The 230,686-nt window shown below is 56.4% G+C and carries 232 protein-coding genes, 7 tRNA genes, 8 pseudogenes, 1 riboswitch and 3 other annotated features; of the genes and pseudogenes, 220 read left to right on the top strand and 27 right to left on the bottom strand.

The features are described 5' to 3' along the window. Positions 1-4: 4 nt before the first annotated feature. The 24 genes from MOTHE_RS12440 (at position 5) to ychF (ending at position 19,895) form a co-directional block, all read left to right on the top strand. The gene (locus tag MOTHE_RS12440) at positions 5-319 is read left to right on the top strand and encodes an MTH1187 family thiamine-binding protein (protein WP_011393974.1); all 315 of its coding nucleotides are present in this window, start codon (positions 5-7) and stop codon (positions 317-319) included. Positions 320-576: 257 nt separating this feature from the next. Further along, a complete protein-coding gene (locus MOTHE_RS12435; protein ID WP_420890988.1) occupies positions 577-762 on the top strand; it encodes a DUF1858 domain-containing protein in 186 nt (61 codons plus the stop codon). 248 nt (positions 763-1,010) lie between these two features. Next, a complete protein-coding gene (locus MOTHE_RS12430) occupies positions 1,011-2,213 on the top strand; it encodes an HD-GYP domain-containing protein (protein ID WP_011393972.1) in 1,203 nt (400 codons plus the stop codon). A gap of 16 nt (positions 2,214-2,229) precedes the next feature. Beyond that, on the top strand, positions 2,230-3,699 hold the full coding sequence (pnpS, locus tag MOTHE_RS12425; RefSeq protein WP_053095180.1) for a two-component system histidine kinase PnpS: 1,470 nt from the start codon (positions 2,230-2,232) through the stop codon (positions 3,697-3,699). Continuing rightward, complete coding sequence (locus MOTHE_RS14345; RefSeq protein ID WP_162490103.1) at positions 3,647-4,027, top strand: AbrB/MazE/SpoVT family DNA-binding domain-containing protein; 381 nt, start codon at positions 3,647-3,649, stop codon at positions 4,025-4,027. Before pnpS ends, MOTHE_RS14345 begins: the two co-directional genes overlap by 53 nt. Before the next feature lie 42 nt (positions 4,028-4,069). Then, positions 4,070-4,158, top strand: a riboswitch (cyclic di-GMP riboswitch). 59 nt (positions 4,159-4,217) lie between these two features. Further along, positions 4,218-4,829, top strand: a complete 612-nt coding sequence (locus tag MOTHE_RS12420; protein WP_053095179.1) for an HD-GYP domain-containing protein — start codon at positions 4,218-4,220, stop codon at positions 4,827-4,829. Positions 4,830-5,594: 765 nt separating this feature from the next. Further along, the gene (locus MOTHE_RS12415; protein ID WP_011393968.1) at positions 5,595-6,341 is read left to right on the top strand and encodes a phosphatase; all 747 of its coding nucleotides are present in this window, start codon (positions 5,595-5,597) and stop codon (positions 6,339-6,341) included. 123 nt (positions 6,342-6,464) lie between these two features. Next, positions 6,465-7,877, top strand: coding sequence for a DNA repair protein RadA (radA, locus tag MOTHE_RS12410; RefSeq protein ID WP_162490177.1), 1,413 nt, complete (start codon positions 6,465-6,467; stop codon positions 7,875-7,877). 21 nt (positions 7,878-7,898) lie between these two features. Then, entirely contained in the window at positions 7,899-8,375 is a 477-nt protein-coding gene (locus MOTHE_RS12405) for a CarD family transcriptional regulator (protein ID WP_011393966.1), read from the top strand. 71 nt (positions 8,376-8,446) lie between these two features. Then, positions 8,447-9,598: a PIN/TRAM domain-containing protein gene (locus tag MOTHE_RS12400; protein ID WP_011393965.1), complete on the top strand. Its 1,152-nt coding sequence runs from the start codon at positions 8,447-8,449 to the stop codon at positions 9,596-9,598. Next, the gene (ispD, locus tag MOTHE_RS12395; RefSeq protein WP_011393964.1) at positions 9,586-10,275 is read left to right on the top strand and encodes a 2-C-methyl-D-erythritol 4-phosphate cytidylyltransferase; all 690 of its coding nucleotides are present in this window, start codon (positions 9,586-9,588) and stop codon (positions 10,273-10,275) included. The genes MOTHE_RS12400 and ispD overlap by 13 nt, the downstream gene beginning before the upstream one ends. Further along, positions 10,275-10,766 (top strand): 2-C-methyl-D-erythritol 2,4-cyclodiphosphate synthase, encoded by a 492-nt coding sequence (gene ispF / locus MOTHE_RS12390; protein WP_011393963.1) that lies wholly within the window; start codon positions 10,275-10,277, stop codon positions 10,764-10,766. The genes ispD and ispF overlap by 1 nt, the downstream gene beginning before the upstream one ends. Before the next feature lie 23 nt (positions 10,767-10,789). Then, positions 10,790-11,030: a binding site (T-box leader), on the top strand. Between the two features lie 55 nt (positions 11,031-11,085). Further along, positions 11,086-11,811 carry a serine O-acetyltransferase gene (gene cysE / locus MOTHE_RS12385; RefSeq protein WP_080996798.1) on the top strand — a complete coding sequence of 242 codons (726 nt, stop codon included), beginning with the start codon at positions 11,086-11,088 and terminating at the stop codon, positions 11,809-11,811. Then, positions 11,759-13,189, top strand: coding sequence for a cysteine--tRNA ligase (gene cysS, locus MOTHE_RS12380; RefSeq protein ID WP_011393961.1), 1,431 nt, complete (start codon positions 11,759-11,761; stop codon positions 13,187-13,189). The genes cysE and cysS overlap by 53 nt, the downstream gene beginning before the upstream one ends. A gap of 5 nt (positions 13,190-13,194) precedes the next feature. After that, entirely contained in the window at positions 13,195-13,578 is a 384-nt protein-coding gene (locus tag MOTHE_RS12375) for a Mini-ribonuclease 3 (protein ID WP_011393960.1), read from the top strand. Between the two features lie 56 nt (positions 13,579-13,634). Continuing rightward, positions 13,635-14,333, top strand: coding sequence for an FAD-dependent thymidylate synthase (gene thyX / locus MOTHE_RS12370; protein ID WP_011393959.1), 699 nt, complete (start codon positions 13,635-13,637; stop codon positions 14,331-14,333). Further along, complete coding sequence (gene rlmB, locus MOTHE_RS12365) at positions 14,334-15,074, top strand: 23S rRNA (guanosine(2251)-2'-O)-methyltransferase RlmB (RefSeq protein WP_011393958.1); 741 nt, start codon at positions 14,334-14,336, stop codon at positions 15,072-15,074. Between the two features lie 16 nt (positions 15,075-15,090). Then, a complete protein-coding gene (locus MOTHE_RS12360; protein WP_011393957.1) occupies positions 15,091-15,591 on the top strand; it encodes an NYN domain-containing protein in 501 nt (166 codons plus the stop codon). 121 nt (positions 15,592-15,712) lie between these two features. Beyond that, the gene (gene sigH, locus MOTHE_RS12355) at positions 15,713-16,366 is read left to right on the top strand and encodes an RNA polymerase sporulation sigma factor SigH (RefSeq protein WP_011393956.1); all 654 of its coding nucleotides are present in this window, start codon (positions 15,713-15,715) and stop codon (positions 16,364-16,366) included. A gap of 74 nt (positions 16,367-16,440) precedes the next feature. Beyond that, a tRNA-Tyr gene (locus tag MOTHE_RS12350) sits at positions 16,441-16,526 on the top strand. A gap of 16 nt (positions 16,527-16,542) precedes the next feature. Continuing rightward, positions 16,543-16,618, top strand: a tRNA-Met gene (locus MOTHE_RS12345). 1 nt (position 16,619) lies between these two features. Then, positions 16,620-16,695 (top strand) — tRNA-Thr (locus MOTHE_RS12340). Between the two features lie 647 nt (positions 16,696-17,342). After that, the gene (locus tag MOTHE_RS12335) at positions 17,343-18,638 is read left to right on the top strand and encodes a nucleobase:cation symporter-2 family protein (RefSeq protein ID WP_011393955.1); all 1,296 of its coding nucleotides are present in this window, start codon (positions 17,343-17,345) and stop codon (positions 18,636-18,638) included. Positions 18,639-18,821: 183 nt separating this feature from the next. Beyond that, on the top strand, positions 18,822-19,895 hold the full coding sequence (gene ychF / locus MOTHE_RS12330; protein ID WP_011393954.1) for a redox-regulated ATPase YchF: 1,074 nt from the start codon (positions 18,822-18,824) through the stop codon (positions 19,893-19,895). Between the two features lie 482 nt (positions 19,896-20,377). Here the strand turns inward: ychF and MOTHE_RS12325 are convergent, their stop codons facing one another. Further along, complete coding sequence (locus MOTHE_RS12325; protein ID WP_011393953.1) at positions 20,378-20,731, bottom strand: SMR family transporter; 354 nt, start codon at positions 20,729-20,731, stop codon at positions 20,378-20,380. 247 nt (positions 20,732-20,978) lie between these two features. Between MOTHE_RS12325 and rpmG the strand changes: the two genes are divergently transcribed. From rpmG to MOTHE_RS11780, 111 genes are all read left to right on the top strand, one after another. Beyond that, complete coding sequence (rpmG, locus tag MOTHE_RS12320) at positions 20,979-21,128, top strand: 50S ribosomal protein L33 (protein WP_011393952.1); 150 nt, start codon at positions 20,979-20,981, stop codon at positions 21,126-21,128. Between the two features lie 15 nt (positions 21,129-21,143). After that, positions 21,144-21,377: a preprotein translocase subunit SecE gene (gene secE, locus MOTHE_RS12315; protein ID WP_025773573.1), complete on the top strand. Its 234-nt coding sequence runs from the start codon at positions 21,144-21,146 to the stop codon at positions 21,375-21,377. A 19-nt stretch (positions 21,378-21,396) separates the two neighbouring features. Further along, a complete protein-coding gene (gene nusG, locus MOTHE_RS12310) occupies positions 21,397-21,924 on the top strand; it encodes a transcription termination/antitermination protein NusG (RefSeq protein ID WP_011393950.1) in 528 nt (175 codons plus the stop codon). Between the two features lie 17 nt (positions 21,925-21,941). After that, complete coding sequence (rplK, locus tag MOTHE_RS12305) at positions 21,942-22,367, top strand: 50S ribosomal protein L11 (RefSeq protein ID WP_011393949.1); 426 nt, start codon at positions 21,942-21,944, stop codon at positions 22,365-22,367. Between the two features lie 53 nt (positions 22,368-22,420). Beyond that, a complete protein-coding gene (rplA, locus tag MOTHE_RS12300) occupies positions 22,421-23,116 on the top strand; it encodes a 50S ribosomal protein L1 (RefSeq protein ID WP_011393948.1) in 696 nt (231 codons plus the stop codon). 10 nt (positions 23,117-23,126) lie between these two features. Further along, positions 23,127-23,261 (top strand) — a sequence feature (ribosomal protein L10 leader region). A gap of 17 nt (positions 23,262-23,278) precedes the next feature. Beyond that, positions 23,279-23,809, top strand: a complete 531-nt coding sequence (gene rplJ / locus MOTHE_RS12295; RefSeq protein WP_011393947.1) for a 50S ribosomal protein L10 — start codon at positions 23,279-23,281, stop codon at positions 23,807-23,809. Between the two features lie 20 nt (positions 23,810-23,829). Beyond that, positions 23,830-24,210: a 50S ribosomal protein L7/L12 gene (gene rplL, locus MOTHE_RS12290; protein ID WP_011393946.1), complete on the top strand. Its 381-nt coding sequence runs from the start codon at positions 23,830-23,832 to the stop codon at positions 24,208-24,210. A 228-nt stretch (positions 24,211-24,438) separates the two neighbouring features. Further along, positions 24,439-27,864 (top strand): DNA-directed RNA polymerase subunit beta, encoded by a 3,426-nt coding sequence (gene rpoB, locus MOTHE_RS12285; protein ID WP_053095177.1) that lies wholly within the window; start codon positions 24,439-24,441, stop codon positions 27,862-27,864. A gap of 26 nt (positions 27,865-27,890) precedes the next feature. Further along, a complete protein-coding gene (gene rpoC / locus MOTHE_RS12280; protein WP_053095176.1) occupies positions 27,891-31,385 on the top strand; it encodes a DNA-directed RNA polymerase subunit beta' in 3,495 nt (1,164 codons plus the stop codon). A gap of 38 nt (positions 31,386-31,423) precedes the next feature. Further along, on the top strand, positions 31,424-31,675 hold the full coding sequence (locus MOTHE_RS12275; RefSeq protein ID WP_011393943.1) for a L7Ae/L30e/S12e/Gadd45 family ribosomal protein: 252 nt from the start codon (positions 31,424-31,426) through the stop codon (positions 31,673-31,675). Positions 31,676-31,702: 27 nt separating this feature from the next. Beyond that, positions 31,703-32,077, top strand: a complete 375-nt coding sequence (rpsL, locus tag MOTHE_RS12270) for a 30S ribosomal protein S12 (protein ID WP_011393942.1) — start codon at positions 31,703-31,705, stop codon at positions 32,075-32,077. Positions 32,078-32,096: 19 nt separating this feature from the next. Continuing rightward, positions 32,097-32,567, top strand: coding sequence for a 30S ribosomal protein S7 (gene rpsG, locus MOTHE_RS12265; protein WP_011393941.1), 471 nt, complete (start codon positions 32,097-32,099; stop codon positions 32,565-32,567). Positions 32,568-32,655: 88 nt separating this feature from the next. Further along, positions 32,656-34,734, top strand: a complete 2,079-nt coding sequence (gene fusA, locus MOTHE_RS12260) for an elongation factor G (RefSeq protein WP_053095175.1) — start codon at positions 32,656-32,658, stop codon at positions 34,732-34,734. Positions 34,735-34,853: 119 nt separating this feature from the next. Next, on the top strand, positions 34,854-36,056 hold the full coding sequence (gene tuf / locus MOTHE_RS12255) for an elongation factor Tu (RefSeq protein WP_011393939.1): 1,203 nt from the start codon (positions 34,854-34,856) through the stop codon (positions 36,054-36,056). A gap of 65 nt (positions 36,057-36,121) precedes the next feature. Next, a complete protein-coding gene (gene rpsJ / locus MOTHE_RS12250; RefSeq protein WP_011393938.1) occupies positions 36,122-36,430 on the top strand; it encodes a 30S ribosomal protein S10 in 309 nt (102 codons plus the stop codon). Positions 36,431-36,443: 13 nt separating this feature from the next. Then, entirely contained in the window at positions 36,444-37,073 is a 630-nt protein-coding gene (gene rplC, locus MOTHE_RS12245) for a 50S ribosomal protein L3 (RefSeq protein ID WP_011393937.1), read from the top strand. Between the two features lie 6 nt (positions 37,074-37,079). Then, on the top strand, positions 37,080-37,703 hold the full coding sequence (gene rplD, locus MOTHE_RS12240) for a 50S ribosomal protein L4 (RefSeq protein ID WP_011393936.1): 624 nt from the start codon (positions 37,080-37,082) through the stop codon (positions 37,701-37,703). Further along, positions 37,703-37,993, top strand: coding sequence for a 50S ribosomal protein L23 (rplW, locus tag MOTHE_RS12235; protein WP_011393935.1), 291 nt, complete (start codon positions 37,703-37,705; stop codon positions 37,991-37,993). Before rplD ends, rplW begins: the two co-directional genes overlap by 1 nt. Positions 37,994-38,013: 20 nt before the next feature. Continuing rightward, positions 38,014-38,844, top strand: coding sequence for a 50S ribosomal protein L2 (rplB, locus tag MOTHE_RS12230; RefSeq protein WP_011393934.1), 831 nt, complete (start codon positions 38,014-38,016; stop codon positions 38,842-38,844). A gap of 23 nt (positions 38,845-38,867) precedes the next feature. Continuing rightward, entirely contained in the window at positions 38,868-39,152 is a 285-nt protein-coding gene (rpsS, locus tag MOTHE_RS12225) for a 30S ribosomal protein S19 (RefSeq protein ID WP_011393933.1), read from the top strand. 16 nt (positions 39,153-39,168) lie between these two features. Further along, entirely contained in the window at positions 39,169-39,507 is a 339-nt protein-coding gene (gene rplV, locus MOTHE_RS12220) for a 50S ribosomal protein L22 (RefSeq protein WP_011393932.1), read from the top strand. A gap of 4 nt (positions 39,508-39,511) precedes the next feature. Continuing rightward, the gene (gene rpsC, locus MOTHE_RS12215; protein ID WP_011393931.1) at positions 39,512-40,171 is read left to right on the top strand and encodes a 30S ribosomal protein S3; all 660 of its coding nucleotides are present in this window, start codon (positions 39,512-39,514) and stop codon (positions 40,169-40,171) included. Continuing rightward, a complete protein-coding gene (rplP, locus tag MOTHE_RS12210; RefSeq protein WP_053095174.1) occupies positions 40,171-40,605 on the top strand; it encodes a 50S ribosomal protein L16 in 435 nt (144 codons plus the stop codon). The genes rpsC and rplP overlap by 1 nt, the downstream gene beginning before the upstream one ends. Continuing rightward, a complete protein-coding gene (gene rpmC / locus MOTHE_RS12205; protein WP_011393929.1) occupies positions 40,595-40,798 on the top strand; it encodes a 50S ribosomal protein L29 in 204 nt (67 codons plus the stop codon). The genes rplP and rpmC overlap by 11 nt, the downstream gene beginning before the upstream one ends. 31 nt (positions 40,799-40,829) lie before the next feature. Beyond that, complete coding sequence (rpsQ, locus tag MOTHE_RS12200) at positions 40,830-41,084, top strand: 30S ribosomal protein S17 (RefSeq protein WP_011393928.1); 255 nt, start codon at positions 40,830-40,832, stop codon at positions 41,082-41,084. 29 nt (positions 41,085-41,113) lie between these two features. After that, positions 41,114-41,482, top strand: coding sequence for a 50S ribosomal protein L14 (rplN, locus tag MOTHE_RS12195; RefSeq protein ID WP_011393927.1), 369 nt, complete (start codon positions 41,114-41,116; stop codon positions 41,480-41,482). 21 nt (positions 41,483-41,503) lie between these two features. Beyond that, a complete protein-coding gene (rplX, locus tag MOTHE_RS12190; RefSeq protein WP_080997210.1) occupies positions 41,504-41,830 on the top strand; it encodes a 50S ribosomal protein L24 in 327 nt (108 codons plus the stop codon). Between the two features lie 23 nt (positions 41,831-41,853). After that, entirely contained in the window at positions 41,854-42,396 is a 543-nt protein-coding gene (gene rplE, locus MOTHE_RS12185; RefSeq protein ID WP_011393925.1) for a 50S ribosomal protein L5, read from the top strand. A gap of 15 nt (positions 42,397-42,411) precedes the next feature. Next, complete coding sequence (locus MOTHE_RS12180; protein ID WP_011393924.1) at positions 42,412-42,597, top strand: type Z 30S ribosomal protein S14; 186 nt, start codon at positions 42,412-42,414, stop codon at positions 42,595-42,597. 36 nt (positions 42,598-42,633) lie between these two features. Further along, the gene (rpsH, locus tag MOTHE_RS12175) at positions 42,634-43,026 is read left to right on the top strand and encodes a 30S ribosomal protein S8 (RefSeq protein ID WP_036371522.1); all 393 of its coding nucleotides are present in this window, start codon (positions 42,634-42,636) and stop codon (positions 43,024-43,026) included. A gap of 16 nt (positions 43,027-43,042) precedes the next feature. Next, a complete protein-coding gene (gene rplF / locus MOTHE_RS12170) occupies positions 43,043-43,594 on the top strand; it encodes a 50S ribosomal protein L6 (RefSeq protein WP_011393922.1) in 552 nt (183 codons plus the stop codon). An 11-nt stretch (positions 43,595-43,605) separates the two neighbouring features. Beyond that, complete coding sequence (gene rplR, locus MOTHE_RS12165) at positions 43,606-43,971, top strand: 50S ribosomal protein L18 (protein WP_011393921.1); 366 nt, start codon at positions 43,606-43,608, stop codon at positions 43,969-43,971. Between the two features lie 19 nt (positions 43,972-43,990). Next, positions 43,991-44,491, top strand: coding sequence for a 30S ribosomal protein S5 (rpsE, locus tag MOTHE_RS12160; RefSeq protein ID WP_011393920.1), 501 nt, complete (start codon positions 43,991-43,993; stop codon positions 44,489-44,491). 12 nt (positions 44,492-44,503) lie between these two features. Continuing rightward, on the top strand, positions 44,504-44,686 hold the full coding sequence (rpmD, locus tag MOTHE_RS12155; RefSeq protein ID WP_011393919.1) for a 50S ribosomal protein L30: 183 nt from the start codon (positions 44,504-44,506) through the stop codon (positions 44,684-44,686). 12 nt (positions 44,687-44,698) lie between these two features. Continuing rightward, positions 44,699-45,139: a 50S ribosomal protein L15 gene (gene rplO, locus MOTHE_RS12150; RefSeq protein ID WP_011393918.1), complete on the top strand. Its 441-nt coding sequence runs from the start codon at positions 44,699-44,701 to the stop codon at positions 45,137-45,139. After that, entirely contained in the window at positions 45,140-46,402 is a 1,263-nt protein-coding gene (secY, locus tag MOTHE_RS12145) for a preprotein translocase subunit SecY (RefSeq protein WP_053095173.1), read from the top strand. A gap of 20 nt (positions 46,403-46,422) precedes the next feature. Further along, positions 46,423-47,076 carry an adenylate kinase gene (locus MOTHE_RS12140; protein ID WP_011393916.1) on the top strand — a complete coding sequence of 218 codons (654 nt, stop codon included), beginning with the start codon at positions 46,423-46,425 and terminating at the stop codon, positions 47,074-47,076. Further along, positions 47,073-47,819: a type I methionyl aminopeptidase gene (gene map, locus MOTHE_RS12135; RefSeq protein ID WP_011393915.1), complete on the top strand. Its 747-nt coding sequence runs from the start codon at positions 47,073-47,075 to the stop codon at positions 47,817-47,819. The genes MOTHE_RS12140 and map overlap by 4 nt, the downstream gene beginning before the upstream one ends. A gap of 23 nt (positions 47,820-47,842) precedes the next feature. After that, positions 47,843-48,127 carry a KOW domain-containing RNA-binding protein gene (locus MOTHE_RS12130; protein WP_011393914.1) on the top strand — a complete coding sequence of 95 codons (285 nt, stop codon included), beginning with the start codon at positions 47,843-47,845 and terminating at the stop codon, positions 48,125-48,127. Between the two features lie 15 nt (positions 48,128-48,142). Next, positions 48,143-48,361 carry a translation initiation factor IF-1 gene (infA, locus tag MOTHE_RS12125; protein WP_011393913.1) on the top strand — a complete coding sequence of 73 codons (219 nt, stop codon included), beginning with the start codon at positions 48,143-48,145 and terminating at the stop codon, positions 48,359-48,361. Positions 48,362-48,377: 16 nt separating this feature from the next. Continuing rightward, positions 48,378-48,491: a 50S ribosomal protein L36 gene (gene rpmJ, locus MOTHE_RS12120; RefSeq protein ID WP_011393912.1), complete on the top strand. Its 114-nt coding sequence runs from the start codon at positions 48,378-48,380 to the stop codon at positions 48,489-48,491. Positions 48,492-48,510: 19 nt separating this feature from the next. Beyond that, positions 48,511-48,882, top strand: coding sequence for a 30S ribosomal protein S13 (gene rpsM, locus MOTHE_RS12115; RefSeq protein ID WP_011393911.1), 372 nt, complete (start codon positions 48,511-48,513; stop codon positions 48,880-48,882). Positions 48,883-48,894: 12 nt separating this feature from the next. Then, complete coding sequence (gene rpsK / locus MOTHE_RS12110) at positions 48,895-49,287, top strand: 30S ribosomal protein S11 (protein ID WP_011393910.1); 393 nt, start codon at positions 48,895-48,897, stop codon at positions 49,285-49,287. Positions 49,288-49,302: 15 nt separating this feature from the next. Next, complete coding sequence (gene rpsD, locus MOTHE_RS12105; RefSeq protein WP_011393909.1) at positions 49,303-49,929, top strand: 30S ribosomal protein S4; 627 nt, start codon at positions 49,303-49,305, stop codon at positions 49,927-49,929. 38 nt (positions 49,930-49,967) lie between these two features. Next, positions 49,968-50,909: a DNA-directed RNA polymerase subunit alpha gene (locus tag MOTHE_RS12100; RefSeq protein ID WP_011393908.1), complete on the top strand. Its 942-nt coding sequence runs from the start codon at positions 49,968-49,970 to the stop codon at positions 50,907-50,909. 20 nt (positions 50,910-50,929) lie between these two features. After that, positions 50,930-51,268, top strand: coding sequence for a 50S ribosomal protein L17 (gene rplQ / locus MOTHE_RS12095; RefSeq protein ID WP_011393907.1), 339 nt, complete (start codon positions 50,930-50,932; stop codon positions 51,266-51,268). Between the two features lie 3 nt (positions 51,269-51,271). Continuing rightward, positions 51,272-52,102: an energy-coupling factor transporter ATPase gene (locus tag MOTHE_RS12090; protein ID WP_011393906.1), complete on the top strand. Its 831-nt coding sequence runs from the start codon at positions 51,272-51,274 to the stop codon at positions 52,100-52,102. Then, positions 52,078-52,929 (top strand): energy-coupling factor transporter ATPase, encoded by an 852-nt coding sequence (locus MOTHE_RS12085; protein WP_053095172.1) that lies wholly within the window; start codon positions 52,078-52,080, stop codon positions 52,927-52,929. The genes MOTHE_RS12090 and MOTHE_RS12085 overlap by 25 nt, the downstream gene beginning before the upstream one ends. 73 nt (positions 52,930-53,002) lie before the next feature. Further along, on the top strand, positions 53,003-53,791 hold the full coding sequence (locus MOTHE_RS12080) for an energy-coupling factor transporter transmembrane component T family protein (RefSeq protein ID WP_201776963.1): 789 nt from the start codon (positions 53,003-53,005) through the stop codon (positions 53,789-53,791). A gap of 68 nt (positions 53,792-53,859) precedes the next feature. Then, positions 53,860-54,600 (top strand): tRNA pseudouridine(38-40) synthase TruA, encoded by a 741-nt coding sequence (gene truA, locus MOTHE_RS12075; protein WP_011393903.1) that lies wholly within the window; start codon positions 53,860-53,862, stop codon positions 54,598-54,600. Between the two features lie 63 nt (positions 54,601-54,663). Beyond that, positions 54,664-55,098, top strand: coding sequence for a 50S ribosomal protein L13 (rplM, locus tag MOTHE_RS12070; RefSeq protein ID WP_011393902.1), 435 nt, complete (start codon positions 54,664-54,666; stop codon positions 55,096-55,098). A gap of 18 nt (positions 55,099-55,116) precedes the next feature. After that, positions 55,117-55,509, top strand: a complete 393-nt coding sequence (gene rpsI, locus MOTHE_RS12065) for a 30S ribosomal protein S9 (RefSeq protein ID WP_011393901.1) — start codon at positions 55,117-55,119, stop codon at positions 55,507-55,509. 15 nt (positions 55,510-55,524) lie between these two features. Beyond that, complete coding sequence (gene scfA, locus MOTHE_RS13030) at positions 55,525-55,671, top strand: six-cysteine ranthipeptide SCIFF (protein ID WP_071520317.1); 147 nt, start codon at positions 55,525-55,527, stop codon at positions 55,669-55,671. Between the two features lie 59 nt (positions 55,672-55,730). Next, the gene (gene scfB / locus MOTHE_RS12060; RefSeq protein ID WP_080997209.1) at positions 55,731-57,152 is read left to right on the top strand and encodes a thioether cross-link-forming SCIFF peptide maturase; all 1,422 of its coding nucleotides are present in this window, start codon (positions 55,731-55,733) and stop codon (positions 57,150-57,152) included. Between the two features lie 76 nt (positions 57,153-57,228). Further along, positions 57,229-58,656: a peptidoglycan DD-metalloendopeptidase family protein gene (locus tag MOTHE_RS12055; RefSeq protein WP_011393899.1), complete on the top strand. Its 1,428-nt coding sequence runs from the start codon at positions 57,229-57,231 to the stop codon at positions 58,654-58,656. 165 nt (positions 58,657-58,821) lie between these two features. Beyond that, complete coding sequence (locus MOTHE_RS12050; RefSeq protein ID WP_011393898.1) at positions 58,822-59,214, top strand: CoA-binding protein; 393 nt, start codon at positions 58,822-58,824, stop codon at positions 59,212-59,214. Between the two features lie 135 nt (positions 59,215-59,349). Then, positions 59,350-60,264: a thioredoxin-disulfide reductase gene (trxB, locus tag MOTHE_RS12045; RefSeq protein ID WP_011393897.1), complete on the top strand. Its 915-nt coding sequence runs from the start codon at positions 59,350-59,352 to the stop codon at positions 60,262-60,264. Between the two features lie 139 nt (positions 60,265-60,403). Then, complete coding sequence (locus MOTHE_RS12040) at positions 60,404-60,580, top strand: cation transporter (RefSeq protein WP_053095285.1); 177 nt, start codon at positions 60,404-60,406, stop codon at positions 60,578-60,580. Between the two features lie 210 nt (positions 60,581-60,790). Next, positions 60,791-61,573, top strand: a complete 783-nt coding sequence (locus MOTHE_RS12035; RefSeq protein ID WP_162490101.1) for a peptidase MA family metallohydrolase — start codon at positions 60,791-60,793, stop codon at positions 61,571-61,573. 293 nt (positions 61,574-61,866) lie between these two features. Then, a complete protein-coding gene (locus MOTHE_RS12025; RefSeq protein WP_053095169.1) occupies positions 61,867-63,003 on the top strand; it encodes a S1C family serine protease in 1,137 nt (378 codons plus the stop codon). A gap of 365 nt (positions 63,004-63,368) precedes the next feature. Further along, on the top strand, positions 63,369-63,851 hold the full coding sequence (gene rlmH / locus MOTHE_RS12020; RefSeq protein WP_053095168.1) for a 23S rRNA (pseudouridine(1915)-N(3))-methyltransferase RlmH: 483 nt from the start codon (positions 63,369-63,371) through the stop codon (positions 63,849-63,851). A 72-nt stretch (positions 63,852-63,923) separates the two neighbouring features. Then, positions 63,924-65,561 carry an ABC1 kinase family protein gene (locus tag MOTHE_RS12015; RefSeq protein ID WP_053095167.1) on the top strand — a complete coding sequence of 546 codons (1,638 nt, stop codon included), beginning with the start codon at positions 63,924-63,926 and terminating at the stop codon, positions 65,559-65,561. Between the two features lie 105 nt (positions 65,562-65,666). Next, entirely contained in the window at positions 65,667-66,977 is a 1,311-nt protein-coding gene (locus MOTHE_RS12010; RefSeq protein ID WP_011393891.1) for a putative manganese-dependent inorganic diphosphatase, read from the top strand. A 421-nt stretch (positions 66,978-67,398) separates the two neighbouring features. Further along, the gene (locus MOTHE_RS12005) at positions 67,399-68,742 is read left to right on the top strand and encodes an MFS transporter (RefSeq protein ID WP_011393890.1); all 1,344 of its coding nucleotides are present in this window, start codon (positions 67,399-67,401) and stop codon (positions 68,740-68,742) included. Between the two features lie 74 nt (positions 68,743-68,816). Next, positions 68,817-69,098: a binding site (T-box leader), on the top strand. Between the two features lie 39 nt (positions 69,099-69,137). Then, complete coding sequence (aroF, locus tag MOTHE_RS12000; RefSeq protein ID WP_011393889.1) at positions 69,138-70,202, top strand: 3-deoxy-7-phosphoheptulonate synthase; 1,065 nt, start codon at positions 69,138-69,140, stop codon at positions 70,200-70,202. Between the two features lie 182 nt (positions 70,203-70,384). Next, positions 70,385-70,819, top strand: coding sequence for a YwiB family protein (locus tag MOTHE_RS11995; RefSeq protein ID WP_011393888.1), 435 nt, complete (start codon positions 70,385-70,387; stop codon positions 70,817-70,819). Between the two features lie 95 nt (positions 70,820-70,914). Beyond that, positions 70,915-72,597, top strand: a complete 1,683-nt coding sequence (gene argS / locus MOTHE_RS11990; protein WP_011393887.1) for an arginine--tRNA ligase — start codon at positions 70,915-70,917, stop codon at positions 72,595-72,597. A gap of 73 nt (positions 72,598-72,670) precedes the next feature. Beyond that, positions 72,671-74,284, top strand: a complete 1,614-nt coding sequence (pyrG, locus tag MOTHE_RS11985; protein WP_011393886.1) for a CTP synthase — start codon at positions 72,671-72,673, stop codon at positions 74,282-74,284. Then, on the top strand, positions 74,284-75,375 hold the full coding sequence (locus tag MOTHE_RS11980) for a lipid II:glycine glycyltransferase FemX (protein WP_011393885.1): 1,092 nt from the start codon (positions 74,284-74,286) through the stop codon (positions 75,373-75,375). Before pyrG ends, MOTHE_RS11980 begins: the two co-directional genes overlap by 1 nt. A gap of 48 nt (positions 75,376-75,423) precedes the next feature. Beyond that, positions 75,424-76,653 (top strand): alanine racemase, encoded by a 1,230-nt coding sequence (alr, locus tag MOTHE_RS11975; protein WP_011393884.1) that lies wholly within the window; start codon positions 75,424-75,426, stop codon positions 76,651-76,653. A 148-nt stretch (positions 76,654-76,801) separates the two neighbouring features. Next, positions 76,802-77,176: a response regulator gene (locus MOTHE_RS11970; protein ID WP_011393883.1), complete on the top strand. Its 375-nt coding sequence runs from the start codon at positions 76,802-76,804 to the stop codon at positions 77,174-77,176. Positions 77,177-77,293: 117 nt separating this feature from the next. Beyond that, positions 77,294-77,968, top strand: a complete 675-nt coding sequence (locus MOTHE_RS11965) for a hypothetical protein (RefSeq protein WP_011393882.1) — start codon at positions 77,294-77,296, stop codon at positions 77,966-77,968. Positions 77,969-78,013: 45 nt separating this feature from the next. Continuing rightward, positions 78,014-78,874 (top strand): class II fructose-1,6-bisphosphate aldolase, encoded by an 861-nt coding sequence (locus tag MOTHE_RS11960; RefSeq protein ID WP_011393881.1) that lies wholly within the window; start codon positions 78,014-78,016, stop codon positions 78,872-78,874. Positions 78,875-78,939: 65 nt separating this feature from the next. After that, positions 78,940-79,092 (top strand): DUF1540 domain-containing protein, encoded by a 153-nt coding sequence (locus tag MOTHE_RS13025; RefSeq protein WP_071542374.1) that lies wholly within the window; start codon positions 78,940-78,942, stop codon positions 79,090-79,092. Positions 79,093-79,240: 148 nt separating this feature from the next. Next, the gene (gene fsa / locus MOTHE_RS11955) at positions 79,241-79,888 is read left to right on the top strand and encodes a fructose-6-phosphate aldolase (protein ID WP_011393880.1); all 648 of its coding nucleotides are present in this window, start codon (positions 79,241-79,243) and stop codon (positions 79,886-79,888) included. A 46-nt stretch (positions 79,889-79,934) separates the two neighbouring features. Beyond that, positions 79,935-81,224, top strand: coding sequence for a transcription termination factor Rho (gene rho, locus MOTHE_RS11950; protein ID WP_011393879.1), 1,290 nt, complete (start codon positions 79,935-79,937; stop codon positions 81,222-81,224). Between the two features lie 172 nt (positions 81,225-81,396). Beyond that, positions 81,397-82,290, top strand: a complete 894-nt coding sequence (locus MOTHE_RS11945) for a peptidoglycan DD-metalloendopeptidase family protein (protein WP_011393878.1) — start codon at positions 81,397-81,399, stop codon at positions 82,288-82,290. Positions 82,291-82,486: 196 nt separating this feature from the next. Then, positions 82,487-82,948 (top strand): DUF2889 domain-containing protein, encoded by a 462-nt coding sequence (locus MOTHE_RS11940; protein WP_053095166.1) that lies wholly within the window; start codon positions 82,487-82,489, stop codon positions 82,946-82,948. 74 nt (positions 82,949-83,022) lie between these two features. Beyond that, on the top strand, positions 83,023-83,223 hold the full coding sequence (gene rpmE, locus MOTHE_RS11935) for a 50S ribosomal protein L31 (RefSeq protein ID WP_011393876.1): 201 nt from the start codon (positions 83,023-83,025) through the stop codon (positions 83,221-83,223). Further along, positions 83,213-84,169 carry a DUF1385 domain-containing protein gene (locus MOTHE_RS11930; RefSeq protein WP_011393875.1) on the top strand — a complete coding sequence of 319 codons (957 nt, stop codon included), beginning with the start codon at positions 83,213-83,215 and terminating at the stop codon, positions 84,167-84,169. The genes rpmE and MOTHE_RS11930 overlap by 11 nt, the downstream gene beginning before the upstream one ends. Before the next feature lie 123 nt (positions 84,170-84,292). Next, on the top strand, positions 84,293-85,363 hold the full coding sequence (gene prfA, locus MOTHE_RS11925; RefSeq protein ID WP_011393874.1) for a peptide chain release factor 1: 1,071 nt from the start codon (positions 84,293-84,295) through the stop codon (positions 85,361-85,363). Between the two features lies 1 nt (position 85,364). Further along, on the top strand, positions 85,365-86,216 hold the full coding sequence (gene prmC, locus MOTHE_RS11920) for a peptide chain release factor N(5)-glutamine methyltransferase (RefSeq protein ID WP_011393873.1): 852 nt from the start codon (positions 85,365-85,367) through the stop codon (positions 86,214-86,216). A gap of 43 nt (positions 86,217-86,259) precedes the next feature. Next, positions 86,260-87,318 carry an L-threonylcarbamoyladenylate synthase gene (locus MOTHE_RS11915; protein ID WP_011393872.1) on the top strand — a complete coding sequence of 353 codons (1,059 nt, stop codon included), beginning with the start codon at positions 86,260-86,262 and terminating at the stop codon, positions 87,316-87,318. Positions 87,319-87,334: 16 nt separating this feature from the next. Further along, a complete protein-coding gene (locus tag MOTHE_RS13965; RefSeq protein ID WP_236683251.1) occupies positions 87,335-87,577 on the top strand; it encodes a hypothetical protein in 243 nt (80 codons plus the stop codon). Beyond that, positions 87,475-87,918 carry a manganese efflux pump gene (locus MOTHE_RS11910; protein ID WP_053095165.1) on the top strand — a complete coding sequence of 148 codons (444 nt, stop codon included), beginning with the start codon at positions 87,475-87,477 and terminating at the stop codon, positions 87,916-87,918. The genes MOTHE_RS13965 and MOTHE_RS11910 overlap by 103 nt, the downstream gene beginning before the upstream one ends. A gap of 4 nt (positions 87,919-87,922) precedes the next feature. Beyond that, positions 87,923-88,609 carry a low molecular weight protein arginine phosphatase gene (locus MOTHE_RS13735; RefSeq protein WP_011393870.1) on the top strand — a complete coding sequence of 229 codons (687 nt, stop codon included), beginning with the start codon at positions 87,923-87,925 and terminating at the stop codon, positions 88,607-88,609. Between the two features lie 83 nt (positions 88,610-88,692). Continuing rightward, a complete protein-coding gene (gene rpiB / locus MOTHE_RS11900; protein ID WP_053095283.1) occupies positions 88,693-89,184 on the top strand; it encodes a ribose 5-phosphate isomerase B in 492 nt (163 codons plus the stop codon). A 16-nt stretch (positions 89,185-89,200) separates the two neighbouring features. After that, on the top strand, positions 89,201-89,752 hold the full coding sequence (locus MOTHE_RS11895; RefSeq protein WP_011393868.1) for a TIGR01440 family protein: 552 nt from the start codon (positions 89,201-89,203) through the stop codon (positions 89,750-89,752). A 29-nt stretch (positions 89,753-89,781) separates the two neighbouring features. Continuing rightward, complete coding sequence (gene glyA / locus MOTHE_RS11890; protein ID WP_422879655.1) at positions 89,782-91,026, top strand: serine hydroxymethyltransferase; 1,245 nt, start codon at positions 89,782-89,784, stop codon at positions 91,024-91,026. A gap of 198 nt (positions 91,027-91,224) precedes the next feature. Next, positions 91,225-91,632: a deoxycytidylate deaminase gene (locus MOTHE_RS11885; RefSeq protein ID WP_011393866.1), complete on the top strand. Its 408-nt coding sequence runs from the start codon at positions 91,225-91,227 to the stop codon at positions 91,630-91,632. 120 nt (positions 91,633-91,752) lie between these two features. Then, positions 91,753-92,061 carry a MazG-like family protein gene (locus MOTHE_RS11880; RefSeq protein WP_011393865.1) on the top strand — a complete coding sequence of 103 codons (309 nt, stop codon included), beginning with the start codon at positions 91,753-91,755 and terminating at the stop codon, positions 92,059-92,061. 31 nt (positions 92,062-92,092) lie between these two features. Beyond that, positions 92,093-93,268 (top strand): non-hydrolyzing UDP-N-acetylglucosamine 2-epimerase, encoded by a 1,176-nt coding sequence (gene wecB, locus MOTHE_RS11875; protein WP_011393864.1) that lies wholly within the window; start codon positions 92,093-92,095, stop codon positions 93,266-93,268. A 100-nt stretch (positions 93,269-93,368) separates the two neighbouring features. Beyond that, the gene (locus tag MOTHE_RS11870) at positions 93,369-93,641 is read left to right on the top strand and encodes an AtpZ/AtpI family protein (protein ID WP_011393863.1); all 273 of its coding nucleotides are present in this window, start codon (positions 93,369-93,371) and stop codon (positions 93,639-93,641) included. Beyond that, on the top strand, positions 93,613-94,035 hold the full coding sequence (locus MOTHE_RS11865; protein WP_011393862.1) for a hypothetical protein: 423 nt from the start codon (positions 93,613-93,615) through the stop codon (positions 94,033-94,035). The genes MOTHE_RS11870 and MOTHE_RS11865 overlap by 29 nt, the downstream gene beginning before the upstream one ends. Next, a complete protein-coding gene (gene atpB / locus MOTHE_RS11860; protein WP_201776962.1) occupies positions 93,986-94,669 on the top strand; it encodes a F0F1 ATP synthase subunit A in 684 nt (227 codons plus the stop codon). The genes MOTHE_RS11865 and atpB overlap by 50 nt, the downstream gene beginning before the upstream one ends. A gap of 93 nt (positions 94,670-94,762) precedes the next feature. Beyond that, positions 94,763-94,987 (top strand): ATP synthase F0 subunit C, encoded by a 225-nt coding sequence (gene atpE / locus MOTHE_RS11855; RefSeq protein WP_011393860.1) that lies wholly within the window; start codon positions 94,763-94,765, stop codon positions 94,985-94,987. An 85-nt stretch (positions 94,988-95,072) separates the two neighbouring features. Beyond that, the gene (atpF, locus tag MOTHE_RS11850) at positions 95,073-95,579 is read left to right on the top strand and encodes a F0F1 ATP synthase subunit B (RefSeq protein ID WP_011393859.1); all 507 of its coding nucleotides are present in this window, start codon (positions 95,073-95,075) and stop codon (positions 95,577-95,579) included. Beyond that, positions 95,576-96,112: an ATP synthase F1 subunit delta gene (gene atpH / locus MOTHE_RS11845; RefSeq protein WP_053095162.1), complete on the top strand. Its 537-nt coding sequence runs from the start codon at positions 95,576-95,578 to the stop codon at positions 96,110-96,112. Before atpF ends, atpH begins: the two co-directional genes overlap by 4 nt. A 46-nt stretch (positions 96,113-96,158) precedes the next feature. After that, complete coding sequence (gene atpA / locus MOTHE_RS11840) at positions 96,159-97,682, top strand: F0F1 ATP synthase subunit alpha (protein WP_011393857.1); 1,524 nt, start codon at positions 96,159-96,161, stop codon at positions 97,680-97,682. 14 nt (positions 97,683-97,696) lie between these two features. Next, positions 97,697-98,545, top strand: a complete 849-nt coding sequence (atpG, locus tag MOTHE_RS11835; RefSeq protein WP_011393856.1) for an ATP synthase F1 subunit gamma — start codon at positions 97,697-97,699, stop codon at positions 98,543-98,545. A 14-nt stretch (positions 98,546-98,559) separates the two neighbouring features. After that, complete coding sequence (atpD, locus tag MOTHE_RS11830) at positions 98,560-99,948, top strand: F0F1 ATP synthase subunit beta (protein ID WP_053095161.1); 1,389 nt, start codon at positions 98,560-98,562, stop codon at positions 99,946-99,948. Then, positions 99,949-100,353 carry a F0F1 ATP synthase subunit epsilon gene (locus tag MOTHE_RS11825; protein WP_053095160.1) on the top strand — a complete coding sequence of 135 codons (405 nt, stop codon included), beginning with the start codon at positions 99,949-99,951 and terminating at the stop codon, positions 100,351-100,353. 67 nt (positions 100,354-100,420) lie between these two features. Next, positions 100,421-101,290 carry a YwmB family TATA-box binding protein gene (locus MOTHE_RS11820; RefSeq protein WP_011393853.1) on the top strand — a complete coding sequence of 290 codons (870 nt, stop codon included), beginning with the start codon at positions 100,421-100,423 and terminating at the stop codon, positions 101,288-101,290. A gap of 61 nt (positions 101,291-101,351) precedes the next feature. Beyond that, positions 101,352-102,611, top strand: coding sequence for a UDP-N-acetylglucosamine 1-carboxyvinyltransferase (gene murA, locus MOTHE_RS11815; RefSeq protein ID WP_011393852.1), 1,260 nt, complete (start codon positions 101,352-101,354; stop codon positions 102,609-102,611). A 136-nt stretch (positions 102,612-102,747) separates the two neighbouring features. Then, positions 102,748-103,728, top strand: coding sequence for a stage II sporulation protein D (spoIID, locus tag MOTHE_RS11810; protein ID WP_011393851.1), 981 nt, complete (start codon positions 102,748-102,750; stop codon positions 103,726-103,728). Positions 103,729-103,931: 203 nt separating this feature from the next. Then, positions 103,932-104,681: a M23 family metallopeptidase gene (locus tag MOTHE_RS11805; protein WP_011393850.1), complete on the top strand. Its 750-nt coding sequence runs from the start codon at positions 103,932-103,934 to the stop codon at positions 104,679-104,681. Positions 104,682-104,742: 61 nt separating this feature from the next. Beyond that, positions 104,743-105,000, top strand: coding sequence for a sporulation transcriptional regulator SpoIIID (gene spoIIID / locus MOTHE_RS11800; RefSeq protein WP_011393849.1), 258 nt, complete (start codon positions 104,743-104,745; stop codon positions 104,998-105,000). A gap of 77 nt (positions 105,001-105,077) precedes the next feature. Then, a complete protein-coding gene (locus MOTHE_RS11795; protein WP_011393848.1) occupies positions 105,078-106,115 on the top strand; it encodes a rod shape-determining protein in 1,038 nt (345 codons plus the stop codon). A 169-nt stretch (positions 106,116-106,284) separates the two neighbouring features. Continuing rightward, the gene (locus MOTHE_RS11790) at positions 106,285-107,502 is read left to right on the top strand and encodes an efflux RND transporter periplasmic adaptor subunit (protein WP_011393847.1); all 1,218 of its coding nucleotides are present in this window, start codon (positions 106,285-106,287) and stop codon (positions 107,500-107,502) included. Beyond that, the gene (locus tag MOTHE_RS11785) at positions 107,499-110,651 is read left to right on the top strand and encodes an efflux RND transporter permease subunit (protein WP_011393846.1); all 3,153 of its coding nucleotides are present in this window, start codon (positions 107,499-107,501) and stop codon (positions 110,649-110,651) included. Before MOTHE_RS11790 ends, MOTHE_RS11785 begins: the two co-directional genes overlap by 4 nt. Before the next feature lie 176 nt (positions 110,652-110,827). Then, complete coding sequence (locus MOTHE_RS11780) at positions 110,828-111,421, top strand: TetR/AcrR family transcriptional regulator (RefSeq protein ID WP_011393845.1); 594 nt, start codon at positions 110,828-110,830, stop codon at positions 111,419-111,421. Positions 111,422-111,574: 153 nt separating this feature from the next. Here the strand turns inward: MOTHE_RS11780 and MOTHE_RS11775 are convergent, their stop codons facing one another. After that, positions 111,575-111,760 carry a hypothetical protein gene (locus MOTHE_RS11775; protein WP_025773527.1) on the bottom strand — a complete coding sequence of 62 codons (186 nt, stop codon included), beginning with the start codon at positions 111,758-111,760 and terminating at the stop codon, positions 111,575-111,577. Between the two features lie 338 nt (positions 111,761-112,098). On the opposite strand from MOTHE_RS11775, the gene MOTHE_RS11770 reads away from it, so the two are divergent. The 4 genes from MOTHE_RS11770 (at position 112,099) to MOTHE_RS11755 (ending at position 118,705) form a co-directional block, all read left to right on the top strand. After that, entirely contained in the window at positions 112,099-112,728 is a 630-nt protein-coding gene (locus tag MOTHE_RS11770; protein ID WP_053095159.1) for a copper amine oxidase N-terminal domain-containing protein, read from the top strand. 353 nt (positions 112,729-113,081) lie between these two features. Further along, positions 113,082-114,041, top strand: coding sequence for an LCP family protein (locus MOTHE_RS11765; protein WP_053095158.1), 960 nt, complete (start codon positions 113,082-113,084; stop codon positions 114,039-114,041). A gap of 73 nt (positions 114,042-114,114) precedes the next feature. Further along, positions 114,115-114,846, top strand: coding sequence for a WecB/TagA/CpsF family glycosyltransferase (locus MOTHE_RS11760; protein ID WP_011393842.1), 732 nt, complete (start codon positions 114,115-114,117; stop codon positions 114,844-114,846). A gap of 154 nt (positions 114,847-115,000) precedes the next feature. Continuing rightward, the gene (locus MOTHE_RS11755; RefSeq protein ID WP_053095157.1) at positions 115,001-118,705 is read left to right on the top strand and encodes a S8 family serine peptidase; all 3,705 of its coding nucleotides are present in this window, start codon (positions 115,001-115,003) and stop codon (positions 118,703-118,705) included. Positions 118,706-118,829: 124 nt separating this feature from the next. Here the strand turns inward: MOTHE_RS11755 and MOTHE_RS11750 are convergent, their stop codons facing one another. The 8 genes and pseudogenes from MOTHE_RS11750 to MOTHE_RS14340 form a co-directional block, all read right to left on the bottom strand. Next, positions 118,830-119,960, bottom strand: coding sequence for a zf-HC2 domain-containing protein (locus tag MOTHE_RS11750; protein WP_080997222.1), 1,131 nt, complete (start codon positions 119,958-119,960; stop codon positions 118,830-118,832). Positions 119,961-119,965: 5 nt separating this feature from the next. After that, complete coding sequence (locus MOTHE_RS11745) at positions 119,966-120,577, bottom strand: sigma-70 family RNA polymerase sigma factor (RefSeq protein WP_236683250.1); 612 nt, start codon at positions 120,575-120,577, stop codon at positions 119,966-119,968. A 417-nt stretch (positions 120,578-120,994) separates the two neighbouring features. Then, entirely contained in the window at positions 120,995-121,297 is a 303-nt protein-coding gene (locus MOTHE_RS13200; protein WP_139560403.1) for a UDP-glucose 4-epimerase, read from the bottom strand. Between the two features lie 141 nt (positions 121,298-121,438). Beyond that, positions 121,439-121,831 carry a GtrA family protein gene (locus tag MOTHE_RS11735; protein WP_053095153.1) on the bottom strand — a complete coding sequence of 131 codons (393 nt, stop codon included), beginning with the start codon at positions 121,829-121,831 and terminating at the stop codon, positions 121,439-121,441. 7 nt (positions 121,832-121,838) lie between these two features. Beyond that, a complete protein-coding gene (locus tag MOTHE_RS11730) occupies positions 121,839-122,798 on the bottom strand; it encodes a glycosyltransferase family 2 protein (protein WP_011393837.1) in 960 nt (319 codons plus the stop codon). A gap of 28 nt (positions 122,799-122,826) precedes the next feature. Continuing rightward, positions 122,827-124,830: a glycosyltransferase family 39 protein gene (locus tag MOTHE_RS11725; RefSeq protein WP_053095152.1), complete on the bottom strand. Its 2,004-nt coding sequence runs from the start codon at positions 124,828-124,830 to the stop codon at positions 122,827-122,829. A gap of 241 nt (positions 124,831-125,071) precedes the next feature. Further along, positions 125,072-125,710: pseudogene (locus MOTHE_RS11720) on the bottom strand (sensor histidine kinase); the annotation flags it as partial. Then, positions 125,709-125,843, bottom strand: a pseudogene (locus tag MOTHE_RS14340) (response regulator); the annotation flags it as partial. The pseudogenes MOTHE_RS11720 and MOTHE_RS14340, both read right to left, overlap by 2 nt. A 313-nt stretch (positions 125,844-126,156) precedes the next feature. Here MOTHE_RS14340 and MOTHE_RS11715 point away from each other — a divergent pair. From MOTHE_RS11715 to MOTHE_RS11705, 3 genes are read left to right on the top strand one after another with little or no spacing between them, the layout of a single operon-like run. Further along, entirely contained in the window at positions 126,157-127,686 is a 1,530-nt protein-coding gene (locus MOTHE_RS11715; protein ID WP_011393835.1) for an HlyD family secretion protein, read from the top strand. Positions 127,687-127,688: 2 nt separating this feature from the next. Next, positions 127,689-128,432 carry an ABC transporter ATP-binding protein gene (locus tag MOTHE_RS11710; protein WP_011393834.1) on the top strand — a complete coding sequence of 248 codons (744 nt, stop codon included), beginning with the start codon at positions 127,689-127,691 and terminating at the stop codon, positions 128,430-128,432. A gap of 3 nt (positions 128,433-128,435) precedes the next feature. Next, positions 128,436-129,662: an ABC transporter permease gene (locus tag MOTHE_RS11705; protein ID WP_011393833.1), complete on the top strand. Its 1,227-nt coding sequence runs from the start codon at positions 128,436-128,438 to the stop codon at positions 129,660-129,662. A 47-nt stretch (positions 129,663-129,709) separates the two neighbouring features. On the opposite strand, the gene MOTHE_RS14335 is transcribed toward MOTHE_RS11705, so the two are convergent. Next, the gene (locus MOTHE_RS14335) at positions 129,710-129,850 is read right to left on the bottom strand and encodes a DUF86 domain-containing protein (protein WP_235551420.1); all 141 of its coding nucleotides are present in this window, start codon (positions 129,848-129,850) and stop codon (positions 129,710-129,712) included. Positions 129,851-129,891: 41 nt separating this feature from the next. Continuing rightward, positions 129,892-130,338, bottom strand: coding sequence for a type VII toxin-antitoxin system MntA family adenylyltransferase antitoxin (gene mntA / locus MOTHE_RS11700; protein WP_011393832.1), 447 nt, complete (start codon positions 130,336-130,338; stop codon positions 129,892-129,894). A 603-nt stretch (positions 130,339-130,941) separates the two neighbouring features. On the opposite strand from mntA, the gene MOTHE_RS11695 reads away from it, so the two are divergent. Next, complete coding sequence (locus MOTHE_RS11695; protein WP_011393831.1) at positions 130,942-132,114, top strand: CdaR family transcriptional regulator; 1,173 nt, start codon at positions 130,942-130,944, stop codon at positions 132,112-132,114. A gap of 14 nt (positions 132,115-132,128) precedes the next feature. Next, a pseudogene (locus MOTHE_RS14330) lies at positions 132,129-132,356 on the top strand (group II intron reverse transcriptase/maturase); the annotation flags it as partial. A 188-nt stretch (positions 132,357-132,544) separates the two neighbouring features. Here MOTHE_RS14330 and MOTHE_RS13005 read toward each other — a convergent pair. The 3 genes and pseudogenes from MOTHE_RS13005 to MOTHE_RS11685 all read right to left on the bottom strand — a co-directional run. After that, positions 132,545-132,720 (bottom strand): annotated as a pseudogene (locus MOTHE_RS13005) (transposase domain-containing protein); the annotation flags it as partial. A gap of 331 nt (positions 132,721-133,051) precedes the next feature. Next, entirely contained in the window at positions 133,052-133,534 is a 483-nt protein-coding gene (locus MOTHE_RS11690; RefSeq protein WP_011393830.1) for an HAAS signaling domain-containing protein, read from the bottom strand. Between the two features lies 1 nt (position 133,535). Next, positions 133,536-133,874, bottom strand: a complete 339-nt coding sequence (locus MOTHE_RS11685; RefSeq protein WP_200901664.1) for a PadR family transcriptional regulator — start codon at positions 133,872-133,874, stop codon at positions 133,536-133,538. Between the two features lie 211 nt (positions 133,875-134,085). Between MOTHE_RS11685 and MOTHE_RS11680 the strand changes: the two genes are divergently transcribed. From MOTHE_RS11680 to MOTHE_RS11620, 16 genes and pseudogenes are all read left to right on the top strand, one after another. Beyond that, positions 134,086-134,463: a P-loop NTPase family protein gene (locus tag MOTHE_RS11680; protein ID WP_162490100.1), complete on the top strand. Its 378-nt coding sequence runs from the start codon at positions 134,086-134,088 to the stop codon at positions 134,461-134,463. Between the two features lie 310 nt (positions 134,464-134,773). After that, a complete protein-coding gene (locus tag MOTHE_RS11675) occupies positions 134,774-135,823 on the top strand; it encodes an MtaA/CmuA family methyltransferase (RefSeq protein ID WP_011393827.1) in 1,050 nt (349 codons plus the stop codon). After that, a complete protein-coding gene (locus MOTHE_RS11670; protein WP_053095149.1) occupies positions 135,820-137,160 on the top strand; it encodes an MFS transporter in 1,341 nt (446 codons plus the stop codon). Before MOTHE_RS11675 ends, MOTHE_RS11670 begins: the two co-directional genes overlap by 4 nt. 104 nt (positions 137,161-137,264) lie before the next feature. Then, positions 137,265-138,323: a uroporphyrinogen decarboxylase family protein gene (locus tag MOTHE_RS11665; protein ID WP_011393825.1), complete on the top strand. Its 1,059-nt coding sequence runs from the start codon at positions 137,265-137,267 to the stop codon at positions 138,321-138,323. Between the two features lie 215 nt (positions 138,324-138,538). Continuing rightward, positions 138,539-138,670, top strand: coding sequence for a hypothetical protein (locus MOTHE_RS14045; RefSeq protein ID WP_255302964.1), 132 nt, complete (start codon positions 138,539-138,541; stop codon positions 138,668-138,670). Between the two features lies 1 nt (position 138,671). Next, a complete protein-coding gene (locus MOTHE_RS14325; RefSeq protein ID WP_080996796.1) occupies positions 138,672-138,842 on the top strand; it encodes a Uma2 family endonuclease in 171 nt (56 codons plus the stop codon). Between the two features lie 631 nt (positions 138,843-139,473). Continuing rightward, on the top strand, positions 139,474-141,729 hold the full coding sequence (locus MOTHE_RS11660) for a stalk domain-containing protein (protein ID WP_011393824.1): 2,256 nt from the start codon (positions 139,474-139,476) through the stop codon (positions 141,727-141,729). An 82-nt stretch (positions 141,730-141,811) separates the two neighbouring features. Then, positions 141,812-142,939: a TolC family protein gene (locus tag MOTHE_RS11655; RefSeq protein ID WP_235551380.1), complete on the top strand. Its 1,128-nt coding sequence runs from the start codon at positions 141,812-141,814 to the stop codon at positions 142,937-142,939. Between the two features lie 247 nt (positions 142,940-143,186). Continuing rightward, entirely contained in the window at positions 143,187-144,710 is a 1,524-nt protein-coding gene (locus MOTHE_RS11650) for an S-layer homology domain-containing protein (RefSeq protein WP_162490099.1), read from the top strand. A 134-nt stretch (positions 144,711-144,844) separates the two neighbouring features. Beyond that, a pseudogene (locus MOTHE_RS14320) lies at positions 144,845-144,991 on the top strand (IS4 family transposase); the annotation flags it as partial. 105 nt (positions 144,992-145,096) lie between these two features. Further along, entirely contained in the window at positions 145,097-145,420 is a 324-nt protein-coding gene (gene tnpA / locus MOTHE_RS11645) for an IS66 family insertion sequence element accessory protein TnpA (RefSeq protein WP_011393821.1), read from the top strand. Then, complete coding sequence (tnpB, locus tag MOTHE_RS11640) at positions 145,414-145,770, top strand: IS66 family insertion sequence element accessory protein TnpB (protein ID WP_011393820.1); 357 nt, start codon at positions 145,414-145,416, stop codon at positions 145,768-145,770. Before tnpA ends, tnpB begins: the two co-directional genes overlap by 7 nt. An 80-nt stretch (positions 145,771-145,850) precedes the next feature. Beyond that, a pseudogene (tnpC, locus tag MOTHE_RS11635) lies at positions 145,851-147,424 on the top strand (IS66 family transposase). 202 nt (positions 147,425-147,626) lie between these two features. Further along, complete coding sequence (locus MOTHE_RS11630) at positions 147,627-149,183, top strand: DUF4127 family protein (protein WP_080997206.1); 1,557 nt, start codon at positions 147,627-147,629, stop codon at positions 149,181-149,183. 101 nt (positions 149,184-149,284) lie between these two features. After that, positions 149,285-149,704, top strand: coding sequence for a type II toxin-antitoxin system Phd/YefM family antitoxin (locus MOTHE_RS11625; RefSeq protein WP_025773505.1), 420 nt, complete (start codon positions 149,285-149,287; stop codon positions 149,702-149,704). After that, positions 149,701-150,114 (top strand): putative toxin-antitoxin system toxin component, PIN family, encoded by a 414-nt coding sequence (locus tag MOTHE_RS11620; protein ID WP_053095146.1) that lies wholly within the window; start codon positions 149,701-149,703, stop codon positions 150,112-150,114. Before MOTHE_RS11625 ends, MOTHE_RS11620 begins: the two co-directional genes overlap by 4 nt. Before the next feature lie 39 nt (positions 150,115-150,153). Here the strand turns inward: MOTHE_RS11620 and MOTHE_RS11615 are convergent, their stop codons facing one another. From MOTHE_RS11615 to MOTHE_RS11595, 5 genes are all read right to left on the bottom strand, one after another. Continuing rightward, positions 150,154-150,762, bottom strand: coding sequence for a TetR/AcrR family transcriptional regulator (locus tag MOTHE_RS11615; RefSeq protein ID WP_011393814.1), 609 nt, complete (start codon positions 150,760-150,762; stop codon positions 150,154-150,156). Between the two features lie 79 nt (positions 150,763-150,841). Next, positions 150,842-152,041 carry an ABC transporter permease gene (locus MOTHE_RS11610; protein ID WP_011393813.1) on the bottom strand — a complete coding sequence of 400 codons (1,200 nt, stop codon included), beginning with the start codon at positions 152,039-152,041 and terminating at the stop codon, positions 150,842-150,844. A gap of 13 nt (positions 152,042-152,054) precedes the next feature. Next, positions 152,055-153,194, bottom strand: coding sequence for an ABC transporter permease (locus tag MOTHE_RS11605; protein WP_011393812.1), 1,140 nt, complete (start codon positions 153,192-153,194; stop codon positions 152,055-152,057). Further along, positions 153,187-153,894, bottom strand: coding sequence for an ATP-binding cassette domain-containing protein (locus MOTHE_RS11600; protein WP_080997205.1), 708 nt, complete (start codon positions 153,892-153,894; stop codon positions 153,187-153,189). Before MOTHE_RS11600 ends, MOTHE_RS11605 begins: the two co-directional genes overlap by 8 nt. Further along, a complete protein-coding gene (locus tag MOTHE_RS11595) occupies positions 153,894-155,090 on the bottom strand; it encodes an HlyD family secretion protein (RefSeq protein WP_011393810.1) in 1,197 nt (398 codons plus the stop codon). Before MOTHE_RS11595 ends, MOTHE_RS11600 begins: the two co-directional genes overlap by 1 nt. 254 nt (positions 155,091-155,344) lie before the next feature. Between MOTHE_RS11595 and MOTHE_RS11590 the strand changes: the two genes are divergently transcribed. The 10 genes from MOTHE_RS11590 to MOTHE_RS11545 all read left to right on the top strand — a co-directional run bounded on the left by MOTHE_RS11590 (position 155,345) and on the right by MOTHE_RS11545 (position 161,670). Beyond that, a complete protein-coding gene (locus MOTHE_RS11590) occupies positions 155,345-155,602 on the top strand; it encodes a DUF4258 domain-containing protein (RefSeq protein WP_011393809.1) in 258 nt (85 codons plus the stop codon). Next, positions 155,602-155,814, top strand: a complete 213-nt coding sequence (locus tag MOTHE_RS11585) for a DUF2283 domain-containing protein (RefSeq protein ID WP_011393808.1) — start codon at positions 155,602-155,604, stop codon at positions 155,812-155,814. The genes MOTHE_RS11590 and MOTHE_RS11585 overlap by 1 nt, the downstream gene beginning before the upstream one ends. Positions 155,815-155,916: 102 nt before the next feature. Next, positions 155,917-156,363 (top strand): MarR family winged helix-turn-helix transcriptional regulator, encoded by a 447-nt coding sequence (locus tag MOTHE_RS11580; RefSeq protein ID WP_011393807.1) that lies wholly within the window; start codon positions 155,917-155,919, stop codon positions 156,361-156,363. Then, the gene (locus MOTHE_RS11575) at positions 156,341-157,945 is read left to right on the top strand and encodes a DHA2 family efflux MFS transporter permease subunit (RefSeq protein WP_011393806.1); all 1,605 of its coding nucleotides are present in this window, start codon (positions 156,341-156,343) and stop codon (positions 157,943-157,945) included. The genes MOTHE_RS11580 and MOTHE_RS11575 overlap by 23 nt, the downstream gene beginning before the upstream one ends. Positions 157,946-157,965: 20 nt before the next feature. Beyond that, complete coding sequence (locus MOTHE_RS11570; RefSeq protein ID WP_011393805.1) at positions 157,966-158,661, top strand: HlyD family secretion protein; 696 nt, start codon at positions 157,966-157,968, stop codon at positions 158,659-158,661. 62 nt (positions 158,662-158,723) lie between these two features. Then, the gene (locus tag MOTHE_RS11565; RefSeq protein WP_236683249.1) at positions 158,724-159,917 is read left to right on the top strand and encodes an efflux RND transporter periplasmic adaptor subunit; all 1,194 of its coding nucleotides are present in this window, start codon (positions 158,724-158,726) and stop codon (positions 159,915-159,917) included. Positions 159,918-160,023: 106 nt separating this feature from the next. Next, on the top strand, positions 160,024-160,344 hold the full coding sequence (locus MOTHE_RS11560) for a hypothetical protein (RefSeq protein WP_011393803.1): 321 nt from the start codon (positions 160,024-160,026) through the stop codon (positions 160,342-160,344). Beyond that, entirely contained in the window at positions 160,337-160,681 is a 345-nt protein-coding gene (locus MOTHE_RS11555) for a toxin-antitoxin system TumE family protein (protein ID WP_200901611.1), read from the top strand. The genes MOTHE_RS11560 and MOTHE_RS11555 overlap by 8 nt, the downstream gene beginning before the upstream one ends. 120 nt (positions 160,682-160,801) lie before the next feature. Beyond that, positions 160,802-161,146 (top strand): nucleotidyltransferase family protein, encoded by a 345-nt coding sequence (locus tag MOTHE_RS11550; RefSeq protein ID WP_011393801.1) that lies wholly within the window; start codon positions 160,802-160,804, stop codon positions 161,144-161,146. Next, entirely contained in the window at positions 161,143-161,670 is a 528-nt protein-coding gene (locus tag MOTHE_RS11545) for a ribonuclease toxin HepT-like protein (RefSeq protein ID WP_011393800.1), read from the top strand. The genes MOTHE_RS11550 and MOTHE_RS11545 overlap by 4 nt, the downstream gene beginning before the upstream one ends. Before the next feature lie 7 nt (positions 161,671-161,677). Here the strand turns inward: MOTHE_RS11545 and MOTHE_RS11540 are convergent, their stop codons facing one another. Then, the gene (locus tag MOTHE_RS11540) at positions 161,678-163,102 is read right to left on the bottom strand and encodes an ATP-binding protein (RefSeq protein WP_011393799.1); all 1,425 of its coding nucleotides are present in this window, start codon (positions 163,100-163,102) and stop codon (positions 161,678-161,680) included. 180 nt (positions 163,103-163,282) lie between these two features. On the opposite strand from MOTHE_RS11540, the pseudogene hepT reads away from it, so the two are divergent. The 13 genes and pseudogenes from hepT to MOTHE_RS11470 all read left to right on the top strand — a co-directional run. Further along, a pseudogene (hepT, locus tag MOTHE_RS11535) lies at positions 163,283-163,606 on the top strand (type VII toxin-antitoxin system HepT family RNase toxin); the annotation flags it as partial. A 175-nt stretch (positions 163,607-163,781) separates the two neighbouring features. After that, positions 163,782-165,440 (top strand): FAD-dependent oxidoreductase, encoded by a 1,659-nt coding sequence (locus tag MOTHE_RS11530; protein WP_201776959.1) that lies wholly within the window; start codon positions 163,782-163,784, stop codon positions 165,438-165,440. 270 nt (positions 165,441-165,710) lie between these two features. Continuing rightward, on the top strand, positions 165,711-167,825 hold the full coding sequence (locus tag MOTHE_RS11525) for an FAD-dependent oxidoreductase (RefSeq protein WP_235551419.1): 2,115 nt from the start codon (positions 165,711-165,713) through the stop codon (positions 167,823-167,825). Further along, a complete protein-coding gene (gene fdhF, locus MOTHE_RS12990) occupies positions 167,818-170,520 on the top strand; it encodes a formate dehydrogenase subunit alpha (RefSeq protein ID WP_080996794.1) in 2,703 nt (900 codons plus the stop codon). Before MOTHE_RS11525 ends, fdhF begins: the two co-directional genes overlap by 8 nt. 301 nt (positions 170,521-170,821) lie before the next feature. Next, the gene (locus tag MOTHE_RS11510) at positions 170,822-171,733 is read left to right on the top strand and encodes a DMT family transporter (RefSeq protein WP_011393794.1); all 912 of its coding nucleotides are present in this window, start codon (positions 170,822-170,824) and stop codon (positions 171,731-171,733) included. Between the two features lie 164 nt (positions 171,734-171,897). Further along, positions 171,898-173,298 (top strand): NAD(P)/FAD-dependent oxidoreductase, encoded by a 1,401-nt coding sequence (locus MOTHE_RS11505; RefSeq protein WP_053095140.1) that lies wholly within the window; start codon positions 171,898-171,900, stop codon positions 173,296-173,298. 38 nt (positions 173,299-173,336) lie between these two features. Then, entirely contained in the window at positions 173,337-174,620 is a 1,284-nt protein-coding gene (locus tag MOTHE_RS11500; protein ID WP_011393792.1) for an adenylosuccinate synthase, read from the top strand. Between the two features lie 212 nt (positions 174,621-174,832). Further along, positions 174,833-176,233, top strand: a complete 1,401-nt coding sequence (locus MOTHE_RS11495) for an FAD-binding oxidoreductase (RefSeq protein WP_011393791.1) — start codon at positions 174,833-174,835, stop codon at positions 176,231-176,233. A 6-nt stretch (positions 176,234-176,239) separates the two neighbouring features. Beyond that, on the top strand, positions 176,240-177,511 hold the full coding sequence (locus tag MOTHE_RS11490) for a (Fe-S)-binding protein (protein WP_053095139.1): 1,272 nt from the start codon (positions 176,240-176,242) through the stop codon (positions 177,509-177,511). Positions 177,512-177,543: 32 nt separating this feature from the next. Further along, entirely contained in the window at positions 177,544-178,107 is a 564-nt protein-coding gene (locus MOTHE_RS11485) for a LutC/YkgG family protein (RefSeq protein ID WP_011393789.1), read from the top strand. Next, the gene (gene ldhH / locus MOTHE_RS11480) at positions 178,097-180,289 is read left to right on the top strand and encodes an L-lactate dehydrogenase (quinone) large subunit LdhH (RefSeq protein WP_011393788.1); all 2,193 of its coding nucleotides are present in this window, start codon (positions 178,097-178,099) and stop codon (positions 180,287-180,289) included. Before MOTHE_RS11485 ends, ldhH begins: the two co-directional genes overlap by 11 nt. A gap of 32 nt (positions 180,290-180,321) precedes the next feature. Next, positions 180,322-181,023 carry a FadR/GntR family transcriptional regulator gene (locus tag MOTHE_RS11475; protein ID WP_011393787.1) on the top strand — a complete coding sequence of 234 codons (702 nt, stop codon included), beginning with the start codon at positions 180,322-180,324 and terminating at the stop codon, positions 181,021-181,023. Between the two features lie 334 nt (positions 181,024-181,357). After that, positions 181,358-183,136, top strand: a complete 1,779-nt coding sequence (locus MOTHE_RS11470) for an L-lactate permease (protein ID WP_011393786.1) — start codon at positions 181,358-181,360, stop codon at positions 183,134-183,136. Between the two features lie 81 nt (positions 183,137-183,217). Here the strand turns inward: MOTHE_RS11470 and MOTHE_RS11465 are convergent. The 3 genes from MOTHE_RS11465 to MOTHE_RS11455 all read right to left on the bottom strand — a co-directional run bounded on the left by MOTHE_RS11465 (position 183,218) and on the right by MOTHE_RS11455 (position 183,457). Then, a tRNA-Asp gene (locus tag MOTHE_RS11465) sits at positions 183,218-183,294 on the bottom strand. Positions 183,295-183,299: 5 nt separating this feature from the next. Further along, a tRNA-Glu gene (locus MOTHE_RS11460) sits at positions 183,300-183,374 on the bottom strand. 7 nt (positions 183,375-183,381) lie between these two features. Further along, positions 183,382-183,457 (bottom strand) — tRNA-Lys (locus MOTHE_RS11455). A 306-nt stretch (positions 183,458-183,763) separates the two neighbouring features. Here MOTHE_RS11455 and MOTHE_RS11450 point away from each other — a divergent pair. The 5 genes and pseudogenes from MOTHE_RS11450 (at position 183,764) to glnA (ending at position 189,714) form a co-directional block, all read left to right on the top strand. Next, positions 183,764-183,838, top strand: a tRNA-Gly gene (locus MOTHE_RS11450). Between the two features lie 119 nt (positions 183,839-183,957). Continuing rightward, positions 183,958-185,388: pseudogene (gene zwf, locus MOTHE_RS11445) on the top strand (glucose-6-phosphate dehydrogenase); the annotation flags it as partial. Between the two features lie 61 nt (positions 185,389-185,449). Then, positions 185,450-186,103, top strand: a complete 654-nt coding sequence (locus MOTHE_RS11440) for a cyclase family protein (RefSeq protein WP_080997203.1) — start codon at positions 185,450-185,452, stop codon at positions 186,101-186,103. Positions 186,104-186,155: 52 nt separating this feature from the next. Beyond that, positions 186,156-187,883, top strand: a complete 1,728-nt coding sequence (locus MOTHE_RS11435; RefSeq protein ID WP_011393783.1) for an aldehyde ferredoxin oxidoreductase family protein — start codon at positions 186,156-186,158, stop codon at positions 187,881-187,883. Positions 187,884-188,286: 403 nt separating this feature from the next. After that, entirely contained in the window at positions 188,287-189,714 is a 1,428-nt protein-coding gene (gene glnA, locus MOTHE_RS11430; RefSeq protein ID WP_011393782.1) for a type I glutamate--ammonia ligase, read from the top strand. A gap of 78 nt (positions 189,715-189,792) precedes the next feature. Here glnA and MOTHE_RS11425 read toward each other — a convergent pair whose 3' ends face one another. Next, a complete protein-coding gene (locus MOTHE_RS11425; protein WP_011393781.1) occupies positions 189,793-190,587 on the bottom strand; it encodes an ABC transporter permease in 795 nt (264 codons plus the stop codon). Between the two features lie 19 nt (positions 190,588-190,606). After that, complete coding sequence (locus MOTHE_RS11420; RefSeq protein WP_011393780.1) at positions 190,607-191,584, bottom strand: daunorubicin resistance protein DrrA family ABC transporter ATP-binding protein; 978 nt, start codon at positions 191,582-191,584, stop codon at positions 190,607-190,609. Between the two features lie 178 nt (positions 191,585-191,762). On the opposite strand from MOTHE_RS11420, the gene MOTHE_RS11415 reads away from it, so the two are divergent. The 4 genes from MOTHE_RS11415 (at position 191,763) to MOTHE_RS11400 (ending at position 196,456) form a co-directional block, all read left to right on the top strand. Then, a complete protein-coding gene (locus tag MOTHE_RS11415) occupies positions 191,763-192,494 on the top strand; it encodes an N-acetylmuramoyl-L-alanine amidase (RefSeq protein WP_053095137.1) in 732 nt (243 codons plus the stop codon). A gap of 286 nt (positions 192,495-192,780) precedes the next feature. Then, positions 192,781-194,160, top strand: coding sequence for an AmmeMemoRadiSam system protein A (amrA, locus tag MOTHE_RS11410; protein ID WP_011393778.1), 1,380 nt, complete (start codon positions 192,781-192,783; stop codon positions 194,158-194,160). A gap of 67 nt (positions 194,161-194,227) precedes the next feature. Continuing rightward, positions 194,228-195,226 (top strand): AmmeMemoRadiSam system radical SAM enzyme, encoded by a 999-nt coding sequence (gene amrS / locus MOTHE_RS11405; protein WP_011393777.1) that lies wholly within the window; start codon positions 194,228-194,230, stop codon positions 195,224-195,226. Between the two features lie 300 nt (positions 195,227-195,526). Continuing rightward, positions 195,527-196,456, top strand: coding sequence for an aminopeptidase (locus tag MOTHE_RS11400; protein ID WP_011393776.1), 930 nt, complete (start codon positions 195,527-195,529; stop codon positions 196,454-196,456). Here the strand turns inward: MOTHE_RS11400 and MOTHE_RS11395 are convergent. Next, positions 196,428-196,661, bottom strand: coding sequence for a hypothetical protein (locus MOTHE_RS11395; protein ID WP_053095136.1), 234 nt, complete (start codon positions 196,659-196,661; stop codon positions 196,428-196,430). The genes MOTHE_RS11400 and MOTHE_RS11395 overlap by 29 nt on opposite strands. Positions 196,662-196,743: 82 nt before the next feature. On the opposite strand from MOTHE_RS11395, the gene MOTHE_RS11390 reads away from it, so the two are divergent. The 28 genes from MOTHE_RS11390 (at position 196,744) to fbp (ending at position 230,633) form a co-directional block, all read left to right on the top strand. Beyond that, a complete protein-coding gene (locus MOTHE_RS11390; RefSeq protein ID WP_011393775.1) occupies positions 196,744-197,931 on the top strand; it encodes a M20 family metallopeptidase in 1,188 nt (395 codons plus the stop codon). Between the two features lie 84 nt (positions 197,932-198,015). Further along, positions 198,016-198,972 (top strand): SH3 domain-containing protein, encoded by a 957-nt coding sequence (locus tag MOTHE_RS11385; RefSeq protein WP_011393774.1) that lies wholly within the window; start codon positions 198,016-198,018, stop codon positions 198,970-198,972. A gap of 405 nt (positions 198,973-199,377) precedes the next feature. Next, a complete protein-coding gene (gene argC, locus MOTHE_RS11380) occupies positions 199,378-200,418 on the top strand; it encodes an N-acetyl-gamma-glutamyl-phosphate reductase (protein ID WP_011393773.1) in 1,041 nt (346 codons plus the stop codon). A gap of 47 nt (positions 200,419-200,465) precedes the next feature. After that, positions 200,466-201,683, top strand: a complete 1,218-nt coding sequence (argJ, locus tag MOTHE_RS11375; protein WP_011393772.1) for a bifunctional glutamate N-acetyltransferase/amino-acid acetyltransferase ArgJ — start codon at positions 200,466-200,468, stop codon at positions 201,681-201,683. A gap of 15 nt (positions 201,684-201,698) precedes the next feature. Further along, a complete protein-coding gene (gene argB, locus MOTHE_RS11370; RefSeq protein ID WP_011393771.1) occupies positions 201,699-202,589 on the top strand; it encodes an acetylglutamate kinase in 891 nt (296 codons plus the stop codon). A gap of 66 nt (positions 202,590-202,655) precedes the next feature. Further along, entirely contained in the window at positions 202,656-203,864 is a 1,209-nt protein-coding gene (locus tag MOTHE_RS11365; RefSeq protein ID WP_011393770.1) for an acetylornithine transaminase, read from the top strand. A 114-nt stretch (positions 203,865-203,978) separates the two neighbouring features. Beyond that, positions 203,979-204,923: an ornithine carbamoyltransferase gene (gene argF, locus MOTHE_RS11360; RefSeq protein WP_011393769.1), complete on the top strand. Its 945-nt coding sequence runs from the start codon at positions 203,979-203,981 to the stop codon at positions 204,921-204,923. A gap of 95 nt (positions 204,924-205,018) precedes the next feature. Continuing rightward, positions 205,019-206,245, top strand: a complete 1,227-nt coding sequence (locus MOTHE_RS11355; protein WP_011393768.1) for an argininosuccinate synthase — start codon at positions 205,019-205,021, stop codon at positions 206,243-206,245. Between the two features lie 10 nt (positions 206,246-206,255). Then, the gene (gene argH / locus MOTHE_RS11350; RefSeq protein WP_053095135.1) at positions 206,256-207,650 is read left to right on the top strand and encodes an argininosuccinate lyase; all 1,395 of its coding nucleotides are present in this window, start codon (positions 206,256-206,258) and stop codon (positions 207,648-207,650) included. A 12-nt stretch (positions 207,651-207,662) separates the two neighbouring features. Then, entirely contained in the window at positions 207,663-208,508 is an 846-nt protein-coding gene (locus tag MOTHE_RS11345; RefSeq protein ID WP_011393766.1) for a fumarate hydratase, read from the top strand. A gap of 111 nt (positions 208,509-208,619) precedes the next feature. Next, positions 208,620-209,279, top strand: a complete 660-nt coding sequence (locus MOTHE_RS11340) for a Fe-S-containing hydro-lyase (protein WP_011393765.1) — start codon at positions 208,620-208,622, stop codon at positions 209,277-209,279. A gap of 146 nt (positions 209,280-209,425) precedes the next feature. Beyond that, positions 209,426-211,633 (top strand): DUF1156 domain-containing protein, encoded by a 2,208-nt coding sequence (locus tag MOTHE_RS11335; RefSeq protein ID WP_162490098.1) that lies wholly within the window; start codon positions 209,426-209,428, stop codon positions 211,631-211,633. Continuing rightward, complete coding sequence (locus MOTHE_RS11330; protein ID WP_011393763.1) at positions 211,617-212,645, top strand: hypothetical protein; 1,029 nt, start codon at positions 211,617-211,619, stop codon at positions 212,643-212,645. The genes MOTHE_RS11335 and MOTHE_RS11330 overlap by 17 nt, the downstream gene beginning before the upstream one ends. Then, positions 212,642-212,830: a hypothetical protein gene (locus tag MOTHE_RS11325; RefSeq protein WP_053095134.1), complete on the top strand. Its 189-nt coding sequence runs from the start codon at positions 212,642-212,644 to the stop codon at positions 212,828-212,830. The genes MOTHE_RS11330 and MOTHE_RS11325 overlap by 4 nt, the downstream gene beginning before the upstream one ends. 219 nt (positions 212,831-213,049) lie before the next feature. After that, positions 213,050-214,564, top strand: coding sequence for a sodium:solute symporter family transporter (locus MOTHE_RS11320; protein ID WP_053095133.1), 1,515 nt, complete (start codon positions 213,050-213,052; stop codon positions 214,562-214,564). Beyond that, positions 214,542-215,834: a phenylacetate--CoA ligase family protein gene (locus tag MOTHE_RS11315; protein WP_011393761.1), complete on the top strand. Its 1,293-nt coding sequence runs from the start codon at positions 214,542-214,544 to the stop codon at positions 215,832-215,834. The genes MOTHE_RS11320 and MOTHE_RS11315 overlap by 23 nt, the downstream gene beginning before the upstream one ends. A 427-nt stretch (positions 215,835-216,261) precedes the next feature. Next, entirely contained in the window at positions 216,262-218,112 is a 1,851-nt protein-coding gene (locus tag MOTHE_RS11310; RefSeq protein ID WP_053095277.1) for a thiamine pyrophosphate-dependent enzyme, read from the top strand. Then, a complete protein-coding gene (locus tag MOTHE_RS11305) occupies positions 218,105-218,683 on the top strand; it encodes an indolepyruvate oxidoreductase subunit beta (RefSeq protein ID WP_053095132.1) in 579 nt (192 codons plus the stop codon). The genes MOTHE_RS11310 and MOTHE_RS11305 overlap by 8 nt, the downstream gene beginning before the upstream one ends. A gap of 277 nt (positions 218,684-218,960) precedes the next feature. Continuing rightward, positions 218,961-220,268, top strand: a complete 1,308-nt coding sequence (locus tag MOTHE_RS11300) for a pyrimidine-nucleoside phosphorylase (protein ID WP_011393758.1) — start codon at positions 218,961-218,963, stop codon at positions 220,266-220,268. A 247-nt stretch (positions 220,269-220,515) separates the two neighbouring features. Continuing rightward, positions 220,516-221,214 (top strand): FadR/GntR family transcriptional regulator, encoded by a 699-nt coding sequence (locus MOTHE_RS11295; protein WP_011393757.1) that lies wholly within the window; start codon positions 220,516-220,518, stop codon positions 221,212-221,214. A 322-nt stretch (positions 221,215-221,536) separates the two neighbouring features. Then, positions 221,537-222,538, top strand: coding sequence for a LacI family DNA-binding transcriptional regulator (locus MOTHE_RS11290; RefSeq protein ID WP_011393756.1), 1,002 nt, complete (start codon positions 221,537-221,539; stop codon positions 222,536-222,538). A gap of 19 nt (positions 222,539-222,557) precedes the next feature. Continuing rightward, on the top strand, positions 222,558-223,406 hold the full coding sequence (locus MOTHE_RS11285; RefSeq protein WP_011393755.1) for a creatininase family protein: 849 nt from the start codon (positions 222,558-222,560) through the stop codon (positions 223,404-223,406). Between the two features lie 88 nt (positions 223,407-223,494). Then, positions 223,495-224,088: a class II aldolase/adducin family protein gene (locus MOTHE_RS11280; RefSeq protein WP_011393754.1), complete on the top strand. Its 594-nt coding sequence runs from the start codon at positions 223,495-223,497 to the stop codon at positions 224,086-224,088. A 67-nt stretch (positions 224,089-224,155) separates the two neighbouring features. Next, on the top strand, positions 224,156-225,073 hold the full coding sequence (locus MOTHE_RS11275) for a sugar phosphate isomerase/epimerase family protein (protein WP_053095131.1): 918 nt from the start codon (positions 224,156-224,158) through the stop codon (positions 225,071-225,073). 164 nt (positions 225,074-225,237) lie between these two features. Continuing rightward, positions 225,238-226,578 (top strand): Tm-1-like ATP-binding domain-containing protein, encoded by a 1,341-nt coding sequence (locus tag MOTHE_RS11270; protein WP_053095130.1) that lies wholly within the window; start codon positions 225,238-225,240, stop codon positions 226,576-226,578. Positions 226,579-226,646: 68 nt separating this feature from the next. After that, entirely contained in the window at positions 226,647-227,723 is a 1,077-nt protein-coding gene (locus MOTHE_RS11265; RefSeq protein ID WP_011393751.1) for a zinc-dependent alcohol dehydrogenase, read from the top strand. Positions 227,724-227,872: 149 nt separating this feature from the next. Continuing rightward, positions 227,873-229,327 carry an SLC13 family permease gene (locus MOTHE_RS11260; RefSeq protein WP_162490097.1) on the top strand — a complete coding sequence of 485 codons (1,455 nt, stop codon included), beginning with the start codon at positions 227,873-227,875 and terminating at the stop codon, positions 229,325-229,327. Positions 229,328-229,493: 166 nt separating this feature from the next. After that, positions 229,494-230,633: a fructose-1,6-bisphosphate aldolase/phosphatase gene (gene fbp, locus MOTHE_RS11255; protein ID WP_053095128.1), complete on the top strand. Its 1,140-nt coding sequence runs from the start codon at positions 229,494-229,496 to the stop codon at positions 230,631-230,633. Positions 230,634-230,686: the final 53 nt, after the last annotated feature.

Here is a 230,686-nt window from a genome sequence, read left to right as displayed (position 1 = left end):
CAGGATGGCCATTCTGGAAGTAGTTATAGCTCCCTTGGGTACAGGCAGTACCAGCATCAGCCCGTATGTAGCCGACGTCCACAAAGTCCTTAAGGAGACGTCGGGAATCAAGTACCAGTTGACACCCATGGGTACCATTATTGAAGGGGAACCGGATGTCTTATTTCCCCTTTTGCAGCGCTTGCACGAAGTACCTTTTGCCAGGGGTGCCCGGCGGTCCATGACCATTATTCGCATCGATGATCGCCGCGACAAGGAATTGACTATGGAAGGCAAGCTCAAATCGGTGGAAGAAAAACTGGCGTTAGCATCATCGTGATAGAAAAGCTGGAGGAGAAGGCGAAAAAGTTCGGCGGTCCTTGGACATTTTGGCTATTTTAAGCCGGGTCGCAATAAAATTTGGGAGATATTTCCTGACAACCGGCGCGCTATTCTTTACAAAAGGGTAGTTACCGTTTATAATGAATACCATAGATAAAAGTGTTAAGGAGACGGATTAACAAATCCCACCTCCGACTTTTCACTTTGGCATTTTATATGGAGGAGGTGAAACCCTTGGCCACTATTACCAAGGAAATGAGCATCACGGAGGTAGTGAGTAAATACCCCCAGACAGTACCGGTTTTCATGGAACACGGGATGGGCTGCCTGGGTTGTGCCGCGGCGCGCTTTGAGAACATTGAGCAGGGAGCCTTGGCCCACGGCATTGACGTAGATGGCCTGATTGCCGACCTGAATAAAGTAGCTAACAAGGCTGAATAAAGGCTGGACAATGCTATAGGGAATCGCTCTTTATTTAACATAAAGGGCGATTTTTTTATAAAGAGAAATCCGCCTCCGCCGGGAAGAAACCCAGGGCAGGAAATATCAGTTTTTACAAGAGTTATATTTGAAGGAGCCAATGGTGGCGGCCGTCCGCCGTCAACGAAGGAATGCAAATTCCTGGCTGGCATATCTTTGTAAAGCACATGCAAGGCCGGCCATAGAAAGAGCTAAGGAGTGGAAAACCGATGGGTTGCCCGCCGGATCGATCCTTTTGTGAGCTGGTGGTAGCACTATCAACAATCCTTGATATCGAGGAAGAAACCAAACTCTATCATGCCTGGCGGGTAGCCCTGGTAGCCCAGGAACTGGCCCGGAGGGTCATCCCCGACGAGGCGACCCTGGTGTTTTATGGTGGGCTGCTCCACGATATAGGCGCCATGGGGCTGGATGACCACTTGGTTCATCTGGCCCTCCAGCGTGGTAGCAGAAATAATCCCGAGGTCGTAAACCACCCCCTGCGGGGGGCGGATATGGTGGCAGCCATTCCGGGTCTTGGGGAAAAGGTTGCGGCCATGATCCGGGACCATCATGAGCGCTGGAATGGCTCCGGGTACCCCCGGGGTATTGCCGGGAATCATATCGTCACGGGAGCTATGCTCCTGGGACTGGCCGATGAACTGGACCTGGTCCTGCGGGTCCATCCGGGTACTTCTTGGGCCAGGCTGAGGGAGACCCTGAACCGCAGGGTTCAGGGTGGGTTTCCGCCGGAACTACTGGCTATCCTGGATAAAATGATGAATGGTCCCTTGTACGCCGAAATTGCCACCAATACGGCCCTGGAATTAAAGATGTTTAAGGTGATTTTGGACCTGCCGCCTATTAATTTCCAGGTACCCGATCCGATGAAGATCACTATCGATCTCTTCGCCCGGATAATTGACGCCAAACATGCCTATACTGCCGGCCATTCCCACCGGGTAGCTGCTTATGCTTTAAACCTGGCCCGCTGCCTCGGATATAATGATGCTAAATTGCGGCGTCTGGAGATCGCCGGCCTCCTCCACGATTTCGGCAAAATCGCCGTTCCCCGCGCTATTCTGGATAAACGGGGCCGGCTCAACAGCGAAGAATTAAAAGTGGTACGCCGCCACCCGGCCTGGACGATAGAACTCCTGGAGGGGGTGACTAGCCTCAAGGATATTGCCCGGGACGCCGGCCTGCATCACGAACGTTATGATGGTAAAGGATATCCCTATGGCCTCCATGATGGTGAAATTCCCTTGGGGGCCAGGATCATCGCCGTGGCCGATGCCTTTGACGCCATGACTTCTAACCGGCCCTATCAGCCTACCCGTACGCCGGAAGAGGCTTTAAAAATCCTGGCAGGGGGGGCCGGCACTCAGTTTGACCCGGAGGTGACAGCAGTTGCCTCCTGCCTGCTAGCCTGACAGGGGGGACGGGATTATGCATTCACTACGCTGGAAGATTACCCTAAACTTTTTGACCCTCCTTTTCTTCACTCTGTTGGGGGCCTATCTCTACTTACACCAGGCTATCTTGAAGGCCATGGGATTACCATGGTTACCCCCCTTCCGGGCCGGGTTCCTGGCTGCCAGGTTAGAGGGACAACTGCTGGCCGTCATGATCCTAGTTTTGATTATAATGGGCATTGGCACCTTTATCCTGGCCCGGGGGATTATAACCCCCCTGACGGCCCTCCTGCCCCTGACCCGCAGGATTGCCGCCGGTGACCTGGAACAGCGGGTAGAGATCCAGAGTGACGATGAGGTGGGTTTATTAAGCCATCATCTAAATATCATGGTGGAAACTCTACGCAATAATTTCCGGGAAATAGCAGACGAGCGCAATAAAATGAAGGCTATCCTGGCCAGTATAACCGACGGCCTGGTAGCTGTTGACCAGGTGGGCCGGGTTATAATGCTCAATCCGGCGGCAGAGAAGATGTTCGGTAAAAAGGGGGCAGAGGTCGAGCACAAGTATCTCCTCAAGGTTGTCCGTAACCATGAAATCGATGCCATGGTAAAGGAGATCCTGGCCAGTGGCCTGCCCCTGGAGAATGAGGTCCGGCTCTTCCCGACTACCAGTCAGTTATTCAGAATCTATGGTACGCCCATCACCAGCGAACAGGGACGAATAATCGGGGCCGTGCTCACCATCCGGGATATTACCGACATCCGCCGCCTGGAGCAGATGCGGACGGAGTTTGTGGCCAACGTCTCCCATGAATTACGTACCCCCCTGACCTCAATCCGGGGCTTTGTTGAGACTCTGCTGGAGGGGGCCCTTGAAGACCCGGAGGTCAGCCGGCGCTTCCTGGGAATTATCAACCATGAAGCCCAGCGATTGCAGCAATTAATCGAAGACCTTCTCTCCCTGTCACGACTGGAGAGCCAACCAAAGCGACAGGATGCTGGGCGTGCGGACCTGGCGGCCACCTTGGACCGGGTCCTCACTACTATTAACCAGTTAGCAAGGGAGAAAGGAGTCGCCCTGGAGAAGGAGATACCGGCGGAGATACCGGAGTTGGCCATCAGTGAGAGCTATCTGAACCAAGTGCTCCTTAATCTGATTGATAATGGCATTAAGTATACCCCCGCCAGTGGCAGGGTAACTATACGTGCTGCCCGGTTAGGGGAATTAGTTCAGGTAGAGGTGGCAGATACCGGCATAGGCATCCCCCCCGAGAGCCTTCCCCGCGTATTTGAACGATTCTACCGGGTAGATAAGGCGCGTTCCCGGGAGATGGGAGGCACCGGTCTGGGCCTGGCTATCGTCAAGCATATAGTCGAGTCCCATGGTGGCAGTATCAGTGTGACCAGCAGGCCGGGCCAGGGCAGCCATTTCTTCTTTACCCTCCCCATTGCCGCTGAGGAAGGGGGGCGAAGCAATTACCAGGAAGAACCGGGCACCTGACCGTAAAACTCCTGGTGGCAACAGACGCATAGTTGATTGCAAAGGGCGGGTAACTCTACCTGCTAAATTAAGGCAGCAACTGGATCTATACCCTGGCGCAGAAATTGAGTTTTTGGCCGGCGAAGATGGTAAATGGTACGTCAGGAGGGTTGACATTCAATCTAACTGTCGTTGCTGTGGCCGCCAGGTAAACCTTGTAACTATCAGGAAGGATACCATGTGCCGTGAGTGCGCTGAGAAGTATTACCGGGCCCTGGGAAAAAAGCTGGGCTTGGGTAATGTGGGAAAGGGTGGGAATTTGGATAATAAAAGAGGAAACAAGCGATAGATGTCGAAGTAAAGGTTAAAAATAATAATTTTGAACCAGAGCTGCTCAAAAGGGTAAACCCATCGAAAGGTGGGGACACAAAGCCATGGGTCTAAGGTCCTTAAAAGGGCTATGATCGCCAGGCTGCCGGCTCCAGGAAGCGGCCTAGTCTTGTTGAGGAGCAAGGCTTTTTTTATTACCGGATTTAGCAGTGCTGGGAGAGGATGACTATGGTTTGGAATGGCAGGCGATACATAACTGGTTGGGTCGGCTGGCGGCCCATTCTCCTTTTACCTATCGCCATTCCCTGGGCGTTGCTAGCCTGGCATTGAACCTGGCCCGGATCTATGGGATGGACCAGGGAGAGTGCCAGGCTATTTATGCCGGGGCTTTGCTCCATGATGTCGGCAAGATTACTATAACCAATGCGCTGCTTATGAAAAAAGGTCCTTTAACCCGGGAGGAATGGCTGGTAATCAAAAATCACCCCCGGGCCGGGGTAGAGTTGCTGACAGCTTCAGGTATTAGCCCTGGTATTCTGGAATTTGTTGCCTATCACCACGAACGCTGGGATGGTGGAGGATATAATGGTTTAAAGGGGCCGGATATTCCCCTGGGGGCCAGGATTATCGCCCTGGCCGATGCCTTTGAGGCCATGACCTCCCAACGACCCTACCAGCAAATTCGTACGTTGCCAAATGCCCTAGCGGAAGTCGAAAATAACGCCGGGACCCAGTTTGACCCGGGACTGGTACCCGTATTCTTTACAATGATCCACAAGCTAATGAAAACAGCCTCCTCCCTGCCACTAATCAGACCATGAAAATTAATCTAACCTTAACACGGTAATTATTGATTTTTAACAGTAATGAGTTATACTATCAATAGAGGGAATACCTGATACCCTCCAAGCAGGTGTCCTCTGACCTCCTTAATATATATACCTTTAGCCCAGATTTTCTGGGCCACTTTTTTAGCTAAAAATGGAGGCCGCTCCGAGGGAGCAGCCTCCATTTTACAAAGCCGACCAGGACCTTAACGCCGGCTACTGCAGCTACCTGCATAGCCCACGGCAACCTTGCGGCTACCATAGACCATTACGATAACTACAATAACCTTTGCTCGATGGTCATAAATACCTGAGAAGCCCGCAGAGATCTCTCGACCTCGACGAACCTCGAGCTTTTTTGTCAAAAGCCTGCGGCACCTATAACCATCTTAGCTCGACCAGCAACTATCTTTGCCGACCTGACATTAATCCCTGCAGACCAACGCCAAGCCGTGACGAACAGCTACTGATCTGCCCGCCGGCTGACCAGTAAGCCTTTCGACCTGCTGGTTACCTTTGGCCGAAAATTACCAAACCCGTTTTAGACCCGGTAATTTTCTGGACTCGGTCCCGGCCGACCCTGTTGTTTCTATTATATCCATTCAGGAGAATATTATTTAAGTGGGTTCAATTTTTTTATTAACCATTGAAGGATAACTTATCCAGGGTTAAATTAAACCTACAGCAAAAGGGTTTTAATATTGGGTTAATAACTTATTGCTATAATAAATAAGAGCAATAAGAAGGGAGTTGCAAAAAATGCTGTTTGAAGCCGATCTCCACACCCATACTGTTGCCAGCGGTCATGCCTATAGTACCGTTAAAGAACTGGCCGAGGCAGCCGAGAAACGTGGCTTAAAGATGATCGCCATTACGGATCATGGCCTGAAGATGCCCGGCGGTCCCCATGAGTACCACTTTGGTAACCTGGTAGCCCTGCCCAGAAAGATAGGAGGAGTAGAAATTCTCCGGGGCGTAGAGGCCAACATCATCGACGTTGACGGGAATCTGGATCTCCCCGAACGCCTCCTGGAGGAACTTGATATTGTCCTGGCTGGCTTCCATACTGGCACTGGTTTTGATAATCGTCCCGCGGAGGATTACACCCGGGCCGTGCTGGCGGCCATAGCCAATCCCAGGGTCCACCTTATCGTTCATCCCGGAAATCCTGACTTTCCTGTGGACATAGAAAAATTGGTCCTGGCAGCGGCCCGCGAACATAAAGCCCTGGAGATCAACAATAACTCCTTTAGCATCAGTCGCCAGGGCAGCCTGCCCCGTTGTCAACTCCTGGCCAAACTGGCCCAAAAACATAAAGTGCAGGTAGCAGTGAATAGTGATGCCCATATCTTCAGTTCGGTAGGTAATTTCGCCCGCGCCTGGCAGGTCGCCCGCAGCGCCGGTATTAGTGAAGATCAAGTAATCAATAAAACCGCCGACCGGGTGAAAGAATACCTGGGTTGGCATCGTCGCCGGGGGCAGGCCTTACAGGAAGAAGGGACCTAGATTGGTAGGACTTCCCAGAGCGGGTCGGCGGTGATATAATTATCTTCGACAGCCTCCCTTGGCCAAGTGCCACCATCGGTGAATGAAAATAGCGGGGCTGATAAAAGCAAGGGGGCAGAACTCCTGACCAGGATCAAAGAACGCTTCGTTTGCCAGCAGTGCGGTTATGAATCCCAGGGCTTCCTGGGCCGATGCCCGGCGTGTGGTAGTTGGAATAGCCTGGTGGCCGAGGCCATAATTCCAGAGGGTATAAAAAAAGCGGCAGGCTCCGGGGAAGTCCCCGTCCTGCTATCCCGGGTAAATGATATCAGTGAAAAGAGGCTGGTGACTACCCTGGGCGAATGGGACCGGGTCCTGGGAGGCGGGCTAGTTCCCGGTTCCCTGGTCCTGGTTGGCGGGGCTCCCGGGATTGGTAAGTCTACCCTCCTTCTCCAGGTGGCCCACTTACTCTCTTCGAGGTACGGTAAAATACTCTATGTCACCGGAGAAGAATCCGCCAGCCAGACCCGGTTAAGGGCTCGACGCCTGGGCGCCGAGGAAGGCGAGATCTACTTACTGGCGGAAACTAATATTGAAGGGATCCTCCTGCAGATAGAACGGCTGCAGCCGGTAGTAGTTATGGTGGATTCTATCCAGACGATGCTTCTTCCTGATATCCAGGCTGCCCCGGGCAGCGTTTCCCAGGTGCGGGAAGGAGCGGCCCGCTTTTTACGCCTGGCCAAGGATGGCGGCCCGGCAGTAATTCTGGTGGGTCACGTCACCAAGGAAGGATTCCTGGCCGGCCCGAAGGTCCTGGAACACCTGGTGGATTGTGTCCTCTACCTGGAGGGTGAACGCTACCAGGCCTACCGCATTCTGCGGTCCGTTAAAAATCGCTTCGGCTCCACCAATGAGATTGGCGTTTTTGAGATGACCGGCTCCGGTTTGCAGGAAGTAACCAACCCCTCGGCCATGCTTATGGCCGAGCGCCCGGCCGGAGTGGCGGGCTCCAGTGTCGTCGCCTGCCTGGAAGGCACCCGGCCCCTTCTACTGGAGATCCAGGCCCTGGTGAGTAAGACTGCCTTTGGAAACCCGCGGCGACTAGCTACCGGTATTGATTTCAACCGGGCCCTCCTGCTGGCAGCGGTCCTGGAGAAACGGGCCGGCCTGCCCCTGGGGGGCTACGATATATACCTTAACGTGGCCGGTGGTATTGCCATCAATGAACCGGCAGCCGACCTGGGTATATGCCTGGCCATTGCCTCTGGTTTGAAGGATCGTCCCCTGGAATCCCGGACCCTTGTCCTGGGGGAGGTTGGCCTTGCTGGAGAGGTAAGGGCCGTCACCCAGCTGGAAAGGCGCGTTGAGGAAGCAGCCAGGCTGGGTTTTAACCGCTTTATAATTCCGGCTGGCAATAGGGGGGGTCTTAAAGGGCAGAGCGGCTGCGAAATATATAAAGTATCTACAATAAATGAGGCCCTGCGACTGGCCCTCGTTAATACCGGCTCAGGGGCAGGCGATAATACGTTGAGTAACCCGTTTTATAAATACTCTTAGTCATAAATGGAGGGTCGCTTAATGTTTAAAGTTGGCGATAAAGTGGTGTACCCAATGCATGGGGCCGGGGTCATCGAGGCCATCGAGGAGCGGGAAGTCCTGGGCAAGAAGAGGAAGTACTATATCCTCCGTTTACCGCTGGGCGACATGAAGGTGATGATACCCCTGGAGAGCGAACAAGCCGTAGGCTTGAGGGAAGTGATTGACGAGAAGGAAATCCAGGAGGTAATCAAGATTCTCAAAGAGCCCAGGAGCAACGGCAGCGGCAACTGGAACCGGCGCTACCGTGCCAACCTGGAAAAGATGCGTAGCGGCAATATTTATCAGCTGGCCGAAGTGGTGGGAAACCTTTCCCGGCGGGAACATGATCAGGGCCTTTCAACAGGGGAAAGGAAAATGCTAGAAAACGCCCGCCAGATGTTAATCAGTGAACTGGCTCTAGCCCGGAACGCTGAAAAAAATCAGGTAGAAAATATGCTGGAAAAACTTTTAGCCTGAGGTTAAGGATGGTATAAGATGGCGGTTCCGGAGACAGAATCAAAGGGAAAGGAAGTAAAGAAGGTGAAAAGATGTTATTGCGCATTTTACGTGGGGCCTTTGGCCTGCTGGGAGCGGCAGCCGGCTTCTATGTAGGTCGGGCAGGCTTAAACCTCTGGCAGGTGGGCGGGGGAGTGAACCCGCCCCCGGGGTTGAGTTGGACGCTACTGGCCCTGGTGACTTTCGTGGCCGGCCTCGTGGGATACGGTGTGGCCCAACATATTATTAACCTGGTGACCCAATCCATGCGCTGGCTGGAAGGGAGGTTGCAACGCACCCCGGCCCAGGAGATAATAAGCGGTGCCCTGGGACTAATCTGTGGACTTATAATTGCTAATTTATTGGGGGCCTCCTTCTTTCATTTACCCCTGGTGGGACCCTATATTCCCATGGTTGGGAGTATTCTCTTTGGCTACCTGGGCTGGAGCCTGGGTACCAAGCGCAGGGACGAAGTCTGGTCCCTCTTTAATATTTTCCCCCGCTGGGGGGGAAAAGAACGGGATAAAGGCAAGGGTGAAAGCGTCCGATCCGGGGCCAAGATCCTTGATACCAGCGTCATTATCGACGGCCGGATCGCTGATATTATTAAGAGTGGCTTTATAGAGGGAACGATAGTTATTCCGGCCTTTGTCCTGGAGGAGTTACGCCACATAGCCGATTCTTCCGATCTGCTAAAACGCAACCGCGGCCGGCGCGGGCTTGATATCCTGAACAAAATCCGTAAGGAAACCGGCATTACCGTAAAGGTTTCCGAGGTTGATTTTGACGATCTGACGGAGGTAGATAGCAAACTTGTCCGCCTGGCCCAGAAGATGGGCGCTCCGGTCCTGACCAATGATTATAACCTGAACAAGGTGGCCGAGCTCCAGGGTGTCCGGGTGTTGAACATCAACGAACTGGCCAATGCCGTTAAGCCGGTAGTTTTACCGGGAGAAGAAATGACTGTTCAGGTGATTAAAGACGGTAAGGAGATGGGCCAGGGGGTAGCTTACTTAGATGACGGCACCATGATTGTCGTTGAGAACGGCCGCCGGTTTATCGGCCAGACAATTGCCGTCCTGGTAACCAGCGTTTTACAGACTGCCGCCGGGCGGATGATCTTTGCCCGGCCCAAGGCTGCTGACCGCAAACTTGGTGCCCATCACCAGGCCCTGGAACGGAGCGAGTACCAGTGCCTTTCCTGAGCATGATTATAGCCGCTGCCGGCCGTGGACGGCGCCTGGGCCGCGAAGTAAACAAAGTTTTTTTGCCCCTGGCGGGTAAACCCATGCTGGCCTATAGCCTGGCCGTAGCTGTTGCTTCTCCCCTGGTGGATGAGATAATAATTGTTACCCGGCCGGATGACATTCCCCTCTGCCGACAGGTGGTGGCCGGGGAAGGGGCTGGCAAGGTAAAGGCTATAGTAGCCGGGGGGGCCGAAAGACAGGATTCTATTGCTGAGGGTCTCAAAGCCGTGGCACGGGCAGCAGAATGGGTGGCCGTGCACGATGGTGCGCGGCCTTTTTTAACACCGGCCTTACTAGAAAAAACAATTCTGGCCGCCCGGAACACTGGGGCAGCCATCGCCGCCCTGCCGGTAAAAGAGACCATTAAACAGGGAGGTGAAGCCGGGATCGTGGCGGCGACCCTGGACCGGAAGGGTCTCTGGTCGGCCCAGACTCCCCAGGTTTTCCGCCGGGAGTGGCTGGTAGACGCTTACCGTGAGGCAGCAGAAAAGGGTTGGCAGGCCACCGACGACGCCGCCCTGGTTGAAAGGTTGGGTTACCCGGTAAAGCTGGTACCCGGGGAGGAGACGAATATCAAGATTACCACCCCCGGCGACCTGGTCCTGGCCGGGGCCTTACTGGCAGGTGAAAAGTAATGCGCATTGGTTATGGCTATGACGTTCATGGCCTGGTACCGGGCCGGAAACTGGTCCTGGGGGGAGTAACCATACCTTATGACCGGGGCCTTGCAGGACACTCTGACGCTGATGTCCTACTCCACGCCTTGGCCGACGCCCTCCTGGGGGCAGCAGCGTTGGGTGATATCGGTCATTACTTCCCCCCAGGGGATCCTCGCTATAAAGACGCCGATAGTATGCTCCTGCTGCGGGAAGTTTACCGCCACGTCCAGACGGCCGGATACCGCCTGGCCAACGCCGATGCCACGATCACGGCCCAGGAGCCCCGGTTGGCCCCTTATATTGATGCCATGCGGGAAAGAATTGCTGCAGCCCTGGGGGTCACAAAAGAGCAAATAAGTGTCAAGGCCACTACTACCGAGGGGCTGGGTTTTACCGGACGGGGCGAAGGTATCAGCGCCCAGGCGGTCGTATTGTTGCTTGACAGGGAAGCCGGAGCCGGTTTATAATGACTCTGATTGAGATGAAAATAATAACTGCGATGAGCGGGAGAGTAAGCGTACCGTAAATCCCCAGAGAGGGGCCATCAGCGGCTGGAAGTGGTCCTGGATAGCGGGCGCTGAAATGCACCCGTTAGCTGCAGGGCTGAAATTCAAGAAAAGGAAAAGTAGGCCCTGCCGGCAGGCCCCGTTACGGCCCGGGAAGTTATTGCCCGTTGAGTGGAGGAGTAATCCTCAAACAGGGTGGAACCGCGAGAGCCCCTCGTCCCTGACCGGAGAGAGGCTCTTTTATTTTCCGAAGAGCTATTTTTAGGAGGAGGAGAAGGAGATGAGAGCTTTGTGGCGGCGGATAAAAAGGGACATTGAAGTGGTCTTCGAGAGGGACCCTGCGGCCCGTAGCGTCCTGGAGGTGATCCTCTGCTATCCCGGCTTTCATGCCCTGATCCTCCATCGCTTGGCCCACGCCTGTTATCGCCGGGGGCTGGTTTTGCTGGCCCGACTCATATCCCAGTTCAACCGTTTCCTGACCGGTATAGAGATCCACCCTGGGGCCAAGTTGGGAGAGGGGATCTTTATCGATCACGGTATGGGAGTAGTCATCGGCGAGACGGCTGAAGTGGGTAATAACGTTACCCTCTATCAGGGAGTAACCCTGGGGGGAACCGGTAAAGAAAAGGGGAAACGCCACCCAACTATTGGCAATAATGTAGTTATCAGTGCCGGGGCCAAGGTTTTAGGCAATATTACCATCGGTGACAACGTCAAGATCGGCGCCGGTTCCGTTGTCCTCCGGGATGTGCCGGCCAACTGCACGGTAGTCGGCGTTCCGGGGAAGGTGGTTGTGCGTAACGGTCGCAAGATTGCCGACGCCGAAGTAAGCGAAGTAGACCTCCGCCATGAAGAATTACCGGACCCGATGGCGGAGATGCTCCTCTGCCTGCAACGCCAGATCCAGCGTCTGGAGCAACGGGTAGAAGAACTGGAGGCCGAAAAGGATGGGCATGTATCTCTACAATACGCTGACGGGACGCAAGGAAGAGTTCACCCCAGTTGAACCGGGCCGGGTACGAATGTATGTCTGTGGCCCGACAACCTACAACTATATCCATCTGGGTAACGCCCGGCCCATGGTGGTCTTCGATACCCTGCGACGTTACCTGGAGTACCGGAACTATGATGTTTTATACGTACAGAACTTTACTGACATTGACGATAAGGTGATTAACCGGGCCCGGGAGGAGCACCAGGCTCCCCTGGTCATTGCCGAACGGTATATTGAGGAATTCTTCAAGGACGCCGATGCCCTGAACGTCAAGCGGGCTACCCTTTATCCCCGCGTTAGCCAGCATATCGACGCCATTATCGCGGCCATAGCCACCCTTGTTGAGCGTGGTTTCGCCTATGTCGCCGATGGGGATGTTTATTTCGAAGTCGAAAAGTTTCCTGCCTACGGCCGCCTGTCAAAGCGCACCCCGGGGGAGATGCGGGCGGGGGCACGGGTGGAGGTCAATACCAGCAAACGCAATCCCCTGGATTTCGCCCTGTGGAAGGCGGCCTGCCCCGGCGAACCATCATGGGAAAGCCCATGGGGACCGGGGCGACCGGGATGGCATATTGAGTGCTCGACCATGGCCCTCAAATACCTGGGCCCGGGCTTCGATATCCATGGAGGCGGCGCCGACCTCATTTTCCCTCATCACGAGAATGAAATTGCCCAGGCTGAGGCCCAGACAGGGTGCACCTTTGCCCGCTTCTGGCTCCACAACGGCTTTATAACTGTAAACCAGGAAAAAATGTCCAAGTCCAAGGGTAACTTCTTCCTGGTGCGGGACATCCTCAAACGTTTCCGGCCCCTGGCGGTGCGCCTCTACCTGCTGGCGACCCATTACCGCAGTCCCATTGACTTCGATGATGCGGGCCTGCTGGCGGCGGAGAGGGGCCTGGAGCGTCTGGAAAATACCCGCCGTCTCCTGGGCGAAGCCCGCTGCCAGCTAACTGGCACCGGGGCGGAGACCACGGTGCCAGCAAGAACGTCGGCCCTGGCCGGAAGGGCGGAAGAATTACGCCAGGAGTTCATCTCCGCCATGGACGACGACTTTAATACCGCCCGGGCCCTGGCAGCCCTTTATGACCTGGCCCGGGAGATCAACTCCTACCTCAACGGGACAACAACCATCGACCCAGCGGCCCTGAGAACGGCGGCTATAACCTTTGAGCAACTGGGGGGAGAAGTACTGGGCCTCTTTGGTCAGGCCCGGCAGCAGGTAGATGACGAACTCCTAAGCGGGCTTATGGACCTCATCCTACAGGTTCGCCAGGAGGCCCGCCAGCGGCGCGACTGGGCCACGGCCGATACCATCCGGGACCGGTTGAAGGAGCTGGGGATCGTCCTGGAGGATACCCCCCGCGGCCCGCGTTGGAAAAGGAGTTAAAGGTTGTGGATTTCGTTGCCAACCTCTCTCCCCTGGCCCTGGCTTATGTCGGCGATGCCGTTTATGAATTATTAGTCCGGGCCCACCTGGTAGGCCGGGGACCGGCGAAGCCGGAGCAACTGCACCGGGAGGCCCTGAAGTACGTCCGGGCCACTGCCCAGGCCCGGGTGGTCCCGGCCCTGGAGGAATATTTAACCCCTGCCGAAAAGGACATCCTTCGCCGCGGCCGCAACGCCCGGCCGGGACACCTGCCCCGTACCGCCGCCCCGGCGGAATATCATTCCAGCACGGCCCTGGAGAGCCTCCTGGGTTACCTTTATCTGCAGGGCGACTGGGCCAGGGTGGAGGAACTGGCGCACCTGATTTTTAAACTGGCGGAACAAGACTAAAGGGACTAATTACCACCGGCGAGAGTAAAGACCGCCTGGCGGGAGTGGAAGAGACAATGATAATTGAACAACCCCGGGTACTTGTACCCGAAAAGGCCCTAGATGCCAACCTTATCTTAAGGCTCGAGCGTTACGCCCGGGTCTGCTATAAATCTGAAGCCAGAACTGGGGCGGATACGGCCGCCCCTTTTTTAAAAAAGCTCCTTGAACGGGGCCACGAATCAGTTATTGAGCACGAGAAGATCACCGTTTTGATCATTGCCGACCGGGGTATATCCCATGAAATTGTCAGGCACCGCATTGGATCTTACAGCCAGGAATCGACCAGGTATTGCAACTATAGTAAAGATAGCTTTGGCAACGAGATAACGGTTATCGAGCCCTTCTTTTTCGCCGGCAGGGAAGCTTATAATCTATGGGAAAAAGCCTGTCGGGTTGCCGAGAAGAGCTACCTGGAGTTACTAAAGTATAGCTCGCCCCAGGAAGCGCGCTCTGTCCTCCCCAATTCCCTAAAAACCGAGCTGGTCGTTACGTACAATTTAAGGGAATGGCGGCATTTTTTCCGCCTGCGCTGCTCCAGTTCGGCTCACCCCCAAATGCGACAGATAGCCATACCGCTACTGTTGCTTTTCAGGAAGAGATTGCCTGTGCTATTTGAAGATATTAATTACGACCAGAATTTCCCGGGGAAATACTATGCCCGGGTAATTATTACGGATGACTTTTTCCATGAAATTGGCCGGGAGGAACTCTAAATGACCGAGACTCTGGCCGGCCGTAACCAGGTCCGGGAAGCCCTGCGGGCCGGTCGGCCCCTGAACAAGATTTTACTGGCTCCCCACCTGGAAGGTCAGGCCATCGGAGAGATTATCAACCTGGCCCGGGAGAGGGGGGTACCCCTGCAGCGGGTCAACAGGGCCGCCCTGGAGAAGCTGGCTGGCCACCACCACCAGGGGGTAGTGGCCCTGGCCGCGGCCCGGGAGTATGCTGACCTGGAGGATCTCCTGGCCCGGGCCGGGGAAGCGGGGGAGCCCCCTTTTTTAATTATGCTCGACCGGGTGGAAGACCCCCATAACCTGGGAGCTATCCTGCGTTCAGCGGAAGCCGTCGGCGCCCACGGTGTTATTATCCCCCGGCGACGGGGGGTAGGGTTAACAGCGGCTGTAGCGCGGGCGGCGGTGGGCGCCCAGGAATACGTACCGGTGGCCCGGGTGACAAACCTGGCCCGGACCCTGGAGGAGCTTAAGGGTAAGGGGCTCTGGGCCATCGGTGCCGCCGGCGATGCCGGCCAGGAAGCCTTCAACGCAGATTTTACTGTGCCCCTGGTCCTGGTTTTAGGCAGCGAAGGCCGGGGCCTCTCACCCCTGGTGCGTTCCCGGTGTGATTTTACAGTGCACCTGCCCATGCGGGGCAGGATTAACTCCCTCAATGTGGCTACCGCGGCGACGGTGTTGATGTATGAAGTCTTGCGCCAGCGTGGCCAGGCCCGGCCTTAAAGTGGGGGTGCAGCCCATGGACGTTCTGATTGTGGACGGCTATAATTTTTTGCATAACTGGCCAGAATTAACCCGCTTAAAAGAGTCAAGTTTTGACCATGCCCGCGATAAACTAATAACAGAGCTGATTAACTACCAGGCCTACTGGGGCGGTAAAGTCATTGTTGTCTTTGACGCCCATAAGGTTCCCGGGGCCGTAGAAAAAAGGGAGAAATTGGGAGGCGTGGAGGTAATCTACAGCGGCGAGGGAGAAACGGCTGATGCAGTTATCGAGAGGCTGGTGGGGGATATAACTGAAACAGGTCAGGTCTATGTTGCTACTTCCGATTGGGCCGAACAGCGGATGATCCTGGGGAAGGGGGCCTTACGTTTACCTGTCAGTGAGCTAAAGGTTTACCTGGAACAGGCCCGGCAGGAGATAGCGAGGGCCAGCGAGGGGGATCCCGGGAACGGACGCCTGGATACGCGGATTCACCAGGCAACGCGCAAGATCCTGGAGAGATGGCGCCGGGGATGACCAGGTGGCGGGGGTTAACTCTTGCGGTTCAGAGAGGTTTCTTGTATAATTAGAACTGTCGTTGGACAAGATTTCGGCCTCCTTGATTTATCCTTTGGAAATCCAGAGTGGAGGCGTTGACATGAGCGTTAATGTACAGCAGGAATCCTGGCAACCATATGAGTTAATGGGTGATGAGGACATTGTTTACCAGGCCCAGGAGGGTGATGAAGTAGCCCAAGAGTATTTGATAAATAAATACCGGAATTTTGTGCGGGCCAAAGCCCGGTCTTACTTCTTGATTGGCGCCGACCGGGAAGATATCGTCCAGGAAGGCATGATTGGTCTGTATAAGGCCATCCGCGATTTTCGGGGGGATAAACTGTCTTCCTTCCGGGCCTTTGCGGAGCTGTGTATTACCCGCCAGATTATCACGGCCATTAAAACGGCTACCCGGCAAAAACATATTCCCTTAAACTCATATGTTTCCTTGAATAAGCCCATTTACGACGAGGATTCGGACCGGACCTTGCTGGACATTATCTCCGGCACAAGGATTACCGATCCGGAGGAACTGATTATCAGCCGGGAGGAATTCGGGGACATCGAGGAGAAGATGGGGGAGATTCTAAGTTCCCTGGAATGGAAGGTCCTGATGTCCTACCTGGAAGGTAAATCCTATCAGGAGATCGCCGTTGACCTGAAACGCCATGTCAAATCCATTGATAACGCCCTCCAGCGGGTTAAACGCAAATTAGAGCGTTACCTGGAGCGGCGGGACGACGATACCCAGTAATTTACATGAAAACAGGTCTTGACGTAAACCCCAAAGGGTGATAAAATAAACTTCGCATTTTGGAAAGAGGATATGGAGGGGTTCCCGAGTTGGCCAAAGGGGGCAGACTGTAAATCTGCTGGCGCAGCCTTCGCTGGTTCAAATCCAGCCCCCTCCACCAAAATAACTTCTATTATTGCGGGGTGGAGCAGTTGGTAGCTCGTCGGGCTCATAACCCGAAGGTCGTTGGTTCGAATCCATCCCCCGCAACCATGCCCATATAGCTCAGTAGGTAGAGCGTCGCCTTGGTAAGGCGGAGGTCACCGGTTCAATCCCGGTTATGGGCTCCAGAAAAGTCAATAGTGCAACGGGTTGTGGGTTGGTAATTTAAACTAACCATCCGAAGTAGAGATTCGGGCACAATCCGGGCACAATCATCAATAAGGAAACAGGTCGTCAACATTTTTGGCGACCTTTTTTCTTTGCAGGAAAGAATATCGTGATGTCATTTTAACTTAGTTTGTTTCGTGTTTGTGCCCTGGAAGGTTGTTGGCGAAACCTCTTTTTTTAAGGTGAATCTAAATTGGGTCAGCTTACTTTAGCGAAAATTGGCTCAAATTTACCCTGTCATAGTGGTGAAATTATAGAATTTAATGCTATCTGACGCTATCATCTGTATTTTATTCCCAATTAGTCGTAGTTAAAATTTAAGTTGGCGGTACCTTCCCCTTTATGGTATAATAAGACTAAAAAAACATTAAAAGATTTAAGATACACAAAACAACAATAAGGGGGGCTATGAGTCAACAATGTCAAAGCGGGTATAGGATCAAGGAATGCCCAGGCCGGAAAAAGTTCCGGCAGATCATGGAGGGGATGAAGGACGGGACAAAACCAAACTACAATTTATTAACCCCAATGCCCATCAACTAGAACTTTACAGAGATCATCCTGCAGGGGGAGATGCTAATTGCAAACAAAACATTCGGTTGATCAAATGTTACCGACCGGACAACTTTTTCTGTACGGGTTACAGCATGTACTGGCTATGTATGCTGGAGCTGTCGCTGTACCGCTGATCATTGCCGGTGCTGCTCACTTAACGAAAGCGGAAACGGCGTTTTTAATCAATGCCGATATGTTTACCTGCGGTATTGCGACTTTGATTCAAACCCTTGGCTTCTGGAAACTGGGTATCCGTTTACCAGTCATTCAAGGAGTTTCCTTTGCCGCTGTAGCACCCATGGTTATTATCGCCAGGAGCATGGGGATGGAAGCTGTTTATGGTGCGGTAATAGTTGCCGGTCTGATTGCGTTTTTCCTTGCGCCTTATTTTAGCAAGCTTTTGCATTTCTTTCCCCCAGTTGTCACCGGCAGTGTAATAACTATTATTGGAATATCCTTGCTTCCGGTTGGTGTGGAATGGGCTGCTGGAGGCACAGGTAATGCAAATTACGGGGCGCTAACTAATCTTTTTATAGCAGGAATTGTCCTTCTGGCCATTCTTTTGATCCAAAAGTATTTTAAAGGCTTTATTGCCAATATTTCCGTCTTATTAGGTCTATTTATCGGTATGCTTATTGCAATTCCCCTGGGCTTGGTCAACTTTTCCGGCGTAACCACAGCCCCCTGGTTGGGAATCGACAGACCATTTTATTTCGGATTCCCCAAGTTTGATTGGGGAGCTATTGGAGCCATGATACTGGTTATGCTGGTAACGATGGTGGAATCCACAGGTGATTTCTTGGCCCTGGGGGAGATTGTTGGTAAGCAAATCGATGAAGAAGATTTAGCGCGGGGCTTAAGAGGCGATGGGTTTGCCACCATGCTCGGTGGGGTACTGAATGCCTTCCCCTATACTGCCTTTGCACAAAACGTTGGACTGGTAGGTTTGAGTGGCGTGAAAAGTCGTTTTGTAGTGGCAACATCTGGTATTATTCTGGCTGCCCTGGGATTATTTCCGAAACTGGCCACTATCATTGCCTCCATACCTTATGCTGTTTTGGGGGGAGCCGGTATTGCCATGTTCGGGGTTGTGGCAGCCAACGGGATAAAAACCCTTTCTCGCGTTGATTTCGAAAACAACCCCCATAATATCTTCATCGTGGCCATTAGTATAGGTGTTGGCCTGATCCCAATGGTTGCACCAGACTTCTTCAAAATGTTCCCCGCCTGGAGTCAGATTATACTCCACAGTGGTATTACTCTTGGCTCCTTAACTGCGATCATTCTCAACATTTTCTTTAACTATCCCAACTCATTAACGTTGTATAAAAAGTCTTTCACTAATTGATCCGGTTCCCCTTGATCAAGGTCCACCTGGGATCCCGGCTCATTCCCGGTTATGGGCTCCGGAATAATTTCGGCTGTCCGCCGGGCTTTCTTTTTGGTTAATCTAGATTAGCCTCGCCGGTGTCCCGAGATGGCCTTCCCTTTTGCTATCTGAACTGATATACTTGAGCCGAGGTGAAGTAAATTGCCCCTGACCTGTGGTATTATTGGTTTACCCCTGGTAGGCAAAACGACCCTGTTTAACCTTTTAACCCAGGCTGAGGCGGAAACCTCGGCCTTTGCCGGCCGTACTAAAACCAACATCCGGACGGCGCCCATACCCGATGCCCGCCTGGATTTCCTGGCGGCCCTTTACCATCCCCGCAAGGTTACCCCCGCCACCTTGGAGATTATCGATGTCCCGGGGTTGACCCGGGGGGCCGGTGCGGCCTTCCTGGCCGCTGTCCGGGAAGTAGACGCCCTGATCCATGTAGTCCGGGCCTTTCGGAACGATAGTATAATCCACGTAGAAGGTAACCTCAACCCGGTGCGGGACCTGGAGACTATTAATGCCGAGCTCCTCCTGGCCGATCTGCAACTGGTCGAAACCCGTCTGGAGCGAATTGCCGCCAGCAAGAAAATCAAGCCGGAAATGCAGGCCGAACGGGAGGCCCTGGAGCATTGCCGCCAAGCCCTGGAAGCCGAAAAGCCCCTGCTGGAAGCCGGCCTAACGGAAGAGGAATGGCAGACCCTGCGCCATATGGGCTTTTTGACAACTAAGCCCATGATCATAGTGGTCAATATCGATGAAGACCAGCTCCGCTCCGGGCATTATGCCGGTGAAGAAGAGGTCAAGGCCTATGCCCAACCGAAGGGTTTACCGATATTGACTCTCTGCGCCGAACTGGAAGCGGAGATTGCCCGCCTGGAACCGGGCGACAGGGAAGACTTCCTGCGGGAAATGGGCATTACCGAACCGGGCATCGACCGTCTGGCCCGGGCCATTTACCACCGCCTGGGATTAATCTCTTTCTTAACCGCTGGCGAAGACGAAGTCCGGGCCTGGACCATCCAGGCCGGCACCAACGCCCGGGCGGCGGCCGGTAAAATCCATAGCGATATCGAGCGAGGCTTTATCCGCGCCGAGGTGGTTAACTTTGCCGACCTGGAGCGGTGCGGCAATATGAATAAAGTCAAGGAACAAGGTCTGGCGCGCCTGGAAGGCAAGGATTATATTGTGCAGGACGGCGATATCATCAACTTCCGCTTTAATGTTTAGTTAATCTTTATCACCCCCCTGAACGGGGGATTTTTTATTTGGTAACTTGTGAAGGGAAAGCCACATAAAATACCAGTAGCCAGTTAAATGGCTATGTTGTAAAAACAGTGCTAGTCAGGTTTACTTATCAAATCCTACGCAATGGAGGGGATACCCATGACGGAAGTGCAGATGCAACCGGATGTTGAGGCAAGGGATATTATTGCCGATGGCGGCCTTTTATTTCTCTTTCTCCTCTTGCTAATCGGCCTGATAATCTTTATTTAGCCCGGTACCAGCCGGGTGTTTTTTTGCCAGTAACCGACTACTGGCCGGTAGCATAGACTAAACTAAAACCTGGGGGGATTCGGAAAGGGGGTTCATGTAATGGCAGACGGCTTTGTTTTTGGCAACTGGGCTTTTATCCTCTTTCTGGTATTGATTCTTCTCTTCTTTGGTAACTAGTTATAAAAAACTGGGGCGCGTTAGGCGCCCCCTCTCTTTTAACTGCGGGCAATAGCCAGGATGCCGGCCACAATCAGGGCCAGACCCATGATCCGCAAGGGTGGTAGACTTTCCCCCAAAAAGAGCCAGGCAGCCAGGAAAACAAAGACATAACCCAAGCTGACCATGGGGTAGGCGTAGCTCAAAGGAACCTCGGCCAGAACTTTAAGCCACAGGAGAAAGCTGGAAGCAAAGGCAATCAGACCGGACAGGACAAAGGGACTGAAGACCAGGCGGGCCAGCCCCTGGAAATCAAAAACCAACTGGCCCAGGTGCTGGACCCCGACTTTGAACAATACCTGGGCTACAGCCCCCAGGAATACCGAAAGCAGGATCAAAAGTAGGACAGGCATGACGTACTTCCTTTCCTTTACATACTTACCCTTCTAATATATCCTATTACCTGCCGGAAGCAACCCCGGGAGGAGTTAATTTCCAGGTCCGGGGCAATAATATAGAACGGACAAGCAGGGAAAAGCGTCCTTCGCGTAGAAAATAATTTAAGACCGTATCATAAATGGAAATCACCAAACAAACATTGACAGGGTTTAATATTTATGCTAAATTATCTTGAGTGTCTTTCTGAGGAGGTGGCCGGCAATGCGGGTAGGAATTACCCTAGCCTGTACCGAATGCAAACGGCGTAATTATATAAGCACCAAAAACAAAAAGAACGATCCCGATCGCATCGAGTTGAAGAAGTATTGCAGCTTCTGCGGCAGGCATACGGTCCATAAGGAAACGAAATAAGATAGGAGCTTGCAAATGGTAACCAAGAGTGTGGCTAAACCGAGCGCAAACAAGGTAGCCTTCAATGAACGGGTTACCAAATTTCTCAAGGGTTCCTGGGCCGAATTGAAGAAGGTCCATTGGCCGACTCGGCGAGAATTGGTAACCTATACTACCGTGGTGTTGGTATCGGTGCTGATCGTGGCCGCTTTATTATCCGTATTCGACTCGGCCTTTAGTTTCCTGCTGGGTAAATTGATCCTGCGCTAGAGGCTAAACGAGGTATACCATGGAAAAGGCTTGGTATGTTATCCACACTTATTCTGGCTACGAAAATAAAGTAAAAGCCAATCTGGAAAAACGCGTTGAGTCCATGAATATGGGCGATAAGATCTTCCGGGTTGTAGTGCCCATGGAAGACGAGGTCCAGATCAAGGACGGCAAGCGTAAGATAGTCAAGCGCAAGGTTTACCCGGGCTATGTCATGGTGGAAATGGTTTTAACGGATGCCTCCTGGTATGTGGTTCGTAACACACCCGGGGTTACCGGTTTTGTGGGTACGGGTAATAAACCCATACCCTTGCGCGAAGAAGAAGTCGACCAGATTTTACAGCAGATGGGCGTTGAGGAACCGCGGCCACGTATTGACGTTACTGTTGGCGAAAACGTCAGGGTGACTAGCGGGCCCTTTGAAAATTTCATTGGTTCGATAGAAGAAATTATGCCTGATAAAGGCAAATTAAGGGTCCTGGTATCCATGTTCGGCCGCGAGACGCCCATTGAGCTGGATTTTAACCAGATTGAAAAAATAGGCTAGCAGGGAGGTGGTGAAAGATGGCCAAGAAAGTAGCAGCTATAGTCAAATTGCAAGTACCGGCAGGCAAAGCAACGCCAGCCCCACCGGTGGGCCCGGCCCTGGGCCAGCACGGGGTTAATATTATGGCCTTTGTAAAGGAGTTTAACGACCGGACGGCTTCCCAGGCTGGTCTGATTATCCCGGTAGAAATCACCGTTTATGAGGATCGTTCCTTTACATTTATCACTAAAACGCCGCCAGCAGCCGTTTTGCTGAAAAAAGCCCTGGGTATAGAGACGGCCTCGGGCGAGCCCAATCGCAAGAAGGTGGGCAAGGTTTCTCGGGAGAAAATCCGGGAAATTGCCGAGATGAAAATGAAAGACCTCAATGCTGCCAGTATTGAGGCTGCCATGCGCATGATTGAGGGAACTGCCCGGAGCATGGGCGTGGAAGTAGAGGCCTGACCTTTAACCCGGTGGGAGGAGCAATCCGCTAGTACCACAAGGAGGAATAGTATATGCCCAAGCACGGTAAGAGATATCGAGAAGTTAGCAAACTGGTTTCCCGACAGGAACTCTACGAGCCAGATGAGGCTATTGAACTCCTGAAAAAAACAGCCAGCGCCAAATTCGATGAAACGGTAGAAGTGGCGGTAAAACTTGGCGTCGACCCCCGCCACGCCGATCAGCAGGTACGGGGTACGGTGGTCCTGCCCAACGGTACCGGGAAGACCCGGCGCGTCCTGGTTTTTGCCAAGGGCGATAAGGCAAAAGAAGCAGAAGAGGCCGGGGCTGACTTTGTCGGCGCTGAAGACCTGGTAGAAAAGATCCAGGGGGGCTGGCTGGACTTTGATGTCGCCATCGCCACTCCGGATATGATGGGCCTGGTCGGTAGACTGGGCCGCATCCTGGGCCCCCGGGGTTTAATGCCCAACCCCAAGGCAGGCACAGTTACCATGGATATAGCCCGGGCTGTCAAAGAAGTGAAAGCAGGTAAAATCGAATTCCGGGTTGATAAGACAGCCATTATCCATGCCCCAATCGGTAAGGCCAGCTTTGAAGCCAGCAAATTAAAAGAAAACTTTCAGGCCTTGATGGACGCCCTTTTAAGGGCCAAACCGGCCACGGCCAAGGGTCAGTATTTAAAGAGCGTCAGCCTGGCCACTACCATGGGACCGGGAATCAGGGTCAATCCCTTGCGGGCTGTTAAATAAATATACCAGTTAACTAAATATTGGTTTGCCGTAGACAGCAGGTGCCATCGGCTTAAATTTGCCTGCCGAGGTAAAAAAGTTAACCGTCTAAACGGTTAGTCAGCTATTGCCCTCGCCTGTCTGCGGGGGCTTTAACTTTTTAAGCAGACAGGAGGTGACTAAATGAATAAGCAACGTGAGGCCAAGGTGGCAGCTACGCAGGAGATAAAAGATAAATTGGGAACCTCTATTCTTTCCATCTTGGCTGATTACCGGGGACTAAATGTAGCGGAGATGACTAAACTCCGCCGGCAATTGCGGGAGGCCGGAGTAGAGTTCAAGGTAGTAAAGAACACCCTGACGGCCCGGGCGGCCCGAGAACTTGGCCTGGATGGCCTCGAACCTCACCTCCAGGGTCCAACAGCGATAGCCTTCAGCGCTACTGATCCTGTGGCCCCTGCGAAAATATTGAATGAGGTAGTGCGCAACAGCAAGACTTTCCAGATCAAGGTCGGTGTATTGCAGGGCAAAATTATTGGCATCAACGAGATCAAGGCCCTTTCCGACCTGCCGTCCCGCGAGGAGCTCCTGGCTAAAATGGTAGGCGGTTTCCAGGCGCCCCTGTCCGGCCTGGTCAATGTCCTGGCTGGTAACATGCGCAACCTGGTCTACGCCCTCGAAGCCATCCGCAAGCAAAAGGAAGCAGTAGCTTAACATAAGGAGGAATTTACATCATGAGCAAAGTACAGGAAATCATTGAAGCCGTAAAAGGATTGACGGTTCTGGAATTGTCTGAGCTGGTGAAAGCCCTGGAGGATGAATTCGGCGTCAGCGCCGCCGCTCCGGTGGCCATGGCTGTAGCCCCCGGTGCCGCCGCCCCGGCTGAAGCACCGGCTGAAGAGCAAACCGAGTTCGACGTCATCTTGAAGGAAGCCGGTGACAAGAAGATCAACGTTATCAAAGTCGTCCGGGAGATTACCGCACTGGGGCTAAAAGAGGCGAAGGCCCTGGTCGACGAAGCACCCAAGCCGGTTAAAGAAAAGGTCAGCAAAGAGGAAGCTGAGAGCATCAAGGCCAAACTCGAAGAGGCCGGCGCCACCGTCGAGATTAAATAGTCGGGCTGGCAGCCGGGGAACCCTGGGTTCCCCGGCTTATCATTTTTTGCCCGCAATTTTCCTTGACATTTATCACCCCTTGTGCTAGCATAATAAAATGCCATTAATTGTGGGCAGAGGATTAAGTATTACCTCATACGGAAATAATAGGTAGCAGGAATTTTAGATGACAAAAGCGAGGTTTTTTAGTGCCTTGCTTTTGAATTTCTTGTGGGGGGGACTTGAACTTTGGCTTATCCAGTCAAGGTTGGGGCCAGGGAACGGTGGACCTTTGCCAAGATCAAAGAGACCCTGGAGTTACCAAACCTTATTGAAATCCAGCGTAACTCCTATCAGTGGTTTATTGATACTGGACTGCGGGAGCTCTTTCACGATATCTCGCCTATTCAGGACTTCACCGGCAACCTGATTCTGCAATTTGTAGATTATTCCCTGGGCGAGCCCAAGTATTCAGAGGACGAATGCAAAGAGCGGGATATGACCTACGCTGCCCCCCTGCGGGTCAAGGTACGCTTGATTAACAGAGAAACCGGCGAGGTTAAGGAACAGGAGGTCTTCATGGGGGATTTCCCCCTGATGACCGATAAGGGCACCTTTATCATCAATGGCGCCGAGAGGGTTATTGTCAGCCAACTGGTCCGTTCGCCGGGTGCCTATTATGCTGAAGGTATTGATGCCAGCGGAACCAAGGTTTACGGAGCCACGGTGATCCCCAACCGGGGCGCCTGGCTGGAGTTTGAAACCGATAATACGGAGAGCATTTATGTCCGCATTGATCGTACCCGTAAAATACCGGTAACAATCCTCCTCCGTGCCCTGGGCTACAACACCAATGCCCGAATTCTTGAGCTTTTTGATTACGACGGCCGTATCCAGAACACCCTGGAAAAGGATAACACGGAATCTGAAGAAGAGGCCCTGGTTGAAATCTATAAACGCCTGCGGCCAGGTGAACCGCCGACGGTGGACAGCGCCAGAAACTTGCTGGAATCCCTCTTCTTTGACCCCAGACGTTATGATCTGGGCAATGTCGGCCGCTATAAGCTCCACAAGAAATTTAATCACGGCATCCTGACCCGGGAGGTTGACGGTCGGGAAGAGTACATCCGCACCTTAACCAAAGAGGACATTATCTATACCATCAAATATCTCCTTCGCCTCATGGATGGCGAGGTAAAACCCGATGATATCGACCACCTGGGTAACCGGCGCCTGCGTTCGGTCGGAGAACTCTTACAGAACCAGTTTCGTATCGGTCTGGCGCGGATGGAACGAGTGGTACGCGAACGGATGACCATCCAGGATGTTGACGTTATCACACCCCAGGTTTTAATCAACATTCGCCCGGTAGTGGCGGCCATTAAAGAGTTTTTTGGGTCCAGCCAGCTCTCCCAATTCATGGATCAGACTAACCCCCTGGCGGAATTGACCCACAAACGACGGCTGTCGGCCCTGGGACCGGGGGGTCTTTCCCGGGAACGGGCCGGTTTCGAGGTCCGGGACGTCCATACCTCCCACTATGGGCGCATGTGTCCCATTGAGACCCCTGAAGGGCCAAATATCGGGCTAATCGGCTCTCTTAGTACCTATGCCCGGATCAACGAATTCGGTTTTATTGAGACCCCTTACCGGCGGGTAGACAAGGAAAAGGGGATTGTTACCAATCAGGTTGATTACCTGACTGCCGATGAAGAGGACAAGTATTTCATAGCTCAGGCCAATGCCCCCCTGGATGAAGAGGGCCACTTCCTGGAGAAAAGGGTCAATGCCCGCCATGGCGGTGAAATCCTGGTGGTCCCGGCCAGCCAGGTGGATTACATGGACGTCTCGCCCAAGCAGATGGTCAGTGTAGCTACGGCCCTGATCCCCTTCCTGGAACATGATGATGCCAACCGGGCCCTGATGGGGGCTAACATGCAGCGCCAGGCCGTCCCCCTCCTGAGAACAGAAGCACCTATAGTGGGGACGGGGATGGAATGGCGGGCAGCACGCGATTCCGGCACTGTAGTTTTAGCCCGGAATAACGGCGTGGTAGAAAGGGTCACTGCCCGCGAGATTGTCATCCGTACCGACAACGGCCATTTGGAAACCTACCGCCTGCAGAAGTTTGTTCATTCCAACCAGGGCACCTGCATCAACCAGAAACCAATTGTCCGCAAGGGTGAGCGGGTCAGTGCCGGCCAGACCATTGCCGACGGTCCTTCCACTGACCAGGGCGAACTGGCCCTGGGCCGCAACATCCTGGTTGCCTTCATGACGTGGGAGGGCTATAACTATGAAGACGCCATCCTGATCAGCGAGAAACTGGTCAAAGACGATATCTTCACTTCCATTCATATTGAAGAGTACGAATGCGACGCCCGTGACACCAAGCTGGGACCGGAAGAAATCACCCGGGACATTCCCAATGTGAGCGAGGATGTTTTAAAGGACCTGGATGAGCGGGGCATTATCCGCATTGGCGCCGAAGTGCGGCCGGGAGACATCCTGGTCGGCAAGGTTACCCCCAAGGGCGAAACGGAGCTGACGGCCGAGGAACGCCTCTTGCGGGCGATCTTCGGCGAGAAGGCCAGGAAGGTAAGGGATACTTCCCTGCGGGTCCCCCACGGAGAATCCGGTATTGTCGTTGACGTCAAGGTATTCTCCCGGGAAAATGGGGACGAACTCGCACCAGGAGTCAATGAACTGGTGCGGGTCTACATCGCCCAGAAACGCAAGATATCCGTGGGCGACAAGATGGCCGGCCGTCACGGCAACAAGGGAGTTATTTCGCGCATCCTGCCGGAAGAGGATATGCCCTTCCTCCCCGATGGTACGCCCATCGAGATTGTCCTGAACCCCCTGGGTGTGCCCTCACGTATGAACCTGGGCCAGATCCTGGAGACCCACCTGGGCCGGGCAGCCCGGGCTCTGGGGATTACCGTGGCCACCCCCGTTTTCGACGGGGCGACGGAAGAGGAGATCAAAGAAGCGTTCCGTAAGGCCGGCCTGCCCGAAGACGGCAAAACCATCCTCTATGACGGTCGCACCGGGGAACCATTTGACCGGCCCATTACAGTGGGATATATGTATATGCTCAAGCTCGCCCACCTGGTTGATGATAAGATTCACGCCCGGTCCACCGGTCCTTACTCCCTGGTCACCCAGCAACCCCTGGGCGGCAAGGCCCAGTTCGGTGGCCAGCGCTTCGGCGAAATGGAAGTCTGGGCTCTGGAGGCCTATGGCGCTGCCTATACCCTCCAGGAGATTTTAACTGTGAAGTCCGATGACGTCGTCGGCCGGGTCAAGACCTACGAAGCCATTGTCAAGGGCGAAAACGTACCCGAGCCGGGAGTCCCGGAATCCTTCAAGGTCCTGATCAAGGAACTCCAGAGCCTGGGCCTGGACGTCAAGGTCCTCTCCGAGGAAAACGAAGAAATCGAGATTAAAGAGGACGATGACGATGTGTCCGAATCCGCCCAGGAACTGGGACTGGATGTCCATGGCCAGCCGAATACGGCGCCTGAGTCCGAAGGCGGGAATGAGGAAGATAAAGAGGCGGAGGCGGACGAAGATTTTGATCCGGCCGACCTGGATCCCTCGGAACTGGAACTCGATGCCGACTTGAATGATGACCTGGTAGTACCTGACGAGGCCTATGGCGACGAAGAATAATCCTGGTCTTTAAGGGGGCTGGTCCAATGCTGGATGTAAGCAATTTTGAACGCATGCGAATCGGCCTAGCTTCACCGGAACAGATCCGGGCCTGGTCCAGCGGTGAGGTCAAGAAACCGGAGACCATCAACTACCGTACCCTGAAGCCGGAACGGGACGGTCTTTTCTGCGAGCGGATCTTTGGCCCGACCAAAGACTGGGAGTGTCACTGCGGCAAATACAAGCGGGTCCGCTACAAGGGTATTGTCTGCGACCGCTGCGGCGTCGAGGTAACCAGGGCCAAGGTGCGGCGGGAACGCATGGGCCACATCGAACTGGCGGCGCCGGTCTCCCATATCTGGTATTTCAAGGGCATCCCCAGCCGGATGGGGTTGATCCTGGATATGTCCCCCAGGTCCCTGGAGAAGGTCCTTTACTTTGTCGCTTATGTGGTCATAGATCCTGGCGATACGCCCCTGGTCAAGAAGCAACTCCTGACGGAGGCCGAGTACCGGGAGTACCGGGATAAATACGGCAATGCTTTCCGGGCGGCCATGGGTGCCGAGGCCATTAAAGAGCTCCTCCAGGAAATCGACCTTGACCAGCTGGCAGCTGAACTGCGCCAGGAATTAAAGGAAAGCAGCGGCCAGCGGAAGATCCGCGCCCTCCGGCGCCTGGAAGTGGTGGAGGCCTTCCGGTCCTCCGGCAACCGGCCGGAGTGGATGATCATGGACGTCATCCCGGTGATCCCGCCGGAACTGCGGCCCATGGTTCAACTGGACGGCGGCCGCTTCGCCACCTCAGACCTGAACGACCTCTACCGGCGGGTTATCAACCGCAACAACCGTTTGAAGAGGCTCCTGGACCTGGGGGCGCCGGACATCATCGTCCGCAATGAGAAGCGCATGCTCCAGGAGGCCGTCGATGCCCTCATCGACAACGGACGCCGCGGCCGGCCGGTGACGGGCCCCGGGAACCGGCCCTTGAAGTCCTTAAGCGATATGCTCAAAGGAAAGCAGGGCCGCTTCCGCCAGAACCTGTTGGGCAAAAGGGTGGACTACTCCGGCCGGTCGGTTATCGTCGTCGGCCCGGAATTAAAGATGCACCAGTGCGGCCTGCCCAAGGAGATGGCCCTGGAACTCTTTAAACCCTTTGTGATGAAACGGCTGGTGGATAAAGGGCTGGCCCACAACATCAAGAGCGCCAAGCGCATGGTCGAAAGGGTCAAAAATGAGGTCTGGGACGTCCTGGAGGAGGTCATTTCCGAACACCCGGTGCTACTGAACCGGGCTCCGACCCTGCATCGGCTGGGGATCCAGGCCTTTGAGCCGGTCCTGGTGGAAGGCCGGGCCATCCAGATTCACCCCCTGGTCTGCACGGCTTACAACGCTGACTTCGACGGCGACCAGATGGCCGTCCACGTGCCCTTGTCGGCCGAGGCCCAGGCCGAAGCGCGCCTCTTAATGATGGCCGCCCACCATATCTTAAACCCCAAGACCGGCCGGCCGGTGGTATCACCCACCCAGGACATGGTCCTGGGCGCCTACTACCTCACCACCGTCAGCAAGGGCGCCCGGGGTGAAGGCAAGGCCTTCAGCAGCTACGATGAGGCGTATATGGCCTATCTTAACAAGGTCATTGACATGCACGCCATGATCAAGGTCCGCCAGGAGGACGGGCAACTCCTGGAAACGACCATCGGCCGCCTTATCTTTAACCGGGAAATCCCCATTCCCAAGGAACTGGGGTATTATAACTGTGAGGTCGACAAAAAGAAGCTGACAGAGATTATCGCCCGTTGCTACCAGCTCCTGGGGACGGAGGCCACGGCCACCCTGCTGGACGGCATCAAAAAAGTGGGCTTCCACTATTCCACCCTGGCTGGCTTCACCATCGGCATCGATGACATCGTCGTGCCCGGCGACAAAAAAGAAATAATCGCCGAAACCGAAAGCGCGGTAGAGAAAATCGACCAACAGTACCGTAAAGGTTTGATTAGCGAAGAAGAGCGCTACCAGAAGGTTATCAGCCTGTGGAATAACGCCACCGATACCCTGACCAAGAAACTCATGGCCGGCATGGATAAATTCAATCCGGTATTCATGATGGCCAACTCCGGCGCCCGCGGTAACGTCCAGCAGATCCGCCAGCTGGCCGGCATGCGCGGCCTCATGGCCGACCCCTCGGGCCGCATAATCGACCTGCCCATCAAGGCCAACTTCCGGGAAGGGCTGACGGTACTGGAGTACTTTATCTCCACCCACGGTGCCCGCAAAGGTCTGGCCGATACCGCCTTAAGGACGGCCGACTCCGGTTACCTGACCCGGCGCCTGGTGGACGTGGCCCAGGACGTCATTGTCCGGGAAGACGACTGTGGGACCACAGCCGGCATCGAGGTTCGGGAGATCCAGGAAGGCAACCAGGTAATCGAAAAGATGGAAGAACGCCTGGCCGGCCGCTATGCCCTGGAGGATGTCCGGCATCCGGAAACGGGCGAGCTCCTGGTGGCGGCCAACACCATGATCGACGACGATGCAGCACGGGCCATAGTCCAGGCCGGCATCAAGACGGTAAAGATCCGCTCGGTCCTCACCTGCAAGACCCGTTACGGCGTCTGCCGCAAGTGTTACGGCCGGGATCTGGCTACAGGTAGGGAAGTAGAGATTGGCGAAGCGGTTGGCATTATCGCCGCCCAGTCCATCGGTGAGCCCGGTACCCAGCTGACCATGCGCACCTTCCATACCGGCGGAGTAGCCGGGGACGACATTACCCAGGGTCTCCCCCGGGTGGAAGAACTCTTTGAGGCCCGCAAACCCAAGGGCCAGGCTATCATTGCCGAGACCACCGGTACCATCACCGCCATCACCGAAGTCCGGGGCCGGAGGGAGATAGAGATTACCGACGACAGTAGAGAGAAGTTCTCCTATCAGGTACCCTACGGTTCCCGGCTGAAAGTAGCCGAGGGCGACCACGTCGAGGCCGGGGATGAGCTCACCGAGGGTTCCGTTAACCCCCATGACCTGTTAAAGGTCAAGGGCGTCCGCGGAGTACAGCTATATCTTTTGCGGGAGGTACAGCGGGTTTACCGTCTCCAGGGGGTTGACATCAACGATAAACACATCGAAGTGATGATCCGCCAGATGCTGCGCAAAGTAAAGGTCGAGGACCAGGGGGACACCGATCTCCTGCCCGGGTCTCTGGTAGACGCCTTCGACTTTGAAGATGCCAACCGTAAAGTTCAGGAGATAGGCGGCAAACCGGCCACGGCCCGGCCGGTTCTCCTGGGGATTACCAAGGCCTCCCTGGCGACAGATTCCTTCCTTTCGGCCGCTTCCTTCCAGGAGACGACCCGGGTGTTGACGGAAGCGGCCATCAAAGGCCGTGTTGATCCTCTCCTGGGCCTCAAAGAAAATGTGATTATCGGTAAACTGATCCCGGCTGGAACCGGCATGAGTCGCTATCGCCAGTTAAAATTGGTGACACCCGCCGTCGATCAGGAGGAAGATGGAGCGGAAGCTGTTGACATGGCTACCGGGAAATGATAATATCTATTAGTGTGACTGCCCGGGGGGGTTGATTTATGCCCTATGAACGTTTACGGACGGCCAAGAAAAGGGCCGTGGGTACCAAACAGGTAACCAAGGCTGTCAGCCAGGGGAAGGCCAGGGTAGTTTTCATAGCCCGGGACGCCGAAAGCCATGTAACAGAGCCCCTCTGGCAGCTCTGCCGTGAACGTGGTATTGAAGTAATCGAAGTGGATTCAATGAAAGAGCTGGGGCGGGCCTGCAGCATTGAGGTTGGCTCGGCCTCAGCCGCTATCCTTGAAGAATAAACCGGGGAAGGAGGTGGAGAGGAGAGGATGCCGACTATCCAGCAACTGGTGCGGCAGGCAAGGGAAAAGGTCGTGCGCAAGTCAACGGCCCCGGCTTTAAAAGAATCACCCCAAAAACGGGGCGTCTGCACCCGCGTTTATACAACTACACCGAAGAAACCGAATTCTGCCCTGCGTAAAGTCGCCCGGGTCCGCTTGACCAATGGCATTGAAGTTACCGCCTACATCCCCGGCATTGGGCATAACCTGCAGGAACACTCGGTGGTTCTGGTAAGGGGTGGCCGGGTAAAGGACCTTCCGGGTGTCAGATACCATATTGTACGGGGTACCCTGGATGCCGCCGGAGTGCAGAATCGCAACCAGGGTCGCTCCAAATACGGGGCCAAACGGCCCAAGAAGTAGCAGGTAAGGGGGGATAAGATTGCCACGGCGAGGCAGAGTTCCCCGACGGGCCGTGCTGGCGGACCCGCTCTACGGGAATACCAAGGTTACCAAATTGATAAACCAGGTAATGCTTGATGGTAAAAAGTCTCTTGCCCAGCGGATTTGTTATGACGCCTTTGAAATAATCAAAAACAAAACCGGTAAGGACCCGGTGGAAGTTTTTGAACAAGCCTTAAAAAACGTTATGCCGGTCCTGGAAGTCAAGGCTCGACGGGTTGGTGGCGCCAACTATCAGGTACCAGTTGAGGTACGGCCGGAACGGCGGCAGACTCTGGGAATCCGCTGGCTGGTCAATTATGCGCGGGCCAGGAGCGGCAAGAGTATGCAGGAAAAGCTGGCTGCCGAGTTAATTGATGCTGCCAATAATACTGGCGGGGCAGTGAAGAAACGGGAAGATACCCACAAGATGGCAGAAGCCAATAAAGCCTTCGCTCATTACCGGTGGTAGGCGTGGGGGTCAGGGGCCCGGGGACCGGGGGCTCGCCGCACGGTGACCACCGGTGTCCTGCAACCTGATTAACAGAAGGGATGAAAATATGGCTCGAGAATACCCACTAGAAAAAACCAGAAATATCGGCATTATGGCCCATATTGATGCCGGTAAAACTACTACCACCGAACGAATACTTTTTTACACTGGCCGGGAACACCGTATGGGAGAAGTCCATGATGGTAATGCTACCATGGACTGGATGATTCAAGAACAGGAACGGGGAATTACCATTACTTCAGCGGCAACCACCTGTTTCTGGCGGAATCATCGCATTAACATTATCGACACGCCAGGCCACGTGGATTTTACCGTTGAGGTAGAACGTTCCCTGCGGGTCCTGGATGGTGCTGTGGCTGTCTTTTGTTCCGTAGGTGGGGTAGAACCCCAGTCGGAAACCGTCTGGCGCCAGGCCGATAAATATGGTGTACCTAGAATTGCCTACATCAACAAGATGGATCGCGTCGGGGCCGATTTCTTCCGGGGCGTGCGGATGATTGCCGAACGCCTGGGAGCCAACCCGGTGCCTATCCAGTTGCCTATCGGCGCGGAGGATAGCTTCCAGGGTATGGTGGACCTGATTAACATGAAGGCCATTTATTATACCGATGAATTAGGAACCACCCTGGATGAGGAACCAATCCCTGCCGAGATGGAAGACCTGGTGCAGGAGTACCGGGAAAAACTGCTGGAGGCTGTAGCCGAAAGCGATGAGGAGCTAATGATCAAATACCTGGAAGGCGAGGAATTGACGCCGGAGGAGATTAAAGCCGGTATTCGTAAAGCGACCATTGCTGTGAAAATGGTGCCGGTACTCTGCGGATCTTCCTTTAAAAACAAAGGAGTTCAGCCCCTGCTGGACGCCATAGTTGATTTTCTGCCGGCACCGACTGACGTCCCGGCTATTCAAGGCGTGGATCCGGAAACCGGCGATGAAGACGAACGCCATTCCAGCGATAACGAACCTTTTGCGGCTTTGGCCTTTAAAATCATGGCCGATCCTTATGTAGGCAAACTAACCTTCTTCAGGGTTTATTCCGGCACCCTGAAATCCGGCTCTTATGTTTACAACTCGACCAAGGGACGCCGGGAACGCATCGGCCGGATTTTACGCATGCACGCCAATCACCGGGAAGAGATAGATGAGGCCTATGCCGGCGATATCGCGGCGGCCGTGGGGCTTAAAGAAACCACCACCGGGGATACCCTGTGCGATGAGCAACATCCTATTGTCCTGGAAGCAATGGAATTTCCGGAGCCGGTTATTTCGGTGGCCATTGAACCGAAAATCAAGGCTGACCAGGAAAAAATGAGCATCGCGCTGCAAAAGCTGGCCGAAGAGGACCTGACCTTTAGAATGTACACTGACCAGGAGACGGGACAAACCATTATTTCAGGTATGGGCGAACTACATCTGGAGATTATCGTGGATCGTCTCCTGCGGGAGTTCAAAGTCGGAGCCAAGGTTGGCCGGCCCCAGGTAGCTTATAAAGAGACTATTCGCCGGCCTGTTAAAGCCGAGGGTAAATTTATTCGCCAGACCGGTGGTCACGGCCAGTACGGCCATGTAATCATCGAGATAGAACCGCAGGAACCCGGCAAGGGTTATGAGTTTGTCAACAAAATTGTCGGCGGAGTCATTCCCAAGGAATATATCCCGGCAGTGGATGCCGGCATCCAGGAGGCTATGGCCAACGGCGTCCTGGCCGGTTACCCGGTGGTAGACGTTCGGGCGACCCTGGTTGACGGATCCTACCATGAAGTGGATTCGTCGGAAATGGCCTTCAAGATTGCCGGTTCCCTGGCCTTTAAGGATGCCGCCAAAAAGGCCCAGCCTGTTCTGCTGGAACCGGTTATGAGGGTTGAAGTTGTTGTTCCCGATGAGTATATGGGTGACGTAATCGGCGACCTGAACTCGCGCCGGGGCCGGGTCGAGGGTATGGAACCCCGGGCCGGTGCCCAGGTTATCCGCGCCCACGTACCTCTGGCGGAGATGTTCGGGTATGCCACTGACCTGCGTTCACGCACCCAGGGTCGGGGTACCTACGTCATGCAATTTGACCACTACGAAGAGGTCCCCAAAAATATTGCTGAGGAGATTATCAGCAAGCGCCAGGGTGCCTAAGGAAGGTAGTCACCTTACTGACGATTTAGTTTTGAGTTGGGGAGGAAGATACCCTCCCCTGGAAACATAGCCCAAATTATAGAGCTAAAAGAGCTATATTTTAAGGAGGCTAAAAGACTATGGCCAAACAAAAATATGAACGCACGAAACCCCATGTCAACGTTGGTACCATCGGGCACGTTGACCATGGCAAGACGACCCTGACGGCAGCCATTACCTTCTGCCTGGCCAAGGCCGGCGGCGCTGTACCTACGGCCTACGATCAGATTGATAAGGCGCCGGAAGAGAGAGAACGTGGAATTACCATCGCCACGGCCCACGTAGAGTACGAAACCGAGAAAAGGCACTATGCCCATGTTGACTGCCCGGGTCACGCCGACTACGTCAAGAACATGATTACCGGTGCGGCACAGATGGACGGTGCCATCCTGGTAGTATCAGCGGCCGACGGTCCCATGCCCCAGACCCGTGAACACATCCTTCTGGCCCGCCAGGTAGGCGTTCCTTACATCGTTGTTTTCCTGAATAAAGTTGACCAGGTAGACGATCCCGAACTCCTGGAACTCGTGGAGATGGAAGTCCGGGAGCTTTTAACTGAATATGAATTCCCGGGCGATGAGATTCCTATTGTCACCGGCAGCGCCCTGAAAGCCATGGAATGCGGTTGCGGCAAACGGGAATGCGAATGGTGCGGCAAGGTGTGGGAGCTGATGGATGCCGTAGACAGCTATATTCCTACACCCGAGCGTGACACCGACAAACCTTTCCTGATGCCCATTGAAGACGTCTTCACCATTACCGGCCGCGGTACCGTGACCACCGGCAGGGTGGAGAGGGGCAAGGTCAAAGTCGGGGATGAAGTCGAGATTATCGGCCTGCGCGACGAGATCCGCAAGACGGTAGTCACCGGTGTGGAGATGTTCCGCAAGATCCTCGACGAAGCCGTTGCTGGTGACAATATCGGCACCCTCCTCCGTGGTGTCGACCGCAAAGAGGTCGAGCGCGGTATGGTCCTGGCCAAACCGGGCAGCATTAAACCCCATACCAAATTCAATGCCGAGGTTTACGTCCTGACCAAAGAGGAAGGTGGCCGGCATACTCCCTTCTTTAATGGCTACCGGCCCCAGTTCTATTTCCGGACTACCGACGTTACCGGCGTGGTAAACCTCCCCGAAGGTGTAGAGATGGTCATGCCGGGCGATAACATCCGTATGACCATTGAGCTCATTACCCCCATTGCTATTGAAGAAGGCCTGCGTTTCGCTATCCGCGAAGGTGGTCGTACTGTCGGCGCCGGCGTTGTTACCGGGATTATCGAATAATTAAGGAGCGGTAAGGGATCAGGCGTTACGCCTGATCCCGTGCCATGAAGGAGGGTAATTAACGCATGGCGAGGCAGAAGATACGTATTCGCTTAAAGGCCTTTGATCACCGGGTGCTAGATCAATCCTCGCAAAAAATCGTCGACACCGCCAGGCGGACGGGTGCGGTTGTCTCAGGTCCTATTCCTTTGCCGACGGAGAAGAACATTTTTACAATTCTTCGTTCACCCCATGTCAATAAGGATTCCCGGGAGCAGTTTGAGATGCGGACCCATAAGCGGTTAATCGATATTCTCGAGCCGACGCCGAAAACGGTGGATGCTTTGATGCGCCTGGATCTCCCGGCCGGGGTCGACATTGAGATCAAGCTCTAGGGGGTAAGATCAGGTGCGCAAGGGTATTTTAGGGAAAAAAATCGGTATGACCCAGGTATTCGATGAGACGGGGCGGGCTATCCCGGTAACCGTTATCCAGGCAGGCCCCTGTGTCGTAATTCGTAAAAAGGAAACTTCTACCGATGGCTACGACGCTGTTCAGGTCGGTTTCGAGCCGGTCAAGGAAAGAAAGGTCAACAAGCCCCTCCTGGGTTACTTTAACAAAGCAGGGGTGACCCCCTTTCGCTATATCCGCGAATTTCGCCTGGAAAACTCGGGGGAATACCAGGTAGGCCAGGAGATTAAAGCGGACGTTTTTAGCCCCGGTGAGAAGGTTGACGTGACAGGCATCTCCAAGGGCAAGGGGTTTGCCGGGGGTATCAAGCGTCATGGCTTTCACCGCGGTCCCATGGAGCACGGGTCCAAGTATCATCGCCGGCCCGGCTCCCTGGCAGCTAAAGGACCGGCCCGAGTTTTCAAAGGACGCCGGTTGCCCGGTCACCTGGGTGCGGTTAGGGTGACTGTACAAGGACTCGAGGTCGTTAGAAACGATCCTGAGCGGAACCTGCTTTTAATCAAGGGCTCTGTACCAGGTCCCAGGCATGGGCTGCTGGTTATCAAGAATTCTGTAAAGGGGGGCTAATAGGGGATGCCCAGAGTTGCCTTATATAATATCCAGGGCCAGCAGGTGGGCGAAGTCGATCTTGACGACAGCGTCTTTGGTGGCGAGGTCAATGAAGCCGTCCTTCACGATGCGGTGGTTATGCAACTAGCCAGCAGGCGGCGGGGCACGGCAGCGACCCGCGGCTGGGCCGATGTCAGCGGTGGCGGCCGCAAACCCTGGCGGCAGAAAGGAACCGGCCGGGCTCGCGCCGGCAGCATCCGTTCACCCCTGTGGCGGGGCGGAGCGGTTATTTTTGGGCCTCAGCCCCGGGATTATGGCTATAGGTTGCCCAAGAAAGTACGACGCCTGGCCCTGCGTTCAGCCTTGGCCAGCAAAGTACGTGACGGTAATATCATAGTTCTGGACGAACTTAAAATGGAAAAACCCCGGACCAAGGATATGGCTCATATCTTAAAGAACCTGAACGCGGAAAATAAAGCCCTGGTAGTCACGGCCACCAGGGAGCCCAACGTTGAATTGTCAGCTCGCAACCTCCCTGGAGTCAGGTTTTTAACCTCCGACGGCATAAACGTTTACGACCTGCTCGCCCATGATAAACTGGTCATTACTAAAGACGCGGTGGCCAGGGTACAGGAGGTGCTGGCCTGATGCGGACTCCTGAAGAAATTATTATCCGGCCCCTGGTAACGGAGAAATCTACCGGCTTAATGGCCGATAACAAATACACCTTTCTGGTCGATCCTGGTGCCAATAAGATCGAAATCAAGCATGCCATTGAAAAACTCTTCAACGTGAAGGTTTTAAAGGTCAATACCCTGATGGAAAGAGGTAAGTTGCGCCGGGTCGGCCGTTTCCAGGGCCGCCAGTCTGACCGGAAAAAAGCCATTGTTACCTTGAGACCGGGTGATAAGATCCAGGTCTTCGAAGGGCTGGAGTAGCCTAAAAGGAGAGAACAGGGATGGCAATTAAGAAGTTTAAACCTACTTCCCCTGGCAGGCGGCAGATGACGGTTTCCACCTTTGCCGAGATCACTGCAACAGAACCTTATAAACCCCTGGTTGAGCCCTTGAAGAAGACAGGGGGGCGGAATAACCAGGGCCGCCTGACCGTGCGTCACCGGGGCGGGGGTCATAAGCGTCTTTATCGCGTGATTGACTTCAAGCGTGATAAAGATGGCATTCCCGGCCGCGTGGCAACTATAGAATATGATCCCAACCGCTCGGCCAATATTGCCTTAATCAATTACGCCGACGGGGAAAAACGCTACATCCTGGCTCCGGAAAACCTGCAGGTTGGGGACCAGGTAATCAGCGGCCCGGAGGCTGATATTAAGGTAGGCAATGCCTTGCCCCTGAGCCAGATACCCGTTGGCACCATGGTGCATAATGTCGAACTTAAGCCTGGCAAGGGCGGCCAGATGGCCCGTTCGGCCGGCGCCGGGGCCCAGTTAATGGCCAAAGAAGGCGGCTATGCCCTGCTTCGGCTGCCCTCGGGCGAAGTTCGTAAGGTTCAGGAAAGCTGCCGCGCCACCGTGGGGCAAGTTGGCAACCTGGACTGGGAGAATATTAACATTGGTAAAGCCGGGCGCAAACGCTGGTTGGGCATCCGGCCGACGGTTCGCGGTGTGGTAATGAACCCGGTTGACCACCCCCATGGTGGCGGTGAAGGCCGGGCTCCTGTCGGCCGCAAACATCCGGTTACGCCCTGGGGCAAACCGGCCATGGGTGCCAAGACCCGCAAGAAGCGGAAGCTATCCGATAAGTTAATTGTAAAGCCACGGAATAAATAAGGGGTGAAAGGGGGTTCCCAGGTATGGGCCGGTCCCTGAAAAAAGGGCCGTACTGCGATGCAAAGCTCCTGAAAAAGATAATTGACATGAACGAGAAAGGCGAGAAACGGGTTATCAAGACCTGGTCCCGCCGGTCGACGATTTTTCCCGAAATGGTGGGCCATACAATAGCCGTCCATGACGGGCGCAAACACGTACCGATTTATATCACCGAAGATATGGTCGGCCACAAGCTGGGTGAATTTGCTCCCACCCGTGTGTTCCGGGGGCATGGCGCCCATACGGAGCGCTCTACGGCGCTGAAGTAAGGGGGTAAATAACTGGATGGAAGCTAAAGCAGTGGCCAGATATATCCGGATCTCCCCGCGGCGGGTACGCCAGGTAATTGACCTGATCCGTGGTAAAGGAGTACGGGAAGCGGAAGCTATTTTAATGGTGACTCCCAAAAGGGGAAGCCGGGTTGTGGCCAAAGTTTTGAAATCAGCCGTAGCTAATGCTGAGCATAACTACGACCTGGACGCCAGTAACCTGGTTGTCAGCCGCGCCTATGTGGATGAAGGTCCGACCCTGAAACGTTACCAGCCGCGCGCTATGGGCCGGGCAAATATCCGGCGTAAACGCACCAGCCATATAACCGTAGTGGTCGGGGAAAAGGAGGACTAATTTCGTGGGCCAAAAAGTGCACCCCAAGGGGTTACGCCTGGGGATAATCCGCGATTGGGACTCCCGCTGGTACGCTGGCAAAGAATATAAAACTCTCCTCCACGAGGACCTCAAAATTCGCGAGTTCATTAAAAAGCGTCTTTACCAGGCGGGTATTGCCAGTGTGGAAATTGAACGGGCGGCCAATCGCATTAAAGTAATTGTAAATACTGCAAAACCGGGGATTGTTATCGGCCGGGGTGGCGCCGAAGTTGAAGCTCTCCGCAAAGACCTGGAACGGTTAACCGGCAAGCAGGTAAATCTAAATATCGCTGAGATCAAAAAACCGGAACTCAATGCCCAGCTGGTAGCCGAGAATGTCGCTGCCCAATTAGAAAAGCGCATTGCCTTCCGGCGGGCCATGAAACAGGCCGTAGGCCGGGCCATGCGCCTGGGCGCTCAGGGCATCAAGATTGCCTGCGGTGGCCGCCTGGCCGGAGCTGAGATCGCCCGGACGGAATGGTATAGTGAGGGTAAAGTTCCCCTCCATACCCTCCGGGCTGATATTGACTACGGCTTTGCCGAGGCCAATACAACCTATGGTAAAATTGGCGTTAAGGTTTGGATATATAAAGGTGAAGTCCTGCCCGAGCGGGCACGGGTTCGGGAAGGGGGCAGTAAATAATGTTAATGCCCAAAAGAGTAAAGTATCGTAAGCCTCACCGGCCAGGAACCCAGGGCAAGGCCACCCGGGGCAACGAAGTAACCTTTGGCGATTATGGCTTGCAGGCCCTTGAACCGGCTTGGATTACCAGTCGCCAGATTGAGGCTTCCCGTATTGCCATGACACGTTATATCAAACGTGGTGGCAAGGTATGGATCAAGATCTTTCCCGATACCCCTATCACCGCCAAACCGGCAGAAACCCGTATGGGTAGCGGTAAAGGGGCTCCTGAATACTGGGTGGCAGTAGTCAAACCCGGGCGGATACTCTTTGAAATGGCCGGCGTTTCTGAAGAAGTAGCCCGTGAAGCCATGTGCCTGGCGGCCCATAAGCTACCCATCAAAACTAAATTCATCAAACGTACGGGACTGGGTGGTGACGCCAATGAAGGCTAAAGAAATTCGTGATTTGACCACCGAGGAACTCCGGCAGAAGGTAAACGAACTTAAGCAGGAACTCTTTAACCTGCGTTTTCAGCTGGCAACCAACCAGATGGATAATCCCATGCGGCTCAAAGAAGTCCGGCGAAGCATCGCCCGGGCCAAAACTATCCTGCGGGAACGGGAATTAAAACAGCAACGGGCTTAAACCAGCCCGGCCAGGAAGGGGGGCAGCTTCTTTGGAACGGAACTATCGTAAGACCCGGGTTGGCAGTGTAGTCAGCGATAAAATGGATAAAACGGTTGTGGTAGCAGTAGAAGACCGGGTACGCCACCCGTTATTAAATAAAATTATTAGGCACACCAGGAAATTCAAGGCCCATGACGAAAAGAACGAGTGTCGTATCGGCGATAAAGTTAGGATTATGGAAACCCGTCCTTTGAGTAAAGAGAAAAGGTGGCGGGTGGTGGAGATTATGGAAAGAGCCAGGTAACCGCATCTTTGCAGGGAAGGGGGTAAATTATGATCCAGCAGCAGACGCTTCTCAAAGTCGGCGACAATACCGGCGCGCGCAAGCTAATGTGCATCCGCGTTCTAGGCGGGTCCAAACGGCGTTATGCCAGCGTCGGCGATGTGATAATCGCATCGGTTAAAGAAGCAACGCCAGGGGGCGTGGTTAAAAAGGGCGATGTCGTCCGGGCGGTAGTAGTACGGACCAAAAAGGCTGTCAAACGACCGGACGGTTCCTATATTAGATTCAACGAGAACGCGGCGGTAATTATCAACGAGCAGAACAATCCCAGGGGCACGCGGATTTTTGGACCTGTGGCCCGGGAACTGCGGGAAAAAGATTTTATGAAGATCATTTCCCTGGCCCCGGAAGTTCTCTAAGGAAAGGGAGGTGGAAATACCTTGGCCACACCCAGGGTGCACGTTAAAAAAGGTGATACCGTCATGGTAATCACCGGCAAAGATGCCGGTAAAAAGGGTAAAGTCCTGAGTGTCGAGCCCGCCAGGGGGCGGGTTGTGGTGGAGGGAGTCAATATCGTTAAGCGGCATACCCGCCCGACCCAGAAAATGCCCCAGGGGGGTATTATAGAAAAAGAGGCCCCGGTAGCCAGCAGCAATGTCATGCTGTTTTGCAATAAATGCAACCGTCCCACCAGGATTGGTCACCAGATCCTGGCTGACGGTACGAAAACCCGGGTCTGTAAAAAGTGCGGCGAAGTCATTGATTAAGCCCAGGTAGAGGAGGGCTGATTGTGGCCAGATTGAAAGAAAAGTACCTTCAAGAGATTCGTAAAGCCTTACAGGCAAAATTTGGCTATAAAAATATAATGGAGATACCCAAACTGGAGAAGATCGTAATCAATATGGGCGTAAGCGAGGCCACGCAGAACCCCAAGGCTATCGATAATGCCGTTCAGGATCTCATGACCATAACCGGCCAGAAGCCTGTCGTCACCAAGGCCAAAAAATCCATTGCTGCCTTCAAACTGCGCCAGGGGACCAGTATTGGCTGCAAGGTTACCTTGCGGGGCGACCGCATGTATGAGTTCCTGGACCGCTTGATCAACGTGGCTCTGCCCCGGGTAAGGGATTTCCACGGTGTATCTCCCAATTCCTTTGATGGCCGGGGAAATTATACCCTGGGCATTAGAGAACAATTGATCTTCCCCGAGATCGAATACGATAAAATTGACAAGGTCCGGGGCATGGATATAGTCATGGTAACGACGGCAAAGAGTGATGAAGAAGCCCGAGAGCTCTTACGTGGCTTCGGTATGCCCTTCCGGGAGCATTGATTAAGGAGGAAGTCCATGGCCAAGAAATCTTTGCGCGTTAAACAAGCTCGACCCCAGAAATTTAAAGTACGCGCTTATAACCGCTGCCTGCGCTGCGGGCGTCCCCACGGTTATATGCGGAAGTTTGGCCTGTGCCGGATCTGTTTCCGGGAACTAGCATACAAAGGAGAACTTCCCGGCATCGTTAAAGCCAGCTGGTAACTGCGGGGACTAGTAGGAAGGGGGTAGTTGCAGTTGATGACCGATCCCATTGCAGATTTCCTGACCCGCATCCGCAATGCGAACATGGTCTATCAGGAAAAGGTAGAGGTACCGGCCTCCAGGGTAAAGCGGGCCCTGGCTGAGATTCTAAAGAACGAGGGTTATATTAAGAACTATGAGTATATCGAAGACAACAAGCAGGGCATATTAAGGCTTTATCTCAAGTACGGTCCCAACAAGGAAAAGGTGATTACCGGTTTGAAACGTATCAGCCGCCCGGGCCTGAGGGTCTATGCCAAGAAGGGAGAGATCCCCAGGGTACTGGGGGGCCTGGGCGTAGCCGTAATTTCCACCAGTAAAGGTATCCTGACGGATAAGGAAGCCCGCCGGCAAGGTGTCGGCGGCGAGGTAATCTGCTACATCTGGTAGGACTGGAGGTGATCGGGTGTCACGGATAGGTAAGAAACCGGTCAAGATACCGGCTGGAGTAGAGGTAAACATTGAGGGCAATACAGTTACCGTCAAGGGCCCCAAGGGAAAACTGACGCGCCAGTTTCCGGCCGAGATAACCATCAGCCGGGAAGGCGAGGAACTGCAGGTTAGCCGTCCCTCGGATGCCAAACCTCATCGCGCCCTCCATGGCCTCTCCCGCGCCCTGCTCCAAAATATGGTCGACGGCGTAACCCGCGGTTTTGAAAAAGGGCTTGAGCTGGTAGGCGTCGGTTACCGGGCCGCCAAGCAGGGGAACAAACTGGTTCTTTCGGTGGGATACTCCCATCCGGTGGAGATGGTACCCGGTGAGGGGTTGGAAATTGAAGTACCGGCTCCCAACAAAGTAATTGTTAAAGGGATTGATAAAGAGGCGGTTGGCGCCCTGGCGGCTAAGATTCGCGACGTGCGGCCCCCGGAACCCTATAAGGGTAAAGGAATCAAATATGAGGGAGAGTACATCAGGCGCAAGGTTGGTAAAACTGGCGCCAAGGGCGGTAAGAAATAGGAGGTAAAGGGATGTTCATCAAGAAAGACCGGAAACTCGCGCGGCAGCGGAAACACCTGCGGGTCCGGCGGCGTCTCATGGGTACCCCGGAGCGGCCTCGCTTGAGCGTTTATCGCAGCCTCCGCCATATTTATGCCCAGGTGATTGACGATACTAGGGGCGTTACCCTGGTAGCCGCTTCGACCCTTGATCCGGCCCTCAAGGGACTGGAATCCACCGGGAATATAACTGCCGCCAGGAAAGTGGGCGAGCTTATTGCCCGGAAGGCCCTGGCTAAGGGCATCAATAAAGTAGTTTTTGATCGCGGCGGTAATATTTATCATGGTCGCATCGCTGCTGTAGCCGAAGGTGCCCGGGAAGCGGGACTTAATTTCTAAGGAGGGAAGGAGGGGAAAAATGGCGCGCATCGAAGCCAGGGAACTCGACCTGACGGAAAAGGTGGTTAGCGTTAACCGGGTGGCCAAAGTGGTTAAAGGCGGTCGCCGCTTTAGCTTTGCTGCCCTGGTAGTTGTCGGTGATGGCAAGGGCCATGTCGGCGCCGGACTGGGAAAGGCCAGCGAGGTCCCGGAAGCTATCCGCAAAGGTATCGAAGATGCGAAGAAGAATCTTATTAAAGTCCCTATGGTAGGTACAACCATTCCCCATGAAATCATTGGTCATTTTGGGGCAGGTAAGGTTTTATTAAAACCCGCGGCTCCTGGTACCGGCGTTATCGCCGGAGGCCCTGTACGAGCGGTTCTCGAGGCTGCGGGTATCCGTGATATTTTAACGAAGAGCCTTGGCTCGGCCAACCCCAATAATGCCGTTTATGCCACTATCGAGGGTTTGAAGGGTCTGAAGCGAGCGGAAGAAGTGGCCCGCCTCCGGGGTAAAACGGTTGCCGAGCTTATCGGCTAGGAGGAATAGGCAGTGGCAAATTTAAGGATAACCCTTGTCAAGAGCCTCATTGGCCGGCCGGAGACCGAGAGGAAAACGGCCCGGGCCATGGGATTGAAGAAACTCCACCGGCAGGTAGTTTGCCCGGATACGCCGGTAACCAGGGGGCAGGTCCAGAAACTGGCCCACCTGGTCCGGGTTGAATCCATCGAATAGGAGGTGATTATGGTGCGTCTCCACGAATTACATCCAGCTCCCGGTTCCCGTCCCCGCGCCACCCGGGTAGGCCGGGGTATAGGCTCCGGCCTGGGCAAGACCTCCGGACGCGGGCATAAAGGTCAGAAAGCCCGTTCCGGCGGCGGTGTTCGCCGGGGTTTCGAAGGCGGTCAGATGCCCCTGACCCGGCGTCTGCCCAAGCGGGGGTTTACCAATATCTTTGCCCGGAAACTGGTACCCATTAATGTTGGTGAACTCGAGCGGTTTGAGCCTGAGACCGTGGTTACGCCAGAACTGCTTCATGACGCCGGCCTGGTGAAGCAGGCCCGGGATGGGGTGAAGATCCTCGGTGACGGCGAACTGACCAAAAAGTTGACTGTCAAGGTTCAGGCGGCTAGCCGTAAAGCCATTGAAAAGATTGAGGCTGCCGGCGGCAAAGTCGAGGTGATGTAGGTGCTAGACACCCTGGCCAGCGCCTGGAAACTGGAAGACCTGCGGAAGAAGATTTTTTTCACTTTGCTCATGTTTGTAGTCTTTCGCCTGGGTGCCCATGTTCCGGTACCGGGTATCAACAATGCCATTTTAAAGGAATTGATTGGTACCGGGACGATCTTCGGGTTTTTTGACGTAATTTCCGGCGGGGCTTTTAAGCGCTTTACCATCTTTGCCATGGGCATTATGCCCTACATCAATGCCTCGATTATCATGCAGCTCCTGACAGTGGTCATCCCGGCCCTGGAGCGCCTGGCCAAGGAGGATATTGAGGGCCGAAAAAAAATCGTCCAGTATACACGCTACGGGACAGTTATTTTAAGTATACTCCAGGCCCTGGGCATGGGCCTGTACCTGGCTCGCTCCCATGCCTTCCTGCGGCCGGGCCTTTATAACTACCTGGTGGTAGTTATAATGCTTACAGCGGGAACGACTTTTCTTATGTGGATGGGCGAACAGATTACCGAAAAGGGTATCGGCAATGGCATCTCCCTGATCATCTTTGCCGGTATAGTATCGCGCCTGCCGGCAGGGGCGGCCAGCCTCTACCAGTACGTTACCTCAGGAACGGTCAATATTATTTCCCTGCTTGTCTTTGCCATTGTGGCTGTGCTTATTATAGCTGCCGTGGTGGCAGTACAGGAAGGGGAACGCCGGATTGCCGTCCAGTATGCCAAACGGGTGGTGGGCTGGCGTGTCTATGGTGGCCAGAGCACCCATATACCCCTGAAAGTCAATCAGGCAGGGGTTATTCCCGTAATCTTTGCCATGTCCATCCTGCTCTTTCCCAGTACCCTGGCGTCCTGGTTTCCCCAGAGCAGTTTGGCCCAGACAATAGTCCGGTTCTTCGATCCCCGGTCGGCTTTCTATATGATCCTGTATGCCCTGTTAATTATCTTCTTTACCTATTTTTATACGGCTGTGACCTTTAACCCCCAGGACGTGGCCGATAATATGAAGAAATATGGTGGTTTTATACCGGGCTTAAGACCAGGGCGTCCTACGGCCGAGTATATTGAACGGATCCTGGCCCGGGTAACCCTGGCCGGGGCTATTTTCCTGGCGTTTATTGCCGTACTGCCCAATCTTCTCATGGCTATCACCGGGATCAACGTCTATTTCGGCGGCACTTCCCTGCTGATTGTCGTGGGTGTGGCACTGGAAACCATGAAACAACTGGAATCCCACCTGTTGTTGCGGCACTACCAGGGCTTTATGAAATAACAACCGGGAGGCTTAAAGGCATGCGCTTGGTATTACTTGGACCACCCGGCGCCGGGAAAGGGACCCAGGCCAGGGAGATTAACCAGCGCCTGGCCATACCCCATATTTCTACCGGCGATATGTTCCGCGAGGCGATCAAAAGGGGGACGCCCCTGGGACGCCAGGCGGAAGTATATATCAAGGGCGGGCGCCTGGTTCCTGATGAGGTAACTATTGGGTTGGTGCAGGAACGCCTGGTTCAACCTGATTGCCGGAATGGCTTCCTCCTGGACGGCTTTCCCCGGACAGTAGCCCAGGCGGAAGCCCTGGATTCCTGGCTGTCGAGCCGGGGGGAGAGGTTGGATGCCGTTATTGACATCGAGGTGCCCCGGGATGCTTTGCTGGAGCGCCTGACAGGGCGCCGGGTTTGCCGCCAGTGCGGGGCCACCTATCATGTGCGCTATAACCCGCCTGCAGTACCGGGGAAGTGTGATGCCTGCGGTCAGGATCTGGTCCAGCGGGCCGACGATACAGAAGCCACGGTGAACAAGCGCCTGGATGTTTATAACGAGCAGACGGCTCCCCTCGTTAACTACTACCGGCAGCGCGGTCTTTTAAAGGAAATTGACGGCAGCCAGGCCATCCCGGCGGTAATCCTGGCTATAGGCAGGGCCCTGGGAAGAGACTGGCAATGATTATTTTAAAATCGCGCCGGGAAATAGCCCTGATGCGGGAGGCAGGCCGGATAGTCGCCGGTGCCCTGGCCAAACTACAGGAGCATATAGCTCCCGGCATCACTACCGGCGAGCTGGACCGGATTGCCGAGGAGTATATCCGCCGGCATGACGCCGTGCCGGCCTTCAAAGGTTATCACGGCTTTCCCGCCAGCATCTGTGCGTCAGTGAACGAGGAAGTTGTCCACGGGATCCCGGGTTTAAAGAAGCTGGTAGCAGGAGATATTATTAGTATTGACATTGGCGTGGTAAAAAATGGTTATGTCGGTGATTCGGCTGCAACCTTTCCAGTTGGAGACATTGATTCCGGCAAAAAGCAGTTGCTTGCTGCTACCCAGGCTGCTCTTCAGGAAGGCATAAAGAAGGCGGTAGTCGGGAATCGCCTGACGGATATCTCCCATGCCATCCAGGCCTTCGTCGAAGCCAGGGGATTTTCAGTAGTGCGAGATTACGTGGGTCACGGTGTGGGCCGTGCCATGCATGAAGACCCCCAGGTTCCCAACTTCGGACCCCCAGGTTACGGTCCCCGACTGCGGGTGGGAATGGTCCTGGCCATCGAGCCTATGGTCAATGCAGGCACCCATGAAGTATATACCCTGCCCAACCGCTGGACGGTGGTAACCAGGGACGGGCAACCTTCGGCTCACTTTGAGCATACAGTAGCGATAACGGAAAACGGGCCGGAAATACTGACGCTACTCTAACTTGCTGGATGGAGGCGGAGGTTATGCCAGCAGGACAACTGCAAGTTGGGCAACTGGTTTTTTCGCGGGCCGGCAGGGATCGCGGTCATCCCTTCCTGGTTTGGGGAATAGCCGGACCCGGCCGGGTCTACCTGGTTGACGGGAAACTACGGCGCACCGGTAAACCAAAATTAAAGAACGTTCTCCACGTGCAGCCGGTCAACCAGATTGCCAGGGGTATTGTGGAGCGTTTGAACCGGAAGGAAATGGTTACCGACGCTGAAGTACGCCAGGCTATTGCCCAGCTCTTAGGGACAGAAAGGGCTTAAGAAGGAGGGGTTTATTTGGCCAAAGAGGATGTCATTGAAGTCGAAGGCAAGGTAATTGAACCCCTGCCCAACGCCATGTTCCGGGTGGAGCTGGCCAATGGGCACCGGGTCCTGGCCCACGTTTCGGGTAAAATCCGGATGAATTTCATCCGCATTTTGCCCGGAGATCGGGTGACGGTGGAATTGTCACCTTATGACTTGAACCGGGGCCGGATTGTTTACCGCTATAAATGAACTGGGAGGGTTATAGTTGAAAGTTAAGCCTTCGGTAAAGCCGATTTGCGAAAAATGCAAGGTGATAAAGCGCAAAGGCAAAGTTATGGTCATCTGCGAGAATCCCAAGCATAAGCAAAAACAGGGGTAGACGGGAGGTAAAAGCGGAAATGGCGAGGATTGCCGGGGTGGACCTGCCCCGCGATAAACGGGTGGAGGTAGCCCTGACTTATATCTATGGCATCGGCCGGCCCAAGTCCAACATGATCCTGGCAGCGACTGGAGTCAACCCTGATACCAGGGTCCGGGACCTGACAGAAGACGAAGTCAACCGGTTGCGGGATTATATCGATAAAAATGTTGTTGTCGAAGGCGATTTACGCCGGGAAGTTTCATTAAATATCAAGCGCCTCATGGAAATCGGTTGTTATCGGGGACTGCGCCACCGGCGGGGGCTACCGGTCCGCGGCCAGCGTACCAAGACCAACGCCCGCACGCGCAAAGGCCCGCGCCGGACTGTAGGCGTACGGCGTAAAAAATAAGGGGGAGAGAATATGCCACCACGTAAAACCGCCCGGCCGCGCCGGCGGGATCGCAAGCATATTGAAAGCGGTATTGCCCATATTAAATCAACCTTCAATAATACCCTGGTGACCATTACCGATAAAAACGGAAATGCTATTTCCTGGGCCAGCGCCGGCACCGTGGGGTTCAAGGGTTCCCGGAAGAGTACACCCTTTGCGGCCCAAATGGCGGCTGAAGCTGCCGCCAAGCAGGCCATGGAACATGGCCTGCGGGAGGTCGAGTGTTACGTCAAGGGACCGGGGGCCGGCCGGGAAGCGGCCATTCGTTCCCTTCAGGCCGCCGGGCTGGAGGTCAGCGTTATTAAAGACGTCACACCTATTCCCCATAACGGTTGCCGTCCTCCTAAACGGCGCCGGGTTTAGAGAGGAGGAGATATTTTGGCAAGGTATAAAGATTCCACCTGCCGTCTCTGCCGACGAGAAGGGACCAAACTTTTCCTGAAGGGTGACCGCTGCTATTCCGATAAATGCGCCGTTGCCAGGCGCTCCTATCCCCCCGGCCAGCACGGGCAGGGACGGAAGAAGGTCTCGGAATACGGCTTGCAATTGCGGGAGAAGCAGAAGGTACGCCGTATCTATGGCATCCTGGAGCGCCAGTTCCGCAACTACTTCGAGAAGGCTGAACGCCAGAAGGGCGTTACCGGTGAGAACCTGTTGATTCTTCTAGAAAGGCGCCTGGACAATGTTGTTTATCGCCTGGGATTTGCCGATTCCCGAGCCGAAGCCAGGACCCTGGTCCGCCATGGCCATTTCCTGGTAAATGGTCGCAAGGTCAATATTCCCTCTTATTTGGTCCGGCCTGGCGATACCATCAGCGTCCGGGAAAAAAGTAAAGCCAGCCCCAAGTTTAAGGAGATTGCCGAGGCAGCAGCCCACAGGAACGTACCGGCCTGGCTGAAGGCCGATAGCAGCACCCTGGAAGGGCATGTCCTGGCCCTCCCTACGCGGGAACAGATTGACACGCCGGCCCAGGAACACCTCATCGTTGAGCTGTACTCCAGGTAAAATTCAAACCGGTTGAGCTCACGAGAAGGAGGGGAACAATGCTGGAAATTGAAAAGCCTAAGATAGAGTGCCAGCATCTGGACGACAAATACGGGCGCTTTGTTGTGGAGCCCTTGGAACGTGGCTATGGGATTACCCTGGGCAACTCCCTGCGACGGATGCTCCTGTCATCCCTGCCGGGAGCGGCCGTTACATCGGTGAAGATCGAAGGGGTTCTCCATGAGTTTTCAACAATCCCGGGGGTCGTTGAGGATACGACTGATATTATCCTGAACATCAAGTCCCTGGCCTTGAAACTCCACAGCGATGAACCTAGGGTAATCCGTATTGAAGCAGACGATGAAGGGGTAGTCACTGCCGGTGATATTATTACCGGCGCCGACGTTGAGATCTTAAACCCCGAACAGGTTATCGCCACCGTCGAAAAGGGAGGCCGCCTTTACATGGAAATGACGGTGGAGAAGGGGCGGGGTTACGTCAGCGCCGATAAGAATAAGAAAGAAGACCAGCCAATCGGGATTATACCCGTAGATTCCCTGTTTTCACCGATTCACAAGGTGAATTACACAGTGGAAAACACCCGGGTAGGCCAGATTACTGATTACGATAAGCTCACCCTGGAAGTCTGGACCGATGGCAGTATTGCCCCCGATGAAGCAGTGAGCTCGGCTGCCAAAATACTCATAGAGCACATGCGCCTTTTTTTAGGGTTGACGGAGCGGGTTAGTGATGAAGTCACCATGGTGGAAAAGGAAGAAGAGACCAGGGATCGACTCATGGATATGTCCATCGAGGAACTCGACCTGTCAGTACGCTCCTACAACTGCTTGAAGCGGGCCGGCATTAACACCGTAGCCGAGCTGTTGCAGCGTTCTGAAGAGGATATGATGAAGGTCCGTAACCTGGGCAAGAAGTCCCTGGAAGAGGTTACCCAGAAGCTGAGTGAACTGGGCCTGAGCCTGCGTTCAAGTGAAGAGTAAAGGGGGGAATTTGCAAGGTTATGGCTTACCGTAAGCTGGGCCGCCTGGCCGGCCATCGTAAAATGATGCTCCGGAATATCGTCACTTCACTTCTTAAGCACGGTAAGATTGAGACAACAGAACTACGGGCCAAAGAACTCAAGAGCCTGGCTGAGAAGATGATCACCCTGGGCAAAAGGGGCGATCTCCATTCCCGCCGCCAGGCCCTGGCCTATCTCCTTGATGAAGACGTCGTCACCAAACTCTTTAAGGAGATTGGCCCCCGCTACGCTGATAAGAACGGCGGGTATACCCGCATAGTGAAGACCGGTTTTCGCCAGGGCGACGGCGCCCCCATGGTCCTAATTGAACTGGTGTAGAAAATGATTGCCATCCAGGGCGCAACCTATATCTATCCTGGTTCAACCGTGCCGGCCCTGGAAAAAATCGACCTGGCCATCGAACCAGGGGAATTTCTGGCCATCACCGGGCCCAACGGTTCCGGTAAATCGACGCTGGCACGGCTATTAAACGGCCTTCTCCGGCCCCGGCAGGGCCGGGTACTGGTGGACGGGATGGACACCGGTGATGACACCGCCCTGATAACCATCCGGCGCCGGGTAGGCATGGTCTTCCAGGATCCTGACAATCAGCTGGTAGCGGCAACGGTTGCTGAGGATGTAGCCTTCGGGCTGGAGAACCTGGGTTTGCCGCCGGCAGAAATAGAAAAGCGGGTTGATCTGGCCCTGAGGTCAGTCGGCCTGGAGGACCTGGCTGCCAGGCCACCCCACCTTCTTTCCGGTGGACAGAAGCAGCGCCTGGCCCTGGCAGGAGTCCTGGCTATGGAACCTCGCTATCTGGTCCTGGATGAAGCTACGGCCATGCTGGACCCGGTGGCCAGGGAGGAGATCCTGGAGCAGGTCCTAAGGCTGCGGCAGGAGCAAGGGATAGCCATTATCCTTATTACCCATTTAATGGAAGAGGCCGTCCGGGCCGACCGGATGCTGATTATGAAATCCGGCCGGATATTCTGGCAGGGTAGCCCCCGGGAGCTCTCCTACCAGGAACGCATCCTGGCTGCAGCCGGGCTCCGGTTACCTGCGGTGATTGCCCTGGCTAAATCTTTACGCCAGGGGGGAATTAAACTGGCGACAAATCCGGTGTGTGTGGAGGAGCTGGCCCGGGCTTTATGGAAATTAGCCTCCAGGGAATAGATTTTGCCTACCAGGTAGCTGGCCGACAGTTACCTGTTCTCTATAATATCAACTTGAAAATTTCGGCGGGGGATTTCCTCGCCTTTACCGGCGCCGGGGGATCGGGGAAGTCAACCCTGGCCCAGATTATAGCCGGTTTATTGGAACCGACGGCCGGCAAGGTCAGCCTGGATGGCCGGGTACTGCCGGGTCGTGGCAAGTTCCGGGGCCCGTCTCCCTGGTCCCGGATAGGGATGGCCTTCCAGATGCCGGAGCAACAGCTCTTTGCCGAGACAGTAATGGAGGATGTCTCCTTCGGGCCCAGGAATATGGGTCTCAGCCCTGACAGGGTCAAGGCCAGGGCATATAAGGCCCTGGAGGCCGTAGGTTTGGATCCGGAAACCATAGGTGACCGCTCACCTTTTACCCTAAGTGGCGGCCAGCGACGGCGGGTAGCCCTAGCCGGTATCCTGGCCATGGAACCGGAGGTTTTGATTCTGGACGAACCTACCGCCGGCCTGGACCCGGCCGGGCAGGAACTGGTCCTGGACCTGATCCGGGACTTCGCTCGCCTACGGGACAGGGCAGTAGTTGTAGTTTCCCATAATATGGCCGAGGTGGCCGCAATAGCCAATCAGGTCCTGGTCCTGCACCAGGGCCGGATAGCCCTGCGGGGAACACCGCGGGATATCTTCCGCCAGGAAGAAGCCCTGCGGGCCTATGGGCTGCTACCACCACCACTGACGCAATTAATGCACTCCCTTAAGCAAAGGGGAGCCCCGGTGCCGACGGATGTCCTGACCCTGGAAGAGGCGCAAGAAGCCATCCTGCACTGGCTAAAGGGGTGAGCAGGAAATTTAATGGTGTGGCAGCTGGTGGTTTTACAGGGATGCCATAGTCTGGGTTAAAGGAGGGATGGTGGTGGCCTTTGAATTGGGCCAATATGTACCAGGGAACAGCGCCATCCACCGCCTGGATCCACGGTCGAAGTTGCTGGGCCTGTTCCTTTACGGCCTGGCCCTTCTAGTGGCTCCCACCGGTGAATCGGCTTTCCTCGCAGGGGCCGTAGCCCTACCCGCGGTCCTGGCGGCCGGCTTATCACCATCCTTTATCTGGAAGCAGCTGCGGCCGCTGGCCTTCTTTCTGGCTCTTATTTTTTTCCTCCAGCTTGCCACTACGCCGGGGACGATCCTGGTGTATCTAGGGCCCGTGCCGGTAACCCGTGAGGGATTCAACCTGGGCCTCCTGGCCCTGGCCCGGGTATTTTTCCTGATTTTGGCTGCCGTTCTGCTTACGGCCACTACTGACCCCCTGGCTCTGGCCGACGGGTTGGAGCGCCTCCTGGCGCCGGGCCAGAGGATCGGCTTGCCGTCCCAGGAACTGGCCCTGATGCTGACCCTGGCTTTGCGTTTTGTCCCCACCCTCCTGGAAGAGGCCGAGAGGATTATGCGCGCTCAGATGGCCCGCGGGGCCTCCTTCCGGGGCCTGCAGGTAAAAAACCTTTTGCCCCTGGTCATCCCCCTCTTTGTCAGCGCCTTTCGCCGGGCGGAAGACCTGGCGGAAGCCATGGAAGCGCGGGCGTACCAGGGGGGCAAAGGCCGCACCAGGATGCGGGAGTTAAACTTCACAGCAACCGATTTTCTCTTTCTTCTGCTGGCTGGCGCCCTGGCAGCTGGAACGTTATTTTACCGGCTGAAGTCCGGCAACTAGCCGGCCGGGCCGGCGTTTTCCCCAGGCCCCTGGTATTTTCCCTTTCAGCACGCGGAGGATTACTGGCGATGCCCTGCCTGAAGATTACCCTGGCCTATGACGGCAGCAATTATGCCGGCTGGCAGGTCCAGCCGGAGGCCCACGGTCCTACTGTTCAAGGTGAGGTAGCCGCCGCTCTAAAACGGTTGACCGGGGAGGAAATAACTCCGGTAGCTGCCGGGCGAACCGACGCCGGGGTCCATGCCCGGGGGCAGGTAATCAGCTTTAGTACCCGGGCCCGGATACCCGTGGAACGCTGGCCCCTGGCCCTGAACAGCGTCTTGCCGGCAGACATTGCCGCCCTGGAGGCGGTGGAGGTAGCGCCGGATTTCCATGCTCGCTATTGCGCCAAACGAAAATGGTATCGTTATACCATCTATAACAATCGCGTTCCCGATGTTTTCTGCCGCCGTTATAGCTGGCACTTGCGGCAGCCCCTCGATGTAATAGCCATGGCCCGGGCGGCGGCTTACCTCCAGGGTTGCCACGATTTCCGCTCCTTTTGCGCCGCCGGTAGCCCGGTGCGCCACTTTGAGCGGCAGGTGCAGCAGGCCAGCGTCAGTCAGAACGGCCCCTTTATCTATTTTGACGTCATAGCCGATGGTTTCCTCTACCATATGGTCCGGATTATGGTCGGCACACTGGTGGAGATCGGCCGCCGTCGCCTGGTGCCGGAAGCTATCCCGGCCATCCTGGCGGCCCGTTCCCGGGAAAAGGCAGGACCGACGGCCCCGGCCCGTGGACTCTGCCTGGAGCGCGTGGAATACTAATTCCTTGACTTGCAAGGTGTTATTGCTTAAAATATGACTGTTGACAGGAACAGGAGGGAAAAAATGTCCACTTTTATGGCCAAACCCCATGAGGTTGAGCGTAAGTGGTATGTAATCGATGCGGCCGGGAAGACCCTGGGCCGTGTGGCCACCGAAGCTGCCCGCCTCCTCAGGGGTAAACATAAACCCATCTTTACCCCCCATGTGGATACCGGCGACTACGTGATTATCATCAACGCCGCGAAAGTCCGCCTTACAGGTAATAAACTTCAGAAGAAGCAGTATATCCGCCATACCGGTTACCCCGGCGGTTTAAGGGTTATGAACTACGCTACCCTGCTGCGGACCTTCCCCGAAAGGGCCGTTGAGAAGGCCGTGAAGGGAATGATTCCCCATAATAGCCTGGGCCGAAAAATGGTTAAAAAGTTGAAGGTCTACCGGGGCGATAGCCATCCCCATGCCGCCCAACAACCGCAGGTATGGGAAATTAAGGACTGACGGAAGGAGGCGACCGTTATGGCCCAAGTACAGTTTTACGGCACCGGGCGGCGGAAGAACGCTATCGCCAGGGTGCGCCTGGTTCCCGGGGAGGGGCGTATTATCGTTAATAACCGGCCTCTGAATGAATATTTCGGCCAGAAGATCCTTGAAATGCTGGTCCGCCAGCCCTTGGAGGTAACCGATATGGCCGGGCGTTTCGACGTCCTGGCGCGGGTGGAAGGCGGCGGTACCACCGGTCAGGCCGGCGCTATCCGGTTGGGCATTGCCCGGGCCCTTTTACAAGCTGACGGGGATTTACGGCCGGTATTAAAACGGAACGGTTTTCTCACCCGAGACCCGCGGATGAAAGAAAGAAGAAAATACGGCTTAAAGAAAGCGCGCAAGGCGCCACAATTCTCCAAGCGCTAAAGGGAGGCCTCGTATATGCACATCCAGACGGTTTTTACCCCGCGCCTGCAGGCCAGCGTTAAGACAGGCGGCTGTGGCAACTGCCACGTATCTTGTCAGTCGGCCTGTAAGACCTCCATTACCGTGAGCAACCAGCCCTGCGAACGTAAAGTCAGGAACTAACCTCCGGGCCCGACACCACCTGTCGGGCCTTTGTTGTATATGTGGAAAGGAAGAGAAAATTGACCGCAACCTTAAACCTGCAAATGGTCGACTGGCAGGGTGACCTGCACTGGTTCGACTTTGAAGACCTGACCCTACTCCTGGATGTCAACAGCGGTGCCGTACACCTCATTGACGCCGCGGCCCGGGATGTCCTGGAGGAGTTAAGGGACCGTCAGGAACAGGGCGTACTGACGGCGGAGGACTTGATCACCGTCCTGCCCCGGGCCGTCCGGACCTGGGGAACGGCTACCGTCCTGGAGGTATGCCGGGAACTGGCAGCCAGACAGGCCGCCGGTACCCTTTTTAGCGTCGATGAAGTCGGCAGGAATTACCGGCCGCCGCAGCCTTCCCTCCAGGCCCTCTGCCTGCATGTTGCCCACGATTGTAACATGCGCTGCCGTTACTGCTTTGCCGACGGAGGTCCCTTCGGTAGCGAGCGCGGTCTCATGAACCGGGATACCGGTTATGCGGCCCTCGATCTCCTCTTCCGGGAAGCAGGCAACCGCCCGCGGGTAGAGGTAGACTTTTTCGGTGGGGAACCCCTTTTGAACTTCGGTGTGGTCCGGGAACTGGTGGCTTACGGCCGGGAAAAGGCAGCCGCAGCCGGTAAGGGAATCAGCTTCACTCTGACAACCAATGGCCTGGCCTTAAGCCCGGAAATTGAAAACTACTTGATCACTGAGGGCGTGAGCGTCATCCTGAGCCTGGATGGTCGCCGGGAGGTCCATGATTTCAACCGGCCTGACGCCGCCGGCCGGGGCACTTATGAACGAGTTGTCCCCAGGGAGCAGCATTTTGTCGCTAGCCAGGGGCACCGGGACTACTGGGTCCGGGGAACCTACACTCGCCAGAATCTTGATTTTACCAGTGATATCCTGCATATGGTAGAGTTAGGGTTTCGTTACCTGTCCATGGAGCCGGTGGTAGCGGCCCCTGAGGCCGAATATGCTATTAAAGAGGAAGATTTACCCCGGCTGGCAGGGGAGTACCGGCGCCTGGCCCGGATTTACCTGGAGAGGGCGAGGGCAGGAAAAGGTTTTTCCTTTTTTCATTTCAATATCGATGCCGCTGCCGAGCCGTGCCTGACAAAAAGACTTACCGGTTGTGGTGCCGGTACCAGTTACCTGGCTGTAACCCCGGCAGGGGACCTCTATCCCTGTCACCAGCTCGTCGGGCGTAAGGATTACTGCCTGGGTAATGTCCGGGAGGGAATCCGGCGTCCCGAGCTGCGGGAAGCCTTCCGCCAGGCTTATGTCTATAACCAGCCGGCCTGCAGTCGTTGCTGGGCACGCTTTTATTGCAGTGGCGGCTGCCACGCGGCCAACCTGGCTGCTACCGGCGACCTGCGCCAGCCGGCACCAATCGCTTGCGCCATCCAAAAAATGCGCCTGGAAGCCGCCCTTTACGTTCAGGTAAAAATGGCGGGAAAATTTTGTTGAGGGGGCAGGATTCCTGGCAAGTGAGGTAGAATATTTTTATTTACGGGTTATTTTTTTGGAGACGAGGAGGAATGCCATGCCGCCGCCAGATAAGCTACCGCAGCTAGCGGCCAGCGTAGGGCGCTTCCTAAAAAAGCTGCCCTTACGGTGGGCAGGAATAAGGGATAATAAAGGAAAAAGAGTATTAGTAATAACTGGTATTTTAGCCGGCGGCCTGCTCTTAGCAGCCTGGCACCAGCTTACAACCCCGAATGCCCTGGCTGTTTTCATCAACGGCCAGCAGGTGGCAATAGTAGCCACCCGGGAACAGTTCAACCGGGCCTTACAGGAGATCCTAAAAGAACGAGGGGCTGGCAGTTACCAGGGTGTGCGCTATACCGATCAGGTAGATTTTAAAGCAGTCCGGGCCAATCCGCAGGAAGTTATAGCGGAGGAACAATTAAAAAGCCTCCTGGCCGAAAGATTGCACCTGGTGGCGGCGGCAACGGTCATTACCATTGACGGGCAGCCGCGGCTGGTTTTGAAAGACGATGCTACCGCTGACGCTGTTCTGGCCGCGTTTAAACAGGCCTTTGAACCACCGGCGGCTATAGGGCAGGTCCAGGAGGTCAAATTTTTGGAACAAGTGGCTTACGAGCACCGCCAGGCCAGTCCGGAAGAGATTTTAAGCCCGGAAGCGGCCCTTGCCAAGTTGAAGGGAACAGCAGCCAGCAGTAGCACCTATACTGTTAAAGAAGGGGATTCCCTCTGGTCCATTGCCAGGGAACATAACCTGCTGGTTGACGACATTAAAAGGGCCAACCCCGAGATCCAGGGAGAACGCCTGGATATCGGGCAGCAATTGAAACTGACAACAGTACAACCATTGCTTCAGGTGATGGTTGTTTATAATCAGGATATCAAGGAACCGGTACCCTTTGAAACCCGGGTAGAAAAAACGGCTGACCTTTTACGAGGCCAGGAAAAGATAATTCAGGAGGGCACAGAGGGCGAACAACTGGTTACTTACCAAGTAGTGACCAGAAATGGTGTGGTCGTAGACAAAAAGATACTTCGGCAGCAGGTCCTTACGGAACCGGTTGCCCGGGTGGTACAGCAGGGTACGGGGGTAACAGCCCTGGCTTCCCGGAGCGGCGGTTCCGGGCTCCTGGCCTGGCCCATCCGCGGGTATATCACTTCCCCCTATGGCTACCGGGGTAGCGAGTTTCACTCAGGCCTGGATATTGCGGGCAGTATCGGCGAACCGGTGGGAGCGGCTGCAGGCGGAGTAGTTGTTAGCACCGGTTACGACGGTGGCTACGGTCGGATGGTAGTAATCGACCATGGTGGCCTGGTTACCAGGTATGCCCATTTATCTGGTTACAATGTAAGGCCGGGCCAGCGGGTATCTCAAGGCCAGATCATCGGTTATGTAGGGGTTAGCGGCCGTACCACAGGCCCCCACCTGCACTTTGAGGTCCTGGTCGGAGGCAGCTTCCGCAACCCGGCCAGTTATCTGAGGTGAAAGTTGTCATAGCCCCCAAGATATCTATAACGCTTTGGCGGAAAACCATCAGTGAATAAGATAGCCATAATCATCCTTACGGACAAGCCGTAAGGATTTTTTCTCTTGCAATGACTAAAGTAGTGGCGTATACTAACTATAGTTTTAACGAAAGGAGGTTGCATGATGGATTTCAGCAAGGTGCATAATATAGCCATAGTCGGCTTATCTGATAAAGAAGACCGGCCCTCCTACCAGGTGGCCAGGTACCTCCAGGATCACGGCTTCAGGATCATCCCCGTGAACCCGGCTGTTGAGACCATCCTGGGGGAGAAAGCATACCCTGACCTGGAGGCCATCCCGGCAGATATACCCATAGATATTGTGGACGTCTTTCGCCGGGCCGAAGCCGTACCCCCGATTGTCGACGCGGCCATTAAGCGGGGTGTACCGGTAATCTGGCTCCAGGAGGGAGTTGTTCATGAGGAAGCCGCAGCCCGGGCCCGGGCCGCAGGACTGGAAGTCATTATGGACCGCTGTATCAAGAAGGAGCACCTGCGTTCCAGTAATCCTCTGTAACAACGGGAAGGACCATGTGCCCTTTGGTGGTGACTCGTTTCTAACAGTCCAGAAGGATGCGGGCTGGTATTAGCCTAAAACAAGGGATAACAAGCCAGCTCCTGACAGAGTTATTTTTAAGAAGGAGGCTGCCCCATGGTCTACGACTTAATGATTATCGGCGGCGGGCCGGCAGGGCTGACGGCAGCCTTGTACGGCGCCCGGGGGGGTTTGAATACCATTCTGCTGGAGATGGGCGCCCCCGGTGGGCAGGCCGGCCAGACCGACAGGATCGAGAATTACCCGGGCTTTCCCGATGGGATCACCGGTATTGACCTGGCCATGAAGTTTGCCGAACAGGCCCAGCGATTCGGCGCCAGGTTGGAAATGACCACCGTCAGGGAGGTTGACTTTTCCGGGGCCAATAAAAAGGTTATTACCAGCAACGGCGAATATGAGGCCCGGGCTGTGATTATCGCCAGCGGCGCCCATCCCCGTCCCCTGGGGGTGCCCGGGGAAGCCGAATTGCGCGGGCGCGGTGTTTCTTATTGCGCTACCTGCGACGGGGCCTTCTTCCGAGACAAGAAGGTGGCTGTAGTTGGCGGCGGTGACTCGGCGGTAGAAGAAGCCCTGTTTTTAACTCGCTTTGCCAGCCAGGTCACCATTATTCACCGCCGTGACGCTCTGCGCGCCACCAGGGTCATTCAGGATCGCGCCCGGGATAACCCGAAGATCTCCTTCCAATGGAATACGGTAGTCAACGCCATCCAGGGTAAGGATAAGGTTAGCAGCCTGCAGTTGAAGGATGTGCGTACCGGGGCCCTCCGGGAAGAGCCCTTTGACGGGGTGTTTATTTTCATCGGCCTGGAGCCCAACACTGACTTCCTCGGCGGGGCCTTAACCCTGGACCCCGACGGCTATATTGTTACCAGGGAAGACCTGGCCACATCCATTCCCGGTGTCTTTGCCGCCGGTGATGTTCGCGCTAAGAATTTTCGCCAGGTGAGCACGGCGGTAGGCGACGGTGCGGTAGCCGCCATGGCGGCGGAACGTTACCTGGCCAACCTTTAACCTTAAAACCGGCACCCGGTAGGGAACAGGGGAAAGGTTAAACTTGACGCTGACCAGTTGCAGGCGTATAATAAAAATATACCTATTAGGGGTATAGGGGGTGAAAAAGGTGGCAGAAGTAACCTTGCAGGTGGAGGGTATGTCCTGCAACCATTGCAAAATGAGTGTTGAAAGGGCCCTTAAGAATCTGGACGGCGTTACCGCCGCGACAGTTGACCTGGGGGCCCGGACGGCCCATGTTACTTATGATTCCAGCCGGGTCGATATCGAGGCCATGAAAAAGGCCATTAGCGATGCCGGCTATGAAGTAAAGTGAGGATATCCGGAGCGTAGCGCTCCGGATTTTTTATGCCACTCATTACCAGTGATACTGTCACCAAGCTGTAGTATAATCGAAACCGGGAGTTTTCCTGGGGAGGGGAGAACCATGTTCCAAGCCTGGTGGCAGGTTTTTCTTATTTTTTGCCTTATTTTTTTGGTTTTGACCGGAGGCCTCTTTTTTTCTCAGACAGAGTTGCCACGGACTGTGACTTATGGATTGATGCGCCAGTTAATAGCGGGGTATACCGCCTGGCAGACCAGGGGATGGGCGAGCCTCACCAGTACCCATTTTATCCTGCGTTACCAACCCGGAGACGCCGATGTAGCTCCCCTCGTTCTGGAGACCGCCGAAGCGGCTTATGAACCTGCTTCCCGGCTCCTGGGATACCGCCCGGGAGGGAAGCTCCTGATTCTCCTGTACCCAGACCGGGCCAGCCTGGCACGCCAGTTTGGCTGGCCTGCCAGCGAGGGTGCCATGGGTGTTTACTGGGGTGGGGTCGTCCGGGTGCTTTCACCTCATGATTGGGTTGAGAGCCAGGATCCGAGTGAGGTTGCCGCCATCTTTAAAACCGCCGGACCTGTGGCCCATGAATTTACCCACCTCCTGGTGGATATGAAGGCCCGGGGGAATTATCCGCGCTGGTTGACGGAGGGCGTTGCCCAGGAGGTGGAACGGCGGCTCACTGGCTTTACCATGCCTGGGTCAGACCGGGCGCAGGCCTGGTACCCCCTGAAGGATATGGACAGGGGCTTTGACAGCTTGCCCGACCAGTCTCTGGCTTATCGCCAGTCTTGGTTGATAGTAGATTTCCTGGTCCGGGAGCGAGGTATAACAACCCTCCGCCAGCTGCTGGCCAGTCTCGGGGAGGGAGACACCTTGGACCAGGCCTTTCGGCAAGTGCTGGGGTTAAGCCTGGACGATTTTGAAAGGAATTTTAAAAAGAGTGTTCCAGTGGAGCGGGCCAGGGTCTCTCTGCCGGCAGGTTAATCACTAAGTAATTCTGTGCCGCGAAAAGTACTTTTTTGCTATCCGTAGACCAATGTCCCAGAGCCATTCGTGTTATCGCTCAAGCCTTTGGCCTTGTAGTAAATAAAGGTATAGGTGGAGGTTGAAAGCAATAAATCCGATATTCAGGAGGTTTTCGGGGAATGGCCCGGGAAAAGGAGTTATAAAGAAGGTAGCGCCAGGCAATATTAAAACTGATAACCAGGAAATCATCCGGCGGGGCGGGGCCTTTTATGGCGGCTGTCGCTCCCCGAGGAAACAAGGGGGTTGCCTTCTTGAAGCGCTTTTTTCCCGGCGGTTTGAGGCGCTACCGGATACTCCTTCTGGTCTCATTAGTTTTTTTGAGTTCTATCCTGGGGGCGGGAGCCGCCCTCTATTTCGCACCGCGATTGATGTTCCGCCCCCTGCCACCAGCGTCCCCACCCCAAGGCTTGATTAACCAACCCGTAGGCTTGCCGGCCCAGTATACCGCCGATTCACCGGTAGTCACTATTGCCCGGCAGGTGGGCCCTTCCGTCGTGGGGGTTCAGGCCATGACCGGTACCAATTATACTGGCGACGGCGTGGTAAAGCAGGGTTCGGGAGTAATCTTTGATACCACTAACGGCTATATTGTTACCAATAACCACGTTATTGCTGGCGCCGGTCGGATAACAGTCAGCCTGGACCGGGAGCAAACCTATCCGGCGACCCTGGTAGGTGCCGATGAGCGTAGCGATCTGGCGGTATTAAAGGTCCAGGGGCCCAATCTCCCCCAGGCGCGCCTGGGGGATTCCAGCACCCTGCAGGTAGGGGAAACTGTAGTAGCCATTGGTAACCCCCTGGGACGGGAGTTTGCCCGGTCGGTAACCGTAGGGGTAATCAGCGCTTTGAACCGGGAGGTAACAGTTCCCGGGTCCCGGGGTGTGGAGATAACCCTCCGTGTCCTCCAGACCGATGCCCCAATTAACCCTGGCAACAGCGGCGGCGCCCTGGTTAACCTGCGAGGTGAGATTATCGGCATCAACAGCGTCAAGATTGCCGCCAGTGGTGTCGAGGGAATGGGTTTCGCCATTCCCATAAACGACGTCCGGCCCATTATTGACCAGATAATCACCCGCGGCTATGTCACCCACCCCTTCCTGGGAGTTTATAACCTCCAGGAGATTACCCCGGAGATGGCCCAGTGGTATAATATACCTGTAGGCGTCTATGTCGGGGGTGTCTTCAAGGATGGCCCGGCAGCCAAGGCCGGCCTGCAGGTAGGAGATGTCATCACCGCCGTAGAGAACCAGAAAGTCGCCACCTATGATGACATCCAGCGCCTGATCAATAAGAAATCCCCGGGGGATCAGGTGACGGTGACTATCCGGCGCCTCAAGTCGCCAAACCCGGTCAACTACACTATAACCCTGGGGGAATTACCTAAATAGGACGGGCGGCCTGATTGGGCAGGCCATCACAAAGCAGAGCCGCCTGGAGCGAAGCTATTTTTGGGGTACCATGCTCCCTTCGCCGGGGCGCCCATGGTGATGCCCTTTACCTGTAGACAATGGCATGGACCATGGATAGGTTCCCTCGACAGGGAGGCAAAAGCACCGGTAAAAAAACCCTCCGCCGGGCAAGCTGTGGGCCGGGTTTACCGGATGGAAACCATCGGAGGCCGGAACCCGTACCCCTGTACATAACACGGCCCTTCCCAAATTTTTGGCAAAATCCTATTGGCAAGGAACGGCGGGGGGACATACCCCGTCTATAAAGAAGAACCAATTATACCGGAGAAACCCCGGAGGTACCAATGTTACACCTTACCATCGTCGCCGTCGGCCGGGTGCGGGAGAAATACCTGGTCGCCGGGATTGAAGAATATCTGAAGCGTCTGCGGCCCTATGCCCGCGTGCGTATCCTGGAGGCTCCCGAGGAGAAGGTGCCCGATAAACCCTCACCCGCTGGGGTCGAGCAAATCTTGGCCAGCGAAGGCCGGGGTATAGGAAGGCTGATACCTCCCGGCAGTTTTACCGTAGCCCTGGACCGGGAGGGGGTAATGCTATCCTCGGAAGAACTGGCCGGCAGGCTGGCGGATCTGGCCCTGGCTGGAAAAAACGAAGTAGCCCTGATTATCGGCGGTACCCTGGGTCTGGCAACATTTATCCTTCAACAAGCTGATCTACGCCTCTCTTTTTCCCGCTTTACCTTCCCCCACCAGCTTATGCGCCTGATACTCCTGGAGCAATTGTACCGGGCCTTCAAAATCCAGCGGGGTGAAACTTACCACCGTTAAAACCGTACATGACGGTGATTTTTTTGGTCATAATACTTCCTGGATATGTTTACCAGGGAGGCCAGAATACTCTTGACGAGGCACTACCGTTACCTGCAGCGCTATACTGAAGTGGCTACCGTACTTCTCCGCCACGGCTGGCAGGCTTACTGCGAAACCCGCCCCCGCCGCGCTCCGGCCCGGTGCCCCCTGGTTACAGGTCGGGAGCCAGGCGATCCGGTTTACCGGCACCTGCGCCTGGCCTTTGAGGAACTGGGACCGGTTTTTATCAAGCTGGGCCAGCTCCTGAGTACCAGGCCCGACCTGATACCGACGGAGATGGCTGCGGAATTCAGCTACCTCCAGGACCGGGTACGGCCCCTGGCCCCGGACGTCATCCGGCAGCAGGTCTTCCGGGAACTGGGGACTGCTCCGGAAAAGGCCTTCAGTTACTTTGATTACCAGCCCCTCGCGGCGGCATCCATCGCCCAGGTCCATAAAGCCCGGTTACCTGGTGGCCAGGAGGTGGCCGTCAAGGTGCAGCGCCCCCAGCTCGATGGGGTGGTCGTTACCGACCTGGCCGTCCTGGAGAATCTCGGCCGGAGATTCAAGGGCACCGTCGTCGGCCGTATTTGTGCCTTGGAGGAGATCCTGGCCACCTTTCGCCGCCAGATTGAACGGGAACTCGATTTTACCGTGGAAGCCCTGGCCATGGAGAATTTTCGCCGCCTGTACCGTGAGTTTCCGCAGATAGTGGTCCCCAGGGTTTACTGGGATTATACGACCAGGGGCCTCCTGACCATGGATTACCTGGCCGGGAAAAGGCTCAGCGACTGGTACGGGAAGGGTACGGACTGTCAGCGGGCAGCCCTGCTTATCAAGGCGCTCCTGGCGCCTTTTTTCCAGGAAGGCATCTTCCACGGCGACCCCCATCCGGGAAACATTCTCTTTCTTCCCGGCGGTCGCCTGGGCTTAATTGATTTTGGCATCGTCGGTCGCCTGGATGAGGATTATCGTTACCAGGCTGCCAGGCTGATTCTAGGCCTCCAGGAACGCGATTTACAGGCCGTAATGGAAGTAACCCTGAAACTGGGTAAGCCCATGGCCGCAGTAGATTACCAGGCCCTCTATGAAGACACGGCAGAACTGGTTGACCGGGTGACCGGCATGGGCAAAGGGGATGTCAATCTGGCCGGTCTCCTGCTGGGAATGGTGGAACTGGCCCGCCGCCATAGCATCCGTATGCCCGGTACCTTCTTCGTCCTGGGGCGGACGATTATGGAAGGGGAGAGCCTGGCCCGCCGCCTGGATCCTTCCCTGGATCTGGTGCAGGTAAGCGGGCCCCTGGCTGCCAGTTACCTGCGCAGCCGCCTGCGTCCCAACCCCACGCCCGGGCGAACCTACCACCGGGCGGCCTCAACCCTGCAGGATTTGCTGGAACTGCCGCGGGATATCTCCCGCAGCCTGGATAAACTTGCCCGGGGGCAGTTAACTACCATTTTTGTCCACCGGGGCCTGGAAACCCTTTACCACAGACTGGATATGGTTTCCGCCCGGCTTTCTGCCGCTCTCATCGTGGCTGCCCTCATCGGCGCCGGGGCCCTAATCCTCCACGCGGGTGCCGGTCCTAAAACCGGTGGCCTTTCCCTCCTCGGTCTGGGAGTGCTGGGCGGCGCCCTTATCCTGGGTTGTCTCTGGGCTCTGCTCCTCAAGGTAGGACAGAAGGAATAGCCCCCATGTCCTTTTCCTGGAGGTTGAACAGGGGTACCACCCCCTTGCCTTTTGCCGTCAGTCACAATAGAATTATAGAGGTGATGCATTGGGGAGGCTGTAGTTATGGGTAAAGAGATTCTGGTTATCGGACACCAGCGACCGGACACAGATTCCATCGCCGCAGCCATCGGTTACGCTGCCCTGCGGAACAAAACGGATGGGGGCGGTTTTCAAGCGGCGCGTTGCGGCAAGCTAAACGGGGAGACGGAATTCGTGCTGTCATATTTTGATGTACCCGTACCTCCCCTGGTAAACGACGTTCGCGCCCGGGTGAAGGATGTCCTGGACGGGGGACTGCTCTTCATCCAGCCGGGGGCTACAGTGCGCCAGGCCGGGATTTTTATGCGCCAGCACGGCGTCAAGACCCTGGCGGTGGTCGATGAAAACCGGCATCTTCTGGGCCTGTTTACCGTCGGTGACCTGGCCCGGCTCCTCCTGGAGGCCTGGGATACCGGTAATGTGCCCATGGATGAACCCGTTTATAAGGTTATGCAGAGCGATAACCTGGTAATCTTTAACCAGGACGATTTAATTACCGAGGTCCGCCGCACCATGCTGGAAACTCGCTACCGCAACTACCCGGTAGTAGACGACAATCACTGTCTGGTCGGCCTGATTGCCCGTTATCACCTGCTGGCCATGCGAGGAAAAAGGGTAATCCTGGTCGATCACAATGAAAAAAGCCAGGCGGTACCCGGGATAGAAGAAGCCGAAACTGTGGAGATAATCGACCACCACCGGGTGGCTGATATTGAGACGGCCGAACCCATCATGGTGCGTAACGAGCCCGTCGGTAGTACGGCAACCATCATCGCCAGGATGTATAAAGAGCGGGGCCTGGATCCAGATGCAGCCATAGCCGGGGTTTTATGCGCTGCTATTCTCTCGGATACCCTGTTGTTTAAATCGCCGACAACTACCCAAGTTGATAAAGAACTGGCGGCCTGGCTTGCTGATATTGCCGGGTTAGACGTCGCCAATTTTGGCCGCGAAATGTTCCGGGCCGGGTCTTCCTTGAGGGGCCGCTCGGGCCGGGAAATAATTCTGGAGGACTTCAAGAGCTTCAATTTTGGCAGCAACCGGGTCGGCATCGGTCAGATTGAGATTATTGACCCCGACACCCTGCCCGTGGGCCGGGACGAACTCCAGGCCGAATTGGAAAAACTTCAGGCCGAGAAGCAGTACGACCTGGTCGTCCTTATGGTAACCGATTTAATGCGCAACGGTACGGAATTACTTTTTGCCGGGCCCCAGGGCCGGGCGGTAGAACTGGCCTTTAACGTCACCCCGGGGGAGAAAAGTGTCTTCCTGCCCGGGGTCATGTCCCGTAAAAAACAGGTCGTACCTCCCCTGCGGCGGTTGCTGCAGGGATAATGTGGTTTTAACCTTGCCCGGGAAACCGCCTTCCCGGGTAAAATTTTATTGTCATGTGTCTTGTCATCTATCTTGACTTGAGGTAAAATAAGTTTAAGGGAAGCGCTTCCAAATAATCCCTCATGGCACTCCGACCGCCTTCATCGGCAACGGGCTACCTGGTCCGGGCGAGGGAGGACAGGAGCGGCAGCGAGCAGGGAGATGGAGGATTAAGGCAGGGCGGGCGGTTACCGGCAGGCGTCGCTGCGCCTTTTAGTAGCCAGGGCGGGAGAGGCCGGGGAAAAGAGCGACTCAATGGGGACCGGGATGCCGGGTCGGGCCGCCTCGCAACTCGGACAAAGGGAAGAAGCGCAGCCGGCTCCCGAAGGGACCAGGCTCGCTTGCCAGGCAGGTCAAGCATTTCCTGGGGAGGGTAAGTGTGATGAGCATTGCCGAGCGTCTGGAACGGTTGCCCTTAAGCGCCTTTCACTACAAGATGTTATTTATCTGCGGCATCGGCTGGCTTTTTGACGCCATGGACGTGGGCCTGGTATCCTTTGTCCTGCCGGCGGTGGGTAAAGAATGGCACTTGACAGCCACCCAAATGGGCGCCCTGGGCAGCATCGGCCTCCTGGGCATGGGCCTGGGAGCCGTCTTCGGCGGCAGCCTGAGCGACCTCTGGGGGCGGAAGCGGGTTTTCAACTACACCCTGATCTTCTACGGCCTCGCCACTTTCCTGGCCGGTTTATCCACCAATTACGCCATGCTCATGGTCCTGCGCTTTCTGGTGGGCCTGGGTTTGGGCGCGGAAGTACCGGTGGCCTTCACCCTGGCCAGCGAGTTTTCGCCCGTCCAGTACCGGGGGAGGATGGCGGTGCTGCTGGAAAGCTTCTGGGCCTTCGGCTGGATTGCCGCGGCCCTTATCGGTTACCTGGCCGTACCCCACTGGGGCTGGCGTCTGGCCTTCTTTATCGGCGCCCTGCCGGCCCTCTACGCCGCCGTCCTGCGGCGGGCTTTACCAGAGTCCCCGCGCTATCTAGAGAAGATCGGCAAAGAAAGCGAAGCCCGGGCAATAGTGGAAAGCATAGAAAGAAGCTGCGGCGTCGACCCCGGCAAAGTGGCAACCAGCCCGGCGGCGGCAACAGCCGAAACGTCCGTCAAAGCAACCTTTGCCGACCTCTGGTCCTCACGGTATGCCCGGCGCACCCTCTGCCTGTGGATCCTGTGGTTCGGCATTAATTTTTCCTATTACGGCATTGTCACCTGGCTGCCCTCCCTGATGGTGGGGAAAGGTTTTGCCATTATCAAGAGCTTTGAGTACGTGCTGATCATGACCCTGGGACAGGTGCCGGGCTATTTCAGCGCCGCCTACCTGGTAGAGAAGATCGGCCGCAAAGCCACCCTGGTTTCTTATCTTATCTTAAGCGGCGTGGCGGCCTACATGTTCTCCTTAAGCACTACCACCAGCCAGATAATCTGGTGGGGCCTGGCGGTCTACTTCTTTAATCTGGGTGCGTGGGGCGTCCTGTACGCCTATACCCCGGAAATGTACCCGACGGCCATCCGGGCAACTGGTTCCGGCTGGGCCTCCTTCTGCGGCCGCATAGGCGCCATCCTGGCACCGGTGATTGTCGGCCAGATGATCGTGGTTATGGGCCAGGCAAAAGCCTACCCGTTGATCTTTGTCCTCTTCACCGCCGTTTTTGTGATCACCGCCCTGGGCATGCTGGCCCTGGGTATTGAAACAAAGGGCAAGACCCTGGAGGAACTGGCCGGGATACGCTAACCGGTTTGCAGGCCTATCCACCCTTGACGCCCGCCCGGTTGCATGCTAAACTAAAAACACCTAAAATTTACAGGTGAAATCCAGTGAAGGGGAAAAGTAGGCTTCGGCGGAATGCCCAGCGAGCCGGTGGCGGTGGGAGACCGGTCAGGAGGCTGGAGTTGAAGTTCTCCCCGGAGGAGCAGGCTGAAGGCCGGTAAGCAACCGGCTGGGTAGGCCGTGCCGGAGCTCCCGCCGTTATATGGGAGGGGGTATCGGAAGAGGTCATCGACGCTTTTCCCGTACCTTGTAACGAGCGGGCTGTTTTCTAAAGACAGCCAAGCAGGGTGGTACCACGGGTATAACTCCTCGTCCCTAGCGGGACGGGGAGTTTTATTTTTGTGGAGGAGGTTTGATCCATGATCATCGTCATGAAGCCGGGGGCCAGCCGGGAACAGATTAACGCCGTGAGTGAGCGCCTGGTAGAGCTGGGCTTTAAGACCCACCCCATCTACGGTCAGGAAAAGACCGTCATCGGCGCCATCGGCGACAAAAAAGCCCTGAGTTCCGAGGCCATCATCAACCTGCCCGGCGTCGAAAAGATCGTTCCCATAATGAAGCCCTACAAACTGGTGAGCCGCGAACTCAAGGACACGCCGACCATCGTCCGCATCGGCGGTGTCCCGGTAGGAGGGCGGGGCCTGGTGGTCATGGCCGGCCCCTGCGCCGTCGAGGGCGAAGAGCAACTCCTGGAAGCTGCCCGGGCCGTCAAAGCCGCCGGGGCCCAGGTCTTGCGCGGCGGGGCCTTTAAACCGCGTACCTCCCCCTATGCCTTCCAGGGTTTGGAGGAAAAGGGGCTTAAAATGCTAGCCCGGGTCCGGGAGGAGGTCGGCCTGCCCTTCATTACGGAAGCCGTGGATACCAGGGATGTCCCTCTGGTGGCGGAATACGCCGACGCCATCCAAATCGGCGCTCGTAACATGCAGAACTTTCGCCTCCTCCAGGAAGCCGGGGCCACGGGTAAACCCATCCTGTTGAAACGGGGCCTGGCGGCCACCATCGAGGAATGGCTCATGGCGGCCGAGTATATCCTCGATAGCGGTAATCCCAACGTCATCCTGTGCGAGCGGGGGATCCGCACCTTTGAAACCTCCACCCGCTTTACCTTGGACCTGGCGGCCATCGCCGTGGTCAAAGAAAACTCCCACCTGCCCGTAATCGTCGATCCCAGCCACGGCACGGGCAGCTGGCGCCTGGTCCTGCCTATGGCCAGGGCGGCCGTGGCCGCCGGCGCCGACGGCCTCATTATCGAAGTCCATCCCGACCCGGCCCGGGCCCTCTGCGACGGCCCCCAGTCTCTGCACCCTGAGACCTTTGACCGCCTGATGGGCGAACTTGCACCGGTGGCCCTGGCTGTCGGTCGCGGCCTGGCCCTTAATGGTCTTTTCCCGGAACAGGCCGGCACCCTGGCAGCAGGCAAGTAAACATTCTCGCTCCCCACGGGGGGCTTTCTTTTTTAAAACTAGTTTTGGGGTGATTGTAACCACAAAAGGCATAAATATCAATAAGAATTGTTAAATTATCGTTAAAAATAAAAAGGAAATCAGTCTTTTCCGGAGAATATACTTATAAGGACCCCAATACTTCCCGAAAGGATGTGCATGGTTTGAAGAAGGACGTACTGGTAAAGGTTAGGGGCACCCAGACCAACGATTTGGGAGAGCAAGATTCCATCGAGCTGATTACCGAAGGTCGCTTCTTCATCCGGGATCAACACTACTACATCCTTTATAATGAAACTTGTCTATCGGGAATGGAGGGTACCACTACATCCTTGAAGGTTGAGCCCCGGCGGGTAACCCTGAACCGGATGGGCACAGCTGAACAAAAAACAACCTTTGAAACAGGCATTTTGAACTACAGCTTCTACGTCACACCCTATGGAACCATGAGGATTAGCGTCCTGCCATCAAAGGTAGAAGTTGACTTGACAGAGCGGGGCGGAAGTATTAATCTAGAGTATGAATTGCAAGTCGGCCAGGAAAAAATCAGTAACAACCAGTTGGAAATAACCATCCAGCATCTGGAGAACCCTGTCTAGAAATCCCTGCCAATCCGGACATTTCCGGTGGCCTGGAAAGGCGGGGTATAAAAAGAGGCAGTGAAGCCGGGGAGAAAAAGGAGTACAGGTAGGTCGTGAATATAGTACAGGAAACCAAAAGGCGGCTCGCAGCGGCATTGACTGATGCCGCTGCCACGGCCAGGGCGGCCGGTGAAATTAGTTACGATGAGCTGCCTGATTTTGTCATTGAGACGCCGCGGGATAAAACTCATGGCGACTTTGCTGCTAACCTGGCTTTATTGCTGGCCAGGCAGGCGCGGCAGTCCCCTCGCAACGTAGCGGCAGCCATTGTGCGGCACCTGGAAAGGCCGCAACCCGGCGTGGCCAGAGTTGAAGTGGCCGGACCGGGCTTTATTAATTTTACCCTGGATAACCAATGGTTGTTACCGGTGTTGCCGGCCGTCCTGGCGGAAGACGACCACTATGGGTGGTCCAATATCGGCCAGGGAGCCAAGGTCCAGGTGGAGTTCGTCAGCGCCAACCCCACGGGGCTTTTGCATATGGGTAATGCCCGCGGTGCCGCCCTGGGGGATAGTATTGCCAACCTCCTCACGGCGGTAGGCTATGACGTTACCCGGGAATTCTATATCAACGACGCCGGCAACCAGATTGAGAATTTTGGCCTCTCCCTGGAGGCTCGCTACCTTCAGGCCCTGGGCCAGGAAGCCTCTATACCTGAGGACGGTTATCACGGCGAGGACCTGGTGGCTACCGTCGGCCGTTTTATCGCCAAGTACGGGGATAAGTACCTGGATACAGATCCGGCCCTCCGGAGGGAGATGCTGGTCCGCTTTGCCCTGGAAGAAAAGCTGGACGCCATCCGCCGGGCCCTGGAGGATTTCGGCGTAACCTATGACGTCTGGTTCAGCGAGCAGTCTCTTCACGACTCCGGCGCCGTTGCCCGGGCCATTGCCGACCTGGAAAAGGCCGGATATATTTATGAAAAGGACGGGGCACTGTGGTTTAAGGCCACCAGTTTTGGCGATGTTAAGGACGAGGTGGTGGTGCGCAAGAACGGCATCCCCACTTACTTTGCCGCCGATATCGCCTACCACCGCAATAAATTCGAACGCGGCTTCGAGCGGGTAATAAATATCTGGGGCGCCGACCATCACGGGCATGTAGCCCGCCTCAAAGGTGCTCTCCAGGCCCTGGGCTATGACCCCCGCCGCTTGGAAGTCGTCCTCATGCAATTGGTGCGCCTCTATCAGGGCGGCGAAATCCTGCGCATGTCCAAACGTACCGGCCAGTACGTCACCCTGGAAGAACTAATTGAAGAGGTGGGCCGGGACGCGGCACGCTACTTCTTTGTCATGTTGAAGAGCGACAGCCACCTGGAGTTCGACCTGGACCTGGCCCGGTCCCAGTCGGCAGACAACCCGGTGTATTACGTCCAGTACGCCCATGCCCGTATCTGCAGCATCCTGCGCCTGGCGAAGGATAGGGGCCTGGAAGTACCGCCGGCGCGGGAAGCCCGGCTGGAACTCTTACAGGACCCGGCTGAGCTGGAGTTGATCAAGCAGATTGCTGCCTGGCCGGACACCGTGGCCGGGGCGGCCCAGGCCCTGGAGCCCCACCGGTTGACGCGCTTTGCCCACGATCTGGCCAGCCTGTTTCACAGCTTTTATACCAGTTGCCGGGTCCTGGCCGATGACCCGGAGGTCCGCAAGGCCCGGCTGGTACTGGTGGAAGCGACCCGGATCACCCTGCGCAACGTCCTGCACCTCCTGGGAGTCACCGCCCCGGAGAGGATGTAGCATAAAGCCCAATCAGGGCCCGGAGGGAACCTTCCCTTCCGGGATGCCAGTGAAAGTAACACGGAGGATCACTATGCCTGCCAAATTTATTTTTGTTACCGGCGGTGTCACTTCTTCCCTGGGGAAGGGGATAACCGCCGCTTCTTTAGGTAGACTTCTAAAAAGCCGAGGCCTCAAAGTAGCCATCCAGAAGTTCGACCCCTATATCAATATCGACCCCGGCACCATGAGCCCGTACCAGCATGGCGAGGTCTTCGTCACCGATGACGGCGCCGAAACTGATCTGGACCTGGGCCATTACGAGCGCTTTATCGACATTAGCCTTACCAAGGCCAGCAACGTCACCGCCGGCAAGGTATACTGGTCCGTCATCACGAAAGAACGGCGCGGCGATTTCCTCGGCGGTACAGTCCAGGTCATACCCCACATCACCAATGAGATCAAGGCCCGCCTCCTCCGGGTGGCCGAGGAGAGCGACCCGGACGTTGTCATTACCGAGATTGGCGGTACTGTGGGGGATATCGAATCTCTGCCTTTCCTGGAAGCCATCCGCCAGATGAAGAGCGATATCGGCCGCGATCGTGTCCTCTATATCCATGTCACCCTGGTTCCCTACCTGCGGGCTGCCGGCGAAGCCAAAACCAAACCTACCCAGCACAGCGTCAAAGAGTTACGCAGCATTGGCATCCAGCCGGATATCATCGTCTGCCGGACTGAACGTCCCTTCTCCCGGGAAATGGAAGAAAAAATAGCTCTCTTTTGCGATATTGACCCCGATGCCGTCATCCAGGCCTGGGATGCCGATTCCATCTATGAGGTCCCCCTGATGATGCAAGAGGAAGGCCTGGACAGCATCGTCGTCGAGCGGCTGAAGTTAAACTGCGGTCCTGCTCAAATGGACGATTGGCGGGCCATGGTAGCAAAGTTAAAGAATATCACCAGGCACCTGGAGATCGCCCTGGTGGGCAAATACGTCACCCTGCCGGACGCCTATTTAAGCGTAGTAGAATCCCTGCGCCATGCCGGCATGTATCACAACGTCCAGGTGGATATTCGCTGGATTTATTCGGCTGACCTGGAGCGGGGGGGCCTTGAACAACTCCAGGATGTGGCCGGCATCCTGGTACCCGGGGGCTTTGGCGACCGGGGGGTTGAAGGGAAGATCATAGCCGCCCGGTATGCCCGGGAGCATGGTATACCCTTCCTGGGTATTTGCCTGGGGATGCAGCTGGCAGTGGTTGAGTTTGCCCGTCACGTCTGCGGACTGGAAGCGGCCAACAGCTCGGAATTCAACCCGGAAACGCCCCACCCAGTCATCGACCTTTTGCCGGAGCAAAAGGAGATTGAAGATAAGGGTGGTACCATGCGCCTGGGCCTCTATCCCTGCCGCTTACAGCCCGGTACCCGGGCCCACCAGGCCTATGGCGAAGAAATTATCTATGAACGCCATCGCCATCGCTATGAATTTAATAACAACTACCGGGCCGAACTGACGGCCAGGGGTATGGTTATCAGCGGCACCTCCCCGGACGACCGCCTGGTTGAGATTATTGAGCTGGCGGATCACCCGTGGTTTGTGGCCTGCCAGTTCCATCCGGAATTCAAATCCCGGCCTAACCGGCCGCATCCCCTTTTCCGGGACTTCATCGGCGCCGCCTGCCGGCGGGCCGGGGGGGGTGCAGGCTGATGGCCAGGGAGGCCAGACTTATCGGGCCCGAGGAAGAAAAGCGCTTCGATGCCTTTGTAGCCGGCCACCCCAAGGGGCACTTCCTGCAGTCCTATGGCTGGGGCGAGGTCAAGGCATCTACCGGGTGGCAACCCCTGCGCCTGGTCCTGGAGGAAGAAGGGCGGATTATTGCCGCCGCCAGCCTGTTGAAGCGGCGGCTACCCTATATCAATAAAGCAATCCTTTACGCCCCCCGGGGTCCGGTGGTGGACTTTCACGACCCGGACCTTTTTAGTGAAATCCTAGCGGCCATCAGCCGGGTGGCGCGGCAGGAAGGAGCCATCCTCTTAAAGATCGACCCCGATATCCCGGAGAGCGACCGGGCTGTTAAGGAATTACTGCAGGAAAAGGGTTTTCGCCTGGCTGCCAGAGGCACCGGCTTTGACGGCGTCCAGCCCCGGCATGTCTTCCGATTGGATATCACCCCGCCCCTGGAAGAACTCCTGGCCAATATGCACAGTAAGACCAGGTACAACATCCGCCTGGCCGAGAAGAAGGGGGTAGTCATTAAAGAAGACTGCACCCTGGAGGACCTACCGGTTTTCTATGAAATTTTAAAGGAAACCACCCTCCGGGATCACTTCCTCGTTCGCTCTTATAATTATTTTGAAACCATGTGGCGGGAAATGGTGGAACGGGGTTATGCCAAACTCTTCCTGGCCCTCTACCAGGGGGAAGCCATCGCCGGGACCCTGGCCTTTATTATGGGGGATAAAGCCTGGTATCTCTACGGTGCCTCCAGCAACCGCCACCGTAACGTCATGCCCAACTACCTGCTCCAGTGGACCATGATCCGCTGGGCCAAGGAACAGGGCTGTACCATGTACGATTTCCGGGGCGTGCCCGGGGATCTGGACGAAAACAACCCCCTCTACGGCCTCTATCGCTTTAAAAAGGGTTTTAACGGTGTCTTTACCGAGTTTGTCGGCGAGTACGATCTGGTTTATTCCCCCTTATTCTACTGGCTCTGGCAGACAGCCTTTCCCCTCTACTCCCATGGCTTTCGTCGCCTCCTCTTCTGGAGGAAAAAAGCCAGGGCAGCAGAGGAGTGATCCCGAATATTTTTTTAACAGGCAAGGCAAGGTGGTATCTTTTTTAGTATGGACCTGGCAAAGCTGACGGAACTGGCCGGACCCCGCTGGATCACCATTGAAGCGACAGCCCTGGCCCACAACCTCAAAGCCGTTAAAGCTTTACTCGCTCCCTCGACCCGCCTCCTGGCCGTTATCAAGGCCGACGCCTACGGCGCCGGCGCCGTAGAGGTGGCGCGCATCTTCCTGGACGCAGGGGCGGATTACCTGGGGGTAACCACCCTGGCCGAGGGGCTGGAGTTGCGCCGGGCCGGCATTGCAGCCCCCGTTCTCCTCATGAGTCCCCTCCTGCCGGAAGAGCTACCGGCAGCCATAGCTGCCGGGCTCACCCTAACTGTGAGCAGCCGTTCCGGCGCCGAGGCGATTGCTGCCGCGGCGGCAGCGACCGGGCACCGGGCCCGGGTACACCTGAAAGTAGAGACCGGGTTGCAGCGGACAGGCCTGGAAGCGGCAGCAGTAGCGCCCCTGGCGCGGGAGATCCTCACCTGGCCCGGCGTAGAACTGGAGGGCGTCTACAGCCATCTGGCCGAGGCCGCCCGGCCGGCGGCAGCCCGGCGGCAGATGGCCTGTTTTCAGCAGGTCCTCGCCGAACTGGAGGAGGAGCATATAGCTATCCCCTTGAGGCATATCTGCAACAGCACCGGTCTCCTTACCCACCCGGAGATGCATCTGGACATGGTCAGAACAGGCACCCTCCTCTACGGCCAGTTCCCCTACCAGGCCCCCCGCCGGGGACTGGCATTAAAAGACCCCTGGCAGTTTAAAGCCCGTATCCTCTTTATTCACGACGTAGCCGCCGGTACCCCGGTGGGTTACGGCGGTGACTACGTTGTGAAAAAAGCCACCCGCCTGGCCGTCATCCCGGTGGGTTATGCCGACGGTTTTGCCCTGACGGCCGTTGCCCGGCCGAAAAACCTGAACGACCTGGCCCGCTACCTGGTCAAGACATTCCTCGCCTACCTGGGTCGGGGCGGGGGCGAAGGGACCACCGTGATCATAGGCGGCCGGACGGCACCTGTGGTAGGCCGGGTGGGGATGCAACTCTCCATGGTCGATGTCGGCCACCTGCCTGAGGTAGAGGTGGGCCAAATAGTAACTCTGGATATACGCCGCCCGACAGCCAGCAGCCGTCTACCCCGGGTCTACTGCCGGGAGGGACACCCCTACCTGGTGCGGACTACCACCGGAGAACTCCTGCCGGTGGACGCACCGCACCTTTCCCCGGGAGTTAATAGTTAAATACAAAAATTTAATTGATTAAGCAGGAATCTGGCAACAATCACCGAATACTTTTATTAGCGAAGTGGTAGCGAAAAAGCGGAGCGGGTAAAGGGGGTATTCAGGCCACAGAAACCGGAGGTGAGCTGGTCTGACGGATAAAAAGGTAATGGTAATCGACGACCAGCCCGGTGTACGCCGTTTAATTGCCGAAGCCCTGAAACAGGCAGGTTTTAATGTTACGGTAGCAACCGATGGCCAGGAGGCACTGGGGGAAATAGCCCTGGAAGAACCCTCTCTGGTCATCCTGGACATGAAGATGCCGGGTATGAATGGCGTGGAGTTTCTCCAGGAGTTACGGCGGCGGTTTCTGGCGCTGCCTGTGATTGTAATTACAGCTTATAATGAGCTGGACCTGGTGGAGCAGGCCAGCAAACTGGGGGCCAGTTATTACTTACAAAAACCCTTTGACCTTGAGGACCTCTACCACCTGGTCCGGCAAGCATTACAACCGCGATATATCAGCCACCAGGCAGTAGGGTAACGTTATGGCTGTGAGGAGAATTGTTGAGGGCTGTGAGTTGCAGCCCTTTTTAAATTTGGTTTGGAGCAGGAATCCGGGTCATAACGGCGAATATGGAGGGGTGAGGAGGACAAAGTGATGCTTATCCCCACCACGACCGTTGTAGCCCTGCGCTGCCCATCCTGCGGGCGGCTGGAGTTCCACGGTCTCTCCCTTTTTAATTTCTCCGGTGATCACACATGGCAGATGGAATGTAGCTGCGGCATGGTTCTCATGACCATGGGTACCAGGAAAGGTAGAAACTTCTGGCTGCAGTATCACTGCGGCATGTGCGATAATATCCATGTCATCCATCAACACCGCCGGGAACTCTGGTCCCAGGAGCTTTTGACCCTTACCTGCAATGAAACCGACCTGGAGGTCGGGTTTATCGGGCCCCGGGACAAGGTACAACAGGCGGTCCAGCATCATGACCGTTCCCTGGCGGAAATGGCCGAGGACCTTGGCTTCGGCGGTTATTTCGAGGAACCCGATGCCATGTACCAGCTCCTGGCCCTCGTTTTTCAGCTCGCCGAGGGCGGGCACGTACGTTGCTGTTGTGGCAATGATAATATAGAAGTCGAGATTTTCCCCGGCCACCTGCAGCTGCGTTGCGATGCCTGCGGGGCTGAGAAGATCCTGCCGGCAAGTACCATAACCAACCTGGAAAAGCCGGAGGACCTGGAGGAAATAATCCTGCCCGGGCATCTGGCCGGCAGCGACGAGGCAGGTCCCGGCAAGGGCCGGCGCCGCCGCCAGAAATCCCCGGTATGATTCATCATAAACCCAGGGAAAATACAGGATAAAGGAGATGAAGCCATGCCGTTAGTTACCTTGGCCGAAGTTCTGCGGGAAGCCGATACCGGCGGCTACGCCGTAGGTGCCTTCAACTGCAACAACATGGAAATCGTCCAGGCCATTATCAACGCTGCTGTTACCGCGCAAGCCCCGGTCATCATCCAGGCCAGCCAGGGGGCCATCAAGTACGCGGGGCTGGAGTACATAACCTCCCTGGTACGGACGGCGGCCAGTCAAGCGCCAGTACCGGTGGTCCTCCACCTGGACCACGGCACGGACTTTGAGCAGGTCTTGCGTTGTCTGCGGGCCGGCTTTACCTCGGTGATGATCGACGGCTCCAAATACCCCCTGGAAGAAAACATCGCCCTCACCAGGAAGGTAGTAGAGATTGCCCACGCCATGGGTGCCTCGGTGGAGGGGGAGCTGGGACGCATCGGCGGTACCGAGGAACAAATCAAGGTCTCGGAGAGGGAAGCCACCATGACCGACCCGGAGGAGGCCCAGCGGTTCGCTCGGGAGACCGGGGTTGATGCCCTGGCTGTTGCCATCGGCACGGCCCACGGCCGCTACCACGGCACTCCCAGACTGGATTTTGAGCGCCTGGCGACCATCGACCGCCTGGTACCGACGCCTATAGTCCTCCACGGTTCTTCCGGGGTGCCTGATGACGATATCCGCCGCGCCGTCGAACTGGGCGTCCGTAAAATCAACATCGACACCGATATCCGCATCGCCTTTATCGAGGCCACCCGCACCGCCCTGGACGCCAATCCCGACGAGATCGACCCGCGGAAGGTCCTGGGACCGGCGAGGGATGCCGCCAGCAAGGTCATCAGCCATAAGATGCAGGTCTTCGGCTGCGCCGGCAGGGTAAAAAAATAGGCAGTTGCATATTTCTTCACCGGCGTGAAAACCTAATGGTGAACGCCAAAAGGAGGTGGGGGAATATGGCAGGAATCAAATGCGGCGTGGAGGAATGCCACTACTGGGACAACATGGCCTGCACCGCCGACTCCATCGAGGTCAGGTCCAGCGGGGACCGCAAGGTGACTACCTCTGACGGTACAGCATGCCATACCTTCCGTCCGAAAATGAAGTAACCCTCACGGATTATAAGAGAGCCCTGCGGCCCATCCGCCGTCGGGCTCTCTTCTTGCAATATAGCCCGGATACTTTTTCCACTATGAGCAGGATTTTGCCCCGCCCGTGGTGAATGTTTTAATAACCTGTTTCTGGAGGTGCCCTGTTGTGCGGATTTTTATTGATACGGCCAACGTCGAAGAGATTAAAGCAGCCAATGATCTGGGTATAATTGCAGGTGTAACCACTAATCCTTCCCTTATCGCCCGGGAAGGACGCAATTTCCGCGAAATAGTGGAAGAAATCGCAGCTATTGTGGATGGACCAATCAGCGCCGAAGTAGTGAGCACCACAGCCCCGGAGATGGTGGCCGAAGGGGTCGAACTGGCGGCCATCCATCCCAATATTGTCATCAAGATCCCCATGATCGCCGAGGGGCTAAAAGCGGTCAAGGAGTTGTCCGCCCGTGGCATTAAAACCAATGTGACCCTGGTGTTTTCCGCCAACCAGGCCCTGCTGGCGGCCCTGGCAGGAGCGACCTACGTCAGTCCCTTTGTCGGGCGCCTGGATGACATCAGCCATGACGGCCTGCAGGTTATTGCCGACATTGTTCCCATCTTTGCCCAGTACGGCTTTAAAACCCAGATAATCGCCGCCAGCATCCGCCATCCCCTCCACGTCCTGGAGGCAGCCCGCCTGGGCGCCGATATCGCCACCGTCCCCTTTAAGGTCCTCATGCAGATGCTCAAACATCCCCTGACAGACACCGGCCTGGCACGCTTCCTGGCAGACTGGGAAAAGGTAAAGAATAAGTAACCCCTTCTCCCCTGCCGCCGGCCGCGATTACGGAGGTTTAAGCTATTTGAATACGGCCGAACTAGAAAGCAAGACCATGGTAGAGCTCTACCGGATAGCCCGCGAGTTAAACTTGAGCGGCTATTCCCGGATGCGGAAAAAAGAGCTGGTATTTGAGATTGCCAAGGCCCTGGCCCAGAAAGAGCAGCAAGAACACCAGGAGGAGGCCAGGGAAGAACAACTCCAGGCCCAGGGCATCCTGGAGATACTCCCGGATGGTTACGGATTTTTACGGCCCTTCGGCTACCTGGCCAGCGGCGACGATATCTACATCTCCGCCTCTCAAATCCGTCGCTTCGACCTGCGGACCGGGGATAAGGTGGCCGGCCTGGTCCGGCCACCCAAGGACAATGAACGCTTTTTTGCCCTCCTGCGGGTGGAGAAGGTCAACGGGGAAAACCCGGAAACAGCAGCAGAACGCCTTCACTTTGATGCCCTGACCCCCATCTATCCCTCAGAGCGCTATACCCTGGAGACGGCCAACGGCGACCCATCGGCCCGGATTATCGACCTGATAGCCCCTATAGGCAAAGGCCAGCGGGCCCTCATTGTCTCCCCGCCCAAAGCCGGCAAGACGGTTCTGCTCAAGAAAATAGCCAACGCCATCAAGACCAACTACCCTGAAGTCGAATTGATGATCCTGCTAATCGACGAACGCCCGGAAGAGGTCACCGACATCGAGCGTTCGGTCCGGGGCGAGGTCATCAGTTCCACCTTTGACGAATTCCCTGAAAACCACGTCAAAGTAGCTGACATGGTCCTGGAACGGGCTAAACGCTTGGTGGAGCATAAAAAGGATGTCGTAGTTCTCCTGGACAGCATCACTCGCCTGGCCCGGGCCCACAACCTGGTTGTTCCCCCCAGCGGCCGCACCCTCTCCGGTGGCGTCGATCCCACGGCTCTTTATAAACCCAAGCGCTTCTTCGGTGCCGCCCGGAACATCGAAGAGGGTGGCAGCCTGACCATTGTGGCCACCGCCCTGATTGAGACCGGCAGCCGCATGGACGAGGTTATTTTCGAAGAATTTAAAGGCACCGGTAATATGGAACTCATCCTGGACCGGAGGTTGGCCGAGCGGCGGATTTTCCCGGCCATCGATGTTAAACGTTCCGGCACGCGGCGGGAGGAATTGCTCCTCAGCCGGGAGGAGCTGGAACTGGTCTGGAACTTCCGGCGGGTGAGCAGCGGAATGGGCCCGGTAGAGGTCACCGAGACCCTCATCGACGCCATGAAGAAAACCAAGAGTAACCAGGACCTCCTGCGCGCCCTCCCCGCCCTTTTCCCCCGGGAACATTAATAAAGACCTCCTGGAAGCAACTCTGCAAGAAATCCCGGCCACTCCGGGCTGCCCCTGTTGTGCAGCCCCGGCAGTGGGCGGGTATATTTTTGCTAAGGTATGGATAAAATAATGGCTAAATGGCAGTCGGGCCATTATTTAACAAAAAAGTCAACAGACAGGAGTGAAACCCATGCTGCCACAAAAGATGGCGGTAACCCTGGCCCTGGGGTTAACCGTGCTCATTACCGGTCCGGGCATCCTGCCGGCCCGGGCGGCCGTCATCGATGACTTACAGCAGGTAGCAGCTGTCATAGCTCCGGCGGAATACCAGGAACTGGCGAGCCGGGTCAATAGTTATACCCGTATTTACCGGGTGGAAGAAGGCGATACCCTGGCCAGCCTGGGCCGGCGTTTTCAGGCCGACCCGGAGCTCATAGCGGTCATGAATTACCTTGACTCCGGTGCCACCTTGACGCCGGGGCAGTTCCTGGTCCTGCCCCATGAGGAGGCTCAGACCTATACTGTAGCCAGCGGCGATACCCTCTGGAGTATCGCCCGGCGTTTTGGCGTAGACTTCGATCAATTGGCAGCCGCTAACGGCATAGTTGATACCCACAACCTTCGCGTAGGTACCGTCCTGACTGTACCCGGTTCGCCTGCCCCGAAGGCCGCCAGGCCGGTTACGGGCCTGGCTTCCCGGAGTCTGAAACCAGTCTCCATGATATGGCCCCTCATTGGAGCCCTTACCTCCGGTTTTGGCTGGCGCGGCGGGGAGTTTCACCACGGACTGGATATCGCCGGGAATATGGGCGATAAAATCCGGGCGGCCCTGGCGGGTACGGTAGTCTTATCCGGATGGGGCAACAGTGTCTATGGCCGCATGGTGAAGATCGACCACGGTAACGGCCTGGAGACAGTTTATGCCCATACCTCCCGCAACCTGGTGAAGGAAGGCGAGTATGTCCAGGCCGGCGAAGCCATCGCCGAAGTAGGAGCTACAGGCAATGCCAGCGGCCCCCACGTCCACTTTGAAGTCCGGGAAAAGGGTAAAGCCGTAAACCCCGAACGTTTCTTAGCCAGGTAAAAAGGCCGGCCCCCCGGCCTTTTTTTGATGACCGGGAGGAACCGGCCCCCGTAATCAAGAATAAAAAGAAGGCGCTCATGGCGACTGGCCGTTACCGGCGAGCATATGAAATTAACCGGGCTGGCCTCTGCCGGCAGGAGGTGAAAACAAAGACAGCCGGTGGAGGTTATTTTCGGAGAAGGACGGAGAAGGCTCTATGGACCTGTTTCAACGGGAAATCCGGGCCCGCGTTGTCGAGGCGGGACCGGATGCCATCCGGGTAGCAGTAAAACTCAACGACTCCTTTCACGAAATCGCCCTGACCCTGGAGGTACGGCCCAGCGACCGCACCATCACTGGAGCCAGGGCGGAGTTTATCTGTTTCCCCTATGACCGCTGTCGCGACACAATGGCCCGCCTGGATAACCTGGTAGGGGTGACCATCGCCCCCGGGGTATGGCGGACTGTAGCCAGGGAAGTAGGGGGAAAAGATGGTTGTACCCATCTCTATGAATTGACCATGGAAGCCCTGCGAGTTGCCATGCAGGGCTTTTACCGGTACGAATGGGAGAGATTGCCGCAGGAGGAACGGCTCCCCTTCTTGCGCCGGGCCCTGGCGGGCGAGTGCTATATCTACAGCCATCCCGAAGTCAAAGCCAGATTCTTGCTGGAGGAGTAATGTTTTTCTTTGCACCGTCCTTGCTTTCATGTTATACTATTATGAGTTTGATTTTCTCGCGGAGGTGAAGGGCCGTGAAACCCAATATCCATCCTGATTATGGCCCGGCCAGGATTATTTGCGCCTGTGGCAACGTAATTGAAACCCGTTCGACTAAAAAGGATATCCGGGTGGAGATATGTTCCCAGTGCCACCCCTTTTACACCGGCAGCCGGCAGAGGGTAGTCGAGCGTGGCGGTCGCATTGAGCGATTCCGGCAAAAGTATGGACGCTAGGGCAAAAAAGCGGAGCCGCGGGCTCTGCTTTTTCCTATGGGGCGGGGGACGGGAAGCCCAGTACGGCGGCCAGGCGGTTATAGAGGGCGTCATGATGCGGGGACCACGGAAAACTGCCGTGGCCATCCGTCGGCCCAGCGGCGAAGTCCTGGTAGAATCCGAACCCAACGCTTCCGTTACCGCCCGTTATCCCTTTTTGAAACTCCCCCTCCTAAGGGGGGTAGTGGCCTTATTTGAATCCTTAATCCTCGGTATCCGTTACCTGACCTTTTCGGCCAACCAGGCCATGGAGGAAGAAGAGGAGGAGTTGAGCACCAGGGACCTGGTCCTGACCGTAGCCTTCGCCCTGGCGGTGGCTGTCGGTTTCTTTGTTCTCCTCCCGGCGGGGGCAGCCCTGGTACTTCGCAATCATTTATCCATCTTCTGGCAGAACGTGGTCGAGGGGTTTTTGCGGATGCTCCTTTTTTTAGGCTACGTCGCTGCCATCGGCCGGGTAAAGGATATCCAGCGGGTTTTCCAGTATCACGGGGCCGAACACAAAGTTATTAACGCTCTGGAAGCGGGGGAAGAGTTGCGGGTAGAAACAGTACGCCCTTACCCGACCTTGCACCCCCGCTGCGGTACCAGCTTCCTGTTACTGGTTCTGGTTTTGACCATCGTTTTCTTTTCCCTGGTGGGCAGGGGCGGTGTCGCCTGGCGGCTGGCCTCCAGGCTGGTGCTCTTGCCGGTGGTGGCCGGCCTGGCCTATGAACTCCTCAAGTTTACCGGCCGCCATCTGGATGTCTTCTGGGTGCGGGTTATTGCGGCCCCGGGCCTGTGGTTACAGAAGTTAACCACCAGGGAGCCCGACGACGGTATGCTGGAGGTAGCCCTGGCCGCCCTGGCCGCCGCCCGGGACGACGGCGAAAAAAATGACCCCGGGGCCGGGGATACTGGGAGCCGCTGAGTAACTATCTGAGCAGTGTCCGGAGCGTAACTCCTGAGGGGCTCAGGGGCAAATTCACCGGCAGTGCCGGAAGTTATCATGTGGCAGGCAACTTTTTTCGCATTAGAATCGAGGTGATGTCCGATGCTGGAAAAACTGGAACAGATCGAAGCCAGATACGAAGAACTGGGCCGGCTGATGGGTGACCCGGAAGTAATAGCCGACCCCGAGCAATTACAGAAACACGCCCGGGCCCACGCAGCCCTGGAAGATATAGTCACCACCTTCCGCCGGTACCGCCAGGTCAGCAATGAGCTGGCAGAAGATAAAGCCATGCTGGAGGAAGAAAAAGACCGGGAATTCCAGGAACTCCTCAAGGCCGAGATTGAACGCCTGACCGGGGAGCAGGAACGCCTGGAACAGGAGTTGAAGATCCTCCTCCTGCCCAAAGACCCCAATGATGAAAAGGACATCATCATGGAGATCCGCGCCGGTGCCGGGGGCGAAGAGGCGGCCCTCTTTGCCGGCGATCTCTTCCGCATGTACCAGCGCTATGCCGAAAAGAAACGCTGGCGGACGGAGATTATCAGCTCCCACCCCACCGAACTGGGCGGTTTCAAGGAGATCATCTTCCAGGTCGAGGGGCAGGGGGTTTACAGCCGCCTGAAGTTTGAGAGCGGGGTACACCGGGTGCAGCGCATCCCGACCACGGAATCCGGCGGGCGCATTCACACGTCAACGGCTACCGTGGCCGTGTTGCCCGAGGCGGAAGAGGTAGACGTGGAGATCAAGCCCGAAGACCTGCGGGTGGACATCTTCTGTTCCAGCGGTCCCGGCGGCCAGTCGGTCAACACCACCTACTCCGCCGTCCGCATTACCCACCTGCCGACGGGCCTGGTGGTCTCCTGCCAGGACGAGAAGTCTCAGTTAAAGAATAAAGAAAAGGCCATGAGGGTGTTGCGCGCCCGGCTCCTGGATATGGCCCGGGCTGAGCGGGAAGGGGAGCTGGCTGAAGAGCGGCGCTCCCAGGTAGGCAGCGGCGACCGCAGCGAGCGGATACGCACCTATAACTTCCCCCAGAACCGGGTGACGGACCACCGTATCGGCCTGACCCTCCACCACCTGGACCAGGTCCTGGCAGGAGAACTGGACGAGATTATCGACGCCCTGGTCACCACCGACCAGGCAGAACGCCTGAAAAACATGGAGGCCTGAGATGACCCTGCGGCAAGCCCTGGGGGAGGCCGTCCGGCGCCTGGCGGCCGGGGGGGTTGAACGCCCGCGGCTGGAGGCGGAAGTCCTTCTCGGGTGGGCCTGTAGTTTAACCCGGCCCCGCCTCCTGGCCCGCCTGGAGGAGGAACTGGCACCGGCAGCCGCAGGACGGTTCTGGCAGGCAATTGACCGCCGGGCAGCCGGTTACCCCCTCCAGTACCTCACCGGACACCAGGAATTTATGTCCCTGGACTTTAAAGTCACTCCGGCGGTTTTAATCCCCCGCCAGGATACCGAAGTGGTGGTGGAGGCTGTCCTTGAGCGTCTGGACCCCTGCGAGAGCTATACCATCGCCGACTGCGGTACGGGCAGCGGGGCCATTGCCCTGAGCCTGGCCCATTACCTGCCCCGGGCCCGGGTTTACGCCACGGACATCAGCCCGGCGGCCCTGACGGTGGCCCAGGAAAACGCCAGGAAACTGGGGCTGGCGGCCAGGGTAACCCTTCTCCAGGGTGATTTTTTGGCGCCCCTGCGGGGTTTAAAGCTCGACGCCCTTGTGGCCAACCCCCCCTACATACCCACTGCCGCCCTGCCAGGGCTGCCCGCGGATGTCCGCTCTGAACCGCGCCTGGCCCTGGACGGCGGGCCCGACGGCCTGGATGCCTACCGGTTCCTCCTGCCGGGGGCGGCAGGACTTTTGCGGCCCGGCGGTCTCCTGGCCCTGGAAATCGGCTCCGACCAGGGACAGGCCGTAAAGGACCTGGCCCGGGCCGTGGGAGCCTATCGCAACGAACAGGTTTTACCAGATTATGCCGGCCGCGATCGTTGTTTCCTGGCTTATCGCCGGGAAGAATAAAGTCAGAGCGGGAAACATAGAGGTGAAATGGGTGTCTGTAGGTATGCGGACCAAATACTTAAAAATCAATCCCCTGGTACCGGAACTGCACAAGATCCGCCTGGCAGCCAAAATCCTGGCCCGGGGCGGGGTGGTGGCCTTCCCCACGGAGACCGTCTACGGCCTGGGAGCCAACGCCCTGGACGGGCGGGCGGTGCGCCGCATCTTCCGGGCCAAGGGGCGCCCGGCTGACAACCCCCTGATCGTTCATATAGCCAGTTTCCAGGATGTCCAGGACCTGGTGGCCTACCTGCCGCCCCGGGCTACCCTCCTCATGCAGCGCTTCTGGCCCGGTCCCCTCACCCTGATCATGCCGCGCAGCGACCTGATCCCTGACGAGGTTACCGCCGGCCTGGATACTGTAGGCCTCCGCATGCCTTCCCACCCGGTGGCCCAGGCCCTCATCCGGGCGACCCGCCTCCCCATCGCCGCTCCCAGCGCCAATACCTCGGGACGCCCCAGCCCCACCACCGGCCAGCACGTCCTGCGCGATTTGCGGGGTAAAATAGACGCTGTAATAGACGGCGGTCCGTCCACCGTGGGGGTAGAATCCACCGTCCTCGATCTGACCTCCCCGGTGCCAACTATCCTGCGGCCGGGTGGCATCACCTATGAAGAACTGCAGGCGGTGCTGGGGAAAGTAGCCATTGACCCGGCCGTCAAAGGCCAGCAGGTGGAACACCCTAAAGCACCGGGGATGAAATACAAGCACTACGCCCCGGCGGGGGAGGTCTTCCTGGTTACCGGCGATCTGGAGCGGGTGGTGGCCAGGGTACGGGCTCTGGTGGCGGCCTGGCAGCGCCGCGGCCGGCGGGTGGCCGTCCTGGCGACCAGCGAGACAGCGCCATTCTACCAGGACGAACCCCGGCCCGATTACCTGGAGGTCCTGGGCAGTCGCCGCCAGCCGGAAACCATCGCCGCCAACCTTTTTGGCGCTTTAAGAAACTGTGACCGTCACCATGCCGACATCATCCTGGCGGAAACCGTTAAGGAGGAAGGCATCGGCCTGGCCATCATGAACCGGTTGCGTAAATCGGCGGCCAACCGCATTATCCGGGCGTAAGGAGGAAAATACTTATATGGAGCCGTTGGGTCTTATCCTGGTAGCCGTCGCCCTGGGGACGGATGCCTTTTCCCTGGCTACCGGCCTGGCCCTGGGGGGTTCCGGGGCCGGCAGGCTTGGCTTTTTGCCGGTACCGTCGGCCTTTTTCACATCTTCATGCCCCTGGCGGGCCTGTACCTGGGGTTGCTCCTGGGCCGGCTCCTGGGTAAGGTGGCAGCCATCATCGGTGCCCTGGTCCTGGCAACCATGGGTACCCTGATGCTCTGGGAGGCCTATAACAACCGGCGGCAGGGCGGAAGCATGGTGGGGCAGGTGCTCCGGGTCATTCCGGGTCGGGGGGGCGTCCTCGGCGGGGTCATGGCCATCCTCTTCATGGCCGGCAGCGTCAGCCTGGATGCCTTAAGCGTTGGCTTTGGCCTGGGGGCCATTAGCGTTAACGTCCCCCTGACGGTTCTGACCATGGGCTTTATTGCCGCTACCATGACGGCCTTGGGGCTTCTGGCAGGCCGGCGCCTGGGTTCCTTCTTCGGAAACCGGGCCGAGCTTGCCGGTGGCCTGATCCTGGTGGCCATTGGCCTGAAGATGCTAGTGGGGGTCTAACCTGATGCCTGGGATTCTTTTTGTCTGCACTGGAAATACCTGCCGGAGCAGTATGGCGGCAGCCATAGCCGCAAAACTGGCTAAGGAGCGCGGCCTGGACGTAACCATCAGTTCAGCTGGCCTGGCAGCCAGGGAAGGAGACCCGGCCACACCGGAAGCCGTCCAGGCCCTGGCTGAGATGGGCCTGGACCTTAGCAGCCATCGCGCCCGGCAGTTGACGGCGGCCACAGTCAGGGACGCCGATCTTATCCTGACCATGACAGCGGAGCACAGGGAAAGGATACTCCGGGACTACCCTGAGGCCAGGGGTAAAACTTATACCCTCAAGGAATACGTGCAGGGTCCTGAAGACCCGGCCATGGCGCGGCGGCGCCTGAAACTGGCGGGGGAGATAGCTGCCAGGGAACAGGAGTTTGCCGCTGCTCACCGCCAGGAACTGGAGGAGCTATACCGGGAAGCCGGCGACGGAGCTTTGAGCCAGGAGAAGAAAACCAGGTGGCAGCAGCTGGAGGCAGAGCTGACGGCCAGCCTAAAACCCCTGCTGGAGGAATTGGCTCGCATCCAGGCAGGAGCCAGCCGGGATATAGCCGATCCCTTCGGCCAGCCCCTGGAGGTTTACCGGGCAACAGCCAGGGAACTGGAGCGGCTTATTAGACAGGCGCTGAGGAAATTTTCACAAGAGAAAAAATAAGTTTGACAGCAGAGCAGGATTCCGGTTAATTGTGGCGAACATTTAAGTATGGTTTAATATTATGGGGGAGAGATGAAGTGAAATTGCGCGTAGCTCTGGGTAGCGATCATGGCGGTTTTCACCTGAAGATGGCGATTAAAGACTACCTGAACCGGCAGGGGATTGCCAATCACGACTTCGGCACCTACAATGCCGAATCCGTCGATTATCCAGATTATGCCCATAAAGTAGCGGCTGCCGTCGCCAGCGGCGAGTATGATCGCGGCATCTTGTGCTGCGGCACGGGCATCGGCGTCTGTATCGCCGCCAATAAGGTACCGGGTATCCGGGCCGCCCTGTGCCATGATACCTTTTCTGCCCGGGCGGCGCGGGAGCATAATGACGCCAACATCCTGACCCTGGGGGAACGGGTTATCGGTCCCGGTTTGGCCCTGGAGATTGTTGATACCTGGTTAAAGGCCGAATTCAGCGGCGGCCGTCATGCCCGCCGGGTTCAGAAGATCAGCGCCATTGAAGACCAGTACCGGGGCCGGGAAGACCGGGTTGTTGTACCCTGTTGCCATGACGGGAAGTAGACAGGGGGGAAAAATTATGGCTGAATGGCAGGATGTGACGGCAACCGTTCAAGCTGCGGCGGAAGAATTGCTTAATGTAGCCGGCCTGCAACCGGGGCAGATCCTGGTAGTGGGCTGCAGCACCAGCGAGATAACGGGCCGGTCCATCGGCACCGCCTCCTCCCTGGAAATAGGACAGGCTGTAGTAGCAGGCCTCCTGGCAGCAACCAACCGGGCCCAGGTCTATCTGGCCGCCCAGTGTTGCGAGCACCTGAATCGGGCCCTGGTCATCGAGGCCGGTGCCGCCAGCCTTTATAACCTGCCCGTAGTTACGGTCGTACCGGCTCCAAAGGCCGGAGGATCCCTGGCTACGGCCGCCTATGCCTCCCTGCACCGGCCGGTAGTAGTGGCCTCCCTCCTGGCCCAGGCCCATGCCGGCCTGGATATCGGTTCCACCCTTATTGGCATGCACCTGCGGCCGGTGGCCGTGCCCGTCCGCCTGGCCATCAAGACCATCGGCGCAGCGCCGGTAACTGCAGCCCGGACGCGGCCCCCCTTAATCGGCGGCCAGCGGGCAGTATATAAGTAATTTTCGAAGGAGGCCTTTACCAAATGAACCTGGAAACAGTAGCCAAGGTTGATCCCGAAATAGTAGCCGCCGTCAGGGGCGAGCTTCAACGCCAGCGGACCCACCTGGAACTAATCGCCTCAGAGAACTTCGTCAGCCAGGCCGTCATGGAGGCCTATAGCTGCGTCCTGACCAATAAATACGCCGAAGGGTATCCCGGCAAACGCTATTATGGCGGTTGTGAATGGGCCGACGTAGTCGAAAACTTGGCCCGGGAAAGGGCCAAAGCCCTCTTCGGGGCCGAGCACGCCAATGTCCAGCCCCATTCCGGCAGCCAGGCCAACACCGCCGTCTACCTGGCCGTTCTGAACCCGGGCGATAAGGCCCTGGGCATGAACCTGGCCCACGGCGGCCATTTGACCCACGGTAGCCCGGTAAGCCTTTCCGGCAAATACTATAACTTCTGTTTCTACGGCGTCGATGCCAAAACCGGCCGTATTGACTATGACGCCGTAGCCCGCATCGCCCGTGAGGAGCGGCCCAGACTGATCGTCGCCGGGGCCAGCGCCTACCCGCGGGTAATCGACTTTGCCCGTTTCCGCGAGATTGCCGACGAGGTCGGCGCCCTGCTGATGGTGGATATGGCCCATATCGCCGGACTGGTGGCCGCCGGTATCCATCCCAACCCGGTACCCTACGCCCACTTCGTGACCACCACCACCCATAAGACCATGCGCGGTCCGCGGGGTGGGATTATCCTGACCACCAGGGAATACGCCCGGGATATCGATAAGGCCGTCTTCCCCGGTGTCCAGGGCGGTCCCCTGATGCACGTCATCGCCGCCAAGGCTGTGGCCTTAAAGGAGGCCATGCTGCCGGAGTTCAAACGTTACCAGGAGCAAATAGTTACCAATGCCCGTACCCTGGCCGACGCCCTCATGGGCTACGGATTTAACCTGGTTTCCGGCGGTACCGACAACCACCTAATGCTCGTCGACCTACGCAATAAGAATATAACCGGCCGGGAGGCCGAAGATATCCTGGCCTCGGTCCAGATTACCGTCAACAAGAACACCATCCCCTTCGACCCGCAGAAGCCCAGCGTAACCAGCGGCATCCGCCTGGGAACGGCCGCTCTGACCTCCCGGGGCATGGACGCCGACGCCATGGTCCAGGTGGCCCGGGCCATCGACCTGGCCCTCTCCTACGGTCCGGATGAGAAGAAACTGGAGGAAGCCAGGGGTATCGTCGCCGAACTCTGCCGGGCCTTCCCCCTCTACCAGGAGCTCGACTAAACAAAAAGCCCTCCCGGAAGGACAATTGCGGGAGGGCTTTTCAATAAAAAACACTGGCCGGAAACGATAATTTATGCTAAATTAAATCAGGAAACGCGCAAACGGGACAGGTCTCACCGACCGGGGCCGGTCTCAATCATGTATCGGGTCTACTCCGGGCGCCGTGGGATCGGAAGCCTGTACGCGAGGGATTAGTTTATGCGTAAAGAGTGGGACGAATACTTTCTGGACATTGCCTTCCAGGTAGCCAGCCGGAGTACCTGCAACCGGCTGGCTGTAGGTGCCGTGGTGGTAAAAGACAAGCGCATCAAAGGCACCGGCTATAATGGCGCCCCCCACGGCCTGCCCCACTGCCTGGAGGTCGGCTGCCTCATGGAGGGCGAGCACTGCCTGCGTACCATCCACGCCGAGATCAACGCCCTCCTGGAGTGCTCGCCGGAGGAACGGCAGGGGGCGACCATGTATGTCACCGACTACCCCTGCGAGAGGTGTGCCCTGGTCATCGTCCAGTCCGGCATCAAAAGACTCGTCTATGCCCGGCCCTATCATGTCAACCACGACTGGCTCCTGGAAGCAGGGATCGAAATCGTCCATCTGCCCCGGTAAAGGGTAGTTGTCCTGACTATAAAAAATAGTGCCAACCCTGGCTGAAGAATGTTCGCATCCCTCCTCCGTTGTTATGCTTTGTTATGGTATAATAAAGGGCAGTCCAAGGGGGAAGGAACTTTGGAGCAGAAGATCATCGCCCTGCCCAGATTGGACAACCTGACGCCCACCATGGAATCTACAGCCCTGAAGCTCATGGAAGAAGCCGGCGAGCTGGCCCAGGCCATCGGCAAGCTGCGGGGCCTGAGCGGCGAGCAGGTCCATGTAGATGCCGCAGCAGTCCGGACAGCCATCACCCGTGAACTTCTGGATGTAGCCCAGACGGCCGTTTCCCTGATGTTCGTCCTGGAGGAACAGTACGGCGTCGACATCCAGCAGGCCCTGGAGGAGCATATCGCCAAACTTCGGGCCAAGGGTTATATAAAATAAAAAGCTTAAGACCCAGCACTGGAGGTAACCCATGCCGCCTTATAAGATACTCACCGTCTTCGGCACCAGGCCCGAGGCTATTAAGATGGCCCCGGTGGTCAAAGAACTCAATCTCCACCCCGAGGAGTTTACCTGTCTGGTGGCAGTCACGGCCCAGCATCGAGAGATGCTCGACCAGGTCCTGCGCCTCTTCCATATCAAACCCGATTACGACCTGGATATTATGCGGCCACGCCAGACCCTGGAGGAGATTACCACCAGGGCCCTGACCGGCCTGGCCGGGGTTCTCAAAGAGGCCCGCCCGGACCTGGTCCTGGTCCACGGCGACACCACCACCACCTTTGTCGCCGCCCTGGCGGCCTTTTACCAGCAGATACCCGTCGGCCATGTCGAGGCGGGCCTAAGGACCGGCGACCGCTATGCCCCCTTTCCCGAGGAAATGAATCGCCGCCTGGCCGGGGTACTGACCGACATCCACTTCGCGCCCACAGCCAAGGCCCGGGACAATCTCCTCCGCGAAGGCATAGCTCCGGAGCATATCTATGTCACCGGTAACACGGTCATCGACGCCTTAAAAGCCACCATCCGGGAAGAATACCAGTTTGGAGACCACGGCCTGGCGGGGCTGGACTTACGGGAAAAGCGGGTCATCCTGGTGACGGCCCACCGGCGGGAGAACTGGGGCGAACCCCTTAAGGAGATCTTTACGGCTCTGCGGGATTTAATCCGGCGCCATCCCGACACAGCCCTGATTTTTCCCGTTCACTATAACCCGCGGGTCCGGCAACTGGCCCGGGAGGTCCTCGGCGGCCAGGAGCGGGTTTATTTAATCGAACCCCTTGATTACGAGCCCTTTGTCAACCTCATGAACCGAGCCTATCTGGTCCTGACGGATTCCGGCGGCCTGCAGGAAGAAGCCCCGGCCCTGGGCAAGCCCGTGCTGGTCCTGCGGGAGGTTACGGAACGGCCGGAAGCCGTAGCCGCCGGCACCGTCCGCCTGGTGGGCACCGCCTACCGTGACATCCTGGCGGCGGCGGAGGAACTCCTGACTGACAGGCAGGCTTACCTGCAAATGGCCCACGCCGTCAACCCTTATGGTGACGGCCAGGCCTCCCGGCGCATTCGCAGCGCCCTCCGCCATTACTTCGGAATGACTGTTGCCCGGCCCCAGGAATTTCAACCCTTGGGGGCAACCGGACAAAAATAAATTTTTCACAAGCAGGATTATCGACATCAAAGGAGAATAAATAAAGACAGGTAACAGGAAAAAGGTATAAAATTTTCCTCCGGGCAGCAACTTAACATCAATGGCTGCAAAAAAACGCAATTACTGGGATTATGCCAGGTATACCAATATGGCTTTTTCCTTCGGCATAACCCTGACGGCAGGGGTTCTCCTCGGTTTTTACGGGGGGAGCTGGTTGGACCGGCGCCTGGGCACTTCTCCCTGGCTGATGCTGGCCGGCGTCCTGCTGGGCATCGGTACTGGCTTCCACAGTATCTTTAGTGAACTGCGGGCCCTGGAGAAAGATTTAAAAAACAGGGAGACCGATGCTCAGGATAAAGGTAAGCCCCATTGAAAGATGGATGCTGGCATTGGCCGCCGTGGGCGTAATGTCCGGTGGGGTTGCGGGCTATTACCTTTTTGTTGCCGGCCTGGTGGTCGGCTTGATGGCTTCGCTCCTGTTACTGCGGTGGCAACTGGCGGCCGCGAGGAACGAAGACAACCTGCACCCCATCGACGCCCATAACCGGCTGATGTTTCGTTCGCTAATCAGAACCGGCGTGGCTTTAACCCTGTTGACCCTGGCCGTTCTAAAGGGCATCGAGTTACTCTTTGGTGTGCTGGCGGGCCTGTTCCTCCAGGTCGCCGCTTACATGGGCCAGGCAGCCCTGATTATCCTGAGAAAGGAGGGGAAGAAAGTTGGGACTTCGGGCTCTGGGCGAGATCATGACCCATGTCCGCCCGGTTGAAATCTTTCACCTGGGACCTATCCCCATCTATTCTACGGTGGTCAACACCTGGATTATTATGATCCTGCTGCTGGCCGGGATCTTCCTGGCGACCAGGAAACTCAGTTTTATCCCGCGGGGGGCCCAGCATGTCCTGGAGATGTTCCTGGAGTTCTTCTACGGGCTCCTGGAAGAAATCATAGGCAAAGAAGGGCGGCGTTATCTCCCTCTGGTTGCTACCCTCTTTATCTTTATTTTAAGCCTGAATCTATCATGGTTTATCCCGGGGATGAAACCGCCTACCATGGACCTCTCCACCACGGCGGCCTTTGCGGTGACGACCATTATCCTGGTCCAGATTTTCGGCATCCGCAAACTGGGGCTGCGGGGGTACATCTGCCATTTTTTCCAGCCGGCGCCATTTCTTTTTCCTTTAAACGTTATCGAAGAACTGGTCAAACCGGTATCCCTTTCCCTCCGTCTTTTCGGCAATTTGTTTGGCGAAGAGATGGTGGTTACCATTTTATTTCTGATGATACCCTTCCTGTTGCCGACCCCCATTATGCTTCTGGGGGTTCTGATGGGTACCATCCAGGCTTTTGTATTTACCCTGTTGACTATTACCTATATCGCCAACTTTGTCCACGGGCACTGAGTGGCTGTAAACGTTAGCATGGGTAAAAACAGGTTGTATAGCCCAAAGGGCTTTTTCTTAAACTGAGTTTTATATTTTCAAAGGAGGAGACATATGGCAACAATAGGTTTTATCGGTGTCGGCCTGGCTATAGGCCTGGCAGCTTTGGGTTCGGGCCTTGGCCAGGGTATTGCTTCCCGGGGAGCGCTGGAGGGTATGGCCCGCCAGCCGGAGGCCAGCGGTGACATCCGGACGACCCTGCTCCTGGCCCTGGCCTTTATGGAAGCCTTAACGCTCTTCTCTTTCGTTATTGCAATCCTCATGTGGACCAAACTCTAAGGTTCAGGTTGCGGGCGAATAGGACGGCGGCAGGCGGTCTTATTCGCCCCTGTCCTATGGGGAAGAGCGAAAGGAGGGTGAAGCTTTGCAGGCGATTTTCCAGGCCCTGAATTTTAATCCCTGGACCTTTTTATTTCAGACCTTAAATTTGCTTGTGGTTATGGGGTTACTGTATGTATTCCTGTATAAGCCCCTGGGCAAGGTCCTGGCCGACCGCGAGGCCAGGATTGAGGGCAACCTGAACGACGCGGCGGCAGCCAGGGAAAAGGCGGAAAACATCCTCGCCGAATACCGGCAACAGCTCCAGGGCGCCCGCCAGGAAGCCCAGGCCATCCTGGACAGGGCTACGAAGATGGCCGAAGAAACCCGGGCGGAGATTATTAACCGGGCCCGGGAAGAAGCCGAACGGACCCTGGCACAGGCCCGGAGGGAGATTGAGGGTGAGAAGAGCAAGGCCCTGGCAGCCATTCGCAGCGAAGCCGCCAGCTTGGCGATCCTGGCAGCCGGCAAGGTCCTGGAGCGTTCCCTGACTCCCGATGACCAGGAACGGCTGGCCCGGGAAGCCATTGCCGAGGTGGAGCGACTGCAATGAGTGAGCAGAACGTAGCCAGGCGCTATGCCCGCGCCCTTTTTAATATTGCCCGGGAGCAGGGTACAGCCGGCGAATTTGCCAACGGCCTGGAGGAGGTCAGCCGTACCCTGGCTGAAAACAGTGACTTCCGCCGGGTACTCTACCACCAGTTGATCCCCGTGCGGGAGAAACAGAAACTCATCGATACCATCTTTCCCGACATTAACCCGCTCTTAAAGAACTTCCTCCACCTGGTCCTGGCCAAGGGCCGGGAGCGGGCGCTGCCGGAGATGGCCGCCCAGTTCCGCCGCCTGGTGGACCAGGCCGAAAACATCCTGCCCGTGGAGGTCACCTCGGCCATTACCCTGCGGGAGGATATCCTGGCTGGCCTGAAGGAACGCCTGGCCGGAATTACCAGGAGGAATATCCGACTCTCCAGCCGGGTCAACCCGGAGTTAATCGGCGGGGTGGTCATCCGCCTGGGGGACCGCGTCCTGGATGTCAGCGTCAAGAAAAAGCTGGAACTCCTGGGTGAACACCTGAAACGGGCTTGAGAGAACGACAGAAAAATCGGACAGGGCGAAGGGGTGAAAGGTAGATTTGAGCATTCGACCCGACGAGATAACCAGTATTTTAAAGAACCAGATTGAACAATACCAGCTGGAAGTAGAAATGGCCGAGGTGGGAACCGTTACCCAGGTCGGTGACGGTATCGCCCGCATCTACGGCCTGGACCGGGCCATGGCCGGCGAGCTGCTGGAGTTCCCCGGCGATATCTATGGCATGGTCCTGAACCTGGAAGAAGATAACGTCGGCGCCGTTATCCTCGGTCCCTATACCCATATCAAAGAGGGCGACCAGGTCAAACGTACCGGGCGTATTGTCGAGGTGCCGGTGGGCGAAGCCCTCATCGGCCGGGTGGTCAACGCCATGGGCCAGCCCATAGACGGCAAGGGGCCTATCCAGACGGATAAATTCCGCCCGGTGGAATCCCCGGCGCCGGGCGTGGTCTACCGCCAGCCGGTCAATACTCCCTTACAAACGGGCCTCAAGGCCATTGACTCCATGGTCCCCATCGGCCGCGGTCAGCGGGAGCTGATTATCGGTGACCGCCAGACGGGGAAGACGGCCATTGCCGTGGACACCATCATCAACCAAAAGGGGCAGAACGTTATCTGCATCTATGTGGCCATCGGCCAGAAGGCTTCTACAGTGGCGGGCGTAGTCCAGCGTCTGGAAGAGGCCGGAGCTATGGAATATACCATCGTCGTTATGGCTACAGCCAGCGAACCGGCGCCCATGCTCTACATTGCCCCCTACGCCGGCTGCACCATGGGCGAATACTTTATGTATGAGCAGCACCGGGACGTTCTCTGCGTTTATGACGACCTTTCCAAGCACGCAGCAGCCTACCGGGAACTCTCCCTGCTTCTGCGGCGGCCGCCGGGCCGTGAGGCTTACCCCGGGGATGTCTTCTATCTCCACTCCCGGTTGCTGGAGCGGGCCGCCCGCCTGAACGACTCCCTGGGTGGCGGTTCCCTCACTGCCCTGCCGGTCATTGAGACCCAGGCTGGCGATGTCTCCGCTTACATTCCGACCAATGTTATCTCCATCACCGACGGCCAGATCTTCCTGGAGTCTGATCTCTTCTATGCCGGCCAGCGTCCGGCCATTAACGTCGGCCTCTCGGTATCCCGGGTGGGCGGCGCCGCCCAGATCAAGGCCATGAAACAGGTGGCCGGCCGCCTGCGCCTGGACCTGGCCCAGTACCGCGAGCTGGCGGCCTTCGCCCAGTTCGGTTCCGACCTGGATAAAGCCACCCAGGCGAGATTGGCCCGGGGCGAGCGCATGATGGAGATTTTGAAACAAGACCAGTACCAACCCATGCCCGTCGAAGAACAGGTGGTCGTCCTCTATGCTGCCGTCAATGGCTTCCTGGACGACCTGCCTGTAGCCCGGGTGCGCGCCTTTGAAAAGGACTTCCTGCGCTTCCTCCGCAACGAGAGGCCTGAGGTCCTGGCCGGCATCCGCGAAAAACGCCAGCTGGACGATAACCTCCAGGAACAACTGAAAAAGAGCATTGAAGACTTCAAAGGCAGCTTTACCGCTGCCGGAGAATCATAAGGTGGTGAGCCGGCATGGCCCACATGCGTGACCTGAAGCGCCGCATCCGCAGTGTCCAGAGTACCCAGCATATTACCAGGGCCATGAAGATGGTAGCTGCCGCCAAGCTGCGCAAGGCCCAGGCCCAGGTCACGGCAGCCCGGCCCTATGCCGCCAAGCTGGAGGAAGTCGTGGGACGCCTGATGGCGGCCGTGGATCCGGAAACCCAGCCCCTGGCCGCCACCCGGGAGGTAAAAAAAGCCGGCTATGTCCTGATAACCGCTGACCGGGGCCTGGCCGGGGGTTATAACGCCAACCTCATCCGGCTGACGGAGGAACGCCTGCGGGAGGAAGGCCGTCCCGCTGCCCTGGTAGCCGTGGGCCGCAAGGGCCGGGACTTTTTCCGCCGCCGGCCGGTGGAGATAGTCAAATCCTTCACCGACATAGGCGATAACCCGGAACTCATCCAGGCCCGGGAACTGGCCCGCCAGCTGGTGACCATGTACCTGGAGGGTACCCTGGACGAGGTTAACCTGATCTATACCCGTTTCTATTCGGCCATCCGCCAGGTACCCATGGTTGAGCGGTTGCTGCCCATCGCTACCCCCCGGGAAAAGAAGGATACCGGCGATTATATCTATGAACCCTCACCGGAGGCCGTCCTGCGGGTCCTCCTGCCCCGGTACTGCGAGATCAAGGTCTACCGGGCCCTCCTGGAGGCCAAGGCCAGCGAGCACGGCGCCCGGATGACGGCCATGGATAACGCCACCAAGAATGCTGCCGAGATGATTGACAAATTCACCCTATCCTTCAACCGCGCCCGCCAGGCGGCCATCACCAACGAGATCGTGGAGATCGTCGCCGGGGCAGATGCTTTGAAGTAAAGGAGGGGACAAGTTTGAACGAAGGACAGGTGGTCCAGGTTATTGGCCCGGTGGTTGACGTCGAATTCGCCAGCGACCGGCTGCCCGACCTGTATAACGCCATCACCATTAAAACCGATAAGATTAATATAACCATGGAGGCCATGCAGCACCTGGGCAACAACACCGTCCGCTGTGTGGCCCTCTCCTCGACCGACGGCCTGCAGCGAGGGATGAAGGCCGTTGACACCGGCCAGCCAATCACCGTACCGGTAGGCCGGGCTACCCTGGGACGGCTCTTTAACGTCCTGGGAGAACCCATTGACAACCAGGGACCGGTAGAAACCACCGAGAGGCTGCCCATTCACCGGCCGGCGCCCTCCTTTGAAGAGCAACAGCCTTCTACCGAGGTCCTGGAGACTGGCATCAAGGTGGTCGACCTCCTGGCGCCCTACGCCAAGGGCGGCAAGATCGGCCTCTTCGGCGGCGCCGGGGTCGGCAAGACGGTCCTCATCATGGAACTCATCCGCAACATCGCCTATGAACACGGCGGCTTTTCCGTCTTCAGCGGCGTGGGCGAGCGTACCCGCGAGGGTAACGACCTCTACCTGGAGATGAAGGAATCCGGGGTTCTCGAAAAGACGGCCCTGGTCTTTGGCCAGATGAACGAACCCCCGGGTGCCCGCCTGCGGGTGGGTCTTACAGGCCTGACTATGGCCGAGTACTTCCGGGACGCCGAGGGCCAGGACGTTCTCCTCTTCATCGACAATATCTTTCGCTTCGTGCAGGCCGGTTCCGAGGTTTCCGCCCTCCTGGGCCGGATGCCCTCGGCGGTGGGTTATCAGCCCACCCTGGCCACAGAGATGGGGGCCCTGCAGGAACGGATTACCTCCACGAAAAAGGGTTCCATCACCTCCGTGCAAGCTATCTATGTGCCGGCCGACGACCTGACCGACCCGGCCCCGGCGACGACCTTCGCCCATCTGGACGCCACCACGGTTCTGTCCCGGCAGATCGCTGAGCTGGGCATCTACCCGGCCGTCGACCTCCTGGACTCCACCTCCCGTATCCTGGACCCGCGCGTCCTGGGAGAAGAGCACTACCAGGTGGCCCGGGGCGTCCAGCAGGTACTGCAGCGTTATAAAGAACTTCAGGACATTATCGCCATCCTGGGAATGGATGAGCTGTCCGAAGAAGATAAACTCATAGTTGCCCGGGCACGCAAGATCCAGCGTTTCCTCTCCCAGCCCTTCCACGTAGCCGAGGCTTTTACCGGCCAGCCCGGGGTTTATGTGCCCCTGAAGGAAACCATTCGCGGTTTCAAAGAGATCCTGGAGGGCCGCCACGACAACCTCCCCGAGCAGGCCTTCTATATGGTCGGGACCATCGACGAAGCCGTCAAGAAGGGCCAGGAGTTGATGTAGATGGCCTCCCTCAACCTGGAGATCATAACTCCCGAGCGGGTGGTCCTGCAGGCGGAAGCCGCCAGCGTCATAGCTCCAGGTATCCAGGGCTACCTGGGTGTCCTACCGGAGCACGCCCCTTTGATCACTCCCCTCCAGGCCGGGGTCGTCACCTGCCGCCGGCGGGAGAGAGCGGAGGAACGTGTGGCTGTTTCCGGCGGTTTCCTGGAAGCCGGCCCGGACCGGGTAATTATCCTGGCCGATACAGCCGAACGGTTGGAAGAGATCGACGTCGAACGGGCCCGGCAGGCGCGGGAGCGGGCCGAGCGGCGCTTGCGGGAGCGCCCCCCGGGCCTGGACGTCGCCAGGGCCGAGGCCGCCCTGCGGCGAGCCGTAGCCCGCTTGAAGGCCGCCGGAGCTATTTAAGTAGTCTATTTTTCCAGTCCCCTGGCAAGAATAGGAATAACACTATTCCTGCAAGGGGGCTTTTCATTTGTTCCGGTCACGTTTTTATAGCAATAAAGTTACTTTTAAAACCCTCCTCCTGACCTTATTGCTCCTCAGTCTGGTGACGGGTCTGGCCGTCGGCCACAACTTCCTGCCGCGGGCGGCCCGGAAGCCCCTGACAGCTGCAGCGGTTTCCGCGGCTAAGAAGGACCCGCCGGTTCCGGCCGCCTCCGGAGATGATACAACCCCGCGCCTGTTATTTGCTGCTTTCAACGCCAGCGGCGCCCGCCTGGAAAGCATGCATCTGGAAGCCTGGGGACGTTTAAACACCAGCTTTAGCGACGCGGGAACAGTCGCTGGCCTGGCCCGGCAGGCAGCGGGCAGCCTGGGTCTTGATCCGGAGGCCGGTTTGCATCGCCAGGATACGGAGAAATTTCATGGCGCCTCCTGGGAAGGGGAACTGCAGCCGGGGGTAAAGCTCTACCTCTCCGTTCAGAGCCTGGCCGGGGCCGGCGACGACGGTGAGACCTACCTTTTAATCGAACTGGATGGTGAACCCCGGCACGGGGAAGGGGAGACGGTCGCCTGGCAGGAGAAGGTGCGGGCGGCCTTCCGGCCCTGGCAGGTTGACCCTCACCTGACCTATGGCCTCACTGGTGTAATTCCCGGCAAGCTTACCAGAACAGAGCGGGAGCAGCGGGCCGGGGCCGTCCTGGCGGCCCTGGAAGCTAAAAAAGTAGAAGGAGTCGAGGATGAGGAACTCCTGAGCATCAGCGCCTACTCGGCCCGCCTGCCCCGTTCCCTGGCTGTTGCCGGCGGCCTCGAAGTAAACGTCAATGTTGCCCTGCGCTTTCATGCTACCGATGGGAACACATATTTACACCTCGGCTCACCCCTTTTAGGTGGCGAGTACTAAAAAAACCATGTTATAATAAACCTTGACTATAGAGACGAAAAATTAAAAGGGGCTAGGGAAATTGGAGGCTATAGCTATTCAGGGCCGGGCGCGGTTGCGTGGCCGAGTGGCCATCAGCGGCTCCAAGAATGCCGTCCTGCCGATTATTGCGGCCTGCCTGCTGACTGGTGACGAGTGCTATCTGGAAGATATCCCCCGGCTGGCTGATGTTGATACCATGTGCGGAGTCATCGGTGAACTGGGCGCCAGGGTTTATCCTGAGGGGATAAATGGCCTGCGCATCAGTTCCGGCTTTTTAGAAAAGGTGGAACCCCCCTACGAATACGTCCGCCGCATGCGGGCCTCCTTTCTGGTCATGGGCCCCCTCTTGGCCCGTTTTGGGCGGGTAAAGGTTTCTCTGCCGGGAGGGTGCGCCATCGGTGCCCGACCCATTGACCTGCACCTGAAGGGTATGGCCGCCCTGGGGGCCAAGATTACTGTTAATAAAGGTAACGTTGAGGCCGAGGCTGGCAGCCGCCTGAAGGGAGCCCAGGTATACCTGGATTTCCCCAGTGTCGGAGCGACGGAGAATATCATGATGGCCGCCGCCCTGGCCGAGGGGACTACCACCATCGAAAACGCCGCCGGCGAACCGGAGATCGTTGACCTGGCCAACTTCATCAACGCCATGGGCGGCCGGGTCACAGGCGCCGGGACCAGGGTTATCAAAATCGAGGGGGTAAAGGAACTCCACGGCAGCCGTCATGCCGTTATCCCCGACCGGGTTGAAGCCGGCACCTTTATGATTGCCGCCGCCGCCACCGGCGGGGATGTTTTGGTGGAAAATGTAATCCCCACCCACCTGAAGGCGGTCATGGCCAAACTGGCCGAAACCGGCGCCCGGCTGGAAGAGGAAGAGGGCGGCATTCGGGTGCGGGCCGATCTACCCTTAAAGGCAGTTGACATCAAGACCATGCCCTATCCCGGCTTCCCGACGGACATGCAGGCCCAGTTCATGGCCCTCCTGACCACCGCCCGGGGGAGCAGCATGGTCACAGAGACCGTCTTTGAAAACCGCTTTATGCACGTCAACGAGCTGAAACGCATGGGGGCCGATATAGTCATAGAAGGCCATTGCGCCGTGATTAAAGGCAAGAGCAAGCTCATCGGGGCGCCCGTCAAGGCTACCGACCTGCGGGCCGGGGCGGCCCTGGTCATTGCCGGCCTCATGGCTGAGGGAGAAACAACCATCTCCTGCGTCCACCATATTGACCGCGGCTACGAAAACCTGGTCGGCAAGCTCCAGGCCCTGGGCGCTGAAGTTATCAGAACAGAAATTTAGAGAGCCTCTCATGGGTCAGCCTGTCAGTTTTCGTATTCTACCGCCTCGCCCGGGGCGGTCTTTTTTTGGCCAAGCCTTCATATATATATGGACATGACAGTTGGTGAAAACTACCGGCCAGCCGGGGGGGAGAAAGATGCGCAAGCTCATGGGGATTTTCATTATCCTGGTATTTGCCGCGGTCATAATTACGCCGGTTGTAATTATCGAAGGCATCCGCCTGTTTCAGCCGCCCGTCCAGGTCCAGACCGGCAAACAACTGGTAAGGGTCTACTTTCACCAGGCAGGTATCACTAAAATCATGCCCCTGGAGGAATATATAGCCGGGGTGGTCGCCGGGGAGATGCCGGCCAACTTCGAGCCTGAGGCCCTGAAGGCCCAGGCCATTGCCGCCCGCACCTACACCTTGAAAAAAATCGAAGAAGCAAAGATCAAGCCCGATGCCAGCCATCCCAACGCCGACATCTGTACCGACCCGGCCCACTGCCAGGCCTGGGCCGGGGATGATGTCCTGCGCCAGCGTTGGGGCCTGATAGGCTTCTGGCGTTACAAAAACAAAATCCAGTCCGCAGTCCAGGCCACCAGCGGTATGGTCCTGACCTACCAGGGACAGCTCATTGACCCCGTCTATCATGCCAACGGCGGTGGTCGGACCGAAAGCGCGGCTGCCGTCTGGGGCCGGGACGTACCCTACCTCCAGAGCGTGCCGTCACCCTGGGATAAAACGTCACCCCGTTATAGCGACAGCCGGACCTTCAGCCTCCGGTATCTGGATAGCAAACTGGGCGTCAACCTGGAGGCCGTACCGGCGGCAGCCCTGGCCGCGCCCGGGGGCACAGCTATCAGGGTCCTGGAGAAAACCCCCACCGGTCGAGTCAAAACCATCAAAATCGGCGGCAAAACCTTTGCCGCCACCGATTTACGAAAACTACTGGGATTATCCTCGACGGATTTCACCTGGGAGGTCCAGGGGGACCGGATAACCTTTCATACCATCGGCTACGGCCACGGCGTCGGCATGAGCCAGTACGGAGCCAACGGTATGGCCCGGGAGGGCAAAAACTTCGCCGAGATTCTGGCTTACTACTATCGCGGTACGAAGATTGAGAACAGATAGAGAGGGCGAAGACCCCCGACGGCGAACCCACGAAAATGTTGGCTAAAGGGAGGGACTTAAGGGTACAGGCGGAGGGCGACTTGGTTTGAGGCTACATCAACATTATCTTTACCAGAACCCTATTTTTGGAGGAGCGACCGCAGCCAATATATGTATTAAATGGTGAATTATGGGGCAGAATCCAGCTGAGGTGATAGAGCCAGATGCTGAAGATTTTGGCCTCATGGAAAAAACTGTTACCGGCAGGAACCCTGCCCGGGCGCGAGGGCCTGGCCCGGCTGCAAAGGGTCCTGCGCCGCCGCGGCCTGTACCTGGTACTGCTGGCCCTCTTGTTCAGCGGCAGCTACTACCTGGTAACCAATAAGGCCGTCTTTCACAATACCGGTGTCCGGGCCACTTTCCAAACGTCCGGGACAGCGACTCCCCAGGCTGAACCGCGGCCCAGAGAGCCCCTATCTGGTGCGACGACGGTACCCCCCGACTTGCAGGGGCAATCCGGGGCCCGGGTAGCCCCGGCCACGACACCAGAGACGGCCCCGGCCGGGAAAGACGCCGGCCAGCCCGCCCTGGCGGCGCCGGTAAACGGCCAGATCGCCGTCAGGTATGGTTTTGCCTATGCTCCGGCTTTTGGCGATTACCGCTTCCACGGCGGGGTAGACCTGGCAGCCCCTACCAACAGCCAGGTTAAAGCCGCCAGCGCCGGGGAGGTTAAACAGGTGGAGTACAGCGACGCCTGGCGTTACCGCCTGACTATCGACAACGGCAGTGGCTACCAGGTGGTCTACGCCAACCTGGCCAGTATCAAGGTCGCCAAAGGGGACAAAGTTCAGCCGGGCACCGTCCTTGGTGAGCTGGGTGAACCGGGAACGGCCGAGGCCGGCACCCAACCCCACCTGCACCTGGAACTGCTAAAAAACGGTAAGACCGTAGACCCTGTCCCCGCCATGCAGTAAGTTCTTTTTTCGGCAGCCTGTCAATAAAATTATAACGACTTGAAATTGGGAGGCTGCCCCCATGCAGGACTATATCCGGGAAAGGGTATTGCAGATAGCCGCCTACATCGTAGAGTACCGCTGTACTGTACGGCAGGCGGCTACTGCTTTTAGTGTCAGTAAGAGTACGGTGCACAAGGACGTGGCTGAACGCCTGCCGAAGATAAATATGGCCCTGGCCCGGGAGGTGCGGGCCGTCCTCAACACCAATAAGGCAGAGCGCCACCTGCGGGGCGGAGAGGCCACCAGGAAAAAATATAAAGAAGCGCAAGTTTCCTGAGAAACCGACAGGAATTTCTTCCTCTCCTGGAGAATAAATAACAGTATTGCCATGGAAGAGGAAGGGATCAGCTGCAAATGTTTGGCTTCGGTCAGGATATAGGTATTGATTTAGGGACGGCCAGCGTCCTGGTCTACCTCCAGGGTAAAGGGATTGTCCTCCGGGAACCTTCGGTGGTGGCCCTGGACCGGGACAGCGGCCAGATATTTGCCGTGGGGGAAGAAGCCCGGCGCATGCTGGGGAGGACGCCGGGAAATATTATCGCCCTGCGCCCTTTACGGGACGGGGTTATAGCCGACTACGACAGCACCGAAAAGATGCTACGCTACTTTATTGATAAAGCCTGCGGCCGCCAGGGCTTCCTCCGGCCAAGGGTCATGGTCTGCATACCCTCCGGGGTCACCGGGGTGGAGGAGCGGGCCGTGCGCCAGGCGGCCCTGCAGGCCGGGGCCAAGCAGGCCTTTGTCATTGAAGAGCCCCTGGCGGCGGCCCTGGGCGCCGGCCTGGATATCGCCGAGCCCAGCGGTTCCATGGTGGTGGACATCGGCGGCGGCACCACCGACATTGCCGTCCTTTCCCTGGGGGGCATCGTCTGTAGCAATTCTCTGCGGGTCGCCGGGGACAAAATGGATGAAGCCATCGTCCGCTATATCCGGCGCGAGCACAACCTGATGATCGGCGAGCGCAGCGCCGAAGAATTAAAAATGAAAATCGGCACGGTCCACCGCTCCGTCGGCGAAGGTGAGAGTATGGACATCCGCGGGCGCGACCTGGTGACCGGCCTGCCGAAGACGGTGAATATCACCTCCCTGGAGATCTTTACCGCCCTCCAGGAACCAGTCCAGCAGATTGTCGGGGCGGTGAAGGAGGTCCTGGAGCAGACGCCACCGGAGCTGGCCGCCGATCTGGTCAACAAGGGGATCGTCATGACCGGGGGCGGCAGCCTGATCCGTGGCATTGACGTCCTCCTGAGCGAGGAGACTGGCCTGCCGGTCTATATCGCCGACGACCCCATCTCCTGCGTCGCCCTGGGTACCGGCAAAGCCCTGACCATGCTGGGGGTGTTAAAGCAGAGCAATCCTTCGGAGGGACGGCGCCCGGTCCTGAAACGTTAAGTTCGATTAGAAGGGTACTTTCCCCTGTACGGGGAGGGTACCCTTTAATTTTTTAAAAAAACTTGACGCCATTTTAAATTAATAACATTGAACCCCTTGTCAGAAATATGGTAAGATGATTTCTGTTGACCGACCGTTCGGTCGATTTAATACGGGGGGAGTAGTAACCGTGAGGAAGAGGAGCTTTGCCGTTTTCACCCTGGCCTTTTTCCTCGCCGCCACGGCGGTAGGCGGCTGCGGTAAAAAGCCGGCCGATCAGGAGGCGGCAGCGGCAAAGGTGGCGGTGGAAGTGGCCAGAGTTACCCGGGGCAATATCGCCCAGCCCGCCCGGGTAACGGGGACGGTCCAGGCGGGGACAACGGTTAACGTCACCGCCGCCACGCCGGGCAAGCTGAAGTCCGTACTGGTACACGTCGGCGACAGGGTCAGCCGGGGCCAGATCATCGCCGAGCTGGAGGATGACGATGCCGCAGCCCGCCTGGCCCAGGCCCAGGCCGGCTTAGACCAGGCCCGCACCGCCCCGGCCCAGGCCGAGGCCGGGATCAAGCAGGCCGAAGCCAGGCTGAAGCAGGCCGAAGTCCAGGCTCAGCTAGATGAAGCCAATCTCCAGCGGACCCAGGCCCTTTTTGACTCGGGAGCCGCCTCCCAGCAGCAACTGGACGCCGCCCGGACGGCTGCCGCAGCCAGCAAGGAAAACCTGGAAATACTTCGCGGCGCCCTGGAGGCCGCCCGGGCCAGCCTGGCATCCTCCCAGGCCCAAATCGCCACGGCGGAGGCGGCCGTACGCCAGGCGCAAGTGGCCCTGGATAATTGTTACATAAAGGCTCCTGTTGACGGGGTAGTGGCCGCACGCCTCCTGGAACCCGGGGAGACGGCCCAGGGAGCGGTGGTCACCCTGGTAACCACCGGCGACCTCCAGGTGGAGATCAACGTAACCGAGGAGGACATCAATTACCTCCAGGTAGGAAAGAAGGTAAGCGTAGAAGTGCCGGCGGCGGGGAATAAAGCCCTGGAGGGCAGCGTCGCCAGCAGCAGCCCGGCTGCCGATAAGAGCACGCGCCTGTACAGCGTTAAGGTGGCTATTCCTGACGCCCCGGCGGAAGTAAAACCGGGTATGGCCGCCACGGTGGTCTTCCAGACCCGGGAGGTGCAGAATGCCCTTCTGGTGCCGAAAAATGCCGTGGTCAACCGCAGCGGCCAGAGCATCGTCTACACGGTCGTCGACGGCAAGGCCATGGGCCAGGTGGTTACCACCGGCATCGACGACGGCCGGAATATCGAGATCTTGAAGGGCCTGAACGAAGGAACGACCATTATCGTCAAGGGCCAGGACTTTGTCAATGAGAGCCAGCCGGTGCAAATAGTGAATGGGGGGCCGCAAGCATGAACTGGTCCCAGGCAGTCATCAAACGCCCGGTAGCTTTAACTATGGTGGTCCTGGTGGTCATCCTCATGGGTGTGGTGTCCCTGTCCCGCCTGAAGGTCGACCTTTTACCCGACATGAAGTTGCCCTACGCGGCCGTGATTACCTCCTATAGCGGGGCCGGCCCCGAGGAAATCGAAAAGACGGTGACCAGGCCCCTGGAGGACGCCCTGGGTACCGTCCAGGGGATTAAGAATATCCGTTCCATGAGCATGTCCGGGAGCTCCGTTATCATCCTGGAGTTTAACTGGGGCCAGGACATGGACTTTGCCACCCTGAACATGCGCGAAAAGATTGACCAGATCGAGAGCAGGCTCCCTGACGGGGTGGATAAGCCCATGGTCATGAAAATGGACCCCAATATGTTTCCGGTCATGACCCTGGCCCTGCATGGCGACCTGGACCAGCAGCGGCTGAAAGATATAGCTGAAAACACCGTCAAGAACCGCCTGGAACGCCTGGACGGGGTGGCGGCGGTCAACGTCACCGGCGGCCTGGAGCGGGAGATCCAGGTCCTGGTGGACCCGGCTCGCCTGCAGACATTCGGTCTCTCCATCAGCCAGGTGGTCCAGGCCCTGCAGACTGAGAATATAACCTCCTCCGGCGGCCAGGTGACCGACGCCGGCAAGAAAGTCCTGGTGCGGGTTAACGGGGAGTTTAACAACCTGGACCAGATCCGCCAGGTGGGCCTGACCACCCCCGGGGGGGCGGTGGTGCGCCTGGGCGACGTGGCGACGGTCAAGGATACGACGGCCGAACAGAAGCAGTTTGCTCTTTTCGACGGTAAACCGGCCATCGGCCTGTCCATCCAGAAACAAACCAACGGCAATACCGTCCAGATATCCCATGCCGTCAAAAAAGCCCTCCAGGAGCTGCAGCAGGAACTGCCGCCCGGGGTGACCATTGAAGCGGTCAACGACCAGTCAAAGTATATCGAGTCGGCCATTAACACCGTCTATCGGGACATGATCCTGGGCGGCCTGCTGGCCATGTTGATTATTTTTCTCTTTTTGCGCAGCTTTCGCAGCACCATTATCATCGGTTTGACCATCCCCATCTCGGTGATTACCACCTTTGTCCTGCTCTATTTCAACCACATGACCCTGAACATGATGACCCTGGGGGGCCTCTCCCTGGGGATAGGCCGGATGGTCGACGATGCCATCGTCGTTTTTGATAACATCTACCGCCACCGCCAGGGAGGGCAGGACGCCATGACGGCGGCGGCCGGCGGCGCCCAGGAAGTGACCATGGCGGTGGTGGCTTCCACCCTGACGACGGTGGGTGTCTTTTTACCTATTGCCTTTGTCGAAGGCCTGGCGGCCCAGATCTTCGGACCCCTGGCCCTGACGGTGACCTGCTCCCTTCTAGCCTCCCTGGCGGTTTCCCTGTCGGTTACCCCCGCCCTGGCTTCCCGGATCCTTAAGGGCAACCTGCCGCCGGAGGCCACGGCGGCCCGGGGCTTCCGGCAGCACCTGGTCACCGGGTACTGGATGACCCGGTTGAGCGATTCCTACCGCCGCTTCCTGGCCTGGGCTTTAAACCACCGCAAACTGGTGGTGGCTGCCGTTCTCCTCGTCTTTGTGGGCAGCCTGGCCCTGGCACCGGCCGTGGGCTTTGAATTTATGCCCCAGACGGACGAGGGAAGCATCAGCATGACCATCGAATTGCCCCGGGGAACGGAGCTGGCAACCACAGCGGCCATGACCGACCGGGTAGTGCATTTGATCCAGCAGCAGCCGGAAATCCAGAGCATCTACCAGGAAATCGGTAGTGGCGGCGGGCAGAGTTCCTTTCTGGGTGGCGAAACCCCGGAAATGGCCAGTATCAATTTGACCCTGGTGCCCTTAAAGCAGCGGCAGCGGAGCGCCGCGGAGGTGGCCGCGGCCATCCGCCGGTCGGTGGCCGGCATTGCCGGGGCGAGGATTACCGTAACACCAACCTCGTCTTTTATGGGCAGTACGGGGCAGGCTCCTGTCCAGGTGGATATTCACGGTGACGATTTGAAGGTCCTGCAGGATCTGGCGGAAAAGGTCCAGGAAGCAGTGGCCCGGGTGCCGGGCACGGTGGCCGTGGACAGCAGCATCACCCGGGGGCGGCCCCAGGTAGAAATCCTGGTCGACCGGGACAGGGCCGCCCTGTACAACCTGGGCGCGGCCCAGATAGCCGCCACCGTTTCTACAGCCGTAGGGGGCCAGGTGGCCAGCCGTTACCGGGTCGGCGGCGATGAGTATGACATCCGCGTCCAGCTGCCGGCGGACCGGCGCCAGGATTTAAACAGCCTGGCCAATTTGATGGTACCTTCCCCCAGGGGGACCCAGGTGCCCCTGAAAGAAATCGCCACCCTGCAGATGGATACCACCCCCAGCACCATCAACCGTTACAACCAGGACCGGGTGGCCAGCATCACCGCCAACCTGGGCGACCGCCCTTTAGGAGCGGTTATGCAGGACATCCGCCGGGAGGTTGCCAGGATCAACCTCCCGCCTGGCTACAGCATCGAGTATACCGGCCAGAACCAAATGATGATGGAAACCTTCGGTCAACTGGGACTGGCTTTGATCCTCGCCATTGCCCTGGTATACATGATCATGGCGGCCCAGTTTGAATCCCTGCTCCATCCCTTTGTCATCATGTTCGCCATCCCGGTGGCCATCACCGGGGTTATCCTGGCCCTCCTGGCCACCGGTCGTACCTTTGACGTGGTGGTCTTCATGGGAATCATCATGCTGGTAGGTATTGTCCTCTCCAACGCCATTGTCCTGGTGGACTATATCAACATCCTGCGCCGGCGGGGCACACCGCGCCGTGAGGCTATCCTGATCGCCGGCGGTAACCGCCTGCGGCCGATTTTAATGACCGCCCTGGTAACCATCCTGGCAATGCTGCCCCTGGCCATGGGTATAGGTGAAGGGGCGGAGATGAACGCCGGCCTGGGCACCGCCGTCATCGGCGGCCTCACGGTGTCCACCATCCTGACCCTGGTCCTGGTGCCGGTTCTCTATACACTCTTTGAAGACCTTGGCCAGCGCCTGGGTCGCTTCCTGCGCCTGCCCGGGTACCGGCAGAAGCTGGACGCTTCCGGCGCCGGTACGGGAACCACAGCAGGTTAGGGCAGGCACCTATGTTGCTAGCGCGGCAACAGTATTTGTTTTTTAGCGAGGTATCAGGCTGCTTTACCGCTCGGACCAAGTCGGCAGGAGGAGCCCTTCAGGCGCCCGGACGTAACCGGCGCCTGAAGGGAGCCGGCCAGCCGGCCCGGCCGGCATGAGAGAGGGGGAGAGGGAGGATGAGCCGCGAAGCCGGGGATAAACGCCGGCAGATCCTGGCGGCGGCCGTGTCGGTTTTTGCCGACCGGGGCTTCCACCAGGCCAGGATCGCCGATATTGCCGCTGCCGCCGGGGTAGGGAAGGGGACCATCTATGAGTATTTCTCCAGCAAAAAGGAACTCTTCCAGCAATTGCTAGTTCATATCTTCCACACTTACCTGGAGCACCTGCGCCGGGTATGCCGGGAAGAAGCAAGCCTGGAAGGCTTCCTGCGGCGGCTGATCGGCGAAAGCCTGGAACACTTCCAGGCTCACCGGGAAATTACCAGAATTCTTTTGAGCGAACACCCGCCGGTGGATGCCGCCACCCAGCAGATATTCTTCAGGATGGAGCATGAAAAACTGCAACACCTGCAAAATCACCTGCAAGCGGCCCTTGAGCGGGGGGAAATGCGCCCGGTGCCGGCGGACCTGGCGGCTATTATGATCACTGGTTTCATAACCGCCCTGGGGTACCAGTTATTCTTCTATAGGAATCAGGAAATGAACCTGGCGGCTTTGTCAACGGGGGTTACAGATCTCATCTTACGGGGTATCCGGGATAGCGGCGGGTGACCGGCCGTCGCGATATATCAGGGTAACCGCTCCGATCCGGCAGCCATGGCCGACGTTTCTTTACTACCTGGACCAGGTCGACTGATCCCGACCAAACTGATCTCAACCAAAATAAAGAGGCGCGGGAATAAATTCCCACGCCTTTTTCTCCTCCTAGACCACATTTCGCTTGGGAAGCCTGGTCCGGGGCTTGCTCTTTACCTTGCCCAGTTCAAGCTGCTCGTCGATATCCATGAGCCTGACGAGCAGGTGGGGCCGGTCCCTCTCCGGGGCGTAAGCCCACTGTTCCAGAAGCGCCTGGCGTTCGCGGAGGAGATTGCGCTGGATGTCCTTCATCATTTTTTTGTTTGCCTCCTTTCTGTATTTATAAGTAACGGGGGAAGAACAGGAAAACTAGATTCGTTTCGGAAATAGTATCTCTCGTTTCCCCCGCTTTTATTATACCACAACAAGCCTTACTTTGTGAATTATATCTTGATAAAAAATTGCAATTATTTGACCTTGCCATGACAAAAAAGTAAACGAAAGGAATCTGGCTGTCGGTGTCGAAGTAAATTATAATTATATGCTTTTTTGCCCGTGTTGGCGACACGCTGCCTTCAAAGAGCATGAAAATTCCCGCCGGCATTTGTCTAAAGCCAGGACCAAAAAAGTCATTGTCGGAGGAGGTCCTTACAATGAAAAAAACCTTTTTACAGAAATGGAGAATAATCATCATCCTGGGGCTGGTGCTAGCGGCGGGCGGTTACTTTGCCGGTCGGACCGTCCAGGCCGGCGGCCCGGAACCGGGGAGCAGCCAGGACCCCCTGGTAACCAAATCTTATGTCGACAACTATGTAGAGAGCCGTTCCCGGGAATTGCAGGGGCAGATCGATAGTATAAATAAACAGATTGCCGCCCTGGAAGCAGAAATAGCCGGCCTTGAGCAGCGGCCGGTGATCAAACTCACCATCGGCAGCAAGATCGCCCGGGTAGGCAGCAGTACAAAAGAACTGCCCATCGCCCCCTACCAGGCGGGCCAGGGTGGTACCACCATGGTGCCCTTTCGCTTTATCGGCGAGGCCCTGGGGGCTAAAGTAGATTATAACGCCAATACCAATACTGTCAGCTATACAACACCGGCCCATTCTGTTATACTAAAAATCGGTGCACCGGCGGCTACCATTGACGGCCGGGAGGTAACTCTACCCATGCCGGCCACTCTGGTCAATGGCACTACCATGGTGCCCCTGCGGGTCATCAGCCAGGGCCTGGGGGCCATGGTGGACTGGGACCAGGCCAGCCTGACCATTACCATCAGGCTCTAAAGAAAGTTCCGGGTAGGCGCTCCGGGCGCCCGTCTCTATATCGGCTCCGGACCCCGGTTATCATCGCTTACCTCCCGCCTTATATGCGGGCTCGAGTTTTAAGCTGCGTCAAGGTGCTGGCGGATACAGGCGGAGGGCGACTTAGTTCGAAGCGTAAGTAAACCTTGCGCGAAGCCGAAAGCTTCGCGGCGGTGAACGGGATGGGGTTCGTAACGTAGTTTCAGGAACGAGAAGTACCGCACCCCGTTCTGTGCCACCCCTGCCGCTTAAGCACCCGGAGCCTTCCGCCTGTATCCCCGGTCCCAAAGAAGCCGAACACGGATCGAAATTTATCTTTGGGAGAGGAAAAGCACATGGCCATGCATGACCAGTATCAAACCGGGATATGGGATGGAGGTACGGCCCGGGCGCAAAAGCGGCGCAGTTCCCTGTCCTTGATTACCGGCTTATTAATCCTGGCTGTTTTAACCTTCGCTGCCTTTGCCTACGCCGGCTACCGGGTAGCCGACCTGTGGCTGGCCAGGAACCTGGCTACGGGGCAGGGCCAGCAGGACGGGAGCGGCATCGCCGAAGCGGCTCCAGGCAACCCGGAGACCATTCTCCTCATCGGCGTCGACCAGCGGGTGCCTGGCGAACCCTCCCGGTCGGATACCATTATGCTGGCCGTCCTGGACCCGCAAAAACCCGGGGTCGACCTCCTTTCCATTCCCCGGGACACGCGAGTCAAGATCCCCGGCCACGGTTACGACAAGATTAACGCCGCCCACGCCTACGGCGGCCCCCAGCTATTGATGGACACCATCAACGATTTTCTGGGCAGCCACGTGGACAAGTACGTGGAGGTCAATTTCCAGGATTTCCAGAAGATCATCGACATTCTGGGCGGGGTCGATATCGACGTCGACAAGCGCATGTACTACCCGGAAGAGAACATAAACTTAAAGCCGGGGTTCCAGCACCTGAACGGCTATGACGCCCTGGCCTACGTCCGCTACCGCTACGACCCCGAGGGGGATATCACCAGGGTCGGGCGCCAGCAGAAGTTTATGAAAGCCCTCATCGACCAGACCTTGAAACTGAGCACCATACCCAAAATACCCAAACTGGTCAGCGAAATCAGCAAGGACGTCAAGACAAACCTCAGCGTCAAAGAAATGCTCTCCCTGGCCCTGAGCATGAAGGATTTAAACGGTAGCGCCGTCAATACCTACACGATCCCCGGCGAAGGCAAATACGTGGGCGGCGTGAGTTACTATATCGTCGATCAGCAGAAGCTGACTGATGTTCTAGCGTCCATTCCCAACCTGCGCTAGCCGGGTTCCTTCAGCAGCAAAGATTGATAACCGGGACCTGCTAATTATACTTTAAGCCAGAGGTTTTTATTTTATGTCAAGTAACTATATCCTGGGGAACCGGGTCGACTCCCTCACCCTGGCGGCTGCCGTCGCCAGGGTGGCCAGTTTTATCGCCGCCGGTTCGCCCCACCACATTGTAACCATGAACGCCGAGATCGCCTACCTGGCATATAAAGACCCCGGGTTGCAGGCGGTTATCAACCGCGCCCATATGGTGACGGCCGACGGTTCCGGCGTCGTCTGGGCGGCCAGGAAGCTCGGCACCCCCCTGCCGGAGCGGGTGACGGGCATCGACCTCGTCCAGGCCCTGGCGGCGGAAGGAGCCCGGCGGGGGTGGCGCTTCTATCTCTACGGCGCCGCTCCCGGGGTGGCGGCGGCCGCGGCGGCGAAGCTCCAGGAGGAGCATCCGGGCCTCGTCATTGCCGGGACAACCCACGGCTACCTGGGCCCGGACGCCATGCCCGCCTTGCTGGCCGAAATTAAAAGGGCGCGGCCCCACATCCTCCTGGTGGGCCTGGGAGCTCCCAAACAGGAGTACTGGATCGCCACCCACCTGGAGGAGCTCCAGGTGCCGGTGGCCATGGGGGTGGGCGGCAGCTTCGACGTCCTGGCCGGGGTGGTCCGGCGCGCCCCGGCCTGGGTGCAGCGGTTAAACCTGGAGTGGCTCTACCGGGTGGTCAAGGAACCTAAAAGGGTCAAAAGGGCTCTGGCCCTCCCGAAGTTTATGTTAGCAGTCCTGCATGAAGCCCGGTGCCGGAGATAGATGTGGTCCGGGTTGGAGGGTACAGGCTCCGGGCTCCAGTGGTTTTCGGCTAGGAAGTTTGGCGTTCAATTGCTTTTAGCGGCAGGGGTGGCTTGACTTTATCTTTTCATAGTTTGTGGCGGGGCCGGTTTGGTCTACATAAAGGAGAGTAATCATGGGGAAAAGTCTACATAATACCAGAAGCGCTACCCGGATTCTCATCTTGATCCTTTTGCTCTTAATTCCAATCCTGGCGGGCAGGCCGCCGGCCCTGGGGATAAGGGGCTTTTTAAACGATCGCGCCGCGGACATCATCGGCGCCCGGCCCCTGGCGGCGCCGGGCCTGGTGGTCCCGGAGGGTCTCACCGGCAAGGGGGAGATCGTCGGCCTGGCCGACAGCGGCCTGGACGCAGGCAGCGTGGACGATATCCACCCCGACCTGCACAGTACCCCTGGCCAGATGCCCAAGGTAGTCATGCTGAAGAGCTGGGCCGGCCGGGAGAAGGCCGACGACCCCATCGGCCACGGTACCCACCTGGCCGGCATCATTGCCGGCAGCGGCGCCGCCTCAGGGGGGCAGTACCGGGGCATCGCCCCAGGGGCCAGTATCTATTTCCAGGGCCTCCTGGATAAAGAGGGGGCACTGTCCCCTCCGGGAGACCTGGCCAGCCTCTTCCGGGCGGCCTATGATGCCGGCGTCCGCATCCACGTCGACGGCTGGGGCGGCGGCCCCAACGCCTACCGGGATGTGAGCGCCCAGATCGACGCCTTTGTCCGCCAGAACCCCGACTTCCTCCCCATCTTTGGCGCCGGCAACGGAGGCCCGGTCCAGGGCTCCCTCACCGCCGAGGCAAACAGCAAAAACGCCCTGGTGATCGGGGCGAGCGAATCGGTACGGCCGGCCTTCAGTCCCGACGCCAACGACGCCCACCGCCAGGCCGATTTCTCCAGCCGCGGCCCGGCCGGGGACGGCCGCCTCCGGCCCGACCTCCTGGCTCCGGGTTCAGCCCTGGTTTCTACCCGCTCCCGCCTGGTGGATTCCAATTTTCCCGCCAACCAGCAGTACACCGTCATGGGCGGCACCAGCCAGGCGGCGGCCGTGGCCGGCGGCGCGGCCGCCGTCCTGCGCCAGTACCTGAGGGGTAACGGCTTTCCCGACCCACCGGCGGCCTTCATGAAGGCCGCCCTGGTCAACGCTGCCTGGACCCCACAGGAAGGTCCCACGGCCACCTTTCCCGGTATCCTCGACCTGGCCGGCACCATCCTGGCCTTGGAGGAAGGGACCATGCACCTGGCGGACGGCAACCGGGGCTTGGGCGAGGGGCAGGAGGCGACCTTCCAGTTCCAGGTGACGGACAGCGGCGCTCCCCTCCGGGCCACCCTGGCCTGGACCGACCCGGCCCCGGCCCCGGGAGCTACCACCGCCTTGGTCAACGACCTGGATCTCACGGTCATTGCCCCCGACGGCAGAACGTACGCCGGTAACGACTTCGCCGGGGAAGGCCAGCTTGATCGGCGTAACAACTTGGAAAAAGTTTACATAAAGAATCCGACCCCCGGCACATACACCATCAAAGTAAAGGCAGCGGCCGTCAGGAAAAACGCCCTTCCCGGCAACCCCGTCCCCGCCCAGGACTTCGCCCTGGCCTACGGCCAGCCCCTGGAGCGGGGAGTGGTGGCCGGGGCCACCGCCGATGGCCGCGTAACCTTGAGCGACGGCCGGACCATAACCGCCCCGTCGGGGGGGATAAAAAACTGCGTCGACGGTGCCATAGCCCCGGCCGACGCTGCCTATATCCTCCCCGGTGCCGACGCCTACCTGGGGCCCCGCACCCTGTACATAGTGGCCCGGCGCTGGCAGGCCGCTGGCGTTCAGGCCCTGGCCACCAGCGGGGGGGCCCTCTTCCTGGAGATAAACAGCCAGGCCCGTACCGGCGGCTATTACTTCAATACCGCGGGCAGCCTGGCCCTCAACGGCCGGCCGGTGGGGGTGGCCGACCTGCAGCCCGGCTTTGACCTGGCGGCCACCATCAACCCCTCCACCGGGACCCTGTGGCAGGTCCGGGCCGGTTACCAGGAAAAGGAGGGCTTCCTGGCCTACGTCAACCTGGCCAAAAGGGAGCTCCGGATCCTGGGGGATGACAGGTCCTATTCCTTTAGCCCCCGGGTCGCCGTCACCTTCGCCGACAGCCTGGTGGAGGCCGCCCCGGCCGACCTGCCATACGGTGCTGCCGACCGGGCCGACCCCTCCACCCTGGTGCCCGGCATGGCTGTGCGCCTGGTCCTGGACCCGGAGACGGGCCAGGTCCAGTATATCGCCGTCAAAAGGGAACTGGCCCTGGGGACGATCGCCGGGGTGAAGGGCGATACCCTCACCCTGGCCACGGGAACTGACTATACCCTCTTTCCCGGCGCGCCGGTCCGGCGGGACGGCCGGGAGGCCGGCGTGGCGGACCTCCAGCCCGGCGACTGGGTCATCCTGAACCTGATGCCCGGCAGCCACCAGATTATAGCCCTGACGGCCTACAGCAACGTAACCTACGGCCGCGTCCTTTACCTCAGCGGCGACCGTCACAGTCTCTACCTCATGGACTGCACCAACCAGTTCCGGAGCTATAACCTGGATGACAGCACCAGGGTCTTCCGCTGGGGGCTGCCCGTCAGCGCCGCCACCCTGAGCCCCGGAGACTGGGTGCGCCTGACGGCGGTGCCGGGGGAGACGACGGCCTGGCGGGTGGACGCCGTCTCCCCTGCCGGTGAAGTGGATAGAGTCCTGGCCGGGGTCGATGGGGAAAAGGGTCTCCTGCGTACCGCCGACGGCAGCACCTATACCCTCACCAGTCGTACCCTGGTGACTCTGAACGGCTACCGGGTGGCGGCCGCTGACCTGCCGGCCTGGCTGCCCGTCAGCCTTACCCTCCTGGAAGGACCGGAAAGGCCGATCCTGGCCCGGGTGGCGGCCAGCAGCTTCCCAGGCAGCCAGCCGCCCCGCCTGGAGGTTTCCGTTCTGCAATCAGCAGGTGAGGTGGTCTTGAAAGGGACTACCAGCGCCGACCGTCTCTACCTGCAGCACGATAACGGGGCGCAGGAGGTCGTGCCGGTAGGAACCGGCGGCAGCTTTCAGTGGCGGGTGCCCACCGGGGAAAAGAACGTCCTCCTGATCGCCCTGGATCGAACCACCAGCGGGGTGACCGGCCAGAAGCTCGACCTTACCAGCATTCAGGATGAGGGCTTCTGGGATACCCGCGGCCACTGGGCCGAGAATGATATTAACAAAATGGCCGCCAGGGGCCTGGTCGCCGGGTATGAAGACGGCAGCTTCCGGCCCGACAACCCCGTCACCCGCGTGGAACTCATCGCCTTCCTGGTACGCCTGGCCGGCTGGCGGGTGCCCGCGGGCAGTCAGCCGGACTTTACCGACCGCCAGATCATCCCTGACTGGGCCCGGGCGACGGTAGCCGTGGCCTTAGAGCGCGGCCTGGTGAGCGGGTATCCTGACGGCAGCTTCCGGCCGGACCAGGTAGTCAGCCGGGTCGAAGCCGCCGCCTTCTTTACCCGCTATCTGGAGATCGCGGGCAAGCTACCCTCCGGCAGCGCGCCGGGAGCTTCAGGCCCGGCCACCTCCTCGTCGGGCACAACGGCGGCAAGTAATAGTGCCTCCGCGGGTACGGCGGGCCCGGGGAGCCGGTCGGCAGGCGCTTTATCGTCAAGCCAGCCCCCGCCCTTTACCGACTGGGACTCCGTCCCGGTGTGGGGCCGGGAGGCCGTGGCCCGCGCCTACGCCGCCGGCCTCATGGGCGGCATGGCCCCGGGCGTCTTCGCCCCCCTTTCCCCCCTCACCCGCGCCCAGGCCGCCGCCATTATGGCGCGGATGCTGTAGACGCACTTGCATCCCAATTTTAGGGAATGTATGATGTTCGAGAAGGATGGGCTGAGAAGGGGCCGGTAGAAAGTTATCTGCAAAATAGCGGTGGTTAGAAAAAAACAAGGGACCTCGCGGTCCCTTATTGCGTCTCCAGCCATAAGATGATTACCTGCTTCTTGCTGGCATCGTCCCAGGAGGTCAGTTGCTGCTCCAGGGCTTTGGCCTCCCGGGTGAGCTTCTCCTTTTCCGCCGGGTCGGTGGCGGCGTTCACCTGGGCCACTTTGACCTGGTACTGCTCCAGGGTGGCGCTGAACTGCTGGGTCAGGTCTTGGGTGCTGGTATTTTGGGAGATTACCTGGCCCAGGCCTTTGAGACCCGCCAGGAGAACCGCCGCACGGTCTTCCGCCACGGTAAACTGGCAGATGAACCTTTTCTCCTGGCCGTTGTCCTGGACGGCGATGACCTGGGCGGTCGCGCCGGCGCTGCCACCAAGACCCAGCGCCTTAGCCCTGGCGGCGGCCATATCGGTCACCTTGAGCTTCAGCATGGTGCTGGTAACCTGGCGCCCGGCGCTCAGGAAGGTCCGGGCCGGGTAAGGCTCGCTGCCTGCCACCATGGCAGGTTGCCGGTTACCGCTGTCGCCCGCTGGCTGCCGGCCTGCGCTGCCGGGAGAATTGCTATTTTTCCCGCTGCCGGCGGGCTGGCTGCTCCCCAGGCCGTTACCGGGGGCGGTGGCGCCGTTCCCGGACTCTTTACTCGTTGTCCCCGCCGGGCTGTTAGCGCCCGTTGCCGTACCGTCGCCCGGCTGGTTGCCGGGGTTGGCTCCTGCGCCCGGCTGGCTAGCCTCCGATGAAGTTGTTTTGTCGCCGGGTGCGACGGTAACCTGGCGCCCGTTGCCGTCATGGCCCGGGTGCAGTGCGGCGATGCTGGCCGGCAGCTGCTGCCACAAGCCCCGGGCGGCATAGCCGACGGAGCCGGCGACCAGCAGGACCGCCGCCGCCGCTGCGGCCACCAGGCGCCGCACCCGCCACCAGGACCGCGCCTGGCGGCCGGGGTTGACCCGCGCCATTACCGCCGCCGCGAAACCCGGCGGCGCCGCCACCGGCGCCTTTAACTCCCGCAGGGCCCGGGAGAGTTCCTCCCAGCGGGCCATTTCCTCCCGGCAGGCCAGGCAGGCCGCCAGGTGCCGCCGCACTATATCCCTTTCCTCTGTTGTGAGTTCCCCGTCCAGGTAGGGCGAGAAAAACTCCTTTGCCTCGCGGCACTCCATACCTCTCACCTCGGGGCCGCCCTGGTCGCGGGCGGCTTCTCCTCCGCCATTTGCCGTAATACTTTTTCTTTCATAGCCTGCCGCGCCCGGTTCAGGCGCAACTTTACCGTCCCCAGGGAGCAGCCCAGGATGGACGCGATTTCCTCATAGCTGTAGCCCTGGAGTTCCCGCAGCACCAGGGCGGTCCGGTACTCCGGCGGTAACTGGTTCAGGGCGCTGCGGACAAAGCCCTTCAGCTCCATCTCTTCCACCAGATCCACCGGATCGCCGCCGGCAGCCGCCACCTCCCGGGTCACCTCGCCCTCGGCCGTGCTGAGGGGAGCGTCCAGGGAGACCACCGGGTGGCGGGTTATTTTTCGCCGCAGGTTTAAATATAAATTTACGGTGATGCGGTGCAGCCAGGTGCCAGGGTCGGCCTCATTGCGGAACTTATCCAGTCCCTGGTAGGCCCGGACGAAAACCTCCTGGGCCAGGTCCTGGGCGTCGGCGTGATTGCCCGTCAACTGGTAGCTGAGGTTATAGACTTTATCTTGATAATTAACCACCAATTCCTCAAAGGAAGGGACGCCGTTTTTTTTCCCCGGCGCCTTTTTTTCACCAAGGTCCAAAAGATACACCCCTGGAGGCCCGGATTCCCCGGACATTTATTAGACAAATAAAACGGTCAAAAAGTTCCCGCAGCCGGCGCGGCAGGGAAAAAATTTACCTGCAGGGCAAATATAGGTGAGAGTAATGCTCTTTTAGTAAGTCAACGAAGCTTTTAGTCGTACTTCTAGTATATATTAGCCTTGACCTTCCCGCAACCTGGCAAATAAAGTAATCTTCCCGCCTGGCGGGTCAGCCCACTGTTGACTGCAGCCATCTGGGTCCTGCTCCGGGTAGGGGCAACATCACCATGATAATTATAAATTGCATAAATACATAGGAGTCCCGTTAAAAGCAATATCAGAGCCAGGCTTATTTTAAAGATATGCTTTTTGAAGACCACCTTTGGAATGCTCCTCTCAAACGGCTTTCAGGACCCAATCCCCATATTAACGATAACCGTCAGGATGGGTGCTATGCCAGCGCCATGCACTGGAGAGTATGGTTTCCAGATCGCTGTATCTGGGCTCCCAGCCCAAAACTCTTTTTATAAGGGCACTATCAGCTACCAGGACGGGCGGATCTCCCGCTCGTCGCTCTTTGTATTCCAGGGGAAGTGTATGCCCGGTAACTGCTTCTGATTTTCTGATAATCTCCATTACCGAATACCCTTTACCTGTGCCCACATTGAAAACGCTGCTTTGCAAGCCATGCTCCAGCGCATGCAGAGCAAGAATATGGGCGTTAGCCACTATAAAGTGTAGTTCTTCCCGTTCAGGCTTCTTCCAGGTAAGCGAGTAAGCCAGGGTTCAACTCAGTTAGCTGGCTTATCAGCAATCGGCAGTATCACCTCCGGTTGCCTGGGACCTCCCACCGGAATTACACCTGATAGTTCAGCTTTCTGTAAATACCCAGAGACGGCTGCCGAGAAAATTTACAACTATGCCACCGCCCGTGGCCGAAAACTTGCTAAGCCAGAGTTGCAGATGGGTAACATCATGTAAGATGAAAAGTAAACCGGATGATAACAGCAGGGAGAGCCCGTTCACGGTGATAAACTTTATAACCTCCAGGGCGCTGGCTTTGTGGGTAACCCGGAACGTCCATTTTTGATTGAAGAAGAAACTGTTCGCTACACCGGCCGAGTAAGAGAGGACCTGGGCCAGCAAATACGGCATCCCGACCAGGGTCAGGCCAAAAAAGGTGGTCAGGTCTACAACCGTATTTCCTACTCCCACGGCACAAAAACGCAGGAATTGGGCAGCCCCGGGCTTATTGTTAAACACTCGCGGGTTACCCCCTTCGAACTAATAAATTTTCTGCTTCCTGCTTGTTGCGTAGAATATATAGCGGCCGGTCTTTCGTTTCATCGTAAATTCTGCCGATATACTCTCCCAGGATCCCTAATAGGATGAAGTTCACACCGTTTAGCAACAGCAGGAGGGTAAAAAGCCATCTTCCCCCGGAGATTGTGCTGGCGGTGAATATTTTTAACCCCAGAGAGAAAACCAGATAGGCAAAACTTGGCAAAGAGAGGGCCAAACCGAGGTATGTGGCCAATTTCAAAGGTTTATGGGAGAAAGAGGTGATCCCGTCTATTGCTAAGCGCAGCATTTTTTTCAGCGGGTATTTTGTTTTTCCGGCAAAGCGTTCCTCCCGGATGTACTCAATGGCTGCCTGGCGAAAGCCTATCCAACTGATCAGGCCGCGAATAAAGCGGCTTTTCTCCCGGATGCTATGCATGACATCACACACTTTCCGGTCTATCAGACGGAAGTCACCGGTATCCAGGGGAATATCGACTTCTGTCATCATGCGAAGGGTACGATAGAACAAAGAAGCGGTCCATTTTTTAAACAACGTCTCCCCCTTCCGCTGAACGCGCCGTGCATAGACGACTTCGTATCCTTCTTGCCATTTCTCAATCATTCGCGGGATTAGCTCGGGCGGGTCCTGCAAATCAGCGTCGATAATTACGATGGCGTCCCCGCGGGCATAATCCATGCCCGCGGTAATCGCTATTTGATGCCCGAAATTGCGCGAGAAATTCAGTAGCCTCACGCTATCGTCCGTTTCCGCTAAAACTTCGATTATTTCCGCCGTCCGATCCTCGCTACCGTCGTTGACGAACAGCAATTCATACGGTTCACCGAGGGATTGCATGACCAGGGTTAGCCGGCGATAGGTTTCACGAATAACGTCTTCTTCGTTATAGACCGGAATGATAATGGTATAACGCACTTTACTTTTCATAACACCCATCCTCATGAATGTTTTTGGCTCAGTCGTTGATTTTATATAATGTCTGAGGAGCGTCGGACTGCCACTCTTCTATAGGAACTTCCGTGCTGTTGGCGCGGATCCAATCCAGCACTTCGTTATTGCCGCCTGGTCCGCCTCCGAAACCGGACCGTGACGGAATCAGGAAGAATTTTACTTCTTTGTTCGCAACCATCTGCTTTAATTTCTCGACTGTAAGAATAGGGTCGGAACCACTGAACCCGCCCATGGCCATGACGGCTTTTCCGGTTTCAATGATATACGGTGCGGCCGTATTGGCATCGGTGGTGGCAAAAAGGTATTTTTCTCCTGTATTGTTCAAGGTCAGGTATTCGAGTAATTTTGTATTGATACCGGAGTTCATCCCGCCCCGGGTAATCCTTCCCGGACCGAATCCCTGGCGATTAGGACCGGCCTGCGGCAGCATGCTATTTTCGCCATACAGGATAGGGGTGGCTGCCCAGTACAATGGTGCCACAAGTAATACCAGCATACCGGCCATGGCGACCTTTGAAGCCAGCTTTTGTTTATTTACCGCAAGGAACAGTACAAGCGCCAACCCGATTCCTGCCGCTCCGATGCCAATGGACCACCCCATGCCGATTTGGTTCCGGTAGGGCTTAAGTATATAGAGTTCAAAAACTGTAGTAGCCAGGAGACCCGCCGGCAAGAGCCACCTCTTCCAGCTTTCCTTGTCCCGGTATTGATTCCAGAGCTCTACCCAGCCTGCTCCCGTGAGGGCCGCAATCGGGGGGGCGAGCATGATCAGATAATAGTGATGGAAGAAGCCCGCTACGCTGAAAAACGCCATCGCCGGGAGCAACCAGGCCAGCCAGAACAGGGCCTCCTTCTGTTTATCAGGCAGCGGCTTTCCGGGGCGCAGGCCTGCCAGCAAGCCAATGCAGGCGAACGCTACAAAGGGAAGTAACCAACTGATCTGTCCGGAGAGTTCACTTTGAAACAGCCGCAGGGGACCCGGCTGGCCGGTACCGAAGGCACCGCCGGCCCCTCTTCCTTGAGGCCCGCCCCCGCCTGGGCCGGGCACCGGCCCAGGATTTCCATTACCATCCGGGCCGAAGCCTTCCGGCGGCATTTGCTGCCGGTTGGGTACATTGTTGCCATCTTGGAGCATTTGCTGTTGTACCGACCAGGATCCCCGGTCCTGCTGTATTTGTCGCTGGCCTGGCGCTGTCCCGGGACCCATGCCCCCCCGGTTCATTCCCGTGAGGCGGGAGATCCCGTTATAGCTCAAGGCCAGCTCTAATACGGAGTTCGTTTTACTGCCCCCGATGTACGGCCGGTTTTCCTGGGGTGTCATATCTACGACGGCTGCCCAGGATATAGAAACTCCTACCATGATCACTGTGGCCGCCGTCAGGAGGGCCAGTTTCTTCTTCCATTCGTTCTTGAAGGCTAGCAGGTAAAAAACGTAAAAGGCCGGTACCACCATGTAAGCTTGAAGCATCTTTATATTAAAGCCGACACCGATCATGGCAAAGGCTCCGAGAACCCAGACCGGCTTCTGATCACGGACCGCCCGGAACAACATCCAGGTTGCTATAAGGAGCGCAAATACCAGCAAGCTGTCAATATTGTTCGTCCGGCTCACCGCTACGGCGATTGGCGTACAGGCCATAACCAGGCTCGCGATCCGGGCTGCCGTTTTCCCGAAGGTCGGCTTGACCAGGTGATATATCAGCAAGACGGAACCGACGCCGGCCAGGGCCTGGGGGAGAACTACGCTCCATCCGTGCACCCCGAAGAAATAGGCGAATATCGTCTGGATCCAGAGCGCCAGCGGCGGTTTATCCACCGTAACATATCCGGCCGGATCAAAAGAAGCGTAGAAAAAATTGTGGAAGCTCTGCAGCATGCTGGTAACCGCTGCCGTGTAGTAGGCGTTGGCGTAGCGATCTTCCCAGATGTTGAAGATGTTGAGGAAAGCCGATAATAGGGCGATACCCGCCAGGATCATATCGTAACGTTTATCGGATTTCGGTCTCATTATCATATCTCTCCTTTAATTCCCCGTGTTTCTATGTAACTATGAGCAGCTCCCGCGATGCCCGGCCTTTTGCCTTTACAATAATACCCCCTTTAGCTGAATTGTACCTTAATGGTAACTGAACATTGATTTAATATTAGTTGCCATGGGCCCGGCCGGACGCGCCTACAGCAAAAACGGCATTCATCCACGGTCAAACCGTGGCATGAATGCCGTTGTTTAAGTTCAAGAAACACTCCGGTTAACCAGGAAGCCATACATGAAATGTAGATCCCTTGCCCTCTTGACTTACAACGCTGATGGTTCCTCCATGAGCTTCTACAATGGCTTTGGCGATGGATAAGCCTAAACCGGCTCCGCCATATTTGCGTGTCCGGGAGGAATCGCTGCGGTAAAATCGATCAAAGACGTGGGGGAGATGGGTAGCGCTGATCCCCGGCCCATTGTCTTGAACTGACAGTTGCACGCCGTTGTTTTTACCATATAGTGAAATTTGGATATGCCCCTTTTCAGGATCCGTATGTTGCACCGCATTTTGAAACAGATTCAAAATGACCTGTTTAATCTTATCCGTATCATACTTACATCTCATGTTGGGTTCGAGGCATAGGCTGAGCTTTCTGTTGCCGGCCAGAATCCGGAGCTGCGGCTCCATATCCAGGATAACGGTATCCAGCATGCCTTCCGTAAGCTCAAAGTGAGGTATTCGGTCGAGTTTGGCCAGGAGAAGAAGATCATGTACCAGTTTATTGAGGCGTGCGGATTCGCTATACATGCTTTTTAAAGCTTTCTGCAGTTGATCCGGTTGATTGGCTGCGCCGCGGAGCAAAACCTCCAAAAAGCCGTGAATAGAGGTTAACGGGGTGCGAAGCTCATGGGAGGGTAATGGCGGTAATGCCATCCTGGGCGGTCTGTACTTCAAAGCCTTCGTTTTGCAGACCCAGCTCTAAAAATTGTAGTATACTCTGTTCATCGTCCACTACTAATATTTTAATGCCCTTTAATTGTTGCATTCCTGACCTACCACCTTCAGGGTTGTCATTAATTATAAAAGCACTGTTTTGACTAATAGATATACCATCTATTAAGAGCTTTTGCAAGCCATGGCTATATTTTCCCCAGCCCTCTCACGGGGTGACAATATCACTGTCCGGTGATACTAAAAGCGTTGGGCGTAAATGATTAGTTTTCAGGGCTTTTTGGTTAATTCTCAGCAAATTTTAAGGTTTTGAATCAGTAAAGATGCTATAATAAGCTGTGGCCGAGCTGTAACATTTATAATCTTAGCTATCAGGCCGGCATCAGTACATAGAAAGAAGGTAGATTATGGCGACAGCGACGGTAACGGCTAAAGGAGGATTCCTTAGCGGCAAAAGAATAATATGGCTGGTGGCGGTCTTTCTAACTTTGATTATCGCCGCCGGGTGGTACTGGTGGGCCCGGGGGCATCAGAAGGCTCCTAATTTCCTGACCGTTACTGCCGGTAAAGGGAGCATTGTGGAGACTGTAAGCACCTCCGGGAAAATTGAAGCATTACATAGCATCGGCCTCAGCTTTAAGAATCCGGGGACCATCAAGGCGATATACGTCAAGGAAGGGCAGAGCGTCAAAGCCGGCCAGCTCCTGGCCCTCCAGGACCCAACCGATCTGGAGCTTCAGGTCAAGGAGGCCCAGGCGAACCTGGACAATGCCATGGCCAAGCTAAAGAGCCTGCAGGCCGGGCCCCTGGCTACCGACGTGGCCCAGGCCGAGGCGGGTGTGGAGCAGGCTCAGGTTGAATATGACAACGCCCAGGATACTTTAAAACGCGATCAGGCCCTTTATGATGCCGGCGCCCTGTCGGAAGTCGACCTGAACAATGCCCGCAAGGCGGAGGCGACGGCGGCAGCCAACCTGAAAAAAGCCCAGGCAGCCCTGGAGGCCCTGAAAAACGGCAGCCGGCCGGAGGATATAGCCGCCGCCCAGGCCCAGGTAGACGCGGCCCGGGCCCAGCTGCAGCTGGCCCAGAATAACCTGGCGGCCACGGAGATCCGGGCACCGTGGGACGGTATTGTCACCAACGTCAACGGGCAGGTGGGCCAGCGCGTGGGCAGCAATACCAGCGCCACCGACGCTTCAAATAGTTTTATTTTTTTAATCTCCCCCGAACTCCAGCTGCGGGTGCAAGTCAATGAAGCCGACATCAACAAAGTCAAGGTGGGGCAGGATGTAGAGTTTACGGTCAACGCCCAGCCTGACCGCACCTTTAAAGGCAAGGTGACGGCCATTGCGCCTCAAGCCCAAACCGTTTCCAACATCCAACTTTATGACGTCCTGGTAAACGTGGGAGACGCGGGAGCGTCCTTAAAGGCCGGCGAGTCGGCCAGCGTGACCATAATTATCAGCCGCAAAGATAACGTCATTACCATCCCGCGGGCGGCCATCGCCTATGCCGAAGGCTACCTCTCCCAGGCCGGCAAGACCGCCGGCGGCCGGGCAACCTCGTCAGGGGGGACCTCCGGCGGGGGTAACCGGAGTAGAAGTACCCAGGGAACGGGAGGTTCGGCAGGCAGTTCGGTGACGGGCGCTTCTACCGCCGGAACTCCCAGCGCCGGGGAAAACCGGGCCGTAATCCTGGTGCTGGAGGGCGGACGGCCGGTGCAGCGCCAGGTGGTAACCGGCGCCAGCGACGAGCGCAATATCGAAGTAGTCAGCGGCTTAAAGGCAGGGGAACAGGTCGTAGTCGGCACAGGCAGCGCGAGTACAGGGAGTACCGGCAATACGGGAAGCACAAGTAGCTCGGGCCGGTCGAGCAGCGGCAGTAACCGTAACACCGGCGGTCCCATGCCGCCGGGCGGCTTTCTCGGGGGGAGATAAAGATGGCCCACCCCGTTATTCAGCTTAAAGAAGTAACGCGGGTTTACTCCCCGGGGTCAAACCAGGTATGGGCGCTACGGGGTATCAATCTGGAAATAAACCGGGGAGAAATGGTGGCCATCATGGGGGCCTCCGGTTCAGGCAAATCGACGTTGATGCACATTCTCGGCTGCCTGGATCGTCCCAGCAGCGGCCAGTACCTCTTCGCCAACCAGGACGTCACCAGGATGACGCCGGATCAACTCGCCCGGGTGCGCAACCGGGAGATCGGTTTCATCTTCCAGAGCTTCAATCTCTTAAGCCATACGCCGGCGTGGGAAAATGTGTGTTTACCCATGGTTTACGCCGGTATCCCGCGACCGGTAATGTTCCAGAAGGCCATGGCCATGCTGGCCAGGGTCGGCCTTAAGGGGCGGGAGGAACACCTACCCAACCAGCTATCCGGCGGCCAGCAGCAGCGGGTGGCCATCGCCCGGGCCCTGGTAAATGAGCCTTCCATCATCCTGGCCGATGAGCCGACCGGAGCCCTGGATACCCGCACCAGTATCGAGATCATGGCCCTCCTCCAGCAGCTCCACCAGGAGAAAGGCCTGACCATTGTCATCGTCACCCACGAACCCGATATTGCCGCTTACTGCGAACGGTTGGTGCGTATCCGTGACGGCCAGATAATAGAAGATCGGCCCGTGCCGGAGCCGCGCCTGGCCGCCCGGGAACTGGCAGCATTACCGGTAGAGGAGGATTAGAAAGTGGACCTTTATGCCGCTCTGACAGTCGCCTGGCGGGGGTTGCTGGCCAACAAGATGCGCTCAATTTTAACCATGCTGGGGATTATCATAGGCGTGGCAGCCGTGATCATCATGATCAGCATCGGCCAGGGGGCCTCGGCCCAGGTAACAAGCAGGATAGCCAGTATGGGCTCCAACCTGATCATGGTCATGCCGGCAGCTTCTTTCGGGGCCGTCCGGGGTGCCGGCGGTGAGGTCAATTCCCTGACCCTGGACGACGCCAGGGCTATAGGAGAGCTTCCTTTGGTGCAAAACGTGGCCCCCGAGGCCAGGAGCCAGGTTACCGCTTCTTTCGGCAGCAGGACCTGGACCACCACCGTTAACGGCACCACGGCGGGGTTGCAGGCTATCAAAGGCTGGCAGATGACTGCCGGCGCTTTCTTTTCCAATGACGACGTAGACCGCGCCGCCCTGGTGGCTGTGCTGGGACCGACGGTAGTGGCCAATCTTTTCCCCTCCGGTTTTAACCCCATAGGCGCTTCCATTACTTTAAATAACTTGCAGTTCACGGTCATTGGCATCCTGCCGTCCCAGGGAAGCGGCTTCGGCGGTGCGGACCAGGACGATATAATCTATATCCCCATCACGACGGCCCAGCGGCGTTTTCTCGGCCAGGGGGTAGTACCCAATAGCGTGCGGATGATTAATGTCCAGGCCCAGGACACCACCAGCTTGACTGCTGTCCAGGAGGAGATCACCTCCCTCCTGCGGCAGCGCCACCACCTGGGGGCCAACCAGGACGACGACTTTCGCATCCAGAATATGACCGCCGTCCTGGACACCGTGGCCGCGGCTACCGGCAGCATGACCCTGTTGCTGGCCGGTATAGCCGCCGTCTCCCTCCTGGTCGGCGGCATCGGCATCATGAATATCATGCTGGTGTCGGTAACCGAGCGCACCAGGGAGATCGGCATTCGCATGGCCGTGGGAGCCACCAGGGGCGCCATCCTCACCCAATTTCTGGTGGAAGCCATGATCTTGAGCCTGGTGGGCGGCCTGATCGGTGTCGCCGGGGGTATTATAGGCAGCAAGGTTGTTGCCATGCTGGCCAAGTGGCCGGCGGTCCTCAACCCCATGGCTATCCTGCTGGCGATGGGCTTTGCCGCCCTGGTGGGGATCTTTTTCGGTTATTACCCCGCCCGGAAAGCCGCCAATGCCGACCCCATCGAGGCCCTGCGCTTTGAGTGAGTTAAGATTCCCTGCAGATGGCCGCAAAAACTCCAGTTAGCCGAATGCTAAAAGCTCCAACCAAGGTACTGAACGATGTAGCGGGCATACTGACGAAAATCATTAAGGTGGTTGTTCATTATATCGGCCACTTTTTTCAGATCTATTTTGCCATATTCATGGACCAGTATATTTCTAAAGCCTGCCATACCGGAAATACTGTTGCAATTTACGATTGATAATTTCTGCATCAACCATCCCCGGCACCTCCAAAGCGTCCTTCGGCCAATCTCTTGTGCAGGTACTGCACCTGAATTTTTTGCATGGGACGGAAATCAAGGTAATCGCGCAAGGTTTTTTCGTGGAAAGTTATCCGCCCTCGCGTATCGCGGCAGAATAGAAGTTTTCCATCCCGCAGGACGCGAAAACGCAGGAGCAAAGGAGCTTCGTTAAGGATAACAAAATCCAGCGGTTCCCGTAACTTCTGCCTCATGGTAACAAGCAGCTCGCTTTTATAGCCATAGGGACCAACCGGCGGTAAACGGAATTCATCCAGAAAAACGGCTACGTCCAGATCGCTCAGTTTATTCGGCGTTCCCCGGGCGTGGGAACCAAAGAGATAAGCAAATTTAATTTCTTCTCTCGTTATAAGGGCCTCCAGCAAGCGTTCTTCCAGAGAGATGGTAGTATCTTGCATTTAGCTCACCGCTTCCATGCCGTTGCTATCTTCCGTTACAGGTATATTATACCATCAGCTTTACTGACCATCCAGCAGGTAGGTGCTGGGGTTAAGCCTGCTGTTGCTTGAATGCGGTTCCAAATTTAACTAAGTTTTCCAACCCCCGGGAACGGGAAGTAAGCTCTCAAAAAGTGTTTGTCGATAGCTGAAGAGAGGCTGCCGAAAAGGTCCGGTCGAGAGTAGGCAGTATGTTAAAAGGACGGGTAGCCCCGGCCCTGCCAGCAGGCATGGTCCGGGGCTTTATGTTTATTGGCCTTCCAGGGTCATCATGACCTTAGGCGGGAGACGTACCGGCAGAAATGCCGTCAGCGCTCTTTAAAAATTAAGGCAGGAGAATCTCACCTTCGGTTTGACGAGGGGGCGCTAGGGATCTCCAGGCGAACCAGTTCTCTACTACTCTATATAAATAAGTGTTAAGATGATATAAAATTACAACATGGAGCGGTTCTGTTTTTCCTTGGTGCCCCCAAAAACCCGTGGAGGAGTCTGAGCCAGCCACCCGCAGGTACTACGAACTGTAAAGTAAGCTTAAAAAATCCTACCGTGAGGAGGAGCGTGTATATGAGCCAGCTAATGCTTTCTGCCAATTTGGCCCAAAAGATAGTAAAGAAGATTATGGGGACTCTGGGGAAAAACATTAATATTATGGACGCCCAGGGAAGAATCATTGCCAGCGGTAACCCCCGAAGGGTAGGAGAAAAACACAGGGCTGCCTTCGAAGCTTCAAGTAAAGGTGAACCCATCATAGTCAGGGAAAATGATATGAATATGTTTGGTGTGAAATATCAAGGTGTGAATATGCCTATAAGATTTAAAGGAACCGTTGTGGGAGTAATAGGCGTAACCGGTAACCCGGATGAAATTCTGTCTTACGTCGAACTTGTCCGGGATTTTGCCGAGATGATGATTGAAGAAGCCGTTCTAAGGGAGCAATTTTATTTAGAGACACAAGCCCTGGAGAGTTTTATTCAGAAACTCGTAGCCGGTGAGACAAAGCTTTCCGAAGAAGAGATTATAGATAAAGCCGAATTGTTCGGCATTGATTATCACATATCCCGGAGCGTTTGCCTGTTCCTTACGTACCCCCTTAATGATGGTAATAACATGGTAGAACAAAATGAACATAAATTTTTATCAATATTGCAGGCGAGTTTTAAAATGGCTGATGGGGAGATATTAGTCCGCGGGGGAGCGGGAAAGTTTATTCTTCTGAAAAAGGGGGTTAAAGATATACCCACCTTTCTTGCCCAATTAAATACGCTATGTGATAAATTAACCATTGAGAGTAAGCTCGCAGTTTCCGTGGGTATAGGTAGTTTCGGTCCTAACCTGGCTCATGTTATAAAATCCTATGAGGAAGCCCTTAAGGCTGTTACCATTGGCAGGCAATTTTATCCCCAGCTAAAGGTATTTAATTATGACGATCTTAAAGTTGAACGTGTCATCTGGGAGGTACCACCTGCCAAAAGGAAAAACTTTATAGATGAAATCCTGGGTGCTTTAATTGAAGAGGATACTTTTCACCATAGGCAATTATATTCAACCATGGAGGCCTTTTTTAAAAACGATCTAGATATCGAGCGTACGGCTAAGGCATTACATGTACATCGCAATACCATAATATACCGCTTGAAAAAAATTAAGGAGTGTACCGGTTACGACCCCAGGGGAAGCTTCAGGGAATTGTTACACCTGGGTATGGCCTATCTATTTTATAAATGTGACGGCAAGTAGAATTCCACCATTATCTCCTGCAAGTATTAACGCCCATCTTCGAACCGCAGTTTTCAGAGGCAAGTTTCGGTTTTCGACCCGGAAAGAGAGCCCACGACGCGGTAAGGTAGGCGCGTCAATACGTAGAAGAAGGATACGAATGGGCCGTGGACCTGAATATCGAGAAATTCTTCGACCGGGTAAATTATGACATACTCATGGCCCGGGTGGCCCGGAAAGTAATGGATAAGATGGCAATTAGGTGTTGTTTATCAATAGAATTGACCCACTGGTGAACAAAAATAATTAGCATTGATCCCCCCGATGAAGCGAAAATTTTACATGTCCCGCTTTGCTCGGCCTTAAGAGTAACAAGCAGCGGCCGGTGCAGGAATATATGTAAGCGTAAAATAACCCCCACCATGCAGCTTAGGTGGGGGCTTAAACTAACTTAATTATTAACCCGGCAAAGTTGAGGCAAAGAAGCAGACCACGGCAGAAGTTGATCCAGGGCATCTTTATCCTGGGTATAGGGAGTTGTTCAAAAAGGTAAATGAGGTACTGGAAGGGGTTCAACCCGTTTTCCTTGGCTGTTTCTATGATGCTGTAGGTAATGGCGCTGGCCTTACTTGAGGGGACACTGTTTAAAGGTTCCTAAATATAACCCATACCTGAATGGCTGAACAACATAACTTTACCTAATAAAAAATGGTTTGGCGTTCGAGAGAAATAGAACAGCTAATATGCCGAATAAAGTTGGCATACAAAGATTTACAGATATAGCTTAGGGCGGTGTACCGCCCTTGTTTTTCGTTGTATATTTAGCAATTTTTTCCCGCCATTTAGTATCCCGGCTTTTTCGTAACCGCCAGGTAAATCGCTGAAATAAGAGGAGAGATAAGGAACAAAACTCTTAGGATCGTTAAGATAAAAACATTCCCCACTGCAACCACATGCATTATCTTTGCACCTCCGTTTCAATAGGCTGAAGCTGTACCTGTGTAGTCAGTTTATGGACTTCTCTTACTGCCGGGAGCGAGGATGTCAGGAGAAGTAGAAATATTACTATTGGTATGAGAGTGGCTATAATCTTATCCCTGAACTTCCAGGCTGGTGAAACCCAGGCAAGTATGATACCAACGGGCCAGATAAGGGCAGTCAGCGTTAGGACCAGCCAGGTGGAAGGATATGTTCTTCTCACCCTTGCCTCACCGCCAACCTTGGTAAGATAGTCTTCCGCGATTTCCCGGGGATCGCCAAAATCATTGATTACCTGGAGCAGGCTTTCTTCGGTTTTTTCTCCGCTGCTTTCCCACTTTTCAACCAAGTGGGAACGGATTTCGGTGATGAATTCCTTCCTGGCCGCGCAGGATATTCCCTCCAGCCTGGCTTCAATCTCTCCCAGGTACCTGTTTAATATTTTCCTAAGTTTAGGTTCCATTTCAAGCCGGGCCTCCCTTTAGAATGCTGTTAACGGTTTCCGTGAATTCCGACCAGCTGCGCTTGAATTCGTCCAGAGCGGTTTTACCCTTATCGGTAACCCGATAGTATTTGCGTGGGTTTCCCTGAGCAGTCTCGCGCCAGGTGGCCGTAACCAGACCCTCCTTTTTCAACCTGGCCAGCAGGGGATAAATGGTACCTTCAGGGGTTGTCAGGCCATGCTCGTTTAGGACCTTGACAATCTCGTAGCCGTACCTTTCTTCCCAGGCGATGACCGCCAGCACGCAGAATTCCAGCGCTCCTTTTTTGATTTGAATCATGGCATTGTCTTTTTTCATCATAAGGATATTGTAAAGCAACATACCTGTTAATGCAAGGTATCTTTGGTTCTATAATAAAAAGTGTGGGACAGGATTAAGTAGAAGGGGCCTCGAGTTTTAGCCAAGAGAGAAAAAGGTTACCGGTCCAAGCATAGCCAGGACCTATATATTCCTGCTGGCGCCCGGCATGCAGCCGGGCGAGGGGACGGTGGCATGGCTTGTGGGGTTGGGGGTGTATGATATAATAGACGGCCCGGTTGAGGCCGACTGGGGTGCTCTAGTCGCCCACGCCTTTACCCGCGTCCCGGCTACTTACGCCCAGGCCGCCAGGTGGCTTATCATGACTGGTTTAACCGGCGAAGAACAAGTAAAGGAAAAAGTAGTCATAGAGCAGCGCCCGGTTGGGGTGATGACTATTGCCGTGGCCGGGGCCGAGCCGGGTTTGGGCTGCAGCCATACCGCCCTGGCCATAAGCGCTTTTTTAGCCAGGCAGGGTCATGATGTGGCCCTGGTGGAAGACAGCCAGAACCCGGTAATGCAGGATTACCTTAAAATTATCAAGGCGGATGCCGGCCGGGTAAACAAGGCCGGGCGTATCTATCTAGGTTAAGCGAAAATACCACAACCCGACCAAGTTCTTGAATGCTAGGGCGGCTTATCAAGCTCGTGTGGCTTAGGTAATATTATTTACTCCTTACATATTGACATAGAGGGTCTACTCGATTTGTTAAATTGACAAAAGGCCCAGGATATTTTCGGAGTATTTTTTCTTTACTACCAAAGGATATAGAAATAATTATATTGAATCCAAAAATCAAAAAGGGGGGTGGAGTATGAGGGCTGCATAATAACTTGCTCCAACCCGTACCGTGAGAGCAGATGAAAATCCTACAAAAAATATTAGATTAGGAGGAAAACCTATGTTAAAGCAACGAGAATGGATGACACCGAAAAGGCGCTTCCTATCTGCGCTTTTCGGTGGAAGAGTTGATCGTACACCGGTAGCGAATCCCACATCTTTGGTGACAGTAGAATTAATGGAGCGAACCGGTGCTTATTTTCCAGATGCCCATTTAGATGCGGAAAAAATGGCTAGATTGGCGGCTACAAGTTACGAGGTATTAGGATTTGATACTATTATGCCAGTGTTTAGTGCCCATACAGAATCAGCCGCCTTAGGAGTACCTGTCGATTGGGGAGATAAGATGAGTTGGCCTGTAAATACTTCTCACCCAATTACTGATCCGGAGCAGATAGTTATACCAGATAGCTTTCTAGAGGAGCCATCAATGCGTACTGTTTTGGATGCCATAAAGATTCTAAGGAGTCAGTATGGAGATAGGGTGGCAATTATCGGCAAGACATATGGCCCATGGTCTCTAGCCTATCATCTGGTAGGAACGGAAAATTTTTTAATGGAAACAATTCTAAATCCGGACAAGGCAAGAAGATACCTCGAAGTATTATTGGAAGCCTCTTTGCTTTCCGCCAAGGCACAAATTAAGGCTGGTGCAGATGCTATTTTATGGGGGGACCACGCTACTGGTGATCTGGTAAGCGCAGAATATTATCGGGATTTTCTTATGAAAGTTCATCAGTATGTGACTAGGGAAGTCGGAGCTCCTATTATCCTGCATATTTGTGGGAATACTACCAAATTCATTCCTTATATTGTAGAAGCCGGATTTGATGCTTTTCATTTTGATTCTAAAGTCGATGCCAAACTAGCTAAAGAATTGGCTGGAAATAAGATGTCTTTAATTGGAAACATCAATAATCCTGTAACATTGCTCGCCGGCACACCTGAAGATGTTAAAAAAGAGACTCTATACGCAATTGAGGCTGGCGTGGAAATAGTCGGCCCAGAATGTGCTATTCCTTTGACAACGCCCCTTGAAAACATTTTAGCTATTACTGAAACCGCAAAAGAATATCAAATTCATAAAAAACTAGGAGGGGAGACACAATGAATAAGGAAAACAGTAACAGTAGCCTGATTACATGGTGGCGTTACCGGTACCTTATTGCGAGCATTCTATTTTTTGCATATAGCATCCAGTACCTGGATCGGATTAAAACAACAGCCCTTATTCCCCTGATTATGGATAGTATTCATCTTAGTCACGCCGATGTAGGTAACGGTATTTTCTTAATGCTAATTTTTTATGGACCGTCACAATTCATTTCAGGGATTATATGCGACAAATACGGCGCTAAGAAAGTACTTATCTTTTCATTGATTGGCTGGAGCCTTCTAACTTTTTGGATGGCATTCTTACAATCCAGGGACGAGTGGTACATCCGGAACGCCCTTTTTGGAATTTTTATTGGAACTGAATTTATACCTAGTGCCCGCCTTCTTTCACGGTGGTTCCCATCACGGCAGCGAGCACGGGCTCAAAGCAGTCTTTCCTGGGCTTGGATCCTTACACCGGCATGGGCTACTATTGTAGCAACACAGCTTGCTTCATTTTTTGGCAGCTGGCGTCCCGTATTTATAGTGGTTGCAATTATTGGCTTAGTTCCCTTGGCATTAATAATCTGGCTAATTAAAGACCGTCCAGAACAGGTTAAACATCTTTCATTAGCAGAAATAAAGGAAAGTTACGAGGATGAGATTTCCTCGGGCGTAATCTCCAGTGATGAAATTAATAGGAGAGAAGTATCTACCCAAACTATCAAAAAGGCACAGATCCCCCTCCGTAATATACTTACTTATCGTGGCTTTTGGGCGATAGCTTTTGTTAATATTGCCTCCCAGATGATGTACTGGGGAGTTGTATCTTGGTCGCCAACCTATCTTAAAGACGTATTTAAGTTTAGTATAACAGGGATGGGTTTCTGGGCTTCTATTTATTTTGCTGCGGGTGTATTGGGTGCCTATTTGAGTTCTATTATCAGTGATAAAGTGATGAAATCAAAAAGAAAACCCATGATTGTTATTTCCTTTTTAGGCACCCTTCCTTTTATTGTCATATTATCGCAGTTGCATTCAGGAGTCAGTCATGCTGTCATTTTGCTTGTGCTCTCTTGTGCGGGATTCTTTGCTAATATGGCCTGGGGCCCCTTCCTTTCCTGGCCGGCGGACGTTTTTTCTCCTGAGGTTTACGGTACTGCCATGGGCTTCGTAAACATGCTGGCATATATCGGAGGAGCATTTGCACCCTTAATTATGAGCCGCCTAATCCGTGTAGGCCAGGTTGGCCCCGACTATACCTATGCTTGGATTTTTATCGCTTGTGCTGCTTTCGTCGGATTCATTGCTTCCTGCCTTGTAAAGGATAAAAAATATAGTCAGGCTAATTAGTTGGCATTTTGCAAGAATCCGATAGTAAAATTGTCACCTCGATCTATAATTATTTGGTTTTATTACGTTGTTAAAAGACCTTAAAAAATTCAAGAGGGATAATTATGTTAAATTACCATGAGATTTTAGCAACAGCAATGTTCAGACCCATAAATCCCCATGTTCCCGTTGTATTATGGGCTATAGGGCAGACTTATGCCCCCTTTGCTAAAATACCGGATAATGAGTACTATGCCGATCCGGCGAAAATGCTGGAAGCCCAGGTGAAGTTTTACGAACGTTTCCCTGATGTATTAACCATTCCCGGAATTTGGCCGGATCTTGGTCTGATGGCGGAACTGGGGGCTTTAGGAGCAGAGTTAGAGTTTCCGGATGATGCCCCTCCTCAGTCCAGGGGTGGGGCCTTTGAAGATATCAGGGAAGTAGAAAATTGGGAAGTCCCCGATCCTAAAAAGGCGGATTATACCTCTCAGACGCTAGATTACCTTAAGTATTTCTGTAAGCATTTACCGGAAGAACCCAGGAAGAAGTGGGGATTCTTAGATGGGCACATTTTCTGCGGTGGACCTGGTGAGATCTCAGGGTTATTACTCGGGTATGATAAATTTTCTTATGCAATGTATGATTATCCGCAGCTCGTGCATATTCTGCTGCGTAAGGTAACTGATTTTATTAAAAGCTATATTGATGCCCAAATAGAAATAGTTGGGGAACCTAAAAGGGTAATCATATGGGATCATATTCCCGGTATGTTGTCAAGAGAGCTTTTTGATGAATTTATCCATCCTTATATGAAAGAGGTGTTTACCCATGTAGAAAAGGCGACCCTGAGGATATACCATAACGAGAATAATTACCCCCATCTCCTTGATTTAATGCGGGATATCCCGGCCAACGTCTGCCATATCGGCCCCAAACACGATCTGGTCGAGAGCAAAAGGGTTTTAAAAAAATGTGTAATGGGAAACGTTCATCCTATCCAGGAATTATTGCTGGGTACAAATGAGGAAATTGAAGCAAAGTGTAAAACCATAATTGAAACTGCAGGAAGAGGTGGCGGTTTATGGCTTTCAACCGGAGGCGGTATGGCCCCGGAAACACCGGTGGAGAAAATGCAGGTCCTCATTGACTGTACTAAAAAATATCTGCCACCTTCGCTGTAATGCTAAAGTATAAAAACCGGTGGTGGCGCAATACAGCCACCCCGGCTTTTTTTGAGTAGGTCCTGGCATATTCAATAGGTTAGGTTTATAGAGTGCAGTTCCAAAGGTAGAGTATCTTTTCCTTAAGCACCTATGGTAAAATAAACTACGGAAGGTGTTTATGGATTCTCAAAGCGGAAATATCTCAGGGCGGTGATAAAAGGCAGGTGAAGAGAATGGAGATTGTTGCCACCGATGATAAACAGAAATATAGTTATGATGACTATATTCGTCTTGATGATGATAATCGCTATGAGGTGGTAGAGGGGGAGCTATTGTTGATACCATCACCGGGTTTTAAACACTAGGATGTTGTTAGGAAGCTCGCAGGTTTATTATCCGCCTGATATCCCCATCTACAATTCGCGAGATCGTACACGCAAAAGCCGTCTTTACCTGAAGCACGGCGTCAAAGAATACTGGCTGGTCGATCCTGGAGGGGGTACTGTAGAAATTTTTACATATACCCCTGAAGGCTAGCGTTTGGCCGGAAACTTTACCCATGCAGAGGGCTTGTCATCCTACATTTCACGCCTTCCTAAAAGAATAAGTAATAAAGGACCTTGCGATCCCTCATTGCGTCTCTAGCCAGATGATTACCTGCTTCTTGTCGGCCACGTTTCGGGAGGCGGATGCTCCAGGATCTCGCCTCCCGGGCGAGTTTTTTCTTTTCCCCCGGGCCGGCGGCGTTCACGGTGAGAAGAACTCCCTTGCCTCGCGGCGCTCCATACCTCTCACCTCGGGGACGCTCCGGCCGCGGGCGGCTTCTCCTCCGCCATTTGCCTTACTTTTTCTTTCATGGCCTGCCTTCCCGCCAAAATTGCCGGAAAAAAATTTTTGACCCGGGAACTTTTCGGCACCTGAGGGTGTCTAAATAACTGGTTGGGTGAGGAAAGGCCGTCCATCCCAGCAGGAAAACTGGAGGGCGGCGTAGAATATTCCTCTCCTGAGTAGTTTTTACATTACTAGCAGCAACCGCAGCATTAAGACGCAGCATGATTCGCAAAACCAAAGGGATGGAGGGATGTACCGGGTAAAAAAGGCCTCCCGGGCCGAAAGGAATACATGGAATGCCCTATGAACAGGGCGAAAACTCAAGGAGGGAAGATAGTTGTTAAAAACGAGGCAGAAATGGCTTTCAATTGTCCTTGCAGTGATGTTTCTCTTCACCTTGGTGCCTTTCGGCGCCCATCCTGCCCTGGCGAATACCCAGTACCAGACTATAACCGCAATCCCGAGCTTTGATCCCGGCAAAGATGAGGCCAAGAATTTAAATCTGGCGACAGTTTACATTAAAATCGACCCGGCCCTGGCCGATGCGGAGGGCGAGGCCATCGTCGAGGTTTTAGATTCTGAAGGGTCGAAACTCGACATTAAAAGCGTAGATTTCGAGGGGATAGGAAGTAATGTCTCGGTTGCTGATGCAACGTATAATCCAGGTGATAAATATGCAAAATTAAAGGTTAAAGCAGGGAGTGCGACAGCTAAGAGCGAGCTCACCCTTAAATTGGCAGTCGACGCAAAAGACGCTGCCGCCGGCGATGTCCAGGTCCGCTTTTCCAACGCGAGCGGCATTCTGGAGAACGGTTCCGTTGTGGCCGCGGTGGCTAAAGGCGCCGGTGTAGAAGTGTCTGTTGACAAGGTTGTCGCCATTGGTGACGGCGGCGGTGATGTTACTTTTACCGTGCAGGAAAATACCCTCTACGGCCTGGACAACACTGTAGGGAAGAATACCGTTAAATTTAAGCTGCCCAACGGGTTTACTTGGGAAGATGGTAGTGGCAGCGTGAAGCTGGTAAGCGGCCAGTTGGTAGATAGTAGTGGCACTACCATCACTGATTCTAATATATCTACCGTCTTCAAGGTATACGAAGACGAGAGAGAACTGCAAGTGAAGGTGCTAAAAGGGTTTTCTTACGCCAAAGATTCCTCTTCCAAAATCCGCCTCGAAGTCAGTGGTACGATTAAAGTTGACACCAGTGTGGCCAAGTACGGCGACGTAACTGTTACCTTGGGCGGCGAATCCACTGTTACCCCCAGTGACGTTGTTGTGGCCAACTATGGCGACTATAGTGCTTCCCTGAAATCCATAGAGGTTAAAAGCATTCAGCCTGGGCAGTTTGACCAGGAGATTGGCAAATTTGCCATCGATGAGGCTCTACCGGGCTCTCTCGTAGCTGGTAGGACTATTGAGCTGACCTTGCCTGAAAACGTCAAGTGGGAACAGTACCCGAAGTTTTCCAGCGGTGATTCCAAGAACGTAGGGTCGTTTGCAATCGACAACTTTGAAGCGGTGGGTACTAGCGGCCGTACAATTAAGGCTAAAATAACCCAAGCTACCTCTGGCAATAAACCCACTGAAATCGTCTTTAAGGACGGCAAGGTTACCGCGGCAGCTGACTTTACTGGCAAGATCGAGTTGACTGTAGGCGGCTCTGCTGGTGTTACCGGAACGGTCGTAGTTGCTGAAGCTAAGGCCCCGGTGACCGCAAGTGCTTCCAGCACTCCCAGTGTGATCATCGGCGAACGTGGCCAGGCTGCTGGTGACCTTATGATTACCGAGAGCGCTGCCGAAGTTTTCCAGAAAGACCTGGATGCTTCAGACATGCTAATTGATGGCGCATCTAAGAAATTAGATGCCGATCCCGGTTACCTGGTTATAAAAGCTCCTGAGGGTGTACGTTTCGACGTGACCCCGACGGTTACCGTGAGCGATGGCGATCTGGAGATTGATACTGTCCAACGGTACAGCGATGATAACATGGTTAAGATTAAGATTAAGAGCCAGAGCGCTAAAGCTAGCACTATAAAGATCAGTAACATCAAGCTTACCGTGGACCGTACCGTACCCGTGGGCGACCTGGAACTTAAGATCGGCGGTACAGCCCTGGTCGAGAATAGTATGGATGGCTTCTTCCCCGACAATGAATGGATAGCCAAAGCTTCCGTTGCTAAAGTCATTACACCAGCTCCGAGCGAAACCCAGGCGACTGTCAAATTCGTTATTGGGGACAAAAACTACAACGTGAATGGCGTCAATTACACAATGGACGTGGCGCCTTACGTTGACAGCGGCAGGACTTTCGTGCCTATTCGCTACTTGGCCAACGCCTTAGGCGTAAATCCTGAGAACATCTACTTCAACAACGACACACAAAGCGCCATCTTGCTGAAAGATGGTACGTCAGTTGAATTTACCATTGGCAGCAATATAATGAAACTGGGCAGCGTTAGCATCCCCATGGATGTAGCCGCCCAAGTGGTTAATGGTCGCATCATGCTCCCGGCCCGTTACGTAGCTAACGCTTTTGGATATTACAACGTTGGCTATGACGAAGCCACGCAGACCGTAACCATTAGCAAATAAATTGCGATGTGAGTAATTTAGAATAGTAAATGGGGAACCCGGATCATTTGGTCCGGGTTCCAAATTTAGGAGTGAATGTACCGTGCAGTTGCGAAAACTAAATTTGTTGCTTTTGGCGCTTTTCCTGAGCTATAGCATGATTTTCCCTGCTGCCGCAACGGCTGCAGATGGAAAGGTTCAAAAGATAACACTTCAGGAAGCAGTCGAAATGGCGCTGCAACACGACCAAGGCGTTAAAAAGGCTGAAGTGGAAGTACGCAGTACAGAGGCCCTTCGCGATAATGTAGCCGATAATGTAAAAAGCATCCCGCCGCAGGGATGGGCAGCTCCTGACCCAGTTACAGCAACGAAAGTGCAGGCTACCTGGGTAAATCTTTTATCTTCAGATTTAGCTTGGCGCATGAGTAAAAAAAATCTGGAAGCAACCCGGGACACATTGGTTCTAAAAGTCTGCAAGAGCTACTGGGATGTTCAGGTAGCGCAGGAAAAGCTATCCCTTCAAGAAAAGTTAATGCAGCAGGCCATAAAAAAATTGCAGGAGGCCCGTGCAGGGCAGAGAGCTGGTACTTTGTCCCCTGCAGAGATAGTTATGGCTGAGGCGCAGTGGGAACAAGCAAAAAAGAACTACGAAGCTGCACGACAGAACTTAAATGACGCTTACAATACTTTTAACAACTTGGTTGGTCTCCTCCCAGAAGAGAGACCGTTGTTAGTTGACACTCCAGATTATCAGCCGCTGAACATTAATAGCCTGGACGCAGAAGTTGATAGGGTTCTCACTGAATCACCTGCCGTATGGGCGGCGAAGCAGCAAATCGATATCAAAAAGTGGGCATCTGACATCATTTATGATAGCCAAGGTAATGTGATACCTTACAAATCGCGGCAAGCTGAAGTAGAAGCAGCCGAATATGATTATGCCAGTGCTAAAACGGCGATGGAGAAAGCGACACGCGCTCTGTATTACCAAACGAAAAGTTTGGAGGAAAGCTATGGTACGGCCTTAGAGGCATTGCGTATGGCCGAAGAAGCGCTGCGCGTTGAAAAAGCGAAATATGCTGCCGGCATGAGCATTCAAACTAAAGTTTTTGAAGCAGAAGTTAACGTCGCCCAGGCTCAGGAAGCTGTTGACGAGTTAATTCGTAACCATGCTTATTTAAAGCTAGCATTCGAAAAACCCTGGGCTATGCAGACGGCTAGCGGCAATTAATAGATATCAATAGAGGTTATAAGCTAGTACGGCTTACCTGCCTGCTAGTTTTTATTTTCAGCTCCTCTTTACCCCCTTATGATAAAAATGTAGGTTTAAAATAGTAATGGGGGAAGCCTATCTGGTTCTATGTGGAATAATCGATAAAAAATGTAGCTGGTTACCGGCTACTTGGGGAGGGTGTGGATTGGAAAGAAGGTTAATTAGACGCGGACCTCTAAGCAAGAGATTACTAATGCTCCTCATCTTGACTATACTTGCCGGCAGCTTTGCCTTTTCAGGAAATGCCTTAGCTAACGACAATGAAGAAAATGAACCTGAGAAAATTAATAATGAGGTAGCGGCGGAGGTCAGGAATATCAGTTATCAACTTGATAAAGGTGCGATGGATCCGGGTACGGCAATCAGCCTTTTAATTAGCGAGATAGATGCACTTGAGGAAATTGACAAAGTCGATATTGAAAGTGCCACCCTGGACGAGGTAAAAAAAGCGGTGTCACTAATCGTTCAAGAAATGCCTTTACTTCCGAATTCTCTTCTAAAGGTTTGGTTTACAGGCAGCAAGGCTGTGGTAGATATAGCTGAAAACGCTATTCCCTACCACCTAGGAAGAGTGATGGATGACGCTAAAAAGCTGGAAGAACATCTAGATAAGCTCGGGTTAACGGAACAGGCGCAAGACCTAGAAAACGCCAGGCCCTATAACAATTTACTCTTAAAAATACCTGAAGTGGTCGCTAAAAAGGAAATCCAAGTAAATGTGCCTGTAAGTGTTGCCAAAGACCTTATTGCCAGGAACTTGAATTTAAAAATTCAAGGTGATGGTATTTCTTTTTTAATGCCTGCAAAAGATTTTGATTTTAGTGACGGAACTGCTAGAGTAGCTATTATCTACAAAGAAATGGAGAGCAAGGACCTCCCTAACCTTGACGCGAACTTGACTCTCCATTTTGCCAGCAGAATATATGCTGTCAAGGCTTATCGGCTGGCAGTTAACGGGGCTTCGTCATCGGCAGATTTTAGCCAGCGCGTTCGGATGGCCCTGTCATTTGATCTCGGTAAAGACAGCGATCCTGCGCGCTTAGGTGCTTTCCGATATGACGAAACGAAAAAAAGATGGATATATATAAAGGGTGTTAATGCTACTGCTGGCATTATTGAATTACATCTTGAAAATGAAGGTATATATGCCGTCATCGATTATCAAAAGACCTTTGAAGACATTCAAAAACACTGGGCTAAAGCGGATATTGAAGCCATGGCCGCCAGGCAGATAGCAATAGGGGTTACTACCAGTCTATTTATGCCTGATGAACCCCTTAGCAGGGCCCAATTTACCGCTTTATTATTAAGATCTCTTAACAAAAAAGAAATAACTCCGACTACGCCTACCTTTAAAGACGTGAACTCAGGCGACTGGTTTTATGGTGCCGTTGAAGCCGCTTACCGGGCGGGACTGGTTTCGGGTAAGGAAAAAGATATCTTTGCTCCGCGAGATAATATCACCAGGGAGGAAATGGTCGTTATGCTGGCCCGGGCTCTAAAGGCTGCGGGCTACCATGGTACGGGTAATGTGGGCAGCCTTGAGTGCTTCAGAGACTATGCAGTTATTTCCGATTGGGCCAAGGGTGCCTTTGCTTCCTGCCAGGACGCAGGGATCAATTTGACTCTACCAGATGGCAACTTGCACCCCCATGACGATGCTACCCGGGCCCAGGCCATGGTAATGTTAAAGGGATTTTCTGATGCGATCCAAACTCTGGACAGATAGGAAAAAAATAAAGGAAAAGGATGTTGGCGCTGGAAACACTGCCAACACCTTTTTTGTTTAATCGATCTTTATCTGGTCTCCGGGCTCGTTATTTTTATTTCCAACCACTAGCTTTGCATAAAGAAAATATCAACCTGTCAAGAGACGGCCTTACCAAAATGAAACATCCCCTGCGGCTGATAACAATTAAAGACACCCGGGGTTAACCGGTAAAGATTATCACCAATGATTTTAAACTAACGGCGGAAGAATTAAGCGAGATTTACCGTAACCGCTGGCAGTAGAACACTTCTTTAAGTGTAAGCGTCAAACACGACCCACCTGGAACCGAAGCAAGATTTGTAGGATAATCTCCCTCAAGAATACCAAGGAGGGAGATTATTTATATGACCAAAGCCGAGCTGCAGGAACTGTGGGCAAGCCGGATAGCCGAATATAAGATGAGCGGGCAGAGCGTTAAAGAATGGTGCGCCACTCATGAAGGCGTTAGCCCCCGGCAGTTATGGTACTGGCTGCGGAAATATAAAAACCAGAATGGCGTTCTTTCCGCCCAATCAACCCGGTGGCTGCCGGTTGAAATAAGCGAGCAGACATCTAATGTTAGCAACTCCTTGCTGGTCAGGATAGGCCCTGCCATTATCGAGGTCAGCCCCAGTTTTGACCCGGTCTTGCTTTCTCAGGTGGTTAAGGTGCTGGTAGCTTTATGCTAAACGAAGCTGGCATCGACCGGGTTTATCTCGCCTGCGGCGCAACGGATCTGCGCAAGTCCATTGACGGCCTGGCGGTGCTGGTCAAGGAAGGGTTCGAACTGGACCCCTTCTCTTCTTGCCTTTTCGTTTTCTGTAACCGAAATAGGGACAAACTAAAGATCCTCCACTGGGAGCACAATGGGTTCTGGCTTTATTACCGCCGGCTGGAGAAGGGCAAATTCGTATGGCCTCAAGATACCACATCTTCAACCATCACCATCACCCGCCGGGAGCTGCGCTGGCTGCTTGACGGCCTCCCCTTAAAACAGCCCCAAGCCCATCCCGAGGTAAAAGCGCGTACCATCTTGTAATAGAAATCGCCAGAAAGAAATATTTTCTGTTTGTGGTTGATTCTAGAGGAATTCGACGCGATTCGTCGAATCATTAAAGCATGAACACTTCGCAATCTATCACCGCCATGACCATAGAAGAGCTGCGAGAACGTTGTATCCAGCTGGAACGAGAACGCCGAACTGACCGCCAAGCTAAACTGGTTTATGGAGCAGCTCCGTTTAAGCAAGAAGCGGCAATTCGGTGTTTCCAGCGAACGGACTGAAGCTTTACCAGAGCAACTGAGGCTTTTTAATGAGGCGGAAGTAGCAGCCCGGCCGGAGGCGCCTGAACCGGATTTAGAGACCATTACCTACCAGCGCCATAAAACGCGCACCCGCCGGGAGATGAACCTGGAAGATCTGCCGGTAGAAGTAGTAGAGCACCGCCTGCCGGAAGAAGAGCGGATTTGCCAAAGCTCACGGCGGTCCTTTACACGAAATGAGCACTGAGGTGCGGCAGGAGCTAAAAATAATCCCGGCCCAGGTAAAGGTAGTTAAACATATACGCTACGTCTATGCCTGCCGCCATTGCGAGCGGGAGGAGCTAACCACTCCCGTTGTCACGGCGCCGATGCCGGCCCCCGTACTGCCGGGAAGCCCGGTATCCCCTTCCCTCCTGGCCTACGTCATGCATCAGAAATACGGGGAGGGCTTACCTCTCTACCGCCAGGAGCAGCAGTTTAAAAGCCTGGGACTTGAACTCTCCCGTCAGACCCTGGCCAACTGGGTGCTCCACGGGGCGAACACCTGGTTAACGCATATTTACGACCGTCTTCATGAATACCTGCTTAAAAGAGATATCCTCCATGCCGACGAGACGACCTTACAGGTCCTGAGAGAACCGGGAAGGGAAGCTGCCACCAAGTCATTCCTCTGGCTTTACCGTACCGGGCGGGATGGACCGTCAATCGTCCTTTACGACTACCAGACCACCCGGGCCAGCAAACACCCCTGCCGCTTCCTGGCGGGTTTTAAAGGCTACTTGCACGTCGACGGCTACGCCGGCTACAACGAACTGCCGGATGTCACCCTGGTCGGCTGCTGGGCCCATGCCCGGCGCAAGTTCGACGAAGCCTTAAAAGCCCTGCCGGAAGATAAACGTAATGCAGCGGTAGCCGCCCGGGAGGGACTGGAGTTCTGTAACCGGCTCTTTACCATTGAACGCGACTTGAAAGATAAAACACCAGAGGAACGCTATCAACTCCGCCAGGTGCGCAGCAAACCCGTGCTGGACGCCTTTTTGGCGTGGCTAAAAACCCAGAAATCCCGGGTGCTGCCCAAAAGCTCCTTTGGGCAGGCGATTAACTACTGCCTGGGCCAGTGGGATAAACTCACCGCCTTTTTACAGGATGGGCGTCTGGAACTCGATAATAACCGCAGCGAGCGCTCCATCAAGCCTTTCGTCATCGGCCGCAAGAACTGGTTATTTGCCAACACCCCGCGGGGTGCCAAAGCCAGCGCCATTACCTACAGCATCATAGAAACAGCTAAGGATAACGGGTTAAATCCCTTCCAATACCTCATTTACCTCTTTGAAAGACTTCCCAACCTGGACCTCAAGGATAAAGATGCCCTGGATCAACTCCTGCCGTGGTCTGCTTCTTTGCCTCCTCTTTGCCGGATGAATAATTAAGCTTGTTTTAGCCCCCACCTCAGATACAAGGCGGGGGTTATTTTACGCTTACGTCTATTTCGGCAACTGGGTGGGATTTCCTGCCGCCGGCGGGCCGGGACAATAGCTACGGCAACAAAATTTGTTGCCACGTGGGGCAAAAGGGGAAAATTTCTGGTATAATGGCCTTGGCACAGAACGATTTGTGTGGATGGAGGACGTTATGTTGACCAAACGCCTGGTACTGGTCATTTTATTTGCTGCCTGGGGGTTACTGGGCTTCGGCGGGTTAGCCCGGGCCGAGGACAGGGTCCTGTACATACCCCTGGATGAGCGGCCGGTGAACCTGGATTATGTTGTCGCCACAACGGCTGACACCCTTTATGTGGTAACGCCCCCTGATTTTTTATTGCCGGACCACAAAACCCCGGCCCAGGTGGATCGCCTCTGGGATTGGGCCTTTAAAAACGCCAGGAGCACAACAGGCATGGTTCTGGCTACCGACACCTTGATCTACGGCGGCCTGATCCCCTCCCGGAACCACGAGCTTTCCCGGGAAGAGCTCCTGGCCCGGGTGGAAAATTTCAAAAGGCTGAAAGCCCTCAATCCGCGGCTGAAGATCCTGGCCTTTACCACTCTCATGCGCACCCCGGCCACAAATACGGCGGTTGAGGAACCGGCCTACTACGGCACCTACGGCGCGGCCATCTACAGATTGACCGCCCTGGAGGATAAAAAAGAAACACAGGGGTTGGATGCCCGCGAAACCATGGAGCTTGCCGGTTTAAAGGCCTCCATACCCCCGGAGTACCTGCAGGACTGGCTGGACCGGCGGGCGAAAAATTTGGAGGTAACCTCCCGCCTGCTGGAGTTGACGCGGGAGGGGGTAATCGACTACCTGGTCCTGGGCCGGGATGATGCGACCGCCCCCAGCCAGTCCCGCCGGGAGTACCGCTACCTGCTGCAGCAGGCAGAGGACCTGACGGCGGACAAATTTATTTCTTTTCCCGGCGTTGATGAAGGGGGCCTCGTCCTGCTAACGCGCCTGGCCAACCTGCTGGCGGGGGAAAAGCCCGGGGTTTACCTGGATTACGCCCCGGGGCCGGGGCCGGCCATCGTACCGGCCTATGAAGACACCACCGTCGGCGTGGCCGCCCACATCGCCGCTGCCGGCGGCCGGATTGTAACCGATCCCCGGGCGGCCGACCTGGTGCTAATGGTCAACACGCCGCCGGACGGCGTCACCAGGGAAGCGACTTCGCCGGCTAACAGCGCCGCCTTGAAGCCTGAAACGGCAACTTATGCGAAAAAAATAGCAACGTACATCGCCGGGGGACGGCCGGTGGCCCTGGCCGATATTGCCTTTGCTAACGGTGCCGACAATTCCCTGCTGGCGGCCCTGGAGCAGGCCGGCTTGCTGTCGCGGCTCCAGGCTTATGCAGGCCTGAACACGGCCGGCAATGCCATCGGTTACGCCCTTTGCCAGGGGCTCCTGGCCCGCCGGATGCAGCCGGAGGATCGGCAGGCCATCCTGGCCGTGCGCCTCCTCGATGACTGGGGCTACCAGGCCAATGTGCGCGGTCAGGTCGACCGGGAGATTATCCGGCCCTACGGGGTGGATAAAAACAACCTGGGAGCCTATGCGGATCGTATTTTTACGGCCATCAGGGAGGGTATGGCCCGTTTTGCCCGGGCCCATTTAGGCGATTTTAAAATTGACTCACTGGATATCTCTTTCCCCTGGAATCGAGCCTTTAATATCGGCGTGAAGATCCGCTGAGGGTTTGGCGGCCAGGCTTTTCGCGGTGTTCAGTTTTGTATCCATGGTCAAAGGGAAACTAGACGTCCATGCCGCTACGCGGCACCAGCAGAAGGATGAAAATGGCAGAGAACATTATTTTCAGGATAGAAGTTATTCTTTACGTCTATTTGTCTGCCGGGCGCGATTTCCTCCTGCCGGAGTCCAAAACCTTCTTGACAATTATATATTTTAATCTTAAGATTAAGCTAGAGGTGAACCTTATGGAAGAGATCCTTGGCGTTGAAGAAGCAAGGCGAAAATTAGGTAGGTTGGTTACTCAGGTCGCGCAAAAAAGGGAACCGATAATCATAATCCACAAGGCAAAGGAAAAAGCTGTTTTATTGAGCTACGAAGAATATAAACAACTACAAAAGCTATCGGCTTCCAATGCCGCGCAAACAGTAAGTAAGGCGTTGAAAAATATCCAGGAAGCGGTAAAAAAAGCAAACTTGGAACAGGATGTCATCGAGAGCGCCATCCTTGAGGTGCGTACCACTTGAAAAAGATCGTTTTTGATACGAATGTTTTGGTATCAGCCATCGGATGGGAGGGTCCTCCCCATAGACTTTTAGAAGCCTGCCTGCACGGCAGGTTAAAGCTATATACCAGCACTGCTTTGCTGGAAGAATTGAGCAAAGTGTTAGCCCGGCCAAAACTTAAGGTTATTGCCGGGCATCCCGATTTGCCAGTCATTCTTACATGGTTGGCTTCACCAGAGCAAATAGTCATCCCCGAATTTGAGCCGAACGTAATAACCAGAGATCTTGCTGATAATAAAGTACTGGCCTGTGCCCTGGCGGCTAAAGCCGATGCCATTATTTCAGGAGATGAGCATTTAATAGATCTCCGAGTCTATAATGAGATAAAAATTTTAAGGGCTTCAGAGGCATGTAAAATGTGGAATATTTAAACCCAAAGAAAATTACCGGAGAACACTCAGCCTACCCCTTCATATTACGATGCTGCGTAAAATGAGATCTATAATATGTTTTAACCTTTTTTCCCTATTGTCGGGGCTTAAGGGGTCCTCTTCCCAGAGGATGGCCAGGATGTCCTTATTGGTGAAATAGCCGGAGCAGAGGGTGGTGATGCTGGCCAGCACTTGTTTGAGGTCCAGGTCGGGACGAAATACGCCCCGGGCTACGCCTTCTTCGAGGATGGCCTTGAGGCTGGGCAGCCCTTCTTCCCAGATCTCCGGCAGCACCTTGCGGGCGTAGTTGCCCCCCTGGAGGGCTTCCCAGGCCATTAGCCGGGGGTAGTTGGGGTTGGCTGCCAGGAAATAAAAGTAATTGCGGATGGCCTCCGCGACCTGCTGCTTCAGATCGCCCTTCTCGCTGAAGGCCTTTTTCCCGGCGGCAAGGCTTTTTTCGAAATTCACCTTGAGGACGTAAGTATATAGGTCTTCCTTGCTGTTAAAGTAGTGATAGAGCATACGTTTATTTACCTGCGCCAGGTGGGCGATTTCATCTACCCGTGCCCCGTCGATGCCTTTGGCGGCGAAGACCTCTTCGGCGGCAGCCAGGATGCGCTCCCGGCTGCCTTTCGCGCTCCTTTCCATCCCTTGCTCACGCCTTATCTGTCAGGTTTACAAAATAAATTTTACCCCATTTTACCCGGCTTAGCCAGGGTGCGGGGTGTTATTTCCAGCGGGCCGGATACGAGGGCCCGTTGTTTATCACCGGGCCGCCTTGCGGGCGCGGCCTGAGCCGCTTGGCAAAGGTTACGGCCGGCAATAGCGCCAGGACGGCCATCAGGCCCAGGGCCCGGATGTAGGGCAGCATATAGCTCATATCAAGCTCCTTTAGCGCGACCTGCCGGAAGCCCAGAACCATCCAGGTGGAGGGCAGCAACCGCGCCAGGTAATTGATAAAAACCGGTATATGGGTTCCGGGCCAGGTATAACCGGAAATCATAAAGAAGGGTACGGACAAAAGCATCACGTACCTGGTAACCTGCAGGGAGTTGGATGCGTGGAGGGAAATTAAGAAACCGGCACCGGTGATGACTAGATCGTAGAGAAGGCCGAGCACAAGGATTAGACCCAGGGAGCCGCCGATCTTCACGTGGACGAAGCGGGAGGCGAACCAGAGCAAGAGGGCGTAATTAAAGAAGTTGGCGGTGAAATACGGGATAGCCTTACCGGTAAAGATTTTCCATGCCGGTACGGGCGCGCTCAAAAACTGCAGCCAGGTTTTGCGCTCTTTCTCCCGGGTTACGGTCAGGCTGACGCTGAGGAGGCCGATCTGGTGCAAGATCATCATGATCAGTCCCAGGAAGAGAAAATTGGTGTAGCTGAAAGTGGGGTTGTACCAGACCTCGGTGTTCAGGGAAACCGTGTCCATAATGGAACGGATCTCGTTTTTAGTATAGCCCATACCTGCCAGGTAGGAGGCCGTGCTGCTGGCGCTGAACTCGTTAAATACCTCGCGGATGTATTTGCGGGTATTGTAACCCCAGATCAAATTGGACCCGTCGTAAACGGTCAGTACCCGGGTCAATTCGTGCCGGGCCAACTTCTGCTCAAAGTGTTCCGGGATGACCACGCCGGCCCGCACCCTGCCGTTTTTCATCCCCTCCTGAAGTTCAGGATAGGTCTTTATGTCGTCCACCACCTTGAAGTGGGGGCTGTTGGCAAAGGCGGATGCGATTTCCCGGCTGAGTTTTGAGTCATCCAGGTCGACGATGGCTATAGGCACGTTGTTAAGGACGGCGGTGACATAGGCGGCGCCGAAAAGGGCGGCGTAGCCGAGGGGGACCAGGAAAACCATTAAAAAAAGGATTTTCTCTTTAAAAATATGGAGCATTTCGTAGTGGGCGATGTTGAGGAGCTGCCTCATGAGACTCTTCCCCCTAACTCCGCGCGATAAAGATAGCCGCTGCTCCATAGCATACGGCGGCTACGGCCAGCATGGCTAGTATATAATGGGACATCAAATTCCAACCGGCGTTTTTGAAGGCGAAGTAGTTTAACCCCTGGAAGAACCACGTCTGGGGCAGTATCCTGGCGATCCGCTGAAGGTAATAGGGCATGGCCTCCAGGGGCCAGGTGTAGCCTGACAGTACAAAGGAGGGCAGGGCGATAATCATGCCGAACCTGGCGGCGTCCACGGCGTTGCGGGCGAAACTGGACGCCAGGGTGCCGATGCTGTGAATGGCTATGGCGAAAGCCAGGGTGAAGAGGAGAAAGGACGGCCAGCTACAGTTAAGGGGCAGCTTAAAGACGCCGAAGGCCAGGATATACAAGGGCAAAACGATGGCCATGAAGATAAAAACCTGGGCTATCGATTTGCTGGCAAAAAATCGAAATTTGGAAATGCCGCTGGCCTTGATTTGCAACCAGCTCTTCATACCCCGTTCGCCGATGACGTTCAGGCACGCTGCCAGGGTGCAGCACTGCTGCCAGATGTTTAAAGCCAGGGCCAGGACGAGGAAGTAGGCGTAGTTGAGGGCCGGGTTGAACCACGGTTCCTCGCTGAAATCGATGGCCTGATAGGCTTCTTTAGCTTGTTGCAATTGAACTCCCCGGGCCACCAGGGCGCTGACGCCGGCCTGGGCGCTGATGGTGCGGGTGACGGTAAGCAAGGCGGCGGAGGCGTTGGTGGCATAGATCATGTTGCTGCCGTCAATAACCGCCAATACTCGTGTCTGCCGGCCGAGGGCCACGTCCCTGGCGAAGTTCTCGGGGATGACGACGCCCACGACGGCTTTTCCCTGCTTGATTAACTCCTGCAGGTCGTCGTAACTCGCGACCGAGGCGACCAGCTTTAAATACTCCGCCTTGCCTATCTTGTCCACCAGTTCGCGGCTGGCGCCGGAGTTGTCCAGGTCGACGACTGCAGTAGGGATATCCTTTAATACCTGGGCGCTGTAGATGGCGTAAAACAGCAGCAGCCCCAATATAGAGCCGAAAAGTAAGATATGGCGCAAACCCTTATCGCGCCAGAGGTAAAACACTTCGCGCCGCATAATTGCCAGGCATTGTTTAAGCATCGCCGTCACCGCCCTGCCCGGCCAGGGACTGGAGGCGATCGTTCCATTGCGCCAGGGCTTCTTCGGGCTGGTAAAAGGCTATTTTGCCCTTTTCCAGCCACCCTACCCGCCCGGTATGGGGCAGAAACTCGGCGTTGCTGAAAGCCCAGATACAGGTCCCGCCTCCGGCGAGAAAAGTTTCTAACTCCCGCAAGATGATGCGGCGCGAATCCAGGTCGATGGCGCCGATGAGTTCGTCGGCGATGAGCAGCCGGGGGTTGTTGAGGAGGGCGCAGGCCAGGGCCAGCCGCTGGTACAGGCCCGCCTCCAGGCTGCCCGCAGGTTGATTTAACACCTCGCCCAGTTCCAGCCGTTCGATTAGCCGGTCGATATTCTCCCGGCCGGCGTTTTTCAGCGTGGCGATAAAGTCTAGATTCTCAGCGGCGCTCAAATCATGGAAGAGACTACGTTCCTGGGTGACCAGTCCCAGGTATTTTTTAAATCCCTCGTTCTTCCGGACATCCACCCCGGCAACCTCGACCTTCTCGGAGGTGAACCTGTCGATGCCGGCGAGGATATGGAGGAGGGTCGTCTTGCCGCTCCCTTTCATTCCAAAAATACCCAGGCACTCGCCGGTGCTTACTTCCAGGGACAGGCCGTCCAGGACGGTTTTTTTGCCGATTTTCTGCGTCAGGTCTTTAACGGCAACGATTGTCTCCATTATTGCTGCTTCCCTTCCAGGATTTTTACCCTGGCCGTCATACCGGTTTTTAAGACCAGGTCCGGGTTGGGGACATCGATTTTAACCTCGAAGCTGCGGATGTCATGCTCGTACTGATCGTTAATCGCCTTTTTGACGGCAAACTCGCCGGCGTCGTTGATCCACACGACCTTGCCTTTAAAGACTTTGCCCGGTAAAGCATCTACCGTTATCTCCGCCTCCTGGCCGAGGTGGACGCGGGCGATCTTCTTTTCGCTTATGTAAACCTTGACGTAGGTATGGAGGAGGTCGGTTATTTCAAAGACCGGCGTTCCAGCGTTGACCATTTCGCCCTGCTCGAGGAGTTTCTGGGTGATGAAGCCGGCTATGGGGGCCTTTAAAATGGCGTCAGCCAGGTAGGTTTTTGCTTCCTCTACCGCCCCGCCGGCTTGCTTGACCTGGCCGGCGGCGGCTTCTTGCTGGGCCTGGGCTACCGCCACCCCGGTGCGGGCTGATATTGCCTGGTCGAGGAGAGCCTGGGCTTCCTGGAGTTTCTTTTGGGCGGCGTTGTAGGCGTTCTGGGCCCGCTCGTAGCTGATCTGGGCGGCGTTGTAGGCGTTTTGGGCCCGCTCGTAGCCGTTTTTGGCTTCTTCTAGTTTGCGGTCATCTATGGCGCCCTGGTCGTGCAGGAGGCGGAGGCGGTCGTAGAGGTCTTTGGCGTTGTTTAGCTGATCTTTGGCATCTTTAACGCCCACCTCGGCTGCGTTCACCTGATCTTGGGCGTCCTTAACGCCCACCTGGGCCTCGGCTACTCCTGCTTCGGCCTGTTTGATTTTGGCTTCGATTTGCTGGCTCTGGTAGGTGACGTTGTTACTGGCCTGGCTCTCCTGCCCCTGGGCTGCGGCATAAGCCCCTTCGGCCTGGGTCAGCTTGGCATTTAGCTCGCTGCTGTCCAGGCGGGCCAGTTCCTGACCCTGCTCTACCCTGGCGCCCTCATCGACAAGCAGGGTTTCGATTTTGCCGGGGACTTTAAAAGCGGCCATGGCGGTCCTGGCTTCGATTGTCCCGGTGGCTGTGAGGCTGTCGCGCTCTTCGGCGATTGCTGCTTGCTGTTTGTAAAAGTAATTATGAAAGATAAAGACGGTTGCGGCGATAATGCCTGCCAGCAAGACGGTTACCGCCGTTTTTTTGAATTTGATTTGGTTTAAAGCGTTCATACCGGCACCCCTTTGTTTGCTTGGTATACTAACTAGTTAGTTACCGATCTACATCCTATATATAGCTTGGGGGTCCAGGGTGTCAAACACGAAAAAAGCCGTCCGGAACCTGAGGCTTTCCTTAATTTAAAAGTTCTACCATCAGGGCACTTTAAACATGGCCTTGCTGCTATTTGCTGCCAGTCAAAGGTACTGGTGATTTTTTTTCATTGGCATCTTTAACTGTAGTATAATAGGGGCGGAGGGAGGAGAACTTGAAACTTAGATTTACTGCCCATGCTGAAAAGCAGCTAATAGAAAGGAAAATCGTTAAAAAGTTGGTAAACGAGACAGTATGTAATCCGGAACAAGTAATACCGCAAGGACAGGATGTTTTAATCTACCAGAAGATTTACAAGGAAGTGGGGAAAGAATACCTGCTTAGGGTTGCCATAAAATTATCGGGAGACACTTACGTGGTTTTAACCGCGTACAAAACGTCAAAAATTAAAAAGTATGGAGGCGATAAATAATGAAGTTTCGTTATGATCCAGATGCCGACGCCTTATATATACGTTTTAATGAGAGCTCTATTTGTGAAACTGAAGAAATATCCCAGGGTGTATTGTTGGATATCGATGAAGAAGGCAAGCTGGTAGGCCTGGAGATTCTTAATGCATCTAAAAAATTGGGAAAACCCCCTTTAACTGTGGAGGTAGAGCTATCGAAGGCCGCTACCATATAGCCCGCAAGGCATAAATGTTGACAAGGCACCTGTACTGGTGCTATATTTTTTTACGTTATTATTTCGAAGTCGTATTATACGGTTCCAAAGCAGGTGGCGGGGTTGCAGGAGATCCAGCTTCTAGAACTTTTCAGTCGGGTGCACCGCCGTTTGGTACGGCGGCTGACGCCGTTGTTCCAGGCGGAAGGGTTTTCCGGGACGGAGATCCTCGTTCTCTGGAAAGTACATAAATGGGGCCCTTTGCGGGTAACGGAGCTGGCCGGGCATATCGGCATACCGCCCAGCACCTTTACCGGCGTTCTTGACCGCCTGGTGGCCCGGGGGCTCCTGGAGCGGGTGCCGGACCCGGGGGACCGTCGGAGCATACTGGTACGGGGTGCGCCTGCCCTGGCGGAGCTGGTCGGCCGGCTGACGGCAGCCATCGAAGGTGAATTGAGGCATATCTTTAATGCCTTGCCGGAAGACTGCAGCCGGCGTTTGCTGGCTGATCTAGAAGTGCTCAATCAATACCTGGAACGGGAAGAAGGTGAAAGTTTTGGCCGATCATGAAAGGGAACAATCGGGGGCAGGAGCAGGCCTGCCGGCAGCCGACGGCGAGGTACAGGGCTCCTGGATTATCCCCGTCCTGGTGGCCCTCATCGGGGCTTTTATGTCCATCCTGGACTCCAGCATCGTCAATGTGGCCATCCCGACCATCATGCATGTTTTTAATACCGATACCAGCACGGTCGAGTGGGTGGTCACCATTTACATGCTAGCGCTGGGGGTTATTGTCCCCTTAAGCGGCTGGCTGGGTGACAAGCTGGGCTTCAAAAAGTTATACGTCATCGCTCTGGTTATATTTACCTTCGGGTCACTCCTGTGCACCTTGAGCTGGAACGTCGATTCCCTCATCGCGGCCCGGGTGGTCCAGGCCCTGGGCGGCGGTTTGATCATGCCCACTACCATGGCCATGATTTATCGTATGGTACCGCGGGAAAGAATTGGCAGCGCCATGGGAGTGCTGGGGATTGCCCTCTTTGTGGCGCCGGCCATCGGGCCGACCCTGGGCGGCTACCTGGTGGAGTATGTTGACTGGCGCTGGATTTTTACCATTAATCTGCCCATCGGGGTGCTGGGGGTGCTGCTTTCCCTGGTCCTCCTGCCAGATTTCCCGGCTGCCGAAGCGGGCAGGCTGGATATCGGGGGGGCCGTAACGGCGGCGGTAGGCCTTTTTACCCTCCTCCTGGCCCTGAGCAAGGGCGCGGACTGGGGCTGGACCTCAGAAGCCACCGTCTTCCTGTTTTACACCAGCGCGGTTTCCCTCGGCCTCTTTATTTACCTGGAACTTACCTGTGCCAACCCCCTCCTGGAGCTGAGGGTATTCCGCTATCCGGCCTTTACCCTGGCCAATCTCATGGTGGTGGTAACCACCATTGGCCTTTTTGGCGGCATTTTCTACGTCCCCCTTTTTCTCCAGACCGTCCGCGGCCTGGGAGCTATGGAAACGGGTCTGCTGTCCATGCCCGGCGCCCTGGCCTCGGCGCTGATGATGCCGGTAACCGGCCGCCTCTACGACCGCATCGGCCCCCGCCTGATGGCGGTGACCGGGCTGGTAGTGCTGGCGATAACAACCTATCTCTTTCACTTCTTAGATATCGTTACCCCCGACAGGGTCATCATTACCTGGCTGATCCTGCGGAGCGTTAGCATGTCTTTTGCCTCCATGCCGGCCCAGACGGCGGCCCTGGCGGGGCTGCCGCCAGAACTGGTAGGCCGGGCTTCGGCCATGACCAATATTATCAACCGGGTGTCGGGTTCTTTCGGGATAGCCATCTTGACCTCGATTTTAAATCACCGTACGGCCCTGCACGCTACGCAGCTAGCAAGCCAGATCACAGCGGACAACCCGGCCGTTACGGCCTTTTTCCAGCAGGTGGCTCTCTACCTGGGGAGCGGGTCGGCAGCGACCCAGGTGAAGAGCCTGGGTACCACTTATCTGGCAGGACTGGTGTCCCAGGCGGCTTTTATACGAGGTATTGACGACATTTTTGTCGTGATGACCGGTTTTGCCCTGGCCGGCGTCCTCCCGGCCTTTTTCCTCCAAAAAGGGCCTGGCGGCGCCCGGCCGGGCTTTGGCGGCGGCGAGTAAATGAGAGGAGTGAGCGGTAGTTGTCAAGGAGGTTAGTAGTCATCCTGGTACTCGTTTTGGCCCTGGCTGGTGCCGGTGCCATTGCCTTTTATTACTACTACGAAAATCTTAATTTTGCCAGTACCGACGACGCCCGGGTGGCGGCCGACACAGTGACGGTGAGCCCGGAAATAGCGGGTAAGCTTTTGGAATGGCGCGTCCAGGAAGGCGATGAGGTTAAAGCCGGTCAGGTCCTGGGCCGCCAGGACCTGGAATCTTCCCTGACTTCCAGCGCCGTCAACCCCCAGGCTCTAGGAACGGCAGCCGGTGTCATGGCCCAGAAGGCTGAGATTAAGTCTCCCATCGACGGCCAGGTGATCCAGTCTAAGGCCCTGGTCGGGGAGATGGCGGCTCCTGGCATGGCCCTGGCTATCATCGCCGATACTGAACACCTGTATATCAGCGCTAATATTAAAGAAACCGTCATCGAAAAGGTCAAGGTCGGTCAGGTAGTGGATGTTACTATTGATGCCTTCCCGGACCGTCATTTCAGCGGCCGGGTGACCAGTATCGGCCGGGCGACGACTTCGGTCTTTTCCCTGCTCCCGGCCCAGAACTCCAATGGGAATTATACCAAGGTGACCCAGGTCATACCGGTAAAAATCCAGCTCCTGGATGCCAGCGATGTTAAGCTGCTGCCGGGGATGAATGCCACGGTACGCATTCATATTAGATAATTACGGGAAAATATGCGGTTGAACGGCAAGTTATTCATTGTGGAGGGGAGCAAGCTATGCCAATGTGGGGGAAAAGGGTGGTAGCCCTTTTGCTTGTAGGTGTTCTGGCCCTGGGTGTCGCCGGTTGCGGCGCCAGGGCCGGGGCCAGCGACCAGGTGACTGTTAAGGCTGTCGCCGCCAGCAAGGGGAAGATGGCGGCGACGGTAGAGGTAACCGGCGCCCTGGTGCCGGCCCGGACGGCCAATGTGGTCAGCAAACTGTCCGGTCAGGTGACGGCCGTGAAAGCTGATGTCGGCGACCGGGTGCGGGCCGGCCAGGTCCTGGTGGAGATTGATACCAAGGAGCTCCAGGCCCAGCTCCAGCAGGCCGAGGCTGCCGTTCGCAGTGTCCAGGATCAGGCGGAACAGGCGCGCATCGGTATGGATTCAGCCCGCGTCGCTATAGCCAATGCCAAGGTCGCATTGGATGCCGCCCAGAAGTACTACGATCGTATTAAAGCCCTGGCAGATGCCGGCGCGGCGTCCCAGAGCCAGCTGGACGATGCCCAGACCAAGTTGGACCAGGCTAAAAATGGCTATGAGGCTGCCAACAAACAGTATGAGGCCGCCCAAAAACAATATGAAACCGCATCCGGGTCCGGTTTGGCCCAGGCTGAAGCGGCGGTCAACATTATTAAAGTAAATATGAGTAATGCCAGCATCACCAGTCCCATCACCGGTGTTGTCACCAACCGGAACATAAATCCCGGTGAAATGGCCGCACCCACGAGCCCCCAGCCCCTGCTGACCATCGCCGATACTTCCACCCTGAAGCTCCAGGGGACAGTCGGCCAGGAGGCAGTCCCCCTGCTGTCAACGGGACAGAAGGTGACAGTCACCCTGGACGCCCTGCCGGGCCGGGAGTTTACCGGCACGGTGACCCAGGTGGGCCCGGTGGCGGCTACCACCGGCCAGCGTTTCCCGGTGGAGATCAGCCTGCCCAACCCGGGCGAGCTGAAGGCCGGCATGACGGCCCGGGCCGTATTTAAGCTGGCGGCCCCGGAGGGCGTCGTTGTACCCCTTGCTGCTGTTTGCACAGACAACGGCCAGGATTATGTCTTTGTGGTTAAGAACGGCACGGTAGAGCGGCGGCAGGTTGTTCTGGGCCTGAAAAACGATGAACAGGTGATGATACTTAAGGGGCTGCAGGCCGGCGAGCAGGTGGCCGTGACCAACGTAGGCGTGCTGCAGGATAAGATGGCAGTGACAGTGGAGTAATGTTAGTCCAGACGGGATTGACTGGATAATGGGCTAATGTTAGGATGTAAAGTAAAGAAATACTATTGGTAAAACATTTTTGGTCAAGAGAGGGGAAGGTAATTTCATGTATGAGGAAAAGGCTAATCTTGATGCCGATTTTTTACGCAAGGTAGGTCCTGTGCTTAGGAGTATGGGGTTTGCCAATGAGAGGGAAGCACTTAAGGAGCAGGCTTTACTCCTAATTTTAAGCAAGATAAACCGATATCGAGCCGAATGCTCGTACTACGAAAAAAAGTATGGTATGACTTTTGAAAAGTTTGCTGCCATGGTTAATGAAAATGGTGGTGAGGATTTCGAACATGAGGACGATCTCCTGGACTGGCGGTTTGCAAAGGAAACATTGGAAGATTTAATGCGCCAGAAAAAGGAGATTGAGGATGCTTAATGTCCTTAAAGCCTTCCAGAGCATTGTTAAGACTTATACCGTTGAACTTTTTGAACGGGAAACCAATTGTAAGCGTTTAAAAGCAACCATTACTTTTATCGATGGGAGCAAGCTTTTCATAAAAGATTATAATTTTAGCTCTGAACGGAAGTATTCGTATCACTGGGCAGATAGATATGGAAAACTTATTATTCGCTGGGACAATGCTCCTCACTGGCATCAGCTTACCACCTTTCCTCATCATAAGCATATAGGTTCATCAGAAAGGGTAGAACCATCATTAGAGATAGATCTCAATTCGGTATTGATGTTCATTAAGAGACAAATAAGTGATTAGGTAAAAAATTGCTCAGCTAAAAAAGACATGGATAGAAGTATAGTTATCTGCTGTGGGCGTTAATTTTAAGCCTATCAGCGGGATTCTGGTATCTTTCAGGGTGTCCCTGGAGAGGATAGTATGACGCAAGAATTTGCCCGCTTAAAGCGGCTTCTTGACATAAAACGCGAAGAAGAGTTAGATAAGCGCCGGGCCCTTGCCTGGCAGAAGGCCCGGGAGGTGGCCTCCTTTTTGCGGGACGTTTACGGCGTGCAGCAGGTTATCCTCTATGGCTCCCTGGCCCGGGGCGATTTTCAGAAAATGTCCGATATAGATCTATATATCAGGGGCTTTGAAGGCCCCTACTGGCAGATGCTGGCCCGGGCCGGGCGCCTGGCCGCACCCTTTGACGTCAGCATCGTGTGCGCCGAGGACGCCCTGCCATCTTTACAGGAAGAAGTCGCCCGGGAAGGGGTGGAACTTTGATCCCTGAAAAATACCTTTTGCTGGAAGCCCGTATTCGCAAAGAAGTGGCCAACCTGGAAAGGCTGGAAAGGGAATTGGCGCGGTACAATTTATTCCCCAGGATTCAAGCCGATTCCCTGGGAGGTTTCAGCCTCACCGATGAAGCCTCCCTGCGGATAATAGGTTCTATCTTGCACGATTACTATACGGCTATAGAAAAGATTTTTAGAATTATAGCGCGGGATATTGATTGTTCCGTCCCTACCGGCGAGCAACAGCATAAAGAGCTGCTGGATCAAATGACCCTGGAAGTGCCGGGCTTACGCCCGGCGTTGCTGGACAATGAAACGGCCCGTAAGTTAGACGAACTCCGGGCCTTCAGGCACGTTTTCCGTAACATTTATGGTTTTAGCCTGGACGCGGATAAAATCCGCCAGCTCCTGGAGGGATTGCCGGAGCTGGCCAGTGATTGCAAAAAGGACCTCCACCTGTTTACCCTTAGAATGCGCCGGATTCTCGGACTTAACAGCAGCAGCGAGGTGTAACCAATTCTTATTCCTGCTCGCCCCGGAGGTAGTCGACGAACTGCCTGGCGGTGCGGCCGGATGTGCCGTTCTGGTAGAGGGCCCACTGCAGGGCGCGGCGGCGCAGCTCGGCAGGCTCCATTGCCAGGCCGGCTCTCCTGGCCAGCTCGCTGACTATAGCCAGGTACTGTTCCTGGTCCGGGCTTGGGAAGACGACGGTGAGGCCGAAGCGCTCCGCCAGGGAGAGTTTCTCCTGGACGGTGTCCTGCAGGCGCACCTCGCCTCCGGCCGGATTGGGTGTACGGTCAGCGAAGAGTTCCTTCACCAGGTGGCGGCGGTTGGAAGTTGCGTAGACCAGGACGTTGGCCGGCCGCGCCTGCAGGCTCCCCTCCAGCAGGCCCTTCAGTTCTTTATATTCCACCTCGTCCTCTTCAAAGGAAAGGTCGTCGATGAAGATGATAAACTTCTGCGGCCGGGGTATGAGGATTTTTAGTATCTCCTGGTAGTCGCCCAGGTACTTTTTGGGCAGCTCTATAAGCCTGAGACCCCGGGAACCGTAGGCGTGCAGGAGGGCCTTGACTGTCGACGACTTGCCGGTGCCCCGGGCGCCGTAGAGGAGGATGTTGACGGCCGGCAGGCCGCGCAGAAATTTCTCGGTATTGTGAATGACCTCCTGGCGCTCGGCCTCGTAGCCCACCAGGTCGGCCAGGGTAATGGGGTCGGGATGGTCGATACATTCGAGCCTGCCGCCTGCGGGGCCGCGGTCCCAGCGGAAGGCCCAGCAGGCGCCGAAGATGCCCGCGCCGTGGGTGTGATAATAATCGGCCAGGAGCTCCAGGCCTTCGGCGCCCCAATCAGGTATGGCAAGTAATTTCTCCTTTAGCTGCCGGCGGGCCGCCTCTACCGGCCGCACCGGGCCAGGAAGTTCCAGTGGTCGCAGCCCTGCCCAGTCGGGAATAGGGCTTGAGTTTGCCGTGTCTTTATTGGACAGAGCCCCTGGAGTATCACCTGCTGGAAACGCTGTGTTGCTGCCTGACGGGGCGACCAGGTACGAAAGAGCGGCCGTATAGGCAGCCGGGGCCAGCCCGGCCAGGGCCTGCAGGGCGCGCAGGTCCTGGCGGACAGCGTCCTTAAGGGCGGCGCCCATACTATTCCAGCCCTGCTCCCCGGCCTTGATGGTAAAGGTATTTTCAGCTTCAATGAGGCGATCCAGCAGGTAGTTCTGCCAGGGGTCGCCGGTAAGGGTGCCCCGGTAAAGCTCGGTAGCATTGGCCAGCAGCTTGAAAAAGTGGCGGCAGGCGGCGGCCAGGGCCTGGCGGTTTACTTCCGGGTTGCCCAGCTGCCGGCACACTTCAAGAAAGGCGGCAATGACCCCATCGCGGGTCAGGTCCTGGTAGATTAACAATTCGCTGTTTCGCTGGTAAACTTGCTGAAAGACGATGGGATTAATCATTATCGACAAACCTCCTGAAACACCGGCAATTTAAGTTAATCAATTAAATTAGACTACATTTGCCAGCTTAAAGCAAGGATTTTTTGCGCTTCCCGGGCTATTTATGGAACAAGCCTGCCTGTTAATTCCAGGACAAGGTTCCTTGGCTATTTTGTTGCTTATTAAGGGTTAAAGGAATATCAAAACGTGAGCCTTGACGAATTCCTGCATAACCATCAAATTTATTCTACGGTAGAAAGGGATCTGGAACTGGCCATTACCTGCATTATGGATATTGGCAATCATATTATCAGCGCCATGGATTTACCCGAACCGGAAACCTATGCCGACATACCCATTTCACAAGAACTAGCCCGGAAGCTGTCTGGGGCGGTACGTTTTCGTAACATCCTTGCCCATGAATACATGGACATTGACCGCCGCCTGGTGTATAAACACTTACAAACCGGCCTGGGCGACCTGGTAGAATTCATTTATGGTATTGGTAAATTTTTAGGGATATAGGAGTATCTCAATCGCTGCCGATACCGAAGTCATAATGCTCGACTTGATGCTGAGGTCATCCGGGATTAAAGGCCGATCTTGGTGATTTGAATCATTTTATGATAACTATAAAAAAACGACTGGGAATTAACTGATGGGGAAACGGTTATTGTTATTTTTTATCGTTTTCTGCTTTATGTTAACTCTCTCCGGTACGGGGAGCAGGCCCGAGGGCTGGCCCCTGACAGCGCCGGTGGTGCAGGCGGATATTGTTGTCTATGGCGGCGGCCTGGCCGGGTGCGCGGCGGCCTGGAAAGCCGCGGTCGCGGCGCCGGACAAGCAGGTGGCCCTGGTGGTCCCCTACCCCGGCCGCGAGTACGGCGGCCTGGCTACGGTGGGCGGCCAGAACTTCTGGGACCTGCGCTACTGGGACCGGGACGGGAAGCTGGCCCAGGGGGGCTCATTTGCCCACTGGTTGAAAGCGGTAGGTCCTTTTTACCGCACGGCAGATCTTGCGGCGCGGATTGCCGCGGACCTGGGAAGGCTGCCGAACCTCAAAACTTACTGGGCTATGGACATAACCGCCGTCCGGAAGGACCGGCGTGGCCGCCTGCGCGCCCTGGCATTGCGGGAACTGCAACGTGATGCGACCGGGACCATCGCCTGGGGTAGCGGGAAAGAAATCCTGGCGGCGCCGATATTTGTTGACGCCTCCGAGGACGGCAGGCTCAGCCGCCTGAGCCAGGCCGGGGTGACGGTGGGCCGGGCGGACTGGCCGGCCGAACTCCTGACCAGAGATTTTCTGAATGGCAGCAGCGACCTCCGCCCGCGCCAGCAAGCGGCTACTTTGATGTTTAAGGTGAAGGGGGTTCGGCCGGGCCGCTACCCGGATATGGTTTTTCAACGAGCAAAAGGGGTATGGGGGGCCTACGGCGGTAAAAAAGTTTACATAAGCGACCCGGTGGTTACCGCTTTTAACGATAAATATGGCCCCCTGGGCTTTGCCCTGAAACCCCTCAACGCCGCCCAGGACGGGCCGGGAAGCCCGGAGTGGTGGGTTAATGCCCTCCTTATCTTTAACGTCGACGGCCGGGCCAACGGCCGCGACCGGGGGCATGATGCCTATCCCGGGGATATGGCGCCAGGGGCCCTGGACACGGATACGGCCTGGCAGCGGGCGCGCCAGTTACTGGACGACCCGGAGTTCATCCGGGCCTTGCGCCATTTTCAAGGGTTCGAAGAGGCCGAGGTGGTGCGGGATGCAGCAGGCCGGCCGGTGACCGGCGATATCCTCTACCTGCGGGAGACAGTGCACACGGTGATGGACCCCAGGGAAACCCGTCCGGGGACTGAGAATAACAATTACGCCCTGAACGCATCGGCTGCCCGGGGCGCAGGTTCTGGCCCCCCTGATGGCGATGATCTCGGGAATTATGCCAACCGTATCGGCCTGGGCTTTTACTGGCAGGATATCAATGCCTATCATTTCAGCGATCTTAAAGGGAGCGACGGCAGCTACCGCTGGCCGGTGACGCCCTTTTTGCGGCCCGATTATCCTCGGACAACGCCGGGACCAGACGGATGGCCACAAAATCCGGTGTATATTCCCTTTAACGTTCTCCTTAGCCGGACGGTGCCCAACCTCCTTATCCCTGGTTATGCAGCCAGCATCTCCTCCCTGGCCTGGGCCGAGCTGCGGGTGCTGCCCAATAGTTGCGTCCTGGGAGATGCGGCCGGGGTAGCGGCTGCCTATGCCGCCCGTGTGGGCCGCGACCCGGGCACCTTCACTGACGCCGATGTAGCGGCTATCAGGGAAATACTGGTCAAAAGTTTCGGCGCCAGGGTAGATAAGTGAGGCGAAAAATCCGCAAGCCGGCGAAAGTGCTGGAAGCAGAGCTGGAAAAGATTTAAAATGATGAGGGCCTGAGAGTTTGATTATCTTTGTTCAAATTTTCGTATAAATATTTTTTCTAGCCAATAGTCTTCTGCTCTGCTATAATTCTCATAGAGGCTCTTCTATTCATGATAGAGAAAGATTGTGAAGAGTATCGCATTTATGCTTATAAGGAGGTTCCGGGCTTGCCCCCGGGACAGGACCCAAAGGAGGGATACTGCCTTGGGAGAGGTGGTATTTAGCACCTGGGGAGGAAAAGTTGTCGATCACCGGGGCGGTCCGTCGGGGGGAGGACCGTCCTGGGCCGGGGAATTTGGCGGTCGGCAGTTAAAGGCCTTTATTGGCTGGGATGGTCTCGTAGTCACCGACCCGGCCGTAGACCTGCTGGCTGCTTTACAGGCTTACTACCAGGCCGTCCAGGGGGAATCCTGCGGCCGCTGCGTACCCTGCCGGGTAGGGACCAGGGTTATTTACAATGTCCTGGTACGCATCGCCGGGGGCGAAGGCCTTCCCTCCGATTTAGACCTTCTCCGACGGGTGGCCTGGATTGTACGGGATGGTTCTCTGTGCGAGCTCGGCCAGGCTGGGGCCAAAGCTGTTCTTGATTTTTTAGATTATTATAGCGAGGCCTTGCGACCTTTCCTGGAGGATAGCGGCAGGGTCGCCGGGGGTCAACGGAGACCAGGGCCTGGAGGCCGGGTGCAGGTTCTGGCTTCCGGACGGGTCCTGGTGGGGAACGACCGCGGAAAGGGAGCGGCCGCCGCTTCCCCGGCAGCCGGTTTAACCTATAAACCTTTTGTTACTGCGCCCTGCCTCAAGCGGTGCCCGGCCCACCTGGACATCCCGGCTTATATTGACGCCATTAAGGATGGCCGCTATGAGGAATCCCTGGCCATCATCCGCCAGCGGACCGCCCTGGCCGGTGTCCTGGGACGGGTCTGCGTCCACCCGTGTGAAGAAAACTGCCGCCGCGGCAATGTTGACGAACCCCTGGCCATCCGGGGCCTGAAGCGCTTCGTAGCCGATTATGAGGTGAAACGCGGCCGCCGGCCGGTCGCCGTCTGCGGGGGTAATCTCTTTACGGGACCCTGGCGGCCGGCAGGACAGGCCGGTGGGGAAGAAACAACGGCCGTCACTTCAGGCAAGAAGGTAGCCATCATCGGTGCCGGACCGGCGGGTCTCAGCGCCGCCTACCAGCTCGCCGGTCGGGGCTATAAAGTGACTATTTTCGAGGCCTTGCCGGTGGCCGGCGGTATGCTGGCGGTGGGTATTCCCAGTTACCGGTTGCCACGGGATATCCTGGCTGGAGAGATCGAGGCCATCAAGGCTCTGGGCGTAACCATCAACCTCAACACCCGGGTCGGCGTCGACGTGACCATGGACCAATTACAGCGCGATTACGACGCCGTCTTTATTGCTACCGGCCTCCATGCCAGCTCCCGCATGGGAGTAGCCGGCGAGGATGAAGGCTATGGAGGATTTATCCCCGGGGTCAAGTTCCTGCGAGATTTGAACCTGGACCGGTGTCCTTCCCTGGAGGGCAAGGTGGTGGCCGTCGTCGGCGGCGGCAATGTAGCGATGGATTGCGCCCGTTCCGCCCTGCGCCGGGGGGCCCGGGAGGTGCACCTTATTTACCGGCGTTCCCGGGCGGAAATGCCGGCCCATGCGACCGAGGTCAGGGATGCCGAGGCCGAGGGGGTTATTTATCACTTCCTGGTTAATCCCACCGCCCTGGTAGCGGAAAAAGGCAATATCAAGGGTATGCAGTGCGTCCGGATGAAACTTGGCGAGCCGGACGATTCTGGCCGGCGCCGGCCCGTACCCGTGCCGGGAACGGAGTTTTTCCTGCCCTGCGATATTGTGGTGCCGGCTATCGGCCAGGCGGCCGACCTGTCTTTCCTGGACGGCCGGATCGAGGTGGGCAAACGTGGTACCATCAGTGTTGACCCGGTGACCCTGGCTACCAGTGTCCCCGGCGTCTTCGCCGGCGGCGATATCGTCCTGGGGGCCAGGACGGTAGTTGAGGCCGTGGCCCAGGGCAACCGGGCGGCAGTTTCCATTGACCAGTACCTGCGCCAGGGGACCACCAGTCCCACGGTAGAGGACGAGCTGGACGCGTGGCTGGAAAAGGTCGGCGTCTATGACCCGGAAGAGGATGTAGGAATCTACGGCGGCCGGCCGCGGCAGGCAGAAAGGGTGGCGCCGTTGGCCGAGCGGGTAAAGGACTTCCGGGAAGTTGAAGGCGGCTTCGATTTCTACGCAGGCAGGGCCGAAGCCGAACGCTGCCTGCGCTGTTACCGGGTCGGGATGATGGTCCTGGCCGGAGAGGGGGAGAGTAATGGTTAACCTGACCATTGACGGACAAAGGGTTACGGCTCCAGAGGGCATGACCATCCTGGAGGTGGCCCGGGAAAATGGTATCCATATCCCCACCCTGTGCCACCATCCAAAGTTGCGGCCCCTGGGGTATTGCCGTCTGTGCCTGGTCGACATCGAGGGCGCCGCAAAACCCATGACGGCCTGCAATACGCCGGTCGCCGAGGGTATGGTGATCCGGACCAGCACGCCTGTTATAGAGGAGATGCGCAAGGGTATTATTGAAATGCTTTTAAGCCTCCACCCGGAGGACTGCCTGACCTGCGAAAAAGCAGGTAACTGCCAGCTCCAGGATTGCGCCTACACTTACGGTGTAAAGCATGGCGAACTGCCAGTAAAACGCGAGGAATTGCCCGTTTTGAAGGAAAATCCCTTCATTGTGCGGGATTATAATAAATGTATCGTTTGCGGCCGTTGCGTCCGCGCCTGCCAGGAGGTGCAGGTCCAGAGGGTCGTGGACCTGGTGGGTAAAGGCAGCGCCGCCCGGGTGGGGGCGACGAAGGCCGGAGCGGAAGTAAGCCTGGAAGAAGGGGGCTGCGTCTTTTGCGGTAACTGTGTCCAGGTCTGCCCGGTGGGAGCTCTGACGGAGAAGGCCGGCCTGGGCCAGGGCCGCGAGTGGGAGTTCAAAAAAGTCCGCAGTATTTGTTCTTACTGCGGCGTGGGTTGTAATCTCACCCTTTATGTAAAAGATGGTAAGGTGGTAAAAGTTAGGGGTTACGAAAACCCTGAGGTAAACAACGGCTGGCTGTGCGTAAAAGGCCGCTTTGGTTTTGACTATATTCACAATCCTGACAGGATAACCAGGCCGTTGATCCGGGAGGGAGATAGGGAAAAAGGCTATTTCCGGGAGGCTTCCTGGGAAGAAGCTTTAGCCCTTGTATCCCAGAAATTAACTCAGATTAAAGGCAGCTACGGCTCTGAAGCTCTGGGCTTTCTTTGTTCAGCTAAATGTACCAATGAAGAGAATTATCTCTTACAAAAGCTGGCCCGGGGGGTACTGGGCACCAATAATGTTGATCACTGTGCTCGCCTCTGACACTCTTCTACAGTTGCCGGTCTGGCAACAACCTTTGGCAGCGGTGCAATGACCAATTCTATCGCTGACATCGCCAGCGCAGATTGTATCTTTGTCATTGGCAGCAATACAACCGAGAACCATCCTGTTATTGCCCTTAAAGTAAAAGAAGCTGTCCGTCGTGGAGCCAGGCTCATTGTTGCTGATCCCCGGCGTATTGAACTGGTGAACTTCAGTTACTTGTGGTTAAGACAAAAACCCGGAACAGATCTTGCTCTGCTGAATGGACTGCTTCATGTAATCATCAAGGAAGAGCTTTATGACAAAGAATTTATTGCCCAGAGGACGGAAGGTTTTGAGGCTCTAAAACTTGCCGTAGAGGAGTATACACCAGCAAAGGTGTCAGAAGTTACAGGTGTTCCGGCAGGCGATATTATCGAGGCAGCAAGGACTTATGCCCGGGGTCCGAGCTCTACTATTTTGTACGCAATGGGAATAACCCAGCATATAACTGGTACGGCCAACGTGATGGCCCTGGCCAACCTGGCCATGGCCTGTGGTCAGGTCGGTAAAGAAGGTAGCGGCGTAAATCCCCTGCGGGGGCAGAGCAATGTCCAGGGTGCCTGCGATATGGGTGGATTACCCAATGTATTACCGGGATACCAACCAGTAACAGATCCGGGGGTTCGCCATAAATTTAGCGAAGCCTGGGGGGTACCGGACTTACCCGGAGAACCTGGCCTGACATTAATGGAGATGATGGCGGCAGCCCAAGAAGGCAAATTGAAAGGGATGTATATTTTAGGAGAAAACCCTGTCTTGACTGATCCAGATGTCTCCCATGTAAAAGAGGCGTTAAAGAACCTGGAGTTTCTGGTGGTACAGGATATTTTTTTGACGGAGACAGCCAGGATGGCGGATGTTGTTTTACCTGGAGCTTCCTTTGCGGAAAAGGAAGGTACCTTTACCAGTACGGAGCGCCGGGTGCAGCTTTTGCATAAAGCCATTGAACCTCCCGGTGAAGCACGGCCGGATTGGCTTATTTTAAACGATTTGTTGCTGTTAATGGGATATCCGCGGAAATATTCGTCGCCTGGGGAGATAATGCAGGAGATAGCAGGGTTAACTCCCAGCTATGCGGGTATAACTTATGAGCGCCTGGAAGATAAAGGGTTACAGTGGCCGGTGCTTTCCCTCGAACATCCGGGTACACCCGTTCTCCATCGGGAAAAATTTAGCAGAGGTTATGGGCAGTTCCAGGTAGTGCATTACCGGCCGCCGGCCGAAGAACCTGATGAGGAGTACCCGTTCTTATTTACCACTGGCAGGAATTTGTATCACTATCATACTGTTATTTCCCGTAAGTCCAGGGGGCTGGAAGAGATGTGTCCTGCTCCTGTGGTGGAGATTAATGATAACGATGCAGCCCGTTTGGGTATACGGGAAGGAGAAATGATTGAGATTGTTTCCCGACGTGGTAAAGTAAGGGTTAAAGCATTGGTTACGGATCGCATACCCCGGGGCCAGGTATTTATGAATTTCCATTTCCATGAAGCAGCAGCCAACCTGCTTACAATTGCTGCCCTGGATCCGGTTGCTAAAATACCCGAGTATAAAACCTGTGCTGTAGCTATCAAGGTTAAAAAGTAGCTGTGGGAGATTATTTTCCCACCAGCCGCCCCTATCCGGGGCGGTTTTTTTATTCTTTTACCGGGGAGCGACCGGGAACCCTGCAGGAGCAATTGCTTACTGTTGCCGGCGGGGTGTATAATCTAAGGAGCGCCAGTTACGGCGGCCTTACGCAGCGATCAGGATAATGGTGGTCAGGCGGGGTGGCGTGAAGCTGCGGGGAGATTTTACGCCCCGAACCTCAGACGCAATCAGAGTCTAATGGGACTTGAGCTACCCGTCATAGCAACAGGATGAAAAACATTTCAGGAGAGTGGTTATCTTGCAGCCCAAACACATTTACGCCCTGATCCTGGTAGCCTTGATCTGGGGGCTGACCTTCCCGGCCATGAAGATCGGTAGCTTCTACCTGCCGCCCTTATCCTTTGCCGCCTGGCGGTTCTTCCTGGGGGCCCTCTGCCTGCTTCCCCTGGCCGGCAGGCGCCAGGGGAAACTATGGCATGCCGGCCGGGATTTCTGGCCTTTATTTCTTCTCGGCCTCCTGCAGACGGCCATTATGGGCGGCGCTCTGCACCTGGGTATTAGCATGGTAAAGAGCGGTATAACCTCGGTGGTTCTTTATAGCTACCCCTTCTTCTTTACCTTCCTGGCTTTTTTATTACTCCGGGAACCCCTGACAGGGAAGCAAATGGCAGGCTTAATTATCGGTTTCGCAGGTTTAATCCTGGTCGTAGATCCCTGGAAGATGCATCCGACCCATGCTGAATTTATCGGGATCCTGGTCCTCCTGGGGGGGTCCATCGGCTGGGGCTTGGCCAGCGTTTACCTGAAGGCCGCCTTTAAAACCAGGGATAAGCTGGAGGTTACCACCTACCAGATGTTCTACGGGTCCCTGGTGTTGATGCTGGTAGCGGCCTTCGCCGACCACGGCCTGCGCTTTTCCTGGACCGCCCCCGGTCTGGGCATCATGTTATATACTGCCCTTCTAACCTCGGCCCTGGGTTTCGTTATCCTCCTGACCATCCAGGCCCGCTATCCGGCCAGCCAGACCAGCGTTTATCTCTTCCTGGTCCCAGTCTTCGGCGTCCTCTTTAGTTCACTCCTACTGGGAGAGAAATTAACCCTCAACCTTTTGCTGGGCCTGGCTCTGGTAGCAGCTGGTATTATCACCGTCAACCTGGGGGCTCCGGTTCAGGCGCGGGAGAAGACCGATTGTGTCGCATCCGGCAAATAGCGCCAGGGTTTGCCCGGCGGTATGAAGGTGGAGCATGGGGGGCAATTTTTCTTGACGCCCCTCTACCTATCTGGTAAAATTATAATGTTGTTCTGAGTTGTTTTGATTAATCCCGGTTAGGGACTATTTTTTTGCCTGGATATAGACTTGAGGAGGGGAGAGGGATGGCTGAGGGATACGATGTTGTCATCGTCGGTGCCGGCCCGGCGGGTATTTTTACCGCCCTGGAGCTGGTGCGGCAGAGAAGCGGCCTGAAGGTGCTGATCCTGGAGAAAGGGCACGGTTTACAACGCCGGGTTTGCCCGTCCCAGGAGACACGTTCCAGTTGCCTCCACTGTAACCCCTGCTCGGTGGTATCCGGCTGGGGGGGCGCCGGCGCTTTCAGTGACGGTAAATTGACCCTGTCGCCGGAAGTTGGGGGCTGGCTTAATGAATATATACCCCAGCAGGATGTTACTTCCCTCATTGATTATGTCGACAAGATTTACCTTTATTTTGGGGCACCGGACAGGGTATACGGCGGCCCTGACGACGAGCGGATTTTAGATATCCAGCGCCAGGCGATCCTGGCGGACTTGAAGTTAATCTCGGCGCCCATTCGCCACCTGGGAACGGGTCGTACCCAGGAAATCCTCCAGGCCATGAAAGACTACCTGGAGGAACGAGGGGTGGAGGTGCGGACGGAGACACCGGTGGAGGAGATCCTGGTGGATGGCCACCGGGTCGCCGGGGTAGTTACCCGTAAGGGTGAGGAAATCAAGGCCCGCTACGTGGTCCTGGCCCCGGGCCGGGAGGGTTCCGACTGGCTCCGTAAAGTGGCTGGTAAACTGGGATTAAAGCTGGCGGTCAATCCGGTGGACGTCGGCGTTCGGGTGGAAGTCCCGGCGGCGGTCATGGAACACCTGACCAGCGTGATCTATGAATCCAAGTTTATCTTTTACTCCCGGAAATTTGATGACCGGGTACGGACCTTCTGCATGAACCCTTACGGTGAGGTCGTGCTGGAAAATAACGAGGGCCTGGTGACGGTCAACGGTCATTCCTATGCGGAAAAGAAGACCACCAATACCAATTTTGCCCTCCTGGTCAGCAAGACCTTTACGGAACCCTTTAAAGAACCCATTGCCTATGGCCGTTATGTGGCGCAACTGGCCAACCTCCTGGGGGGCGGCGTCCTGGTACAGCGCCTGGGGGATCTCCTTTCCGGCCGGCGGACCACAGCCGACCGCCTGGAAAAAGGGCTGATCAACCCGACCCTGACGGAAGCGACGCCGGGGGACCTCTCCCTGGTTTTCCCCTACCGGCACTTGACGGCTATTATCGAAATGCTTCAGGCGATGGATAAGATTGCTCCCGGGGTTTACTCCCGCCATACCCTCCTTTACGGGGTCGAGGTTAAGTTCTATTCATCCAGGTTAAATTTAACCCGTGACCTGGAGACCAATATCCGCGGCTTGTACGCCGCCGGTGACGGCGCCGGGGTTACCCGGGGCCTGGCCCAGGCCTCGGCCGCCGGGGTGATTACCGCCCGGGCCATTATGGCGGGTACTTCCGCCCGTGACTAGCTGCAGTCGGTAAATTAAAATCGAAGGGTGGTGCCTTGATGGCAGCGGTAGTACTGGTTGGCGCCCAGTGGGGCGATGAAGGTAAGGGAAAAATCACAGACTACCTGGCTGAAAGGGCCGATGTGGTGATTCGCTACCAGGGAGGTAGCAACGCCGGCCATACGGTAATGGTCGGCCATGAGGAATTTAAACTGCACCTGGTGCCTTCGGGTATCCTCTACCCCGGCAAGCTCTGTATTATCGGTAACGGTGTAGTCCTCGACCCGGCGGTCCTGGTGGAGGAGTTAGACGGCCTGGCGGCCCGGGGCGTGGATACCTCCGGTCTGAAGATCAGCAACCGGGCTCACCTGATCCTTCCCTACCACAAAGGCCTGGACGCCGCCGAGGAGGAACACCGCGGTGCGGCCATGATTGGCACCACCAAAAGGGGTATCGGCCCGGCCTATGTGGATAAAGCCGCCCGGACGGGTATCCGGGTGGGCGACCTCCTGGACTGGGAGGAGTTTAGCGCCAAAGTGGCCCATAACCTGGCTGCCACCAATGAACTCCTGGCTAAGATTTATGACCGGCCGGGATATGATCTCCAGGCCATCCTGGAGGAATACGCCGGTTACGCCCGGCGCCTGCGGCCGCTGATTGCCGACAGCGTTCGCCTGGTGAACCGGGCCCTCCAGGAGGGGCGTAAGGTTCTCTTTGAAGGCGCCCAGGGGACCCTCCTGGACCTGGATCAGGGAACCTATCCCTTTGTGACTTCATCCTATCCCGTTGCCGGCGGGGCCTGCATCGGCGCCGGCGTCGGCCCGACACGCATCGACAAGGTCATTGGCGTGGTCAAGGCCTATACCACCAGGGTGGGTTCCGGCCCCTTCCCTACGGAGATTACCGGGCCTGCCGGTGACGCCCTGAGGCAACAGGGCATGGAATTCGGTACCACCACCGGGCGACCGCGCCGCTGCGGCTGGCTGGATACGGTTATCCTGCGCCATGCTGCCGAGGTAAACGGCCTGACGGGTATCGCCCTGACCAAGCTGGACGTCCTGACGGGCCTTGATCCTTTAAGAATTTGTACCAGTTACCGCTACCGGGGGACGGTGGGGGAAGATTTTCCGGCCAGCCTGAAGGCATTAGAGGAGTGCGAACCGGTTTATGAGGAACTCCCGGGCTGGCACGAAGACATTACCGGCGCTAGGTCCCTGGATGACCTCCCGGCTAATTGCCGCCGTTATATCCGGCGGCTGGAAGAGCTCACCGGCGTTCCCGTCCACCTCATCGCCGTGGGCCCGCGCCGGGACCAGACCATTGTTTTGGAGAGTCCTTTTTAACCGTTTTTAATATTCCGTTTGAAGGGCGTTGGCCCTTCTTTTTTTATTTCCCGAAAAATACTTATTGAATTGCCCCAAAAAAATGCTATAATAGAACCATCAGGTGGTCAGGCCAGACAAAATTGACAGACCATTAAGAGCCTTAAGATATTGTGACAACAAGCACATGGTAGCTGGCCAGAGGCGAAATTCATAGGGGGGAGGCTTAAGCCTTGACGGCGCAAAAGGAATTGCTGAAGAAACTGGAAGGTATCCTGGGTCGGGAACGGCTCATCACGGAAGCGGAGGACCGCTGGTGCTACGCCTTTGATGCTGCGGCCGCCCAGGCCAAACACCTGCCCCTGGCCGTGGCCCTGCCGCGGTCGACGGAAGAAGTGGTAGCCATTATGCGCCTGGCTACGGAGTACCGGGTGCCGGTTTACCCCCGGGGTGCAGGTACCAATTTGAGCGGCGGGGTCATTCCCCGGGAAGATGGCTTGGTCGTCTCTTTTACCGAGATGAACAAGATCCTGGAGCTGGATATTGAAAACTTGACAGCCACCGTTCAGCCGGGGGTGGTTGTCCAGGACCTTAATGACGCCGTCGCCCCCCATGGTCTTATCTACCCGCCCGATCCCGGAAGTGTGACCACTGCTACCATGGGCGGTAGCGTGGCAGAGTCCTCGGGGGGCCTGCGGGGCCTCAAGTACGGGGTTACCAAGGATTATGTCATGGGGCTGGAGGTCGTTCTGGCCGACGGCACCGTCTTTCATTGCGGTGGGAAGACAGTAAAGAATGTTAGCGGCTACGATCTGGTGAAACTTTTCTGCGGTAGTGAGGGAACCCTGGGGATCATGACGGCCATTACCGTGCGCCTGATCCCGGCGCCGGAAGCTCGGCGGAGCATGCTGGCCGTCTTTGACCGGATGGAGGGGGCCGCCAGGACCATCACCGAGATCATCGCCAACAAGGTTATACCTGCTACTATGGAAATTATGGATAATGTTACCATTCGTACAGTGGAGGCATACTGCCACGCCGGCCTTCCGGTAGAGGCGGCGGCCGTACTCCTGCTGGAAGTGGACGGTATTCCGGAGGTTGTCGCCAAAGAGGCGGCTATCGTTGAACGGGTCTGCCGGGAAAACGGCGGCCAGGTCCAGGTCGCCCGGGACGATGCCGAACGGGAAAACCTGTGGACCGCCCGCCGGGCTGCCCTGCCGGCCTGTGCACGCCTGCGGCCCACTACCGTATTGGAAGACGCCACTGTTCCCCGTAGCCAGATACCAGCTATGCTCCTGGCTCTGGAGAAGATTGCCCAAAAATATAACCTGACCATCGCCACTTATGGCCATGCCGGCGACGGCAACCTGCACCCAACCATTACCTGTGACGAGCGGGATGGGGAAGAAATGCAGCGAGTACACAGTGCCGTCGATGAGATTTTCCGTACTGCCGTTGAACTGGGCGGAACCTTAAGCGGTGAACATGGTATCGGTATTGCCAAGCAGAAGTATATGGAACTCGAGTTTGGCGCCAACGGCCTGGACGTCATGCGCCGGATCAAGCAAGCCCTGGATCCCCTGGGGTTACTCAATCCCGGCAAACTCGTTGGTCCGGTCCCAGCGAAGGAGTGAGGGGCCGTGAGCTATTTAGATGACCTGGCCCTGGTTGGCGAAGAAATGGCCAAGTGCATGAAGTGCGGCAACTGCCAGGCAGTCTGCCCTCTGTATAAAGAGATCCTGCGGGAAGCGGCTGTGGCCCGTGGTAAGGTCCAGCTGGCCTACGCCTACCTGCGGGGAGAAATTCCGGCCACCCATTCCCTAGCTGAAAAGTTTCTCTTTTGCCTCACTTGTATGGCCTGCGTGGCCAACTGCCCCAGCGGCGTCCGGGTGGACAAGGTAGTACTGGCGGCGCGGGCGGCCATGGTGCGGGAAAAAGGGCTACCCTGGTTAAAAAAGGTTATCTTCCAGGGTTTAAAGCGGTCCTGGCTCTTCGATACGGCTTTGAAGACCGGTCGTCATTTCCAGTCCTTCGCCCTGCGTTACCGGCCGGAAATCCAGCGCTGTAACCCCCGCTTTCCTATAGGACTGGAACTGAGACGGGTCCTGCCGCCCCTGGCCAGGCGCACATTGAGAGAGGAATTCCCCGAGGTTATCCGCCCGGTGCAGCCCCGGGCCAGGGCAACCTTTTTCACAGGTTGCCTGGAGAACTATATCTACACTGATATCGGCCGAGCAGTGGTCAACGTCCTCCTGGCCAACGATATCGAAGTTATAATCCCCCGGGACCAACACTGCTGCGGTATACCCACCCTGGTCCACGGCGACGTCCTTACGGCCAGGGAGATGGCTGCTTCCAACCTGCATATTTTTCAGGGATATAACTTTGACTACCTGGTCACTGTCTGCGCTACCTGTGGCGAGGCCTGGAAGCAATACTATCCCAGCCTCATGGATAACGGCCCCCTGGGGGAGGTTGCCGGGCAGATGGCCAGAAAGGCCCGGGACATCAATGAATTCCTGGTGGAGATTGATTACCGCGTGCCGACCGGCAGTCTGCCTTTAAAGGTGACTTACCACGATCCCTGCCACCTGGTGCGGGGCCAGGGGATTAGCCGCCAGCCGCGGCAAATCCTGGGTTCCATCTCGGGGGTGGAAGTGGTGGAAATGAAGAATGCCGATCGCTGCTGCGGCAGTGCCGGTTCCTTCAGCCTGACTAATTACGATGTTTCCATGCAGGTCCAGGCCCACAAAGTGGCAGCTATCAAGGCCACCGGCGCCGGTACGGTGGTCACCGCCTGCCCGGCCTGCCGCATGCAACTGGAAGACGGCCTGGCCCAGGCCGGCCTGTCCCCCAGTGTCTTCCACGTAGTCCAACTTCTAGAACAGGCTTACGGTATTACCGCCAATTAGCTTCACGCCTCTATTTACGGGGAGGGTCATATTTGAAATCTCAGGAACTCATTACTTCCTTCACCAGCCAGGCCGAAGCCATGGGCGCCCGGGTGATCCAGGCAGCCCGTCCGGGCGAAATTGGCGCTAAACTGGTGGAGGTTTTACGTCCCCTGGGATCAAAGATTGCCCTGGTGGACTCCCCCCTGGTGAAAACAGCCGGGGTGGAGGCGGCCCTGGCCGGGGCAGGATTCAACGTTGAAAAGGACGGACCGGAATTTGCCCGTCAGGCCGATACTGGTATCGTCGAGTTTGAGTACGGTATCGCCGAGACAGGGACCCTGGCCATGGACGCCACCGACCTGAAAACCCGCCTGGCAGCTATGTTACCCCTGACTTGCGTGGCCCTGCTCGCGGCGGAGAGGGTCCGGGCCAATTTGACCGAAGTAATCGACGCCTATTTGGAGCGGGGCCCTTGGCCCGGCTATTTCACCCTGGTTACCGGTCCCAGCCGCACGGCCGACATAGAACGCAGCCTGACCGTAGGTGTTCATGGGCCAGAGAGGCTGTTCATCATCCTGGTAGGCGAAAACGGAGGTGCCAGCCGTGGCCGGTAAAGAATTCAAGCAACGTATCCGGCAGGCCCTGAATAACGCCAGCCTGCGGGGAGCCCTTGGTCGCTTTGCCGATTCCTATGTAGTTTCCCGGGAAGAGGTTTATGCCGGCCGGGATTTTGAATCCTTAAGGCAGAGGATTGCCGCTATCAAGGCTGATGCCGCCGGCCGTTACGAGGAACTGGCCGACCGGTTCAGCCGGGCGGTGGAGGCCCGAGGCGGCAAGGTGTTCCGAGCTAAGGACGCAGCGGCCGCCAGGGAATATATCTACCAGGTAGCTAAAGAACACGGCGTTACAGAAATCGTCAAGTCCAAGTCCTTTGCTTCGGAAGAGATCCACCTGAACGAATTCCTCCAGGAACGGGGTATCAATCCCTACGAAACCGACCTGGCCGAGTGGATCCTCCAGCTCATGCCCGGGGAGAGGCCTTCCCATATGGTCATGCCGGCCATTCACCTCCCCAAGGAGGAGGTCGCCCGGGTCTTCAGCCGTTACCTGGGTGAACCGGTAGAACCTGATATTAAAAATATGGTCCGTATCGCCCGCCGGGAGTTGAGGAAAAAATTTCTGACTGCCGGCATGGGCATCAGCGGCGCCAACATTGCCGTGGCTGAAACGGGGACCATTGTCCTCTGCACCAATGAAGGCAACGCCCGCTTGACTACTACTGTACCACCGGTTCACGTGGCCATTGTCGGCTACGAGAAGCTGGTGCCCAGCATTAAAGATATTGTTCCCATCCTTGAGGCCCTGCCCCGCAGCGGTACGGCTCAGCCCATTACCAGTTACGTAACCATGATCACCGGTCCGGTGCCGGCCTGGCGGGGCGAAGGCGAGGGTATTAAGGAACTGCACGTCGTTCTTCTGGACAACGGGCGCACCAGGATGGCCGCCGACCCGGTCTTCAAGGAGGCCCTGCAGTGTATCCGCTGCGCCTCCTGCACCAACGTCTGCCCGGTCTTCCAGCTGGTCAGCGGCCAGGTCTATGGTTATATTTACAACGGCGGTATCGGCAGTGTCCTCACGGCCTTCTTCAATTCCCTGGAAGACGCCGTCGACCCCCAGAGCCTGTGTATCGGCTGCCGGCGCTGTGCCGAGGTCTGCCCGGCAAAGATTAATATCCCCGATTTGGTGTTGAAGCTTCGGGAGCGGGTCGTCACGAAGCAGGGGCTTTCCAGCGGCTACCGGATCGCCCTCCACGGCATAGTGGCTAAACCGAAGCTGATGCACACCCTCCTGCGGGCGGCCTCCCGCCTCCAGGGTCCGGTAACCCACGGCCAGCCCCTGATCCGGCACCTGCCTCTCTTCTTCAGCAACTTGACCTCCGGCCGCAGCCTGCCGGCCATTGCTAAGGAGCCCCTGCGGGACCGGGTCAAACGCCTGGAGGCCCGTACCGGCAGGCCGCGTCTCAAGGCCGCCTTTTACAGCGGTTGCGTAATTGACTTTGCCTACCCGGAGATCGGTGAGGCTGTTTATAAAGTGCTGGGGCGGGAAGGGGTGCAGGTAACATTTCCCCAGGGCCAGGCCTGCTGCGGTGCCCCGGCAGTTTATGCCGGCGATCGGGAGACGGCGGTGAAGTTGGCCAAACAAAATATTACCGCGCTGGAAGAGGCCCGGGCCGATGTTGTGGTCACCGCCTGCCCTACCTGCGCCGTGGCCCTGAAAAAGGACTTTCCCGAGCTCCTGGCCGGCGAACCGGCCTGGGAGGAGCGGGCCAGGGCCCTGGCGAAGAAGGTAAAAGACTTTACCGAGCTGGTCCATGAATTAACTGGCGGGCAGGGGAAAAAGGTCAAGCAGGCTAAAAAATCCGGCAGCGGGGCAGTAAAGGTTACCTATCATGACTCTTGTCATTTCAAGCGGCACCTGGGCCTGGACCAGGTGGCCAGGCAGGTTTTAAAGGAACAGCCGGGGGTGGAACTGGTAGAGATGCAGGAAAGCGACCGCTGCTGCGGTTTTGGTGGTTCTTATAGCATCAAGTACCCGGAGATCAGCGCCCCTATCCTGGAACGCAAGCTGAAAAATATTACCGAAAGTGGTGCGCAAGTGGTGGCTGCGGACTGCCCGGGCTGCGTCCTGCAGCTACGCGGCGGCCTGGATCAGAAGGGCAGCTCTATCAAGGTCAAGCATACGGCTGAGGTGCTGGCGGCCTTGGAGAACTTGCAGGGTGGCGGGAACAGTAAATAACTCCCCGATTTTATTCCCGGAGGTGGGGACAGGTGGACCTGAGACCTATCAGGACTAAAAAAATCTACGAAGAGATCGTCCAGCAGATTAAAGATCTCATTGGCGAGGGTAACCTGAAACCGGGGGACCGCCTGCCCTCGGAACGGGAATTGTCCGAACGCCTGGCCGTCAGTCGTGCTTCCGTCAGGGAAGCCCTGAGTGCCCTGGCGGCCATGGGAGTAATTGTTATCAGGCCGGGAGAAGGCACATTTGTCCAGAATATCCGCAACGGGGCCATAGTTGAACCCCTGGCCATGGCTCTGCTCCTGGACCGCCAGGCTGCTATGGAACTTCTGGAAGCCCGCCAGGCCCTGGAGGGCGAGGCCGCATATCTTGCGGCCCGCCGCGCCGGGCCGGAGGACCTGGAAAAGATGGAGGAGCTTTTAAAGGAGATGGAGCATGACCTGCAGCGGGGCATTCTGGGTGAAGAGGCAGACCTGCGTTTCCACCTGGCCATTGCCGAGGCGGCCCGCAACTCCGTCCTGGCGCGCCTGATGCATACAGTTTCCGATACCATGCGCCAGGCCCTGAAGACCAGCCGCCAGCGCCTTTATACCACCGCGGGCAACCCGGAAAAGCTTTTTGCCCAGCACAATCAGATTTATGAAGCCATCAAAGCCCATGACCCCCGGGCCGCCAGGAAGGCTATCTGCCAGCACCTGCGCTTTGTCGAAAAGGAGTTGCAAAAAGAATAATGGGGTCAAAAATTAGCCAATCTGTTTTTATTGGTGATATTTAAGGTTTATAAAAATGAGGCCATGATTCAACTGTTGTATGGATTATAATTGACATAAAAGGGAGAAATAATAAATAAACATACTAGTGGGTGGAACGCGGTAGAGGTACTAAAAAGGCCTGGGTGCAGTTTCTCCTCCCGGTGGTAGTTTAAAGGGAAAGGAGGTTCCTTGTTAGGGGAGCATCCGGTTGTCAACAGCAACGCACTTTGGTAAGTGTCCGGTCTGAACACCTGGATGCCATAACAGTATATTTGAAATTTAATACATGGCATGGTAAGGAGGCAATGAAACAATGCCCTGGATACAGGTTTATGACCCGGTTAATAACCTGGGGCTGTCGGCTTTATTGGCTGTTATCCCCATTCTCTTCCTGTTTTATGCCCTGGCTATCCGAAGGATGAAGGGTCATATTGCCGGCTTCCTGACGGTAGTAGTAGCAATTATTGTCGCCATTTTAGGTTACCGGATGCCTGCCGGCCTGGCCGTCCTTTCCTTCCTCAATGGTGGTCTGTACGGCCTGTTCCCCATCAGCTGGATTGTAGTAACCGCTGTCTTTTTATACCAGATTACGGTGAAGACCGGTCAGTTCGAAGTGATCAAGGATTCCATCGCCGGCCTTACCGAAGATCGGCGCCTCCAGGCCCTCCTGATTGCCTTCTCCTTTGGCGCCTTCCTCGAGGGTTCGGCCGGTTTCGGCACCCCCGTGGCCATTACCGCGGCCATGCTGGCCGGCCTGGGGTTCAATCCTATTTATGCCGCCAGCATCTGCTTGCTGGCCAACACAGCGCCGGTGGCCTTCGGTGGTATCGGGGTACCGGTTATCACCCTGGCCCAGGTGTCCGGCATCGACTCCATGCTTTTGAGCAAAATGATTAGCCGCCAGTTGATATTCCTTTCCGTCCTGGTTCCCTTTTGGCTCGTGGCCATTATGTCGGGATGGAAGGGTGTCAAAGAAACCTGGCCGGCCTGCCTGGTTAGCGGCGGCTCCTTTGCCCTTGGCCAGTGGTTTTCGGCCAACTATTTAGGCCCCATGTTACCGAATATTATCTCCGCCCTATTTTCTCTAGTCTGCCTGCTCCTGTTCCTGCGTGTCTGGCAACCCAGGAATATCTGGCGTTTCCCCAACGAACCGGCAGTGAAGGGTACCCGGAACCATCACACGCCCGGTGCCGTCCTCAAGGCCTGGATGCCCTTTATTATCCTCACCTTAATGGTGGGTGACTGGGGTATTAATTCGGTGAAGGCTGTGCTGGATCAGGTTACTGTCAAGTTCGCCATCCCGGGACTGCATCAGGCTGTTATCAAGGCGGGTGCTTCCAAGGCCATGGACGCCATCTTCACCTTTAACTGGCTTTCGGCAGCAGGCACCGGTATCCTCCTTGCCGCCTTTATTTCCATGTTAATCCTGGGAATGCGCTTTGGTGACTGGCTGCGGATCTTCGGCGAGACCTTATACGACCTGCGCTACGCCGTCCTCACTATATTTATGGTCCTGGGTTATGCCTATATAGCCAACTTTTCCGGCATGAGCACCACCCTGGGCCAAGCCCTGACGGTCACTGGCAAGGCCTTCCCCTTTGTGGCGCCTTTCCTGGGCTGGCTGGGGGTTTTTATTACCGGTAGTGATACGTCCGCCAACGCCCTGTTCGGAAAACTCCAGTATATTACCGGCCAGAATATCGGCGTCGACCCGGTATTGACAGTGGCTGCTAACTCCTCCGGCGGCGTCACCGGGAAAATGATCTCCCCCCAGACCATCGCCGTGGCTACGGCTGCTACCGGCTATGTGGGTAAAGAAGGTGATCTCTTCCGCTTCGCCATCGTACCTAGCATTTTGATGACGGTCATTATCAGCATCATTACAGTCCTCCAGGCCTATATCTTCAAATGGATGATCCCGGCCCACGGCGACTTGACCCAGATGGCAACTGCTACCGCCGTCAAAGTAAACCTGGCCAACGGGGTGAGTATCCTTGCCGGTACTATTATCGTTATTATTATCCTGGCGGTAATTGTTGCTTCGGGCAACCGCAGTCGGGGCAGCCGTGGCGTCTATACGCCCGGAAAATGATGTTCGGTAAAAACCAGGCCCACCGGTAACAGCTGGTGGGCCTGGTGCCAAAAAGCCCCTTTCCGGGGCTTTTGGCTTTCCTGGCGGAGCCGACGGGAGTTGAACCCGCGATCTTCGGCGTGACAGGCCGACATGTTAGACCACTACACTACGGCTCCAGAATTGGTGACCCGTGGGGGAATCGAACCCCCGTTACGAGCGTGAAAGGCTCGTGTCTTAACCTCTTGACCAACGGGCCGTATGTTTGGTGAGCCATGGTGGATTCGAACCACCGACACCCTGATTAAAAGTCAGGTGCTCTACCGCCTGAGCTAATGGCCCACAGTTTTTTATCATATACGGTTATACTGCCTCTGTCAAGGAAAATTTGCAGGCCTGATTTTGCCACTTCCCTGGCAGACGCCCAGATGGGTTTTAGCGGTCATTTTCGTCGATGCTTGACAAGCCAGATGGTTATTAACTGTCAAGGGACAGAGAAAATGTCACCCCCCTTGACTGGCGGGTAAGAGATTACTCATAGTGACATTTTCTCAGTCCGCTTACAGGGTGACAATATCACTGTCCGGTGACATAGAGCCGTTATTAACTTGACAAAAGAAAAGGAAAGGAGTAAAATAAAATCCACAAGCGGAAGTAGCTCAGTGGTAGAGCATTGGCTTCCCAAGCCGAGGGTCGCGGGTTCGAATCCCGTTTTCCGCTCCAAAAAAATCAACGTATAGGAGTCCGCTGTTTTAGCGGGCTCCTTTTGATTCTATCAATAAAAAATAAAAACCAGGCCTGGAGCACAAAATAGTAGGGAAATTGGTGGAAAGGCGGATATTATGGCCCCGGATCGGTTGGACAACAGCTTGCTGGTGATCTTTGGCGGCACGGGGGACCTCGCCCGGCGCAAGCTTTACCCGGCTTTATTCAACCTTTTTGTCGATGGTTTCCTGCCGCCGGCTCTTGGGGTAATAGCTGTGGGCCGGTGCGGTTTTACCCGGGATAGCTTCCGGCAGGAGATATTACTGCCGTCCCTGGAGACCTTTTCCCGCCGCGCCGCTTCCCTGGACGCCTATTTTGAGCCCTTTGCCACCCGTTTGCACTATTTCCGAACCGACATTTATGACCCGGAGGGATATACCCGCCTGGGACAGTTCCTGGTGGAACTGGAGGAGGCGGCGGGCTCCCGGGGCAACCGCATTTTTTACCTGGCCGTGGCCCCGGAACACTTTGGCCCCGTAATCCGGAGCTTAAAGGAAACAGGCCTGGTACCAGCGCGGGGCTGGCAGCGGGTCGTTATTGAGAAACCCTTCGGCCATGACCTGCCTTCGGCGACAGAATTAAACCGCCAGCTGCGGGAGGCTTTCAGCGAAGAAGAGATTTACCGCATTGACCATTACCTGGGGAAAGAAATGATCCAGAACATCATGGTCATCCGCTTTGCCAATACTTTTTTTGAACCGGTCTGGAATAATAAATATATCGACCACGTCCAAATTACTTCGGCGGAAACGGTGGGTGTGGAGAACCGGGGCGGCTACTACGACCGCGCCGGGGCGCTGCGGGACATGGTCCAGAACCACCTCCTGCAACTGGTGACTTTGGTGGCCATGGAACCACCGGCCAGCCTGGCCACTGAAGCTATTCGCGATGAAAAGGTAAAGGTGCTACGTTCTTTGAAACCCCTGGATGCGGCGGCAGTCAGCAAGAACGCCATCCGCGGCCAGTACGGTGCCGGGGAGATAGATGGGCAGATGGTGCCGCCTTACCGCCAGGAAAAGGAAGTGGCCCCTGATTCCACGACGGAAACGTTTGTCGCTTTAAAGCTTTTCATAGATAACTTCCGCTGGGCCGGCGTGCCCTTTTACCTGCGTACGGGCAAGCGCCTGCCGCTTAAAGTGACGGAAATTATCCTCCAGTTTAAATCCCTGCCGGATATCCTGTATTTTAAGGAATACGGTGAATTACGCCCCAATCTCCTGGTCATCCGCGTCCAGCCCCTGGAAGGCGTCTACGTTCAGCTCAATGCCAAGCGGCCGGGGAATAATAATTACATCGTACCCATCCGCCTGGATTTTTGCCAGAATTGTGAGGTGGGGGTTAATTCCCCCGAGGCCTATGAGCGCCTGCTTTATGATGTAATGCGGGGGGACCCTACCCTTTTCACCCGCTGGGATGAGGTGGAGGCGGCCTGGAAGTTTGTCGATCCCATATCGGCCGCGTGGGCGGCTCAGGGGCAGCCGCAATTTCCCAATTACGCCGCCGGCCAGTAGGGGCCGCCAGCGGCCCAGAGACTATTAATTTGCGATGCTCGCCGCTGGTGGGAGGAAAATGGAGCAGAATCGATTTCTTAAGGTGAAAAACTTGCGGATCTACGACATATCCATGCCCATATACCCCGGTATGCCGGTCTACAAAAACAGGGCGGAAAAGCAACCGCAAACGGAAATAACTCGTAACTATGAAAACGGCGTGCGGGAAACGCGCTGGCTCCTGGATACCCACACCGGCACCCATATCGATGCTCCCGCCCATGTGATCCCGGGCGGGGGCACCACCGCCGACCTGGACCTGTCGTATTTAATCGGCTCCTGCCGGGTGCTGGACCTGACGGCAGTCAACGACCGCATTACGGCCGGGGATCTGGCGGGCCAGCCGGTCCGGATTGGCGATTTTATTCTGTTGAAAACTAAAAACTCCTGGGCTGCCGGCAATGAAGTCGACTTTATCTACCTGGATGCCGGGGCCGCTGCCCACCTGGCTAAAGCAGGGGTTCGCGGAGTCGGCCTGGATGCCCTGGGGATGGAGCGGGACCAGCCTGATTACCCGACCCACCGGACTTTGTTGGAGCGAGGGATCATTATCATTGAGGGCCTCAGACTGAGAGAGGTGCCTCCCGGCGCTTATCAGATGCTGGCCCTGCCCCTGCGCCTCCTGGGAGCCGAAGCGTCCCCGGCCCGGGTCGTGTTGCTGGATAGAGAATAGGCCGGCAGCACCCTGCCGATACTAAAGGAAAAGTATTGGCGGGGTGTTTTTGATGGAGCGGCAAATTTTACGGGTAAGTTTAAGCGACGGCAATATCCGCCAGGAAGAAATCCCGGCACGGGTCTGCCGGGACTTTATCGGCGGCCGCCCCCTGGCAGCACGTTACCTTTACGGCGAAGGGACCGCCGGGGTAGACCCTCTGGGCCCGGAGAATATTTTAATCTTTGTTGCCGGGCCCCTGGCCGGCAGCGGGGCCAGGGGAGTCAATCGCTGGCTGGTGGTAACAAAAAGCCCTTTGAGTGGCGGCTTTTTCCGCTCGGTGGGCGGGAGCGATTTCGGCGCCTGGCTCCACGGCGCGGGGTACGAGATGCTGTTCCTGACGGGCCGCGCGGAGGAACCGGTGTACCTCTACCTGGGTCCCCGGGGACGGGTGGAGTTGCGGCCGGCCCGGGACCTCTGGGGCAAGGGTACAGGGGATACCCGGGCCGAACTGCGCCGACGCCACGGCCAGGGGGCCCGGGTGGCCTGTATCGGCCCGGCCGGGGAAAATCTGGTGCGTTACGCCAGCATTATTAGCGACCATAGCACGGCGGCCCGCGGGGGCGTGGGCACCGTCATGGGGGCGAAAAGGCTCAAGGCCCTGGTGGTGGAAGCAGAACCCGATGTTCCGGTAGCCAGGCAAGACCTCTGGTCGCGCATCCTGGTCCGTCAGGCGGAATTGGTCGAACGCCGGGACCACCGGGCGCCTTTGCCGGGAGCCCTGAAGGGGGCTATTCTACCTACCCGTAACTTCCAGGGGGCCTGGAAAGCGGATATCGACCCGGTCGATCTGCCGCGGTTGCTGGAACGCAAGGGGCCGGAGTTCCAGACTTACTGGGCCCTGGGGGCCAACCCGGGCCACCTGGATCCCGACCTGGTGACCATGGCCAATGAACGCTGTAACGACCTGGGCCTGGATACGGTCTCGACCGGCGGCAGCATAGCCTTCGCCTACGAGCTCCGGCAGAGGGGGTTGCTGCAAGCGGAGGGCTTCGACCTGGGCTGGGAGCGACCGGAGGCCACTATGGAGCTAATTCGCATGATAGCCTACCGGGCCGGTATCGGCGATCTTCTCGCGGAAGGCGTGGACCGTATGGCGGCATATATTGGTTCCGGTGCCCGGGAATACGCCATGACCATCAAGGGTATTGAGATGCCGGGTTATGACCCCAGGGTGCGACCCCTTCACGGCCTGGGGATGGTGGTGTCGGCCTTGGGGGGTAGTTACTGCTACGGCAAGGCCCTCCATGCCGGCCTCTTCGCCGCCGACCGGGAAGGGGAAGACCTGGTGGGCCAGGTAAGCCGCATCCAGGAAACGACGGTAGCCCTGGAAACAGGCGTCGGTTGCCTCTTTGCCTACTTGGGCGGGTGGTTGAGCCTGGAACAGATGGCTGAGATGATGACGGCAGTAACAGGTACGGAGGTAACTCCGGAGGACCTAAAGGGGGCGGCTGAACGAAGCTTGACCATGGAGCGGGCCTTTAACCTGCGGGAAGGCCTGGGCCGGGAAGCCGATACCCTGCCGGAGCGTTTCCTGCGGGAGGGTGTCGAGGCAGGCGAGATTACAGCCGGACCCCTTACTGAATTACCACGCCTGGTTACGGCCTATTACCGCCGTCGCGGCTGGGATGAAGAAGGCCGGCCAACACCTGCCACCCTGGACCGCCTGAGCCTGGAATTGGTGCGCCTGGACCAGCCCCGGGAGTTCAAAGTAGCTTTCAGCCGGGAATTGACCAAATAAGGATTGGCCTGGAAATAGTATCTTAAAGGGAAACGAACGAATAAACCGGGTTTAATTTTCTACTTGCCAAAACCAGCGGGGTGGTATATTATAATAAACGGACAAAGATGTCCGGCTGAGTTGTAATTGAATAAGGCAATGAGTGTCTGTAAGGGCAAAGACGCCCCGGGGGTATAACACCCCCTGGTTGGCGTCTTTTATTTTTTAATTTAGGCCTGCTGGAGGAGGTGGATAGTAGCGTTCCTGGGTAGCGATTTTAGAACAAGACCTCCGTATCGTTAATGCGACACCAGCAGGAGGCTCCAAAATAGCAACCGGCAGGCTATTTAAAAAGCCGTACCTGTTGCTCCTAGATTTGGGCTACCAAAGTTTAATTTGATCTCACGGGAAAGGAGTTACCGGCATGAGTAAGACACCAGGCGAAGTACTTGAGATGGCCCGAAAGAACAATATCCAGATGGTCGATCTCAAATTTATCGACCTGCCAGGGACCTGGCAGCACTTCAGTGTGCCCTTAGACGAATTCGATGAAGGCGCTTTTACCAGCGGCGTGGGTTTTGACGGCTCCAGCATTCGCGGTTTTAAAACCATTAACGAGAGCGATATGATCTTAGTTCCCGACCCCGATACCGCCTTTATCGATCCCTTCTGTGATGTGCCCACCCTCAGCCTGGTATGCAATGTCTACGACCCTATGACCGGGCAGAATTACAACCGCGATCCCCGGTTTGTGGCCAAAAAGGCTGAAGCCTATCTAAAGGAGACCGGCATTGCCGATACCAGTTACTGGGGACCCGAGGCCGAGTTCTTTATCCTCGATCATGTCCGCTTTGACCAGAGCCAGTACGCTGGTTACTATTTCCTGGATTCTGATGAAGGCTTCTGGAACTCGGGCGTGGAAATGAACGGTCATCCCAACCTCGGCTACCGGCCGCGCTATAAAGAAGGTTATTTCCCGGTACCACCTACCGACACCCTGCAAAACTTGCGGACGGAGATGGTCCTGCTGCTGAAGCAGATGGGCATCGCCGTGGAAGCCCATCACCACGAGGTGGCTACTGCCGGCCAGGGCGAGATCGATATGAAGTACGCCCCCCTGACCCGGATGGCCGACCAGCTGATGATGTTCAAATATGTGGTCAAGAATGTGGCCATCAAGCATAATAAGACGGCTACCTTCATGCCCAAACCGGTTTTCCAGGACAACGGCTCGGGCATGCACGTCCACCAGAGCCTGTGGAAGGGTAACGAACCCCTCTTCTACGATGCCAATGGTTATGCGGGGCTTAGCGAACTGGCCCTGTATTATATCGGCGGTTTGTTAAAACACGCCCCCGTCCTGACGGCCTTCTGCAGCCCGACCACCAACTCCTTCAAACGATTGGTGCCCGGCTTTGAAGCCCCCGTCAACCTGGTTTACTCCCAGCGTAACCGCAGCGCGGCCATCCGCATTCCCATGTACTCCAGCAGCCCGGCCGCCAAGAGGATCGAATACCGGCCGCCCGATCCTTCCTGCAACCCGTACCTGGCCTTTGCCGCCCTGTTAATGGCCGGCCTGGACGGTATTAAGAACAAGATCCACCCCGGCGAGCCCCTGGATAAAGATATCTATGACCTGCCGCCGGAAGAAGCGGCCAGGGTGAAGTCCCTGCCCGACTCCCTGGAGGAAGCCATCGCCGCCCTGGAAAAAGACCACGAGTTCCTGCTTCAGGGAGGCGTCTTCGACGAGGACCTCATCAACGCCTGGATTGAATACAAGCAAAAGCGGGAGATCAACCAGATCAAGCTGCGTCCCCATCCCTATGAGTTCGTTTTGTATTATGATGTTTAAACCTGAAGACCAGCACTGCCTGCCCCCTCACCCAGGGGGCGGTTTTTTTATGGGTGGTGCAGGAGTGTCCTATTTGCTCTATTCCTGGCGGCTGAAGGACCAGGAGCCGAGGAAGCCCAGAATCAGGACCATCGCGGTGATAACGGTTAGGTCGAAGCCCAGGCTGTAGTGGACCAGGAACTCCAGTACCCGGGGGTCGGCACCGGCGTAGATGAGGCGGCGCAGGGCGTCAACGCCGTAGGTCAGGGGGTCGATTTTCATCAGGAAATTCATCCAGCCGGGCAAATTGGTCATAGGGAAGATGGCGCCGCTTAAGAAAAAGAGGGGCATGATCAGGAAGTTCATGATCATCTGGAAGCCCTCCATGGTTTCCATACGGCTGGCGATGGCAATACCGAAGAAGGTCAGGGCCAGGGAAATAAGGAACAGGGTTCCCAGGAGCTGTAAGATCATCAGGGGGGTCAGGGATACTTTAACAAAAGGTGCCAGGAAGAGCATGATGGCAGCCTGGACGATGGCCACGGTACTGCCTCCCAGGGCCTTACCCAGGGCCGTGGCCCAGCGGGGTACCGGCGCTACCAGGACTTCCTTGAGGAAACCGAATTCCCGGTCCCAGATGATGGAGACACCGGAGAAGATGGAGGTAAAAAGGACGGACATCCCCAGGATGCCGGGATACATGAACTGGACGTAATTTACAGGGATATTGGCCGGTACACCCCGGAAACCCATGGCCGCCGAGATTCCCTGGCCGACGATGAGCAGGTAAAGGAGGGGTTGGCCGATCATGCCAATGAGGCGGCTGCGCTCCCGGATGAAGCGGATAAACTCCCGGTACCAGATGGTGTAGATGGCCCGCAGGGCAGGTTGCATAGAATTTTCCTCCTTCTTCCTAATGGCGCCGGCGGCCGTGGCGGCGGTTCAGACGCATGAGGCTGGCAGCCGAGGGTTTTTCTTCGCGGATGGCCCGGCCCGTAAGGTTTAAGAAAACGTCGTCCAGGGTGGGGCGCCGCAAGGATATACTGTTAATTTGTCCGCCGAAATCGGCGGCCACCCGGGGGATGAAGGTGGCTCCGTCACTAACCTGGAGGCGCAGGCCCTCCTCGTCTTTGATTACCCTGACCCCGTAACGGCCGGCGATCTCCTGCTGCAGCCGGGAATCGTCGATGGTCGTCAGGGTGACCACGTCGCCCCCCAGCTGGCGTTTAAGGTTGTCCGGGGTGTCCAGGGCCTGGATACGGCCGTGGTCGATGATGGCGATGCGGTCGCAGTTTTCTGCTTCATCCATATAGTGGGTGGTCATAAAGATGGTAATGTTTTTTTCCCGGCGCAGCCGGTGGATGTGCTGCCAGATGGCGCTGCGGGTCTGGGGGTCCAGGCCTACCGTCGGCTCGTCCAGGAAGAGTACCCTGGGGTGGTGCAACAGGCCACGGGCGATCTCCAGCCGCCGGCGCATGCCGCCGGAGAAGGTGCGGACGATGTCCCGACGGCGGTCAGCCAGGTCGACCATGGCCAGGACTTCTACTATCCTTTCTTTGATGGCCGCCCGGCTGAGGCCATAGAGGAGGCCGTGCAGGTAAAGGTTTTCTTCTGCCGTCAGGCGGTCGTCCAGGGAGTTGTCCTGGAAAACCAGGCCGATGGAGCGCCGGACGGCATCGGGCTCACGGGCTACGTCAAACCCGGCCAGGGTAAGGCGGCCCGCCGTGGGTTTGAGGAGGGTGCAGAGCATCTTGATGGTAGTCGACTTACCGGCGCCGTTGGGCCCCAGGAAGCCGAAGATTTCCCCCTCTTCAACATTGAAGGTGACCCCGGCTACGGCTTCCAGATCATTAAAGCGCTTGACCAGGTTCCGGACTTCGATTACAGCCACGGGTTTTCTTCCCTTCTTAAGGTTTAAAGCCGTTGTTATTTAGGAATCAATTTTAACAAGGGCTGAGGAAAGGATCAAGGATTGGCCGCCGCAAATAATTTTTCCTGTCTTGCAGGTAATACTTCCCTGGCGTAGCGAATTAATCGGGGGCATATTTATTATGGGGGGAGGCGGGCTCATGGCGCGGGTAGTCTTTGTTCCCCGGCGGCGCGTCCGGGGATTGTTAATAATCGCCCTGGCGGTGCTGGGTGCCTTCTGGGTCCGGATTTGGTATCAGGGGGTAAAAGAGGAGCAGGCAATTCAGGCCCTTTCCTGGGCGGTGGCTAACCAGGTGGTGGTGGTCGACCCGGGTCACGGGGGTATCGACGCCGGGGCCATGGGGCCGGGGGGGACGCCGGAACACCGGGTTAACTTGGCCATCAGCAAGGACTTGGCCGGCTTTTTAAAAGCCGGTGGGGCGAAGGTTATTCTAACCCGCCAGGACGATAACGTCCCGCTAGGGGAATCGGGCGACGACCTGGTGGAAAGGGTCCGGCTCGCCGGGAAGGTTGGGGCCGATCTCTTTATCTCCGTCCACTGCAATGCCTTTGACAGCCGGGAGCGGGGTGCCCAGCTTTTCTATGATCCCAAATCGGCTGAAGGAAAGAAGCTGGCTGAGTCCATCCAGGCGGAGATTAAGCGCCTGCTGGCCAATACCGACCGGGTACCTTTAAGTATTGACGCCTTTGTCCTCCGGACCCAGAAGATCCCTGCGGTTATTGTGGAGGTGGGCTTTATATCCAACCCCGAAGAGGAAAAGCTGCTGGCTGATCCCCACTACCAGCGCCGCATGGCCTTTGCCATTTACGCCGGCATTGTCAATTACCTGGCGGGGAAGGGAACGCCTGCCGGGGGGAAACCGGCAGGTTAACAGGTAAAGCTCTGTCACCCCGCGATACCGGGCCAGGAAATTTTGGAAGTTGGGCCGGGTAAAGGTAAAATGGTCCGGGGTTAGAGCCTGGGCACCGGGAGGGCTGCCGGTAGAGGGATAAAAAAGCCCGTGACGAATGGGTCACGGGCTACTTTTGTCCCCGGGGAACTCCATCCCCTGTCAAAGTGCTGGCAGATGTGGTAAAGTAAACCTTGAGGGAAAGGCCCGGGTTCTGGTAGTTACATGAAAGGATGGATACCGGGCTATATTAAAAGGGGTGATTACCATGGGACGGTTGCTGGATGTAGGCTTTATGCCCCACCCGCCAATTATGGTCCCGGAGGTCGGGCGCGGCGAGGTGGCAAGGATTAAGGCTACGGTGGCAGCGGCCAGGGAGCTGGCAGCCAGGGTGGCTGCCCATCAGCCGGAGGTAATAATTATCATTTCCCCCCACGGCCCGGTCTTCCGCGACGCCGTGGGTATCTGGGCGACGCCGGAACTGGCAGGCGACCTGGCGGCCTTCCGGGCGGGGGAAGTCCGGTTTAAGTACAGCCTGGACCTGGATTTGAGCCGCGCTATTGCAGCAAAGGCTAGGGAGGAGGGGATAGCAGTTGCCTGGCTTGATGCCCGGGCCAGCAGTAGTTACGGCCTGACCCCGGAACTGGACCACGGCATGATGGTTCCTCTGTATTTTTTACGCCAGGCCGGCCTGGAGGTACCCCTGGTGGCTATGGGCATGGCCTTTATGGAACGGGAAAAACTCTATGCCTTTGGCGCCGCCCTGGCGAGGGCCGTCAAAGATAGCCCGCGCCGGGCCCTCCTGGTGGCCAGCGGCGATATGTCCCACCGCCTGCTGCCCGGAGCCCCGGCAGGTTACGACCCCCGGGGCAAAGTCTTTGATGCCAGAATAAGGAATTTGCTCGCAGCCCTGGATGTCGAAGGGATCCTGGCCATACCGGAAGACCTGGCCGAGGGAGCCGGCGAGTGCGGCCTGCGTTCCTTTATTATGGGGCTGGGGGCCCTGGACGGCTACCGGGTTAAGGGAGAAGTCCTTTCCTATGAAGGACCCTTCGGCGTCGGCTACCTGGTGGCCCACCTGGAACCCGGCGAGGAGGCCCCGGAGCGCAGCCTGCTGGCCCGGGAGACGGCTGCTGCCAGGGAAGAATCCCTGCCGGTGCGCCTGGCCCGGCAGAGCCTGGAACACTACCTGCGCACGGGCAAAGTGTTACCGGTTCCCGCCCCGCTGCCCCCGGAACTTGCCGGCCGGGCCGGCGTCTTCGTATCTCTAAAGAAAAACGGCCAGTTGCGGGGCTGCATTGGCACCATCAGCCCCACCCGGGAGAACCTGGCCGGGGAGATTATCTACAACGCCCTGGCGGCAGGCCTGGAAGACCCCCGTTTCCCCCCGGTAACGGTCGACGAATTACCCGAGCTCCAGTATTCGGTGGATGTCTTAAGTGAACCAGAACCGGCCACCGTAGCGGACCTGGACCCGAAGGTTTACGGGGTTATTGTCAGCTGTGGTCACAGGCGGGGGTTGCTCCTTCCCGACCTGGAGGGCGTGGATACCGTGGCGGAACAGGTGGCCATTGCCCGTCAGAAGGGCGGCATCGGCCCCGATGAGCCCTACCGGCTGGAAAGGTTCAAGGTAACGCGTTACCATTAACGGAGGCAGGAGCAGGGAGCTGGGCAACGGCAATTACGTTTCCGGTTTCGCGAAGGAGGGGAGCCGTATGCATGGCGTGACCGAAGCTGCGTATTATGTAAAGCTGCCTGGAGAAAAGGTCGAGTGCCGCCTCTGTCCCCATACCTGTGTTATTGCTCCCGGAAAAAGGGGCGTCTGCCGGGTGCGGGAAAACCGGGAGGGCCGCCTTATTACCCGTAATTACGGCCGCTGTTCTTCCCTGGCCCTGGATCCCATCGAAAAAAAGCCCCTCTACCACTTTTACCCCGGCAGTCTTATCCTCTCAGCCGGCACCGTGGGCTGCAACTTCAGCTGTGACTTCTGCCAGAACTGGGAAATAGCACAGCAAGAGCCCGAGACGGTTGTCATTTCTCCCGATGACCTGGTCCGCAAAGCACGGGAGGTCGACAGCCTGGGAATAGCCTACACCTACTCCGAACCCCTGGTCTGGTTTGAATTCGTCCTGGCCACGGCGCAGTTGGCCCGGAATGCCGGGCTGAAGAACGTCATGGTCACCAACGGCTTTATCCGGCCGGAGCCCCTGAAGGAACTCCTGCCCTGGATTGACGCCTGGAATATTGATGTCAAGGGCTTCAGCCTGGAATTTTATCGTAAGGTTGTCAAGGGCGATTACCGCCCGGTGCTTAAGACGGCGGCAGCAGCAGTGGACTCCGGCAGCCATGTGGAGATAACCACCCTCCTGGTTACCGGCCTCAACGACGACTCGACTGAACTGGAAGAACTGGTCAAGTGGGTGGCGACCAACCTGGGGGTGGATACACCCCTCCACTTCTCCCGCTATTTCCCCCGGTACCGCCTTGAGGCGCCGCCGACTCCCCTGGAAACTATGCGTCGCGCCAGGGATATGGCCAGGAAGCATTTGCATTATGTTTATCTGGGTAATGTGGCCGATCCGGAGGCCAATAATACCTATTGCCCGGTATGCGGTGAACTGGTCATTCGCCGCACCGGCTATCACGTTTCCCTGCCCGGCCTAGATGGCCGTATCTGCCGCTCCTGCGGCAGCGAGCTGGCGATTGTAAGATGAAAAATATAGGCCGCCAAGTGGCTGGAGGGTCCAGGCGGAGGGCGACTTGGTTCGAGGCGTTAGCAAACTCAGTGAAGCCGAAGTGAGGCGGCGGTGAACGGGATGGGGATCGCAACAAGCTTTAAGGAACGAGAAGTACCACGCCCCGTTATGTTTGATCAAAGGGATAAAAGTCAAGCCACCCCCGCCGCTTAAGCAACTAAACGCCAAGTTTGCTAGCTGAGAACCATCGGAGCCCGAGCCTGTACTCTCCAGCCCCTGCAGAAGCTGGAAGCACTGAATCACAAGGGGGTTATTAACATGCCTGATCTAGCTTCAGCCTGCCGCCTGGCCCTGGCCGAGTGCCTGGCCGTCAGGGCGGGGGATAAGGTTCTCATAGTTACCGACACCGATTTGCAGCCCCTGGGGGAAGCCTTCTTCCGGGCCGCCAGGGAGCTGGGGGCCGAGGCGGCCGCGATAACCATGCTTCCCCGGGACAACCACGGCCAAGAACCACCGGAGATGGTGGCGGCAGCCATGCTCAAGGGCCAGGTGGTGGTCCTGGTTACCTCCAGGTCCCTCTCCCATACCAGGGCCCGCCGGGCGGCCAATGACGCCGGCGCCCGCATCGCCTCCCTGCCCGGGGCCACGGCCGATATGCTGGAACGTACCCTGGCAGTTGATTATGACGCCATGGCCGCGGAGTGCGAGGATTATGCCGCAATCCTTACGGGGGGACAGGAGGTACACCTGACGACCCCGGCGGGCACAGATTTAACCTTCAGCATCGCCGGCCGCCGGGGGCACCCCGATACGGGCCTCTATCGCCGGCCAGGAGATTTCGGCAATCTTCCTGCGGGCGAGGCCTATATAGCTCCCGTGGAGGGAACCGCCCGGGGGATACTGGTTATCGACGGCGCCATGTCCGGAATCGGCTTTTTAAAGGAGCCCCTGCGAATCAGGGTGGAGGAAGGCCGGGCCGTGGAGGTCAGCGGCGGGGAGGCCCGTGCCCTGGAGGAAATACTCAACCGTTATGGCCCGGAGAGCCGTAATATTGCCGAACTGGGTATCGGTCTCAATCCCCTGGCCAAATTAACGGGCAACGTCTTGGAGGATGAAAAGGTGCGGGGTACGGTCCATATCGCCCTGGGGGACAACAGCACCTTCGGGGGCCGGGTGGAAGCCCCCAGCCATCTGGATGGCATTCTGCTGCGGCCCCGGCTCAGCGTTGACGGCCGGCAGGTTTTGTAGAGCCGGGGTAGCGATGGTGCGTGGCAGTAACGAAACCGGGCGGGAGACCTTCCCAACCGGGGGTTGGTAGGCCGGGCCGGGAGCCAGCGGTAGCCTGCTGCCGGTAAGGACAGATAACGGGCAGGCCCCGGTCCAGGTGGCCGGCCAGCTCACACAGGCCATCATTTAAATAGGTACAATGGCAGGAGCAGGATGCCAGGGACACAGTCCAACCTCCCATCGCTATTCTGGTATTATTATTTCCATGGCCCGGGAATCTAATCTCCGGGTGGTTAGGGGTTAAAATTATGTACGGCGTAAAAGAAAGGATTAGCCGGGCTATAGAGGAGATCAAGGACCAGATTATCCAGGTGGCGGAAGCCATCTTTGATCACCCGGAGACGGGGAACGAGGAGTATTTTGCCGCCGATCTCCTGACCGGGATCCTGGCGGAAAAAGGTTTTAAAATTACCAGGCCCCTCTGCCAGTTACCGACGGCTTTTCGGGCCGAACTGGCCACCGGGACCCCCGGGCCCCGGATAGGCCTGCTGGCCGAGTATGATGCCCTGCCGGAGCTGGGCCACGCCTGCGGCCATAACCTCATCGCAGCCGGCAGCCTGGGCGCCGCTTTAGGCCTGGCGGCCGCTGTCCGGGAATTGCGCGGGACTATTGTGGTCCTGGGAACCCCGGCCGAGGAGAGCCACGGCGCCAAGGTATTACTTGCCAGGGAGGGGGCATTGGACGACCTGGATGTGGCCATGATGTTTCACCCCGGGGACACCAATGCCGTCGAGGTGACTTCCCAAGCCCTGGAGGCCCTGGAGTTTATTTTTGAAGGCCGGGCCGCCCATGCCGCCTCCAGCCCGGAGGAAGGCATTAACGCTCTAGAGGCAGTTATTCAGCTGTTTAATAATATTCATGCTTTGCGGCCTTATTTAAAGGACGAGGCCAGCATCCACGGCATAATTACCGAGGGCGGGGTCTCGCCCAACATCATTCCGGAACGGGCGGTGGCCCGTTTTTACCTCCGGGCCAGTACCAGGGAAGCCCTGAACCGGGTGGCCCGGCGGGTGGAGGACTGTGCCACAGCGGCGGCCCTGGCCACCGGTACCCGTTTCTGGTACCACAACTACGAACCCTCCTACGAAGCCATGCTTGTCAACCGAACCCTGGCAGGCGCCTGGCAGAGAAATTTGCAGGAACTGGGCGTCACCGACCTGGCCCCGGCCTGCCGCAGCCGGGGTTCCCTGGATATGGGCAATGTCAGCCGGGTAGTACCGGCCATCCACCCCTACCTGTCCCTCAATGCGGGGAAACTGGTACCCCATACCCGAGAGTTTGCCCGGGCCGTCAGGGGTGAGGCCGGCCGGCGCCTGGTCATCCTGGCCGCCAGGGCCCTGGCCTGGACAGCGGTGGATGTCATGCTGGACCGGGAACTGCTGGCGCAGATCAAAGACGAATTCGCCGGCTGGCAGGCGGGTAACGTAGCTACTTGAGTCAAAAAATGCGTCCCGGCTGATACGAGTCATTCATACCCGCCCTCCTGGTGCATAAAGTTTTAAAGGATGGGAGGGGTGGACATGACGCACCGCTGGTTATGGCTCAGGGCCCTGGCTATCCTGGCGGTAGCAGCCTTCGTTTTCTGGCAGCGGACGGCTACAGGACAGCCGGGCCCTTATGAGGCCAGGGAGCTGGCAGTAATGGGCGGGGAGGCCCGGGGAGGGAAGGAGATTTTGGAGGACCTGGCCCGGGGCCAGGGCGCCGGGGTCTACCACCTTGAGGCCGAGGGTGATGTGGCCCCTGACGCCGGGGTGGAGAAGATCATCGGCGTTACCCTGTCCAAGGACCGGGGTATGCTGGGGGTTTTCCGCCGGGGGGACGGGCAACCGGTAGTGCTGGCCACGCTTGACACCCTGCCCCTGCAGGAGGTCAAGGTTGTTCAACTGGAAACGGGACGCAACGCTGTGTTGATCCGGGAGCTCCTGGACGAGAGTTTCGGGGCCTACTTTTTGAGCACTTTTTATGCCCTGTACACCTGGGAAGATGGCAAACTCCAGGAGATCTGGCGCAAGGTGGCCGGCAACGAAGAGCGCTGGAACAAGAAGTGGCTGGCCCAGGGGGAAGGCTGGCAGGGTATCAGCGAGCAGGTGACTACGGAGTTCACCCGATCGGAGGGTAAACTGGCCATTAAAACCATCAGCAACCAGACCCTCTGGTCTGCACCGGCAGCCACCGGGCCGCGTACGAAGGTCCAGAGCCGGACGGTTACCCATACCTACCGCTGGGAACCGGCCTGGAAGGCTATGGTCATGGCGGAAGGCCGGGTAAATGCAGCCACTGCCCTGAAGGAACGCCGGGGGAATAAATACGTAGATCGCCTGCAACTGGCAGCTGGGGAGAAGGTAGCCGTCCTGGAGGACGAGGACCTGCTCGCCTGGCTCAGACCGGGGGAGCCGTCATACTGGCGGATAAAGGTGCGAAACGGCCAGGTGGGGTATATCCTGAAAAGTTACCTGGATCTCCAGCCAGGTCCTTAGCCGGAGAAAAGGCCTGGATTGGAGGCGGCCTATGTTAATGCGGTACGCGGTTCCCGGATTTCCCGCCAGACCCAGGGGGGTTAGCAACAGGTTAAGAAAATGACTACAAACTTGATATAGATAAGCAGCGGTCATGAAAGCAGCCCGAGAGGGCTGCTTCTTTCTCTGGTTGCGGCTGCGGCTGTAGTAATTTGGATGGAAGTCTTAGTAGGCCATGGTGGCAACAGGACGGCTCCTGCGGCGGCCGGCGATCCGGTCGGCATGAAGACTACCCGGGAGGGAAAAATATCGGCCAGAACAACATTGAGGTCAATGTTAAGATAAAGTAAAATTTTACCCAGCCTATTGCATTATTATACATCTAAAATGTATAATTATAAACACCAACTGAGGAGGTCCCTTGCTTTGATTAAAGCCGGAATTATCGGTGCTACCGGTTACACGGGAGCCGAACTGGTCCGCATTTTGAGCCGGCACCCGGAAGTAGAGCTGGTAGCCCTTACCTCACGCAGTTACGCCGGGGAAGGGATGGCCGGCGTTTACCCGTCCCTTACCGGCTATACCAACCTCACCTGTGAGAATTTGACTCCCGATGAGGTTATGGACCGGGCGGAAGTTATCTTTATCGCCCTGCCCCACGGCCACGCCGTCCCGGTAGCCACCCGAGCCAGGGAACGGGGGATCAAAGTAATTGACCTGGGCGCCGACTGGCGCTTCCGTAACGCCAGGACTTACGAAGAATGGTATAAAATCCAGCACGGCAACCACGAGCTGGCGGCCCGGGCCGTCTACGGGCTGCCGGAGATTCACCGGGAGGCCATCCGTAGCGCCGGCCTGGTGGCCAATCCCGGTTGTTACCCCACCAGCGCCATCCTGGGCCTGGCTCCCCTGCTTAAGGGGGGGTACATTGACCCGGCGACCATCATAATCGACGCCAAGTCAGGGGTTTCCGGGGCCGGCCGGGAGGCCAGGGTTACCAGCCTCTTTGTTGAGTGCAACGAAAGCATTAATCCCTACGGCGTCGCCAGTCACCGTCATACCCCGGAGATCGAACAGGAACTCAGCGCCCTGGCCGGCAAAGAGGTTAAAGTAACCTTTACCCCCCACCTGCTTCCCATCAGCAGGGGGATCTTGAGTACCATGTACGCCACCCTGGTACGGCCGGCATCGACGGAGGAACTGCGAAGGGTATATGAAAAATTTTATGCCGGTGAGCCCTTCGTCCACCTCCTACCCCCCGGCCAGTGGCCCCACACCCGCTGGGTATATGGCAGCAACAACTGCCACCTTAATCTCGCCGTAGATACCCGCACCGGCCGGGTGGTGGTGGCCAGCGCCATCGACAACCTGACCAAAGGCGCTTCCGGCCAGGCGGTGCAGAACCTCAACCTTATGTGCGGTTTCCCGGAGACCATGGCCCTGGAAGTACCAGGATTGTGTCCATAAATACAGGAGACCAAGCACTCCACATTCCATACATGGAGGAGGAGACAATGACGCAAGACTTCCAGCCGGTTGCCGGCGGCATCACCGCCCCGCGGGGTTTTGTCGCCGCCGGCATTCATGCCGGTTTGAAAAAGGAAAAATTGGACCTGGCTCTGATTGTGAGCGAGGTGCCGGCGACGGCGGCGGCCGTCTATACCCGCAACCGGGTCAAGGCGGCGCCCCTGCGGGTGACGGCGGAACACCTCAAGGCCGGCCTGGCCCGGGCCATTGTCGCCAACAGCGGCTATGCCAACGCCTGTACCGGGGAGCGGGGTTACCGGGACGCCCGGGAGATGGCGGTAGTCACGGCCGGAGCCGTCGGTTGCGAACCGTGGCAGGTGGTGGTGGCCTCCACCGGCGTCATCGGCGTGCCCCTGCCTATGGATAAAGTCACCGCCGGCATCCAGGCCGCTGCCGCCCGGCTGGCGGTGGAGGGAGGCAGAGATGCGGCGGCAGCCATCATGACCACCGATACCCGGATCAAAGAGATCGCCATCCAGTTGCCCCTGGGGGGAGAGACGGTAACTATTGCCGGCATCGCCAAGGGGTCGGGCATGATCCACCCCAATATGGGCACCATGCTCTGCTTCCTGACCACCGACGCTGCCATCGAACAGGAGGATCTGGAACAGGCCCTGAGGGTAGTGGTGGATCGGACCTTTAATATGGTGACCGTGGACGGCGACACCAGCACCAACGACATGGCAGTCATCCTGGCCAACGGCTGCGCCGGCAACGCCCCCTTGACCATTGAAGAGCATGCCGCCTTCCGGTCCGGGTTGGAGTATGTCTGTCGCTACCTGGCCCGCCTCATCGCCCGTGACGGGGAAGGGGCCAGTAAACTGATAACCGTTGAGGTTTATGGCGCGGCCAGCGAGGTCGAGGCCCGCCAGGTGGCCCGGTCCGTAGCCGGTTCCAACCTGGTCAAGAGTGCCATCTTCGGCGCCGACGCCAACTGGGGCCGTATCATCTGTGCCGCCGGTTACTCCGGTGCTGAAATCGACCCGGATAAGATAGACATCTACCTGGAAAGCCACGCCGGCCGCGAGCAAATGGCCGCCGGTGGCGAGCCCCTGCCCTTCAGCGAAGCAAAGGCGGCGGCCATTCTGGCGGAAGAGGAGATTACCATCATCCTGGATCTGAACCGGGGCCGCGCCGCGGCTACAGCCTGGGGCTGCGACCTTACTTATGATTATGTAAAGATTAATGCCTCTTACCGGACTTGATAGGAGGGACCGGTGATGACCCTTTCGCCCCTGGAAAAAACGGGCATCTTAATCGAGGCCCTGCCCTATATTCGCCAGTTCTACGGCAAGACGGTGGTCATCAAATACGGTGGCCACGCCATGGTCAATTGCGAATTAAAAAAGGCCGTTATGCAGGACGCCGTCCTCATGCACCTGGTGGGTATGCGGCCGGTCATCGTCCACGGCGGCGGTCCGGAGATTACCAGCATGCTGGGCCGCCTGGGTAAACAGTCGCAATTTATCCAGGGCCAGCGGGTAACTGATGCCGAAACCATGGAAATCGTGGAAATGGTCCTGGTAGGGAAGATTAACAAAGAGATCGTGGCCAACATCCACCGTTACGGCGGCAAGGCCATCGGCCTCTGCGGCAAAGACGGTCACCTCATCGAAGCCCGCAAGCAGGTGGCCCACATCCAGAAAGACGGGGAAGAAATGGACCTGGACCTGGGCTATGTGGGCCAGGTGGAGCGGGTCAACCCCGGTATTATCGAAACCGTCATCGCCGAGGGTTACATCCCTGTTGTCGCCCCCATCGGTGTAGGTCCCGAGGGGGAGAGCTATAACATCAACGCCGACCTGGTAGCCGGCGAGCTGGCGGTAGCCCTCCAGGCCGACAAACTGGTGCTCCTGACGGACGTGGAGGGCATCCTGGCCGACCGCGACGACCCGGCTTCCCTGATCTCCTCCCTGGAGGTCGGCCGGGTGCCGGAGCTGATCCAGCAGGGCGTCATAGCCGGCGGTATGATCCCCAAGGTCAACTGCTGCATCCGCGCCCTGGAGGGCGGCGTCAAAAAGACCCATATTATTGACGGCCGCATACCCCACTCGATTCTACTGGAGGTCTTTACCGATACCGGGGTGGGGACTATGGTTGTTCCGGGGTAAATATCAGCTTGTCTAAAAAACTAATTGGGCAAGGACTAAAACAATATATCAGGAGGTGGCCGGAAAATGGATAATGCGGCTATTGTGTCCAGGGGAGAGAAATATGTTATGCGGACTTACGGGCGCTACCCCATGGCCCTGGTCCGGGGTGAGGGCGCCCGGGTCTGGGATGCCGACGGCAAGGAGTACCTGGACTTTGTCAGCGGCCTGGCCGTCAATTCCCTGGGTCACTGCCATCCCCGGGTGGTGGAGGCCATCCGGGAGCAGGCCGGCAGGCTCATCCACTGCTCCAACCTCTACTGGATCGAACCCCAGGTGGAGCTGGCCCGCCTGCTGGTGGAGAACTCGGCCCTGGATAAAGTCTTTTTCTGTAACAGCGGCGCCGAGGCCAACGAGGCTGCCATCAAACTGGCCCGCAAATATGCCAAGGAACACCGGGGGCCGGAGAGCTATGAGATAATAACCATGCGCCGTTCCTTCCACGGCCGCACCCTGGCCACCCTGACGGCCACCGGCCAGGAGAAATTCCACCACGGCTTTGCTCCCCTGCCGCCGGGGTTTAGATACGCCCCCTTCAACGACCTCTCCAGCCTGCGGGCGGCGGTCGGTCCCCGCACCTGCGCCGTCATGCTGGAACCGGTCCAGGGGGAAGGCGGCGTCTACGCGGCTAATAAGGATTACCTCCAGGCCGTACGCGCCCTCTGCGACGACGAAGGGCTCCTGTTGATCTTTGATGAAGTCCAATGCGGCCTGGGCCGGACGGGATATCTCTTCGCCTACCAGTATTACGAGGTCGAGCCTGATATCCTGACCCTGGCCAAGGCCCTGGCCGGCGGTGTGCCCATCGGTGCCATGCTGGCTAAAGAAAGAGCGGCTTCTGCCTTTGCCCCCGGGGACCACGCCTCCACCTTCGGCGGCAACCCCCTGGCGACGGCGGCCGGCGTGGCGGCCTTTAAGGCCCTCCTGCAAGAAGGGCTGGTGGAGAATGCCCGGGTGCTGGGGCAGTATTTTTACCAGCAATTAGAAGGGCTGGTCCGGGAGTTCCCGCAGCTCATCGAGGTGCGGGGCCGTGGTCTCCTGCTGGGGGTAGAGATTGACGGTCCGGCAGGAGAGGTGGTGGCGGCCTGCCAGGAGCGGGGCCTTTTAATCAACTCCCTCCATGGTCACGTCCTCCGCTTCCTGCCGCCTTTAATAGTCACCCGGGAGGACATTGACCGGGCGGTGACCATTTTAAAAGAAGCGTTGCACGAAGTACTGGGGCAGGGGCAGAAATAAGGCGGGCGCCCGCCATAGTTTTTGGTTTTAGGTACGGCGGGAAAATATAGTGGCAAAAATTACGGGTTTTCAAGTAAAATAAGGAATGTAAATAAGGAAAGGAGCGAAGGTATAATGAATGACCTGGCGGGGAGCCTGAAAGGCCGTGATTTTCTCTCCCTGAAGGATTTTTCGAGGGAAGAGATTTTTTACCTGCTGGATCTGGCGGACGATCTCAAGGCCAAACTCAAAAAAAGGGAACCCCATCCCCTGCTGGCGGGTAAAACCCTGGGAATGATCTTTACCAAACGATCCACCCGCACCCGGGTCTCCTTTGAAGTTGGCATGTACCAGCTGGGTGGGTACCCCCTTTTCCTAACCAAAGACGACCTGCAACTGGGCCGGGGAGAGACCATTGCCGACACTGCCCGGGTCCTTTCCCGCTACCTGGACGGGATTATGATCCGGACCTATTCCCACCGGGAGGTTGAGGAGCTGGCGGAATACGCCTCCATCCCGGTCATTAACGGCCTGACGGATTTCCTCCATCCCACCCAGGCCCTGGCGGATATCATGACCATCCGCGAGTGGAAGGGAAAACTGCAAGGCCTCAACCTTACCTTTATCGGTGACGGCAACAACGTGGCCCACTCCCTCATGTACGGGGGCGCCAAGGTGGGGCTCAACGTCACCATTGCCTGCCCCTCCGGTTATGAGCCCATGCCCCAGGTGGTCGAGGAGGCCAGGCGCATAGCTGCCGGCAACGGTTGCCAGATAGCCGTCACCAACAACATCAAAGAAGCGGCCGAAGGCGCCGATATCCTTTATACCGACGTCTGGGCGAGTATGGGCCAGGAGGACGAAGCCGAGAAGCGGCGCCAGGCCTTTCGCAAATACCAGATCAACAGCGAGCTCCTCAAGCTGGCCAAGCCGGACGCCATGGTTCTCCACTGCCTGCCCGCCCACCGGGGCGAGGAGATCACTGACGAGGTCATGGACGGACCCCAGTCGGCCGTTTTTGACGAGGCCGAGAATCGCCTTCACGCCCACAAGGCCATCATGGTAGCCTTGATGGGTTGAAGATGTCTCAGCCCGCAGCCATCTTTGCCGATCCGGTCTCCTGCACCGGGACGCAGTATGTTTCCGGTCCATGGGGCCAGGTAAACATTTTGGATATGAAAGGAGTCTTTACTGTGGCCGAAAAGGTAGTTCTCGCCTATTCCGGCGGGCTGGATACCTCCATTATTATCCCCTGGCTCAAGGAAACCTATGGTTATGAGGTTATCGCCGTGGCCGTCGATGTCGGCCAGGGAGAAGAGCTGGAACCCCTGGAGGAAAAGGCTATAAAGAGCGGGGCCAGCAAGATCTATATTCTGGATAAAAAGAAGGAGTTTGTGGAGGAGTACATCTGGCCCACCCTCAAGGCCGGCGCTGTTTACGAGGGCAAGTACCTCCTGGGCACCTCCTTCGCCCGGCCCCTCATTGCCAAATGCCTGGTGGAGGTCGCCGCACAGGAAGGGGCCACGGCCGTGGCCCACGGAGCCACCGGCAAGGGCAACGACCAGGTGCGTTTCGAACTGGGGGTTAAGGCCTTAAATCCCCAGCTAAAGGTCATCGCTCCCTGGCGGATCTGGAACATCCGCTCCCGGGAAGAGGCCATGGACTACGCCGCCGCCCGGGGCATCCCGGTGCCGGTGACTAAAGACCGGCCCTACAGCATGGACCGTAACCTCTGGCACTTGAGCCACGAGGGAGGCGATCTCGAGGATCCCTGGAATGCACCCGGGGACGACCTTTACCTGATAATCACCCCGCCGGAACAGGCCCCGGATAAACCGACTTATGTAACCATCGACTTTGAAAAGGGTATTCCGGTAGCCGTGGACGGGGAAAAACTGGACGCCGTCGCCCTGGTGGAGAAGCTCAATGACCTGGCGGCGGCCAACGGTGTGGGCATAGTTGACATTGTAGAAAATCGCCTGGTTGGTATGAAGTCCCGGGGCGTTTATGAAACCCCCGGGGGGACGATCCTCTATACAGCCCACCGGGAACTGGAGTACCTCACCCTGGACCGCATGACCATGCATTTCAAAGAAATGGTGGCCGCCAAGTACGCCGAGCTGGTTTACGACGGCAACTGGTTCTCACCCTTGAAAAAAGCCCTGGACGCCTTTGTGGACAGCACCCAGGAGACGGTGACGGGCACGGTGCGTCTAAAACTCTATAAAGGCAGCTGCACCCCGGCCGGGGTCAAATCACCTTATTCCATCTACAACGAGGACCTGGTCACCTTCGGTGCCGGCGGTGACTACGACCATAAGGACGCCACCGGTTTCATCAACCTCTTCGGCCTGCCCTTGAAGGTACGGGCGCTGATGGAACAAAAAACTGGACTGAGATAGGAGTATTTCTATGAAACTCTGGGGCGGACGTTTTACCAGGACAACCGACCGGCTGGTGGAGGATTTCCACTCCTCCATCAGCTTTGACCAGCGCCTCTATAAAGAGGATATAGCCGGTTCTATCGCCCACGCCCGCATGCTGGCAGCGGTGGGCCTCATCACACCGGCCGAAGGTGAAGCCATTATCAAAGGCCTGGAGGAAATCCGGGCCGACATCGAGGCGGGCCGGGTGACCTTCGACGTGGGCGCCGAGGACATCCACATGAACATCGAAAAGCTCCTCACCGAGCGCATCGGCGAGGCTGGCAAGAAGCTGCACACGGCTCGCAGCCGCAACGACCAGGTGGCCCTGGACCTGCGGCTCTATTTAAAAGAAGAGATTCCTGCCGTCAAAAAGCTCCTGGCCGGCCTGCAGCAGGTCCTGGTGGATCTGGCCGCGCAGCACCTTCAGACAATCATGCCCGGCTATACCCACCTGCAGAAGGCCCAGCCCGTCACCCTGGCCCACCACCTGATGGCCTACTTTGAGATGTTCTACCGTGACCAGCAGCGCCTGGACGATTGCCTTGACAGGGTCGACGTCATGCCCCTGGGCGCCGGGGCCCTGGCCGGTACCACCCTGCCTATCGACCGGGAGCTGGTTGCCCGGGAGCTGGGCTTTAAGGCTATCAGCGCCAATTCCCTGGACGCCGTTAGCGACCGCGATTTCGTGGTCGAGTTCCTGGCAGCCGCCTCCCTTATTATGATGCACCTGAGTCGCCTGGCAGAAGAGGTCATTTTCTGGTCCAGCGAGGAGTTCGGTTTTCTGGAACTGGATGACGCCTACAGCACCGGTTCCAGTATGATGCCACAAAAGAAAAACCCTGATGTCGCCGAACTGGTACGGGGTAAGACCGGCCGGGTGTACGGCCACCTCATGGGCATGCTGGCGGTTTTAAAGGGCCTGCCCCTGGCCTACAACAAGGACCTGCAGGAGGATAAGGAAGCCCTCTTTGACACCCTGGACACCGTCAAGGGCTGTCTCATGGTCTTTACCCCCATGCTGGCCACGGCCAGGTTCCGGGTGGAGCGCATGCGGGCCGACGCCTCCCGGGGGTTTGCCGCGGCTACCGATGTGGCCGAGTACCTGGTGCGTAAGGGCCTGCCCTTCCGCGAGGCCCATGCCGTGATCGGTTCCCTGGTCCTCCACTGCCTCCGGGAGGGCCGCAGCTTCCAGGATTTAAGCCTGGAGGAGTGGCAGTCCTTCTCGCCGCTGTTTGACAATGATATTTTCGGGTGCCTCGAGGCCGAGGCCTGCGTCAACGGCCGCAACCTCCCCGGCGGCCCGGCCCCGGAGGCCGTGGGGAAAGCCATAGAGCGGGCCAGGGAGATCCTTGCCGGGATTCAGGCTGGACTTTCAAGATAGGGAGGGTAGCGGGTGACCAGAATCATTACCTGCGACGAGATTACCAGGGCGGTGGCCGACCTCTGCCGGCAGGCCAATTACTACCTGGGGGAGGACGTGCGGGGAGCCCTGGAAGGGGCCCTGGCCAGGGAGGTCTCGCCCCAGGGGAAAGACGTCCTTAATCAGCTCCTGGAGAATGCCGCCATCGCCGCCGCCGAGGAGGTGCCCATCTGTCAGGATACGGGGGTGGCGGTGGTCTTCCTGGAACTGGGCCAGGAGGTGCAGGTTCAAGGGGGCTATCTCTATGACGCCATCAATGCCGGCGTCCGCCAGGGGTATACTGAGGGCTACCTGCGTAAATCCATGGTCTACCCGCCCCTGGACGGCCGGAATACGGGGGACAATACGCCGGCCATTATTCACACGGAAATTGTTCCCGGTGATAAATTGACCATCACCGTGGCGCCCAAGGGCGGCGGTAGCGAAAATATGAGCGCCGCCGTCATGCTGGCGCCGGCTGCCGGCATCCGGGGTGTTAAGGAGTTTGTCCTTGAGACCGTCAAGAAAGCCGGTCCCAATCCCTGCCCGCCGCTGATCGTAGGGGTCGGCATCGGGGGTAATTTTGAAAAATGTGCCCTGCTGGCCAAAAAAGCCCTGCTACGCCCCCTGGGGGAGCCCCATCCCCTGGAAGGGATAGCCACTCTGGAAAGGGATCTGCTGGAGAGCATCAACTGCCTGGGCATCGGTCCCGGGGGTTTCGGAGGCCGGATGACGGCCCTGGCGGTGCACGTCGAGATCTTCGCCCGCCATATTGCCAGCCTGCCCGTAGCCGTAAATATCCAGTGCCACGCCGCCCGGCATAAGAGCATCACCCTTTAGTAGGGGCAGCAAACCGTTCCACCATCGTTCCCGCGGGAATCTGCTCCTTGGAGACCACGGCGATGAAATAGTATTTACTTTCTGGCCATATCATAAGGGGGAGGCCTGCAGATGGAGGTTAGCCATCCAAGCACCCAGCCGGCACCAGGTAGTTCCTTGAAACGCCTGGTAGGACCGGCCGGAGATAATAGGCGGACGGGGGATTCTCCCATCAGACATCTCCATACACCCCTCAGTGTTGACGATGTCGAGTCCCTCCGGGCCGGCGACCGGGTCTTAATCAGCGGCGTTATCTACGCCGCCCGGGACAGTGCCCATAAAAGGCTGGTTGAACTCCTGGACCGGGGTGAAGAACTCCCCGTCGACCTCAAGGGACAGGTTATTTACTACGTCGGCCCTACACCGGCCAGACCCGGCCGGGTTACCGGCGCGGCCGGGCCCACCACCAGCGGCCGCATGGACCCCTATACCCCGCGGTTAATCGCCGCCACCGGCCTCAAGGGGATGATCGGCAAGGGTTTCCGCTCACCTGAAGTCAAGAAGGCCCTGGTGGACCATAAGGCTGTCTACTTCGCGGCCGTGGGCGGCGCCGGAGCTTTAATCGCCAGGTGCATCAAGAAGGCGGAAATAGTGGCCTACCCCGAGCTGGGGCCCGAGGCCCTGCGTGCCCTGGAGGTCGAGGACCTGCCGGTTACCGTAATCAACGACTGCTACGGCGGGGATCTCTATACTGAAGCCCTGGCCAGGTATAGTATAAAGGAAGTTCCTTAAACGGTGAATATTATTCTGGCCTGCACTCACCCGGACCATCTTTTTTATTCTGGCTTTAATACATTTAAAGTTGGCCAAACAGGCAGGTAACCAATAGAATGCGTCGAATATATTCCGGTAATGAAAAATATTACCGGAGCGCTTATATGACAATCGAGCGTAACTTTGACATAGCCTTTGTGGCCGACCTGGCCCTGCATGAAAAGCAAATCCAGCAGAATTATCGACCCATTATTGCCGTACACAAATGGTTTGCCCGCCGGCCAGGCACATTGTTTCGCAGTCTACTACTGGCAGAGTTTGCACAGGGCAATTTAGCCGACAATTACTACCGTTCCCATAATTTTCAAGGTCTTAAGGTGGCCGATCCTTTTATGGGCGGGGGAACACCCCTTATTGAGGCCAACCGTCTCGGCTGCCATATTCTGGGTTATGATATTAATCCTATGGCTTATTGGATTGTCCGCGAGGAGATTGAGCATCTGAACTTGGAAGCTTACCAGCAGGCAGCCCGGGAAGTTGGATTTTTTTTAGAAGAAAAGGTAGGTCCTTTTTACCGGACCAGGTGTCCCATATGCGGGCGCCAGGATGCCCTGGTAAAATACTTCCTTTGGGTAAAGGTCCATCGCTGTCATAATTGCGGCCGGGAATTTGATCTCTTTCCAGGGTATGTTCTGGCGCAAAAGGGGCGTCACCCCAAGGATGTCATAATCTGTTCCACCTGCGGTAGCCTTAACGAAGTCGGGGATAAAAGAAATCCCGGCCACTGCCATAATTGCGGCGAAGAATTAAAAACAAAAGGCCCGGCTGGTCGTAACCAGTGCCCTTGTCCTCATTGTGGCGTTAGAAATTCTTATCCTGACCCGGAAAGTGGCCCTCCCGGGCACCGGATGGTGGCCATTGAATATCACTGCTCCTATTGCAAGCCTGAGCACCGGGGTCGCTTTTTTAAAAAACCGGATGCTGATGATCTGGCCAAATTCGCAACCGCTGTTGGCACATGGGAGGCGCTCCAGCCGCAGTTTGTTCCCGAAGAAAAAATACCCGCTGGCGATGAGACAAACCGGCTCCACCGGTGGGGTTACCGCTATTACCGGGAGATGTTTAACGAACGCCAGCTCCTTGGTTTGGAGTTGCTCGCCCGGAAAATAAGCCAGCAGCCGGATGAACGCATTAAAAACGCCCTGGCCACCAATCTTTCCGATCTGCTGCGCTATCAAAACATGCTTTGTCGTTACGACCCCTATGCCCTGAAATCCCTGGATATTTTCTCTGTTCACGGTTTCCCCGTCGGCTTAATCCAGTGCGAATCCAACATGTTGGGGATACCTGGGGGAAAAACGGGTCTAAATATTGGCAGTGGCGGCTGGACCAATATTGTCGACAAATATTTAAAGGCCAAACACTATTGCCAGTGGCCCTTTGAAATAAGGCATGTGAATGGCCGTAAACGGCAGTTATGGATCAAAGGAGAATGGATAGGGGAGCGCCGCCAAGGGATGACGCAACAGCGGGAGGTAGATTTAAGGTGCGCCAGTGCCACCACGGCCTTTCTGAAACCATCTTCCCTGGATGCCGTTCTTACCGACCCGCCTTATTTTGCCAACGTCCAGTATGCCGAACTCATGGATTTTTGTTATGTATGGCTGCGGCGCCTGGTGGGGGCTAGTAACCCGGTATTTACCCCACGGACAACCCGTAATCCTGAAGAACTCACAGGTAATACTACCATGTCCAGGGGGATCGATGATTTTACCGGGGGGTTGAGCCGGGTTTTTTCTAATATGGCCGCAGCCTTAAAACCGGGCGCCCCCTTTGTCTTTACTTATCACCATAACAGGCTTGAAGCTTATTACCCTGTTGCCGTGGCCCTGCTAGATGCCGGTCTGGCCTGTACAGCCACCTTGCCCTGTCCGGCGGAAATGGCAGCCTCCATCCATATCAACGGTACCGGTTCTTCAATTATAGATACGGTTTTCGTTTGCCGGACTACAGGTGTAGTTTCACGGCGCCTGCTGGTGAAAGAACCGGAGCAAATTGCGGCCTTAATCATAAAGGAACTGGAGGAACTGGAAAAGGGCGGAGTGCCTGTGACGAGGGGAGATACTCGTTGCATTATTTACGGCCATTTAATCCGGCTGGCCGTATGGTATTTACGGGCAACATGGGATAAAAATCTAAGTTGGGATAAAAAGTTCGCCTTGATTGCCAGGATGATTGATGAACTGGGCGGCGCCGGTGCTATCGAGACATATTTAGAGGAGAACGGAGTACAGCTGAAGACGAGGCGCGAAACCATCGTGTGTGAAGGTGAATCTGAATATGGAGCTGGCGGTGATGAAGTATCCTTTTGAAGCCTCACTGGAGGAATTACGGGCTGACCTGGACGCCTATGTGGGGGTAGTTTTTTCTTGCCTTGAATCTGAATTCATGGTTATACCCAAAGGTCGGGGTTTTATTGAATATCCGGTTTTTGCCAGGGCCTATGAGGCCTTAAAGCAAGCCACCAATGGCTTCATTTCTTTACATCCCGACGTGATTTTAGAGAAAATACAAGAAGTCCCGCTGGCATTGATTGTTTTACGGACTATCCTGGGTTTTACACCGCCGGAATGGGCTTACATTACCAGCCAGAGAACAGGCATAGAGATTTCCCAGGGCTTCAGTCGTGCCCTGGACAGACGGATTAGAATAGCTCCTTTGAAGCCAATCAGGTTTTCTCCCTTGATGCAGAAGCGGGTAATTGCCATGCTGGAGACTGCCTGCCATTTACTCCGGGAAGGTGCTCCGCAGGTAGAAGGGGACAAGATCCACCGCCTTGATAAAGCGGATACGAGCAGTGGGCTGGCTGGTATCAGGAACCTGGCGGGTATGGGGGTTCCCTATGCCATGTTGCTTTATGAAAGGTTTCTGGGCCGCCCCTTTGCCGGGCACCGCGATTCTGTCTCCGAGCTCATAGGTAATGTACTGGAAAATGCTATTGAAGAAATCCTGGCGGGAGCCGGTATCAGCTACCGTAAAACGAAGAGAGCAGAAAAAATCCCCGGTTTTGATCAGGCGCCAGACTTTATTATCCCTGATGAATTTAATCCCCGTGTAGTTATCGAAGCTAAAATTACCGAAGACGACGGCACAGCCCGGGACAAAGTTACCCGGGTCCAGCACCTGGGAGAGTTGAGTGCGGAGAGACTAGTAAACGGTAAGCCCGGATTTGAGGTAATTGCCTGCATCGCCGGCCGTGGTTTTGGCGTACGGAAAGAAGATATGAAGAAACTGTTGATGGCAACGCGGGGTAAAGTTTTTACTTTGAAAACTCTGGACCGTTTACTTGAGTGTACGAGGTTGCAGGAGTTCAGGACTAAATGATTAGAACGCCGGTACCCCAAAAATGGGAAATGGAGGGAATAGATGATTCTGCTTTTGTCGATTTTGTTGCTCCTGGTACTTTTTCGACCAAGCTGGCATTTCGTATCGGCGTTCCTGGGTTAGTAATTTTTTGGGGTCTAGGAATGCTTTTTGGTAGTAATGGATTAAACCTCATAATATTTTGATAACCCATTGCTGGCCCAGCAAATAGCCAATGTGGACGTCTGCGTAAAAAGGACAGCCCTAACTGTATTTAGTGTATTTACCCTTTCTCGGCCAGCGTATCGCCGTATTTTAACTGTACAAAACGATTAAAGAAACTTAACTGGCCCGGCAGGATTCTACTCTTTGATGTGGAATAAGAAAACCAATTAAACTTCAAGGCAGGACGGGAGGATGGCAGGGTGAAGTTTTTTATTTTGGGCCTGTATTTTGCCGTGCTTTTGGCAATCGGTTTTTATAGCTTGAAGAAATCGCGGGATGTCGGCGGCTTTTTCCTGGGTAATCGTACCGTGGGCCCCTGGGTATCGGCCTTTGCTTACGGGACGACTTACTTTTCCGCCGTTATTTTTATAGGTTATGCCGGTAAAGTGGGGTGGGGTTTCGGCCTGTCCGACCTGTGGATCGTCATCGGTAACGCCTTCATCGGCAGTTTCCTGGCCTGGAAGGTCCTGGCGCGGCCGACCAGGGAAATGACGGTTCGCTTGAAGGCCATGACCATGCCCGAGTTCCTGGCCGCACGTTACGACAGCCCGGCTTTACGAACGTTGGGGGCGCTGGTAATCTTTATTTTCCTGGTACCGTATTCGGCTTCGGTTTATATGGGTTTGAGTTACCTCTTCGAGCAGGTTTTCCGCATTAACTTTACCACAGCCCTCATTGCCATGGCTGCCTTTACGGCCCTTTATCTGGTCCTGGGCGGCTACATTGCCGTTACCCTGACTGATTTCATCCAGGGTTTGATTATGATTGGCGGCGTTGTGGTCCTGATATATTATGTTATATCTGCGCCGCCTGTGGGCGGGCTGGCTGGCGGCATCAGCCGCCTGGCGGCCATCGACCCGCGCCTGGTTAACCCGTTGGGCCCCAACTGGTTCGCCCTCCTTTCCCTGGTAGTGCTCACCAGCCTGGGACCCTGGGGCCTGCCCCAGATGGTACAGAAGTTTTACGCTATTAAAGATGAAGGTTCCATCTGGCCGGCGACGGTGGTTTCGACCCTGTTCGCCCTGATTATAGCTACCGGTGCATATTTCACCGGCGCCTTTGGCCGTCTCTTCTTCAACAACCAGATGCCCTTGCTTAACGGCCAACCTAACCCGGATCTCATTATGCCCCAGATTATCAATCATTATCTGCCGCCCTGGATAGGCCTGCTCTTGTTGCTGCTGGTGCTGGCGGCCTCCATGTCTACCCTGGCTTCCCTGGTACTGGTATCGAGTTCCGCGGTGGCTATTGACCTGGTCCAGGGCGGAGCTCCTGGGGTTTCCCGCCGTATAATCCTGGCCCTGCTGCGTTTCCTGTGTTTCTTCTTTATTGGCCTTTCGGTCTATATTGCCCTGAAGCCCACTATTATCCTGGTCCTCATGTCCCTCTCCTGGGGCACGGTGGCCGGAGCCTTCCTGGCCCCTTATATCTACGGCCTGTACTGGCCCCGGACCACTAAAGCCGGGGCCTGGGCGGGGCTCCTGAGCGGGCTGGCTATATCCCTGGGCCTGTCCTTTTACTACCACCTGGATGGCAGCGTCATCCCGACGATAGGCTCCCTGGCCATGGTTATCCCTCTGGGAGTGGTTCCCATGGTGAGCCTCGTCACGCCGGCCTTTTCCAGGGAACATCTAGCTAAAGTTTTTGGTGCTGATAGGACAACTACTACGGCAACTAAAGGATTGATGACTGATGATCTGGGATTCGGAAAATGAATGCCGCCCCCGGGCGGAGATCGAGGCCCTGCAACTGGCGCGCCTCCAGGAGACGGTGGCCAGGGCCTACGAGAGGGTACCCTTTTATCGCCAGGCCATGGAAACAAAAGGTATCCGGCCTTCGGACATCCGCAGCCTCGAAGACGTGCGCCTGCTCCCCATGACCACCAAGGAGGACTTCCGCCAGAATTACCCCTATGGCCTCTTTGCTGTGCCGTTGAAGGATGTTGTCCGCCTCCAGGCTTCCTCCGGCACGACCGGTCGGCCGGTGGTGGTGGGTTATACCCGCCGGGATCTGGAGACCTGGACGGACCTGGTGGCGCGAATGGTTTCCCTGGCCGGGGTGACGCCTGCGGATGTCGCCCAGGTGGTTTTTGGTTACGGCCTCTTCACCGGCGGTTTTGGCCTGCACTACGGGCTGGAGCGGGTCGGGGCCACTGTTGTCCCGGCCTCGGCCGGCAATTCCAAGCGCCATATTATGTTAATGCGCGACTTCGGCACTACCGTCTTAGTGGGGACACCTTCTTATATCCTGCACCTGGCGGAGGTAGCGGAAGAGGAAGGAGTGGATCCTCAGGCCCTCCCCGTTCGCCTGGGTCTCTTCGGCGGCGAGGCCTCCAGCCGGGAGATGCTCAAAGAGATCGAGCGGCGCTGGGGGATGCGGGCAACTGACAACTACGGCCTTACGGAGGTGATGGGTCCCGGCGTTTCCGGCGAGTGCGAGTACCAGGACGGCCAGCACGTGGCCGAGGATCACTTCCTGGTGGAGATCCTGGATCCGACCACCGGGGAACCCTGCCCACCCGGGGTCAAGGGCGAGGTGGTCATCACCACCCTGACCAAAGAAGCGTTGCCGGTGCTACGCTACCGCACCCGGGATATTTCCTCCTTAAACTTTGAACCCTGCCGCTGCGGCCGCACCACGGCCCGCCTGGCCAAGATTACCGGCCGCACGGACGACATGCTCATTATCCGGGGCGTCAACGTCTTCCCCTCCCAGGTGGAGAGCGTCCTGATGGAAATAGACGGCGTGTCGCCCCACTACCAGCTCATCGTCAGCCGGCGCAACTACCTCGACGAGCTGGAGGTGCGGGTGGAGGTAGATCCTGACTTTTTCAGCGACCGTTACCGTCACCTGGAAGAACTGGAGGAAAAGGTCATGGACCGCCTGCACACGGTACTGCAGCTGAAGGCCAGGGTGCGCTTGGTGGAACCCCACAGTATCGCCCGGAGCGAGGGCAAGGCCCGGCGGGTGGTGGATCTGCGGTAGCTGCCACATACCATTAGGGGTCGACTCCGTGCCGACCAACAGATTACAATTGATGAACCTATGTTAGGAGAGGCAGACGGGGTTACGCTGGCTACAAAACCTGTTGAAGCGGGTGAATTTGATATTTGGGAAACTGAACAGGAGTGGGAGAACCTGTTAAGCGTAGGGAGGTAAGGTGGTATTCTTTTAAGCCGCCGGATAAGGGCGGCCTGTTTTAATTTAAGACGGCATGCCGCTGTGCGGGGAATTTTGATCATATCCAAACTGTATTCAAAGAAAAATTAGGGAGTTGATCACCATACTTTCAGAATGATAAAATGGCTGAAGCTGGTGTGGCTATATACTTCGCATTGGGTTTTGGAATATAAAGTGAATGAAAGCCTTGGCCCGGATTACGGCGGGCCTGGAGTACGGGAGAGGTGAAATCGTGCGGGAACTGTTAATCGGCAACCATGCCCTGGCCCGGGGGGCCTGGGAAGCCGGGGTCCGGGTGGCCGCCGCTTACCCGGGGACGCCGAGTACAGAGATTATAGAAGCCCTGGCCCGCTATCCGGAGGTATACGCGGAATGGGCGCCCAACGAAAAGGTGGCCCTGGAGGTAGCCATTGGTGCGGCCATAGGCGGCGCGCGCTCCCTGGCCGCTATGAAACATGTGGGTGTTAACGTCGCCGCCGATCCCCTGATGACCCTGGCCTATACCGGCGTCAATGCCGGGCTGGTCCTGGTTTCGGCCGACGACCCCGGCCTTTTTAGCTCCCAGAACGAGCAGGATAACCGCTTTTACGCCCGCATGGCCCAGATACCCTGCTTGGAGCCTGCCGACAGCCAGGAAGTTAAGGATATGGTCATGCAGGCTTTTAATTTAAGCGAGGAATTTGATACCCCGGTAATTTTACGCCTGACCACCCGGATTGCCCATTCTTACAGCCTGGTGGAACTTGGCGACCGCCAGGAAGTGCCGCTTAAAAGTTATGTCAAACAGCCCGCCAAGTATGTCATGCTACCGGCCTTTGGCAAGGCCCGCCATGTAGTGGTGGAAGAACGGCGTCTCAAGCTGGCGGCCTATGCGGAAACTGCCCCCTTCAACCGGGTGGAATGGGCCGACCGGCGGGTGGGCATCATTACCTCCGGTATTGCCTACCAGTACGTTAAAGAGGCCCTGCCCGGGGTTTCGGTATTGAAGCTGGGGTTAACTTATCCTCTGCCGGAGAAGCTGATTTCCGATTTTGTAAAGGCAGTAAAAACTTGCTATGTGGTAGAAGAACTGGAACCCTTCCTGGAAGATCAGATCCGCGCCTGGGGACTGGGTGTAGTAGGCAAGGAATTGGTGCCAAGGGTAGATGAATTGAGTAGCGCCATTGTCGCCCGTACGGTGGGCTCGCAGGTGGCGGCCGTTGCCCCGGAGCTGGTTGCTCCTGATCTGACTGCGGTGGCCTTGCCCGGTATGAGGACCCCGGGCGGTCAAAGGGCAGGCGAAGGATCGGTCCCGGATGCGAGGGAAACGACGACTGCCGCGCCGGCTGAACTCCCCGGTCGTCCACCCCTCATGTGCCCCGGCTGCCCCCACCGCGGCGTCTTTTACGTCCTGAAAAAGCTCCGGCTGGTGGTGGCCGGTGACATCGGCTGCTATACCCTGGGGGCTACACCGCCTCTCCAAGCCATGGATAGCTGTATTTGCATGGGGGCCAGCCTGGGGGTGGCCATGGGGCTGGAGAAGGCCCGCGGTGCGGACTTCGCCCGGCGGGTGGTAGGGGTTATTGGCGATTCAACTTTCCTCCACTCGGGAATGACCGGACTCCTGGACATGGTCTACAATGGCGGCACCGGGACCTTGATTATCCTGGATAATAGCACCACGGCCATGACCGGCCACCAGGACCATCCCGGCACGGGTTATACTGCTTCCCATCAGCCGGCCCCTAAGGTTGACCTGGAACAGATAGCCCGCGCCCTGGGGGTGCACCGGGTACAGGTGGTTGATAGTTATAATCTAGAGACCCTCGAGAGGGCGATCCAGGAAGAAACGGCCGCCAGGGAACCATCGGTAATCATTGCCAGGCGGCCCTGCGCCCTCTTGAAGAAAGAAAAAGAAGCCGTTTACGCTGTAAGCCCCGATAACTGCCTGAGCTGCCGTTATTGCCTGGACCTGGGCTGTCCCGCCATTTCCTTTAGCGACGGGCACGGAGTGATTGACCCGGTACTGTGCAACGGCTGCGGCCTTTGTACCCAGGTCTGCCCTGGTGAGGCCATCAGGAAGGCTGGTGAAGAAGATGAGTAACGATGTGCTTAACGTCTTGCTGGTCGGCGTCGGCGGCCAGGGAACGATCCTCGCCGGCCGCGTCCTCTCCCGGGCGGCTATCTCACTAGGCGGCGAGGTCAAGGTATCCGATATCCATGGCATGGCCCAGCGGGGCGGCAGCGTGGTGACCCAGGTTCGTTTCGGTCCCCGGGTCTATGCCCCCGTTATAGCCCCGGGCACAGCCGACTTCTTGGTAGCCTTTGAGAAGCTGGAGGCATGTCGCTGGCTACCTTACCTGAAGGCCGGGGGTTGTCTCATAGTCAACGACCAGGAGATGCCGCCTTTACCGGTCCTTACTGGAGCGGCCACTTATCCGGCCGACCTGGTTGCGGTAATGGGAAAACTGGTCCAAAATCTTGTGGTCCTGGACGCCCTGGACCTGGCCCGCCGGGCCGGCAATGTCAAAACCGTAAATATGGTCCTCATGGGGGCCCTGGCCAGGCGGCTGTCCATCAGCCGGGAGGCCTGGGAAGAGGCCCTGGCCGCCTCGGTACCGGAGAGGTTTTTGGAGGTCAATAAAAAGGCATTTAATCTTGGCTGGGAGCAATAATAATAGTTGCGGGATATATCTAGAACCAGGGGGATAAGGTCCCGCCTGCCGGGGTTAATAAACCTCATGGCAGGTGGGGCCGGATGATCACAGTATCCGAGAGGCTTCAAATCACCGGAACTGTCCTATACTCCTAACCCTTGGTAGTCGTAATTATCATCATGTTGTGGAAGTAATGAAAAAACCTTGATACTATTGACAGAGCATCAAGGTCCTTGTCTGAGTTCCAGTACGGTGGGGGCACCGGGTTTTCAATTAGCGGGAGGTTTATATAATTATGCAGATGCTTGACTTAATCCGTCGCAAGCGGGAGGGCCAGGCCCTGGCCCCAGCCGAAATTGAGGCCATGATACGGGATTATACGGCCGGGATAATCCCCGACTATCAGATGGCAGCCTTTCTCATGGCCGTCTATTTTCGCGGCCTGGACCGGGAGGAAACGGCGGCCCTCACCAGGGCCATGATAGCCTCGGGGGAACAGATTGAGTGGAGTTCCATCCCGGGGGTGAAGGTCGACAAGCACAGTACCGGAGGTGTGGCCGACACCACCACCTTGGTCCTGGCGCCCCTGGTGGCCGCCGCCGGAGTGCCGGTAGTTAAGATGTCCGGCCGCGGCCTGGGACACACTGGGGGCACTATTGACAAACTGGAATCCATCCCCGGCTTCAGGGTGCAGCTGACGCGGGAAGAGATGATTCGCCAGGTAAAGGAGATCGGCCTGGCCGTCACTGCTCCCACGGGGAAGCTGGCCCCGGCTGACGGCAAGCTCTACGCCCTGCGGGACGTCACAGCGACTGTTGAGAGCATACCCCTCATTGCCAGCAGTGTAATGAGCAAAAAGATCGCCGCTGGCGCCGACGCCATAGTCCTCGATGTCAAGGTTGGCAGCGGCGCCTTTATGCCCGACCTGGAGTCGGCCCGGGAACTGGCCCGGATCATGGTGGATCTGGGCCGGGAGATGGGGCGGCGGGTGGTAGCTGTGATTACCAATATGGACGAACCCCTGGGGATGATGGTGGGCAACGCCCTGGAAGTCGGGGAGGCCATCGCCGTTTTATCCGGCGGCGGGCCGCGGGAGTTGCGGGAGGTTTGCCTCACCCTGGGCAGCCAGATGCTTCTACTGGCCGGGGCTACCGGTAGTGACGGTGAGGCGCGCCGGCGTCTGGAGGAGCTCCTGGCCGGTGGCGCCGCCCTGGCCAAATTCCGGCGGTTCATTGCCGCCCAGGGCGGCGACCCGGCGGTAGTCGACCGGCCGGAACTTCTCCCCCGCGCCACGGATCAGGTTACCATTGCCGCCCTAAGCAGCGGCTACATCAGCGCCGTCCAGGCACGCCTGGTGGGCGAGGCGGCTATGCTCCTGGGGGCCGGGCGAATAACCAAAGAAAGCCCCATCGACCTGGCGGTTGGTATCGAACTAAAAAAACGTCTGGGAGATTATGTTAACGCCGGCGAGCCCCTGGCTGTATTCCACGTCAACGACCGGGCCAACCTGGAGGCAGCCCGGGAGAGATTCCTGGCGGCCTATATTCTGGCCGCCGCACCGCCCACCCCGCAACCCCTGGTGTATGAGATAATCAGGGGATAAATTCGGGAGCATAGTGGGGACCATCAATATGGCCATTTTTACCATTCTTTGTCGATAAACACTTTATCTGGCCTACACGGCAAGGACGCGGGAAACCATGAGCCGGGGGTAGTCCGCTGTCGCATGGTGTCAATGGGGAAACAATGAGCCGGAGGAATAGCAACTTTTCCATGTCAAGGTAGTGTCAAGGTAATTGCTATCGCCTTAAAAATGTGATAATAATCAAAAACAACTTGAGGTAATGTCGATGGAATTCAAGCCCATTAAAACTAAAAAGATCTACGAAGAAATAGTCGAGCAGGTCAAAAAGTCCCTGAGCGAAGGGAAGCTCATGCCCGGGGAGCGATTCTTCTCCGAAAGGGAATTGTCGGATAAACTTGGTGTCAGCCGGGCGTCTGTACGGGAGGCCATCCGCGCTCTAACTACCATGGGTATCCTGGAAGTAAGGGCCGGGGAGGGGACCTTTGTCCGCCAGGTCCAGGACAGTGACATTATCCAGCCCCTGGTTATGGCTTTGCTCCTGGAAGAACAGCAAGTCATATATCTGCTGGAAGCCAGGCAGATCCTTGAACGGGAAATAGTTTACCTGGCGGCGCAGCGGGCGACCACCGAGGAAAAGGAAAAACTGGTGGGTATACTCCAGCATATGGCCGATGAACTCGCCCGTGGCTTTCTCCAGGAGGATACTGACGTCCGCTTTCACTTGACCATTGCCGGAATGACCCATAATCCCATTGTCTCACGCCTGATGTATACCATTGCCGATACCATTGCCCAGACCCTGGCCACTAAACGTCAACAGTTATACTCCAACCTGGAAAATGCAAGGTTGCTTTATGAACAGCATAGCGAGATTACCCAGGCCATTATCTCCGGGGCTGCCGATAGCGCTCGCAAGGCAATGGCCAAGCACTTGCGTTTTGTCGCCCAGAAGTTGAAGAAGTGACCCCTATGTAGCTAATGCCTGAGCCTTCATTGCTCGCGCAGCGAGGTACGAAGGAGGGATGAAAGGCGGGCTTAAATTTTTCGAGGGAATCTTAAGGTGTTGGCCTCCCGGCAGGGGCAGCCTCTCTGCTCCAGCAGGGAGGTTTTTATTTAGGCAAACGTTAACCTTAAATAAAAACAAAAAGGGGTAACGTTTTCCGAAAAGGTGTTGACATCTTCGTCTGGGAGTGGTAGACTTAAAACCGGAAGGAAAACGTTTTCCCAGAAACCTGCTCAAGTAAGAAAGGTTTATCAAGAGAGCCTGGAAAAGGAGGCGAAAGCCGGTGGTCACTATTAAAGACGTAGCCAGACATGCCGGGGTGTCGGTTACTACGGTCTCCCGGGTCCTCAACAACAGCCAGCATCCTATCAGTCCTGCTACCAAACAGCGCGTTCTAGCAGCCATCGAAGAACTCGGCTTTTGCCCCAACGCCGCGGCCCGCAGCCTGCAGCTCAATGAAACCAGGACCATTGGCCTTATCCTGCCGGATATCGCCAACCCCTACTACCCCGGCATCGTCCGGGGCGTCGAGGACGTGGCCCATGAATCCGGTTACACGGTTATCCTCTGCAATACCGACCGTTCCCGTGAACGTACTCAGGAATACTTAAGAGTGCTACGGGAAAAGCGGGTGGACGGAGTAATCTTTACCGGCGGCGGGGCCGTGGAAGACGCCAGCCAGAGCCACTTTTTCGACCAGGAAAGAATAGCTACCGTGGTTATCGGACGTCACCGTGGCAAACTGCCGGCGGTGCAGGTGAATAATACCCTGGCGGCACGGGAGGCGGTAGAGCATCTGCTATCCCTGGGACACAGGCGTATCGCAACTATCACTGGACCGGCGACCTCAACTACAGCCAGTGATCGCCTGGATGGTTACCGGTGTGCCCTGGCCGGGCGAGGTATGAAAGTAGACCCCCTTTTAATCGTTGAAGGTAATTTTGAATTCGAGAGCGGGTACCAGGCTATTGACCGGCTGCCCCTCAGGGGCCCCGGGGCTATAACGGCTATCTTTGCCCATAACGATTTGATGGCTATCGGGGCTATGAAGGCCCTTCAGGAACGGGGCTTACAGGTTCCCGGCGATATAGCAGTTATGGGCTTTGACAATATTCCCCTCGCTTCCTTTATCACCCCCCAGCTTTCTACCGTTGCTGTTCCTGTCTATGACCTGGGGGTAACGGCCATGAAGGTGCTGGCTGAGCTCCTCGCCGGCCGGGAGGTGCCGCCGGTCACCACCCTGGCTACCAAGCTCCAGGTCCGGGACTCTACTATAATTAAATAACTGGCAGGAGGCATGTCCAATGAAAAGCTACAACCTCTTAGAATGCTCCTACGTCGATGCCCAAGAGTGGTTCAAAGAAACCGATACCGTCATGGTGCCGGTGGGTAGTTGTGAGAAGCACGGCGCTCACGTCCCCCTTGGCACCGACAGTTTTACAACTATTTCCGTTACTGAAAGAGCTGCCAAGATTGCCAATGTTCCTTATACACCCTTGCTCCCCTTTGGCTATTCAGCCCACCACATGGGCCGGGTCGGCGAAGGTTGTGGCACGGTAACCCTGTCTGCCGAGACCTTCCGCCGGGTGCTCTACGATATCGCCCGCAGCCTGATTTACCACGGCGCCAATAAAATCGTCTTTGTCACCCATCACGGCTCCAACACCAAGCCTATTGACGAACTCCTCCGTAAACTGCGCTATCAGACCGGCGCTTTTGTCGCCTTTTACAAGACCCCGACCGAGCGTGAATGTGAAGTAGTTAAAGGCATCCTCGAGGGTCCCCCGGAAGAAACCCCTGGCTGGCACGCCGGCGAAATGGAGACCGCTCAGATGATGGCCTATGATGAAAGGTTGGTCGATATGAGCCGGGCAGTCAACGACCGCGCTCATGCCCCGGCCTGGATGGGCCCCAACTTTTCCAAGAAGGACGGCACCGTGACGGTCATGTTCCGGGGTTCGGAAAATATCTTCGTACCCATGGAGCACCACGAGTACTCCGATCACGCCACCATTGGGAACCCCTTCCGGGGTACCAAAGAAAAGGGCCTGAAGCTATTTGAAAAAGAAGCCGAGCACCTGGCGGCCTTCCTGGAGGAAGTGAAGAAGTTTCCATTCAAAGTAGAGAACCGCGATTTCCCCGAGAGGGCTTAAAGAAAGGTAAACCAGACCCCCTGTTTACGGCTACAGGCCGGGGACGAGCCCGGCCTGTAGCCGGGCCGGGGTTGGGAGGAAGGTAGCAATGACAGATCTCGACGCGATTACTGGATTGCAGCAGGAACTGGTTGCTGTGAGCAGGCAAATCTTTGCCCGTAACCTCACATCGGCCACCAGCGGTAACATCAGTGCCCGGGTTCCCGGTCACCCGGAACAGGTCCTGATTAAAGCTACTGGTAAATCCTTCGGCGACGTAGAGCCGGAAGATTTCGTGCTGGTAGATCTGGAAGGCAACATTCTGGCCGGTTTAGGTAAACCCTCCAAAGAGATCCGCTTCCACCTGGGCATCATGAAGGCCCGGCCGGAGGTTGGAGCTGTCTTCCACGGCCATTCGGCTTACGCCACGGCCTATGTAACCGCCAGGGGCGATTTACCCGTAGTCACGGCGGCGGCCGAAGGTAACCTGGGTAAGATCGGCATTATTGGCTTTGCACCGGCGGGTTCAGTAGAACTGGCTGAAATGGTCAACAGGGCCTTTAAAGATCCTGAACTTAAGGCCGCTGTAATGACCCGCCATGGCTTTATCACCGTGGGTCCGGATGTCCACCGGGCTTTTTACCTGGCCGACGTCCTGGAGGATAATGCCAGGGTAGCCTTCCTGATGGCTCAGCTGGGTTAAATTTTTTTGGTCGCGAGAATTGATTTACATTTCATCTAAATGATTTAAATTAAGGGGGGATTAAGGGATGCGGGCCTCCATTTATGAGTATATGAAGGTGGGGATCGTCCATTTCAAAGCCTTCCCCGAGGTCGTCAATGGGACCGGGCCGGTGGTCGAGACACTGCAACGTATTGCTGAAGACGATTTTTTTACCGCCGTGGAAGTCGGCTGGATTCGGGATATCAAGCAACGTATGGAAGCCGCCCGTTTATTGAGAATTGCCCACCTGGAGGTTTGCTACGCCTGCCAGCCAGCTATCTTTTCCCAGAAATTAAACCTAAATTCCCTGGAGCCCGGGGAGAGAAAGCGGGCCATCAAGCAGGTCTTTAACTGCCTGAAGGAGGCCTCGGACCTGGGTGCCGTGGCCGTACGCATCCCGGCGGGTAAAGACCCCGGTGCGGAACGGCGGGAGGAAGCGAAGAAACTCCTGGTCGATTCCTTGAGCCAGATCTGCGAATATGCCCGGGAGATGGGGAACCCGGCCATTACCCTTAAGATCTTTGACCGGGATATTGACAAAGAATCCTTAATTGGCCATTTCTGTGATGCTTTTGATATTGCCAGACAATTATGTCCGAGTTACCCTAAGTTTGGACTCCTGGCGGATCTCTCCCACTTCCCGTTGCTACGGGAAAAACCCGAGGAGGCCCTGCCCCTGGTTAAAGACTACCTGACGGCCTTTCACATCGGCAACTGTGTTATGAAAGACCGGCGTCACCCCATATATGGCGACTTGCAGCCCCGGTTCGGGGTGGAAGACGGAGAGATTGACACGCCCCAGGTCAGCGCCTATTTCCGCCTCCTGGCCGATATGGGTCTCATCGGGCCGGAAAAATGGCCGGTCTTGAGTGCTGAGGTGCGCCCCCTCCTGCCAGGCGAGACTTCAGAGTTAATTCTGGCCAACGCCAAGCGTGTCATTAAGGAAGCCTGGGCCCTGGCTTAAACTGGCGTTAGCAATAAAGTCAAGCTACCCCCGCCGCTTAAGCAACTTAAGCGCCAAGGTTGCTAGCCTAAGCACCCGCAACCTGAAGCCTGTACCCCCAGTCTCCAGGAAGAAAACCAATAATCGCCTGATTTGGCAGATGTTATTTTCGGAGGAGAAAAGGTGTGACAGCGAAGGACATTGCCATTATCGCCACAGTAGACACCAAAGAGGCCGAAGCCCGTTTTCTGCAGGAGTTTATCACCAGTCATGGCTGGCAGGCCCCGGTGCTGGATGTCAGCACTCATCGTCCCCATAATTTTCAGGCGACCTATTCCAGGGAAGAGATCTGCCGCCGGGCTGGGGTGGAGTACAAGGATTTGGGCACCTTGCACCGGGATGCCATGATGGCAACCATGGGCCGCGGAGCGGCCCGGGTATTAATGGAACTTTATGACCGGGGAGAGCTGGCGGGCGTCCTGGGCATCGGCGGCAACCAGGGTACGGCCATAGCAGCTATGGCCATGCGCTCTTTGCCTGTCGGGCTGCCCAAGTTAATAGTTTCTACGGTGGCCTCGGGCAATGTCCGGCCCTATGTAGAGTACAAGGACATTACCATGATGTTCTCAGTAGCCGACCTGCTGGGTGGTCCCAACACCGTCAGCCGCACTATCCTCAGCAATGCTGCCGGGGCGGTGATAGGAATGGCCGCCTGGGGCCAGCCCCTGAAGGCGGGGGAACGGCCGGTAATTGCCATCACAGCTCTGGGCAATACCGACCCGGCAGTAGCAGCCGCCCGGGGGCGACTGGTGGAACTGGGTTACGAAGTGATAGCCTTTCATGCTTCCGGGACCTGCGGATCAGCCATGGAAGAACTAATCGAAGCAGGGTTAATAAACGGCGTTCTGGATCTGACCCCCCACGAGTTGATCGGCGAGGTCCATGGCGCTGATATTTATACTCCCCTGCGGCCGCGCCTGGAAGCTGCAGGCAGGCGGGGGATTCCCCAAGTTGTTTCCTTGGGCGGCCTGGATTACTTCTGTTTTGGACCGGCAGATACCATACCGCAGCGTTTCCAAGGCCGGAAGACCCACTACCATAACCCCTACAATACCAATGTCCGGGCTACCGGGGGTGAACTGGCCCAGGTAGGCGAAGTCATGGCCGCCAAGCTAAATGCCGCTCGCGGTCCGGTGGTGGTGATGGTCCCTCTCAAGGGCTGGTCGGAAAACGGCCGGGCCGGTGGCCCCCTGTACGATCAGGAAGCCGACGCCGCTCTGGTGGCGTCCCTGGAGGCCAACCTGAATCCCGGGATAAAACTTATGAAACTCAACGCCCATATTAACGACCCGATCTTCGCCGCCAGCGCCGTCGCTGTTTTGCACCAGTTGATGGAGGTTTCTCGGCCGGTAGATGGCACCTTTCCCAGGGAAGCCGTGGAGAAGGGCACACTCCCTCCAAAAAACCCGAAATGGAGGCGATCGTTAACGCCAGAAAGCGCAATCGTAAAGCAAGCACCAAGGTGAAGGTTGAGTACCTGAACGCCGCCGACCTGGAGTTAATGTAGAGTGATTTCCCAAGGAGGTCAAAAGCTATGACTTATATGATCCCTGAAAAAATGAAAGCCCTGGTTCTCTTCGGCCCTAACGACGTGCGCCTGGTAGAAAAGCCGGTGCCCAAACCCGGCCCCGGCGAGGTGCTGGTCAGGGTGGCGGCCTGCGGCATCTGCGGCACCGATGTAAAGATTATCACCAAGGGCATGCCAAAGATGCCTCCCTACGGTGAATTTACCTTCGGCCATGAATGGGCCGGGACCATTGTCGCCCTGGGAGAAACAGTGGACGAATTCCAGGTCGGCGACCGGGTAGCCATCGAGGCTCACAAGGGTTGCGGCCGCTGTGAAAACTGCATCGACGGCAAGTACACTGCCTGCCTAAACTACGGCCGCCTGGACAAGGGCCACCGGGCCGCGGGCATGACGGTAGACGGTGGCTTTGCCGAGTATGCCGTCCAGCATGTAAATTCAGTCTACAAGATTCCCGACAATATTACTTTCAACGAAGCCACCTATGTGACTACGGCCGGCTGTGCCCTCTACGCCATCGACAAGAGCGGCGGTTATATTGCCGGGGATACGGTCCTGGTCATCGGCCCCGGCCCTATTGGTCTCTCTGTGGTCCAGGGAGCCCGGTCCCTGGGGGCCGAAAAGATCATCCTCATGGGAACCCGAGAAGACCGCCTGGTCAAGGGTCGTGAGCTCGGCGCCACCCATACCATTAATATTCGTGAGGTGGCCGATCCCGTTGCCGAAGTAATGGCCATCACCGGTGGTAAGGGCTGCGAGCGGGTTTTTGAGTGCGCCGGCAACTCTCAGTCCTTCGAGTACGGCATCAAAGCGGCTAAAAAGGGCGGTGTCATGGTCCTGGTTTCCTTCTATAAGGAACCGGTAATGGCTAACCTGGATTATGTCGTCTTAAACCAGATCAGCCTGCTCACCGTACGCGGTGAGGGCAACCAGAACTGTAAGCGCGCCCTGTCACTGATGGCCCAGGGTAAGATTGACGCCAAACCAATTATGACCCACGCCTTCCCGTTAGAAGAGTTCCAGAAGGGCCTGGATTACTTCGTCAACCGCAAAGACGGGGCCATGAAGGTGGTTATCAACCCCTAAAAAAGGCTAACGGCCCGGAGCAGGCCGTTAGCGACGGCGGGGAGCAGTGACGGATGGTAAGCTGTAACCTGCTCCCTGCTCCTTATATCTTAATAATAAAATCACCCTTTGGCAACGACAATTCAACTAATTGCAAAGGCGGGGATAATATGGCCACTGCCACTCAAACCGGCACACAGGCGGTAGCAACCGGCAAAAAAGCTGGTACCAGGTGGGCTTATTTTATAATCGGCCTGGCTGTCCTGGGCCTCTTCTATATCTTACCTGTTCCGGCAGGTATGAAACCTGCGGCCATGCGCACCCTGGGGGTAATGGCGACCACAGTTTTCTGGTGGCTGACGGAGACGCTGCCCATTCCAGTTACGGCCTTAATGGTGCCGTTAATGCTTCATTTTACCGGAATCCTTAGTCTGGATAAATCTGTAGCCCAGAGTTTTGGTGATAGTTTTGTTCCTTTTTTGATAGGTGTTCTGGCCCTGTCGGTGGCCTTTACCATGTCCGGCCTGGGTAAACGGATCACTTATCTGCTGCTGGCCCTTTCAGGTACCAAAGTTAGCCGGGTAATCGGCATTTACTTCCTGGTATCCTTTGTAATCTCCATGTTCGTCACCGATGTGGCCGTGGTGGCGATGATGCTGCCGATCGTAGTAGGCTTGTTACAATCCGTGGATGCCAAACCGGGGGAGAGTAACCTGGGCCGGGGCTTGATGATGGCCATTATGTTTGGTTCTACCCTGGGCGGTATTTGTACACCTTCGGGGGTAGCTTCCAATGTCATTACCATGAGTTTTCTGACAAAAAACGCCAAAATAGGAGTATCGTTTCTTGACTGGGTAGCTATTGCTACACCTATCTTCGTAGCAGTCGGCATTATTGCCTGGTGGCTGATTCTCAAGATCTTTCCGTCGGAAATTAAAGAATTGCCCTACGGCAAAGATATGATTCACAAAGAACTCAAGGGAATGGGCTCCTGGTCCATCGAGGAAATAACTACCATGGTTGTTTTTCTCCTGGCGGTAGTCCTCTGGCTGACCAGTTCATGGAATGGATTGCCGATAGCTTTTGTCTCCCTTCTCATCCTGGGACTTTTATCAATGCCGGGTGTTGGAGTTTTCAAGAAATGGAGCGATGTGGAGAAACGCCTGGAATGGGGGGCCCTGATGCTTGTAGTAGGCGGCTTCGCCCTGGGCCTGGCAGCCAGCCAGAGTGGCCTGGCCCAGTGGGTGGCCCAGCACGCCCTGAAACCCATGACTATTCTTCCCCGGCCGCTGCAGCCACTGGCGGTGACCCTGTTGGTAGCAGTGGATTCCCTGGGCTTCTCCAGCTTTACAGCAGCTGCTTCGGTTAATGTACCCTTTATCATTGCCTACGCCCAGCAGAACGCCCTGCCAGTGCTGTCGATGGCCCTGGCGGCCGGTTTCGCCGCTTCCACCCATTTCATCCTGGTTACCGAGAGCCCGTCCTTTGTGTTACCCTATGCTTACGGGTACTTTAGTTTTAAGGACCTTTTCAAGATTGGCGTGATTCTAACCATAGTGAGCGCCGGGGCCATTGCCATCGGCCTGGTTCTCGCCGGCATGCCGGCAGGTGTACCGTTGCATTAATATGTACCATTGCATTAATAATTGTATAAAAGGGGCCAGTCAGGCTCCTTATTTTTTTGCCCCAAAAAGCATCTATAAAAAAGAGGAATCTGCTATTCTATATCGAATAGAAAAGCATATAGTATAACACAATTACTTTTAGTCTGGGCAAGGAGGCTGTGCTACCTTGGGTGAAAGGATTACATTAAGTGTCATTAAGGCAGACATTGGCGGCTTTGTGGGCCACTCCAGCGTCCACCCGCGGCTGCTGGAGACAGCGGAACGTTACCTGGCAGAAAGCAAGCTCCTCATTGATTACCGGGTGGCCCACGTTGGTGACGATATTGACCTTATTATGACTCATAAGTATGGCGTTGATTGCCCGGAAATTCATCATCTGGCCTGGAATGTTTTTCTCCAGTGTACCGAGGTGGCCCGGGAACTAAAGCTTTACGGCGCCGGCCAGGACCTGCTGTCGGATGCTTTCTCCGGTAATGTCAAGGGCATGGGTCCCGGGGTCGCGGAAATGGAGTTTGAAGAACGCAAGAGCGAACCTATAATCGTTTTTGCTGCCGATAAAACCGAACCCGGCGCCTGGAACCTTCCCCTTTATAAAATGTTTGCCGACCCCTTCAATACTATCGGCCTGGTCATCGATCCCAAGATGCACCAGGGATTCCGTTTCGAGGTCTATGACCTGATAAAAAACGAGCGGGTAGAGTTCTCCCTGCCGGAGGAGCTCTATGATCTCCTGGTCTTCATCGGCGCTCCGGGGCGTTACTGCATCAAGTCTGTTTACTCGAAGACAACCGGCGAGATTGCAGCCGTTTCCAGTACCCAACGCCTGAACCTCATGGCCGGGCGCTATGTCGGGAAGGACGATCCGGTCTGCATTGTCCGTTGCCAGAGCGGTCTGCCGGCTGTAGGTGAGGCCCTGGAGCCCTTCGTTAATCCCCACCTGGTAGCCGGCTGGATGCGGGGTTCTCATATCGGCCCCCTGATGCCGGTAGGCCTCGATCAGTCGGCACCGACACGCTTTGACGGGCCGCTGCGGGTGGTAGCCATGGGCTTCCAGCTGTCCGGCGGGCGATTGGTAGGGCCCCAGGACTTCTTCGGCGACGTGGCTTTTGATAAGGCCCGCCAGACGGCTAACGAGATTGCCAGCTACCTGCGTTCCCTGGGTCCATTCGAACCCCACCGCCTGCCCCTGGAGGACATGGAATACACCACCATGTCCGAGGTCATGGCCAAACTGAAGAACCGTTTTGTAAAGGTCGACCATCGGGACGACCGGGAACCGGCAGCCGAAGAATTGGGAGCCAAATAGGCCGGGGAACCGCTAAAAAGGGCGTAACGATGGTTTAAAGGCATCAGCGTTTT

The sequence above is a fragment of the Moorella thermoacetica genome, assembly GCF_001267405.1.
GTDB lineage: Bacteria > Bacillota > DSM-521 > Neomoorellales > Neomoorellaceae > Neomoorella > Neomoorella thermoacetica.
The sequence above is the reverse complement of the archived record's forward strand: the minus strand, read 5'-3'. Positions and strand labels throughout refer to the sequence as shown.

What these genes read in the sequence shown, in the direction of transcription:
- MOTHE_RS12440 (WP_011393974.1), top strand. Translation starts at nt 5, where the DNA reads ATGGCCATTCTGGAAGTAGTTATAGCTCCCTTGGGTACAGGCAGTACC.
- MOTHE_RS12435 (WP_420890988.1), top strand. Translation starts at nt 577, where the DNA reads ATGAGCATCACGGAGGTAGTGAGTAAATACCCCCAGACAGTACCGGTT.
- MOTHE_RS12430 (WP_011393972.1), top strand. Translation starts at nt 1,011, where the DNA reads ATGGGTTGCCCGCCGGATCGATCCTTTTGTGAGCTGGTGGTAGCACTA.
- pnpS (WP_053095180.1), top strand. Translation starts at nt 2,230, where the DNA reads ATGCATTCACTACGCTGGAAGATTACCCTAAACTTTTTGACCCTCCTT.
- MOTHE_RS12415 (WP_011393968.1), top strand. Translation starts at nt 5,595, where the DNA reads ATGCTGTTTGAAGCCGATCTCCACACCCATACTGTTGCCAGCGGTCAT.
- MOTHE_RS12405 (WP_011393966.1), top strand. Translation starts at nt 7,899, where the DNA reads ATGTTTAAAGTTGGCGATAAAGTGGTGTACCCAATGCATGGGGCCGGG.
- MOTHE_RS12400 (WP_011393965.1), top strand. Translation starts at nt 8,447, where the DNA reads ATGTTATTGCGCATTTTACGTGGGGCCTTTGGCCTGCTGGGAGCGGCA.
- ispF (WP_011393963.1), top strand. Translation starts at nt 10,275, where the DNA reads ATGCGCATTGGTTATGGCTATGACGTTCATGGCCTGGTACCGGGCCGG.
- cysE (WP_080996798.1), top strand. Translation starts at nt 11,086, where the DNA reads ATGAGAGCTTTGTGGCGGCGGATAAAAAGGGACATTGAAGTGGTCTTC.
- cysS (WP_011393961.1), top strand. Translation starts at nt 11,759, where the DNA reads ATGTATCTCTACAATACGCTGACGGGACGCAAGGAAGAGTTCACCCCA.
- thyX (WP_011393959.1), top strand. Translation starts at nt 13,635, where the DNA reads ATGATAATTGAACAACCCCGGGTACTTGTACCCGAAAAGGCCCTAGAT.
- rlmB (WP_011393958.1), top strand. Translation starts at nt 14,334, where the DNA reads ATGACCGAGACTCTGGCCGGCCGTAACCAGGTCCGGGAAGCCCTGCGG.
- MOTHE_RS12360 (WP_011393957.1), top strand. Translation starts at nt 15,091, where the DNA reads ATGGACGTTCTGATTGTGGACGGCTATAATTTTTTGCATAACTGGCCA.
- sigH (WP_011393956.1), top strand. Translation starts at nt 15,713, where the DNA reads ATGAGCGTTAATGTACAGCAGGAATCCTGGCAACCATATGAGTTAATG.
- MOTHE_RS12335 (WP_011393955.1), top strand. Translation starts at nt 17,343, where the DNA reads ATGTTACCGACCGGACAACTTTTTCTGTACGGGTTACAGCATGTACTG.
- MOTHE_RS12325 (WP_011393953.1), bottom strand. Translation starts at nt 20,731, where the DNA reads ATGCCTGTCCTACTTTTGATCCTGCTTTCGGTATTCCTGGGGGCTGTA.
- rpmG (WP_011393952.1), top strand. Translation starts at nt 20,979, where the DNA reads ATGCGGGTAGGAATTACCCTAGCCTGTACCGAATGCAAACGGCGTAAT.
- secE (WP_025773573.1), top strand. Translation starts at nt 21,144, where the DNA reads ATGGTAACCAAGAGTGTGGCTAAACCGAGCGCAAACAAGGTAGCCTTC.
- nusG (WP_011393950.1), top strand. Translation starts at nt 21,397, where the DNA reads ATGGAAAAGGCTTGGTATGTTATCCACACTTATTCTGGCTACGAAAAT.
- rplK (WP_011393949.1), top strand. Translation starts at nt 21,942, where the DNA reads ATGGCCAAGAAAGTAGCAGCTATAGTCAAATTGCAAGTACCGGCAGGC.
- rplA (WP_011393948.1), top strand. Translation starts at nt 22,421, where the DNA reads ATGCCCAAGCACGGTAAGAGATATCGAGAAGTTAGCAAACTGGTTTCC.
- rplJ (WP_011393947.1), top strand. Translation starts at nt 23,279, where the DNA reads ATGAATAAGCAACGTGAGGCCAAGGTGGCAGCTACGCAGGAGATAAAA.
- rplL (WP_011393946.1), top strand. Translation starts at nt 23,830, where the DNA reads ATGAGCAAAGTACAGGAAATCATTGAAGCCGTAAAAGGATTGACGGTT.
- rpoC (WP_053095176.1), top strand. Translation starts at nt 27,891, where the DNA reads ATGCTGGATGTAAGCAATTTTGAACGCATGCGAATCGGCCTAGCTTCA.
- MOTHE_RS12275 (WP_011393943.1), top strand. Translation starts at nt 31,424, where the DNA reads ATGCCCTATGAACGTTTACGGACGGCCAAGAAAAGGGCCGTGGGTACC.
- rpsL (WP_011393942.1), top strand. Translation starts at nt 31,703, where the DNA reads ATGCCGACTATCCAGCAACTGGTGCGGCAGGCAAGGGAAAAGGTCGTG.
- fusA (WP_053095175.1), top strand. Translation starts at nt 32,656, where the DNA reads ATGGCTCGAGAATACCCACTAGAAAAAACCAGAAATATCGGCATTATG.
- tuf (WP_011393939.1), top strand. Translation starts at nt 34,854, where the DNA reads ATGGCCAAACAAAAATATGAACGCACGAAACCCCATGTCAACGTTGGT.
- rpsJ (WP_011393938.1), top strand. Translation starts at nt 36,122, where the DNA reads ATGGCGAGGCAGAAGATACGTATTCGCTTAAAGGCCTTTGATCACCGG.
- rplD (WP_011393936.1), top strand. Translation starts at nt 37,080, where the DNA reads ATGCCCAGAGTTGCCTTATATAATATCCAGGGCCAGCAGGTGGGCGAA.
- rplW (WP_011393935.1), top strand. Translation starts at nt 37,703, where the DNA reads ATGCGGACTCCTGAAGAAATTATTATCCGGCCCCTGGTAACGGAGAAA.
- rplB (WP_011393934.1), top strand. Translation starts at nt 38,014, where the DNA reads ATGGCAATTAAGAAGTTTAAACCTACTTCCCCTGGCAGGCGGCAGATG.
- rpsS (WP_011393933.1), top strand. Translation starts at nt 38,868, where the DNA reads ATGGGCCGGTCCCTGAAAAAAGGGCCGTACTGCGATGCAAAGCTCCTG.
- rplV (WP_011393932.1), top strand. Translation starts at nt 39,169, where the DNA reads ATGGAAGCTAAAGCAGTGGCCAGATATATCCGGATCTCCCCGCGGCGG.
- rplP (WP_053095174.1), top strand. Translation starts at nt 40,171, where the DNA reads ATGTTAATGCCCAAAAGAGTAAAGTATCGTAAGCCTCACCGGCCAGGA.
- rpmC (WP_011393929.1), top strand. Translation starts at nt 40,595, where the DNA reads ATGAAGGCTAAAGAAATTCGTGATTTGACCACCGAGGAACTCCGGCAG.
- rplN (WP_011393927.1), top strand. Translation starts at nt 41,114, where the DNA reads ATGATCCAGCAGCAGACGCTTCTCAAAGTCGGCGACAATACCGGCGCG.
- MOTHE_RS12180 (WP_011393924.1), top strand. Translation starts at nt 42,412, where the DNA reads ATGGCCAAGAAATCTTTGCGCGTTAAACAAGCTCGACCCCAGAAATTT.
- rpsH (WP_036371522.1), top strand. Translation starts at nt 42,634, where the DNA reads ATGACCGATCCCATTGCAGATTTCCTGACCCGCATCCGCAATGCGAAC.
- rplR (WP_011393921.1), top strand. Translation starts at nt 43,606, where the DNA reads ATGTTCATCAAGAAAGACCGGAAACTCGCGCGGCAGCGGAAACACCTG.
- rpsE (WP_011393920.1), top strand. Translation starts at nt 43,991, where the DNA reads ATGGCGCGCATCGAAGCCAGGGAACTCGACCTGACGGAAAAGGTGGTT.
- MOTHE_RS12140 (WP_011393916.1), top strand. Translation starts at nt 46,423, where the DNA reads ATGCGCTTGGTATTACTTGGACCACCCGGCGCCGGGAAAGGGACCCAG.
- map (WP_011393915.1), top strand. Translation starts at nt 47,073, where the DNA reads ATGATTATTTTAAAATCGCGCCGGGAAATAGCCCTGATGCGGGAGGCA.
- MOTHE_RS12130 (WP_011393914.1), top strand. Translation starts at nt 47,843, where the DNA reads ATGCCAGCAGGACAACTGCAAGTTGGGCAACTGGTTTTTTCGCGGGCC.
- rpsM (WP_011393911.1), top strand. Translation starts at nt 48,511, where the DNA reads ATGGCGAGGATTGCCGGGGTGGACCTGCCCCGCGATAAACGGGTGGAG.
- rpsK (WP_011393910.1), top strand. Translation starts at nt 48,895, where the DNA reads ATGCCACCACGTAAAACCGCCCGGCCGCGCCGGCGGGATCGCAAGCAT.
- MOTHE_RS12100 (WP_011393908.1), top strand. Translation starts at nt 49,968, where the DNA reads ATGCTGGAAATTGAAAAGCCTAAGATAGAGTGCCAGCATCTGGACGAC.
- rplQ (WP_011393907.1), top strand. Translation starts at nt 50,930, where the DNA reads ATGGCTTACCGTAAGCTGGGCCGCCTGGCCGGCCATCGTAAAATGATG.
- MOTHE_RS12090 (WP_011393906.1), top strand. Translation starts at nt 51,272, where the DNA reads ATGATTGCCATCCAGGGCGCAACCTATATCTATCCTGGTTCAACCGTG.
- MOTHE_RS12085 (WP_053095172.1), top strand. Translation starts at nt 52,078, where the DNA reads ATGGAAATTAGCCTCCAGGGAATAGATTTTGCCTACCAGGTAGCTGGC.
- truA (WP_011393903.1), top strand. Translation starts at nt 53,860, where the DNA reads ATGCCCTGCCTGAAGATTACCCTGGCCTATGACGGCAGCAATTATGCC.
- rplM (WP_011393902.1), top strand. Translation starts at nt 54,664, where the DNA reads ATGTCCACTTTTATGGCCAAACCCCATGAGGTTGAGCGTAAGTGGTAT.
- rpsI (WP_011393901.1), top strand. Translation starts at nt 55,117, where the DNA reads ATGGCCCAAGTACAGTTTTACGGCACCGGGCGGCGGAAGAACGCTATC.
- scfA (WP_071520317.1), top strand. Translation starts at nt 55,525, where the DNA reads ATGCACATCCAGACGGTTTTTACCCCGCGCCTGCAGGCCAGCGTTAAG.
- MOTHE_RS12055 (WP_011393899.1), top strand. Translation starts at nt 57,229, where the DNA reads ATGCCGCCGCCAGATAAGCTACCGCAGCTAGCGGCCAGCGTAGGGCGC.
- MOTHE_RS12050 (WP_011393898.1), top strand. Translation starts at nt 58,822, where the DNA reads ATGGATTTCAGCAAGGTGCATAATATAGCCATAGTCGGCTTATCTGAT.
- trxB (WP_011393897.1), top strand. Translation starts at nt 59,350, where the DNA reads ATGGTCTACGACTTAATGATTATCGGCGGCGGGCCGGCAGGGCTGACG.
- MOTHE_RS12040 (WP_053095285.1), top strand. Translation starts at nt 60,404, where the DNA reads ATGTCCTGCAACCATTGCAAAATGAGTGTTGAAAGGGCCCTTAAGAAT.
- rlmH (WP_053095168.1), top strand. Translation starts at nt 63,369, where the DNA reads ATGTTACACCTTACCATCGTCGCCGTCGGCCGGGTGCGGGAGAAATAC.
- MOTHE_RS12010 (WP_011393891.1), top strand. Translation starts at nt 65,667, where the DNA reads ATGGGTAAAGAGATTCTGGTTATCGGACACCAGCGACCGGACACAGAT.
- MOTHE_RS12005 (WP_011393890.1), top strand. Translation starts at nt 67,399, where the DNA reads ATGAGCATTGCCGAGCGTCTGGAACGGTTGCCCTTAAGCGCCTTTCAC.
- aroF (WP_011393889.1), top strand. Translation starts at nt 69,138, where the DNA reads ATGATCATCGTCATGAAGCCGGGGGCCAGCCGGGAACAGATTAACGCC.
- pyrG (WP_011393886.1), top strand. Translation starts at nt 72,671, where the DNA reads ATGCCTGCCAAATTTATTTTTGTTACCGGCGGTGTCACTTCTTCCCTG.
- MOTHE_RS11980 (WP_011393885.1), top strand. Translation starts at nt 74,284, where the DNA reads ATGGCCAGGGAGGCCAGACTTATCGGGCCCGAGGAAGAAAAGCGCTTC.
- alr (WP_011393884.1), top strand. Translation starts at nt 75,424, where the DNA reads ATGGACCTGGCAAAGCTGACGGAACTGGCCGGACCCCGCTGGATCACC.
- MOTHE_RS11970 (WP_011393883.1), top strand. Translation starts at nt 76,802, where the DNA reads ATGGTAATCGACGACCAGCCCGGTGTACGCCGTTTAATTGCCGAAGCC.
- MOTHE_RS11965 (WP_011393882.1), top strand. Translation starts at nt 77,294, where the DNA reads ATGCTTATCCCCACCACGACCGTTGTAGCCCTGCGCTGCCCATCCTGC.
- MOTHE_RS11960 (WP_011393881.1), top strand. Translation starts at nt 78,014, where the DNA reads ATGCCGTTAGTTACCTTGGCCGAAGTTCTGCGGGAAGCCGATACCGGC.
- MOTHE_RS13025 (WP_071542374.1), top strand. Translation starts at nt 78,940, where the DNA reads ATGGCAGGAATCAAATGCGGCGTGGAGGAATGCCACTACTGGGACAAC.
- MOTHE_RS11945 (WP_011393878.1), top strand. Translation starts at nt 81,397, where the DNA reads ATGCTGCCACAAAAGATGGCGGTAACCCTGGCCCTGGGGTTAACCGTG.
- MOTHE_RS11940 (WP_053095166.1), top strand. Translation starts at nt 82,487, where the DNA reads ATGGACCTGTTTCAACGGGAAATCCGGGCCCGCGTTGTCGAGGCGGGA.
- MOTHE_RS11930 (WP_011393875.1), top strand. Translation starts at nt 83,213, where the DNA reads ATGGACGCTAGGGCAAAAAAGCGGAGCCGCGGGCTCTGCTTTTTCCTA.
- prfA (WP_011393874.1), top strand. Translation starts at nt 84,293, where the DNA reads ATGCTGGAAAAACTGGAACAGATCGAAGCCAGATACGAAGAACTGGGC.
- prmC (WP_011393873.1), top strand. Translation starts at nt 85,365, where the DNA reads ATGACCCTGCGGCAAGCCCTGGGGGAGGCCGTCCGGCGCCTGGCGGCC.
- MOTHE_RS11915 (WP_011393872.1), top strand. Translation starts at nt 86,260, where the DNA reads ATGCGGACCAAATACTTAAAAATCAATCCCCTGGTACCGGAACTGCAC.
- MOTHE_RS13965 (WP_236683251.1), top strand. Translation starts at nt 87,335, where the DNA reads ATGGAGCCGTTGGGTCTTATCCTGGTAGCCGTCGCCCTGGGGACGGAT.
- MOTHE_RS11910 (WP_053095165.1), top strand. Translation starts at nt 87,475, where the DNA reads ATGCCCCTGGCGGGCCTGTACCTGGGGTTGCTCCTGGGCCGGCTCCTG.
- MOTHE_RS13735 (WP_011393870.1), top strand. Translation starts at nt 87,923, where the DNA reads ATGCCTGGGATTCTTTTTGTCTGCACTGGAAATACCTGCCGGAGCAGT.
- MOTHE_RS11895 (WP_011393868.1), top strand. Translation starts at nt 89,201, where the DNA reads ATGGCTGAATGGCAGGATGTGACGGCAACCGTTCAAGCTGCGGCGGAA.
- MOTHE_RS11885 (WP_011393866.1), top strand. Translation starts at nt 91,225, where the DNA reads ATGCGTAAAGAGTGGGACGAATACTTTCTGGACATTGCCTTCCAGGTA.
- wecB (WP_011393864.1), top strand. Translation starts at nt 92,093, where the DNA reads ATGCCGCCTTATAAGATACTCACCGTCTTCGGCACCAGGCCCGAGGCT.
- MOTHE_RS11870 (WP_011393863.1), top strand. Translation starts at nt 93,369, where the DNA reads ATGGCTGCAAAAAAACGCAATTACTGGGATTATGCCAGGTATACCAAT.
- MOTHE_RS11865 (WP_011393862.1), top strand. Translation starts at nt 93,613, where the DNA reads ATGCTCAGGATAAAGGTAAGCCCCATTGAAAGATGGATGCTGGCATTG.
- atpE (WP_011393860.1), top strand. Translation starts at nt 94,763, where the DNA reads ATGGCAACAATAGGTTTTATCGGTGTCGGCCTGGCTATAGGCCTGGCA.
- atpH (WP_053095162.1), top strand. Translation starts at nt 95,576, where the DNA reads ATGAGTGAGCAGAACGTAGCCAGGCGCTATGCCCGCGCCCTTTTTAAT.
- atpG (WP_011393856.1), top strand. Translation starts at nt 97,697, where the DNA reads ATGGCCCACATGCGTGACCTGAAGCGCCGCATCCGCAGTGTCCAGAGT.
- MOTHE_RS11825 (WP_053095160.1), top strand. Translation starts at nt 99,949, where the DNA reads ATGGCCTCCCTCAACCTGGAGATCATAACTCCCGAGCGGGTGGTCCTG.
- spoIID (WP_011393851.1), top strand. Translation starts at nt 102,748, where the DNA reads ATGCGCAAGCTCATGGGGATTTTCATTATCCTGGTATTTGCCGCGGTC.
- MOTHE_RS11805 (WP_011393850.1), top strand. Translation starts at nt 103,932, where the DNA reads ATGCTGAAGATTTTGGCCTCATGGAAAAAACTGTTACCGGCAGGAACC.
- spoIIID (WP_011393849.1), top strand. Translation starts at nt 104,743, where the DNA reads ATGCAGGACTATATCCGGGAAAGGGTATTGCAGATAGCCGCCTACATC.
- MOTHE_RS11795 (WP_011393848.1), top strand. Translation starts at nt 105,078, where the DNA reads ATGTTTGGCTTCGGTCAGGATATAGGTATTGATTTAGGGACGGCCAGC.
- MOTHE_RS11785 (WP_011393846.1), top strand. Translation starts at nt 107,499, where the DNA reads ATGAACTGGTCCCAGGCAGTCATCAAACGCCCGGTAGCTTTAACTATG.
- MOTHE_RS11780 (WP_011393845.1), top strand. Translation starts at nt 110,828, where the DNA reads ATGAGCCGCGAAGCCGGGGATAAACGCCGGCAGATCCTGGCGGCGGCC.
- MOTHE_RS11775 (WP_025773527.1), bottom strand. Translation starts at nt 111,760, where the DNA reads ATGATGAAGGACATCCAGCGCAATCTCCTCCGCGAACGCCAGGCGCTT.
- MOTHE_RS11770 (WP_053095159.1), top strand. Translation starts at nt 112,099, where the DNA reads ATGAAAAAAACCTTTTTACAGAAATGGAGAATAATCATCATCCTGGGG.
- MOTHE_RS11765 (WP_053095158.1), top strand. Translation starts at nt 113,082, where the DNA reads ATGGCCATGCATGACCAGTATCAAACCGGGATATGGGATGGAGGTACG.
- MOTHE_RS11760 (WP_011393842.1), top strand. Translation starts at nt 114,115, where the DNA reads ATGTCAAGTAACTATATCCTGGGGAACCGGGTCGACTCCCTCACCCTG.
- MOTHE_RS11755 (WP_053095157.1), top strand. Translation starts at nt 115,001, where the DNA reads ATGGGGAAAAGTCTACATAATACCAGAAGCGCTACCCGGATTCTCATC.
- MOTHE_RS11750 (WP_080997222.1), bottom strand. Translation starts at nt 119,960, where the DNA reads ATGGAGTGCCGCGAGGCAAAGGAGTTTTTCTCGCCCTACCTGGACGGG.
- MOTHE_RS11730 (WP_011393837.1), bottom strand. Translation starts at nt 122,798, where the DNA reads ATGAAAAGTAAAGTGCGTTATACCATTATCATTCCGGTCTATAACGAA.
- MOTHE_RS11725 (WP_053095152.1), bottom strand. Translation starts at nt 124,830, where the DNA reads ATGAGACCGAAATCCGATAAACGTTACGATATGATCCTGGCGGGTATC.
- MOTHE_RS11715 (WP_011393835.1), top strand. Translation starts at nt 126,157, where the DNA reads ATGGCGACAGCGACGGTAACGGCTAAAGGAGGATTCCTTAGCGGCAAA.
- MOTHE_RS11710 (WP_011393834.1), top strand. Translation starts at nt 127,689, where the DNA reads ATGGCCCACCCCGTTATTCAGCTTAAAGAAGTAACGCGGGTTTACTCC.
- MOTHE_RS14335 (WP_235551420.1), bottom strand. Translation starts at nt 129,850, where the DNA reads ATGGCAGGCTTTAGAAATATACTGGTCCATGAATATGGCAAAATAGAT.
- mntA (WP_011393832.1), bottom strand. Translation starts at nt 130,338, where the DNA reads ATGCAAGATACTACCATCTCTCTGGAAGAACGCTTGCTGGAGGCCCTT.
- MOTHE_RS11695 (WP_011393831.1), top strand. Translation starts at nt 130,942, where the DNA reads ATGAGCCAGCTAATGCTTTCTGCCAATTTGGCCCAAAAGATAGTAAAG.
- MOTHE_RS11690 (WP_011393830.1), bottom strand. Translation starts at nt 133,534, where the DNA reads ATGGAACCTAAACTTAGGAAAATATTAAACAGGTACCTGGGAGAGATT.
- MOTHE_RS11685 (WP_200901664.1), bottom strand. Translation starts at nt 133,874, where the DNA reads ATGATGAAAAAAGACAATGCCATGATTCAAATCAAAAAAGGAGCGCTG.
- MOTHE_RS11675 (WP_011393827.1), top strand. Translation starts at nt 134,774, where the DNA reads ATGTTAAAGCAACGAGAATGGATGACACCGAAAAGGCGCTTCCTATCT.
- MOTHE_RS11670 (WP_053095149.1), top strand. Translation starts at nt 135,820, where the DNA reads ATGAATAAGGAAAACAGTAACAGTAGCCTGATTACATGGTGGCGTTAC.
- MOTHE_RS11665 (WP_011393825.1), top strand. Translation starts at nt 137,265, where the DNA reads ATGTTAAATTACCATGAGATTTTAGCAACAGCAATGTTCAGACCCATA.
- MOTHE_RS14045 (WP_255302964.1), top strand. Translation starts at nt 138,539, where the DNA reads ATGGAGATTGTTGCCACCGATGATAAACAGAAATATAGTTATGATGAC.
- MOTHE_RS14325 (WP_080996796.1), top strand. Translation starts at nt 138,672, where the DNA reads ATGTTGTTAGGAAGCTCGCAGGTTTATTATCCGCCTGATATCCCCATC.
- tnpA (WP_011393821.1), top strand. Translation starts at nt 145,097, where the DNA reads ATGACCAAAGCCGAGCTGCAGGAACTGTGGGCAAGCCGGATAGCCGAA.
- tnpB (WP_011393820.1), top strand. Translation starts at nt 145,414, where the DNA reads ATGCTAAACGAAGCTGGCATCGACCGGGTTTATCTCGCCTGCGGCGCA.
- MOTHE_RS11630 (WP_080997206.1), top strand. Translation starts at nt 147,627, where the DNA reads ATGTTGACCAAACGCCTGGTACTGGTCATTTTATTTGCTGCCTGGGGG.
- MOTHE_RS11625 (WP_025773505.1), top strand. Translation starts at nt 149,285, where the DNA reads ATGGCAGAGAACATTATTTTCAGGATAGAAGTTATTCTTTACGTCTAT.
- MOTHE_RS11615 (WP_011393814.1), bottom strand. Translation starts at nt 150,762, where the DNA reads ATGGAAAGGAGCGCGAAAGGCAGCCGGGAGCGCATCCTGGCTGCCGCC.
- MOTHE_RS11610 (WP_011393813.1), bottom strand. Translation starts at nt 152,041, where the DNA reads ATGAGGCAGCTCCTCAACATCGCCCACTACGAAATGCTCCATATTTTT.
- MOTHE_RS11605 (WP_011393812.1), bottom strand. Translation starts at nt 153,194, where the DNA reads ATGCTTAAACAATGCCTGGCAATTATGCGGCGCGAAGTGTTTTACCTC.
- MOTHE_RS11600 (WP_080997205.1), bottom strand. Translation starts at nt 153,894, where the DNA reads ATGGAGACAATCGTTGCCGTTAAAGACCTGACGCAGAAAATCGGCAAA.
- MOTHE_RS11595 (WP_011393810.1), bottom strand. Translation starts at nt 155,090, where the DNA reads ATGAACGCTTTAAACCAAATCAAATTCAAAAAAACGGCGGTAACCGTC.
- MOTHE_RS11585 (WP_011393808.1), top strand. Translation starts at nt 155,602, where the DNA reads ATGAAGTTTCGTTATGATCCAGATGCCGACGCCTTATATATACGTTTT.
- MOTHE_RS11565 (WP_236683249.1), top strand. Translation starts at nt 158,724, where the DNA reads ATGTGGGGGAAAAGGGTGGTAGCCCTTTTGCTTGTAGGTGTTCTGGCC.
- MOTHE_RS11560 (WP_011393803.1), top strand. Translation starts at nt 160,024, where the DNA reads ATGTATGAGGAAAAGGCTAATCTTGATGCCGATTTTTTACGCAAGGTA.
- MOTHE_RS11555 (WP_200901611.1), top strand. Translation starts at nt 160,337, where the DNA reads ATGCTTAATGTCCTTAAAGCCTTCCAGAGCATTGTTAAGACTTATACC.
- MOTHE_RS11550 (WP_011393801.1), top strand. Translation starts at nt 160,802, where the DNA reads ATGACGCAAGAATTTGCCCGCTTAAAGCGGCTTCTTGACATAAAACGC.
- MOTHE_RS11540 (WP_011393799.1), bottom strand. Translation starts at nt 163,102, where the DNA reads ATGATTAATCCCATCGTCTTTCAGCAAGTTTACCAGCGAAACAGCGAA.
- MOTHE_RS11530 (WP_201776959.1), top strand. Translation starts at nt 163,782, where the DNA reads ATGTTAACTCTCTCCGGTACGGGGAGCAGGCCCGAGGGCTGGCCCCTG.
- MOTHE_RS11505 (WP_053095140.1), top strand. Translation starts at nt 171,898, where the DNA reads ATGGCTGAGGGATACGATGTTGTCATCGTCGGTGCCGGCCCGGCGGGT.
- MOTHE_RS11500 (WP_011393792.1), top strand. Translation starts at nt 173,337, where the DNA reads ATGGCAGCGGTAGTACTGGTTGGCGCCCAGTGGGGCGATGAAGGTAAG.
- MOTHE_RS11470 (WP_011393786.1), top strand. Translation starts at nt 181,358, where the DNA reads ATGCCCTGGATACAGGTTTATGACCCGGTTAATAACCTGGGGCTGTCG.
- MOTHE_RS11440 (WP_080997203.1), top strand. Translation starts at nt 185,450, where the DNA reads ATGGAGCAGAATCGATTTCTTAAGGTGAAAAACTTGCGGATCTACGAC.
- MOTHE_RS11435 (WP_011393783.1), top strand. Translation starts at nt 186,156, where the DNA reads ATGGAGCGGCAAATTTTACGGGTAAGTTTAAGCGACGGCAATATCCGC.
- glnA (WP_011393782.1), top strand. Translation starts at nt 188,287, where the DNA reads ATGAGTAAGACACCAGGCGAAGTACTTGAGATGGCCCGAAAGAACAAT.
- MOTHE_RS11425 (WP_011393781.1), bottom strand. Translation starts at nt 190,587, where the DNA reads ATGCAACCTGCCCTGCGGGCCATCTACACCATCTGGTACCGGGAGTTT.
- MOTHE_RS11415 (WP_053095137.1), top strand. Translation starts at nt 191,763, where the DNA reads ATGGCGCGGGTAGTCTTTGTTCCCCGGCGGCGCGTCCGGGGATTGTTA.
- amrA (WP_011393778.1), top strand. Translation starts at nt 192,781, where the DNA reads ATGGGACGGTTGCTGGATGTAGGCTTTATGCCCCACCCGCCAATTATG.
- amrS (WP_011393777.1), top strand. Translation starts at nt 194,228, where the DNA reads ATGCATGGCGTGACCGAAGCTGCGTATTATGTAAAGCTGCCTGGAGAA.
- MOTHE_RS11400 (WP_011393776.1), top strand. Translation starts at nt 195,527, where the DNA reads ATGCCTGATCTAGCTTCAGCCTGCCGCCTGGCCCTGGCCGAGTGCCTG.
- MOTHE_RS11390 (WP_011393775.1), top strand. Translation starts at nt 196,744, where the DNA reads ATGTACGGCGTAAAAGAAAGGATTAGCCGGGCTATAGAGGAGATCAAG.
- MOTHE_RS11385 (WP_011393774.1), top strand. Translation starts at nt 198,016, where the DNA reads ATGACGCACCGCTGGTTATGGCTCAGGGCCCTGGCTATCCTGGCGGTA.
- argJ (WP_011393772.1), top strand. Translation starts at nt 200,466, where the DNA reads ATGACGCAAGACTTCCAGCCGGTTGCCGGCGGCATCACCGCCCCGCGG.
- argB (WP_011393771.1), top strand. Translation starts at nt 201,699, where the DNA reads ATGACCCTTTCGCCCCTGGAAAAAACGGGCATCTTAATCGAGGCCCTG.
- MOTHE_RS11365 (WP_011393770.1), top strand. Translation starts at nt 202,656, where the DNA reads ATGGATAATGCGGCTATTGTGTCCAGGGGAGAGAAATATGTTATGCGG.
- argF (WP_011393769.1), top strand. Translation starts at nt 203,979, where the DNA reads ATGAATGACCTGGCGGGGAGCCTGAAAGGCCGTGATTTTCTCTCCCTG.
- MOTHE_RS11355 (WP_011393768.1), top strand. Translation starts at nt 205,019, where the DNA reads ATGAAAGGAGTCTTTACTGTGGCCGAAAAGGTAGTTCTCGCCTATTCC.
- argH (WP_053095135.1), top strand. Translation starts at nt 206,256, where the DNA reads ATGAAACTCTGGGGCGGACGTTTTACCAGGACAACCGACCGGCTGGTG.
- MOTHE_RS11340 (WP_011393765.1), top strand. Translation starts at nt 208,620, where the DNA reads ATGGAGGTTAGCCATCCAAGCACCCAGCCGGCACCAGGTAGTTCCTTG.
- MOTHE_RS11335 (WP_162490098.1), top strand. Translation starts at nt 209,426, where the DNA reads ATGACAATCGAGCGTAACTTTGACATAGCCTTTGTGGCCGACCTGGCC.
- MOTHE_RS11330 (WP_011393763.1), top strand. Translation starts at nt 211,617, where the DNA reads ATGAAGTATCCTTTTGAAGCCTCACTGGAGGAATTACGGGCTGACCTG.
- MOTHE_RS11325 (WP_053095134.1), top strand. Translation starts at nt 212,642, where the DNA reads ATGATTAGAACGCCGGTACCCCAAAAATGGGAAATGGAGGGAATAGAT.
- MOTHE_RS11315 (WP_011393761.1), top strand. Translation starts at nt 214,542, where the DNA reads ATGATCTGGGATTCGGAAAATGAATGCCGCCCCCGGGCGGAGATCGAG.
- MOTHE_RS11305 (WP_053095132.1), top strand. Translation starts at nt 218,105, where the DNA reads ATGAGTAACGATGTGCTTAACGTCTTGCTGGTCGGCGTCGGCGGCCAG.
- MOTHE_RS11300 (WP_011393758.1), top strand. Translation starts at nt 218,961, where the DNA reads ATGCAGATGCTTGACTTAATCCGTCGCAAGCGGGAGGGCCAGGCCCTG.
- MOTHE_RS11295 (WP_011393757.1), top strand. Translation starts at nt 220,516, where the DNA reads ATGGAATTCAAGCCCATTAAAACTAAAAAGATCTACGAAGAAATAGTC.
- MOTHE_RS11285 (WP_011393755.1), top strand. Translation starts at nt 222,558, where the DNA reads ATGAAAAGCTACAACCTCTTAGAATGCTCCTACGTCGATGCCCAAGAG.
- MOTHE_RS11280 (WP_011393754.1), top strand. Translation starts at nt 223,495, where the DNA reads ATGACAGATCTCGACGCGATTACTGGATTGCAGCAGGAACTGGTTGCT.
- MOTHE_RS11275 (WP_053095131.1), top strand. Translation starts at nt 224,156, where the DNA reads ATGCGGGCCTCCATTTATGAGTATATGAAGGTGGGGATCGTCCATTTC.
- MOTHE_RS11265 (WP_011393751.1), top strand. Translation starts at nt 226,647, where the DNA reads ATGACTTATATGATCCCTGAAAAAATGAAAGCCCTGGTTCTCTTCGGC.
- MOTHE_RS11260 (WP_162490097.1), top strand. Translation starts at nt 227,873, where the DNA reads ATGGCCACTGCCACTCAAACCGGCACACAGGCGGTAGCAACCGGCAAA.